The organism is Gluconobacter sp. GP1 (genome assembly GCF_032913585.1).
Lineage (GTDB): Bacteria > Pseudomonadota > Alphaproteobacteria > Acetobacterales > Acetobacteraceae > Gluconobacter > Gluconobacter cerinus.
On the sequence record NZ_JASGXC010000003.1, the window covers coordinates 460789 to 691474 of the forward strand.

Annotated in this window: 201 protein-coding genes, 5 tRNA genes, 2 pseudogenes and 2 riboswitches (1 of these 210 cut by a window edge); of the genes and pseudogenes, 107 read left to right on the top strand and 101 right to left on the bottom strand. The window is 55.0% G+C overall.

The window, feature by feature from the left end:
• The 4 genes from R5H23_RS10290 to R5H23_RS10305 form a co-directional block, all read left to right on the top strand.
• Positions 1 to 231, top strand: the final stretch of a protein-coding gene (locus R5H23_RS10290) for a VOC family protein (protein WP_408874346.1). 318 nt of this gene lie to the left of the window's left edge; the window shows 231 of its 549 coding nt (coding positions 319-549); its start codon lies off the left edge, out of view; the stop codon is at positions 229 to 231.
• A gap of 3 nt (positions 232 to 234) precedes the next feature.
• Complete coding sequence (locus tag R5H23_RS10295; RefSeq protein WP_317215346.1) at positions 235 to 753, top strand: cupin domain-containing protein; 519 nt, start codon at positions 235 to 237, stop codon at positions 751 to 753.
• 306 nt (positions 754 to 1059) lie between these two features.
• Positions 1060 to 4320: a TonB-dependent receptor gene (locus tag R5H23_RS10300; protein ID WP_317215347.1), complete on the top strand. Its 3261-nt coding sequence runs from the start codon at positions 1060 to 1062 to the stop codon at positions 4318 to 4320.
• Between the two features lie 147 nt (positions 4321 to 4467).
• A complete protein-coding gene (locus tag R5H23_RS10305) occupies positions 4468 to 5697 on the top strand; it encodes an ectonucleotide pyrophosphatase/phosphodiesterase (RefSeq protein ID WP_317215348.1) in 1230 nt (409 codons plus the stop codon).
• Positions 5698 to 6033: 336 nt separating this feature from the next.
• Here the strand turns inward: R5H23_RS10305 and R5H23_RS10310 are convergent, their stop codons facing one another.
• On the bottom strand, positions 6034 to 7503 hold the full coding sequence (locus R5H23_RS10310) for a phosphomannomutase (RefSeq protein ID WP_408874347.1): 1470 nt from the start codon (positions 7501 to 7503) through the stop codon (positions 6034 to 6036).
• Positions 7504 to 8796: 1293 nt separating this feature from the next.
• Between R5H23_RS10310 and R5H23_RS10315 the strand changes: the two genes are divergently transcribed.
• The 5 genes from R5H23_RS10315 (at position 8797) to R5H23_RS10335 (ending at position 22290) form a co-directional block, all read left to right on the top strand.
• Positions 8797 to 10857: a glycosyltransferase gene (locus R5H23_RS10315; protein ID WP_317215349.1), complete on the top strand. Its 2061-nt coding sequence runs from the start codon at positions 8797 to 8799 to the stop codon at positions 10855 to 10857.
• Between the two features lie 87 nt (positions 10858 to 10944).
• Positions 10945 to 11313: a tetratricopeptide repeat protein gene (locus R5H23_RS10320; protein ID WP_317215350.1), complete on the top strand. Its 369-nt coding sequence runs from the start codon at positions 10945 to 10947 to the stop codon at positions 11311 to 11313.
• Positions 11314 to 11378: 65 nt separating this feature from the next.
• Complete coding sequence (locus R5H23_RS10325) at positions 11379 to 17009, top strand: glycosyltransferase (protein WP_317215351.1); 5631 nt, start codon at positions 11379 to 11381, stop codon at positions 17007 to 17009.
• The gene (locus R5H23_RS10330; RefSeq protein ID WP_317215353.1) at positions 17006 to 20701 is read left to right on the top strand and encodes a glycosyltransferase; all 3696 of its coding nucleotides are present in this window, start codon (positions 17006 to 17008) and stop codon (positions 20699 to 20701) included. The genes R5H23_RS10325 and R5H23_RS10330 overlap by 4 nt, the downstream gene beginning before the upstream one ends.
• Before the next feature lie 2 nt (positions 20702 to 20703).
• Complete coding sequence (locus tag R5H23_RS10335) at positions 20704 to 22290, top strand: hypothetical protein (protein ID WP_317215354.1); 1587 nt, start codon at positions 20704 to 20706, stop codon at positions 22288 to 22290.
• 6 nt (positions 22291 to 22296) lie between these two features.
• On the opposite strand, the gene R5H23_RS10340 is transcribed toward R5H23_RS10335, so the two are convergent.
• Positions 22297 to 23091 (bottom strand): ABC transporter permease, encoded by a 795-nt coding sequence (locus R5H23_RS10340; RefSeq protein ID WP_317215356.1) that lies wholly within the window; start codon positions 23089 to 23091, stop codon positions 22297 to 22299.
• A gap of 208 nt (positions 23092 to 23299) precedes the next feature.
• Between R5H23_RS10340 and R5H23_RS10345 the strand changes: the two genes are divergently transcribed.
• The 3 genes from R5H23_RS10345 to R5H23_RS10355 all read left to right on the top strand — a co-directional run bounded on the left by R5H23_RS10345 (position 23300) and on the right by R5H23_RS10355 (position 26316).
• Positions 23300 to 24325 carry a glycosyltransferase 61 family protein gene (locus R5H23_RS10345; RefSeq protein ID WP_317215357.1) on the top strand — a complete coding sequence of 342 codons (1026 nt, stop codon included), beginning with the start codon at positions 23300 to 23302 and terminating at the stop codon, positions 24323 to 24325.
• 10 nt (positions 24326 to 24335) lie between these two features.
• Positions 24336 to 24968 (top strand): hypothetical protein, encoded by a 633-nt coding sequence (locus R5H23_RS10350; RefSeq protein ID WP_317215358.1) that lies wholly within the window; start codon positions 24336 to 24338, stop codon positions 24966 to 24968.
• A 217-nt stretch (positions 24969 to 25185) separates the two neighbouring features.
• Positions 25186 to 26316, top strand: coding sequence for a polysaccharide biosynthesis/export family protein (locus tag R5H23_RS10355; protein WP_317215359.1), 1131 nt, complete (start codon positions 25186 to 25188; stop codon positions 26314 to 26316).
• Positions 26317 to 26379: 63 nt separating this feature from the next.
• Here R5H23_RS10355 and R5H23_RS10360 read toward each other — a convergent pair whose 3' ends face one another.
• Together R5H23_RS10360 and R5H23_RS10365 are read right to left on the bottom strand one after the other, a co-directional pair.
• A complete protein-coding gene (locus R5H23_RS10360) occupies positions 26380 to 27027 on the bottom strand; it encodes an ATP-binding cassette domain-containing protein (RefSeq protein WP_317215360.1) in 648 nt (215 codons plus the stop codon).
• Between the two features lie 3 nt (positions 27028 to 27030).
• Positions 27031 to 28164 (bottom strand): capsule biosynthesis protein, encoded by a 1134-nt coding sequence (locus R5H23_RS10365; protein WP_317215361.1) that lies wholly within the window; start codon positions 28162 to 28164, stop codon positions 27031 to 27033.
• An 829-nt stretch (positions 28165 to 28993) separates the two neighbouring features.
• On the opposite strand from R5H23_RS10365, the gene R5H23_RS10370 reads away from it, so the two are divergent.
• Positions 28994 to 30127, top strand: a complete 1134-nt coding sequence (locus R5H23_RS10370; RefSeq protein WP_338085856.1) for a glycosyltransferase family 1 protein — start codon at positions 28994 to 28996, stop codon at positions 30125 to 30127.
• A 636-nt stretch (positions 30128 to 30763) separates the two neighbouring features.
• Here R5H23_RS10370 and R5H23_RS10375 read toward each other — a convergent pair.
• Genes R5H23_RS10375 through R5H23_RS10385 form a run of 3 tightly spaced genes read right to left on the bottom strand, consistent with a single transcriptional unit; the run spans position 30764 to position 33240 of the window.
• Complete coding sequence (locus R5H23_RS10375; RefSeq protein WP_317215363.1) at positions 30764 to 31999, bottom strand: FAD/NAD(P)-binding oxidoreductase; 1236 nt, start codon at positions 31997 to 31999, stop codon at positions 30764 to 30766.
• Between the two features lie 39 nt (positions 32000 to 32038).
• Positions 32039 to 32992, bottom strand: a complete 954-nt coding sequence (locus R5H23_RS10380; protein WP_211508103.1) for a nucleoside hydrolase — start codon at positions 32990 to 32992, stop codon at positions 32039 to 32041.
• Positions 32989 to 33240, bottom strand: a complete 252-nt coding sequence (locus tag R5H23_RS10385) for a DUF3297 family protein (protein WP_046900479.1) — start codon at positions 33238 to 33240, stop codon at positions 32989 to 32991. The genes R5H23_RS10380 and R5H23_RS10385 overlap by 4 nt, the downstream gene beginning before the upstream one ends.
• Before the next feature lie 132 nt (positions 33241 to 33372).
• On the opposite strand from R5H23_RS10385, the gene R5H23_RS10390 reads away from it, so the two are divergent.
• The 3 genes from R5H23_RS10390 to R5H23_RS10400 all read left to right on the top strand — a co-directional run bounded on the left by R5H23_RS10390 (position 33373) and on the right by R5H23_RS10400 (position 38746).
• Positions 33373 to 34560, top strand: a complete 1188-nt coding sequence (locus R5H23_RS10390; protein WP_317215365.1) for a lipase family protein — start codon at positions 33373 to 33375, stop codon at positions 34558 to 34560.
• Complete coding sequence (locus tag R5H23_RS10395) at positions 34557 to 35360, top strand: SDR family NAD(P)-dependent oxidoreductase (RefSeq protein WP_317215366.1); 804 nt, start codon at positions 34557 to 34559, stop codon at positions 35358 to 35360. The genes R5H23_RS10390 and R5H23_RS10395 overlap by 4 nt, the downstream gene beginning before the upstream one ends.
• An 80-nt stretch (positions 35361 to 35440) precedes the next feature.
• The gene (locus tag R5H23_RS10400; RefSeq protein WP_317215367.1) at positions 35441 to 38746 is read left to right on the top strand and encodes an efflux RND transporter permease subunit; all 3306 of its coding nucleotides are present in this window, start codon (positions 35441 to 35443) and stop codon (positions 38744 to 38746) included.
• Positions 38747 to 38807: 61 nt separating this feature from the next.
• Here R5H23_RS10400 and flgA read toward each other — a convergent pair whose 3' ends face one another.
• The 6 genes from flgA to R5H23_RS10430 all read right to left on the bottom strand — a co-directional run bounded on the left by flgA (position 38808) and on the right by R5H23_RS10430 (position 45064).
• A complete protein-coding gene (gene flgA, locus R5H23_RS10405) occupies positions 38808 to 39764 on the bottom strand; it encodes a flagellar basal body P-ring formation chaperone FlgA (RefSeq protein WP_317215368.1) in 957 nt (318 codons plus the stop codon).
• 35 nt (positions 39765 to 39799) lie between these two features.
• Positions 39800 to 40591: a flagellar basal-body rod protein FlgG gene (gene flgG, locus R5H23_RS10410; RefSeq protein ID WP_317215369.1), complete on the bottom strand. Its 792-nt coding sequence runs from the start codon at positions 40589 to 40591 to the stop codon at positions 39800 to 39802.
• A 33-nt stretch (positions 40592 to 40624) separates the two neighbouring features.
• Positions 40625 to 41365 carry a flagellar basal-body rod protein FlgF gene (gene flgF / locus R5H23_RS10415; RefSeq protein WP_317215370.1) on the bottom strand — a complete coding sequence of 247 codons (741 nt, stop codon included), beginning with the start codon at positions 41363 to 41365 and terminating at the stop codon, positions 40625 to 40627.
• Positions 41366 to 41441: 76 nt separating this feature from the next.
• Positions 41442 to 42629 (bottom strand): GNAT family N-acetyltransferase, encoded by a 1188-nt coding sequence (locus R5H23_RS10420; protein ID WP_317215371.1) that lies wholly within the window; start codon positions 42627 to 42629, stop codon positions 41442 to 41444.
• 126 nt (positions 42630 to 42755) lie between these two features.
• Positions 42756 to 43223, bottom strand: coding sequence for a RidA family protein (locus R5H23_RS10425; RefSeq protein ID WP_010503058.1), 468 nt, complete (start codon positions 43221 to 43223; stop codon positions 42756 to 42758).
• 65 nt (positions 43224 to 43288) lie between these two features.
• Positions 43289 to 45064 (bottom strand): chloride channel protein, encoded by a 1776-nt coding sequence (locus tag R5H23_RS10430; protein ID WP_317215485.1) that lies wholly within the window; start codon positions 45062 to 45064, stop codon positions 43289 to 43291.
• Positions 45065 to 45195: 131 nt separating this feature from the next.
• On the opposite strand from R5H23_RS10430, the gene R5H23_RS10435 reads away from it, so the two are divergent.
• Positions 45196 to 45975 carry an alpha/beta fold hydrolase gene (locus R5H23_RS10435; protein ID WP_317215372.1) on the top strand — a complete coding sequence of 260 codons (780 nt, stop codon included), beginning with the start codon at positions 45196 to 45198 and terminating at the stop codon, positions 45973 to 45975.
• On the opposite strand, the gene R5H23_RS10440 is transcribed toward R5H23_RS10435, so the two are convergent.
• The gene (locus R5H23_RS10440) at positions 45972 to 46622 is read right to left on the bottom strand and encodes a DNA-3-methyladenine glycosylase 2 family protein (protein ID WP_317215373.1); all 651 of its coding nucleotides are present in this window, start codon (positions 46620 to 46622) and stop codon (positions 45972 to 45974) included. The genes R5H23_RS10435 and R5H23_RS10440 overlap by 4 nt on opposite strands.
• A 197-nt stretch (positions 46623 to 46819) precedes the next feature.
• On the opposite strand from R5H23_RS10440, the gene R5H23_RS10445 reads away from it, so the two are divergent.
• From R5H23_RS10445 to R5H23_RS10455, 3 genes are all read left to right on the top strand, one after another.
• Positions 46820 to 47935 (top strand): energy transducer TonB, encoded by a 1116-nt coding sequence (locus tag R5H23_RS10445; RefSeq protein WP_064275226.1) that lies wholly within the window; start codon positions 46820 to 46822, stop codon positions 47933 to 47935.
• A gap of 72 nt (positions 47936 to 48007) precedes the next feature.
• Positions 48008 to 48940, top strand: a complete 933-nt coding sequence (locus R5H23_RS10450) for a hypothetical protein (protein WP_211500353.1) — start codon at positions 48008 to 48010, stop codon at positions 48938 to 48940.
• A 78-nt stretch (positions 48941 to 49018) separates the two neighbouring features.
• On the top strand, positions 49019 to 50470 hold the full coding sequence (locus R5H23_RS10455) for a deoxyribodipyrimidine photo-lyase (RefSeq protein WP_317215375.1): 1452 nt from the start codon (positions 49019 to 49021) through the stop codon (positions 50468 to 50470).
• Positions 50471 to 50514: 44 nt separating this feature from the next.
• On the opposite strand, the gene R5H23_RS10460 is transcribed toward R5H23_RS10455, so the two are convergent.
• Entirely contained in the window at positions 50515 to 50961 is a 447-nt protein-coding gene (locus R5H23_RS10460; protein ID WP_099211952.1) for a hypothetical protein, read from the bottom strand.
• A gap of 76 nt (positions 50962 to 51037) precedes the next feature.
• Positions 51038 to 51640 carry a Crp/Fnr family transcriptional regulator gene (locus R5H23_RS10465; protein WP_235271778.1) on the bottom strand — a complete coding sequence of 201 codons (603 nt, stop codon included), beginning with the start codon at positions 51638 to 51640 and terminating at the stop codon, positions 51038 to 51040.
• 270 nt (positions 51641 to 51910) lie between these two features.
• On the opposite strand from R5H23_RS10465, the gene R5H23_RS10470 reads away from it, so the two are divergent.
• The 6 genes from R5H23_RS10470 to R5H23_RS10495 all read left to right on the top strand — a co-directional run bounded on the left by R5H23_RS10470 (position 51911) and on the right by R5H23_RS10495 (position 62935).
• Complete coding sequence (locus R5H23_RS10470; protein ID WP_086633264.1) at positions 51911 to 52696, top strand: OmpW family protein; 786 nt, start codon at positions 51911 to 51913, stop codon at positions 52694 to 52696.
• Between the two features lie 277 nt (positions 52697 to 52973).
• Positions 52974 to 54110, top strand: a complete 1137-nt coding sequence (locus tag R5H23_RS10475) for an efflux RND transporter periplasmic adaptor subunit (protein ID WP_317215378.1) — start codon at positions 52974 to 52976, stop codon at positions 54108 to 54110.
• An 18-nt stretch (positions 54111 to 54128) separates the two neighbouring features.
• On the top strand, positions 54129 to 57239 hold the full coding sequence (locus R5H23_RS10480) for an efflux RND transporter permease subunit (protein WP_211495650.1): 3111 nt from the start codon (positions 54129 to 54131) through the stop codon (positions 57237 to 57239).
• On the top strand, positions 57236 to 58747 hold the full coding sequence (locus R5H23_RS10485; protein WP_317215379.1) for an efflux transporter outer membrane subunit: 1512 nt from the start codon (positions 57236 to 57238) through the stop codon (positions 58745 to 58747). Before R5H23_RS10480 ends, R5H23_RS10485 begins: the two co-directional genes overlap by 4 nt.
• A 429-nt stretch (positions 58748 to 59176) precedes the next feature.
• Positions 59177 to 61195 (top strand): hypothetical protein, encoded by a 2019-nt coding sequence (locus R5H23_RS10490; RefSeq protein ID WP_317215380.1) that lies wholly within the window; start codon positions 59177 to 59179, stop codon positions 61193 to 61195.
• A gap of 228 nt (positions 61196 to 61423) precedes the next feature.
• Positions 61424 to 62935: a glycosyltransferase family 2 protein gene (locus tag R5H23_RS10495; RefSeq protein WP_211508089.1), complete on the top strand. Its 1512-nt coding sequence runs from the start codon at positions 61424 to 61426 to the stop codon at positions 62933 to 62935.
• A 60-nt stretch (positions 62936 to 62995) separates the two neighbouring features.
• Here R5H23_RS10495 and ribH read toward each other — a convergent pair whose 3' ends face one another.
• The 6 genes from ribH to R5H23_RS10525 form a co-directional block, all read right to left on the bottom strand.
• Complete coding sequence (gene ribH / locus R5H23_RS10500; RefSeq protein WP_086633270.1) at positions 62996 to 63475, bottom strand: 6,7-dimethyl-8-ribityllumazine synthase; 480 nt, start codon at positions 63473 to 63475, stop codon at positions 62996 to 62998.
• Entirely contained in the window at positions 63472 to 64725 is a 1254-nt protein-coding gene (gene ribB, locus R5H23_RS10505; protein WP_317215382.1) for a 3,4-dihydroxy-2-butanone-4-phosphate synthase, read from the bottom strand. The genes ribH and ribB overlap by 4 nt, the downstream gene beginning before the upstream one ends.
• The gene (locus R5H23_RS10510; protein WP_064275216.1) at positions 64722 to 65360 is read right to left on the bottom strand and encodes a riboflavin synthase; all 639 of its coding nucleotides are present in this window, start codon (positions 65358 to 65360) and stop codon (positions 64722 to 64724) included. Before R5H23_RS10510 ends, ribB begins: the two co-directional genes overlap by 4 nt.
• Positions 65342 to 66376 (bottom strand): bifunctional diaminohydroxyphosphoribosylaminopyrimidine deaminase/5-amino-6-(5-phosphoribosylamino)uracil reductase RibD, encoded by a 1035-nt coding sequence (gene ribD, locus R5H23_RS10515; protein WP_408874350.1) that lies wholly within the window; start codon positions 66374 to 66376, stop codon positions 65342 to 65344. Before ribD ends, R5H23_RS10510 begins: the two co-directional genes overlap by 19 nt.
• 120 nt (positions 66377 to 66496) lie before the next feature.
• Positions 66497 to 66658, bottom strand: a riboswitch (FMN riboswitch).
• A gap of 184 nt (positions 66659 to 66842) precedes the next feature.
• Positions 66843 to 67034 carry an entericidin A/B family lipoprotein gene (locus tag R5H23_RS10520; protein ID WP_046900458.1) on the bottom strand — a complete coding sequence of 64 codons (192 nt, stop codon included), beginning with the start codon at positions 67032 to 67034 and terminating at the stop codon, positions 66843 to 66845.
• A gap of 141 nt (positions 67035 to 67175) precedes the next feature.
• Positions 67176 to 68192, bottom strand: coding sequence for a glycosyltransferase family 61 protein (locus R5H23_RS10525; RefSeq protein WP_317215384.1), 1017 nt, complete (start codon positions 68190 to 68192; stop codon positions 67176 to 67178).
• A gap of 197 nt (positions 68193 to 68389) precedes the next feature.
• Between R5H23_RS10525 and R5H23_RS10530 the strand changes: the two genes are divergently transcribed.
• From R5H23_RS10530 to R5H23_RS10540, 3 genes are all read left to right on the top strand, one after another.
• Positions 68390 to 69322 carry a ribose-phosphate pyrophosphokinase gene (locus tag R5H23_RS10530; protein ID WP_211500568.1) on the top strand — a complete coding sequence of 311 codons (933 nt, stop codon included), beginning with the start codon at positions 68390 to 68392 and terminating at the stop codon, positions 69320 to 69322.
• 27 nt (positions 69323 to 69349) lie between these two features.
• A complete protein-coding gene (locus R5H23_RS10535) occupies positions 69350 to 69955 on the top strand; it encodes a histidine phosphatase family protein (protein ID WP_317215385.1) in 606 nt (201 codons plus the stop codon).
• Positions 69956 to 70058: 103 nt separating this feature from the next.
• Positions 70059 to 71996 (top strand): peptidase M61, encoded by a 1938-nt coding sequence (locus R5H23_RS10540; RefSeq protein WP_317215386.1) that lies wholly within the window; start codon positions 70059 to 70061, stop codon positions 71994 to 71996.
• Positions 71997 to 72106: 110 nt separating this feature from the next.
• Here the strand turns inward: R5H23_RS10540 and R5H23_RS10545 are convergent, their stop codons facing one another.
• The 7 genes from R5H23_RS10545 to pqqA all read right to left on the bottom strand — a co-directional run bounded on the left by R5H23_RS10545 (position 72107) and on the right by pqqA (position 78105).
• The gene (locus R5H23_RS10545; protein WP_317215387.1) at positions 72107 to 73669 is read right to left on the bottom strand and encodes a glycosyltransferase family 92 protein; all 1563 of its coding nucleotides are present in this window, start codon (positions 73667 to 73669) and stop codon (positions 72107 to 72109) included.
• Between the two features lie 142 nt (positions 73670 to 73811).
• Positions 73812 to 74948: an aminotransferase class I/II-fold pyridoxal phosphate-dependent enzyme gene (locus tag R5H23_RS10550; RefSeq protein ID WP_317215388.1), complete on the bottom strand. Its 1137-nt coding sequence runs from the start codon at positions 74946 to 74948 to the stop codon at positions 73812 to 73814.
• Between the two features lie 20 nt (positions 74949 to 74968).
• Complete coding sequence (gene pqqE, locus R5H23_RS10555) at positions 74969 to 76036, bottom strand: pyrroloquinoline quinone biosynthesis protein PqqE (RefSeq protein ID WP_317215389.1); 1068 nt, start codon at positions 76034 to 76036, stop codon at positions 74969 to 74971.
• Positions 76033 to 76308 (bottom strand): pyrroloquinoline quinone biosynthesis peptide chaperone PqqD, encoded by a 276-nt coding sequence (gene pqqD, locus R5H23_RS10560; protein ID WP_099211350.1) that lies wholly within the window; start codon positions 76306 to 76308, stop codon positions 76033 to 76035. The genes pqqE and pqqD overlap by 4 nt, the downstream gene beginning before the upstream one ends.
• Complete coding sequence (gene pqqC / locus R5H23_RS10565; protein WP_211508081.1) at positions 76305 to 77024, bottom strand: pyrroloquinoline-quinone synthase PqqC; 720 nt, start codon at positions 77022 to 77024, stop codon at positions 76305 to 76307. The genes pqqD and pqqC overlap by 4 nt, the downstream gene beginning before the upstream one ends.
• Positions 77021 to 77935: a pyrroloquinoline quinone biosynthesis protein PqqB gene (pqqB, locus tag R5H23_RS10570; protein WP_317215391.1), complete on the bottom strand. Its 915-nt coding sequence runs from the start codon at positions 77933 to 77935 to the stop codon at positions 77021 to 77023. The genes pqqC and pqqB overlap by 4 nt, the downstream gene beginning before the upstream one ends.
• 89 nt (positions 77936 to 78024) lie before the next feature.
• The gene (gene pqqA / locus R5H23_RS10575) at positions 78025 to 78105 is read right to left on the bottom strand and encodes a pyrroloquinoline quinone precursor peptide PqqA (RefSeq protein ID WP_010502998.1); all 81 of its coding nucleotides are present in this window, start codon (positions 78103 to 78105) and stop codon (positions 78025 to 78027) included.
• A 174-nt stretch (positions 78106 to 78279) separates the two neighbouring features.
• On the opposite strand from pqqA, the gene R5H23_RS10580 reads away from it, so the two are divergent.
• From R5H23_RS10580 to R5H23_RS10590, 3 genes are all read left to right on the top strand, one after another.
• A complete protein-coding gene (locus R5H23_RS10580; protein WP_211495666.1) occupies positions 78280 to 79545 on the top strand; it encodes an AI-2E family transporter in 1266 nt (421 codons plus the stop codon).
• An 80-nt stretch (positions 79546 to 79625) separates the two neighbouring features.
• Positions 79626 to 80258 (top strand): guanylate kinase, encoded by a 633-nt coding sequence (gmk, locus tag R5H23_RS10585; RefSeq protein WP_099211344.1) that lies wholly within the window; start codon positions 79626 to 79628, stop codon positions 80256 to 80258.
• Positions 80259 to 80439: 181 nt separating this feature from the next.
• Positions 80440 to 83058, top strand: coding sequence for a TonB-dependent receptor (locus R5H23_RS10590; RefSeq protein ID WP_317215392.1), 2619 nt, complete (start codon positions 80440 to 80442; stop codon positions 83056 to 83058).
• A 46-nt stretch (positions 83059 to 83104) separates the two neighbouring features.
• Here R5H23_RS10590 and R5H23_RS10595 read toward each other — a convergent pair whose 3' ends face one another.
• Positions 83105 to 83878 (bottom strand): SDR family oxidoreductase, encoded by a 774-nt coding sequence (locus R5H23_RS10595; RefSeq protein WP_317215393.1) that lies wholly within the window; start codon positions 83876 to 83878, stop codon positions 83105 to 83107.
• 132 nt (positions 83879 to 84010) lie between these two features.
• Here R5H23_RS10595 and R5H23_RS10600 point away from each other — a divergent pair, with 132 nt between their 5' ends.
• The gene (locus tag R5H23_RS10600) at positions 84011 to 84913 is read left to right on the top strand and encodes a LysR family transcriptional regulator (protein ID WP_211508078.1); all 903 of its coding nucleotides are present in this window, start codon (positions 84011 to 84013) and stop codon (positions 84911 to 84913) included.
• Here R5H23_RS10600 and R5H23_RS10605 read toward each other — a convergent pair.
• Positions 84891 to 85838: a slipin family protein gene (locus R5H23_RS10605; RefSeq protein WP_317215394.1), complete on the bottom strand. Its 948-nt coding sequence runs from the start codon at positions 85836 to 85838 to the stop codon at positions 84891 to 84893. The two genes, R5H23_RS10600 and R5H23_RS10605, sit on opposite strands and share 23 nt — an antisense overlap.
• A gap of 2 nt (positions 85839 to 85840) precedes the next feature.
• Positions 85841 to 86281 carry a GntR family transcriptional regulator gene (locus tag R5H23_RS10610; protein ID WP_317215395.1) on the bottom strand — a complete coding sequence of 147 codons (441 nt, stop codon included), beginning with the start codon at positions 86279 to 86281 and terminating at the stop codon, positions 85841 to 85843.
• 118 nt (positions 86282 to 86399) lie between these two features.
• Between R5H23_RS10610 and hisG the strand changes: the two genes are divergently transcribed.
• Both hisG and hisD read left to right on the top strand, forming a co-directional pair.
• Positions 86400 to 87104 carry an ATP phosphoribosyltransferase gene (gene hisG, locus R5H23_RS10615; protein ID WP_235271746.1) on the top strand — a complete coding sequence of 235 codons (705 nt, stop codon included), beginning with the start codon at positions 86400 to 86402 and terminating at the stop codon, positions 87102 to 87104.
• On the top strand, positions 87101 to 88399 hold the full coding sequence (gene hisD, locus R5H23_RS10620) for a histidinol dehydrogenase (protein WP_317215397.1): 1299 nt from the start codon (positions 87101 to 87103) through the stop codon (positions 88397 to 88399). The genes hisG and hisD overlap by 4 nt, the downstream gene beginning before the upstream one ends.
• A gap of 14 nt (positions 88400 to 88413) precedes the next feature.
• Here hisD and R5H23_RS10625 read toward each other — a convergent pair whose 3' ends face one another.
• Positions 88414 to 90003: a DUF6311 domain-containing protein gene (locus R5H23_RS10625; protein WP_317215398.1), complete on the bottom strand. Its 1590-nt coding sequence runs from the start codon at positions 90001 to 90003 to the stop codon at positions 88414 to 88416.
• Positions 90004 to 90285: 282 nt separating this feature from the next.
• Here R5H23_RS10625 and infA point away from each other — a divergent pair, with 282 nt between their 5' ends.
• The 5 genes from infA (at position 90286) to R5H23_RS10650 (ending at position 92515) form a co-directional block, all read left to right on the top strand.
• A complete protein-coding gene (gene infA / locus R5H23_RS10630) occupies positions 90286 to 90504 on the top strand; it encodes a translation initiation factor IF-1 (protein ID WP_007282896.1) in 219 nt (72 codons plus the stop codon).
• A 13-nt stretch (positions 90505 to 90517) separates the two neighbouring features.
• On the top strand, positions 90518 to 91165 hold the full coding sequence (locus R5H23_RS10635; protein WP_317215403.1) for a Maf family protein: 648 nt from the start codon (positions 90518 to 90520) through the stop codon (positions 91163 to 91165).
• A complete protein-coding gene (locus tag R5H23_RS10640) occupies positions 91162 to 92205 on the top strand; it encodes a ribonuclease E/G (protein WP_317215404.1) in 1044 nt (347 codons plus the stop codon). The genes R5H23_RS10635 and R5H23_RS10640 overlap by 4 nt, the downstream gene beginning before the upstream one ends.
• On the top strand, positions 92202 to 92378 hold the full coding sequence (locus R5H23_RS10645; RefSeq protein ID WP_099211330.1) for a DNA gyrase inhibitor YacG: 177 nt from the start codon (positions 92202 to 92204) through the stop codon (positions 92376 to 92378). Before R5H23_RS10640 ends, R5H23_RS10645 begins: the two co-directional genes overlap by 4 nt.
• A gap of 61 nt (positions 92379 to 92439) precedes the next feature.
• Positions 92440 to 92515 (top strand) — tRNA-Phe (locus R5H23_RS10650).
• A gap of 137 nt (positions 92516 to 92652) precedes the next feature.
• Here the strand turns inward: R5H23_RS10650 and R5H23_RS10655 are convergent.
• Positions 92653 to 93084, bottom strand: a pseudogene (locus R5H23_RS10655) (MgtC/SapB family protein); the annotation flags it as partial.
• Between the two features lie 57 nt (positions 93085 to 93141).
• A complete protein-coding gene (locus tag R5H23_RS10660) occupies positions 93142 to 95076 on the bottom strand; it encodes a GH32 C-terminal domain-containing protein (protein WP_317215405.1) in 1935 nt (644 codons plus the stop codon).
• A gap of 111 nt (positions 95077 to 95187) precedes the next feature.
• On the opposite strand from R5H23_RS10660, the gene R5H23_RS10665 reads away from it, so the two are divergent.
• The 4 genes from R5H23_RS10665 (at position 95188) to R5H23_RS10680 (ending at position 100459) form a co-directional block, all read left to right on the top strand.
• Positions 95188 to 96183: a bile acid:sodium symporter family protein gene (locus R5H23_RS10665; protein ID WP_086633289.1), complete on the top strand. Its 996-nt coding sequence runs from the start codon at positions 95188 to 95190 to the stop codon at positions 96181 to 96183.
• A 110-nt stretch (positions 96184 to 96293) separates the two neighbouring features.
• On the top strand, positions 96294 to 97040 hold the full coding sequence (locus tag R5H23_RS10670) for a sulfotransferase family 2 domain-containing protein (protein ID WP_211500330.1): 747 nt from the start codon (positions 96294 to 96296) through the stop codon (positions 97038 to 97040).
• Positions 97041 to 97264: 224 nt separating this feature from the next.
• On the top strand, positions 97265 to 99793 hold the full coding sequence (locus tag R5H23_RS10675; protein WP_317215406.1) for a TonB-dependent receptor domain-containing protein: 2529 nt from the start codon (positions 97265 to 97267) through the stop codon (positions 99791 to 99793).
• A 159-nt stretch (positions 99794 to 99952) separates the two neighbouring features.
• Positions 99953 to 100459 (top strand): DUF892 family protein, encoded by a 507-nt coding sequence (locus tag R5H23_RS10680; RefSeq protein WP_317215407.1) that lies wholly within the window; start codon positions 99953 to 99955, stop codon positions 100457 to 100459.
• Positions 100460 to 100476: 17 nt separating this feature from the next.
• On the opposite strand, the gene R5H23_RS10685 is transcribed toward R5H23_RS10680, so the two are convergent.
• Complete coding sequence (locus R5H23_RS10685; RefSeq protein WP_317215408.1) at positions 100477 to 101922, bottom strand: glycosyltransferase family 2 protein; 1446 nt, start codon at positions 101920 to 101922, stop codon at positions 100477 to 100479.
• A 49-nt stretch (positions 101923 to 101971) separates the two neighbouring features.
• Here R5H23_RS10685 and R5H23_RS10690 point away from each other — a divergent pair, with 49 nt between their 5' ends.
• From R5H23_RS10690 to R5H23_RS10700, 3 genes are all read left to right on the top strand, one after another.
• The gene (locus tag R5H23_RS10690) at positions 101972 to 103204 is read left to right on the top strand and encodes a DNA repair exonuclease (protein ID WP_317215409.1); all 1233 of its coding nucleotides are present in this window, start codon (positions 101972 to 101974) and stop codon (positions 103202 to 103204) included.
• On the top strand, positions 103204 to 106617 hold the full coding sequence (locus R5H23_RS10695) for an AAA family ATPase (RefSeq protein ID WP_317215410.1): 3414 nt from the start codon (positions 103204 to 103206) through the stop codon (positions 106615 to 106617). The genes R5H23_RS10690 and R5H23_RS10695 overlap by 1 nt, the downstream gene beginning before the upstream one ends.
• A gap of 152 nt (positions 106618 to 106769) precedes the next feature.
• Positions 106770 to 107636, top strand: a complete 867-nt coding sequence (locus R5H23_RS10700) for a helix-turn-helix domain-containing protein (RefSeq protein WP_317215411.1) — start codon at positions 106770 to 106772, stop codon at positions 107634 to 107636.
• Between the two features lie 89 nt (positions 107637 to 107725).
• Here the strand turns inward: R5H23_RS10700 and htpG are convergent, their stop codons facing one another.
• The 4 genes from htpG to flgE form a co-directional block, all read right to left on the bottom strand.
• Positions 107726 to 109591: a molecular chaperone HtpG gene (htpG, locus tag R5H23_RS10705; protein ID WP_317215412.1), complete on the bottom strand. Its 1866-nt coding sequence runs from the start codon at positions 109589 to 109591 to the stop codon at positions 107726 to 107728.
• Between the two features lie 67 nt (positions 109592 to 109658).
• Positions 109659 to 110726, bottom strand: a complete 1068-nt coding sequence (locus R5H23_RS10710; protein ID WP_317215413.1) for a flagellin — start codon at positions 110724 to 110726, stop codon at positions 109659 to 109661.
• A 2-nt stretch (positions 110727 to 110728) separates the two neighbouring features.
• The gene (flgK, locus tag R5H23_RS10715) at positions 110729 to 112252 is read right to left on the bottom strand and encodes a flagellar hook-associated protein FlgK (protein WP_317215414.1); all 1524 of its coding nucleotides are present in this window, start codon (positions 112250 to 112252) and stop codon (positions 110729 to 110731) included.
• A gap of 25 nt (positions 112253 to 112277) precedes the next feature.
• Positions 112278 to 113537, bottom strand: coding sequence for a flagellar hook protein FlgE (flgE, locus tag R5H23_RS10720; RefSeq protein WP_202206888.1), 1260 nt, complete (start codon positions 113535 to 113537; stop codon positions 112278 to 112280).
• Positions 113538 to 113837: 300 nt separating this feature from the next.
• Between flgE and R5H23_RS10725 the strand changes: the two genes are divergently transcribed.
• Complete coding sequence (locus R5H23_RS10725) at positions 113838 to 115133, top strand: MATE family efflux transporter (protein WP_317215486.1); 1296 nt, start codon at positions 113838 to 113840, stop codon at positions 115131 to 115133.
• Positions 115134 to 115171: 38 nt separating this feature from the next.
• Here the strand turns inward: R5H23_RS10725 and R5H23_RS10730 are convergent, their stop codons facing one another.
• Both R5H23_RS10730 and R5H23_RS10735 read right to left on the bottom strand, forming a co-directional pair.
• Complete coding sequence (locus tag R5H23_RS10730) at positions 115172 to 116218, bottom strand: aldo/keto reductase (protein WP_317215415.1); 1047 nt, start codon at positions 116216 to 116218, stop codon at positions 115172 to 115174.
• A 245-nt stretch (positions 116219 to 116463) separates the two neighbouring features.
• Positions 116464 to 118380 (bottom strand): prolyl oligopeptidase family serine peptidase, encoded by a 1917-nt coding sequence (locus R5H23_RS10735; protein ID WP_317215416.1) that lies wholly within the window; start codon positions 118378 to 118380, stop codon positions 116464 to 116466.
• A 149-nt stretch (positions 118381 to 118529) separates the two neighbouring features.
• On the opposite strand from R5H23_RS10735, the gene R5H23_RS10740 reads away from it, so the two are divergent.
• A complete protein-coding gene (locus R5H23_RS10740; protein ID WP_198150526.1) occupies positions 118530 to 119132 on the top strand; it encodes a DedA family protein in 603 nt (200 codons plus the stop codon).
• Positions 119132 to 120103, top strand: coding sequence for an SDR family oxidoreductase (locus R5H23_RS10745; RefSeq protein ID WP_317215417.1), 972 nt, complete (start codon positions 119132 to 119134; stop codon positions 120101 to 120103). The genes R5H23_RS10740 and R5H23_RS10745 overlap by 1 nt, the downstream gene beginning before the upstream one ends.
• A 26-nt stretch (positions 120104 to 120129) precedes the next feature.
• On the opposite strand, the gene hemJ is transcribed toward R5H23_RS10745, so the two are convergent.
• Genes hemJ through hemE form a run of 3 tightly spaced genes read right to left on the bottom strand, consistent with a single transcriptional unit; the run spans position 120130 to position 122323 of the window.
• Positions 120130 to 120573, bottom strand: coding sequence for a protoporphyrinogen oxidase HemJ (gene hemJ, locus R5H23_RS10750; protein ID WP_369826506.1), 444 nt, complete (start codon positions 120571 to 120573; stop codon positions 120130 to 120132).
• Positions 120573 to 121277 (bottom strand): HAD family phosphatase, encoded by a 705-nt coding sequence (locus tag R5H23_RS10755; protein WP_317215418.1) that lies wholly within the window; start codon positions 121275 to 121277, stop codon positions 120573 to 120575. The genes hemJ and R5H23_RS10755 overlap by 1 nt, the downstream gene beginning before the upstream one ends.
• The gene (gene hemE, locus R5H23_RS10760) at positions 121274 to 122323 is read right to left on the bottom strand and encodes a uroporphyrinogen decarboxylase (protein WP_203548072.1); all 1050 of its coding nucleotides are present in this window, start codon (positions 122321 to 122323) and stop codon (positions 121274 to 121276) included. The genes R5H23_RS10755 and hemE overlap by 4 nt, the downstream gene beginning before the upstream one ends.
• A gap of 353 nt (positions 122324 to 122676) precedes the next feature.
• Here hemE and R5H23_RS10765 point away from each other — a divergent pair, with 353 nt between their 5' ends.
• Positions 122677 to 123288, top strand: a complete 612-nt coding sequence (locus R5H23_RS10765) for a Maf family protein (RefSeq protein WP_317215419.1) — start codon at positions 122677 to 122679, stop codon at positions 123286 to 123288.
• Between the two features lie 91 nt (positions 123289 to 123379).
• Positions 123380 to 123455 (top strand) — tRNA-Ala (locus R5H23_RS10770).
• 119 nt (positions 123456 to 123574) lie between these two features.
• On the opposite strand, the gene R5H23_RS10775 is transcribed toward R5H23_RS10770, so the two are convergent.
• Positions 123575 to 124060: an aminoacyl-tRNA deacylase gene (locus tag R5H23_RS10775; protein WP_211508055.1), complete on the bottom strand. Its 486-nt coding sequence runs from the start codon at positions 124058 to 124060 to the stop codon at positions 123575 to 123577.
• A gap of 99 nt (positions 124061 to 124159) precedes the next feature.
• On the opposite strand from R5H23_RS10775, the gene R5H23_RS10780 reads away from it, so the two are divergent.
• Genes R5H23_RS10780 through R5H23_RS10795 form a run of 4 tightly spaced genes read left to right on the top strand, consistent with a single transcriptional unit; the run spans position 124160 to position 126930 of the window.
• On the top strand, positions 124160 to 124576 hold the full coding sequence (locus R5H23_RS10780) for a lytic transglycosylase domain-containing protein (protein ID WP_086633305.1): 417 nt from the start codon (positions 124160 to 124162) through the stop codon (positions 124574 to 124576).
• Between the two features lie 57 nt (positions 124577 to 124633).
• Positions 124634 to 125488 carry a metal ABC transporter solute-binding protein, Zn/Mn family gene (locus R5H23_RS10785; protein WP_211515630.1) on the top strand — a complete coding sequence of 285 codons (855 nt, stop codon included), beginning with the start codon at positions 124634 to 124636 and terminating at the stop codon, positions 125486 to 125488.
• Positions 125472 to 126137 (top strand): ATP-binding cassette domain-containing protein, encoded by a 666-nt coding sequence (locus R5H23_RS10790; protein WP_317215420.1) that lies wholly within the window; start codon positions 125472 to 125474, stop codon positions 126135 to 126137. The genes R5H23_RS10785 and R5H23_RS10790 overlap by 17 nt, the downstream gene beginning before the upstream one ends.
• The gene (locus R5H23_RS10795) at positions 126124 to 126930 is read left to right on the top strand and encodes a metal ABC transporter permease (RefSeq protein ID WP_317215421.1); all 807 of its coding nucleotides are present in this window, start codon (positions 126124 to 126126) and stop codon (positions 126928 to 126930) included. Before R5H23_RS10790 ends, R5H23_RS10795 begins: the two co-directional genes overlap by 14 nt.
• Here the strand turns inward: R5H23_RS10795 and R5H23_RS10800 are convergent.
• Complete coding sequence (locus R5H23_RS10800; protein WP_276514055.1) at positions 126923 to 127051, bottom strand: hypothetical protein; 129 nt, start codon at positions 127049 to 127051, stop codon at positions 126923 to 126925. The genes R5H23_RS10795 and R5H23_RS10800 overlap by 8 nt on opposite strands.
• 137 nt (positions 127052 to 127188) lie before the next feature.
• Between R5H23_RS10800 and R5H23_RS10805 the strand changes: the two genes are divergently transcribed.
• The gene (locus tag R5H23_RS10805; protein ID WP_086633309.1) at positions 127189 to 128676 is read left to right on the top strand and encodes a sugar porter family MFS transporter; all 1488 of its coding nucleotides are present in this window, start codon (positions 127189 to 127191) and stop codon (positions 128674 to 128676) included.
• Between the two features lie 29 nt (positions 128677 to 128705).
• Positions 128706 to 129149 (top strand): hypothetical protein, encoded by a 444-nt coding sequence (locus R5H23_RS10810; RefSeq protein WP_317215422.1) that lies wholly within the window; start codon positions 128706 to 128708, stop codon positions 129147 to 129149.
• Here the strand turns inward: R5H23_RS10810 and R5H23_RS10815 are convergent.
• The 5 genes from R5H23_RS10815 to rfbB all read right to left on the bottom strand — a co-directional run bounded on the left by R5H23_RS10815 (position 129140) and on the right by rfbB (position 133743).
• A complete protein-coding gene (locus R5H23_RS10815; RefSeq protein WP_317215423.1) occupies positions 129140 to 130150 on the bottom strand; it encodes a glycosyltransferase family 2 protein in 1011 nt (336 codons plus the stop codon). The two genes, R5H23_RS10810 and R5H23_RS10815, sit on opposite strands and share 10 nt — an antisense overlap.
• Positions 130151 to 130226: 76 nt before the next feature.
• Complete coding sequence (rfbD, locus tag R5H23_RS10820) at positions 130227 to 131117, bottom strand: dTDP-4-dehydrorhamnose reductase (protein ID WP_232309224.1); 891 nt, start codon at positions 131115 to 131117, stop codon at positions 130227 to 130229.
• An 8-nt stretch (positions 131118 to 131125) separates the two neighbouring features.
• The gene (rfbC, locus tag R5H23_RS10825) at positions 131126 to 131689 is read right to left on the bottom strand and encodes a dTDP-4-dehydrorhamnose 3,5-epimerase (protein ID WP_046900410.1); all 564 of its coding nucleotides are present in this window, start codon (positions 131687 to 131689) and stop codon (positions 131126 to 131128) included.
• A gap of 105 nt (positions 131690 to 131794) precedes the next feature.
• Entirely contained in the window at positions 131795 to 132667 is an 873-nt protein-coding gene (rfbA, locus tag R5H23_RS10830) for a glucose-1-phosphate thymidylyltransferase RfbA (protein ID WP_174694806.1), read from the bottom strand.
• 20 nt (positions 132668 to 132687) lie between these two features.
• On the bottom strand, positions 132688 to 133743 hold the full coding sequence (gene rfbB, locus R5H23_RS10835; RefSeq protein WP_086634874.1) for a dTDP-glucose 4,6-dehydratase: 1056 nt from the start codon (positions 133741 to 133743) through the stop codon (positions 132688 to 132690).
• A 188-nt stretch (positions 133744 to 133931) separates the two neighbouring features.
• Between rfbB and R5H23_RS10840 the strand changes: the two genes are divergently transcribed.
• On the top strand, positions 133932 to 135980 hold the full coding sequence (locus tag R5H23_RS10840) for a hypothetical protein (protein WP_317215424.1): 2049 nt from the start codon (positions 133932 to 133934) through the stop codon (positions 135978 to 135980).
• Positions 135977 to 136666, top strand: a complete 690-nt coding sequence (locus R5H23_RS10845) for a histidine phosphatase family protein (protein WP_086634871.1) — start codon at positions 135977 to 135979, stop codon at positions 136664 to 136666. The genes R5H23_RS10840 and R5H23_RS10845 overlap by 4 nt, the downstream gene beginning before the upstream one ends.
• 28 nt (positions 136667 to 136694) lie before the next feature.
• Here R5H23_RS10845 and R5H23_RS10850 read toward each other — a convergent pair whose 3' ends face one another.
• The 9 genes from R5H23_RS10850 to R5H23_RS10890 all read right to left on the bottom strand — a co-directional run bounded on the left by R5H23_RS10850 (position 136695) and on the right by R5H23_RS10890 (position 146492).
• Positions 136695 to 136862: a hypothetical protein gene (locus R5H23_RS10850; protein WP_167386116.1), complete on the bottom strand. Its 168-nt coding sequence runs from the start codon at positions 136860 to 136862 to the stop codon at positions 136695 to 136697.
• 176 nt (positions 136863 to 137038) lie between these two features.
• Positions 137039 to 137114, bottom strand: a tRNA-Lys gene (locus R5H23_RS10855).
• A 120-nt stretch (positions 137115 to 137234) separates the two neighbouring features.
• Positions 137235 to 138113, bottom strand: coding sequence for a ParB/RepB/Spo0J family partition protein (locus tag R5H23_RS10860; protein ID WP_317215425.1), 879 nt, complete (start codon positions 138111 to 138113; stop codon positions 137235 to 137237).
• A gap of 6 nt (positions 138114 to 138119) precedes the next feature.
• The gene (locus R5H23_RS10865) at positions 138120 to 138920 is read right to left on the bottom strand and encodes a ParA family protein (RefSeq protein ID WP_317215426.1); all 801 of its coding nucleotides are present in this window, start codon (positions 138918 to 138920) and stop codon (positions 138120 to 138122) included.
• Positions 138910 to 139491 carry a 16S rRNA (guanine(527)-N(7))-methyltransferase RsmG gene (gene rsmG / locus R5H23_RS10870; protein WP_317215427.1) on the bottom strand — a complete coding sequence of 194 codons (582 nt, stop codon included), beginning with the start codon at positions 139489 to 139491 and terminating at the stop codon, positions 138910 to 138912. The genes R5H23_RS10865 and rsmG overlap by 11 nt, the downstream gene beginning before the upstream one ends.
• A complete protein-coding gene (gene mnmG, locus R5H23_RS10875; protein WP_317215428.1) occupies positions 139488 to 141344 on the bottom strand; it encodes a tRNA uridine-5-carboxymethylaminomethyl(34) synthesis enzyme MnmG in 1857 nt (618 codons plus the stop codon). The genes rsmG and mnmG overlap by 4 nt, the downstream gene beginning before the upstream one ends.
• A 3-nt stretch (positions 141345 to 141347) precedes the next feature.
• A complete protein-coding gene (mnmE, locus tag R5H23_RS10880) occupies positions 141348 to 142643 on the bottom strand; it encodes a tRNA uridine-5-carboxymethylaminomethyl(34) synthesis GTPase MnmE (protein WP_317215429.1) in 1296 nt (431 codons plus the stop codon).
• A gap of 113 nt (positions 142644 to 142756) precedes the next feature.
• Positions 142757 to 144193, bottom strand: coding sequence for a cytochrome c (locus tag R5H23_RS10885; RefSeq protein ID WP_046900400.1), 1437 nt, complete (start codon positions 144191 to 144193; stop codon positions 142757 to 142759).
• 34 nt (positions 144194 to 144227) lie between these two features.
• Positions 144228 to 146492, bottom strand: coding sequence for a PQQ-dependent dehydrogenase, methanol/ethanol family (locus R5H23_RS10890; protein ID WP_099211272.1), 2265 nt, complete (start codon positions 146490 to 146492; stop codon positions 144228 to 144230).
• 423 nt (positions 146493 to 146915) lie between these two features.
• On the opposite strand from R5H23_RS10890, the gene R5H23_RS10895 reads away from it, so the two are divergent.
• A complete protein-coding gene (locus R5H23_RS10895; protein ID WP_046900398.1) occupies positions 146916 to 147401 on the top strand; it encodes a methylated-DNA--[protein]-cysteine S-methyltransferase in 486 nt (161 codons plus the stop codon).
• A 59-nt stretch (positions 147402 to 147460) separates the two neighbouring features.
• Here the strand turns inward: R5H23_RS10895 and rho are convergent, their stop codons facing one another.
• The 3 genes from rho to R5H23_RS10910 form a co-directional block, all read right to left on the bottom strand.
• Positions 147461 to 148762 carry a transcription termination factor Rho gene (rho, locus tag R5H23_RS10900; RefSeq protein WP_046900397.1) on the bottom strand — a complete coding sequence of 434 codons (1302 nt, stop codon included), beginning with the start codon at positions 148760 to 148762 and terminating at the stop codon, positions 147461 to 147463.
• Between the two features lie 254 nt (positions 148763 to 149016).
• The gene (locus R5H23_RS10905) at positions 149017 to 150546 is read right to left on the bottom strand and encodes a GMC family oxidoreductase (RefSeq protein WP_317215430.1); all 1530 of its coding nucleotides are present in this window, start codon (positions 150544 to 150546) and stop codon (positions 149017 to 149019) included.
• A 14-nt stretch (positions 150547 to 150560) separates the two neighbouring features.
• Entirely contained in the window at positions 150561 to 151193 is a 633-nt protein-coding gene (locus tag R5H23_RS10910) for a gluconate 2-dehydrogenase subunit 3 family protein (protein WP_317215431.1), read from the bottom strand.
• A 174-nt stretch (positions 151194 to 151367) separates the two neighbouring features.
• Here R5H23_RS10910 and sucB point away from each other — a divergent pair, with 174 nt between their 5' ends.
• The 4 genes from sucB to R5H23_RS10930 all read left to right on the top strand — a co-directional run bounded on the left by sucB (position 151368) and on the right by R5H23_RS10930 (position 157136).
• On the top strand, positions 151368 to 152465 hold the full coding sequence (gene sucB / locus R5H23_RS10915) for a dihydrolipoyllysine-residue succinyltransferase (RefSeq protein WP_317215432.1): 1098 nt from the start codon (positions 151368 to 151370) through the stop codon (positions 152463 to 152465).
• Positions 152466 to 152575: 110 nt separating this feature from the next.
• Positions 152576 to 153556: a L,D-transpeptidase gene (locus R5H23_RS10920; protein ID WP_317215433.1), complete on the top strand. Its 981-nt coding sequence runs from the start codon at positions 152576 to 152578 to the stop codon at positions 153554 to 153556.
• 149 nt (positions 153557 to 153705) lie between these two features.
• On the top strand, positions 153706 to 155952 hold the full coding sequence (locus tag R5H23_RS10925; RefSeq protein WP_317215435.1) for a TonB-dependent receptor domain-containing protein: 2247 nt from the start codon (positions 153706 to 153708) through the stop codon (positions 155950 to 155952).
• Positions 155949 to 157136 (top strand): phosphoanhydride phosphohydrolase, encoded by a 1188-nt coding sequence (locus tag R5H23_RS10930; RefSeq protein ID WP_317215436.1) that lies wholly within the window; start codon positions 155949 to 155951, stop codon positions 157134 to 157136. Before R5H23_RS10925 ends, R5H23_RS10930 begins: the two co-directional genes overlap by 4 nt.
• Positions 157137 to 157197: 61 nt before the next feature.
• On the opposite strand, the gene R5H23_RS10935 is transcribed toward R5H23_RS10930, so the two are convergent.
• From R5H23_RS10935 to R5H23_RS10945, 3 genes are all read right to left on the bottom strand, one after another.
• Complete coding sequence (locus R5H23_RS10935; protein WP_086634721.1) at positions 157198 to 157599, bottom strand: DUF3597 domain-containing protein; 402 nt, start codon at positions 157597 to 157599, stop codon at positions 157198 to 157200.
• Positions 157600 to 157670: 71 nt separating this feature from the next.
• On the bottom strand, positions 157671 to 158966 hold the full coding sequence (gene ahcY, locus R5H23_RS10940) for an adenosylhomocysteinase (RefSeq protein WP_086634722.1): 1296 nt from the start codon (positions 158964 to 158966) through the stop codon (positions 157671 to 157673).
• A gap of 90 nt (positions 158967 to 159056) precedes the next feature.
• Entirely contained in the window at positions 159057 to 159410 is a 354-nt protein-coding gene (locus R5H23_RS10945) for a hypothetical protein (RefSeq protein ID WP_099211936.1), read from the bottom strand.
• 195 nt (positions 159411 to 159605) lie between these two features.
• Here R5H23_RS10945 and R5H23_RS10950 point away from each other — a divergent pair, with 195 nt between their 5' ends.
• Complete coding sequence (locus tag R5H23_RS10950; protein ID WP_086634723.1) at positions 159606 to 160670, top strand: transporter; 1065 nt, start codon at positions 159606 to 159608, stop codon at positions 160668 to 160670.
• A 132-nt stretch (positions 160671 to 160802) separates the two neighbouring features.
• Positions 160803 to 161243 (top strand): hypothetical protein, encoded by a 441-nt coding sequence (locus R5H23_RS10955; RefSeq protein ID WP_317215438.1) that lies wholly within the window; start codon positions 160803 to 160805, stop codon positions 161241 to 161243.
• 285 nt (positions 161244 to 161528) lie between these two features.
• Here the strand turns inward: R5H23_RS10955 and R5H23_RS10960 are convergent.
• The 5 genes and pseudogenes from R5H23_RS10960 to mutY all read right to left on the bottom strand — a co-directional run.
• Positions 161529 to 162065: pseudogene (locus tag R5H23_RS10960) on the bottom strand (thiamine pyrophosphate-binding protein); the annotation flags it as partial.
• Positions 162066 to 162093: 28 nt separating this feature from the next.
• Entirely contained in the window at positions 162094 to 162477 is a 384-nt protein-coding gene (locus R5H23_RS10965) for a hypothetical protein (RefSeq protein ID WP_233126259.1), read from the bottom strand.
• Between the two features lie 83 nt (positions 162478 to 162560).
• A complete protein-coding gene (locus tag R5H23_RS10970; protein ID WP_317215439.1) occupies positions 162561 to 163742 on the bottom strand; it encodes a Gfo/Idh/MocA family oxidoreductase in 1182 nt (393 codons plus the stop codon).
• 110 nt (positions 163743 to 163852) lie between these two features.
• Complete coding sequence (locus R5H23_RS10975; RefSeq protein WP_317215440.1) at positions 163853 to 164476, bottom strand: hypothetical protein; 624 nt, start codon at positions 164474 to 164476, stop codon at positions 163853 to 163855.
• A complete protein-coding gene (mutY, locus tag R5H23_RS10980; RefSeq protein WP_317215441.1) occupies positions 164473 to 165534 on the bottom strand; it encodes an A/G-specific adenine glycosylase in 1062 nt (353 codons plus the stop codon). Before mutY ends, R5H23_RS10975 begins: the two co-directional genes overlap by 4 nt.
• 10 nt (positions 165535 to 165544) lie before the next feature.
• Here mutY and R5H23_RS10985 point away from each other — a divergent pair, with 10 nt between their 5' ends.
• Both R5H23_RS10985 and R5H23_RS10990 read left to right on the top strand, forming a co-directional pair.
• Positions 165545 to 166063: a DciA family protein gene (locus R5H23_RS10985; RefSeq protein WP_064275159.1), complete on the top strand. Its 519-nt coding sequence runs from the start codon at positions 165545 to 165547 to the stop codon at positions 166061 to 166063.
• A gap of 114 nt (positions 166064 to 166177) precedes the next feature.
• Positions 166178 to 166807 carry a hypothetical protein gene (locus tag R5H23_RS10990; RefSeq protein ID WP_317215442.1) on the top strand — a complete coding sequence of 210 codons (630 nt, stop codon included), beginning with the start codon at positions 166178 to 166180 and terminating at the stop codon, positions 166805 to 166807.
• 29 nt (positions 166808 to 166836) lie between these two features.
• On the opposite strand, the gene serB is transcribed toward R5H23_RS10990, so the two are convergent.
• The gene (serB, locus tag R5H23_RS10995) at positions 166837 to 167730 is read right to left on the bottom strand and encodes a phosphoserine phosphatase SerB (RefSeq protein WP_211503610.1); all 894 of its coding nucleotides are present in this window, start codon (positions 167728 to 167730) and stop codon (positions 166837 to 166839) included.
• A gap of 42 nt (positions 167731 to 167772) precedes the next feature.
• Between serB and miaA the strand changes: the two genes are divergently transcribed.
• The 6 genes from miaA to speE all read left to right on the top strand — a co-directional run bounded on the left by miaA (position 167773) and on the right by speE (position 174031).
• Positions 167773 to 168780, top strand: coding sequence for a tRNA (adenosine(37)-N6)-dimethylallyltransferase MiaA (gene miaA, locus R5H23_RS11000; protein WP_317215443.1), 1008 nt, complete (start codon positions 167773 to 167775; stop codon positions 168778 to 168780).
• Positions 168781 to 168789: 9 nt separating this feature from the next.
• Positions 168790 to 170586 (top strand): biosynthetic-type acetolactate synthase large subunit, encoded by a 1797-nt coding sequence (ilvB, locus tag R5H23_RS11005; protein WP_317215444.1) that lies wholly within the window; start codon positions 168790 to 168792, stop codon positions 170584 to 170586.
• A complete protein-coding gene (gene ilvN / locus R5H23_RS11010; RefSeq protein WP_064275493.1) occupies positions 170586 to 171113 on the top strand; it encodes an acetolactate synthase small subunit in 528 nt (175 codons plus the stop codon). The genes ilvB and ilvN overlap by 1 nt, the downstream gene beginning before the upstream one ends.
• On the top strand, positions 171113 to 172132 hold the full coding sequence (ilvC, locus tag R5H23_RS11015; protein ID WP_046900379.1) for a ketol-acid reductoisomerase: 1020 nt from the start codon (positions 171113 to 171115) through the stop codon (positions 172130 to 172132). Before ilvN ends, ilvC begins: the two co-directional genes overlap by 1 nt.
• A 472-nt stretch (positions 172133 to 172604) precedes the next feature.
• Positions 172605 to 173084 carry an adenosylmethionine decarboxylase gene (speD, locus tag R5H23_RS11020; protein WP_046900378.1) on the top strand — a complete coding sequence of 160 codons (480 nt, stop codon included), beginning with the start codon at positions 172605 to 172607 and terminating at the stop codon, positions 173082 to 173084.
• Between the two features lie 74 nt (positions 173085 to 173158).
• Complete coding sequence (gene speE / locus R5H23_RS11025) at positions 173159 to 174031, top strand: polyamine aminopropyltransferase (protein ID WP_046900377.1); 873 nt, start codon at positions 173159 to 173161, stop codon at positions 174029 to 174031.
• A 35-nt stretch (positions 174032 to 174066) separates the two neighbouring features.
• Here the strand turns inward: speE and R5H23_RS11030 are convergent, their stop codons facing one another.
• From R5H23_RS11030 to R5H23_RS11040, 3 genes are all read right to left on the bottom strand, one after another.
• Positions 174067 to 174432, bottom strand: a complete 366-nt coding sequence (locus R5H23_RS11030) for a MarR family winged helix-turn-helix transcriptional regulator (protein ID WP_317215445.1) — start codon at positions 174430 to 174432, stop codon at positions 174067 to 174069.
• A 203-nt stretch (positions 174433 to 174635) separates the two neighbouring features.
• Positions 174636 to 174905, bottom strand: a complete 270-nt coding sequence (locus tag R5H23_RS11035) for a DUF333 domain-containing protein (protein ID WP_317215446.1) — start codon at positions 174903 to 174905, stop codon at positions 174636 to 174638.
• Position 174906: 1 nt separating this feature from the next.
• Positions 174907 to 175209, bottom strand: a complete 303-nt coding sequence (locus R5H23_RS11040; RefSeq protein ID WP_317215447.1) for a putative quinol monooxygenase — start codon at positions 175207 to 175209, stop codon at positions 174907 to 174909.
• 98 nt (positions 175210 to 175307) lie between these two features.
• Positions 175308 to 175398, top strand: a riboswitch (glycine riboswitch).
• Between the two features lie 139 nt (positions 175399 to 175537).
• Between R5H23_RS11040 and gcvT the strand changes: the two genes are divergently transcribed.
• From gcvT to gcvP, 3 genes are all read left to right on the top strand, one after another.
• A complete protein-coding gene (gene gcvT / locus R5H23_RS11045; RefSeq protein WP_317215448.1) occupies positions 175538 to 176671 on the top strand; it encodes a glycine cleavage system aminomethyltransferase GcvT in 1134 nt (377 codons plus the stop codon).
• A 17-nt stretch (positions 176672 to 176688) separates the two neighbouring features.
• Positions 176689 to 177048 (top strand): glycine cleavage system protein GcvH, encoded by a 360-nt coding sequence (gcvH, locus tag R5H23_RS11050; RefSeq protein WP_048842819.1) that lies wholly within the window; start codon positions 176689 to 176691, stop codon positions 177046 to 177048.
• A gap of 76 nt (positions 177049 to 177124) precedes the next feature.
• The gene (gene gcvP / locus R5H23_RS11055; protein WP_317215449.1) at positions 177125 to 179962 is read left to right on the top strand and encodes an aminomethyl-transferring glycine dehydrogenase; all 2838 of its coding nucleotides are present in this window, start codon (positions 177125 to 177127) and stop codon (positions 179960 to 179962) included.
• Positions 179963 to 180025: 63 nt separating this feature from the next.
• On the opposite strand, the gene R5H23_RS11060 is transcribed toward gcvP, so the two are convergent.
• A complete protein-coding gene (locus R5H23_RS11060) occupies positions 180026 to 180496 on the bottom strand; it encodes a YbaK/EbsC family protein (protein ID WP_211516709.1) in 471 nt (156 codons plus the stop codon).
• A gap of 158 nt (positions 180497 to 180654) precedes the next feature.
• On the opposite strand from R5H23_RS11060, the gene R5H23_RS11065 reads away from it, so the two are divergent.
• Together R5H23_RS11065 and R5H23_RS11070 are read left to right on the top strand one after the other, a co-directional pair.
• Positions 180655 to 180966 carry a putative quinol monooxygenase gene (locus R5H23_RS11065; RefSeq protein ID WP_235271740.1) on the top strand — a complete coding sequence of 104 codons (312 nt, stop codon included), beginning with the start codon at positions 180655 to 180657 and terminating at the stop codon, positions 180964 to 180966.
• A gap of 84 nt (positions 180967 to 181050) precedes the next feature.
• Positions 181051 to 181263: a heavy-metal-associated domain-containing protein gene (locus R5H23_RS11070; protein ID WP_211516708.1), complete on the top strand. Its 213-nt coding sequence runs from the start codon at positions 181051 to 181053 to the stop codon at positions 181261 to 181263.
• A gap of 21 nt (positions 181264 to 181284) precedes the next feature.
• On the opposite strand, the gene R5H23_RS11075 is transcribed toward R5H23_RS11070, so the two are convergent.
• The 3 genes from R5H23_RS11075 to glnA all read right to left on the bottom strand — a co-directional run bounded on the left by R5H23_RS11075 (position 181285) and on the right by glnA (position 184403).
• Positions 181285 to 182277, bottom strand: coding sequence for a 3',5'-cyclic-nucleotide phosphodiesterase (locus R5H23_RS11075; RefSeq protein ID WP_317215451.1), 993 nt, complete (start codon positions 182275 to 182277; stop codon positions 181285 to 181287).
• 29 nt (positions 182278 to 182306) lie between these two features.
• Positions 182307 to 182936 (bottom strand): trimeric intracellular cation channel family protein, encoded by a 630-nt coding sequence (locus R5H23_RS11080; RefSeq protein ID WP_064275503.1) that lies wholly within the window; start codon positions 182934 to 182936, stop codon positions 182307 to 182309.
• An 84-nt stretch (positions 182937 to 183020) separates the two neighbouring features.
• Positions 183021 to 184403: a type I glutamate--ammonia ligase gene (gene glnA, locus R5H23_RS11085; protein WP_046900948.1), complete on the bottom strand. Its 1383-nt coding sequence runs from the start codon at positions 184401 to 184403 to the stop codon at positions 183021 to 183023.
• 529 nt (positions 184404 to 184932) lie between these two features.
• On the opposite strand from glnA, the gene R5H23_RS11090 reads away from it, so the two are divergent.
• From R5H23_RS11090 to R5H23_RS11100, 3 genes are all read left to right on the top strand, one after another.
• On the top strand, positions 184933 to 186096 hold the full coding sequence (locus tag R5H23_RS11090; RefSeq protein WP_317215452.1) for an aminotransferase: 1164 nt from the start codon (positions 184933 to 184935) through the stop codon (positions 186094 to 186096).
• Positions 186097 to 186172: 76 nt separating this feature from the next.
• Positions 186173 to 187636, top strand: coding sequence for a metalloprotease TldD (tldD, locus tag R5H23_RS11095; RefSeq protein WP_211508024.1), 1464 nt, complete (start codon positions 186173 to 186175; stop codon positions 187634 to 187636).
• Positions 187637 to 187816: 180 nt separating this feature from the next.
• Entirely contained in the window at positions 187817 to 188029 is a 213-nt protein-coding gene (locus R5H23_RS11100; RefSeq protein WP_317215454.1) for a hypothetical protein, read from the top strand.
• A gap of 3 nt (positions 188030 to 188032) precedes the next feature.
• Here the strand turns inward: R5H23_RS11100 and R5H23_RS11105 are convergent, their stop codons facing one another.
• A complete protein-coding gene (locus tag R5H23_RS11105) occupies positions 188033 to 188338 on the bottom strand; it encodes a YggT family protein (protein ID WP_046900947.1) in 306 nt (101 codons plus the stop codon).
• A 143-nt stretch (positions 188339 to 188481) separates the two neighbouring features.
• Here R5H23_RS11105 and R5H23_RS11110 point away from each other — a divergent pair.
• A tRNA-Ala gene (locus tag R5H23_RS11110) sits at positions 188482 to 188557 on the top strand.
• Between the two features lie 17 nt (positions 188558 to 188574).
• Here R5H23_RS11110 and R5H23_RS11115 read toward each other — a convergent pair.
• The 8 genes from R5H23_RS11115 to R5H23_RS11150 all read right to left on the bottom strand — a co-directional run bounded on the left by R5H23_RS11115 (position 188575) and on the right by R5H23_RS11150 (position 195167).
• Positions 188575 to 190227, bottom strand: a complete 1653-nt coding sequence (locus tag R5H23_RS11115; RefSeq protein ID WP_317215455.1) for a glycosyltransferase family 39 protein — start codon at positions 190225 to 190227, stop codon at positions 188575 to 188577.
• 76 nt (positions 190228 to 190303) lie between these two features.
• On the bottom strand, positions 190304 to 191056 hold the full coding sequence (locus R5H23_RS11120) for a glycosyltransferase family 2 protein (protein ID WP_317215456.1): 753 nt from the start codon (positions 191054 to 191056) through the stop codon (positions 190304 to 190306).
• Positions 191057 to 191060: 4 nt separating this feature from the next.
• On the bottom strand, positions 191061 to 191561 hold the full coding sequence (locus R5H23_RS11125) for a F0F1 ATP synthase subunit B (protein WP_064275509.1): 501 nt from the start codon (positions 191559 to 191561) through the stop codon (positions 191061 to 191063).
• Positions 191562 to 191571: 10 nt separating this feature from the next.
• Positions 191572 to 192132, bottom strand: a complete 561-nt coding sequence (locus tag R5H23_RS11130; protein ID WP_046900359.1) for an ATP synthase F0 subunit B' — start codon at positions 192130 to 192132, stop codon at positions 191572 to 191574.
• Between the two features lie 8 nt (positions 192133 to 192140).
• Complete coding sequence (locus R5H23_RS11135) at positions 192141 to 192365, bottom strand: ATP synthase subunit C family protein (protein ID WP_007284348.1); 225 nt, start codon at positions 192363 to 192365, stop codon at positions 192141 to 192143.
• A gap of 46 nt (positions 192366 to 192411) precedes the next feature.
• Positions 192412 to 193161 carry a F0F1 ATP synthase subunit A gene (locus R5H23_RS11140; protein ID WP_046900946.1) on the bottom strand — a complete coding sequence of 250 codons (750 nt, stop codon included), beginning with the start codon at positions 193159 to 193161 and terminating at the stop codon, positions 192412 to 192414.
• Positions 193139 to 193507, bottom strand: a complete 369-nt coding sequence (locus R5H23_RS11145; protein WP_086634744.1) for an AtpZ/AtpI family protein — start codon at positions 193505 to 193507, stop codon at positions 193139 to 193141. Before R5H23_RS11145 ends, R5H23_RS11140 begins: the two co-directional genes overlap by 23 nt.
• A 145-nt stretch (positions 193508 to 193652) precedes the next feature.
• Complete coding sequence (locus tag R5H23_RS11150) at positions 193653 to 195167, bottom strand: vitamin B12-dependent ribonucleotide reductase (protein WP_264648847.1); 1515 nt, start codon at positions 195165 to 195167, stop codon at positions 193653 to 193655.
• Positions 195168 to 195361: 194 nt separating this feature from the next.
• Here R5H23_RS11150 and mlaD point away from each other — a divergent pair, with 194 nt between their 5' ends.
• From mlaD to R5H23_RS11180, 6 genes are read left to right on the top strand one after another with little or no spacing between them, the layout of a single operon-like run.
• A complete protein-coding gene (gene mlaD / locus R5H23_RS11155; RefSeq protein ID WP_207204216.1) occupies positions 195362 to 195895 on the top strand; it encodes an outer membrane lipid asymmetry maintenance protein MlaD in 534 nt (177 codons plus the stop codon).
• The gene (locus R5H23_RS11160) at positions 195892 to 196113 is read left to right on the top strand and encodes a hypothetical protein (protein WP_046900355.1); all 222 of its coding nucleotides are present in this window, start codon (positions 195892 to 195894) and stop codon (positions 196111 to 196113) included. Before mlaD ends, R5H23_RS11160 begins: the two co-directional genes overlap by 4 nt.
• A gap of 2 nt (positions 196114 to 196115) precedes the next feature.
• Complete coding sequence (locus R5H23_RS11165) at positions 196116 to 196790, top strand: DUF2155 domain-containing protein (RefSeq protein WP_099211203.1); 675 nt, start codon at positions 196116 to 196118, stop codon at positions 196788 to 196790.
• Positions 196791 to 196840: 50 nt separating this feature from the next.
• Positions 196841 to 197563 carry a trehalose-phosphatase gene (gene otsB / locus R5H23_RS11170; protein ID WP_215766800.1) on the top strand — a complete coding sequence of 241 codons (723 nt, stop codon included), beginning with the start codon at positions 196841 to 196843 and terminating at the stop codon, positions 197561 to 197563.
• A complete protein-coding gene (locus R5H23_RS11175) occupies positions 197551 to 198888 on the top strand; it encodes a trehalose-6-phosphate synthase (protein ID WP_064275514.1) in 1338 nt (445 codons plus the stop codon). The genes otsB and R5H23_RS11175 overlap by 13 nt, the downstream gene beginning before the upstream one ends.
• Positions 198885 to 199400, top strand: coding sequence for a disulfide bond formation protein B (locus tag R5H23_RS11180; RefSeq protein ID WP_317215459.1), 516 nt, complete (start codon positions 198885 to 198887; stop codon positions 199398 to 199400). Before R5H23_RS11175 ends, R5H23_RS11180 begins: the two co-directional genes overlap by 4 nt.
• 6 nt (positions 199401 to 199406) lie before the next feature.
• On the opposite strand, the gene R5H23_RS11185 is transcribed toward R5H23_RS11180, so the two are convergent.
• Positions 199407 to 199580 carry a DUF1328 domain-containing protein gene (locus R5H23_RS11185; RefSeq protein ID WP_046900350.1) on the bottom strand — a complete coding sequence of 58 codons (174 nt, stop codon included), beginning with the start codon at positions 199578 to 199580 and terminating at the stop codon, positions 199407 to 199409.
• A 162-nt stretch (positions 199581 to 199742) separates the two neighbouring features.
• On the opposite strand from R5H23_RS11185, the gene R5H23_RS11190 reads away from it, so the two are divergent.
• Positions 199743 to 201761: an NAD(+) synthase gene (locus R5H23_RS11190; protein WP_317215460.1), complete on the top strand. Its 2019-nt coding sequence runs from the start codon at positions 199743 to 199745 to the stop codon at positions 201759 to 201761.
• Between the two features lie 91 nt (positions 201762 to 201852).
• Positions 201853 to 203244, top strand: a complete 1392-nt coding sequence (locus R5H23_RS11195; RefSeq protein WP_046900348.1) for an NAD-dependent succinate-semialdehyde dehydrogenase — start codon at positions 201853 to 201855, stop codon at positions 203242 to 203244.
• A gap of 101 nt (positions 203245 to 203345) precedes the next feature.
• Here the strand turns inward: R5H23_RS11195 and R5H23_RS11200 are convergent, their stop codons facing one another.
• Positions 203346 to 205625 (bottom strand): glycosyltransferase, encoded by a 2280-nt coding sequence (locus tag R5H23_RS11200; protein ID WP_317215461.1) that lies wholly within the window; start codon positions 205623 to 205625, stop codon positions 203346 to 203348.
• Positions 205626 to 206745: 1120 nt separating this feature from the next.
• Here R5H23_RS11200 and R5H23_RS11205 point away from each other — a divergent pair.
• Both R5H23_RS11205 and R5H23_RS11210 read left to right on the top strand, forming a co-directional pair.
• Entirely contained in the window at positions 206746 to 208101 is a 1356-nt protein-coding gene (locus R5H23_RS11205) for a calcium-binding protein (RefSeq protein ID WP_211499300.1), read from the top strand.
• Positions 208102 to 208209: 108 nt separating this feature from the next.
• A complete protein-coding gene (locus R5H23_RS11210; RefSeq protein ID WP_317215462.1) occupies positions 208210 to 210975 on the top strand; it encodes a glycosyltransferase in 2766 nt (921 codons plus the stop codon).
• Here the strand turns inward: R5H23_RS11210 and R5H23_RS11215 are convergent.
• A complete protein-coding gene (locus R5H23_RS11215) occupies positions 210961 to 211860 on the bottom strand; it encodes a rhamnan synthesis F family protein (RefSeq protein WP_317215463.1) in 900 nt (299 codons plus the stop codon). The genes R5H23_RS11210 and R5H23_RS11215 overlap by 15 nt on opposite strands.
• A 162-nt stretch (positions 211861 to 212022) precedes the next feature.
• Here R5H23_RS11215 and R5H23_RS11220 point away from each other — a divergent pair, with 162 nt between their 5' ends.
• On the top strand, positions 212023 to 212292 hold the full coding sequence (locus R5H23_RS11220; protein WP_046900345.1) for an HU family DNA-binding protein: 270 nt from the start codon (positions 212023 to 212025) through the stop codon (positions 212290 to 212292).
• 5 nt (positions 212293 to 212297) lie between these two features.
• Here R5H23_RS11220 and R5H23_RS11225 read toward each other — a convergent pair.
• The 5 genes from R5H23_RS11225 to R5H23_RS11245 all read right to left on the bottom strand — a co-directional run bounded on the left by R5H23_RS11225 (position 212298) and on the right by R5H23_RS11245 (position 215034).
• Positions 212298 to 212372 (bottom strand) — tRNA-Gln (locus R5H23_RS11225).
• A 69-nt stretch (positions 212373 to 212441) separates the two neighbouring features.
• Positions 212442 to 213131 (bottom strand): hypothetical protein, encoded by a 690-nt coding sequence (locus tag R5H23_RS11230; protein WP_046900333.1) that lies wholly within the window; start codon positions 213129 to 213131, stop codon positions 212442 to 212444.
• Between the two features lie 80 nt (positions 213132 to 213211).
• Positions 213212 to 214039, bottom strand: coding sequence for a pyrroline-5-carboxylate reductase (proC, locus tag R5H23_RS11235; protein ID WP_167386114.1), 828 nt, complete (start codon positions 214037 to 214039; stop codon positions 213212 to 213214).
• The gene (locus R5H23_RS11240) at positions 214036 to 214542 is read right to left on the bottom strand and encodes a YbjN domain-containing protein (protein ID WP_086634776.1); all 507 of its coding nucleotides are present in this window, start codon (positions 214540 to 214542) and stop codon (positions 214036 to 214038) included. Before R5H23_RS11240 ends, proC begins: the two co-directional genes overlap by 4 nt.
• 201 nt (positions 214543 to 214743) lie before the next feature.
• On the bottom strand, positions 214744 to 215034 hold the full coding sequence (locus R5H23_RS11245; RefSeq protein WP_099211189.1) for an accessory factor UbiK family protein: 291 nt from the start codon (positions 215032 to 215034) through the stop codon (positions 214744 to 214746).
• Between the two features lie 82 nt (positions 215035 to 215116).
• Between R5H23_RS11245 and rfaD the strand changes: the two genes are divergently transcribed.
• From rfaD to R5H23_RS11265, 4 genes are read left to right on the top strand one after another with little or no spacing between them, the layout of a single operon-like run.
• Positions 215117 to 216097, top strand: a complete 981-nt coding sequence (gene rfaD / locus R5H23_RS11250; protein ID WP_317215464.1) for an ADP-glyceromanno-heptose 6-epimerase — start codon at positions 215117 to 215119, stop codon at positions 216095 to 216097.
• An 11-nt stretch (positions 216098 to 216108) separates the two neighbouring features.
• Positions 216109 to 216915: a prolipoprotein diacylglyceryl transferase gene (gene lgt, locus R5H23_RS11255; protein WP_046900329.1), complete on the top strand. Its 807-nt coding sequence runs from the start codon at positions 216109 to 216111 to the stop codon at positions 216913 to 216915.
• Positions 216908 to 217681: a peptidoglycan editing factor PgeF gene (gene pgeF / locus R5H23_RS11260; RefSeq protein WP_317215465.1), complete on the top strand. Its 774-nt coding sequence runs from the start codon at positions 216908 to 216910 to the stop codon at positions 217679 to 217681. The genes lgt and pgeF overlap by 8 nt, the downstream gene beginning before the upstream one ends.
• Before the next feature lie 55 nt (positions 217682 to 217736).
• Positions 217737 to 219137 (top strand): amidohydrolase family protein, encoded by a 1401-nt coding sequence (locus R5H23_RS11265; RefSeq protein WP_211504360.1) that lies wholly within the window; start codon positions 217737 to 217739, stop codon positions 219135 to 219137.
• Between the two features lie 35 nt (positions 219138 to 219172).
• Here the strand turns inward: R5H23_RS11265 and R5H23_RS11270 are convergent, their stop codons facing one another.
• On the bottom strand, positions 219173 to 221281 hold the full coding sequence (locus R5H23_RS11270) for a catalase (RefSeq protein ID WP_317215466.1): 2109 nt from the start codon (positions 221279 to 221281) through the stop codon (positions 219173 to 219175).
• A 227-nt stretch (positions 221282 to 221508) separates the two neighbouring features.
• Between R5H23_RS11270 and R5H23_RS11275 the strand changes: the two genes are divergently transcribed.
• Complete coding sequence (locus tag R5H23_RS11275; RefSeq protein ID WP_211516678.1) at positions 221509 to 222384, top strand: SDR family oxidoreductase; 876 nt, start codon at positions 221509 to 221511, stop codon at positions 222382 to 222384.
• Between the two features lie 21 nt (positions 222385 to 222405).
• Here R5H23_RS11275 and R5H23_RS11280 read toward each other — a convergent pair whose 3' ends face one another.
• Complete coding sequence (locus tag R5H23_RS11280) at positions 222406 to 223731, bottom strand: MFS transporter (protein ID WP_317215467.1); 1326 nt, start codon at positions 223729 to 223731, stop codon at positions 222406 to 222408.
• Positions 223732 to 223940: 209 nt separating this feature from the next.
• Here R5H23_RS11280 and R5H23_RS11285 point away from each other — a divergent pair, with 209 nt between their 5' ends.
• From R5H23_RS11285 to R5H23_RS11315, 7 genes are all read left to right on the top strand, one after another.
• Entirely contained in the window at positions 223941 to 224600 is a 660-nt protein-coding gene (locus R5H23_RS11285) for a 50S ribosomal protein L25/general stress protein Ctc (RefSeq protein WP_086634762.1), read from the top strand.
• A 3-nt stretch (positions 224601 to 224603) separates the two neighbouring features.
• Complete coding sequence (gene pth, locus R5H23_RS11290) at positions 224604 to 225173, top strand: aminoacyl-tRNA hydrolase (protein WP_064275525.1); 570 nt, start codon at positions 224604 to 224606, stop codon at positions 225171 to 225173.
• A 215-nt stretch (positions 225174 to 225388) separates the two neighbouring features.
• Positions 225389 to 226483 carry a redox-regulated ATPase YchF gene (gene ychF / locus R5H23_RS11295; RefSeq protein ID WP_099211167.1) on the top strand — a complete coding sequence of 365 codons (1095 nt, stop codon included), beginning with the start codon at positions 225389 to 225391 and terminating at the stop codon, positions 226481 to 226483.
• Positions 226476 to 227732, top strand: coding sequence for a glutamate-5-semialdehyde dehydrogenase (locus R5H23_RS11300; RefSeq protein WP_317215468.1), 1257 nt, complete (start codon positions 226476 to 226478; stop codon positions 227730 to 227732). The genes ychF and R5H23_RS11300 overlap by 8 nt, the downstream gene beginning before the upstream one ends.
• A 32-nt stretch (positions 227733 to 227764) precedes the next feature.
• A complete protein-coding gene (locus tag R5H23_RS11305; RefSeq protein WP_244591078.1) occupies positions 227765 to 228352 on the top strand; it encodes a nicotinate-nucleotide adenylyltransferase in 588 nt (195 codons plus the stop codon).
• Between the two features lie 95 nt (positions 228353 to 228447).
• Entirely contained in the window at positions 228448 to 228900 is a 453-nt protein-coding gene (rsfS, locus tag R5H23_RS11310; protein ID WP_211503646.1) for a ribosome silencing factor, read from the top strand.
• Complete coding sequence (locus tag R5H23_RS11315; RefSeq protein ID WP_211500249.1) at positions 228901 to 229359, top strand: 23S rRNA (pseudouridine(1915)-N(3))-methyltransferase RlmH; 459 nt, start codon at positions 228901 to 228903, stop codon at positions 229357 to 229359.
• Between the two features lie 69 nt (positions 229360 to 229428).
• Here R5H23_RS11315 and R5H23_RS11320 read toward each other — a convergent pair whose 3' ends face one another.
• Complete coding sequence (locus R5H23_RS11320; protein ID WP_046900318.1) at positions 229429 to 230154, bottom strand: CHAP domain-containing protein; 726 nt, start codon at positions 230152 to 230154, stop codon at positions 229429 to 229431.
• A gap of 171 nt (positions 230155 to 230325) precedes the next feature.
• Entirely contained in the window at positions 230326 to 230676 is a 351-nt protein-coding gene (locus tag R5H23_RS11325; RefSeq protein ID WP_046900317.1) for a RidA family protein, read from the bottom strand.
• Positions 230677 to 230686: the final 10 nt, after the last annotated feature.

Here is a 230686-nt window from a genome sequence, read left to right on the forward strand (position 1 = left end):
GTTGACGATATTCATGCGGCCTGCACCCGCTTCACCAAAGCGGGTGGCGTGCTTCTGACAGAGCCACAGGGGCAGCCTTCTCTCGAAGCTGGCCCTGGTAACATGTTCTGCTACGGCCGTGCGCCTTGGGGCATGATTATCGAGCTTCTGTCCACGCCCTCACGCAGCCGTTTTGACGATATCGCCCCACAGCCTCGCTATCAGCCCCCAGCACGACATGAGGAACAATAAGCCATGCGCCCTATCTCTCTGCTTTTTGCTTTCGCTCTTGGCGTTACCGCATTTTGTCACGCGGCTGAAGCTGCAGATCCTGCACCTCCCACAGCATATTATTGGCACAACTGGACGGATCATAATGGCGTCAGCCATATGACGCGCTGTCCGTTTCACAATTACATTCTGAAAACCATGTCCAGGCCGGCAGGCCCGCAATGGCAGGACCGCCTCAAGAGCGGACAGGCTCAGATCATCTCCACCGTGCAACCCCCACATTGGGATGGAAGCTGGCACCCTGATCCGAAAGTCCAGTGGATCATTCCCCTCAAAGGCACATGGTACGTTACCGCAATGGACGGAACACGTGTCGAGATGGGACCGGGGGATGTTTCCTTGGGTGAAGACCAAATGAGCCGTAAGGACTCACAAGGTCACATCGGGCATTTTGCAGGAAATGTCGGCGATGATGCTGTGACACTCATGGTCATTCAGACTAATGAACAGCCGACCACAGATCAGCCATGCCGGTTCAAATAAAACCTCCTGTCAACTGTACTGTCTTTTCCTATTCGCTCGGTATTGAATTTTTCTCAATCGTCACTTTTAAAAAATGAAAGGAAAATACCGTAGACAAAATCGTTTTTTTTAAAGTGTTCGGTATCCGATAACAGATAAGGCTAATTTTCGTTAAATACATAATTTGAAATAAATGTGTTGTAATGGACACACCAAGAAAATCTCACTCCAAAATCGCATTGTTACCATTGCGCACAGGAGACATTTCCTTTCAGTTTTGTAATCGAAGATACATTGAGACATGAAATGAAGGGATATCTGCCAGCAATGAACACCTCTTTTCCAACGTTGGCCCGTCCGGGCTTTTCACTGAAACCCTCCCGGACTTTTTTGAAAATTGCCTTGCTGGCTGGTATTTCCTACACAGCGCTTCCTGTTCCTGAAGCCTGTGCAGAGACGACGACGAAGCATCTTTCTGCCGCTCACAAGTCTGCTGCGAAAAAAGCGGCTGCACCCCGTGCAACAGTGCAGTCCGCACGTCCTCAGACATCGGTTCAAGCCAAGCCCGTTACAGTTGCGCCTGTGTCTGCGCCCGTTCAGACAATTACGAATGCCAACCTCCAGCCAGGCACATCACCTGCCGCTGAAGTCGTTACCGTTACAGGAACGCGTCTTTCCCAAACGCGCCTGACGAACGTTATGGCTGGCTCAACCGTCGATGCTGCGCAGCTTCGTGCCCGTGGCTATACGGACATGGGCATTGCCCTGATGCGTGAGAACACCGCCTTCACGGTGGGTGACAACTCCCCTATCGGTTCACAGGGCAGCTTTGGTGCTGGCCAGTCGTTCGTTTCTCTTCTGGGCCTTGGCTCACAGCGTACCCTCACCCTCGTTGACGGCATGCGCATGGTGGGTGGATCAACCGCTTCCAACTATGGTGCAGGCTCAGGCTCGCAGGTTGATGTCAGTGCCATTCCGACATCCCTGATCAAGAAGGTTGATACCCGTCTCGGTGGCGCAGGCGCGGCTTATGGTGCTGATGCTGTTGCGGGTGTCGTGAACTACCAGCTCGATGATCATTTCAAGGGTGTTGATTTCAACGCACAGGGTAACTGGACGCAGAAGCTGGATGCGCCGCAGGAAAAGATTACGTTCAAGGCTGGCACAGACTTTGACCACGGCAAGGGCGGCGTCGTTTTTGACGTGGAATATCGCAATGCTGGCGGCATGGTCGCGAATGACCGCCCCTATACAAGAGGCAGCCTGTCCACCACCTACGCTCGACCTGCTTATGGCTCGACCACGCCATATGCCCGCGTACTGACGCCAGGCGTTCGTTTCCTGCAGAACTCGGTCACTGGTCTGCCGACCACAAGCGCCGTTTACGGTCAGCTTCCAGTCAAGGCAGGTAAAGCCGGATACGCTATTCCTAACGCCGCCGGACAGGCGCTGATGTTCAGCCCTAACGGCCAGTCTCTCGTGCCTATTACGTATAACTCTGCTGTGCAGGACGGACTTCGCGCTTCAGGCGGGAACGGCATCGCGCTGCAGGATTACAACCAGCTTTATGCGCCATCTGACAAGCTGAACCTGACCACGCTCGGCCACTATGATTTCACCGATCACCTGCATGCAACATGGCAGGGATGGTATGCCCGCGGAACAGCGTCCAGCCTGGTTGGTCAGGGTACCTGGAACACGCCTCAGTTCGATGACCCACTGAGCCTGCAAAGCTATCAGACGAACACGGTCGTCAATGGTGCGTACAAACTTAGCACGAACAATCCCTACCTGACGCCAGCCGTACGCGCGCAGATCGTCAATGCTCTTCAGGCGGCAGGAAAGCCGACGGATACGTTCTATCTGTCACGCCTGAACCAGGATCTTGACGCAGGAATGTATCGTACCACCATGCAGATGTTCCGCTTCCAAGGCGGCCTGAACGGTGATTTCAACGCAGTTGGCCGTCATTTCGAGTGGTCTGTGAAGGGTGTGTACGGCAAGTACATGAACGACACCTGGGAACCGTCTATTGCTACCCAGAACCTGACCAATGCGCTGAACGCCACGACGGACGCCAGCGGCAATATCGTCTGCTCTCCAGGCTATACAAACTCTACGGCAGTCACACGGAGTTCCACCTGCTCGCCGTTGAACCCGTTTGGTTATAACCAGATGACGCCAGCCGCCCGCGACTACGTCATTTCGGATGCGCATAGCAAGAACACAAACGCGCAGCGCGATCTTCAGGCAGAAATTCACAGCACGGTTGCCCACCTGCCGGCTGGTGATATCCGCTGGGATCTTGGCTACGAGCATCGTCGTGAAGGCTACAACTTCAACCCAGGAAGCTTCTTCCAGGGTGAGCAGCAGGCAGACGGAACCTACAAGCAGTACGGCAACTCAACCGCCATCCCCATTACGTCGGGCGCCTATCACACGCATGAAGTTTTTGGTGAGCTGGATATTCCGCTCGTTTCCCCGAACATGCATGTCCCGGGCGTTTACAGCCTGTCCGCAACAGCAAACGGTCGCTTCATCAACAACAGCATGACCGGCAACTACTGGACATACATGTTTGGTGGTGCGTGGTGGCCAACGCAGGATTTCGGTCTGTCCGGGAACTATGCCCAGTCCGTTCGTAATCCGTCCGTGACTGAGCTTTTTGCCCCCCAGAGCACGACCTACAATACAGCAGAAGATCCCTGCTCCATCGAGTACATCACCTCTGGTCCTGCGCCTGCAACGAGAGCAGCGAACTGCGCAAAGGAAGGAATTCCCAAGGGCGGTTTCAGCTCGAACATCAATTATTACACAGCGCAGGGCAAATCAGGCGGCAACGCAAAGCTGCAGAACGAGACGTCTCACAGCTACACAGGCACGCTGGATTTCCATCCGCACTTCGTCCGTGGCCTCGACATGACGGCCTCTTTTGTTGATGTCAAAGTCAACAATGAGATCACATCCCTGAGTGTCGGCGATCTGATGAATGCCTGCTATGATTCAGGCTCTTACCCGAACAACGCATACTGCAACTCCTTCAAGCGTGATTCGGACCACCAGGTTGAGAGCTTCACGTCCGGCTATTTCAACATTGCCAACCAGCATATGCAGATCCTGCAAGCGAACATCGACTACTATGTTCCGCTTCAGCGCCTCGGCCTGCCGCAGTCTGCTGGCAACATTGAACTTCGTGGAAACTATTCTCACTACCTGCGCAATCAGCAGACATATCTTGGCAACACATATCTCCTGAATGGTGATACGCAGTCTCCGAACAATCTGTTCACGCTGGACTTTAACTATACCCGTGGCCCGATTTTCTTCCAGTGGCAGACTATTTACTATGGCAAGTCCAAGTATGCCCTGCAGGTTTCAGACTATACGTACGAGCATAACAACCGACCGGGCTTTGCGTATTTCAACACGACGTTTGGATATCAGATCACCAAGAACATTGATGCCAACTTCATGATCAACAACATTACCGGTGCACTCCCCAAGTACCCCGGTACAGTCGATATGACGCGCTATTACGATGCCATCATGGGACGGTCGTTCCAGCTAAACATCGGTGCTCATTTCTGATCTTTCGATTTAGATATGGCACGAGAAAGAGGGGCTTCTGGCCCCTCTTTTTTTTGTGCTCTCAGCCCCGGAGACGTCACGAAAACTTCGCACTTGCGTGGGAGAGATGCTCTGTTTTCGTTGGGAAAATTCCGCTTAACTGGAAGCATGAAAAAGCTTCTTGCCAAGGCCTTTAGCGCGACCGTTCTGACCCTTATCAGCGGTTGTGCTTCAACGCCGCTTCAGCCGACGCCATGGATCGGGAAGCCAACTGTCATTCTCATCTCTCTAGATGGTTTTCGAACAGAATATCTTTCCAGAGGGCTGACACCTCACCTATTAGAACTGGCTCGGAATGGCGTTTCTGCTGAGGGTATGCGGCCTTCTTTCCCATCCATTACATTCCCTAACCACTACACCTTGGTGACTGGCCTCAGACCTGACCACCATGGGATTGTCGGGAATACAATGTATGATGCAGATCATCCCGGAATAAAATTCACCATGCAGAGCAAGGACTCTTATTGGTGGAATGAAGCTGAGCCAATCTGGGTCACCGCGAAACAGCATGGACTGAATGTTGGCACACTGTTCTGGCCTGGATCAGAAGCTATTATTCATAATATGCGGCCAGACGAATGGCTGCCTTTCCGTTCGCAGATGTCTGACAGCGAACGCGTGCACACACTGCTATCCTGGTACGACGCGCAACCTGCGAAGCGCCCTGAATTCAGTACACTCTATTTCAATATCGTTGACACACAGGGCCACCATTTTGGCCCTGACTCAGTTGAAGTTGAAGCTGCCCTGGAAGATGTTGACGATGGCATCGGGCAACTGATCGAGGGGCTGAAAAAACGTCATATTCCCGCTGATATTATAGTCGTCGCAGATCATGGGATGGCGTCCGTTGGGGAAAATCATATCATTCCCATGGATCAGATCGCGCCAGCCTCCTCATATCATTGGATCACGGGAGGCGCTTACGCCGGGGTAAATGCTGTGCCGGGAAAAACGGCAGTTCTGGAGAAAGCGCTCCTTCAGCCGCACTCGCATATGACATGCTGGCGCAAAGCTGAAATTCCGGAACGATTTCACTATGGAAAGAATCCCCGTGTCCCTGCCTATATCTGTCTTGCTAATGTTGGCTGGATGATTCAGGCCACTACTCCCGATAAATCTCAGAACCCGTATAAGGGCGCTCACGGCTATGATCCCGCAGCACCGCAAATGAGCGCCGTTTTCGTTGCGAATGGCCCGGACTTCAAAGCCGGTAAGGTGCTACCGCCCTTTGACAATGTCGATGTCTACTCTTTGGTGACGCATTTGCTGGATATTCCAGCGCAACCCAATGACGGCACACTCAAGACATTTCTGCCAGTTCTGAACACACCCTGAAAAAGCACAAAAAAAGCCGGGGCTGACCCCGGCTTAGATTTTCAGTTAGAGACAGGCTTACGCTCGCAGATCAAATTCTGCCTTGCCACCGCAATATTACACAATGGGTATACTTTTCAGTGGTTATGAGATCATAAATATTTGACGTTTTCTATGTACTAGTCTCCTGGGTACGAACTGCTATCAACAGGGATTTATTTCTGAATGACTCAGTACCAAAAATCTCACACCTGAACTGACACCAAGAATCATCTATCATCTAAACTTTGATCATTCTGTCTTTTAATTATTAGAATTTGAACGAAAATTAAATAAATATCACATCTATAAAGTTATTTATTTTATCCACTTCTCAACGCTTTTTAAGCAGAAATCCAGAAGCTCTTCAGCACGACCTTGATTACCAGCTTCAACATATAAACGTAATTCCGGGGCGTTCCCGGACGGGCGAAGGTGAATGATCTCGCCATTCTGGAAGGTCAGACGTAGACCATCTATTTCATCCACAGTCACCACAGAGCCACAGCAACAAACGAAGCCGAGAGCATCAGCAACACCTGAAATATTCTCTCGAAATGATTGAATCCGCTGCATGCTGCGCTCAGTAGGAATGTTTTTTAAACGATTACTGACAGTAAAGCGTGGCGGAAGAATTGTTAAAAGTTCTTTAAGATTACTCTTGCGGTCTTTTGCTGCAATTAGAGCGCAAAGCATTGGCAAAACGGCATCTCGTGTCGGAAGAGATTGAAGAGTTTTTCCATCCTGCACAATGTCACTAGCCAACAGGAACCCTCCATTAGCTTCATAGCCCACAGACGGAAGAAAACCTTCGGCAGCAGCAGCAGTCATCGCAGAGACAACAAATGGCGAACCAATCTGCGTTCGTCGTACAGCGGGAAAATACCCTGAAGTTTCAAGTGCCGTATTGCTGCTGACCGGGGTCGTGACGACAGCGGCACCCAGCTTCTTTGCAGCCAAAATACCTAGTATGTCGCCCCGTATCCAATTCCCTTGCTGATCAGCTAACAGTGGACGATCTGAGTCACCATCTGTAGTTAGGATGGCGTCATACGATCCCGTCTTTGCCCATTCATGCGCTAAAACGATGTCTTCCTCGCGCACAGCTTCAGTATCAACCGAAACAAACACATCTGAACGAGCCAATGGGACAGCCTTTCCTCCCAGCGCCTCAATAATAGTGACCATAACGTCTCGGCCAACGGCGGAATGCTGATACACACCAAGTGTAAGGCCCGATAAAGCGTGTGCTCCAAAAAAATTACAGTACCTATCTATATAGACATTGAGTACATTTTTAATCGGAGGAAGTTTAAAATCTATTGATAGATTATTTTCAAAATTAAACCAGCCCTCCGGTATGACAACCTCTTGCATCCGCATGGCGGATTCATCGCATTTAAGGAATTCGCCATAGGCCCGGTTGAACTTAATTCCGTTGCGATCATCCGGAATGTGACTTCCCGTCACCATTAGGGAAGGAATACCGTTCGAAAAGGCATACAGACTTAAAGCGGGAGTTGGTACAAACCCACAAAAAACTGGCTTACCTTGCATCCAGGTGATAGCTGCAGCACAAGCCTGCAAGATACGCGGAGAACTCGGCCTAAGATCGCCAGCAATTGCCACGGAGGTACCGGCAGAAAACTCTCCTACCGTTTGAAGGTACTTTAAATAACCAACGGTATAGGCGAAGCAAACAGCGTCCGTCATAGACACTACAAGCCCTCGAGCGCCGCTGGTGCCGAAGGCAACCCCTGACTGCGACATCCATTCTGAAATCTTCATATCTTAAGCCTGCTTCGTCTCTGAAGGTAACGCATGTATGCAATTCCAAAAAATTTACATGCGAATTTATATTAAAAAACATATCTACTACATGATAAAATATGAGAAAAATCCGCAAGGTAACCATCGAAAAATGTAAGCCCTGTATCCCCCATTGAAATTTTACGTACACCTTAATTAAATTTGGCACAGAGCGAGGGGAGAACTTATTGGAACAATAAAATAAATAGCTAGTGGCGAAATTAAGCATCTTCTCTCCTCGACTTTCCTTTCATCAAGACATCAATGAATTACCTTCCTACGTCTCCATTTTTTTTAAAAACCAGGTCGCGTTCACACAAGACCTGATCCAGAGTCTTGCGGCGGCTGTCACTGTCATAGCCCGATCAGCCTGCAGGGCAGTGGGGTTTAGAACAGGCAGCTTCATCAGGGCGTTTGCGGCTTTGTAGTCCGAGACGGCCTCCGGTAAAGATAAAGCCCAGAAGGTGTCCCTGATTGTCGCGTCGAGCATGGATTTTGCTCGTAAAGTCGTCGCGTGACCGGCTAAGAGCCTTCGAACGAGTATCAACCACGGTACTACTGTCGACCATACGTTGCCAGTTATCGGTCAGCGCCAGCTCTACCAGGGTTTGCAGCAGGGCATCTCACACACCCTGTTCTGCCCGACGGCGCAACCTGACATATATGGAGTTCCACTTGCCGTAGCAGCCACTCATGCATGTCCCGCCACGGACAACGTCCACGCTCGGAACGCAGAAGCAAACCAATTATCGCCCATTCCTGATCCGTCAGATCGCCTGGGCCATGCCTAGTCTTTCTGTTCGTTATTCTACAGGCATGAAGTAAATTAGATCTCAGGCAGCCTGTGTAGATCTTTTGTCAACGTGGCCTAGGCGTCATCCAAAGTATTTATACGGTTCTTCAATCCATCAATCTTTCTAGATCAGGGGCGCAAGAACGCTTAACCAACAATCCAAGGTCCGAAATAAAACCGTGACAGGATTACCTTTTTTTTGTTTTCATGATTTTTTATCCTTCGTCAGGACACACCTTTTGACATCTTTTAGGCGCCTCTGGTCCCTCTTCACACCGCGGACAAATACAACTCAGCCCACTGCTGTATGTAGACAACCGCCACCCGTCTCAACGAAAGATTTGCTAGAGGCCTGCCGACAGAAAGACTGGTCCCGCCTTATCAAACAGGAGGAGATTATCGATGTTCAAGCTATATGGAATTTACATCCTGAGGCCTGCCAGCAGTGGTTGACAACCCTAATCCGCGAAGCGGATCAAATGAGAGATGGTCAAGCTCCTGCAGGCGCCGCGAGGCTTTACCAAGCCGCCTTTTCGCTCGCACCTTGGCGCCTCGATCTTGGCATGCAACTTGGAAACATGCTCAAGGATAGCGGACAACTAGAAACTGCTGAGCTCATTTATCGCAGCCTTATCACACAAGCCCCGGAAGAGGCCGAAACCTACCTTCAGATCGGCCATGTCTACAAGATTCAAGGCCGTCGTCTTCTAGCGCTGCACCACTACCGCGAGGCCCTCGAACGCGATCCCCGTTGCGAAGCTGCACATCAAGAGCTTTTTCTTGCCGGGGATACAGCAGCGCAGCACGCTACGGCCGCAAACAGGCACCTCGCTCACGGAACAGAACAAGGACTTCACATCGCAGCAGCACTCGCTGATATGCGGCGCAAACTTGACGACATGGTTTCTATGCTACCTGAAATTTCTGCATTTAACGCATTCCCGAGCGAAGATTATGCGACTTTTCGGAAACTATTTCGCATCCCCGCCCCTCCAACTACCGCCTCGCGTCCCCTCATAGTTATCATCGAGCAGAGAGAGGTCTCCGATGCAGTCGCTGCGGCTCAGATGGCTGCGCTAGGATGCATGCCGTCCATCACGAAGCTTTATACAATCGGCGCGTCACCTCTGCTTCGGGAGACGTGGATCACGAGAATGCCACAGGGTCTTTCTGTCATCCACTTACCTGATGACACCTCCCTCCCCGCAACCCTTGCTTCACCTTCTGTTGACGGCCAGGCGTCAAAAAACATCCTTCTGATTGGTGCCTATTGTATTCCTTTTTCTCTTCTCCCTGACTGGATCACCTACACCTTCGAGACCAGCAATTGCGATATTGTGTTCTTCGATGCCGAGAGCCTAACGCCATCGACCTCCAACAGCACTCTATTTGAAGCTACGGCGCTCCTGCCGCACCCCGGCGCAGATGCTATCTGGCTCGAGCAGGAAAATACGGTCGGACACGCCATTGCCTTCTCCGCAGATCTATGGCCGGATTATCGCGGAAAAAATCCTGCTGAGATCGTTCGCAATGGGCTAAAAACCGGGCGTCGTATCGCTCATGTTCCCTACCCTCTCGTCGCTAGCCCCCGACTTTCAGACATACCCGTTCGCAGTAGCCCCCACCCCTTGCCAGAACAATTCGTCATTCATGATCTACCGGAACCCTGTACGATCATCATCTGCACCCGTGACAATGCGGCAGATTGCTGCAGGATGGTGGACAGCCTGTTCGCAACAGCCAAGCATCCCGAACGCATCCACTGCCGGATCGTGGATAACGGCACAAAAATTCCGGAGGATCTGGTCCTTCTCCAACAACTTGTCTCGCGTCATCATGGCGTAACTCTTTTAAGCGACCCCTCTCCCTTTAATTGGTCTCGTTTGAATAATAACGCCGTCGCCGGGATCAGCACGCCCCACCTCCTGTTCTGCAACGACGATATGCAGATGCTATCGAAAAACTGGGACATGATACTCGCTGGTCTTCTTCGTGCTCCTGCGACGGGGGCAGTAGGTGCCCGACTAATCTATTCCGACGACACCATCCAGCATGCCGGCGTCCTTTTAGGATGGCAGGGCTCCGTGATTCATGACGGCCTCTATGAACCGCGAGACAACAACGCCCATTTCGGTCGATGGCAATGCACCCGACAGACTTCTGCCGTCACCGGAGCATTTTTAGGTGTGCGAACCGATATCTTTACTGCCTTCGGCGGCTTTGATGAGATGCGGCTCCCCATCAACTACAGCGATATCGACCTGTGCCTACGTCTCCAAAAAAATAACATGAAAATCCTCTGGACGCCCCTCATTGAGGCCCGTCACGATGAATCTGCCTCTCGGGGACTGGACCATCTGAATCCGCTTCGGCATTCTCTTGCAACAACAGAGCGCGTAGCGTTTGAAAACATCTGGGGAGCTAGGAAGCTGAGTATGGATCCTACCGTTAACCCTATCTGGGTCGATGCGACACTTCCATTACGTTTAATTCGACCCGTTTCTCAGGCCGTAGCTCTTTGCCATATTCGGAAAACATAAGTCTTTTTCCCACCTTAAAACAAAAATTCATCCCTGTTTTTCGTTCTTCCGGATGCTTTACAGAGTGGCCGTAGCAGGATCCTGATCATGATTTTTCCATTCAAAAGCTCCCCTCGCCTTCGCGAATTGGCTCAAAATGCAGACAGGGCCAGGGACGCGAAACAGTGGCCAGAAGCCGCTTTAGCCTACCGTAATGTTCTCACCCGATACCCTAATCGGGTGGACATGTGGATCCAGTATGGACATGCCTTAAAAGAGAGTGGCTACCTCGTGGATGCCGAACTGGCTTACCGACAAGCTATTCAGCGCGATGCGGCAAAGTCGGAAGGATATATTCAGCTTGGGCACGCTCTGAAACTTCAGAATAGAAGAGATGAGGCAGCAGATGCCTACCGTGAGGCACTGCGCCATGACCCTGACGGAGCAGTGGCCACTGCGGAACTCTCAGCACTTTAATCTCTGATTTTCCCATTTTCGTAAAAAAACCTGTCTTTATCTGAAAGCGGATCAGGCACTTTATAATGCAAAAAATTTTTTCCCTGTCTGAAATCGATGCCACCGACGTCAGCCACAGCCTCATTTCCTTCGATATTTTCGATACGCTCGTCTATCGGCGATATTTAGAGGTCAATGAGGTTCATGATCTTACGAGTGCCTATGCTCTCAGCCTTCTGGGACAATTCGGCAAGGAAAATCCGGGAGCTCTGACGCTCACGCGATACGACATCACAAATGCGATGAAAACCGCTGCACACGAACGTGTCGAAGAACCAACCCTTGAGACCGTTTGGAGCCGCCTTTTCACTGCCCGCATTGGCCATACGGAAAAAGCCCTAACGTTGGGCAGGAAAGTGGCTGCCTTCGAATACGAAATTGATCGCCAGAACCTCTATGCTGTGGACGGCGCCATCCAAATGCTCGCAGCGCTTAAGGCGCAGGGTAAGACAGTCATTGCCATTTCGGACATGTACTTCTCTCAGGCCGAGATCGAAGGCATTCTGCTACAAACAGGACTGGCGCAGCATATTGATCGCGTCTTCGTGTCCGCACACGAAAACCTTACAAAACATTCAGGCAATCTTTTCTCCCACGTCTGGAAACAGTTTGGCATTTCCCCAGCAGACACCCTGCACTTGGGCGACAATACACATTCTGACGTCGCCGTTCCCACCAGCCTTGGTGGCAGTGCTATCCATGTCGCTCATGCCCCCTTGCTCCGGATCCAACGTCCGGACTATGGTCGCCGTCCCGATATCCACATGGAAATCGGCGATCTTTCCAAACTCTTCCTTTCCCAGCTATTGCTTTCCGCTCAAAGTGACCGCAGCGACAGGCTTTTCTTTCTGAGCCGCGACGGCTGCTTGCTTCACAAGGTGCTGGAAAAGTGGAACTCGCCGCTGTTCCGCAACTTTTTCACCCCGATCCGCTCGGAAGACCTTTTCTTCAGCCGTGCCGTCACTTGTTGGCTAAACGTCAATTTTCAGGATAAATGGCTTCTACAATCGATCGGCCATGCGTTCTGGCTACATCAAGGCAAGGCAACAGCCCGACAGATTTCCGACATGCTCGGTGTGGACGCAACGCCCTCTACCTTAGACAAAAACAAGGTCTACGCCTCCTCGACCGACACATTCACGGTCCTAGACGCCTATGAAGCATCAGGTCTGGTCGAGGATATTCGTAAGTCCCTCCTTCAAAAGCGCGCCATGGCCGCATCCTATCTAAAAGATGCTGGCGTTCTAGATCATCGCAGCGTCCATGTCTGTGATGTTGGGTATTCCGGAACAGTAGTGCGGGACCTTAACACCTTCTTCCTTCAAGAAGGACCGCAGGGTTTAGGGGGATCAATTCCGCAACTGCATTTCCACTGTATCTCCAGTAATGCCAACTATTCAGGAAATGCCCGAACCGCACTTCCACACGTCGTTTTTCAGAAAGACGTAATCCTGCATGATGGTCTTCTCCCAAGCGAACTGAAGGACAGCTTTGCGTGGCTGGAGATGTTTTTCAAACATCCGCTGTACGGCCCCCTAATCGGCTATCGCAAGGACGGCGACCGGACCGTGCCGTCCTATGACGTCGCGGCGGAAGAGGATCCCCACCATCCCTGCCATCTGATCCTCAACACTATTACATCCGACCCTTCGGATATCGTGCTGCTCTGGATGAGCGCCGTCGGGTTCTGGTCCCAGTTCACATCTCCCCTGATCGAGCGCTTCCTGAACCCGGACGAGTCCACGATCGAGCAAATGCTGAGTGACGTGTACGAAGTGGATGCCGTGAGCGGGAAGACCCGCAGCGTCGTCCTCGTTGCGCCGGAGCTTTCAGACGAGGAAATCCGCCATCGCGCCGAGCAGGAGGATTACTGGATCCCCGGCTCCCTCGTCGCATCACGCATGGCACGGACAAAATCGGCATTCGAGGCAGACACCGAGCAAAAGTCTCTCGTCAACAAACTGCGCGCCCTTGCGCATAGTGGCGCCGAAAGAAAAGGCGGCAAACAGGCGGACAGGAATCAGGACGCTTTCGATCCGGTGTTCTACCGCCACTTCTATCGTGACCTGAGCGCCCTGCCCAACGACCGCGCCCTCGAAGATCACTACTTCACTCACGGTAAACTGGTCGGCCGGTACGGGTCGGAAGTCATGATGAAAAGGGAACAGGCTGCTCTTGAACAGAGTCTCCCGCGAGATTTCGACGCTGGCGCCTATTTCATGGCCAACCCCGATCTGCCGGTCACCCAGCCTGTTTCGTGGACAGCCACCCGGCATTACCTCAACATCGGAGCGGCCCAGAAGCGCCCGTACCATTATCATTTCCCCGGTCTGGACGAAGCCTTCGAGGCTCTCCTCGCCACGAATGAGATTTCCCTAAGTGACGCCGAGCGAAAGGATTATCTGAGTGGCGTTCCCGCCCGGATTCTGCTTCTGCGTCGTCTGGGTGCGATCAGCGCGCCGTGGTTCACCATGCTGGACCTACAGGAATTCAGCGCGCTCAACTTCGAATGGTGCGGCAAGCCCGCCTCGGCGGCGGAAGCGATTCTGACCTTCCTGAAAGGCGGCATCGAGCGTATCGCCCCGCTCTCGGTCTCCGTGGCATTCGACCCGGACTTTTATCGCCGCCAGTACTCGGATGCGGCCGATCTGTCCGACGTTGATGCCTACCGCCACTGGCTGGAGGCTGGCAGCCTCATGCACCGTGCCCCGTCTGAGGAATGGGCCCTGCAGCACATGATCGGCCAGCGGACCTACCCCACGGCCTTCCACTGGGATCTTTTTCAGGCCACCGACCGGGCGCGCTTCGCCCGATCCACGCGTCTCGACCTGCTGGATGCCTTCCTTTCCAGCGCCGCGCCCCCGCGCGATGATCTGGTGGGCGGCCCGGGCGCCGGAGACCTCTGGACCTGGCGCGCAGCACGGGCCCAAGGAGCAGGCGACCAGCATCTATCCACGGAATGTCTACGCGAAGCCGCCCGTGTCGAGCCGCATCGCGGCGTTTTCTGGCATACACTGGGTGACCGGCTTCAGTCACAGGGAGATCTGCACGGAGCTCTTGAAGCCTATACACGCTGCCTGAAGACAGACACACCGAACCGCTGGAGCCACATCAACTGCATCCGCCTGTCGGCAGATCTCGGCTTCTACGAAAAAGGCCTGGAGCATCTCCGCGCCGCCCAGGCAGCCTGGAAGGAGATGCAGCCCTGGCGCGAGGCCCGGACCCATCTTTTCATGCGCTGGTTCGATCACGCCGCACACCACAGCTACGACAGAATCACGCAGGACGACATCCGGGCCAGAACCCACCCTGACGCACGCTTCCTCGCGTTCATGAACGCCTTTGTTTCCACCGTGGCATCGATAGACATCCCGGCCCCACTGACCGTTGCCCGGACAGACGGGCCGATCCTCATCCTCTCGGGATCCGGACTGTCCGAAAGAACCCGCTGGGAAGCATCGCTGCGTGTCGCACCGGAGGACGCGAGACAGGTTATCGTCTTCTCTCGTGAGCAGGTCGCCCTGTTCGCTGAAAGCCTGCCCGGCGCCTCCGTCGCCCTGTACCACGAGGTTGAGACCGACGGCCTGATCGTCGATACCCTGCTGCGCGCCAAGGCCCTCGGCGTGCGCAACATCTACTGGGCAGGACCTCTGGGCCGGGACAACACGGGCGAAGGCCCGGACCTGTCCGATCTGGCATGGAGCGACTTCCTTTTATCCCGCGACAGCCGGGAAACCGGACGGACCCTGCGCTCGATCCATGCGGCCACGATGTGTGACGACGTGGTCCTCACCATGCCTTCCCTCATCACCCGCTTTCACGATCTCGGCCTGCGTCCCCGTCTTGGCGTGTCCACGCTGATGGACGCCCTCGCCGACATGCCGGCTGCCGCAGAAACAGCGCCGGGAAAAATCCGCATTTTCTGCTCTCTGGCGGGCCGACCGGTTCGTGTGTCTACGGCAGACGAGGATGCCTATGCGCCACGGATCGGACAGAAGGCTCTCCTGAAGGCACTCGACACCCTTCTCGAGACCCATCCGGATGTTTCGCTTCTTGTGGAAGGCGTCGACGCCGCCCTTCCGCTTCCCATCCGCAATTCCGCGCGTGTCGAGCGTCTTGGGAGTGAACTGACATCGGATCAGCGCCTTGCCGCCCTGAGCCGCTGTGCCATCGCCCTCGACCTGCGCCACATCCCCCGCGACCAGCGTTCGCTGGCGGATGAAGCAGCATGGTCCGGCATTCCGTGCCTCGTGCTCTCGGACAATCCCGCACTGGGCAGCGCATCAACACCGGGCTATGCCAAATGGGCCCAGATTTCCGAAGTCCTGAAAGCCTGGATCGGCCAGCCCCAGACGCTGGAAGATGCCACCCGCGCGGCCCGTACACACTTTGAGGAAGCTGTTTCCCCGGTGCCTGTCGCCTGGTCGCCCGTTCGGGCGATTCCGGCCGTCAAGGCCAGGCCACGTATCCTGTTCGCCAATCTTTTCGCTCCACCCCAGACCACCGGTGGCGCAACACGCGTCCTGTCGGACAATGCAGGCTACATGCTGGCTCACGCCGGTGACGATTATGATTTCGCGATCCTGGCATCTGATGACGGGAACAGTCATCGTGGCGTCACACGCGTTGACAGCTGGAAAGGCGCACCGGTCTTCCGGATCGCTACGCCCCAGGAAATCGACATGGACTGGCGGACCTACAATTCCGAAGTCGATGCCCAGACACGCCGCATCATCACCCTGTTCAAGCCGGATCTGGTTCACATCCACTGCCTGCCGCGCCTTTCCGTCGCGGTAGCCGAGGCATGCCGCAGACTAGGCATCCCGTACGTCATCACTTTGCATGATGCATGGTGGCTGTCGGACTTCCCTTTCCTAGTCCAAGAAGACGGGGAACCGGCCCGTCTCAGCGTCGATCCGGCAACACAGTCCTATTCACACCGGATAGGCTTACCCCGTAGCATCGAACGTGCGGCCCGGCTGCGCAGCGTCCTACGCCACGCGCAGGAACTACTGGCAGTTTCCGAGGAGTTTGCGCAGATTTATCGTCAGGCGGGATTCCGTGTTTCCACGATCGCCAATGGCGTATCGGCACTGGTTCCGCCCGTTCGTGCCACCCGCAAGGGTCGGGTCCGACTGGGCCATCTGGGTGGACTGGAGCACCACAAGGGTGCCTATCTCGTTGAAGCCGCGCTGCGCAGCCGGCCCTTCCAGAACCTCTCCCTGACCATTCTCGAACATGCGCGAGATCCCGGCTCTCCGCTCGAAACGCGTTGGGGTAGCACGCCTGTCACCATCCGGGGCAAAGTCCCAGCAGACAGGATCGCCACACTTTATGGAGACATGGACATCTTGCTTGCCCCGTCCACTTGGCCGGAAAGCTTCGGTCTGGTGACTCGCGAAGCCGCACAGTGCGGCGCATGGGTCATTGGGAGCAATCAGGGCGCCATGGGCACTGATATCGTCGATGGCGTAAATGGCTTCGTGGTCGATACGACCTCGCCCGCGGATCTCGTCCGGGTCCTGGAAATGATCGACGCCGACCCGGAACGTTACCTGACGTCTCCCCCACAGCCGGACACACCGCTCCGTCATGCCGATGATCAGGCGCGGGATATCCTGTCCCTTTATCGTACCCTTCTGGCTTCCCGCCCATGAAACCATGGCGGATCGACCGACTGTTCCGGACGTCTCTCCCTGCGGATCACCATATCCGTCAGGGAAACGCCCATAACGGCGACCGGAACTGGGCACAGGCCGCCCAAGCCTATCAAGCAGCGCTGACGGTCGATCCGGGGCTGGCGCATATCTGGATCCAGCTCGGCCACGCCTTCAAGGAGCAGGGAGATCTTTCACAGGCCGAACAGGCCTACCGTCAGGCAACTCTTCTCTCGCCGCACGATCCCGATGGCTGGCTTCAACTCGGTCATCTACTGTCCCTCGCAGGCAATTTCCGCGACAGCCTCACCGCACTGGAAGAAGGCCAGCGCATCTCCGGCGACCCCCTCTTCGCGGCGGAGGACATCGCTGCCCTGCGCGAGCGCCAGAAGCAGCCCAAGCGTTCATGGCGACAGCCGGAATGGGTGACACCCGATATTACCGCGCTCTGGACCAGCGAGGGCTTCTGCCACGCCGGGATGGAACTATTCGACCCTTGGGCCTACTGGCAGATCAATCCTGAAGTGCGCCAGATGTTCAGAACCCCTGTAGCTCTGGACCTCGTGCGGCATTTCTGCACGTCCGGTGTTTCAAAATGCCTCCCCTTCAGCCTCATCGAGAGTTTCGATCCCGATTTTTATCGCAGGTTCCGTCTGAACGGCATCGCCTTCACGGATGCCGGCGCTTACCGACACTGGCTCACCACCGGTATTGCACAACACGTCCCTGCGAACGAAAAACGCTGGATCCAGAGCCTTCTGGGCGACCGGATCACTACGCTCGAAGACGTGGATCCCCTCCTCTCGTCGGCCTTCCGGGACGAAAACGCCGCCACCCATACCCGTCGCACCCTGGTTGAGGGCTTCATCTCCGACCTCCTCACCGACCCCGAGCGCCCCGTCACGCCCACACCGCGCAACGCTCCCCTCCTGCACGCCATCGCATGCCGTGGTGAAAAGGGAAGCGCTCTTCATCAGAAGGGAGCCAGACGACTACGGGAAAAAATTTATCTCCATGTCCCAACCTGCCGTCAGAATACGCGCGCACTCGCCTTTATGCTGGCTTCACAGAACATGGAAGGATCGGCGCTTCCATTATTGAAGGATCTGGTTCGCCAGCCTCACGAAGCAGCCGTGACATATCTGGTTCTGGCACGTTGCGAAGACCATTTAGGCGAACGGAAAGCAGCTCGAACGACTCTGTACGCAGGTCGCGCGTCACATGCCGGCGAACCTGCTCTGCGCCATACGCTCAGAACCCAGGAAGAACAGGACCTCCAGCAAGCCTGGAGAGAGGCACTGGCGTTAGCTCGAATCGGACGCATAGCCGACGGGCAGAATATCATTCACGATTTCCTAAATGAGATCCCATTTCGGCTGCCTTTTCCAAAAGCACTCAGGCCACGTACCGGAAAGATTGCCATCGTTGCCGAGATGAGCCTTTCCCAGTGCCGTCTTTATCGTGTGGAGCAACGGCGGGATCACCTGCTGACTGCGGGGTACACTGTTGAAATTTTCAATGTAGATAGTGATCTCGATGCCTTCACCGCAGGAATTTCCGCTTTTGAAAGCGTAATCTTCTACCGGACGCCCGCATGGCCCGCAGTCATCCACGCCATCCATCTGGCCCGCTCCCTCGGCCTCACCACGTTCTACGACATCGATGATCCGATTTTCGATGCCGAACTCTACCCTGAACCCTTCGAGACCTATGGCGGCACCATCAGCCAGGAAACCTATTACGGCCTGGCACTGGGCGCTCCGCTGTTCGCAAAGGCCCTGAGCCTGTGCGAATACGCCATAGCCTCCACAGAACCTCTCGCTGAGCGGATGCGACGCCATCACAATGGCGAAGTCTTCGTCCAGCCGAACGGCCTTGGAGAGGCGCATGCAATCGCAATGCGGCGTCACGGCAGCAAATCTCCCTCTCCCGATCAGCCCGTGACGATCTTCTATGGCAGCAACACGAAAGCAAACCGTTCAGAAATCGTTTCCGTGCTCGAGCCGGCCCTGGCGCGGATCCTTAAAAAATATGGCCAGCGGGTCCGGCTCTGCATCGTCGGCGAGCTGCCCGAGGACAGCATTCTCACGGACCTGAGGGGAAACATCACGCTTCTTCCCCCTTTGCCGGATGTGCAGGCCTACTGGTCCCTTCTCTCCTCGGCCGACATCAATCTCGCCATCCTTGGCCAATCCCCCACGACCGACACAAAAAGCGGCATCAAATGGCTGGAAGCCGCAATGTTCGGCATCCCCTCTGTCCTTAGCGACACCGCCGGCTACAGGGATGTTGCCAAAGAGAACGAGACCGCTCTCTTCGCCACGGACACCAACAGCTGGGTACGGGCGCTGGACCAGCTCGTGGCAGATCAGGCACTGCGGACCCGGATCGGAAAAGCCGCCTATACCCATGCCCTCACCACCTACGGCGCCACCCCGCTCGCCAGCCGTGCCAAAACACTCATGGAACGAGCGGCACCGTCAGACACGACAGCACGGCACCGCATTCTCGGCGTCAATGTCTTCTATCCCCCCCAGGCCATCGGCGGAGCCACCCGGGTCTTCCACGACAACCTCAGCGACCTTTCCACTCCGGAAGACAAACGCTTTCTGTTCGAAGTCTTTACTTCCCAGGCCGAACCCGACAGCGAAAAACTTCGGGTTTACGCGCAGGATGGTATCCTCGTCACATCGGTCGCCCCTCTGGATGTAGACGACAAGGACCGTATCGCTGAAGACCCCAATATGGTCACGCAATTCCGCAAGGTGATCGAACGATTCCGTCCCCACCTCGTGCATTTCCACTGCATCCAGCGCCTGACCGCCGGCATCATTGATGTGCTCCTTGAACTGGGCATCCCCTACTGCATCACTCTTCACGATGCTTGGTGGATTTCGGACCGACAGTTTGTCATCGACGAACTCGGGCAGCCGCGACTTTATAATTACTCTTCGCCTCTTGAAACCCTCGAACGGTGCGGTGCAAAGGCCGTGGCACGCATGGAGAGTCTGCGCGACAGGCTCTTTGGCGCAAAAGCTGTTCTGGCCGTCTCGGAAGCGTTTGCAGAACTCTATCGTGCTGCCGGGGTCCATCACGTCCAGACCATTGAAAACGGTGTCAGCGCCCTTACGCCCCGTCCACGTCTCCGCGAAGAATCCGGGCGTATCCGTTTAGGCTTTATCGGAGGCCTGGCACGTCACAAGGGATGGGACCTGATCCAGATTGCCCTTCGGGAAGGAAGTTTCCACAATCTCGAACTTCTGGCCATCGATCATGCGATGTGTCCTGGCGACGAGCGGACAGATGTCTTTGGGCAGACGCCGGTCGTTTTCCGCGGCAAAATGTCCCAAAATGAAGTGGCCGATCTCTACGCGAGCATTGATGTCCTGCTGGCTCCCTCGATCTGGCCGGAAAGTTTCGGGCTCGTCACCCGCGAAGCCGCGCTTTGCGGGTGCTGGGTTATCGCATCGGACCGAGGCGCTATCGGTGACACCATCAACAACAATATCAATGGCTTTCGGATCGATGTGTCCACCACAGCAGATCTACGCCGTGTCCTGACGCTGATCGATGAGTCCTCCACCCGCTTCAGGCAGCCTGCTCCAGAACTGAAAATATCCCGGACTGCACGCGACCAGGCACAGGATCTGGGCGTTCTGTACGAAAAGCTTCTTCAACCCGGAGAGACCTAAACATGTCCCGTCGAGCCGACCGTATACATCCCGATGTCAACCGCCGCCGGGCACTGGTCGGCATGGGTCTTGCGGTGCCTTTCCTCGCCACGGCTTCGGCCTCCGCGGAGAAGAGAGTTTCGTCACTGCGAATTGATGAAGCCGAACTCCGGCGTCGTGGCGCGGCTCTTGATGGGAGAACAGACGACCTGCATGTCCTGCAGGGATGCATCGACGAAAGCAGCGTCATCACTCCGGACATGGCGTGCCCTTCCATCCTGTTTGATCTTCCAGCTGTGACGATCTGTCTTTCGGGGCCACTACAGACGAAAGGCCGCAATCTTACTATCCGGGGGGCAGGACAGGACCTGACGGTCCTGGTGATGGAAACGGGCGGTAAGGGAATCCTGACACACGGGACGTCCAGTGAGCCAGCAAGGGGTTATCTTCAGCTTCAGGACCTCGGTTTCGATGACGGTAACCCGAAAGGCAGTGGATGCACGGGCATTTCCGTCCATTTCGCTGCAGAAGCCCCACAGGCAAGCATGACGTGGCAAGGCGTCGCCCTGCGGAAATGGAGCCAGGGGGCCACGATCGTGAACTGCCCACGGAACTGGCATTGCGAAAACGTGACGGTATTCGGGCCCGACTTCGCAATGCAGGATGCGGCTGGTTTCAAGATTATCAGCGAACCCCATTTCACACAGGGATGCTTCACTTATATCTTCATCAATGTCCTGGTCGCCAATTACAGCTGGGGATGGGACTATGACATCCACTCTCCGCTAGAAGGACAGCGCTTCTATTCCTGCACCTGTTATAATGGTTGGGGGATGGTGCGGTCGCGGGTCCATGCTTCACCGGACCGTCGGAACAGCATTGATGAGACCTATCGCAGCGTCATATGGTACTTCATGGAATGCGACTGGCAGGGCTTCGGATATGCTTTGGATCTGGTCCACTGCAGAAACATCATCGTTCGCGGCGGCTTCTACATTGCCAACCGCAACGTGGATAACCTGCCCATTCCCGATAGGCAGCCAAGACGGCGTTATATGAGCTTTGTCGATTGCGGGGATATCCTACTGGACGGCGTGAAATTTGACGTCTTTGCGGGTAGCGAACCGGACCTATCCCTCGTTTATGTCGACGGACGCTCTGACAATTTCCGTGCCCGCGATACCAATGTCCTGTCCTATGCCCCGATCTATTGCGCTTTTGAATTCGCAGATCCGGCACATCCAAATCACAAACGTAACACGCTCTCCGAGGTAGATACCCTCTGGGCCGCCTGGTCCGGCGGAGAAAAGGTTCGCGACGCCGGGGGAAACCAGATCAGCCAGACATCCCTACGAGAGATCGGAGGCGAGATGACCTCAGGCGGCCTGATGAGCCTTCAAGGAAAAACAAAGGCAAAGCGGGGGCGCACGGACTTTTTTTTCCCCAAACGACCTTTGGGACAAAGTTGGTTTTCCGCCCCACCGGTCCTTCTCGCACAAGCTCAGGGAGAAAACGCTGCAGCTGTCGTAACGAGCGTTTCTACTGTCGGCTTTACCATCACAGCCAGCAAAGATGATTGTGAGATCGTTTGGACTGCGACGGGGCAGTAACAGAGTTCAGACGACTGATATAAATCGTCGCACCCGCAAGGTCAGAGAGAGACCGATAATCAGGAGAATGATGGTCGCGTAAGCATCATAAACCATGTCGTAATAAGGGTGGATCGTTTCTCCGAACTGTCCTCCCCGGATCATTTCGATATTATTAACGGAAGGCGACCACAGCAATACTTCGCGGGCTTTCTCTGGAAGCCAGCTACAAAACGCGAACGCCCCCGAAAACGGCAAAGAGAGATAGGAAAACACGCTTACAGATTTCTCCACCAGTTCAGAGCGCTGACTTAGAGCCGCCACAAGAAGGGCGGTGGCATACGAATAGGCGGCCTGATAGACGATTCCGACATAAAGCAGACCCACATCCTTGGGAGGAGACATGTAGCCCAGAAGGATGGCTCCAGTACAAACGATCAAACCGGCCATGATCGTTCCGCTGATTTCCAGAACGCTTCGCGCCGTAATGATATCCAGAGGTGTGACTTGCCGATGAAAAAGCAGGCTACCGTTCGCTTCGAACGCCCGAATAGACACCATGAGACAATGACGCCACATGGTTAGGGGCACATAGCCCGTGATAACAACAGCCGTTGTCTGCAGACCATGCTCATGGGCCGGACGGATAGCAGTCCACGCGATCGCGACACCTGCACAGAACAGAATGGGTTCGCCCACAATCCAGAGATATCCCAGATTCTCTCGCCCGAAACGCGTGTGAAGCTCACGCATCATCAGTGCAGCAATGACCTTGATCTGGAGTTTTATCAACGACGCAAGACTGTTCTGATAATGACGCATGTAAATGAAACATCTCCAATGTAGAGAAAAATATTTCCAGATCTGCATTCTAATGCACTGTTCCGGCACCTTGCCTTTCAAGAGGCGGTCTACCATAGTTGCTCCTCTTTACAAAAGCGGAGAGGGATTTCGCCCCCTCGAAGCACGGGAAAATCGACAGAGAATTGCAGACAGACATGAACCCTACGGACCCCTCAAGGATTTTCTCATGATCCTTCGTGATGTTACCACGATCTGGGGAAACGATCATCTGGTCCGTTCACGCCCGTCGATAGAAGAGCATTTTGATGTTCTCTTCGTGCCGTTTACTCTAGGAGTGCATCTCGACAACGATCGGCAGTGGGGAATTTTCTCCCGCGACGGACGTCTGATAGACAGTTCCGGGTACTTCCGTGGGCAGCACGCTCTCGTATGCGGAAACAGTACAACAGATATAAAATTTGACGAAGTTCCGTATGCGCCAGAAGATCATTATATCTATGGTGGCCCGATCATAAACCACTTCGGACATTTCCTGATCAGTTCTTTGTCACGACTCTGGTTTCTGGACTTCTACGAAAAAACCTCCCCAATTCTTTGCCATAGTCATGGGGCAATTCCAGACTGGTTTAATCCTTCTTACAGGCGCGAGCTCTGGAAAGGGGCAGCGCTTGAGGCTAAGGATTTCGCCACGTTCGAAACTCCGGTCCGGATTCGTCATCTCTCGATTCCCAGAGCCTCCCTTGAGGAGCAGAATTTCGTACACGAAGCTTATGGCAGAATGATGCGAAAGATTGGCGATCGCATTGTTGGACAGAGGCCCATTCGCTCTAACGCAACGCCAGCTTATCTTAGCAAACACCGGATGCAGAACGGCGTTACCAAGATCGGAAACGAAGAAGAAATCATCGATGTTCTTCAGCAGGCAGGTATAGAGATTTTCTGCCCGGAAAGCATGTCTCTATCTGACCAGATCTGTTTGTTCCGGGAACGCCAGACTATTATTGGGACGTCTTCTTCCGCATTTCACATGAGTATATTTTCCGATTTACCGAACAATATTTTCTGTATTCTTCCTACAAATCTTCTTAACAGTAATTTCAAACTTATAGATAAAGCTGCAAAAAATAGAAGTCGATATCTATTTCCAAAATCCGGAACGATACAACACGAAAATACTTCAGGATTTAATCTTTATAGTATCGTTGAAGACCCAAAAGGGATCGGGAACGAAATTTTGTCAATGATTGACTGAGGAATATACATTGTCTCTGTATGATGCATTCACCAGCGTCAAAAGCGGTGAAATCGAAAAAAACGTACACTTCTTCTCAATTTATGAGCGATATCTTGCATCCTATAGACACCGTCCCTGCATTCTCTTCCTGATTATTGATGAGCCGCATGCTCAGGCACAGGCGAAGATGTGGGCACGTTATTTAGGGGCTTTTTCCAAGATCATTTGCCTCACCGATGGGAATAGAGATGAGGGTCAGATCGCCTTTAGAAACGGAAATCTAGACGATTCCACGTTCAAAAAGCAGCTAATAATTGAATTTGGCGCCCCAGACATAGTAATAGATGATGGATCCCACCTCCCTGAGGAGACCATTTCAGGATTTGAGAATCTTAATTCTATAGTTAAAAATAACGGGTTATATTTTATTGAAGATACTTATACGTCATATTGGGATAATTATAAAGGATCCCTCGGAGAACCACGCACAATACTAGGATACACCAAGGATCTGATCGACGAAATTCATGCTCATCATACGGGACAAGAAATCCCTCCCAACGCCTTCAGCGAAAACGTGCAAAGCATTCATATATACGATGGTCTTTTGGTGTTTGAGTATGGCCAGTATCTTGATCGACGAAGCATAAAAAACTTTTGAGACGTCGTCTGTCGGTATGCTTTCAGTCACAAACGTTTCAAAGGCTGGACCTGCTGTCCACTCTATGTCTACACAACGCGCTGATAAGGATTTTCCCGAGGGTTCAATTTATATGACCGTACTGCGTATCAGCCTGTCGTGCCCACGCTGGTCGGCCCGTTTTGCCAAACGAAGCATAATATATGCATTTACCTTTGCTCTTGCGGGATGTAGTGCTATGCCGGACAGCGGACCGACTGAGAGTGGTGTTCTGGAGGCAGCACGGGATACAAAACATAATCCTCTGGATTTTGCCGTACTGCCCGTTACACCGACTGTGGCGGCAATTTTGGCGGCTGAAATTCCTCCGTTCGTTTCTTCGCTGGATACGGCTGACAATGCTCCGGCTCGGAATGACCAGGTGGGCGCGGGCGATGTCCTGACCATCACGGTCTTCGAACTAGGAAACGGTCTTTTCTCCTCAGGAAGCAGCCTGTCTGGGGTTACACAGGCCAACGGCATGGGGGCCGCTTCAGCAGGCGCCACGGGTGTAACCGCTGAAACGCTGCCCCCGACTGAGATCGAAACTGACGGGACGATCCTTGTTCCTTATGCAGGACGTCTGCATGTATCAGGCAAGACACCACAGGCTGTTGCAGCGATGATTAGTGCCGGACTTGCTGGCAAGTCCCAAAATCCTCAGGTCATGGTCCGAATCGCCAATGACATTTCCAATACGGTCATTGTTTCCGGAGAAGTCCATCATCCGGGTCGGGTCACGTTAAGTACTGCCCAGGAACGTCTGTCTGACCTGATCGCCATTGCGGGAGGGGCCATCTACCCGCCCGAGGATACGCATGTACAACTTGTCCGCCGGGAGCATACGGCAGCCACTGATCTAGGAACGTTGGAATCCTATCCCGCTCAGGATATCCGTGCCCGTCCCGGAGACAGATTGCACGTCATCTATCAGCCGCGCACCTATACGGTATTCGGAGCCGCAGGGCGGGAAGCAACAGAAACGCCGTTCAAATCTCCGCATGTCTCCCTCGCGGAGGCTCTGGCCCGGGTGGGTGGCCCGTCTGACAGTCGCGCGGACCCAAATGCGGCTTTCTTGTTTCGTTTCGAGACTTTAGAAACGGCTAAAGCACTGAAAGTCACAACGCCTGCCACGCCGCTTGGAGTACCAGTCGTCTATCAGTTGGATCTCATGAATCCAACGTCATATTTCGCAGCACAGCGCGTCCCCATGAAGAGTCATGACGTACTTGTCATCGCCAATGCAAAAACCAACCGTTTCTATAAATTTACGCAGCTTATCAGCACACTGATCAGCCCAGCGATTACAGCAGCTTGGCTTGCCCGCTGATGAAGACAAAATTTCCTCTCACCCTATTCCGACAGGATGAGAGGAATTATACACCCGCTCAGCTCACAGGTTTTCGTAAATGGCGATTGCCTCTTCGAGCGTCTCATAGGGCTTGAGATGACCCTGATCAAGAACACTCACTCTGTCGCAGGTGTCACGCATGAAGCCCATATCGTGCGAAACAACGATCATGGCTCGCTCGCTGCGCTTGTTGAACAGTTCATCCTGACATCGCTTGTGAAAACGAGCATCTCCCACCATGATAACTTCATCGATCAGATAACAGTCGAATTCAATTACGATGGACAGGGCGAAGGCAAGCCGTGCCCGCATGCCGGAAGAGTAGGTTTTGACCGGCTCAAGAAGCTGCTGCCCCAACTCTGCAAAGTCATCAACGAACGCCCGGGTGTAGGCATAGTCCAGATCGTAAATCCGTGAAACGAATTTTAGGTTATCCAGACCGGTCAGACTCCCCTGAAACGCACCTCCAAAAGCCAGTGGCCAAGATACAGTCATGGTGCGTTCGATACGCCCGGCAGTCATCGGCTCCACCCCGCCAATTAGACGAATCAGAGTAGATTTTCCTGCGCCGTTACGCCCTAGGATACCAAGCTTCTCACCTCTGTTAAGAGTAAAGTTCACCCTGTCCAGCACCCGGCGTTGACCGCCATGGGCAGGGTAATCCTTTATGACGTCGATACAACGCAGCATGTGTCAGACGCTCTTGTGTTCGCGGGCACCAGCCACAAGAAGAGCGCCCATCAGATATAATGCTAGCGTAGTAGCAAATACGATTGCCATATTGGCAAAGGTCCGAGGGTACGCAGCATAATCTGGGCGATTGGGTTTTGTGACCTCTTCAAGATAGAGCTGCTGTCTGTCCGCCTGGATCCTGGCGGCATCAAGGGCGGCATCAGCCGCACTCACTTCTCGCTCAAGTAATTGCCGATGGAAAAGAAGATCCTCATAACCACTGATCTTGGGAACGAAGGAATCCTTTCCCCCTGTCACACGGGAAGAAGAATGGACGATTTCCTGATCAAATGCTGTCATTCTGCGTTTGAGAACGGGAATGAGTGGACTGTCCGGTGTAGAACGCTGGAGCTGCTCAAGCTGCACACGCGTCGCCATTTTCATCGTTTCCAGCCCCGCAATATCTGTCAGGAGAGGTTGGGACTGACGTTGAGGATCGAGCATCGCAGTTTCGTTGCGGTAGATATCAATCTGACTACTTAGGGTGCGCAGTCTCTCAATCGCAAGGTCACGTTCTTTACGAGAAGCCGAGATGGTATTTTCCCGTTGGCGTGCATTCATTTCATTGACGAGTTGCTCGGCCGCAGCAATCAGCGCATTGGCAATCCTCTGTGAATCGTCAGCCCTGAATGTCCTTACCCGTAGGGTAGACAGGCCAGTTGTCGTATCCAACTCTGCCTTCACATGCCGCTGATAATAGGAATAGAAATGCTCAAAAGTAAGTCCCGAGTAGAAATTCGGATAGCGCGCCAAAGCATCCACACCAGGCCTGTCAAAAACACGCGCTAGATCCTGCGTGCGGAGCAGCAGTTGCGCCGCATCGCGAGAAGTTACGTATTCTTGTACAACATAGGTATCTTCTGTTCCTCCGGAGCTGCCCCCAGACAGCAATCCGGCCAAAGAACCAGGTGACTGGGACGGCTGTCCTCGCACTACGAACTCTGCTTCCGATTGGTATTGTGGCGATGCCACCAATCCATAATAACCACTCGCAAGCACGGTTGGGAGAATGACCCCCCCCAGAAAAGCAGGTCGACGCTTAATCCAGAATATGAGCTGCTTTACTCGGCCGGGAGATTTGTGTCCATTGGCCATAATATCACTCTCGAAACCTAAAGATACCCTATTCATATAGATCGGCTTACCTTACACTTCTGCTTTTTCCACTATATAGCACTGTTATGGTTTATGAAGACCTCCGGTATGAGACACTTCTAAAAAACCTCCTTTGATATCAGACTCTTTTTTTAAAACATTCAAATGACTCTAAAATTTACCATTATTAACAATGGTATGGTTGGATAACATGTCCAAAAAACTGTGTTTTTGAAGATAGAGTGAGGTCTGCGATTATAGTCTAGATTTTCAGGGTGCATCCGAGCCGGAGCTAGTTGTTTTGAAAAAAGACCAAAGTTGACAACGCTGCTCTTCTCTGCCGGTCAGACCATGGCTGTGATAGTTACTCGTCGCAATAAAGACAGTTTTTTATCATGGAATTCACAGCTCAGAGAATTTTATTTATCGCCTTTCGAAGGGCTTTCACGGAAGGCATAGTCCAGCTGAATAGAAACAGAACGATATGCTGAAACTTCATTATGCTCGACAACGAGCGTACGAGAAATTTCAATACCCCTGACTACAGCTCGCGCTTCGCACCTATAGTATCTTAATATACCGTTCACATGACAGTCATCGTCTCGCCACGATCCAACAATCTGGTAGTGTATTTTCCGTTGCCGTCAAAGGAACTCAAGTGCCCGTTCAATCTCGCCTTCATGTCACTCTCGACGGTTTTAACCTTGCTCTCCCCCGCGGTACGGGGGTAGCGACCTACGCGCGGACATTAAGCTATGCTCTTAAGGAAATGTCCTGTGAGGTCGACGTCCTATATGGTCTGAACATACCATTTAAGGCACAAAGTTTATTGCGTGAGATCTTGTTCTTTGATCAGGTTTGCTCAGAGGAACAAAGCCGCCGTGCACGTTTTATGGGTGCCCGATGGAAAGAACGGGTACGCGCAGAGTTGTTGGGACATCGTGCGGTCAGCATTCCGGTAGATAGGCATGTGGATACCCGCTCCTTTTCGGAGCGACTTCCGGCCTTTGACAGTCTTTTCAATGCACGTGACTTGTTCATCACGGCATGGACACATTACCGCCGGACGCGCCGCTTCCTAAACATAACACTACCAAACAAGCCAGACGTTATGCACTGGACTTACCCGCTGCCGATCCGGGTTCGGCATACGAAGAACGTCTATACCATTCACGATCTCGTGCCCCTACGACTGCCGCACACCACGCTGGACAACAAGACTAACCACCTTCGACTGATCACGGACATTGTACGTCATGCGGACGCGATCTGTACTGTCTCGGAAGCTTCCAAGCGAGATATAATCGATTTCGCACCTCAAGCCGCAGCAATTACCTACAACACCTATCAGTCGGTGCGAGAGCAATCGGCAGTCCTAAATCTTTCTGCTGACATTATCACGCAGACCCTCAATCGTCTCTATGATCTCAAGACTAACGGGTACTTTCTTTATTACGGTTCCATTGAACCCAAAAAGAATATTGCCCGTCTGATAGAAGCTTTCCTAGCGTCAGAAAGCCAGAGGCCGCTAGTTGTGGTAGGTGCCATGGCGTGGAAGTCTGAAAACGAACAGCAGCTCCTAGAACGCGGCAAGCGTTTGGGGCGTATCATTCAGATGGAATATCTCCCGGAAAACGACCTGATGATGCTGATCCGTGGGACGAGAGCGGTTCTATTTCCCTCCCTTACTGAAGGTTTTGGACTGCCAGTCGTAGAAGCGATGATGCTGGGGACACCTGTTCTGACCTCGCGAGAGGCATCACTTCCGGAAGTAGTAGGACAGGCTGGGCTGATGGTAGACGCCTATGACACAATCAGCATAATGGAAGGTATCCAGACACTGGATCGAGACGATGCCCTCTGTAGCCAAATGCATCAGGACGGCCCTATACAAGCCCGGAAATTCGATATGGCTAATTACCAGATTGCCCTAAAGAAATTCTATGATGGCGTTATCGGCTAAAGGTTAACCCTAAATTAGAACTATTATAACCACTGACGCGCACGAACGTATTGCAGTGCCTCTAAAAAATTATTTTTTGTGAGGTACTACTCTCGTAATGAGAACGGATTTTATTGTGAGAGGGTAAAATGAATTTTTGCTTAATTGTAGAAGCCATTATCGATGAAGTATGCAGTGACCTGCGCGGCATCGTCGTGTATCCTCTCTGTCTGCCGTAAGTTTCTTTTTCTACTCTTGGAAACTGTGTTCTCCGCGAAACCGCAATTAATCTCCCAAGCGAAACCGACTATACCAATGAGTACGTTTTCTATGGGGACGGGATGCCTGTGACAGGCGCGAAATCCACGGCCACTCACGAAAAAACCAGTCGATGATGCTAGGGAATAGCCAACAGAAATCCGCTGCGTCGAAGACCGAATTTTTACATTCTAGCACAGTACATTTACGCTAATATCACCGCACCTGAGAACCAAAGGCCCCGCCTCATGTATGAGCTCCGCGTCCTAGACATGTTAATCTAGCTCTTCTCTATGACCATATTCTGTCTTAACGGCCTGAAACAAAATCAAGATACACTAAATGAAATGACCTTCTGCGCTCTTTTGACTCTTCTGACGCAAACTTCAAACCTATAGATCAGGCGCTTTCTTTGACCTTGTGCTTGATCTTGACGTCATGTCCCTTGAGCATTCCATGCCAGTACAGGCGGGGGAAAACTTCGGTTTTCAAGAGCCAAGCGAAGCGGCTGGGTTTCCGCTGATCATACGGGAAACTCGGAGCAACCTTCCCGCCATACAGGAACTCTGCCAGCACGACTTTGCCGTAAGACACCGTCAGTGGGCAGGCACCATATCCATCATATGCCCCCGTTTGAGGGCGACCGTCGAGAGAGGCCAGCAGGTTCGAGACCACAACGGGAGCCTGCTCGCGCGCGGCAGCAGCTGTCTTGGCATTACTGGTGCCCAGAACATCTCCAGCGCCGAAAACGGTATCGTACTTCACATGACGCAGACTTGTAGGGTCCACATCCAGCCAGCCACCGGCATTGGCAAGGGGGCTTTTCTTGACGAAATCCGGGGCGGACTGTGGCGGAACAACGTGCAGCATGTCGAACGACCGAACAACAGTTTCGTCCGTGCCAACAATCTGGAAGGTCGCTTCACGTTTCTCCCCATCGACCTTGATAAGGTTCTCTTTCTTATGAAGATTGACCCCATAAAAATCGATCTGCTTCTGGAGGGAAGGCACGTAGTATGCCACACCAAACAGCGCGTCTCCCGCCATGCAGAAATCGACTTCCGTGCGATGAAGCGACCCTTCCTTGCGCCAGTGATCGCTCGCCAGATAGACAATCTTCTGCGGTGCCCCAGCACACTTGATGGGCATAGGAGGCTGTGTAAAGAGCGCCTTTCCACCATCAAGATGACGAATGCATTCCCACGTGTAGGCAGCCGTTTCCCGGGAATAGTTGGACGTCACGCCATTACGGCCCAGCGTCTCAGGCAGTCCCTCGATTTTATCCCAGTCCAACTGAAGCCCGGGGCATACAACCAGCCGACGATATTCCACCACACGGCCACTTTCGAGCGTCACCGTGTTCGCGTCAGGATCGAAAAACACCACACTGTCTCGCAGCCAGGTCACGTCTTTCGGAATCAGACCACCTTCCTGACGGAGCGTTTCCGCCAACGTCATCACGCCGGCTCCAACCAGCGTCCAGCCCGGCTGGTAGGCATGCGTCGTAGAGGGTTCGATGATGGCAATCGACAGGTTGGGTCGCTGATGTCGAAGCTGCGCTGCAATGGTGATGCCTGCAGCACCCCCACCAACGATGACGACGGAGAAGCGATCCTGCGGGTTGGAATCTGTCATGTTCGATGCTCCAGAGTCATGGGCTGACAAAAGAAGACCCTAAACCAGACGGGCCAGTCTTTCGGTAAGAAGAGTGTAGAACGCGTCGGAATCAATGTGATCAATCCATAACGCATTAGGGAGGCGATCGGTTACCTTCCAAAGATCGACAACGCTCTGTCCCAGACAAAGCGGTGCTTCAATCTCGATCTCGACGTTACAGTCCCGTCCGGAGAACAGGTCTGGCCGCAGCAGCCAGCCAATCGTCAGCGGGTCATGGAGTGCACCGCCTTCCCATCCATATTTCAGCTTCTCAAAGCGGTCTTCAGCACCCAGCATCCGGACAACCATATCGCCCACAGGTGTTCCGAGCGCAGCAATGGGTGCCAGCCGCGCAGGAGTCGCAATGGCGCGATGGGTCACATCGAGGGGGAGCAGCGTGACAGGAATACCTGCACCCATCACAATTTTCGCAGCGTGGGGATCAACGAAGAAGTTGAATTCCGCAGTTGGTGTGATGTTTCCACCTTCGCGCTGCGCGCCACCCATTGCGACAATCCGGGAAATTTTGGGCGCAATATCCGGGGCGTGCGTCAGGGCGTGTGCCAGATTGGTCAGAGGACCCAGGCAAACCAGCGTAATGGCGCCTTTCGGCTCCTTCCGCAGCACATCGATCAGATGGGTAGCCGCGTCCATCGGCTGCTCACGGAGACGAGGGTTTGGCAGGTTAGCGCCCCCCATTCCGGTTTCACCATGCACGTATTCCGCACTGATCGGCGCCTTATGAAGAGGCCGTGCGGCACCGGCAAAAACCGGTACATCCTCACGCCCTGCCAGTTCGAGCAGGGCGCAAGCGTTTTTCGTGGTCTGGGCGAGCGACACGTTGCCAGCAACGGTCATGATCGCTTCGACCTGCAGTTCTGGCGAGGCCAGCGCCAGCAGGATTGCCACGGCATCGTCCTGACCGGGATCCGTGTCGATAATAATCCGGCGGGGGCTGACCTGCGTCATCATGCGTCCTTTTCGTCGTCCTTGAACCAGGCCTCAACCGTCCCCGTGACCTTCAGAGTCATCGGACGGCCTTTGCGGTCCACGGCCTTACCAACAGACAGACGTGCCCAGCCCTCGCTGATGCAGTATTCCTCAACATTGGTCTTCTCTTCGCCCTTGAGGCGAACACCAACGCCGCGGTTCAGCACGTCTTCATTGTAGTATGGGCTGTCCGGGCTGGCGCACAGGCGGTCGGGAGGGGTATCGCTCATAATCGGTTCCTTTCTGTCTTCTGTGACATCTTCTGTAGCGCCGGATGGCCTCGCCTCCAAGTCAGGATGGCTCCCCGGAGACAACCGGCGCTGCTATGATGCGTTTTCCTCCTCAGGAGACCATGAGTTACCATGACATTCATTCGCTTCCGCCGAACGATGGGCGCTACACTTCTCAGCCTTACCTCTCTCGGTGCCGCCCTGTCCGGTTGTGCATCGCAGGATGACGGAGACTCCTATTCCGTCAGCGTGCCGGTGGCAGCGGGTCAGGCGATGCGTTTGGATCACATGATTTCCCATGTTCCGGGCCAGGCCTGGCGCCTCACTTATCGCAGCGCAGATGCCCGTAATCCAAAGCAGCTTGTTCGGGTGTCAGCGGAAGTTCTGGTTCCCGCAGGCAAGCCGCCCGCTGGTGGGTGGCCTGTCTTGGCCTGGGCTCATGGAGAAAGTGGCCTGCATCTGACATGCGCGCCTTCTGTCATGGGCCTCGGGACTGTTCAGGAACACTTTTATGGTCCCTGGCTGCGACAGGGCTTTGCGATTGTCGCCACAGACTATCCGGGTCTTGGGGAGCCCGGCGAGGCATTGCTTCTCAATGCCCGTTCAGAAGGGATGAGCGTCCTGGATTCCGTTCGAGCCGCTCACGAACGCCTTCCTTCGATCTCAACGACAGTACTTCTCAGTGGTCATTCGCAAGGCGCTCAGGCGGCTTTGGCAGCCTCTGCGATGGCGGCGTCCTACGCGCCTCAATTACATATTCTGGGAACGATCGCTGTTGCCCCGCCCTATCTGGATGCGCAGGGCGTTCAGGATCTTCTGCACCCTCGTAATCCGCACAGCTTCTCACCAGCTGTTCCGGAACTCCTGTCTCTTGGCGCGTCTCTGGCTCAGGCTGACCCCTCCTTTGACGCCAACGCTGTCTTTACAAACCGGGCTCTGGCTTTGATGCACGACGCCGGAAGCACATGCAGTTCGGATTTCTTTCCGATGGTCCACCGTTCAGGCCTGACACCCGCCACTACACTCAAGTCCGGCGCCGATGCTGTATTGGCGCCAGCACTGAAATGGGCTGAATATCCGTCCCTGTCGCTCTCAACGCCTGTCATGATTGCAACAGGGGCGCAGGATCTGCACTCCTCCCCAACCGAGCAGCATCGTTTGGTAAATGCACTGTGTGCTGCAGGGACTTCCGTCAGCCACACGACCTATGGCGGTGCCAGCCATAGTGGGACTCTTGCTGCGGTCACCACAGATGCTCATGGTTTCGCACGAACCCTCCTTGCTGGACAGAAGCCCGCGAATAACTGCCCTGTACAATGACGATCCTCATTACAGGGGCTGGTTCTGGAATTGGTCAGGGATTGGCACATCGCCTTTCCAGGCCACACCAGACCCTGTTTTTGGGAGATCTGCATTCAGACAGCCTGAACCTGACTCAAGCACAATGCTCGTCTTTGGGGGCAGTCGTTCATACCCGCTGCATAGACGTGCGCGACCGAACGGAAATGGCTGAGTGGATAAGCGAATCCGGTCGCTCAAGACTGGACATGGTATTTGCATGCGCGGGCCTGACTGGAGGCCTTCCACCCTCCCACGGATACCCTTCGGTCATGGAGCGGGAAGAACATGCGAGAGCCATTTTTGAGACCAATCTGACGGGTGCCCTCAACACCCTTTTCCCAGCTATCGAACAGATGCGTCAGCAAAAGCCGGACAGAAACGGTCACAGAGGCCGCATCTGCGTCATGTCTTCAGTCGCGAGCTTCGTCTCTTACCCGGGGACCCCATCTTATTCAGCCTCGAAAGCTGCAATTGATCGGTTTGTCGTTGCCTGCGCTCCAAGCCTGGAACGACGGGGAATTTCCCTCACAAGCGTTTGTTGCGGGTTTGTAAAAACTCCGATGGTGCGGGCCAATCGTTTTCCCATGCCAGGTCTGGTCTCCACAGAAGAGGCAGTACGCCGCATTCTGCGTGGAACGCTACAGGGACAGAGACGAATCATGTTTCCGTTCTGGCTTGGGTTGGGCGCACGTCTGACAGACCTTTTGCCGCCGCGTCTGGCTGAACGTTACTATTGCAGGCAGCCCTCTGCCCAACCGGGCGGAATGCCCGATTACTGACCAGTCTCACGGTACGAAAATGACTTTTCGTGTCCTAATAGTAATGACCAAAAGACCATAATCGGGGATAAGCTGTCGGCATGAATTTCTGCCGCTTTTTCATTGACCGCCCCGTCGCAACAATCCTGATGTCTCTTGCCATCTTCATGGCCGGCGTCATCTGCTATCCTCTTCTGCCTGTTGCGACGATGCCTGATGCCACCACAACCAACATCATGGTCGTGGCATCACAGCCGGGTGCGGACCCGCAGCAGATGGCAACCTCTGTCACGACCCCGCTGGAGCGGCGTCTTGGCTCCATTGCCGATGTGAAGAGCATTGAGTCTGACACGAGCCAAGGTCAGGCGCAGATTTTCATTGAGTTCTCGTCCTCCCGGAACATCGACGGTGCCCTGCGAGACGTACAGGCCGCTCTTCGGGCTGCCCGCAGCGATCTTCCCACCGGCACGCTCGACGATGATCCGCAGGCCTTCAAACTGGATGGCAGTGGTTTCCCGGTTTACCTGCTCAGTGTCACGACAGACCAGCTGACACAGGCCGAGCTCTATGATGTGGCCAATATTCAGGTCAAACCTTATCTGGCCAAGGTCAAAGGGGTAGGCCGCGTCGAGGTCGTTGGTTCATCGAACCCGGCCGTTCGCGTAGAGCTTAATCCGGGGCCTTTGTACAAGTGGGGCATCGGACTTGAGAATATCCGCTCGGCCCTCGCCTCTGCCAATGCCTTCACTCCAAAGGGTTTCATCGACAGTCATGGCACACGCATGCTGCTGTCGACCAATGATCAGGCCGTCAAAGCGAGCGAATACAGGGATCTGATTGTCGGCTACCGGAACGGACTGTATCCCGTCCGCCTCAAGGACGTCGCAAACGTCTATGATGGTGTGCAGGACGTTTATCAAACGAGCTACATCAATGGCCACCGGGCCATTACGCTCATCGTTTCCGGTCAGCCCCACGCCAACACCGTGGCGATCGTGGACGGGATCAATGCTAATCTGGACAAACTGCGAGAGGGTCTGCCGGGTAGCGTCAAACTGACTGTTGGCCTGGATACATCCCGCTCCGTTCGGGCTGCCCTTGATGATGCGAGAGACGCCCTTATCATTTCCGTCATTCTGGTGGTCTTGGTCATTCTGCTTTTCTTCCGCAGGGTCATGACCACTGTCATCCCGGCCGTCACTGTGCCGATTGCCCTGTCCGGCACGCTGGCTGCGATGGCCTACTTCAACTTCACTCTGGATGTTCTATCTCTGATGTCCCTGACGATCGCTGTCGGGTTCGTTGTCGATGATGCCATTGTCGTGCTCGAAAATATTGCGCGGCACATTGAAGACGGGATGGATCATTACGAAGCCAGCATTGTTGGCTCGTCGGAAATCGGCTTCACGGTCCTATCCATTAGCGCCTCGCTTGTAGCTGTGTTTATTCCTCTACTGTTTTTGCCGGGAACTGCGGGCTCGATCATGTTCGAGTTTTGCATGACGATGATTTCCGCCATCGTGATTTCAATGTGGTTGTCCCTCACCCTGACACCCATGATGTGCGCCCGCATGCTTGAGATTGATCATGGGACCGCCCCCCGTAAGGGTCTTACAGGCGCCATCGTGGGCTTTACTGAAGCGGGGCTGGATGGCCTCGTGCGTCTTTACGCCCGTTCCATGCACTGGTGCCTGCGGCACACGATCCTTATGGGTCTGACCCTTCCCCTGAGCTTTATCCTGCTCGTGGGTTCAGTCATCGTCATGCCCAAGGAATTTATCCCTGAGCAGGATATTTCCCTGATTGGCAGTCGCATCCAGGGCGATGCGACCATGTCCTTTGATGAAATTGACCGCAGACTGCGTGCTGTCGGTGCAATCGTGCAGCGGGACCCGGATGTAACATCCACGACCATTTTCAGTAACGATAAAAACTCCGGTCAGCTCTACCTGCATTTGAAAGAGAAAAGCGAGCGCGCTCCGGTAGCGACAGTGCTGGCCCGTATTCGCAAGGCTGTTCCCGTTGAACCGGGAGCAGACGTGATGTTCTGGAATGTTGGCGGCAATAGCCAAGGGGGAAGCAGCCAGAAAAATACGGGTGCTTATCGATATGTTCTCCGCAGCGAAGATATTGCCAGCCTGACAGGCTATCTCCCTAAAATGCTGGGAGCGCTGCGTGCATCCGGGCAGTTGGTCAACCTTTCTTCCGCAACGGAAAGCCAGTCCATCGCCGCTTACGTCACGGTCCATCGCGATACGGAAGCACGGTATGGCATCACACCGCAGCTAATCCAGAATGTTCTGTATGATTCCTACGGCCAGACCATCGTCTCCACGATCCACCTTCCTCTGACGACACACCGCGTCGTTATGGTTCTGGGTCCGCAGTATCGAACTGATCCCAACATGCTGCATCAGGTCTGGATTTCAACTTCTGCTGGCACAGCGGCGGGCGGTGTGGCGTCCAACCTGATTAGAGCCAAGGCCTCCACCAGCGGGACTGAAAGCACGTTTGCATCTCTTGCAACGGCGTCTATTCAGAACTCACTGGCCAACCAGATTTCCGGCAACAGTTCCAGCGGTGCCGCTGTATCGTCTTCGACAGAAAAGATGATCCCGCTTGAAAACGTGGCTTCCATTCTCTGGAAACAGCAGCCGCTCGATGTCACCCATCGTTCGGGGTACTATTCGACCGCTATTTCCTTCGATCTGGCGCCCGGCGTGACCTATGCTCAGGGCGTACAGCTCATTCAGGACACGCTGAAAAGCACCCATGCTCCAGAAGGTGTTCTAGGCGAGTTCACGGGGACAGCGGGCGACACAACCAAAGTCATGATCAATGCACTGCTGGCGTTCGCAGCAGCCATTGCCGTCATGTATATTGTGCTTGGCATTCTGTATGAGAGCCTGATTCATCCCATCACCATTCTCTCCACGCTGCCCTCTGCCGGCATTGGCGCCATCATAGGGCTATGGTGTTTTGGAATGCCCTTCAGCGTTGTTGCTGTTATCGGCATCATCCTGCTGACAGGCATTGTGAAAAAGAACGCCATTCTGGTGATCGACTTTGCCATTCACGCAGAGCGCCATGATGGATTGTCGCCCAAGGATGCCATTTTCAAAGCATCCATCACGCGTTTCCGCCCAATTCTCATGACCTCTCTCGCTGCGGCCCTCGGTGCCGTACCGCTTATCATCGGACATGGTTACGGGAGCGAGATGCGGGCCCCGCTGGGCGTCTCTGTGCTCGGAGGTATGATCGTAAGTCAGTTACTCACGCTTTATACTACCCCGATCGTCTATCTCTGGATGGATGCGATTGGAAAATGGGTCCGGCGAATGATGCTCCGCATTGGAAAGCTCTTCCAGCACCGCGCTATGCCCAATAGTGTGCAGAACCAGAGTTAAGCCAGACGAGCGGACTGCTTTTCATTTTGAAGCCTGAAATGCCCCTGCGTTTCAGGCTTTTTTATAACGTCGGCAAGTTGACTGCTGCAGGACGGTTTCGGCTGTCCGCTGAAAGGGGAGCAATGTCTGGGATGACCTCTACTTCGGTTCGTCCCATGACCCGCCCTGTCAGAACCATGTGACTGTTGGCATTATAAATATGAACAGTATCGCCTTTGCCACCTGCCTCCAGAACGTTTCCTGACACTGTCAGGCGAACTCCGGGCAAGGTGTAGGACAAAACCACGGGTGATCCCCGCCGCACTAATTGAGGGTGCACAAGTTGCGAGGACGCCAGAACCTGTCCCGCAGACAGACTGCCTCTTGCTTCCAGGCCTACTGCATCATCAATGATCTGCAACGCGTCTTCAGGCACATCGGATGATCGGACCAAAGTAACACTCACATCTTCAGGCAGCACAGGCTGCCCAGGATGAAGCCCATGACGAAGCGTCACGGCCCGGACCTCCATGGTCACGGAGCCATTCACCGAAAAGGATGTTGCTTTGCCACCCGATGCAGCTGGAACCTCCATCCGGGCATTGAAATGGCCACCCCCTCGTGGTGGGCGCTCCAGATGCAGAAGAACTGGAGCCGCCTGATCCTGCGCAGGAACTGGCACAGACCGAAAACCACTCAGGGTAATTTCAACATGAGCGTCCTGAGGCAAATCCAGCCCCTGGCGCAAAACCGGTAAAATATCATCTTCCCCGATTAAACGTGTGGCCCGCGTCACTGTCGTGGAAACCAAGGGGGATGCATCGGGCCAGTCCACACCAAACTGTGCAGCAATCGCTGTCAATTGCGGGCCACCTACAACATAGCTTGCGCCAAGTGCAGGAGCGTCTCCGATATCGGCGTCCTGCGCTGACGTCAGGCCTGAAAACAGATCGGAGAGATGAACACGGGCATGATCGATACTGATATTCGTGCGGAGCGTGGCCGCATGGACGGAACCCGTTGCTACGGCTGAAAACACCAGCAGTCCGACTTGCCACCACCTTCCCTTCACGCTCAGCGGCCGCCAAGGTTGTTGAGCGTCTGCATCATGTCGTCTGCTGACGTAATAACCTTGCTATTCATTTCGTATGCACGCTGCGCCGTAATGAGATCTGTAATTTCCGTCACAACATTGACGTTCGAGTTCTCAACATAGCCTTGCATGACACTGCCATAACCCGTTGTGTTCGGGGTTCCGAGCATTGCATCGCCAGAGGCCGTGGTGGTCGTGAACAGGTTCTGGCCCATCGCGTCCAGGCCATTTTCATTCGTGAAGGTTGCAAGCTGGAGCTGACCGACAACAGTTGAATTGTTCTGCCCGGCGACGGTTACGCTGACCTGCCCGGACTGATCAATGCTGACACTCTGGGCATTATTGGGGATCGTGATGGTCGGGCTTAGCTGGTAGCCATCTGCTGTGACAAGCGATCCCGTATTGTCCATCGAGAAGGTACCATCTCGCGTGTAAGCCAACTGTCCGGAGGGGAGCTGGATCTGAAAGTATCCCTTGCCCTGCACGGCTAGATCCAGGGAGTTACTGGTTTGTTCAAGACTACCCTGATCGTTGATGCGATAAATAGCGGCTGTTTTTACACCCAGACCAACCTGTGCACCAGCAGGCACAGTCGTACCTGTATCAGACGAACTCGTGCCGACCCGGCGAATATTCTGGTAGATGAGATCCTGGAACTCAGCACGAGACCGTTTGTATCCGGTCGTACTCATGTTCGCGATGTTGTTCGAAATGGTCTCAACGTTGGTCTGTTGGGCCTGCATGCCCGTTCCAGCAATATCGAGTGCGCGCATGTGGCTTTAATCCTTGTCCCGTCAGGACGTCTGTCAGGCGGAGACCTGAACGATTTTATCGATGGCGTTCTGCTGACGTGTCGCCTCGGCGTTGACGAACTGCGCCATGAAATCGAAATTGCGCTGGATATCCATCATCTTCGTGACCTCGGACATCATCTGCACATTACTGCCCTCGACCATGCCTTGCAGGATCGAAGGCCTGTCCACGGCATCAGTTGGCTGGTCTGATCGGAGAAGATGACTGCCCTCAGCCTGGAGAGTGTTATTGTCCCGTGCAGTCACGATACCGATCTGCCCGGCTTCACCGGTTTCAGTGGTTATGACACCATCGGAAGAAATGGTGAGTTGATGATCCGTTGCTGGCAGCACGATGGGCTGCCCCTCCCGGTCCAGAAGGGCGTTACCACTTTCGTCAACTACCGTTCCGTCCTGCTGCTTCTCAAAACGGCCAGCGCGTGTCAGTCGCACACCGTTAGCGGTCTGCACCTGGAAATACCCCTCTCCACCCAAGGCAAGATCGAGCGGATTTCCCGTCTGCTGCATGTCGCCCTGCTGAAAGTCACGATAGGTCGCGCGATCCTGAGTATAGGCTTGGGTCTCAGCGCCCGTGGGCTGGGTACTTCCGTGCTGGCGGGAGAGATAATCACTGAACAGAACGTTTTCGCGTTTGTAACCAACCGTGGAAGCATTGGACATGTTGTCTGCCACCACCGCCATGGCGCGTTGCTGGGCATCCATGCGCGAAAGGGCAATATAGGTGCTGTTCTCCACGGCTGAAGCTCCGGCATTCCACTGTCATGGAGGAAGCTTAACTGTCAGACCCTTTCCCAATCGTTAACTGCCCCCGTCAGGACGAGTCGTCCTGACGGTATGGAGAGCCTGCTGCCAGGGCTTCGGCGTCATCCAGAAGAGCGCTGCGCTCTTCTTCAAGAAAAGCCGCAACAGCTCTTCCCAGCCCCGGATCCAAAAAGGCGTGCGCCGAGCGCGTAAGAGCTGGCAGATAGCCGCGCTGGATCTTGTGTTCCCCCTGCGCGCCAGCTTCCACACGGGTCAACCCATGGGCAATGGCAAAATCGATGGCCTGATAGTAGCACAGCTCAAAATGGAGGAAGGGCCACTCACCGTCACATCCCCAGTTCCGCCCGAAGAGAGTATCTTTTCCCATCAGATTCAGGGCCCCCGCCACAGGGAGACCTTCATGCTCCGCAAGCATCAGAACGACGCTATTGCCCAAGCGCTCTGAAAGCATCGGGAAGAAGCTTTCAGACAGGTAAGCACTCCCCCATTTGCGATCGACCGTAGACTGATAGAATTGATAAAAGGCTTTCCAGTCCGCAGCGGTAATGTCCGCGCCTTGCCTTGTCACGAAGGTAAGGCCAGCGGTCTGGGCTGTTTTGCGTTCCTTGCGAATGGCCTTGCGCTTACGGGATGACAGGGCATTCAGGAAATCCTCGAAAGACGCGTATCCCTGATTTTGCCAGTGATACTGAATGCCTAGGCGCTTGAGGTATCCGGCGCTTTCAAATGCCTCCATCGAGGCATCATCACAAAATGTCGCATGTACGGAAGACAGACCTAGCTGCCCGGCTGCTTGCATTAAAGCCGATGCCAGCGCGCGTGCGACGGCATGTGGTTCCACCTGATCAGGCCGGACAAGAAGGCGCGGACCGGGGACTGGGGAAAACGGAACCGCGCACTGGAACTTGGGATAATAGTGCCCTCCAGCAGCCTCATAGGCCCGGGCCCAGGACTGATCGAAAACATATTCACCCATGGAATGGGCTTTTCCATAAAGAGGTGCGAGTGCTGCGATCGTTCCATTGGGAGCGCGTAGGGCAGCATGCCGGACAAGCCATCCGGTTCGATCCGCAACGGATCCACTGTCTTCCAGAGCCGAAAGAAACCCGAAGGACACAAACGGATTTTCGTCGCCGGCGCAGGCATTCCATTCAGCCGGGCCGATTTCATGGATGGACGCATGAAGCGTCAGCGTCCAGTCAGTCGCTTCTGATGACGGGGGGGTAGAGGCGCTCATGACGGCTGATCCTGCAAACGTACATAACCCATAGGGCAAACGTGTTGATCAGGCATGGAAAAGGCAACGTCTTGGTGTCTTTTCCATGAAGTTGGATGGGCAAGAAGCCCATCCAGTCCGGTGAAATCAGACGACTTCGAACAGGGCTTCCACTTCAACCGGTGCATTCACTGGCAGGCTTGGAACGCCAATTGTAGAGCGGGCGTGACGACCTGCATCTCCGAAGACTTCAACCGCGAGATCGGACGCACCGTTCATGACAACAGCATGTTCCGTGAATTCCGGTGTGCAGGCAATGAAACCGCCAAGACGCACAACCCGCTTGATGCGGGACAGATCACCGCCCAGAGCAGCCTTGGCCTGGGAAATGACGTTGATGAGGCATGCGCGTGCACAGGCTACACCTGCATGATTGGAGACTTCGTCGCCCAGCTTGCCGGTAATGAGCAGCTTGCCATCTACGAGAGGAAGCTGACCCGAAACGACCAGCAGATTGCCAGTCAGGACAGTCGTGACGTAATTGGCAACCGGTGCAGCAGCTTCCGGCAATGTGATTTCAAGGGCGGCGAGACGATCTTCAGGGGTGTTGGACATGAGTGTTCTCCTGTGAATGGACTGTCATGTTGAAGCGCATGGGCGTTGATGCCAAGGGTGAACCGTCACACGGCTGATCCCTCTTCGCCGGCCAGTGTTCGGCGACTGCGCTCAAGCTCTTCGGCATAGCGACGCAGAGCGTGCTGTTCCGTCAGGATACCAACCACCTGACGGGACTGAAGATCTTCCACGACAACGAGAGCATCGGCTTCTGCACGTTCGAACAGTTCCACGGCTTCCCGAACTGTCAGCAGAGGCGTCAACATGGCGTTTTCAAAATGGGCGAGGCTCTGCACGGGCGTTGAGGCCGCGGGAATGGCCTGGAGCTCTGCCACATTAACCATTCCCACGTAGCGGCTATCGCGATCCAGCAAAACAATTCTCTGCGCGGAGCCCAACGGAAAAAGAGCCTGTGCCCGGTTCAGGGGGGTGTCAGACGAGATGGTTCGCACCTGTCCGCGCATCATGCGCCGAACGTTCAAAGAGCGCATCCACCCGATATCCACGGCAGAGCGAATGGATTCACCGCGCAGATGAAAGCGCCATGTGGCGAAGCTGTAGCCGAACAGACGTCTCACAGTGAGGAGCGACAAAACAGCGGCCACGAATGTTGCACCACTCATGGAAATACTGCCGGTCAGTTCCAGAAGCAGGCACACCATGGTCATGGGACTACCGATGATGGCCACGGCCATGGCGCTCATGCCAATCAAAGCACAAGCCGTCAGGGACACTGGCGCCAAGCCGATCCATTCAAGCAGCGCGCCATACACTGTCCCGGCAAGGCTACCGAGGTACAGAGATGCAAAGAACAAGCCTCCGCGAAATCCGGAGCCGATGGAAATGCAGGAGGCCAGCGCTTTCAGTATCAGCAGGCCGAGAGCCAGACGGGGCGTAATCCATCCCGCAAAAACCACTCGCATGGCGTCATGTCCCGCCGACAGGACTGATGGGTGAATGACTGCTAATCCACCAACCATCATTCCGCCGACAGCAGGCTTCAGCCACACGGGGCCAGGGAGCTTGCGAAACAGAACCTCGGTCTGGGTCACACAATACATGACGCCGATGGCGGTTAGAGCAGACAGAATGCTGATGACAACAACACTGACACTCCCATCCCACGTCAAAGTCCCCGGGTCTGCAATCACAACCGCGGCAGGCATGTGACCGAACAGATGCGCCACACCCACACCAGCAAGAGCGGCAACAGCGACGGGTGACAAACTGACGAGAGAGTAAGAGCCAATCACGAGTTCAAAGGCGTAAAAAGCTCCCGCCACGGGCGCGTTGAATGCCGCACCGATCGCCGCACCAGCAGCCGCGCCCACCAGAACACGCAGATCTTCACGACGGACCCGGAAAGACTGGCCAATTCGGGACCCAAGAGCAGAGGCAATCTGTGTAAAGCCTGCTTCGAGGCCGATGGAGCCCCCTATGCCATTGGACAGGATCGTTTGAAGCGCAACGATCGTGCTGTCTCGCACAGACATGCGACCACCATGCAGAGCATTGGCTTCAATGGGATCGACCGGACGGCGTGGCATAACTTTTGCAACCACCGCACCGAATATTCCAAGGACAAGGCCGCCCAGTGTCAGGACGAGGAGGAGACGCCATGGAGGGAGCCATGTCAGGCCGGAAAGGTGACCGTCCACAGTGTTCCCGCGACCGAATAGTGCGCTGTGAAGAAACAGGGTGACGGTTGTAACAATCACAACACACAGCCCGGACAGTCCCCCGACCACAGCAGCCAGAACAGTCAGCCAGATCTCGTCAGCTCGCACCATCGCACGCAGCGTCACGGGAGCCTGAGTGGGGTGACGAAGGAGCTCGCGCAGATGGCGACTCACGCGAAAACGCAATTCGTTACGGGTGGGACTGGTGGACAAGAGGTCTCCCCGGCGGCAGGTGTAGTTCTGTTTGGCTGGAACGCTGCTTGCGATCAACCGCTGTCATGGAAGGATCATGCATGAAACTCAACGCCATCGAACGCGGGGACGGACAGGAAACGGTCGTTTTCCTGCATGGACTGTTTGGACGCGCCCGTAATCTTGGTTTTCTTCAGCGTGAGGCAGCCCAGACATTTCGCACGATCGCCCTGGACCTTCGCAATCACGGAGACAGTCCGCACGGCCCCGTTAGCTACGCTGCGATGGCGCAGGATGTGCTGGAAACCCTTGATGATCTCGGGGTCGATTCTTTTTCCGTCGTCGGACATTCCATGGGGGGAAAGGTTGCAATGATGCTCGCTCTGGCAGAGCCAGACCGTGTAGTCCGCCTGATGGTTGCTGATATGGCCCCCGCGCGGACCCAGCAGGGCCATGGCGACATGATTGCCCGGCTGGATGCTATCACGTTTCCGCCAGACCTGACCCGGAGTGGCGCGCTGGACTTGCTGGAACCCGTCACAGGCAGCAGAGCCGTCGCGGAGCTGATGGGTCAGAATGTTCGCCTCGACGGCACGCCGGGCTGGGCCATTGGGTTTGATGACATTACGCACGGGATACGTCTGATCGAAGATTGGCCTGAAATTCAGGCTATTCCTTATGAAAGGCCTGCTCTCTTCCTTCGTGGTGGCAATTCCGACTATGTCAGGCCGGAGCACCATCCCCTGATCATGGCACTGTTTCCCCATGCCCAGATACAAACTCTGGAGGGCGCAGGTCACTGGCTGCATGCGGAGCAGCCCCGCCCTTTCATTGCTGAAATGATGGCGTTCCTCAGCGAACCGGCCAACTCTCCAGACTAACCCGTCAACACGTTGGGAGCAGTTTTTCGCCCTTCTTCCGCCACGCGCCAGCAATACCAGGCCAGCGCGGAGCGATGTGGGGAAAAGGGAAGCGTTTCAATTTTCAGGGCTTTGGGCTTCGGAGCAATGTCCAGCCCTTTAATCCGGCGCCAGCCTTCCCGAACACCAAAGTCATCCACCGGCATCACATCGGGCCGGTTCAACGTCAGCATCAGCAACATCTCAACGGTCCATCGTCCGACACCACGAAGGGTAATGAGCCGCTGGATCAAGTCCTCGTCTTCCAGCGCCTCAGCGTCTTGTCGGCTGGGCACAAGCCCGTCCAACCGAGCCTGCGCAACGCCCCGCATGGCACTCTGCTTGCTGGCAGACAGGCCGCAGGCACGCAGAGCATCTTCGGACAAAGCAAGAAGGGCATCAGGTGCTGGAGGCGTGCCATCCTCGGACGCCTCAGGGCCAAGAAGGCATAGCCGCCCGAAGATACGGCGCGCAGCCACACCATGGAGCTGCTGTCCGGCGATGGCACGGAGGAGAGCGTCATATGGCTCCTGATCGCCTCTTCCCTGAAGGCGACATGGACCAATCCTGCGGACTGCGGCTGCCACATCCGGATCAACGGAAAGACACGATATGAGACTGTCTGTCATGAAGCTGTCTTTCCTGCCAGGAACATGGCGCTTTGTCTCTTTCGTGAACTGCCCATTACTGCCATGATAGTGACAGACGCAATGCCCACCCCCAGACCGGATACCAGCCTGCCGGATGACGAACCCGCCCGCCCTGGTGCATAAAGCCTGGCGATGACTTGCCGCCACCTTTCCTCTTTTGAGCAGGCCCGCAACGTATGAGCGGGAAAATGCCGTCTGCCAATGGCAAGGTGGAGCGTCGCGAGCCAAAGCTGTTCGCTGCGTCCTTACGCCCTGTGAATGCACATCTTCAGTCACCGAAGGGATTCCGGTCCCGACTGAAGGATTATGTCCCACCTGCGAAAAGCCCGGTTCGTCCCGTCCTGACGCCCATGATGCGTCCACAGACCATTGTGGAACCGGGGCCTATTGTTCCGTTCTGCATTTCTGCTGGCCTTCATGCGGCAGTCCTCGCCCTGCTGCTTACGCAGCATCAGGGCGTGCATGGTTCACCTGCAGGAAGTGAGCAGCCGCAGGTTGAGATGGTCTTTGATCAGCCTCCCTCAAAAAGCAGCATGCAGGGACCGCGCGCCAACGATCAGGGGGGCGCTCCGCCACCGCCACCTGCCCAGAGCCAGGAAGAAACCCAGCAGGAACAGCAGCAGCCAGAGCAACAGCAATCTGCGCCAACACCTGCCGTACCGACGCCTGAAACGCCGTCGGCCCCGCCGGTGCCCGAAGAGTCGTCGTCCGAGCTTCCCAAGACCACGCCATCTCAGCAGGTTACGCCGGGCGCCGCACCCAGCCAGAGAAGCACACAGACGACGTCGCACAGTCATCGTGCCCATCGCTCGAACCGGTCACAGAACAACAATCCGTTCGCCCATCCGATGGATCTGTCCTTCGGTGAACAGCCATCGCCCTATCGCCATCGCCGTGGACGCGCGGCGGGATCGGGCGGACCGATTGACATGTCGCTGGGGCCGCTCAGCATGAATGGCGCCATTAACGCGCCTTATCAGACACGCACCAGCGTGAAGGGCGTCAGTGAAGATTACGGCAGCGAGATTGATCGTTGGATCCGGTCTCACATGTATTATCCGGAAGATGCCGCCCGCGCCGGAGAGGATGGTCCGTCTTCTGTCCATGTTGTTCTGGACAGATTCGGGCACGTCAAAACAGTCCGGCTGACGGGCCAGTCCGGCTCCTACTCACTGGATGCTGCCACGACGGGCATGTTCCAAGGGGCCAAACTGCCGCCAGTGCCGCCGGACATGAAGGGCGACCACTTCGATATTGATGTGACGATCAATTACATTCTGATCCGCCGCTGATCCGCAGTTTCGACATCGGCGAAGTGATCCCTTACACTTCGCCGGTCTCTTTATCACTGTTCCGGAGCCCTGATGCGCCGTTTTCTGCCTGTTCTGCTGCCCCTCTGTCTGGCTGGCTGCTTCAGCATGCCCCGCCCTTTCTCGGACCCGGGACAACAGGCCCGACAGCTCGCAACGGCAAACCTGCCTCCTGCCCGACTGGCCGTTCCGACATCTTCTGAGTCCCTGTTGTCCGATGATGCTGCGAAACTTTGGGCTCATGACGTTGCGGAAGCCATGGTGGCACAATCGGTGCCGGCTATTGCCCAGCCGAAAAAGCCTGGGGACTGGTGGCTGAAACTGAGCGCAAGCACACGCAACGGGGCGGTGGTGCCGCACTACGTCATCATGACGCCTGAGGGGAAAGCCCGCGCTGAAGGCGATGGCGCACCGGTTGATATGGCAGGCTGGAGTGCGGGAGATCCGTTGGCCATTAAGGGCGCCGCAATGCAGGAGGCTCCGGAACTGGCCAATCTCCTGACAGGTATCCAGGCGGATATGATGCAGCAGGACCCTCACAGCCTCATGCGCCGTGCCGCTCATATCTATTTTGAAGGCGTTAAAGGAGCGCCCGGAGATGGAAATACCTCTCTAGCCCGGGCGTTCTATGCCTCGCTGCCTGACAAGACAAACTCTGTGCAGACCAACGCCAAGAACGCGGATTTTACGGTTCAGGGCGTCGTGAAGGTCACAACTGCGGGGACAGTCGATAAAACTTTGATGCAGCACATCGAGATCGTCTGGCATGTCATCACGCCAGACGGCAAGGAAGCCGGGGCAGCAACACAACTTCACGATGTTCCGGCTCATTCGCTGGATAATGCGTGGGGTGATACGGCTATCATGGCTGCTGAAGAAGCCGCAGGCGCTGTACGGACCATCATCACCAATTATTCCGGCCGGGAGCACAAGCCGCTGCCCGCGTCGACACAAACTGTGAAACCATCTGACGCAAAGCACGCTTAATTTCAGCTCACGCATTCTGTGAGCCCTGTTTTCGAGGTTTTCATCCTCTGCCCTTCATGCCCTCGGAAAGAGAGCCGAATGCTTGCCCGCGCGTCACAGACTAAAGAATCTCCTGTCATCGTCTGGTTCAGGGATGACCTTCGCCTAGCAGATCACCCCGCCCTACAGGCTGCTGTGGAAACCGGGCGACCGCTGATCTGCGTTTACGTTCTTGATGATGAGACACCTGCACTCCACCGTCTGGGAGCGGCATCCCGGTGGTGGCTTCATGGCGCACTGGCCGAGCTGAGGAAATCTTTGGCTCAACACCATGGTGCGCTCCTGACGCTTCATGGCTCCGCAGAGACGCTGATTCCTGCGCTTGCAAAAGAAACCGACGCTAACTGCGTTTTCTGGCATCACCGGTTCCATGCCAAAGAGCGGGAGCAGGACGACCGTATTGCTGATGCGCTCAGTCAAAACGGTGTCTCCGTCACGGCAGAATGGGGAACTGTCCTGCTGGATCCTGAGCGGGTTCGCACGAAAGAAGAAAAATTCTACCGTGTTTTCACAGCTTTCTGGAAAGCGTTTCAGCTTCAGGATGTTCCCGATCCTATAGATGCGCCGTCCCACCTGTCGTTCTACACTGTTGAGAGCGAATTGCTTTCCGATCATCGTCTTGATGAGCAGGCTCTCCTTCCTACCCAACCTGACTGGGCCGCCGGGTTGCGGTCTCACTGGGAGCCGGGAGAAACGGAGGGACAGGAGCACCTGGAGGACTTCCTGAAGCATGACTGTACCCGTTATGGAACCGGCCGGGACGAGCTAGGACGTGAAGGAACTTCGCGCCTGTCCCCTTATCTGGCGTCCGGAGCAGTCTCTCCGCGGCAGGTCTGGGCCGCGATTCAGCGTAAAGGGGCTTCCGAAGAAGGAGCGAGAATTTTTCTCTCCGAAATCGGGTGGCGTGAGTTCGCGAAATACACCCTTTTCCATCAGCCTCTTCTGCCTGAGACCAGCCTGAATCAGAAATTTTCATCCATGTCGTGGCGCTCGAGCCAGACAGATTTGGAAGCGTGGCAACAGGGACGAACCGGCATTCCTGTTGTGGACGCTGGCATGCGGCAGCTCTGGGTGACAGGATGGATGCATAATCGGGCGAGAATGATCGTCGGATCATTTTTGACGAAGCATCTGCTGATTGACTGGCGTGAGGGGGAAGCCTGGTTCCGTGACACTTTGGTGGACGCGGATTGGGCAAGCAATGCCATGAACTGGCAGTGGGTTGCGGGAACGGGCATTGATGCCGCGCCGTTCTTCCGGATTTTTAATCCGACCAGACAGGGTGTGAAATTTGATCCTGACGGCGATTATATCCGTCAATGGGTGCCGGAGCTGAAAAAGCTCTCAGGAAAGGCACTGCTCGAGCCCTGGAATGCGCGCGAAGATGAGCTGCGCCACGCCAGCGTCATTCTGGGAAAGACGTACCCACGTCCGATTGTCGAGCTTCAGGACGGTCGGGACCGCGCTATGAAAGCGTTTCGCTCTCTGTAACCTAACAAGATACCAGCCGGATTACTCCGGCTGGCAAGGCTGTCTCAGAGACCGCCATTCAGAAAGTTCGTCGCATCGCTACGGCTTTTCTTGCCAAGCGCATTCAGACGGTTCTTCTGCTCCTGCGGCGCATTGCGCAGCTTCTGAACCTTTTCCGTCTGGGCGGTGCGGGCCGTGTTGAGCTTGTCACGCTCGTTGTTGATCTTGTTCTGAATGTTGGCTTTTTCGTTAGCCGGAGCATTCGTATACTGGCTCTTGAGAGCCTGAATCTTCTGTGTGCGCTCAGCCTGGGAAGCAGCCGACTGCGTCTGGTAATTCTTTACGCGGTTGTTGAGATTGTCTTCTTTCTGGGAAAGGTTACCGAGAAAATCGTTCTGTGTGCTCTGCGTGGCAGCAGCCGGGTCAGCAGCGTAAGCGCTGGAAGCCACTGAAACAGAACCGGTCAGCAGGCTGACAGCAAGAAGCGAACGAAAGAAAATACGGTTTGTCATGAAATCTCCTGTAATCGTCTTGCGGGAAGACATCAGCATTTCATGGCGGGAATGTGGCTTCCCGACAAATCAGTCTTTATTCGAGACCTTCCGCAATTGCTGCAATGCGGTCAGGTTGCATGATTGTAATGTGAGTGATGCCACGAATGCTTATGAGACCTTCCCGTTTAAAGGCACTCAGAACACGGCTGACTGTTTCAATAGTCAATCCGAGATAATCGGCGATATCAGTCCGCGGCATGGGCAGATCGAGCTCAATCGGCGCATGAGGCTCCGGCACTGGCGCGGAGAGCAGGCGCGCGCGCTCCATCAGGAATGTGGCAAGACGCTCGCGTGCCGTCTTTCGGCCCAGCAACGTCATGCGTGCCTGCATTAGAGTCAGTTCACGCGACGCTTCCTGGCGCAGTCGATGCTCCAGATTGGGAAAGCGACTTGTGAGTCGCTGCATGGACGCATGGGGAAAACGACACAGAACCGCAGTGCCGAGCGCCTCTGCACCAAATGCATAGCTCGTGGACGCTGCAAGCCCCAGGAAATCTCCACCTTCAGCAAAACCGGTAATCTGACGGCGCCCGTCTGGAAGAAGCGTGAACAGTTTGACGCGGCCACCAGTCACAACAAAAAAATCGTGGGCTGGCTCGCCCTCCTCTATAAATGAGCGTCCATCCGGAACAGTCATTTTTGAAGACTCACTGGCAAGTATAGCAAGATCACAATCGTCAATCGCATTACAGATACTGTGTTCGCGACCAATGCAATGAGCGCAGCGATCGTGGATTTCGTCCGGGATACGCGTTGATGTCATGATGATTGGAACTCTCCCGGCCTGTAACATTTGCTGTGCCGCCACACCCATAGCACATAATTCCCCAGACTTGATCCAGGTCAAGGTGAGGCATGGGGAGGAGTGCTTTGTGAGGTCAACTATTGTTGATGGAAACCCTTTAATATGAAGACTTCAGCTCTTGCGCTGGTCGCTGCCCTAGGCTTGGTGGCATCTCCTGCCTTCGCTCAGACGACAGCTCCTGTCGTTGCTCCTCAGGCCACCGTTTCCGCTCCCATGACGGCAGCTCCTGTGCCACAGGTCAACATTGCACCGCCGTCATCCGGGCACTGCGGCCTGTTCGAGACCTGTGCGAACACGAAGATCGGCCTGGGCAAGGGCGACTTCCTGATCCGTCTGTCTGCTCTTGGTGTTCTTCCGCAGGATACATCGTCCCGCGTGAAGGTGATCGGTGGTCGCGTCAAGGCAACCAACCAGGTCGCTCCTGAATTCACGTTTGAGTATTTCTTTACGGATCATATCTCTCTGGATCTGATCGCAGCCAGCACACGTCATGAGCTTGCCGCTGAAGACACGGCTCTCGGCAAGGTTGATCTGGGTAGCACGTGGGTTCTGCCGCCGACACTGACGCTGGCCTGGCACTTCCGCCCGCACAAGCGCTTCAACCCTTATGCAGGTGTAGGTCTGACACTGGCATTCTTCCACAACATCAGCCCGGCAGGCGGAGCAGTTCAGAAGCTTGATCTGCGCACCACGGTTGGTCCGGCAGCCAACGTTGGTTTCGATTACCAGCTCGTAGGCAACTGGTTCTTCAACTTTGACGCCAAGCAGATGTGGCTGTCCGTTCCAGCATTCGTCAACGAACGTGGTGGCGCTTCTGGCCCATACATTCACGCGCGTGACAGCCTGAACCCGACCACGGTTGCCGCTGGTATCGAATACCGCTTCTGATCCGTTCCTGCGGTTCAAGATCTAAAAAGCAGTTCATCCTTCACAGGGTGAACTGCTTTTTTTATGTAATTTTTGGGTCAAAACGATAAAATTTTTGCAATATGTTGCGGGAAGCCTTTAGAAAATCCGAGTTTTCAGCTTCTAGTGATGCTGACCGATGATTATGTCACGTAGCGATTGCCATGAAATCGTCGGGGTTCAGGAATAGCAGGGCGGTTTATGCTTCTGCCGCATTTGCGGCATTGGTCGTCTGGCAGATACGGGGTTTTCAAAAAGTATGCGTGTTGCGCGCGCCAGCGCTCTGGCTCTCGGCCTGCTGGGTCTGGTTTTCCTTGTTCTTTTCTTGAGAACCTATTTCTTCGCTCCGCCTCACGCGGCTACCCCCGAGCAACCGATGTTTGCACGGCAGAATGGTAGTCTCGTCTTGCGGGATGGTAGCCCTTTGCAGAAACGCCTTGTGGTCGCTCCGGTTTCCCTGTCACATGATACAGCTGGAGTGGCCCTGCCGGCGCAGGTCGTTGCTCTGCCTGATCATCAGGTCAATGTGCTGGCGCCAGCAACTGGCCGGATCATGAGTGTCGCCGTTCAGCTCGGCCAGCATGTTTCACGTGGGCAGGTGCTGGCGACAATTGCAGCCAGCGATCTGGATCAGGCCTGGGCTGACGATCGTCGTGCGCGTGCTGCACTGGATTTCTCCAAGCGTGCCTATGACCGTGCACGCGGCGTTCTGGCTGCGGGCGGAAATGCCGTTAAAGATCTTGAATCTGCACGCAATGATCTGGCTCAGGCAGAAGCGGAAGCTCTGAGAACACATCAGCGCCTGCAGGTTCTGGGCGCACGCTCTGATTACGCTGCGCAGGGACAGGTGCCGCTGGTCTCGCCCGTAGATGGTGTCGTCTCAGCAACCAACATGGCTGTGGGACAGAACATCACGGACTCAACGGCCATTCAGATGACGCTGCTGGATCTCTCTTCTGTGTGGGTCGCTGCTGCCGTTCCGGAAAGCCGCATGTCTGACATCACGGGTGGCGCGACGCTGGATGTCACGTTCCCTGCCCTTCCCGGGCAGACATGTTCCGGTCCAGTTGCAACACGAGACCCTGCATTGAAGCCTGATACACGGCGCCTCAACGTTTATGTTGTCTGCCCGAATACGGAAGGCTTACTGCGTCCCGGCATGTTCGCTTCGGCCAATCTGGGTGTTTCGGAAAACGATGTTGTTCGGGTACCGAAATCCGCGCTGCTGATGAACAACGATCAGGTTTCAGTTTTCGTTGAGGTTGCTCCGGACACTTTTCGTAGGCGTGAAGTCACCATCAATTATGATGAAGGTGACGATGTGCTTGTTCTCTCCGGCTTGTCAGCGGGTGAGCGTGTTGTGACCAGCGGCGCCATCCTGCTGAACGACGACTGACCGGACGGGCCAGCCATCATGATCGAACGTTTTATCTCCTGGTGCTTCGTGCGCCGGAACATCGTCTTCTTTGCTGCCGTTCTGCTTGCCGTCATGGGAAGCATTGCGTGGCGTATCCTTCCTGTTGAAGCCTATCCGGACCTTGGGTCTGTCAGCGTTCTTGTGACGACCCAGCAGTCCGGTCTGGCTGCGGAGGAAATGGAGCAGCAGGTCACGATTCCTCTGGAGCGCATGCTTGCCAGCGTTCCTGGTGTTTCAGACAGCCGCTCCACCAGCACATTTGGGCTCTCCCTCATCACGCTGATTTTCCGCGATGGGACGGATGTGTTCTGGGCCCGGCAGCAGGTTGAAACCATTCTTGCCAGCAATCCACTGTCCAATGGTGCGCAGCCCTCCCTCGGGCCGATTTCCGGCCCGACAGGCGAGATCTATCGCTATACGCTGGAGTCAGACGACAAGAACCTGATGCAACTGTCGGACGTTCAGAAATGGACGGTTATTCCGGCAATTTTGCACGTCCCTGGTGTTGTAAGCGTCAATAATTTTGGCGGCTTCACGCGGGAATATCAGCTCGTTCTCAAGCCTTCCTCCCTGTTCCGCTATCACATCGGCCTGGAAGATATTCTGTCCGCGATCCGGAACAACAATATCAACGCAGGTGGTGGTCGGGTCACGCGCGGCGAGCAGTCCTATATCGTCCGCGGTGTAGGCATGATCCACTCCCTTGAGGACATGGGTAATATTGTCGTTGCCCAGCGCGATGGCGTGCCTGTTCTGGTGCGTGATCTGGGCACCATCCAGTTCGGCCATCAGGTGCGCGAGGGTATTCTGGGTAAGGACCATAACCCCGATACCATCGAGGGCGTGGTCACCATGCTGAGTGGTGAGAATCCGTCTGTAGTGCTGGAAAACCTGCACCAGACGGTTGCCAAGCTTCAGACACAGCTCGCCCCTCAGCACATCCGCGTCGTTCCCTATATTGATCGCGACAATCTGGTTCTCTCCACGACCCACAAGGTCACGGAGACCATGATTGAGGGTATTCTCCTCGTAGGCGTGATTCTGACGCTGTTTCTGGGAAGCCCCCGCAGTGCCATTGTCACGGCCATTACCATTCCACTGGCACTCTCAGTTGTCTTCACCCTGATGCATTTCCTCGGCATGTCGGCGAATTTGTTCTCGCTGGGTGCGGTCGATTTCGGTGTGATTGTCGATGGTGCTATCGTCATTACCGAGACGATTCTGCGTGTTAGAGAAGAACGGCCGACCGAAGCTCTGAATTCCCAGGAAGTACTGACCGTCGCGAAACGGGCAGGTCATGCCATCTTCTCCTCAACACTCGTCATTATCCTCGCTTACAGCCCGCTCTTTGCTTTTGAAGGAAGTGAAGGGAAGCTGTTCCGGCCAATGGCTTATACTGTCAGTTTCGCTCTGCTGGGCGCCCTGCTGTGTGCTCTGGCGCTGATTCCGTCTCTCAGCTTTCTGGCGCTGCGCAAGCCACGGCATATCTGGCATAATCGCCCGCTGGAGTGGCTGCATGGGCGCTATATCCACTGGCTTGGCCATTTCATCGATCGCCCGCTGATTGCTTATGGCGCTGGTCTTGGTGCCCTCGTGGCCGTCGTGTTTCTGGGAATCAGCATTGGCAGAGAGTTCCTTCCAGATCTCGATGAAGGCGCCCTGTGGTTGCAGGTGCAGATGCCGACCGGAATTTCGATGGAAAAAGGCGAGCAGATCGCCAACGAACTTCGAAGCGCCGTTCGGGAATTTCCGGAAACCTCCTACGCCATCACACAGCTTGGTCGCTCCGACGACGGTACTGATCCTTGGACACCATCCCATATCGAGATGCCGGTTGGCCTGAAATCCTATGATCAGTGGCCATCGGGTGAGACGAAAGCCCAGTTCGTTCAACGCCTGCATGCACGGTTGTTGAAAATTCCGGGCATCGAATTTGGCATCAGCCAGCCGATCGAAGACAACATGAGCGATCTGGTGGGTGGTGCACATAGCCCGCTCGTGCTTCGCGTTTATGGAAATGACTTCGAAGAGCTGCGCCGCGTTGGCCAGCAGATTGTCGATGTGCTGCATCAGGTTCCAGGAACGACGGAAGCTTCCATCTTCCAGGAACCACGCATTCCGCAGATTGATGTCACGGCTGACCGTCTGGCGGCAGCCCGCTATGGCATCAACATTTCTGACATTTCAGATGCTGTGTCCTATGCGATCGGTGATGCACCAATTTCCACGGTGTATGAGGATGACCGCTTCTACAATGCTACACTGCGTATCCCTCGCAAGGATGCACAGGACCTGCAAAGCCTGTCGCAGTTTCCTCTCCTGACGGCGCAGGGGGCCTACGTTCCCCTGTCTCAGGTGGCCCGCGTAAACCTGCGCATGGGTGAAAGCAATATTGCCCATGAGCTGAGCCATCGTCAGATCACTATCCGTGTCGATAATGGCGAACGCCCGCTGTCACAGTACCTTGCCGATGCGCAGGCCCGCATTGAACAGTCCGTGCATTACGACAAGCAGAAGTACACTTTGGAATGGGCAGGCACATTCCAGCAGCAGGAACGCGCACAGAAGCGTCTTGCCGTTGCTCTGGCCGTCATGTTTGCCATGATGCTGGTGCTGCTGTTCATCGAGTTCGGTAAAATTCGCCAGGCACTGCTTATTCTGAGCGTTGTTCCGCTCGCGACGCTGGGTGGCCTGATTGCGCTGCATGTGCGTGGAGAGACCCTGAATATCGCTACAGCTGTGGGCTTTATCGCCCTTTTCGGTGTGGCGGTGCAGAACGGCATCATCATGATTTCAAGCATCAACCGACATCGCTCCGAAGGCCGTTCTGTACGGGATGCCACGATCATTGGTGCAGGTGAGCGTTTCCGTCCGGTTCTGATGACGGCAACCGTTGCAAGCGCCGGCATGCTCCCGGCGGCACTGGCAACCGGCGTTGGCACGGACGTGCAGCGTGGGCTTGCAACAGTCGTCGTAGGCGGGCTTGGGATTGCCACACTGCTGACCCTCTTTGCATTACCCGTCTATTTCAGTGAGCTTGAAATGTGGGTGGAGCGTCGGGATGCCCGTCGTCCGCGCCCGTCTGAAGAGAATGGAGCCCCGACATGAAGCGGGTTCTTAAAAATACGACCGCCCTTCTGGGATCGGTTCTGATATCAGCCTGCGCAGTCGGTCCGGACTTTCACCGTCCGGGCCTTCCAAATGATGTGAACTATCAAGCTACGCCGCTCGCCGGGACGGCTGGCAATGCCCAAAGCGGGACAGGAGTGGCTCAACACTTCCAGAGTGGCGTGGACATTCCTGGAAAGTGGTGGGAAGTCTTCCGCAACCCGCAGCTCAATGCGCTTGTTGAGCAGGCTCTGGCCAACAACCAGTCCATGAAAGCCATGCAGACAGGGTTGAAGTCTGCATGGGAGCAACGGCGGATTGAAGGGGCGGGTCTGTATCCGACGATCTCGGCCTCTTTCAACCCAACACGCAATAAGACCTCACGCGTCTACTCTCCGGTGCCGAACAACAACAGCTGGCTGTATAATGTTCATACTGCTCAGCTGACGATCGGGTATGTTCCGGATCTTTGGGGCGGAACGCGGCGCGCAATTGAGGCGGCGGGCGCGCAGGCCGAAATTCAGAAATTTCAGCTTGAAGCTACCGCGCTCACTCTGATCTCCGATCTGGTGAGCGCTACAATTGACGAGGCCACGCTGCGTGCGCAGATCGAAGCGACACAGGATCTGATTGCCAGCCAGAAATCGGCTCTCAAGCTGATTACGGCCCGGCAAAAATTCGGAGACGCTTCTGAGCAGGACATGGTGGCGCAGCTTGCTTCGGTGGCGCAGCTTGAAGCTACCCTTCCCTCTCTAAATCTTCATTTGGCTCAAACCCGGGATCAGTTAGCTGTTCTGGTTGGGGTGGCACCCAATACTCCGCTGCCGACCTTCAGGCTGGAACAGTTTACGCTTCCGCAGACATTGCCGGTCTCCCTGCCCTCAGATCTTCTGAATCAACGCCCGGATATTCGGGCGGCACAGGCACAGATTCAGTCTGCAAGCGCGCAGATTGGTGTGGCGATCGCCAATCGCCTGCCCAACGTGCAGCTCAGTGCCCTCCCAGGGCAGGCCGTCGGGACCATGAGCGACTTCTTCAAGCCGGGATATGGAAACTGGACGATCGCTGCAACTGTCATGCAGCCAATCTTCCAGGGCGGCTCCCTGCTGCATGCCGAGCGGCAGGCACGCGACAACCTGCTACAGGCCAACGAGACCTATAAGGCCACAGTCCTGAGTGCCATTCAGGACGTCGCAGACAGCCTTCATGCACTGGACTTTGATGCTGATGCGCTGATGGCAAATGAGAGTGCCTATACTGCTACGGGGAAGAGTCTGAAGATTGCTCAGGCTCAGCTTCGCTTGGGAGATGTCAGTGAGCTGATGGTGCTCCAAGCCCAGCAGTCTCATGCTCAGGCGCGATTGGCCTATGTTCAGGCCCAAGGCGCAAGGTTCTCTGATAGTGTGGGTCTGTTCCAATCCCTCGGCGGCGGCTGGTGGAACCGTAATGACCTGGGGATGACTCCTGAAGCACAGAAAGCTCTCGGAAAGTCTCTGCTGCCCTGGTAATTTTTGCACCAAAATCATCTTTCACCATGACAGCGTCTTTGACCTTTAAGTCTGAGACGCTGTCATATTGACTTGACGAAACTCAGAGCCAGTACGGGATTGTTTTGCCAACATATTCCTCTTGTCCTCGCTCGTCCTGCCATCACAAATTTTAGAAGAGATGCCGTGTCACGCAGCATGACGTCTTACTGCATCTCCACCACTTTTTTTCAGACCCCCCTGTTTTCCGATCAGGAAAACGTTTGACGCGCGAGGGGCACAGGAACCTCTGAGGCGCTGACATCAGCTTCTAATTGACTTTTTGAATAAAAAATGCATTAATTAAGGCATTATAGGAATAGTGTATTCCTGTATAATATTTCCCTTAAAATAAATGGTTTCAATATGGATTTAAATTTTCCAAGGAAACCGGGTTTCCTTATTGCTGTTTTGTCACTTCTTTCTGGAGTGATCGGATATTCCCCTTCTTTTGCCGGGGATGTTCCACTTTATTACAAGACACCTACAGGCTCTATTGCCCCTGTTACCGTGGGGACAGGTATAAATTCGCAGGGCTATCCCGTTGTCCCCACGTATAAAGGCAAAGACGGGGCGTGGCATTCTACAACTGTTATTGCCCAAGTCTGCGGAACAAATGCTGATGGCACTCCTGTTGCATGCAATATAGCAGACCAACTTCCCTCCAGTGTCCTGACTACAGCAAAAATCAACGTACAGTCAGGCATTGCTGGCCTGAATGATCAGGCTCAGGTTACGGCTGGGGTCAACACAGCTTCACAAATTTTGACACAAACAGGTTTATCTGAAGGGAATCAGGGGAGTATTCCCCTAAATCTGACGAGTAATGGCTGGCAGGGCGATGCTCCATCCCATCTCGCAGGACCACGAATTACTGTTGGTGTTTCCATGAACAATATGGCCGATCAAATGGCCATGTTTGGTGGACATCGCCTGTACGATAGCGTTTTCAGCAAGTTCTATGCCCTTCCATATGGCGTTGGCGATAATGGAGGATGTGTCCATTCTTCAGTCATGACCTATGCCCCGGGAACGGGCGCTAACTGTGGTGCAGGGGGTTGGGACGCCGTCACGGAATATGAGCTCGCAACCAATAATCCACCTTGGTATATTGCTGGTGCAGATTTTCCCGATGAAAATGGAACGTCTCATAGTGTGACGTTTACAACGTCTGGGGCAATTATTCGACCGGCTCTGCCCGCAAGCTACACTGACTACATGCATTACCACATGAATGTCATGACCAATATTGTAGCCGGACCAACGCTTTATTCAGGTCTGTCGCTGGATGGTGTGCAGGGACATCGCAATCAGGACCAACAGTTCTACGGAGGCATGCTGGAATCATGGAAAAATGATTCTGATAGTACGGGAACATTCACGCAGTTTACGATGACTGGACAATGGCAGCCCATCAGTGGTTCTGCCGTTGATAGTGGACACGTGCCACAGGTTGGCACTCAAAACACAGCGTCAGCCGCAGATCGAGTAGATGCGCTGGATCAAACCCAGTATGCCGAATTCACGCATCCTTTCATTGAGTTTGGGACGTACATCAAACACTTCACACGTAACACCAGCTGTGAAGTCATCATCAAATCCGGAACAGATGGCGAAGCCATGAAACGGTTGGGTCTTTCTCGCAAATGCGATGAAGAACTCGACAACTGGTATCATGGCCCAGACTACGGCGCGACCATGCATGGTCTAACCATCGGGGCAGGCTTCGACAATAAGGTCAGCCAAGATAGCTATGGTCTTTCAGTCGCTGGTCTCTGGCCAGAAGGCATTCGGGCGTGGCTGGGCTCTGACGGAATAGATTTTGATGGAGACGCTTATAAAGTTGGCTCCCGGATCGGTTCAGCCGCTGTTGTTGGCACGAAAAAAATGATTGCTGAGTACTGGCAGGAGCCAACAGCAAACATTGGGTACCTGGAGAGCGTCAAACTTTGGTCTCAAACTGATACTCTCTCAGAGACCAATAATGCTAATACGGGGGGAGCAGCCGCGAATGGTATGGATGTTTCCTATTGGTTTGGTCCACGTCAGTCATCTTCATCATTTAACATAGACGGTACATTTGAAGCAGCGATTGCCTTCAATCCTGGCTGGGCCAAAAATGGTCTGGCTTTGTGCGGATCTAATGCTGCATCGTTTGATATGACGTCTTCAGGGGCGGCGTGCCTCACAGTCGATAGCTGGGGTAATACGTCGACGACGGGCTCCTTGGCAGCAGGGAATGGTTTGACTGTGAGCAGTGGCACGACAACACTCAAAGACGTAGTAGCTACGTCCTACAAGGAGGCGTTAAAAACACCTGCTTCCAGTTCTGCGCCCTGTCAGGCCGGAGAATTTACTGATGATGAAAACTACCATTATGTCTGTGTTGCAGACAATTCATGGAAACGAGTGGCTTTAAGTTCATTTTAATTTTTAAATATTTATGTTGTGCGCGGGTTTAATTTATTTTTTTACTCGCACACAGAAAATCTCTTAATTCTCTTGGGTCATGTGTCTTTATCCTCCTGTTTTCTACTGGATAAAGACATCCCAACAGGGCTTCCCCTACGAGGAGAGTCTCGGGTATGCAGGCAGACAGCATCTGGTTGCCTTGTTTTTGCAGCGCCGGGTCTCTCAAGCTGAGGAGTGCTTTTCCCCATGGTGCCGTCATCTGTAGCTATCGCCCTATTCGTCAAGAATGAATTTTCTGACATTGCAGGATGGATTGCCTGGCACCTCGGGCTGGGAGTGAAAACCCTTTTCATTTTTGATGATCACTCCACAGACGGAACATGGGAAATCATCCAGGCTGCGGCCAAGTCTTTTAATATTCGTGCTTTTCAAACCGACCCGGTAGCAGAACCCGATTTTTACTGGCGTCAGCGGAACTGCTTTATGCAGGCTGCTGAAATGGCCAAAGGTCATTATGCCTGGCTCGGATTTCTGGACGGCGATGAATATGTTTACTTTCGTCATGCAAACAGCCTTCCAGAATTCCTTGAACGCTTCCCCCATGCCGATGGGCTCGCGTTAAGCTGGCGTATTCAAGGGAGCTCCGGACGGGTCGTTCGCCCCCGTAAAATGACAGTCGAAGCCTTCACTCAGCATTCGACACCGGAATTGGGCGACAATGTTCTCGTCAAGAGCTTTGTCAGACCGGAATGCATGGGCGACACGTATCATAACCCACACTGGTTTGACGTCCCGGCAGAACGCTATGTCAGACCCAATGGGCAGTATGTTCCTTCAGCGAATGCCGTGCAGGAAATTGACTGGGAAGATGCTTTTGTCCTGCATTACATCTGCCGCAGCATGGAGCATTACATCCAGCGCATCAAACGCCGCCTGAATGCCGATCTCAGTGACAGTCTCGGCTATTGGGACCATTTTGATCGCAATGATGTCGAGGACTTTGAGCCTCTTCGGTTTATCCCGAAAATTCGCCCGATCCAGGTCAGTATTAATCGAAATATGGTCGCGCGGGCTATTGAGGATTTAAGAAAGCAATATCCTCCCACAGTAGCGATTTCAGATTACGAGGGTGAAATACTGGAATCCCGTGTCTTCAGCATTCACTCTGCATATTTTGAGACACAGCTCTGTGTTGATGCCAGTACGGGAGATGTCTGCCACGCTTCTCCTGCGGTGATGTCCGAACGTAGCTTGTTACCCGTGTATGGTGCCGTTTTCGCTGATACGCCCGATTTGATTACGTTCTTCGTGCGCGACGGTGTGCATGTCGAGCACAATCGTGCGCTAAAGGTTTTTGGAGACGACAGGGTTTTCAGTGAACTGACTTATCAGATTGCGAAAACCATACAGGACAAGCCTGAAGGGACAGCGCTGAGAACAACTCTTTCCGGCGAATACCTCTGCTTCATTCTTCCTCATGATGGTATCGGACAGGTAGAAGCTAATCGCAGACAGGCAAAGGACTGGGAAGAAGCGTCACTCAGGCCCGAGTTTAATGTCACTTATAGCTGGCAGAGAATGACGGCACCTTTACCAACATCTGAAAAGATGACGTTTGATTCTTTGATCACCTGGCTTCGGAATGAAAAAGATGCTCCAAGCATCTATCTTTTCCTGAAGATGATCGCTCTTCTATCACCCAGTGATCGCGAGAAACTTCATAGACATGTCCCCGGACTTCTCTGGGGATTTATTTGAAATCGAAAATACCGGGCCAAGGGATCACTCACCCAAGGCCCGGGATATAAAAAGCTGGTTTTAGGCTGAAACCGGCACGTTCCGAAGGAAAGCTACGCTTTCCACACAGGCCGCAGCAGCTTCACGGCCTTTGTTCTCAGCGTCTTCCCGTGAACGGGCAACAGCCTGTGCTTCGGTGTAAGTTGTCAGGATACCAAACGCGACCGGCACTTCCGTTGCGAGCTGAGCCTGCATGATACCGATGGTGGCACCCAGCGAGATAAACTCGAAGTGGGCAGTGTCTCCCTTGATGACGCAGCCGAGGCAGATCACGCCCTCATATTTGCCCGATTTGGCCAGTCGCTGGGCAAGAAGCGGCAGCTCAAACGCGCCAGGAGCATCATAGACGTCCACATCCGTAATGCCGCGCTCTTCCATCCATTCGAGCGCCCCGTTCTTCAGTCCACCTGTGATACCAGTGTTAAAACGGCTGACGATGATCGCCATTTTGGGGGCTGGAGAAAGGCGCAGGTCAGGGGCGACGGGAATATGCTTGCTCATGCGGGCTGTTCCTGGAGAAAATGGCCCATCCGCGTCCGCTTGGTGGCGAGATAGGCCCGGTTAAAAGGGTTGGCTTCAATTTCCAGTCGCTCGCGGGACTGCACATCAAAACCGAAGCGAACAAGATTGGATTCCTTGTCCGGATTGTTCGTCAGAAGGCGAAGGGACGTGACGCCCAGATGCCGGAGCAGGTCAGCGGCTGCATCCCATTCACGGGCATCCGCCGGCAGGCCCAGAGCCTCGTTTGCCTCTACGGTGTCCATGCCGCCATCCTGAAGCTCATAGGCCCGGATCTTGTTGGCAAGGCCAATGCCCCGGCCTTCATGACCGCGCATATAAACCAGCACGCCACATTCAGAGGCCGAGATCCGCTCAAGAGCTTCCCGAAGCTGAGCGCCGCAATCGCACCGCAAAGACCCCAATGCGTCACCCGTGACACATTCTGAGTGCAGTCGAACCAGCGGGGTTCCCTGAGACGGATCTCCCTTCACGAGAGCCACGTGCTCGACACCGTCTACGGCCCGGAAAGCATGGATCTTCAGATCATGGCCACCGAAAATGCTGGGAAGAGCAGATACAGCCACCATTTCACCGGCAGCAGGGACTGGTGTGCTGATCAGTTGAGCATCATCCACGGAGCCACGCCCGTGCTCGAGGCACCACTCCTGCAAGTCCGCAATACTGACGACTGGCATTCCATGTTTTGCAGCGAAGCGGCGTAATTCGGGCAGGCGCATCATGCTCCCGTCGTCCGCCATGATTTCGCAGATCACGCCCGCAGGCTCGAGGCCAGCGAGGCGCGCAATATCGATCGACCCTTCCGTGTGACCGTTACGAGCAATCACACCCTCTGGATGCGCGCGCAGGGGAAAGATATGGCCCGGCGAGATGACATCGGCTGCTGTTGCGTCAGGGCTGGCAGCAACAACGATTGTCCGGGCACGGTCTGCGGCCGAAATGCCAGTGGTTACGCCTGTTGCCGCTTCAATGGAGACCGTGAAGGCCGTGCCGCGCGGGTCACGGTTGCGGCTGACCATGGGGGGTAGACCAAGACGGTCCACCTGCTCAGCTTCCAAAGGAAGGCAGACCAGACCCCTCGCTTCACGCACCATGAAATTGATGGCTTCCGGTGTGGCGAACTGTGCCGCCATGACCAGATCGCCCTCATTTTCACGGTTCTCGTCATCAACCATGACGACCATGCCACCTGCGCGAATGGCTTCGATGGCAGCTTTCAGGGATGGCTTCATGACGCAACCTTTCCAAGTGTAGGCGAGAAGCGCAGCAGGTTTTCGACGTACTTGGAGAGTACATCGACCTCCACGTTCATGCGTGTTCCGACTGTAAGGGACGAGAGGTTCGTATGGTCCCAGGTATGAGGGATGATTGTCAGACCAACCTCAAATCCGGACTGGTTTCCCCGAACAACATCATCATGCAGTTCGTTAACCGTCAGGCTGATCCCATCGAACGTGATGGAGCCTTTTTCCACGACATACTGACGCAGGGCCTGTGGGACGAAAATGCGGAGGGCGTAAGAATCTCCAGATTTTTCGACACTGGCAAACGTCGCAACATTATCGACATGTCCCTGCACGATATGCCCGGACAATCGGGTATTGGCTGCGACCGCACGTTCCAGATTGACGCGAGACCCGGCTTTGAGCTGCTCCAGAGGTGTCCGGGAGAGAGTTTCGCCGCTCAGGTGGAATGTTGCCACGCCAGCCGCATCGAACGTCTCAACCGTCAGACAGACGCCATTCACTGCGACGCTTTCGCCTAGCTCAAGATCCGGAAAGCCCGTCTCGACGGTCAGGTCCATGGCCTTGTCACGGAGGGATACGGCTTTGACAGTACCCAGACGCTCTATGATTCCAGAGAACATGCGCTTTCCCTCAGCAGTCGTAGCGGGCTCTCGTCCCGCGATTGAAGTTCAATGTGATCAGTGTCGCCGTCTTTGCGGATGGTCAGCCAGTCGTCCCATAGACCAGCGTCGGACACTGTTTTCAGAAGGGATGGACCGGCTTCCACCATGGCCCAGTTCACGCCGCGCTCGGCCAGCATGGCGGGTACGGAGAGAAGGTCAGGACTGACCAGAACCGTGAACCCGGCCTGTTCCATCCCGTTTTTCCAGTCTGCGGGCAGACGCCCCTGCCGATCACACACCACAAGAAGGCGTGGGCTGCGATCCGCGTGATCCGCTACCCGACGCACTGTAAAGCGCGGCTTGTCAGCCAGAACTGTACCGATGCCCGTGATGATGGCATCGGTGGCGCGACGGAGACGATGAGCCAGCGTCAGCGAGGCTTCGGACGTGAACGTCGTCTGTCCCATCGGCGGAATCATCGTACCATATGAATCCAGAGCCTGCTTGACGCTGATCCACGGACGATGACGAACGACACGGCTCAGGAAAGGCGCCAGAAGGGCACGGCAATCGCGCTCAAGATCAGCCATTTCCGGGACATCCGAAAGGAATGTCACGCTGCGCCCGTTCGGCATCTCCCGCAGCCGCTCTGCGCCGCCTGCAGCCTGCGGATTAGGATCAGCAACGCCGATCCAGACATGCTCGACGGGACTATTGCGCAGCGCTTCGCTGCAGGGAGGTGTACGCCCCGTATGATTGCAGGGCTCAAGCGTCACAATGGCGGTGCGCACATCGCCCAGGACACCGGCATCGCGAGCCTGTGCAAGAGCCATTGCCTCCGCATGAGGCTGCCCGACCCTCGGATGAACGCCGATGGTAAGAACACGACCTTCTGCATCGAGCAGTGCGCATCCGACAGACGGATTGGGAGAGGTTGCTCCCAACGTGTCGGCCGCATGGTCAAGGGCCAAGCGAAATCCTGCTCGGATCTGGCTTGCGCTCGCTGCGCTGGAAAAGGTGGTTTGTTTCAACAAGGCTGCGGTCACGGTCCCATTATTCGGGACGTTCGCAGGGCGCACGCCGCCCTCAGCCGATGCTCACAGTAGGAAAGTGCGAAGATGCACGCTCCTCCCACCCGAGCAATCGGGCAAGTGCTGCGTTCTCTCTCATCCGGACTATGACCGTCGGCTCCGGAGTCTCACCGGATCTGCTTGACCCTTCCTATCCATGGATAAGAAGGCGCTCGCGGGCTTAGGAGGGATCAAAATCCCTTCAATACCGCCGGTGGGGAGTTTCACCCCGCCCCGAGAACGTCTGTTCAGGCAGGAATATGAGACCGGGAAATCACAGATTACAAGTGGAATCGAACACAAAGAGACGTGAAAACTGCTTATGTGTCATATTTCGTGATCTTGTAGGTTTTCTTAAGCCCCATAGAAAAAGCCGCCAGAGAGAACTCTGACGGCTTTTTTTACTGTTCTCTCTAAGGAGAGACAGCAATCAGTGCGTGGAAGCATCCGTGTGACGCTGAATGGCATCCTGCGTTGCGTTCGCACCGCGAGACACATTGTGGCCCACGGAGCTGACGTCCTGACCAGCACCCCGAACAGTGTTGCAGGCCGAGAGAGAAACGGCGGCACCAGACAGTAGCGTCAGGGAAAGTGCAACACGGGCGACGGACTTGATGGACATTGGGTATAACTCCTTGAAGAAGCGTTCGATATCGAAACGCTATTCGCGGAGGAAAGTTCATCCGCGAGAAGACGTTTGTATGGCCCGATTGTTTCAAAATGAAACAGCGCTCGACCGCATCTTTCCAGCGTCCCGTTCCGGTTAGCCCAAGGTGAAATCCGCCAGTTCATCTGCAAGTTTCTCCGGGTCAGGGATACGGTAGTTCATTTGGAAACCACTTCCAGCCCCGACAGGCTCCAGGCCAGAACTATCGTACAGATAGCGGGCATGATTGTTGTTCGCCTTATCGACCAGACACTGGTTCGCCCACATATCCGGGCTATGTGCCAGCGTCACAACCCTTCGCTGAGGGAAGAAGATGCTCGTATGAAGACAGGCATCATTATAACCAATCACCAAGGGATTTGAGGCCCAGAGCTTGAGCTGATCCCGGAAAGTCATTTGGCTGGGATAAACAGTCCCTATTCCCTTTGCTCTCAATGCCGCCGTCAAAACGGACTCATTTTCTACCCTCACGTTGCCCTGAGAGAGCTTCTCCTGTGAGAAAAAGAGAACGCGTCCCGGGTGATCCTGCGCGCCTTCGGGTAAAATCTTTCGCCCGATGCTGTGAGCCAGATCTGCGAAGACATCATGAACGAGTGACAGCTCTTCAAATACAGCCGCTGCAACGGTGATCCGTGGAAAGCGCGCAGGTGACAGAACCTGCATGAAGTGATCTTCAGTCAGATCAAGCGCCGTCACGATCGTCCGAAAATAGCTTTGTGCCATCAGTTGAGCGAGAGGCTGCGGGCTGCTGAAAACAAGCTTCAGCCGTGAGCGTGCGTAGGGAGGAAGACTCCACAGACGGGACAATACGTTGGCAAAAAAATAGAGGTAGGACGGATTAATGTTTCCAAGGAAAAAATAATCGAACTTGTCGCTCAGGACTGGGCAATCCGAGAGGTCAGGGTAGTCCCGGGAGCAGAGAGGTGTGTGGAGTGAGCCCGCGCCCGTATAGAGCATCGCCTCAGGAACGCTTCGGCCCGAAGGTTCGAAAAGTCCCCACTGCGGGGCCGTTCCAGGCGGGACAAAGACAGCATTCCTGACGTCCCGCTTGCTTGGGAGGTCCTGAATCAGAAGTCTCCGGCCAACAAAACCCGTACAGTCTTTCAGGGCCATATTCCGACCTTTCCTGAAGCTTGAAGCAGCCTCCAGCAGGCCGCGCAGACAGTTCTTGAATGTGTTTCGCTTGCATCGGTCAGCACATCAAGCCCAACTTCCGTGCAAAGAATGGCTCAGAACTGATGACAGCAGGGGGGTGCGCTGTTAGAAAGCGCGCAATTCTCCCCCTGACGGATACCAGACGAGGCCGTTTCATGAAGATCGTTGCCTGCAACAGTAATTTGCCGCTGGCTCGTGCGGTAGCGAATGAACTACGGCTGCCCGTGTGCAAAACCGTGGTCAAGCGCTTCGCGGATGGCGAAGTCTTTGTCGAAATTCAGGAGAACGTCCGCGGTGAGGACGTTTTCGTGGTGCAGAGCACCTGCATGCCGACAAACGATCACCTGATGGAACTGCTGGTGATGCTGGACGCGCTGCGTCGTGGATCTGCCCGCCGGGTAACGGCTGTCATGCCGTATTTCGGATATGCCCGTCAGGATCGTAAATCCGGCCCGCGTACACCGATCAGCGCGAAGCTGGTTGCCAACCTGCTGACGGAAGCCGGCGCCAACCGTATCCTGACGATGGATCTGCACGCCATGCAGATCCAGGGGTTCTTCGATATTCCGACGGACAACCTGTACGCGGCTCCGCTCTTCGTGCGGGACCTCAAAACGCGCCTTCCGGACCGGGAACTCATGATCGTGTCTCCTGATGTTGGCGGTGTTGTCCGCGCACGTCAGCTTGCACAGCGTCTGAACGTTGACCTGGCCATCATCGACAAGCGCCGTGAGCGCGCCGGCGTGTCAGAAGTCATGAACGTGATTGGCGATGTCTCGGGACGGTATTGTGTGCTGGTAGACGACATTGTGGACAGCGGTGGATCACTCTGTAACGCGGCCAATGCTCTCATGAGCCGCGGCGCGGAAGGCGTGGAGGCTTATGTCACTCACGGCGTTCTGACTGGTAATGCCTGCGAGCGCGTGAAAAACAGTCCCTTGAACATGCTGACCCTGACGGACAGCATCCCTGCTACCCAGGCGCTGCTCGATACGCCAAACATTCGCCAGATTACGACTGCTAATCTTCTGGCTCGCGCCATGAGCGCTGTTGCAGACGAAAGCTCGGTTTCCTCTCTCTTCGACTAAGCTTTCCCATCTCTGGAGGTTTCATCCATGCCGAAGATCCTGACCAAGCCTTACTGGTATCTCCGGCACGGTGAAACGGATTGGAACCTCAGAGGTCTCTCCCAAGGCCGAACAGACATCCCCCTGAATTCTAAGGGGCTCGCACAGGCCGTCCGAGCAGGCCAGATTTTCGCGGATCTGTTCCGGAAGGGAGAAAATCCCTTCGATCGGATTATCGCGTCTCCCTTATCTCGAGCTCTTGTCACGGCGGAACATACACGCAATGCCATTCGAGAGAGTGGCGGCCCTGACCTGCCTTTGATTATCGATCCGGAGCTCAAGGAAGTCTGCTTCGGAGTGCAGGAAGGGCAGCCCATGGGGGAATGGTACGATCCATGGATCGAAGACGGCTATACGCCCGAAGGTGCTGAAAGCTTCGTTACACTCCAGGCACGCGCTGTAGGGGCTGTTAACCGAGCGCTGCAAGCTGACGGAACCCCTCTCTTTGTCGCGCATGGTGCATTGTTCAGAAGCCTTCGCGCAGGAATGAGCCTGCCAGTCAATGTCCGTTTGCCAAATGCCGTTCCTCTGCATCTGACACCAGAGGTTACAGGATGGACAATCCGCGCATGTCTGCCGGAAATAGCTCAATAGTCTTTCTGCGGATCTGACGCGGGCAAGGTTATTGCCCCTTGTGCAGAGGCGCAGGGACAATTAGGGCAGGAAGGACTTTGATTTACAAATCGGAACCTTTCTTATGATGCGTATGCGCTTTCTGGTGGCATTGACTGCATTCAGCAGCCTGGTTGCCCCAGCCTTTGCCCAGCCTCAGCCAGAGCCGCTCCCTCTGCCTGCCGCCATCCCAGACCCGCAGGACAAGCCTTTTCCCGGCGCTCTGACGGTTGCTGTTGATGCGACAGACACGGCCCATCACGTCATGTCCATCCATGAAACGGTTCCCGTTCCGAAAGAGGCTGTAGAGAAGGGCGAACTGATCCTGCTGTATCCCATGTGGATTCCGGGCGATCATTCCCCGACAGGCGTCATTGAGCAGCTTGCCAGCCTGAAAATCCAATCAGGTGGCAAGACGATTCCCTGGAAGCGCGACACGGTCAATATCGCTGCGTTTCATATTCCCGTTTCAGCTACGACCCCCACGCTCGACGTCCATTTCCAGCTTCTGTCTCCGGTTACGCCGGGTCAGGGCCGTGTCGTCATGACGCCATCCATCGTCAATGTTCAGTGGGATCAGGTTTCTCTATATCCGGCTGGGTATTTCACGCGGGATATTACGGTCAAACCAAGCGTTCTGGTGCCGCATGGATGGCAGATTGGCTCCGCTCTGCGCGCCGCTGCTTATGGCGATGAAACCCACTTCAATGCAACGACCTATAATACGCTAGTCGACTCCCCGATTTATTCGGGCCGATATTTCCGTAAGTTTGATCTGACCGGGCCGGATCATGTCCCTGTCGCACTCAATGTTGTTGCAGACGATGCAGAGTCCCTGAATGCAACGCCGCAGCAGATTGAAGCCCATAAGAACCTCGTCAAACAGGCTACGGCTCTTTTCGGTTCCCATCATTATGACCATTACGACTTCCTGCTCGCTCTGACGGAAGAGTTGGGCATGATCGGGCTGGAGCATCATCAATCCAGCGAAAATGCTGCTGCTCCAGGATATTTCACGGAATGGGACAAAACGTTCCCTGAGCGTGATCTGCTCGCGCATGAGTATACGCATTCCTGGAACGGCAAGTATCGTCGCCCGGCTGATATGTGGGCTCCAAACTTCAATGTTCCACAACGCGGCTCCCTGCTCTGGGTGTATGAAGGCCAGACCCAGTATTGGGGGAATGTTCTTGCAGCCCGTTCAGGACTTGTGACGAAGGATCAGGGCTTCGAGGCGCTGGCCTATATGGCAGCAACCTACGAAAACCAGACAGGCCGCCTGTGGCGCCCGCTGGAAGACACCACCAATGACCCCGTTATTGCTCAGCGTGCCCCTCTGTCATGGCGCGACTGGCAGCGTTCGGAAGACTACTATGTGGAAGGTCAGCTTGTCTGGCTCGACGCAGATACGCTGATCCGCAAGCTTTCCAACGGGCAGAAATCTCTGAACGATTTCGCGAAGGCCTTTTTCGGCACGAATAATGGGAGCTTTATTGTCAGCCCCTATCAGTTCGATGAAGTGGCTTCGACCCTGAACAGTATCCAGCCATATGACTGGGCCAAATTCCTGCATGATCGTCTGGACACCATCCGGTTGCATGCTCCACTGGATGGCCTGACAAACGGTGGCTACAAGCTTGTCTACACAGACAAACCAACATCATTCATCAAAGCATCGGAGGCCGTTCGCCATAGTGTGGATCTGACGTTCTCGCTTGGAATGAGCGTCACGCGTGATGCCAAGACGGCGCGTGTTCACTGGATGAGCCCGGCATACAAGGCCGGCCTGGCGTCAGGAGAGACAATCCTGGCCGTCAATGACATGGCTTACACTGGGGACCGTTTGCGTCATGCCATCGCGGATGCGCAGAAAGACCCGAAGCAGCCGATCAGGCTTGTGGTAAAATCTGGCGAGCATATCAGCACGATTTCCATCCCATATCATGATGGCCTGCGTTACCCGCACCTAGACCGTGTGAGTGGCACACCTGACTATCTGGGCGCGATCTACGCTCCCCTTTAAGCTGCCCCGATTTACAGCATGAAAGACCTTTTCAGAGTTCCCAGCGAAGGGGGCTCTGGAAAGGTTGTCCCGTCCTCAGAAAGCTCTGAAGACGGGTGCTGTGAGGCAGGTCAGAGAATATGTTCGCCAAGGATGCCGCGGCTCAAGAAAGAAACTGCCGACTTGGAGACGTCATCAAGCGCTGTAAGAGCATTGATAACCAAGCCATCAACTTGCTCTGCGGTTTCGCAGGAACGCTTTAAGTCTTCAAGACTGGTGATACGTCCAAGGTAAACACCTGCATCACGCACAAACTGTGGGCACTCAGCGATGTCCACGAGCTTCAAATTGAAGCTTTCCCATGCAAGCGCACGGATTTTACGAATATTATATGTTCCGTCCGGAGCAAAACCTAAATATCTATGGGTTCTTGGATGGGAAATAGAAATGGACCCATCTTCGTTATTCCACACCTTATAAGTCAGTACTTTGGTAACGCGAGAGTCCCCATTGACCCTTAGCTCTTCTCCACTTGACGTGAATACGTGAACATATTCACTTCCTTCACAGTAGATTCCAATTAACGGAATTCCATTTTCAGAATCTGTAGACAGCTTACCGTCGACAGATGTCAGCCTGTGGCCAAAGTGATTTTCAATATGAAAGGCGACAAAAGAGCTTCGACCATCGAAATGTTCGCTCAGTATTTTTCCTGGAGTTGTATGAAATGAAATCCAGTTATGCGCGATTTCGTGAGCTTCTGCCTTATAGGCAGGCTGGAACACAGGAACATTGGGGGGTGCAAGGATGCTCTCAAGCTGAGTTATAAAACAGGATGAGGTAGAGCGTAAAACGCGTGCAATCGTATGTGTCTGCTGCGAGACAATATGATCCATCCACTTATAGAAATCACGAATGTAATCGGCAGATATAGTGCTCTCGATAGCATTATATTCTGGATTATTCACGACAGTATGAAGCGGGTCGTTCACATCTCTGCGGACGTCTTCCAGATGGCGATCCCGGTTAATATAATGTTCCAGAGACCTGGATTGGTAGTGAATAAGACGTGCGCCCTTCCATGTCGGAATATTCCGGGTGAAACCACCGCTCGGAGATTCCCACTCAACAGGCAGACCTTCACTGTCTACACTGGAGCCGTGAACATCGACATTATGGACCTGATAAACCGACCTCGACAACCGATCAGGACGGAATATAACTTTGGTATGCCGGTTCCAGAAAAGCTCATTACTGCCCGTTCGGGTGTAATTCATAAATGGAACGCCTTCTGGACGGCTAACATATCCGTTTGTTCCAACACAGCACCAATTAAACGCAACGAGCGATGCATCGCCTTGTTCTGACAGATAAGATTTTATATTTTTCCCATACAGATCGAGATATTCGTCTGCATCGAAAAGCGCAATCCAGTCAAACTCATGACCATATCGAATGACGGCATCATTATAAGCACGAACCTGACGCACATTATGAATGTCGCGGTTAACGGCGTTTCTCATATAACGAATATCAATTCCGCCCTGCATGGAAAGAATTACTTCTTCCGTTGCATCATCAGAGAAATCGTCATAAATAATTAGAGTATCGAAACCTAACGCCTTATACCACGCTGCCCAATAAATAATTTCTGTTTGTTCATTTTTTACAACCAGACATACTGCAACCTTCATGTCTCATACTCCCACTTAGACAGACGACAGCATGAAGGGTTTCTTACTGTCTCGCCAATTTTAACCCAGACTTAAGTATTTTCAAGACCTGCAAAATTAATTATTAATAAATGCTCAATTAGTACCAGATCGAGCACCTACCTTAAGCGTTCTGTACGTTAAACCAGGTTTTCAACCTGCGAATTGCCTCTTCAATCAAATCAGTTGAGAGCGCAAAACTGAAACGTATGAAACGGTTCCCATGAACAGGGTCGAAGTCTACACCGGGCGCCGTCGTGACCCCCGTTTCCAGAAGAAGCTTACGACAGAACGACAGGCTATCTTCTGTGAGATGCCCAATATCCGCATAAATATAAAATGCACCGTCCGGTGGTGCGATATGCGTCAGGCCGAGCGCGGGCAGAGCTTCAAGAAGCAGATCGCGGTTTCGCCGATAGGTCTCAATATGGCCATCGAGCTCCTGCCGACAGTCAAAAGCAACCAGTCCTGCATGCTGACTCAGCGCCGATGGTGTGAGGAAAAGATTTCCCATGCGCGCCCGGGCAGCATCTATCTTGTCGGATGGCACAATCAGCCACCCCAGCCGCCACGGAGCCATACTGAAGTATTTTGAAAAGCTGTTGACCACAAGCGCATGTGGGTCATGTTCCAGAACACTATGGGCGGGCTCCCCGTAGCTCAGACCATGATAAATCTCGTCTGATACAATCCGGATCCCACGGGCCTTGCAGACATCAATGATAGCCTGCAATTCACTGTCTGGCAGAATTGTTCCCGTTGGATTGGCTGGACTGGCGATAATAAGACCGTCTGGGGCAGGCTCCAGTTCGGCCACAGCTTTTGCCGTCAACTGGAAGCGTTCAGCTTCTCCGCAAGGCATTTCCACCGGCACCATATGTAGTGTGCGGAGCGTATTGCGGTAAGCAACATAACCCGGTCGCGCGAGCGCAATACGCTGCCCAGGCACAAAACAACTCGTCAAAGCCAGGACAAGCGCCGGGGAGGCGCCGCAGGTCAGGATTACCTGCTCTGGCTGAACGGCGACGCCGTAGGCCTCCTGGTAATGCCGGGCAATACGCTCCTTGAGCGGCTGGCTTTCCCAGTATCCCATGGGATCTGTCGCCAGAATATGCTGTGCCCGTTCAATGGCTTCCTTTGGCGCACCAGTGGAGGGCTGACCAAATTCCATATGAATGATGCTGCGCCCCTCCGCCGCAAGCTTGTGAGCAAGCGCACTAATGGAGATGGCGTGAAACTGGTCAATGTCCGGAACGGGCATGGGAAACTCGGTACAAAACTTCAGAAGCGGCGGTAAACCAGTTCAGGCGTTTCTGCCTGCTCCACCGCCTTCTCGACGATGTCATGAAATGGCGAGCGGCTGCAAACCGGGTCCATGTTGGCGGCATTCCCTGTCAGAGCCAGCGCCTGACAACGACAGCCTCCCCAATCGATCTCCTTGCGGTCACAGGCCCTGCAGGCTTCCGGCATCCACTCCGTCCCACGGAACATGTTGAACAGGTGGGAATTGTTCCAGATCTCGGCCAGTGATTCATCCCGGACGTTCGGGAAGGTTACATTCGGGATGATTTCCGCAGCATGGCAGGGAAGAACGCGACCAGACGGGGAGATGTTCACGAACCGCTGCCCCCAGCCGCCCATGCAGGGCTTGGGACGGTCTGCATGATAATCTGGCGTGACGTAATCAATGGCCAGACCTCCCTTCTCACGCTCGGCTTCTACAGCACGCGTGGACTCTTCGAGCTGTTCTCTGCTGGGAAGCAACGCATCGCGGTTTTTGAGGCCCCAGCCATAATACTGGGTATGAGCAATTTCGACGCGGCCAGCCCCAAGCTGACGTGCCAACTCAAACATTTGCGGAATCCGCGCGACATTTTCCCGGTGGACAACAAAGTTCAATGTCATGGGAATCCCGGACGTCTGAATCAGCTGGGCGGCTTTAAGCTTGCGAGGCTGCGCGCCTTTCAGGCCGCCAATGCGTTCGGCGCCCTCTTCCGTCACATCCTGGAAAGAAAGCTGGATATGATCCAGCCCGGCCTTATCCAGCGCATCAAGTTTGGCTTCATCCAGCAGGACGCCGGACGTAATGAGATTTGTATAAAGGTTCAGCTTTCGTGCCAGCGTCACCAGTTCCACCAGATCTGGCCGGGCCATTGGCTCACCGCCCGAGAAGTGAACCTGCAGGACGCCCATCTCTGCCGCCTGTTCAAGCACCCGTCTCCATCCAGCCGTATCCAGCTCTGCCGCCTTACGCTCCAGATCCAGCGGATTGGAGCAGTATGGGCAGGCAAGCGGACAACGATGGGTCAGTTCAGCCAGAAGGCTCATCGGTGGCTGGGGCAAGGTCATGCGCGCAGAACGCCCTTTTCCGTCAGATCAGAAAGAAGCGCGAGAACATCCGTGGAGATGACTTCGCGCGGGGCGGAGAACTGTTCCGTCAGCTTCTCTACAATAGAGCCAACAGGCAGCTCCCCGTCCACAAGACCCAGGATATGTGGGGCGGCGCCTTCGATAATGAAAGCCTTTTCGGGAGCCTGGACAAGCCAGACATCCCGAACACGGTCATGTTGCAACCGATGACCACGCGCGAAGGACAGGACGGTCTCTTCCGTCACACTCATGGGACGAAAGCGCCCGGCGGGATGTGCCCTTCCACATACGCGTAATCCAACGCATCCAGCATGGACCACAGTACGGAGCACTTGAACTCCAGAGCACCCAGAACTTCGCGCTGTTGTTCCGGTGTACGGGCATTTTCCCGGACATAGGCCAGCGCGAAATCGGAATCCCGAGGAGCCTGCGTCAGACGAGGTGTAAAATAGGCCAGCGTTTCTTCAGAAATGAAGTCGTAGTGCCGCAGCATCCCTGAGACACGTTCGCTGATGATCGTCGGGGAGAACAGCTCGGTCAGGGAGGATGCGATAGCTGCCAGAATGGACTGATCACGCACGAAATTCACATACGCATCCACGGCAAAGCGTGTAGCGGGAATCAGGCCGTCCGTGCTCTCCACATAGTCCCGATCTAGACCCAGGCCATCCGTGAGTACGAGCCACCGGGCGACACCGCCTGTTCCCGGCTCCGTACCATCATGATCCTCGATGCGGCGACGCCATTCGCGGCGCAGCTCGGCGGTCGGGAGGCGAGCGAGGAGCGTGGCGTCCTTGGCCGGGATCTTAGCCTGATAATAGTAGCGGTTCAGGGCCCAGGCCTGCACCTGCTGCTTCGTCAGCAGACCATCATGCAGCTTGCGGTGGAACGGGTGACGGTTGTGATAGCGCTCAGCACCAATCTGGCGGAGGCGAGCTTCGAGCTGGTCAGGGGTCAGGAGTGTCATGGTGTTTCCAGTCTGAAAGTCATGCCGTCTTCGGACACGGTCCACCCCGCGTTCTCGACGTCTTTGCGTTCCGGACTGTCTTCCATCAGAACCGGGTTCGAGTTGTTGATGTGAATCAAGACTTTACGCGGTTTTGAGCAGGACGCGAAGCACTCCACCGGGCCACCACTATCCCGGACAGAGACGTGCCCCATACGCTGACCTGTCTTGGGGCTCAGCCCCGCTCGGATCATTTCATCATCGCGCCACAAAGTACCGTCAAAAAACAGCATATCCGCTTGAGCGGCACGTTCGATGATTTCTGGTGTGATGTAGGCGCAGCCGGGGATGAACAGAACCGTCTGAGTCCCATCTGTGATCGAAACACCCAAAGTTTCATCAGGTCGGGAACCTTCGGCTTCTGCATAAAGCGGAGCCTTACCCGGCACGGCAAAGGCTGTGAGCGTTAGGCCTGACAGGCTGCCATCCTTCAGCTTCAAAGCTATAGGCACATCAAGCGTCAGAGGAACGCGCGGGACAATTGCAGGATCGAGCGCACCGAAGATCGGATTGGCCGCCAGTTGCTCCAGTGTGGAGTCACTCCCCATGAGCGTGAAAGGCTCACGTTCCCGCAGGGTCAGCAGACCCGTAATGGCGTCGATTTCACCACAGGTGAGAATGACGCTCTGGATCGGCGTCCCGCGCAGACTACCCTGATGGTGAAGGGCCGGAGTCTCGATAATCTGCTGCCGGAGATCAGGGGAAGCGTTGAGAACAAACCAGTGTTCTCCATCAGCACTCACAGCAATGGAGGCCTGAGTGCGAGGGCGTGCGCCCTGTCGCGTGCGGGCGGCTACACAACCCGGCGCTGCGGAGTTCCATTGGGGGAAACCACCGCCGGCCGCGGAGCCGAGCACGATGACATCAATCATTTTTCAGAAAACCGTTTGGGAAGCATGAACAGAAAACGGCCGCCCCTGTGGGAGGCGGCCGCCATTTTTCCCCGAAAGGGAAAAGATGATTACTTCTTCTCGCCGCAGACGTACGAGTTGATTTCTGCGCCTAGCGGAATTTCGGTAACTTTCGGCGTGTTCCAAGCCATGGCTGTTCTCCTAGCTCCAGGTTCGCCAGCAGGGCAGACCCCTACCAGCTCTGATCATTATTTAGTTACCTCTTCCCACTGGAGTTCAAGAGGGTTTTTGGGCAGAACACGCAACTGTGTCCTCTGTCAGGGCTTTTACCCTGATGTCACCCCTCCCCGCTTCAGGCGTCAAACATGTCCGGCTGTCCGACAGAGCCTTCCGCAGTTTCCAGCCAGAAAGGCTCTCTTCCGCCGGAAGAGGATGCATCCGGCCCAAGTCGACCCAGTCAGCGGGAAGGAGATGAGCTGCCAGATCCGACGCTCGACCGTAACATATTACGTCAGCACCTGAACGTCAGGGACATCTGCGTCCTGATCCTGACGATTCTGGCCGTGTTTTACTCGCTGTATTTCACCGCGCCCATCCTTTTGCCCTTTGTGTTCGCGCTGGTCGTCAACCTGATGATGATCTCGCCGATGCGTTTTCTTCGGCAAAAACTGCATCTGCCCAAACATCTGGCTGCGCTGTTGCTCATCGTTGCCATGTTCGGTGTGGTTGGTGGAATTGCGACAACAATTTCTGTCCCGGCGGCAGGATGGATTTCCCGTGCTCCGCAGACACTGCCTGCTCTCCAAAGCAAACTGGCCGTCATGCGCGGGCCGATTGAAGTCATGGAACGGGATTACATGCGGCTGTCCGGCATGTTCGGCGGCTACAAACCCTCTGGCTCGCACGCTGTAGCGGCGCCAATCGGCGGGGAGAATGCCCTGAGCCGCCTTGGGACGTCCGTTCTCGCAGGCACCAGAGAAATTGCAGGCGGCTTCTTCTCCATGCTGCTGATGCTCTTCTTCCTCATGACGGAAGGAGACACATTGCTGCGTCGGATTGTGGAAATCATGCCGACATTTCGAAAGAAGCGCCGACTGGTTCAGATCACGACCCAGATTGAACGGAATGTCTCGCTCTACCTCGCAACCATCACGATGATGAACCTGCTGGTGGGGCTTGCGAACATGATCCAGTGCTGGGCAACGGGCATGCCCAATCCCCTGCTCTGGGGGGTTCTGGCTTTTCTGCTCAACTACATCCCGATCATCGGCCCCCTGACCGGAATGGTAGTCTATTTCGTTGTAGGGCTCTTTACCTTCCCGTCCCTGCTTTATGCGCTGGTTCCACCTTCCATCTACCTGCTGATTCATGTGCTGGAAGGAGAAACCATCACCCCCATGCTTCTGGCCCGGCGCTTCACGCTGAACCCGGTTTTCGTCATGGGGTCTCTTCTGTTCTGGGACTGGATGTGGGGCATTTCCGGTGCTTTCCTGTCTGTCCCGATGCTCGCCGTTTTTAAGATCATCTGTGACCATATCGAGGTTCTGGCCCCCCTCGGCCACATCCTTGGCGGATCCCGCAGACGGTCTCTCAGCAGCGCAATAACAGCACAGCTTCAGTCGGAAACCTGAGGAACATCTGGTCAGGCAAGGGGTTTTCAGGCTAGAGGCAGCGACATTGTCCTGCCTCAGGAAACATCAAGGAGACCCTCATGATCCAACAGCCCCGACGCGGTGTCTGCCTGGTGATTTCAGCCCCCTCCGGTGCGGGCAAATCCACGATTGCAAACGCTCTGCGTGCGTCAGAGCCATCGTTGAAGCACTCTGTTTCCGTGACGACCCGTGGGCCACGCCCTGGTGAAGTTGAAGGTGTTCATTATCACTTCCGGGATATCGAAGCGTTTCGCACGATGGCAGAGGCCGGCGAACTTCTGGAGTGGGCAGAAGTTTTCGGCCGTGGCTATGGCACTCCGCGTGCGCCTGTTGAAGAAGCGCTGGAAGCCGGTCATGACATGGTCTTTGACATTGACTGGCAGGGCCATCGCCAACTGAGAGCCGCCCTCCCCGCAGACGTCGTGAGCCTGTTTGTTCTGCCACCATCACTCGAAGAGCTGGAACGCAGGCTTCACAAACGGGCCTCTGATGATCCCGCAGAGATTGCAAAGCGCATGAAAGCCGCGCTGGATGAAATCTCTCACTGGGCGGAATTCGATCATACGATCATTAATTCTGATCTGGACACAGCTATTTCTCAGGCCAGATCAGTCCTGACGGCCGCTCGGTTGGCAACCAGACGGCAGAGAAATCTCTCCAATATTGTAGCGGCTTTCAACAAGACCGCCTGACATCTTCAAAAACTGAGTTTCCGGAAGGCCGCGATTTCCTGATTGTGGTCTTCATTTCTTTTCCAGAATGACAAAACATTTCGGTATCAGAATTTGCGTAGCCAGACGTAACGAGTTCGTTATGAATAATGACAGCAGCATTGGTGCTGCAGAAGGCCGTAGCTTATTGGGAGTCGACGGTATGTCATCAAGGCGTCTTTTTTTCCTCGCAACCACGTCTCTCCTGGCGTCCTCTGTTGAAACCCATGCTTTGGCCACAACACCAACGGCAGCAACGGATACTCATCACAAGGTAGTACATCACCATACGCCTGCGCAGGCAGCGACCACACCCACGACCGTAAAGCGTCAGGCTGTACAGCATCGCGCTGCTGAAGGTGGCAATGAGAGCATGATTGTTACAGGCACACACGCCAGTAACAAAAGGGCTCGCGACAGCTCAAGCCCAGTAACAGTCGTGTCAGCCGCAACATTGCGACGGTCCGGCCAGATGAATCTGGCAGATGCCCTGACCCGCACCTATGCTTCGATCAACGTTTCTGCAAAGGGAAGTGATACCGCAGCTCTCACATCCTCAATCCGGATGCGTGGCCTGAACCCGAACCAGGTGCTGATCCTGATTGATGGCAAGCGCCGCCACGTCACAGCCAACATTGTTCAGAACGCCGGGCCGCAGTTCGGTTCAACGCCAGTCGATCTGAACATGATTCCGGCGAACATGATCGACCACATCGAAGTTCTGGAAGATGGCGCAGCAGCCATGTATGGCTCGGATGCGATTGCCGGTGTGGTGAACATCATCACCAAAAAGCAGAATCACGGCCTGAACATGTCAGCCCAGACCGGCGCGAACGCCTACAATGGCGACGGCTGGCAGTACCAGCTCAACGCTGATGGCGGCCTGAAACTTGGACATGATGGCTATATGCACATCAGCGGACAGGTTTATCATACGGATCACTTTGTCGCTGGCGCGAATGACCATCGCCTTCTTGGAAGCTGGCCCACTGGCGCGAACACCAATGGCTACTACACGGGTGTTGTTGCCAACGCTGTAAACGTGCCGAAAAACTCCAACAAAATCATGAGCACCCCTGAAGAAACCCGCGAAAATCTAGGGATTGATTTCGGGAAGCCGATTACTGAAAAAATCGATCTGTATGGGCAGGTGACCTACGCCCATCGTCATGCCGAAGCCATTCAGAATTACCGCGTTCCTAGCATTGCCCCAACGCTTTATCCCTCCGGTTTCTCCCCCCTCGAAGTCATTGATGAAGACGACTACGCCGGTGAACTCGGCCTCAAAGGGCATGATTTCTATGGCTTCGACTGGGATCTGAGCACGGTTTACGGTGCGGATCAGGACAAGATCAGCAACAAGAACACGGCCAACACCGGTATGCTGGGCTCTACCTGCAACAACGGCAACGTCGCCAATTATTCCTCCACCGGGTGTGGCTGGTCTCCCACGACTGTGCGTGCGCTGAACTACCGTAATGCCCAGTGGACCAACAATCTGGATTTCCGCCGGAAGATCAACATCTTCAACACCGTCCCGATGGTTCTTGCCTTTGGGGGTGAACATCGCCTCGAAATGTATGACATCGTCGCTGGTGAACCCGCTTCTTACGAGGTTGGCGGCACACAGGGTTATGCTGGCCTGCGACCACAGAATGCGGGCTCCTGGAGCCGAAACATCTGGGCCGCCTATATTGATGGCGATTTCCACCCTCTGAAGCACTGGGATCTGGATTTCGCAGGCCGCTTCGAGCATTACACAGATGTTGGCAATGCCCAGAACGGCAAGGTCTCCACACGCTACGACGCAACGCCATGGCTGGCGTTCCGCGGCACGATCAGCACAGGCTTCCGTGCCCCGACCCTCGCCGAGCAGCACTACAGCACGATGAGTGTGAGCCCGACCAGCGCCAGCGGTCTTCTGCCTGTCAGCTCCGCAGCAGCACAGATCCTGGGTGCCAGCCCGCTCAAGCCTGAATACTCCGTAAGCTCCAGTGGCGGTGTCGTCGTGGAACCGGTCAAGGGCTTCCACGTGGAGGCAGACGTCTATCAGATCAATCTGCGCAACCGCATTTCGCAAGGTGGAACCACGAAGGGTCAGGCGGCTGTCGACGCCATTCAGGCCATGGGTTACGCGCTGCCCGTCAACTCCTTCGATATCAGCAACGTCTCAGCCTATTACTTTGCCAACGTTGCCAGCACGCGGACACAGGGCCTGGACATCAAGGCGGACTACACGTTCCACCTGCATCGCTACGGTAATCTCGCTCTCAGCATGGCGCTGGATCTGAACCGTACCCGCATGCATCATGTTGCCAGCGATACAAATGGCAACCCGCTGCTCAACGCGCAGACAATTGGGTACCTCACGACGGGGTACCCGCGGAGCAAGATCATCCTCAACGCGTACTACACGGTTGGGAAATGGGACATCAACGTGCGGCAGACGCGTTACGGCGAAACCACCAGCATGATGACCTATCAGGACTGGACGCCAACCTCTGCTACCTGCGCTGCTGCCGGCGGGGCCGCCCTTCGTTACTCCAACACCTGCTTTGGCCAGTTCAAGAACACTCCGCGCTGGCTGACCGATCTTGAAGTCGGCTATCGCTTCAACGAGCACTGGCATGTGGCTGTTGGCGGTAACAACGTCTTCAACGTTCGTCCCCGCAAGCTTCCGGAAGAGCTGAGCTCCTACGGTGCTGCCGTCTATGACTCCAACTCGGCACAGGTGCCGATCAACGGCGGCTACTACTACGGCCGTATCAACGCGACATTCTGAGCCTGCAAAGGGCTGCCAGGGAGAAAACCCTGGCAGCCCTTTTTTCTTACTTCGTCGTGTATCCACCATTCACAAGAATGGTCTGACCCGTCATCCACCAGCCATCAGACACGAGCGTCCGGACAAAGGGGACAACATCTTCAATATCGGTCAGGCCGGTCTTGCTCAGAGCAGACAGGGCAGCCGCCGTCTTGTGATATGCGACGGCATCCGCACCTTCCTGCCCATAGAAGAAGGGCGTATCCATTGGCCCGGGACCAATCGCATTCACGGAAATGCCTCGTGCACCGTACTCTTTGGAAGCAGCCCGTGTGAAATGCTCGACGGCCGCCTTGCTTCCCGCATAGGTGGCGTAGAACGGCGTGTAAGCTCCCAGAAGGGACGTAACGAGCGTCAGAATCTTGCCGTTGTCGTTGAGATGTTCTCCGGCCTCTTTGATGAAGAAAAAAGCCGACTTCGTGTTCACGTCGAACATCTCGTCGAACTCCTGCTCAGACGTCTCTGCCATCGGCTTCTTGAGCACCTTGCCAACCGTATTGATCGCAATATCCGGCCGACCAACCGCAGCCACAGTGTCAGCAAACAGCTTGGTGTTCCCGTCAGCTGTTCTCAGGTCCTGCTGAAAGGCGACGGCCTCCACGCCCTGAGCTTTGAGACCCGCGACCGTTTCGTCCGCAGCGGGTTTTGTAGCTGCACTGTTGTAGTGAATGGCGATGGCACGAGCCCCATGAGCCGCCAGATCCCGAGCGATCAGGCCGCCAAGGTTCTTGGCGCCCCCAGCAACAAGAACCGTTTTTCCTTTGATACTGTGATCTGTCATGATCCGGTCTCCGCCTTTTTGAAATGGAACGCGCAGGCTACCGTCTGACGGAACACAACAAAGGCTGTATTCCTGACCACACCTGTCAGGAATCACGAACAAACTCAGGCCCCTGCTCTGCGGAGATTTTTTTTGGACCGGATCGACCTCTTCCGCATTTTCACCAGAGTCGTTGAAACCTCCAGTTTCACACGCACGGCTGACATGCTGAACATGCCACGTTCGACCATCTCCACAGCCATTCGTGATCTGGAAACGCGCGCAGGAACGCGTTTGCTCGCCAGAACCACGCGCGCAGTCTCTCCCACTCAGGACGGACTGGCTTTTTACAAGCGCTGCCTGCGCGTCATTGGAGAGGTGGAGGACATTGAAACGCTGTTCCGGAAAGACCGTGACGGCCTCAGCGGTGTCGTAAGGGTCAATATGCCGGGCAGGATCGGGCGTCTCATTGTTGCCCCGGCTTTACCCGATTTTTTATCCCGCCACCCTGGCTTGTCCGTCGATCTTGGCGTCACGGACCGAGCCATCAATCTGGTGGAAGACAGAGCGGATTGCGTTCTGCGTGTAGGGCCGTTGCAGGATTCCGGTCTCATCAGTCGCAGGATCGGAGAACTCAATCTGATCAACGTCGCGAGTGCGGCCTATCTTGACCAGTTTGGCTGCCCTGCCCACCCAGATGCCCTGAACGATCATTACGTAGTGCGTTATGCATCGCCCGTCACTGGCCGACCGGAAGACTGGGAATGGCAGGAGGGCGGAGAGACCAGAACCGCTTCGCCACCCAGTCGCGTGACGGTTGATAATGCTGAAGCCCTCATTGCCTGCTGCCTGGCCGGGCTGGGTCTGATCCAGATTCCGGCCTACGACGTGCAGCAGCACATCCAGGCTGGAGAGCTCGTCAGCGTGATGCCTGAATGGTGCGCAGAGGCTCTGCCCATGACCATTCTATATCCACACAGGCACTCCGCTGGTGATCGTGTGACAACATTCGTGGACTGGCTGGAGCCTCTCATCAAAAGCCACGTTCTGACGTGATTCCGGCGGATGGTGCTTCAGAATCCGTTTGCGTTGCGGCCTGTACGGCCGCAGCAAAGGCGGTCGCACTTCCCATCGCGTCTGCCATGGTGGTCGGCATCAGAATGGTCGTTCCACGGTTTTTGTTCATCTCAAAAACGCGGTTGATCTGAAGAATCTGCAGGGCAATCGGTGAGGCTTCATACGTTTTGGCTGCAGCCGCGAGTTCCACAGCAACAGCACGTTCGGCACTGGCGAGCGTAACACGCGCTGCACGTTCCCGCTCTGCCTGCGCCTGACGGCTCATCGCATCCTGTAAATTATCTGGCAGCTGAACATCACGGATTTCAACAGCCTGCACCGTAACACCCCATTCGCGTGTCTTGACCTCAATCAGGTCCCGAAGCTGGTCATCAATTCTGCGACGATCCTCCAGCAACACGGCAAGGTCGGAGCTGCTGACCACCTCACGCAGGGTCGTCAGGGCCACCATGGACACGGACCCCTCGTAGTCATCCAGCTCCGTGATGGCGCGGAGTGGATCATGAACCATCCAGAAAACAACAGCATCCACATCCACCGGCGTCGTATCACGCGTCAGGGTTTGCCGCGTATGCACCGGAACCGTCCTGATCCGCTGATCAACCACTTCGGTGACCTGATCTACAAAAGGGATGATGAGAAACAGCCCAGGTCCCCGCAAACCCTGAATTTTACCGGCTCGCAAGACCAGAGCACGCTGCCAGGAATTGCACATCTTCAGGGACAGAAGGACGAGAACGCCCAGCACCACGCCGATGATTGAGAAGGCGAGGTTAAAGGTCAGAGCCTGTAAGCCCCCGCCGGCCAGAATACACCCGAGAGCCAGTGCAATAGACACCGAATTGACAGGAAGGCCATTGCTGCGCCGCGACACGGACGACGGAAGTGTTGGATACGAAATCATGACTATGCCTTTCCGGCGCCGGTCTCTGGCGCGATTGTGGGCGAAGACGCTTCAAGAAGGTGCTGCATGGCCCGGAGGAGCGCGTCTGGATCGAGCCCCAAGGCATGGCTCCGGGCGATTGTTGCCGCCGCGAGATCCATGAGCTCTTCCCTCTTTCGATCAATATCGGCCGATGGAGGATGCTGGCTCACAAAACTGCCTCGCGCCCGATAAGTCTCGATGGCACCCAGCCGTTCCAGTTCCGCGTAAGCACGCTGCACAGTGTTGAGATCAACCCGAAGATGAACTGACAACGCCCGCATCGTGGGAAGCTGGTCTCCCGGAGAGAGCAGACCAGACCCTATCGCTGTCAGGATACGCTCCCGCATCTGTGCGCGCAGGGGCAGGCCACTCGCAGCAGAAAGGGGGGTCGGAAACAGCAATGTTTCTATGTTTGCAGACATGCATACAAGATGCATCGATATGCACCCTCCCTGTCAAGAAATTTTGGAAGACCGCCGCTTCGTGATATGCGCTGCTGTTCTCTTTTCATTGGCTGCGGACAGCAAGGACAGACGCCCCATGACAGCGCCTCAGACCGGAACGGACACTTCTGACCGAAGCGGTTCTCCGCTGATCCTTGCCCTTCCAAAAGGGCGGATTCTCAAGGCGTTAGCCCCCGTTCTAACACGAACAGGCATCGAACCCGATGCGGACTGCCTTCAGGAAAGCAGCCGTCGGCTGCGATTTGGCACCTCCTATCCAAATCTGGACGTTGTGCGCGTCCGTTCTTTCGACGTCGCAACTTTCGTAGCGTATGGTGGGGCGCATATCGGGGTCTGTGGCGCAGATGTCCTGATGGAATTCGACTATCCGGACATTTACGCACCGCTTGATCTCGGAATTGGTGGTTGCCGAATTTCCGTGGCGCGCCCTAAAACCGTCACCGAAGATCCGGCAGCCTCTCAGTCACGCCTGCGTGTCGCCACGAAGTATCCGACCATTGCACGCCGTCACTTTGCGTCCCGCGCCGTGAATGCAGAAATCGTGCACCTGAATGGTGCCATGGAGCTTGCGCCGACCCTGGATCTGGCGAGCGTAATCGTGGATCTGGTTGATACAGGCTCCACTCTCCGCGCCAACGGCCTCATGGAAACAGAAACCATTGCCCACGTCACAAGCCGCCTGATCGTCAATCGCGTCGCGCTCAAGACGCGCCCTGAAGAGATTGGCGCATTGATCGAGCGATTCCGGGCAGCCCTCAACACTGAGGGAGCGTCAAAATGAAACGTCTCGACACCCTGAGCGCCAGTTTTGAAAAGGATCTTGCGAACCTTCTGGCAGATCGCAGCAGTGACGAGCGCAGCGTCGCGGAGCCTGTCCGGGCCATCCTGGCTGATGTTCGTCAGCGCGGGGACGAAGCGCTCTGTGACTATACGGCCCGCTTTGACCGCCTGACTCTGCCTGCTGAAAGCCTACGCATCAGCGCGGAAGAAATTGCCACGCAGGCAGATCTTGTCCCGTCAGACCTGATGGATGCTCTCAAAACCGCTGCCCGGCGCATTGAAGCGTTCCATGCTGCACAGATGCCGAAGGATCTGGATTTCACGGACGACGAAGGAATCCGGCTTGGCATGCGCTGGACGGCTCTGGATGCCGTGGGTCTTTATGTGCCCGGCGGAAAAGCCGCTTATCCCTCCTCGGTTCTGATGAATGCCCTTCCCGCGCGCGTCGCCGGAGTGCAGCGCGTGGCCATGTGTGTTCCATCTCCTGACGGTGTGCTGAACCCACTTGTTCTGGCAGCGGCCCGTCTCTGCGGCGTAGAAGAAATTTATCGGATCGGCGGCGCACAGGCTGTGGGCGCCATGGCATATGGAACAGAACTGATTGCTCCGGTAGACCGGATCGTCGGCCCCGGCAATGCGTTCGTGGCGGAGGCCAAGCGACAGGTCTTTGGCCATGTTGGCATCGACAGCATCGCCGGGCCTTCGGAAGTTGTCGTTGTAGCAGATGGGAATAATGATCCCCGTCTGGCCGCAATCGATCTACTGGCGCAGGCTGAACATGATGAACAGGCACAGGCCATTCTCATCACTACGGATGCCGCGTTTGCAAAGGCAGTAACGGCGGCTGTCCAGACAGAACTGGAAACCCTTCCCCGTACCGCTATCGCGGCCAAAAGCTGGGAAGACCATGGTGCAGTCATTGTCGTTCGGGATCTGGATGAAGCCGCCCGGATTGTGAACCAGCTTGCTCCTGAACATCTTGAAGTGCTGCTCGACGAACCGCGTGCCTTCAGTGCAAAAATCCGCCATGCGGGGGCCATCTTTATGGGCCGCTACTGCCCGGAAGCTGTCGGCGATTACGTTGGTGGTCCCAACCACGTTCTACCCACAAGCCGCACGGCCCGTTTCGCATCAGGGCTTTCTGTGTTCGACTTCATCAAACGCACAACGACCATTGAGGCGGATGAAGCCGGACTTGAAAAGATCGGCCCCGCTGGTGTTGCTCTCGCACAGGCGGAAGGGCTGGATGCTCATGCTCTGAGTCTTTCGCTACGTCTGGGCCAGATCAAAAACTAAGTGTTCGCCCGCCCTTACGGGGGCGGGCAAATCTTAAGGCCGTCTAAATCCTGACAGTGCCGATTGGCAGCAGGCTGCAATCCGCCCACATAAATTTCGAGCGTTCCCTCCGCCTGGTCGGCTTGGGGCTTTTCTCTGCCACATGCAAAATCTTTGGGCGGGCGGGACAGGTAGAACGTATTGATCGGCCGGTTTTGTTCGGCAGAGAGTCGAAAAACTGTCATAATCCGATCGGCATCCGGGCCGTAGAGATCCAATCCACAGCCTGCAACGGGGTAGAGCGCTACCTGCTGCGCGTCCCCAATCAAACCTGTCAAAGACCTGGTAACGCCCGTAACAGGAAAATCGGCCTTCCACAGGTCATGTGCCTGCGCGCGTAACGAACGGGTGTCCAGGAATTGCAGCAAGGCACAGACAATCAGCAGGCTGCCTCCCACCCTTCTCGGTATAAAGCGGGATAAACGGATTGCCGCGATCAACAGACCATATCCTACAGGCCAGAAGCATCGCCCACTCGCCCGAAAAACGTCTGCCAAAGGGGGCGACAGGGCTATGTGCCAAAGCCGGTATGGGCCTGCATATCCCGTGTTGGAAACAGCGTAGAGCGCCATAATTCCAAGGAAAATCGACAGTCCGGCATGCCGCCGCATCGCGCTCAGAAGTTCGCGCCCGCAAAAGACCACATCACAGAGCAGAAGCAAAAGAAGCCCTGCACCGAGATAGGAATAGCCCTCAAAAGACTGGGTCTCCATGCCGTAATGCAGCGCAGGAATAAACGCCAGCAGATTAGAATGCATGGGCCAGATGGGCGACAGCAGGTTCATGGAGAACAGGCCATACCCGCCAGCACCTTGAGCATACCGGAAATATCCCAGCACCTCGCTGACAATCAGGACCAATGCAATTCCAGCCCCGCATGAACAGGCTACCTCACGCCACGCCTTAGCCCTCCGACACAGAAGCGTCAGAGCTGCTGCCGCAATGGTCCCTGAAGCCAACAGAAGAAGGATCGGATGAATGAGCAGGCAGATCACAAGAAAGATCGGCGTCAGCCCCAAAGCCCACTTTTTCCCCCGCACAAGGGAGAAATAAAACGCAAATGCCAACAGAAGAAGGAATTGCCCCATCAAACTGAGATGAATGATACGTCCCAGAAAAAATGGCATGCAGAGAGCCAGGATGGCTCCGGACATCAACGCCGTAAAACGCCGTTCACCCGCAGCGGATAGCGCCAGAACCATAGAGACCGGCTGCATAAGGAAACAGAACACCAGCCAGAGCCTGTAAGGTACAAATCCGGCGGGAAGCAGCGCCACGAACGGTTTGAACAGTAACAACAGTAACGGTGTACTGTCTGTCATTGCTACGCTGGCACCCCGAGGGGTCAGGAGCGAGCGTGTGTCCAGCAAAGGCCACTGCCACGCATCGCCCAGGAAATACCGCTGCCCAGCGACGGCCTGGATTCCGTCCTGGAAAACTGGAAAACGGCTTAGACTATCCAGCGGGACAAGATGCAGGCCCTCGCCCAGCCCCATGAGTACGGCAAGGACCAAAGCCCAGACAATCGAAGGCACCGCGCGCACCCACTCATACCTTTTCGCCACGCATGTCCTCGCCTGCGGGGCAGAGCTGTCAGAAGCCGTCCCGCTTTTGTTTCATATTACCAAGGCACCAGCCCATTTCTGCCATTTTCATACCCGGTGCCATGGACAATCGGTATGTCTTGTGAAAAGTCCACAATCATTTCGGCCAAAAACATCAGAAAAACCGCGTTAAGCTTGACCTTTTGCCGGACAGTCCGCACATAGCGGAACTGGATTTTCAGGCTCCGATCGGGGCCACTGCCATCCGCAGACCTTTACCCTGTCCCTGAAGCAAGGATTCCCATGTCCAAAGAAGACCTTATCGAGTTCACCGGCACCGTCATGGAACTGCTGCCCAACGCCATGTTCCGTGTCACGCTCGACAACGAGCACACCATTCTCGCCCATACGAGCGGCAAGATGCGCAAGAACCGTATCCGCGTTCTCGCTGGTGACCGCGTAAACGTTGAAATGACCCCATACGACCTGTCCAAGGGCCGGATCACGTTCCGCTTCAAGTAAGAGACTGCGGCGTATGCCCCTTTCCCAGTCTCCCGTGCCTGAAAACGGCATGACAGATCGCCCGGCGCTTGTTCTGGCGTCTGCCTCTCCCCGACGTCTGGCTCTTCTGAAGCAGATTGGAATTGTGCCTGATGACGTCATCGGCACAGATGTGGATGAGGAACCGCGCCCCGGTGAACTTCCCCGCGCGCTGGTCCAGCGTCTTGCCCGAGCGAAAGCTGACCATGCAGCAGCACAGCGTCAGGATGCAGCTCTGGTGATCGGTGCGGATACTGTCGTTGCCGTTGGACGACGCATTCTCCCCAAGGCGGAGGATGAACAGACTGCACGCGCGTGTTTGCGGCTGCTTTCAGGCCGAAACCACAAAGTGCTGACCGCAGTGGCTCTGCGTCCCACCTCTGCGTGGCCGGACGGTGTGGCCAATGAGCGCCTTGTGGAAACGTCCGTCACGTTCCACCGACTGACTGACAGCCAGATCGACGCACTGATCGCCAACGGAGACTGGCAGGGCAAGGCTGGCGGCTACGCCATTCAAGGGGCTGCCGCAGCTCATATCCGGCAGATTGGCGGCAGCTACTCTGCTGTCGTGGGTCTTCCGTTGTTCGAAACCGCACAGCTTCTGCGCGGGCAGCCCCGTCGTCAGGGTGGGTGGATCGCGTGATCGAGATCCGCGCCGCCTGCTCTCCGGGCGATGTGCGGATTGCGGTTGCGGACCATGAGACTCTTCTGGATGCTGCCATTTGGCGTCCCGGCCTTCCGGATGGGTTTGATGACTGGCATATTGCGCGCATCCAAACGGTCGCTCCTGCACTGGGCGGGGCCTTTGTCACACTCCACAACGGAGACGATGGCTTTCTGTCCTGCCGGGATGCGCTGGTTCAAGGAAAACTGATCTCCGTCCGCGTCAGCCGCTCCGCACAGAATGGCAAGGGCCTGCGCCTGCGTAAGGCAGAGCCTGTGCCGGATATGCCTGTTGCACCGACGCTTCTGGCATGCGGCCCTTCACCACTGGAAGAACTGGCAGACCGCTATCCCGACGCCCCCCTGTACGTTGATGCGCCAGGTATTGCCGCGCGCCTTCCGGCCCGACTGCGCCCCCGGTTTCAGCGATGCCAGCAGGCCTTTGACGACACGCTGGAAAGCGACTTTGACGAACTTGGCTCCGAATTTGCAGATCTTGGCCAACTTACAGCCAGTATCTTTCCCACCCCCGCCCTGATCGCCATAGACCTGGACAGCGCCAGCGCTCCTGACTTCAAGGGAAATGTCGCAAGTTTTCCGGCCCTGGCGCGACAGATCCGCCTCCGCAATCTGTCAGGCACGCTGCTGGTTGATCCCGCAGGCGTTAAAACCCGCAAGAGGCCTGCCCTCGTCAGCTTCCTGCGCGATGCCCTGTCGGATGATCCGTTAAAGTCGCAAGTGCTCGGAGCCACGCCTTCCGGCCTTCTGGAAATCACTCGCCCGCGGCGCAGACCTCCCTTGCACGAACTTTTGTCCTCCCCACATGGAAGGGCGCTGTCAGTGCTCCGCACTATTTTGCGAGAAGACCGCAAGGGTCGCACTCTGACAGCATCCATTTCTCTCGTCAGGGCTCTGGAGAACGATCCAGAAGCCATGAGTGACTTTACTTCCCGCCGGGCCGCTCCTCTGGAGCTGGTCATGGATCCAAACGCATCCCCTGCAAGCTGGAGCCTTTCATGAGTGCCACCTGCCCTATCTGCAACCGCCCAACGGAAACGGCTTTTCGGCCCTTCTGCTCACAGCACTGTGCAGACATTGATCTGGGGCGCTGGTTCAACGGTAACTACCGCGTTCCATCCTTCAGGCAGGATAATGAAGAAGACTCTGAAGAATATCCTCATACTGAGGGTTGATCCCGAGCGAATCATCAGCTAAACCCCGTTTCCGCAGCGGGTGTCTCACCTTAAGCCCGGTGCCCAAGTAGCTCAGTTGGTAGAGCATGCGACTGAAAATCGCAGTGTCACTGGTTCGATCCCGGTCTTGGGCACCATTTTTTCCAAAAAATAAAAAATAATCTCTTTGTGCTAAGCCTTAAGGCTTAATCGTTTTGGTGCGTCTGAGCTGCGCCGAGGCTCATGAACAGAGCCGTCATTCCTGATCCACCGCATCAATCTGGGGTGGCAGGCGCCGATCAATCCATTTCACCAGAACTCTCAACACCGTATTGGCACCGAGAATAAAGACGGTCAGCAGAGCTGCCTCTGCAATCATGTCACACCCTGTGCACGCACCGATGGCGGCTGAGCACCAGAGTGTTGCCGCAGTATTCAGGCCCCGCACATTGGGGCCATCTTTCATGATGACGCCGGCGCCAAGAAATCCGACGCCTGATACCACGTAGGCAATCACGCGAATGGCCGAGACATCGCCGCCAATACGCTCTGCGAGATCTACGAAAGCAGACGCACCAATCGCGACCAGCGCATTGGTGCGCAACCCGGCGGTCCGTTGGCGGAACTGACGTTCCGCCCCGATCAGCGTCCCAAATACAAAAGCAGCCAGATAGCTTCCGAACGTATCCAGAAAGGAGTGCGCATCAAAGGTCTGGGTAAAATGCATTGTTACTCTTTCGCTGCCTGCCGTGTATCGCGGTTCAGAAGCCTTGGCTGTTTGCAATCATACGGCGGTCGGACGATCCATGGTTTTCCGCAGAGGATACAGACTGAGATTTTCGATGGTTGCACCAGCATTTGTTGCCTGAAGACTGAGTGTATCCAAGGGACTTGCAGGAAACACCAGAGCTGTCCCGACCGACAAGCCATCATTGATGAAGATTTCGAGCGCACACGCATCCAGAACCAGTTTCAACGAGAAACGTCGGCTGTTTGCCGTTAGTGGCGTGGAGAACCTCTCCGTGAAAAATGGCTGCGAAAAGCCATGCAGATCTCCGCGATCCAGCCAGAGCTGAGCTGAAAATGCGTCAAACCCGATAGACAGAGACTCTCCCTGCCCGTTGGAGAAGACGATCAGGAAACGACCCGCTCGCCCCTTGTTGCCATCAGGTTGCGGGTTTCTGCGCTCATCCACAGTTACCGTCAGAGAGAGTTCAATAGCCTGTCCTGTGGGGATGGAGACCTGCACGCCGCTCTGGGCAGCAATACGTTCAACCCGAAAGGGAATCTGCTCGCCTCTCAGCATTTCCAGTCCTCGAGGACGCTGCACCAACCGTAGCCAGTTCATATCGTCCCGCCTGAGCGACAAGGTTCGCGGAAGGGTCATAAGGCCGCGCCAGCTTCTGTTCGGAACCTCTTCGCAATACTGCCAGTTCCCAAACCAAGCAAAATAGACAGCTTCATTGCGCGGCATGTTTTCATAAACCTGCATGGCGTAGCTGTCTTTGGCGAAGTCCGTCAGACCTATGACCGTATTTTCGGGGATAAAGCGCTCACCGTCGAAGTCCCCTACAAAATACTGCGTGACACTTCCGCCCTGAGGCCCACCGGGATTGACTGAAACGAACAGAACCCACCGAGACGCCTTCCCCTCATCCTCAACCTGCAATTCAATAAGATTGGGGCATTCATAATCCACGCCGAACAGACCTGCTGGCCCGAAATCACTGAGATGCATCCAGTGCTTCAAATCAATTGATCCGTAGAAGGCCACCCTGTGAGCCCGAGCCTTCACGACGACCATGACCCACTTTCCACTGGGTTGGTGCCAGAACACTTTCGGATCGCGGAAAGAGTTCAGCCCGATATCCAGAACGGGGTTGTGCTCGTAGTCGATAAAGCGCTTACCGCCATCTGGACTCCATGCCAGATACTGCGTCTGCTTCTGGGGTGTAGCGCGCGTGTAAAGAGCGACCAGACCACCCGGCATGGATGGTAACGGCGGAACCGAAGGAGCCGCTGGCGGAAGTTCAGCTGTTGTCGGTGGATCAAAGACATGTCCGAAGGGAGCATTCGTCCCCGGACCAAGAACATCCATGTTTTCCGGCGAAAATGGCACATCTGACGTGGCCTTGGTCAAGCCGGGAGCCAAGGCCTCAACTGCCGCCTGCGTTGCCGTCTTGGGAGCGGGTGGAGTGTCCCCTTGCGTAGGGGAGTTTTCCTTCGGCGGAAAAAGACCAGAATCATTATTCCGGTCCAGAACCACGCACCCTGAATACGCCTCGCCAGCGACTGTCTGATCAATCGCAATAGGTTGATCTTGCCACGTGTATAAGTCCGTACTGGTTGCATGCCCCCAGTGCACCTGACCCGCATAGGGTGCAAAAGGGTCGTACTGGTAATAGAGATGATACGTCTGCCCGTCGAAAATCAGACCATTGGGATCATTCATGAAGCCGGTCTGTGGCGAGAAATGAACCGTGGGGCGATAGAGATAGTCACTCTGCGTTCTGACAACGGGCTGGCTTGCTATCCCCGGATGATTGCCCGGCTCCTGATGGGAATTGCTGGGTTCATCGTGATGAGGAGTCATTGCAGACATCGGCGTTTCCTCGGCGGCTCTGGCAATCCGGCTACTGCCAACAGCAGCTCCTGCGGCTAGAATGCTGGCCAGAGCCGTGCGGCGCCCGAGTTCGGGCCTGTCGTTTCGATCTGTCATACCTCCACCATACAGGAGGATGCTTAACCCGGAAGCCTTTCAGGAAAACGTCCGTCTTCAAAAAGAGGAAGGACATTGCATGTCCGTTGCGAATACGCACATAAGGACGTCATGAAGCGCTTAGACCCTTTCCTGATGGCCCTGATCTGCGCGATCGTCCTGGCCTCCGTCCTGCCCTGCCGCGGGGAAATGCAACATATTCTGCAGCAGGTCGTCACAGTTCTCATCACCCTGATGTTCTTCTTCCAGGGGGCCAAACTTGAGCGCCATGCCATTATCGAAAGCGTGCGTGACTGGCGCCTTCAGGGAACGGTTCTGCTCTGCACATTTGCTCTCTTCCCGCTTCTGGGCATCGGGCTGCATCTGCTCTTCCGCAATTTGTTCCCGAATGCTCTGTTCGGGGAAGATTTGTGGGCTGGCATTCTTTTCCTGTGTTGCCTGCCTTCAACCGTTCAGTCCTCGATTGCCCTGACTTCGATTGCACGCGGCAATGTTCCTGCGGCCATCTGCGCAGCCACTGTATCGAATATTGCAGGCATTGCATTGACCCCGCTTCTGACAGGCATTGTCCTTGGTCACGTTGGTGCAGGTCATTCCCCCCTTGAGAGCGTTCTGGACGTTGCGAAGGAACTGCTTCTTCCGTTCATTCTCGGGCAGATCCTTCAGAAATGGATTGGCCCGATTGTCAAACGCCACAAATTCCTGATTTCGTTCACAGATCGTGGCTCTATCGTCGTGGTCGTCTACACCGCGTTCAGTTCAGCCGTTGTCGAAGGCATCTGGCACCGCGTTTCACCGCTTCATTTGCTTGAGGTGGCGCTGCTGGACAGCTTCATGCTTGCGCTGGTGCTGGTGGCCTCGCATTTCATGGGCAAGGGCATGAACCAGTCCACGGAAAACAGCATCGCGCTTCAGTTCTGTGGTTCAAAAAAATCGCTGGCCTCTGGTGTTCCGATGGCGAGCGTTATCTTTCCCTCTGCCTCGGTAGGCATCATTGTTCTGCCCCTTATGATCTATCACCAGATCCAGCTTTTCACCTGCACGCTTCTGGCCCGTCATTATGGAAAACGCATAGGCCTGGAAACGCATTCAAAGCCTCATTCCTGAGCTTCATGACAAAGCTGTTAAAGAGGTTTCTTTTTGTCACGAGGTGGTCTTTGACCCCCTTGGGTTCGTAGACCAGTGTGGCCCCAGTTTGAAAACCGGAGCTACAGAATATGCCGTCATACTCGACCCTGGTTCAGGAAAAAATTCCTGAATCGTCGGTACTCAGGCCTGTACCAGACGGCATTCCACAATCCCTTCTCTGCCGACTTTTCCGCGTTCAGCAATTCAATGACATTCACGAACGAGCTGCTGAACTGCATCTGCACCTGCCCTTGGGCAAAAAACGCTTGAAACGTCTGGAATGTATTCGAAGTGCTGGTGCACTGTTTATTCATGTTCCCAAAAATGGCGGAACATCCATCTGTAACCAGCTTTACGGCTGTTCCATGATGCATCAGACGTTTCGATACTATCGCCACGTCACACCAGAGCTGTCCAAGGAACTGCCGAGCTTTGCCATTTGGCGTGATCCGGTAGAGCGATTTGTTTCCGCCTGGGCGTTCGCAAGAAAAGGCGGCACTTCGACAGTCAAGATCCACCCTTCTGTAAATGCACTTTACCGCTCATTCCACACGCTGGACGATGCCATCACACACGTGGAAAGCCAGTCATCTCCATATGACGTAGACCACGTCTTCCGCCCGCAGGCCTGGTACATTTGCGGAAAGGACGGACAGCTTGAGGTGGATAACCTGTTTCCTATGGAACAAATTGCGCAACTCCCCGAACTCGTTCCAGCCATGCGGGGCCACGTCATCCCACACCTGAATCAGAACCCGCACGCAATCGAAGTTACGGCACTACAAGCTCGCAGAATCCGCAAGCTCTACCAGCAGGATGAAGCGCTGCGCCCGTAACGCCAAGAATAGACAAAGGGAAAAATAGGACCCTTTTCTCTAAACTGTCACAAAGCATACAGCTATCGCTCTATAAATAGCCCCGGAAAGACTGTGTTGTTGCGAAATTACCATACACCCTAAATGTCATAGTGTGACTTACATGATCTGATTGAAGATCACTGCAAACCATGGTCTTTCTCGGCCGAACCAAACCCACCTGGCCGAGAAAGACCCCACAGACGATGCGCCTTACACGCCTCCTCTCGACCTCAGCGCTGATCGCATTTGGCACACTGCCAGCATTTGCAGCGCCTGTTTCAGATACGAAACATCCAAATCAAAAGGCTCATCCGAAGACGGAAATAGCCGCCCCATCCATGATGGGTAATACGGCTCCGACAGATGTGCATGAAGAGCATGTCTCCGTCAGCGGTCGGCATTCTTTCGACGGCGTAACACGTCGTGCCGTCGGCGGCGGTCTGATGGAGAAGCAGGACAGCGCAAAGTCTGTGTCGGCCGTCTCGCGTGACTTCATCGAGAAGCAGGTTCCGGGCGCTGACCCGATGCAGTTGATTTCCCTGCTCCCGGGTGCAAACGTCTCTTCAACTGATCCCGCAGGCCTCTCTGGCAGCTCCATGAGCATGCGCGGCCTTGATTCCTCACAGATCGGCTTCACCCTCGAAGGTTTCCCGATCAACGATATCGGCAACTTCGCCGTGTATTCGCAGGAAATCGTTGATTCCGAAAACCTTCGCACCGTTCGCGTTGCCCAGGGTTCGGCAGATCTGGATAGCCCACACATCAGCGCCACAGGCGGTGTGGTCGACATGTATATGATCGACCCGAAGATGAAGGCTGGCGGCGCATTCGACGTTTCATACGGCTCATACGATTACACCCGCGGCTTCCTGCGGCTCGACACAGGCAAGATTGGTCACACCAATCTGCGTGCCTACTTCTCCGGGTCTTATGCAACCGAAGGTGTGAATAACAGCGATGCTACGCAGCGTAAGCTGCACGCGGAAACGAAAATCGTAAACGATTGGGGTGACGGGAACCGCGTCTCTCTCGCGATCGTGGGTAACCGTCTTTACAATTATCTGACACCAAGCGTGAACAAGGCATCCTGGAATGCCTATGGTCGCGGCGTTGGAAACCGTTACGTTGCACCATGCTCCAATAACGCAACGTGTACCCGTGCCGATGGCACGACGTATAAGAATACGACTGGCGCAACGATCTCCAACACGGTTTGGAACTCGTCTTACAACACGAGCGCGTCCGACAAGGGCGTTTCGTACTATCAGTTGCACCAGAATCCTTTCACCAACATCTATGTCAGTGGACCTTCCACCTTCAAGTTGGCTGATCACCTGGTTCTGACGGAAACACCGTATTTCTGGTATGGCGAAGGTAGTGGCGGCAGCGCATACAGCACCAACCTGAACAGCCTCAGCTACGGTACCACCAAGGTTACAGGTAGCATCAACGGGCAAAGCGGAACGCGCACCCTTTACAACCCGTCCATCACCAAAACCTATCGTCCGGGTGCAACCACGAAACTGACCCTCACAACAGGTGCAAACCGCCTGATGGTTGGTTACTGGTTCGAATATTCCAAGCAGTCACAGCAAGGCCCTTACACAGGCGTTGGTGAAGACGGTAATCCTTGGGACATCTGGGGCAGCGCGGAAAACGTTGTTCTTTCCAATGGACAGACATACCAATACCGCAACACATTAACGCAGACGCGCGTCCATACGATGTTCATTGGTGACACCTTGTCACTTCTGAATAACAAGCTGACAATCGACGCTGGTTTCAAATACGCGATTGTACTTCGTACTGGCACCAACATGCTGCCGGACACTTCTACCGGCCGCAATATCAGCCAGACGTACAAGGAACCTCTGCCAACCTTCGCAGCTCGTTACCAGATCAATCCGGAAAACCAGATCTTTGTGTCTGCTGCGACCAATTTCCGTATGCCAACCAACTATGCGCTGTATGACTCCGGCGCCTATTATGCTGGTTCCGGCTACTCAACGCACGCCAACACGAACCAGAAGCCAGAAATCTCGATTTCTGAAGAAGTGGGCTACCGTTACACTGGCCCAACCATTATGGGCTCTCTGACGTATTTCCATTACGACTTCACAAACCGTCTGATGTCCACCAGCCAGTGCATGGACTCTGCATGCACGAATTATTACTCCACCAATATCAACGCCGGTGGCCAGACCACAAACGGTGTGGATGCTGAAATCGGAACGCGTCCGATCTTCTATCACCTCCGTCCGTATGTTTCCTTCGAGTATGTTGATGCCCGTCTGGGCAGCAACCTGCAGGCAGGTAGCGGTACAGGCATCGACTATCTGCGTACCAAAGGTAAGTTCGCTCCGGAAACACCAAAGTTCCAGGCTGCCTTCAACCTTGACTACGATGACGGCCACCTCTTCGGTGCCTACAACCTGAAGTATGTTGCCAAGCAGTACTCCACCTTCATGAACGACCAGTCCATTCCAGGCTATGTCGTCATGAACGTGAATGTTGGCTACCGCTTCAAGACCATTGGCTTCCTGCAGAGCCCGAACATCAAGCTGAACTTCTCCAACATTACAGACAAGGCATACCTGGGCTTCGTGAAGGGCCTTCAGACCAATGCCAAGCCGACAGTTGGTATTTTTGGCAAGACTGTCAGTGCCTCTGTTCCAACCTACGCCATCGCAGCTCCGTTCTCTGCTATTGCGAGCGTCAGCGCCGGTTTCTGATCTTCCGACCAGATATCGCTTCGTACAGTCCTCATACCAGTCTCTGGTATGAGGACTTTTTTTGTACCCTACGCCGAATTTTCATCATGACGTTGACAGTTCACACGTCATGCACAGATATAAGCCAAGACCCCGTCGTCTTGACGCTAGAGGAAACCCATGGCTGGCAGAACAAAGTCCGCAGAAACAACAGCACTGGATATTTATCTGGAGCGGTTGCAGGACCATCTGGCAATCGAGACCAAAGCTATCGAGACCGTTCTTTCAGAGCTTCCATTCTGCGAGCGCTATGGAAGTGTGAGCGCCCAGATGGAACAGGATCTTATCCTGCGTCGAAAACATGTCAGCGACATCACGGCCCTTCTGAGCCGACATGGCCGGCAAACGCCCGCAGCGCATGAGACCGTTTCTTCCATTCTCAGCACTGTTTCCAGCTTGTTGAGCACTGGAGAGGAAAGTAATCTCCTCAAAAACGTGCTCACCGACTTCAGTTACCGCGCTCATCAGATCGCATCTTTGAATATGCTGGCGATCCTTGCAGACCGCTTGGGTTTCAGCAGCGACCTGTCTCTTCTGGAGCGGCTTCGCAATGAGGAAACAGCTTCGACTGACAAGCTACAACAGAATTTGCCAGTTATCGTGACGCAGTATCTCGCCAATCACTAAAAGCATAGTCGCCCTCTTCAGTCAGGCAGGCCGTAAACCTGAATCTGACTGAAATGCAGGTATGTTTTTTCACCGAGGATTGTAATCCTTACAAATCTCGCTCGGATACCTTCTGGGGTCAGCCAAATGTAGGGGCTCCCGTCGGCACCACCGAAAATCTGTCCGTCTTCCTTACGATGGACTTCGGCCCAAGCCTCTCCATCAACTGAAACAGAGATTGCCAGATTGTTTGCACGCTCTAATGCAGTATCAAGTCGATTAAACAACCGCACTTCATGAACGCTTACTTCTTCCTGAAGATCGACCTGCCACCACGGGTCTTTTTCTTCAGCAGTATGGTGCGCAGGGAAATTACCGATTTGTCCTGAGAGTGGGCCTTCTGCGTCATCTTCTGGAGAGATGTCCAAAAGTGCTGAAGACTGCGTAGCGGTGCATCCCTCTGACAAAAGCGGCCACATTGAAATCGGAAAAACGCAGGTTACACGCGCATCAGATAATTTTTTCCAGTAATCGGCCAGATAAGTGTCGTGAACAGCATTTGTCATCGAAAAAAAGCTTTCGCGCTCTGACTGCGTCATTAACTTCCAGGTGTTTTGACCACTAAAATTCCCGACAACGCTCCGCTTTGCACGGATTTCAAAGTCCTGCTCTGATTTTATATTATAATGAGCAATAAAAGCGATATCCATTATACTGTGATTTCGCTCGTTTTTTTTAAGATACGCCCACGCGTTTTCAGGAAAATTTTCATAGTAACCAAGCATCGTCTCTCCCAAAACATTCGTGGCCCTGAGATCCGGTGCTACCGTGAGAAGATTATGGTGAATTGCTTCATGCGGGTTTTCAAAGATAACCTGATAAGGAACAGCCGCTGACCTTACGAGGATTTTCGTAAATGGCGTCGCTCCGTTCTCGCGGCGCGTATAATTGGTCAGGACGGAACCTTTAGGTCGAATTTTATGCCCATTATTGCCAAAAAAAGACCAGTTGAAATAAAGAGCATCATTCTGCGGGAATTTTCCAAGAAATTTTTCGATGTTGTCGCAATCTCTCAGACACAAAAACTCATCGACATCTAGAAACATATGCCACTCTGTCTCAGTCGAGTAGTGGCGTAAATAATGAAAAAACATCTGAAACTGGGCACCGACAACCCCATAGTGAACAAATGTCACTTTAGGATTAGGGCCGACAGTTAAAGGAAGAACTTCATCATAAAGTTCGCTTGGGTCGTCATCATTGCAATATATGTAGACGTGCTCGAACCCTATCGAAAAATGATAGGTAAGCCACTCTAAAATATAGGGTGTTTCCCACCGTACCGTGGTCACAAGAGAAAACTGATGCTTGGGAGTGGGTCGTTGTCCTCCCCCAGCAATCACTTCACGAGGTGCAGTACCGTAGGCTGTCCAACTATCCATTGATCCGGCATAGGGTGGGTTGTCTTGCTTCGTCAAGGCCATCTTCCAAAACACTCTTCGCTCGTTTCTGCTCTCGCGTTAGAGTGTCGCTATGTCCAGCTTCCGCTTCCTTCACGCCGCCGACATTCATCTCGATAGCCCCCTCAAAGGACTAAGCCGTTATGAGGGTCTTCCACTGGAAGAAATCCGGAATGCAACCCGGCGAGCGCTGGAGAGTCTCATCGATATTGCCATCGAGGAAAAGGTCAGTTTTCTGATCCTCGCAGGCGATCTGTATGACGGAAGCTGGCAGGACGCCAGTACCGGCCTCTACATGATGAAATCTCTTAGTCGCCTCGTACATGCTGGAATTCGAGTCATTACTCTTTCGGGCAATCATGACGCTCAGTCCGTCATCGCACGTGAGCTTCCTCGACCGGCTGGCATTGATCACTTCAGTTACGATGCTCCTGAAACCATACGACTGAAAGACATCCAAGTCGCCCTGCATGGTCAGAGCTTTCGTGAAAGACATGTTCGAAAAGACATGACGCCTACATACCCTGAGCCTGTTTCCGGATGGTTCAATATTGGTGTTCTCCATACCTCTCTTTCAGGCTACGGCGAACATGAAACCTATGCGCCCTGCTCCGTCGAAACGCTTGCGTCAAAGCAGTATGACTATTGGGCTCTAGGGCATGTTCACGCCCAACAGATTGTTTGTCATCATCCATGGATTGTTTTTCCTGGAGTACTTCAAGGGCGACACATCCGGGAGACAGGCCCTTGTGGCGCAATGCTCGTCAGCGTCGAAAACAACATTGTCCAGTCTGTCACACCAGTTGCCTGTGACGTCATACGCTGGAGCCATATCGTCATAGATATAGCGGACCTGCATGGCCTGGATGACGTCATGCATGCCGCGAGGCTTCGTATGAAGGAAGCCCTGGCTCAGGCCGAGGGACGCACCGTTATCGCACGTGTGACGCTAACGGGAACAACCACTCTGCATGACAGCCTCTGTGCATCCACTTGCTGGCAAGACGATTTAAAGAGTGTTGCTGTATCCCTGGACACCGGTCAGAACCAAATCGCCTTGGAGAAGCTCCGGAACAAGACAAGCTCTCCGCCCACTACAAATACACTCCATGACCTGGATGCGGCTTTGTCGGAGCTCATGAGCGATCCCGAATTTATAGCAACGCTCTCTGATGACTTTGAGATGTTCTTCTCCGCGCTTCCTGGGTGTGTCGAGAGAAGTGCTTTGATGGCTGATGAAAATAGTTGGCCGCTGGAAGAAGCAAGTTCTGCCTTGCGCGCACGACTGAAGGGGAGCGCAAGCTAATGCGGTTTGATCGTCTTGACCTGTTCAGATATGGCGGCTTTCAAGACCGCACTATTACCTTCCCAAAATCGGAAGGGGATTTTCACGTCATTCATGGACACAATGAAGCCGGAAAATCCACGATGCTTGCAGCTATCAGGGATTTTCTCTTTCAGTTCCCTCATCACATCAGTGCAGACTGGATAAGTGCAGCATCCCTTCTGCGAGTTGGCGGGCAGGTAAGTCACAATGGAGCGGTACTGGAGGGCATACGACGTAGAGCCCGCACACAGACCTTCTACACCTCCGATGACGCCACCCCCAAAAGTGACGAGTTGCTGAGACAATGGATGGGAGACTTGGATGCTAAAAGCTTCGAGACCGGATGGGCTCTTGACCATCGTCGCCTTCGTGAAGGCGGTGAAGAAATGCGCCGCCTTAAGGACGATGCAGGCCTGCAAATTCTTTCCGCAGGTCTGGGCGTCGGCGGTTTGGGCGCCCTGATAACTTCTCTCGAAAAAGAAATGAACTCTCAATGGCGAAAGGGAAGCAGTACATCTGCCATTCTGAAAGCAAAGCGTGACCTTTCAGATCTGAATAAAACCCTTAGAAATACCGCAGTCCTCCCTCACGATTTAACTGTCGCCCGCGAAACGCAGGAAAAAGAAGAGAAAGCCCTTTCTGAATGTAATGCTGAACAACAACGCCTTGTCGTGCGGCAGAGAGAAAACTCTCGGGCCAGAAACATCAGCATTCCCTATCTTCAGCTTATGGATCTGCAATTACAACTTTCGCAATCAGGACTTCCGGAATTTTCTTTCTCTGAATGCGACAATTTTGAAGTTATTCTTTCAGAGATAAAAACAGAAACAACTATCGAATCTGCAACAAAATTAAAATTAGAGTCGATATCGGAACGTATAAATGAGTCCGCACCTAGAGGCAAAATTTTAGATGATGCAGACCAGATAATATCATTAACCAACAGGAATGATTTTATCAGTAAAATCGATATCGATACAAATTTAAGGTTAGACCGAATTCGCAATGACGAAATCTGGATGGAGCAATTTTGGTCACGACATCGCGCAACGCCCAATCGCCTTCCTGACGCAGGCGCGCTGGACGCCTTAAATAAAAAGCTTCAAGAGCGAGAAAATTATCTGACCCTTGAGCATGAAATAAAAGATCGCTTGGAAAAATTACGCCAAGAGTTTGATTTAATACGATCTTCTAATTTTTCTTCTGACAAGCAGAAAACCGTTTCTACAGCCGATTTCGAGCAATTAAAAACCAATTTGAACTATGCGAGAAGCCTAGGTGGAATTGATGATGAAATTGAAAAATTAAAGAAGGATCTGAAAACAGCCATTCACGACACTAATGCAGCATTTGATCGTCTGCTTCCTTGGTCAGCAAGTACTGAAAATCGTTGGGCGGCGCTGGATGGTCTTCCTGTTCTGGAAAAAGAGATCATTGACGAGGAGTATCTTAAATGGCGTGATCTTGAGGAAAAGTCTCTTCAGGAAAATAGCCTTCTCCTAAAACTCCAAGAAACGCTTTCGAAGAAAATCTTTGATCGTGATATCTTGGAAAAATCTGGAGATGCTGTTTCCATAGAAGCTCTTTCAAATGCACGAGATCTCCGCGATACGACCTGGTGCAACATTCAGGGTATTTTACAAACAGAGCAATATCCGGATCCATCTGTTTTAGATGCATTTTTCATTCTTCTGAAAAACACAGATATTCTTGCAGATCGGCGCCACACTCATGCTGAGCAATCGGCTCGACTGAACGATCTTAGCCATCATATTAGCAGCATTAAAATTGAAGCTGCTCAGGTTGAGAAACACATCCTCTTTATTAAATCACAACAAATTTCTCTTCAAAATACTTGGTTTGAAAAATTAAAATATCTTGGGCTGCCCGCACTTCCACCTAAAGAGTTTCTGAGCTGGTGTGACGCTAGACTTGATGCTCTTTCCAAATCAAAGCATCAGGAACAAATTGCAGAATCCTTTCAGAAAAAACAGCAGCAAAAACGTTCTGCACTAGAACAGTTATCACCCTATCTAAATGAGGCTCAGACTGATAATTTTGTTCTCTGCCTCCAGCATGCTCAAAATATTCAGGATGAATATGAGGCTCATTTAAGGAGTGCACTGGATAAAAAACAGGCCCAAGAAAGACTGCAAACTGCTATCGCAGCTGAAGAGCGTCAACTTGAGACGCTCAAGCATAATTTGGCCGCATGGCAGGTTTCATGGGAAACAGCTTGTGCCTCTTCCCATTATCCTGCTGGGGGCCGGCATGTTGATCTTGTTGATGTGCAAGAGGCGCGATCAATCCAAATCCGTTTGGAAATCGAAAAGAAAGAGCACCATAAAAATTACGCGGATATTCTGGAATTTAAAAATTCTCTCAATTTCATGCTTGAAAAGCATAACAAGAAATCGTTGGAAAATTTATGCACCTCACTTCGGCAGTCCGAAGAGGCTGAACACAAACGTCAAGAATTCATAACCCAAAGAGCAACACTCCAGGAAACTCTCGAAGCCACAACTATAAGGCTCACCTCATTGCGGCAAAGCCTAGCTCCCATATTAATTAAGCTTGGCATTCCATACAGTGACGATCTCCATAATATCGCTGCGGAACTTAGGCATCGCGCCACTCTGCTTCAACGCCGTGATGAGCTGAACACCATTATTCTCTCCGCGGGTAACGGCCGGGGTCTTGAGGCCCTTTTGTTAGAAGCAAAGAAGTCTGACCCTGAAACACTTGAAAGGGAATCTGACGAACTTGAGCAGCAGAGTCTTATGCTAAAGCAAAAACACTCGGAAATTGAAAAGCGATTGTGGGATGCTCGGCAAATTTTGACATCTCTGGAAAATAAAGGCGGCGCGCACGAAACTGCCGAGCGGATACAGGAAGTAGAGGCAGAGCTGAATGATCGTGCAGCGCGATATGTTTCGCTTCGCCTTCAAAGCCTGATGTTACGTCGTCTCGTTGAAAAACAGCGCCAGGAAACTCATGGTCCTTTGCTGGAGAAAGCAGGGAGCATGTTTTCGCACCTCACACGACATCGATATGCAGGAATTGCTTTGGAGGACACAGGAACGGACAATCTGACTTTGTCCGGCCTTCTTCCAGATAAGTCCTCTCTTGTTCCCGTACACTCCATGAGTGAAGGGACTAGAGATCAACTTTATCTGGCATTACGACTTGCCTCGGTAGAACAATCTCTCGACCGTGGAATCCAACTTCCCTTTATCGCAGATGATCTTTTTATAACATTCGATGAAGAAAGATCTCTTTCCGGACTTGAACTTCTTTCTTCAATATCAAAACGAACTCAGATATTATTTTTCACACACCATGCACATATTGCGGATATTGCAAAGAATTTTGGTCATATTACCCGTCTTTGAAATATAAAATTTAAAGGATATTTTAATTTTTATGTTTTAGAGACATTCCTCAGACACATAACGAAATTCTATATTTTCATTCCTATGACTGAGTAATTTCGTTATAGCAGACCATTCCTGTTTTCTTCTGGAGGCTCCATAGAGTTTCTGCCATGACCCAAAAAGGGCCTTCGCCAGAGCTGCCCGCTCGCATTATTCCGCTTGCGACGCTTGCTACTCCGTCCCAAGGGCTGCAGCCCGTCGTTCAAAGACGACAAGGCGCCTCTCATGAAACGATTGAGAGCCTTCTCCCCTATTTCAATGAAGACAGAGCTCTCTTCACAATCTCACGTCATACTGGTGGAAACCTGTATATTGACCGTGAACAGCTCATCAGAACCCATCAATCTGAAAAACCTGCTTTAGGTCACGAAATTCTTCTGACTAATGACAGCATTCTTATATCTGTGACACGGAGCGGTCTGCTCAATCACCTTCCTGTCCTATCCGGCCTTCCTGTGGTCCATTTTGAAACCCAGTCAGGCCCAGGTCGCTTTCTTCTCACCTGCTGTGAATTAATTCTCGATGGTGCCTTGGAGGCCAGCCCCTCCCAAACGCAAACGCGTTTGTTCAAACACCTGACAGACCTTCTGATCACAACACTTCTGGACTCTCTCGATCTGGAGCTAAGCGTTGCAGGTCGACGCAAACATCGTCAAAAACATATTCGATCTTATATTGAAAGCCGATTACAAGAGCCTGATTTAACGCCAAAAAGCATTGCCAATGCCTACGGCATTTCATCCAGAGCGCTTTATTTGCTTTTTGATGGAGAACCAGGTGCTGTCTCAGGCTGGATTTTAAGCAAAAGGCTGGAGAGAATTTATAAGGACCTGCAATCGGCTGAATACACATCTATGGCCATTGCCGAAATCGCTGCAAAACATGGCTTTAGAAACGCGGCTCATTTTTCAAGGCGCTTCCGTCAAAAATTCGGTCTTTCGCCTAGAGAGCTTCGTCAGCAAAAATTGACTGGCTAGAGTTTCGTTCGTTACCTCAAGATCCAAAAAAGCGGAAGATTACTCTTCCGCTTTTTCCTATTCTTCCTAAATCGCCGGAAAGAAATTTATTAGGCAGTTGCAGCCCCGGCAAGCAAACCTGCAAGCAACCGAGCAAACCCAGTCGGATCTGGTAGGGGCTCGCCCTCCTGAACACGCGCGAGATCCAACAGCACGCGTGCAAGATTTTGAATGCTTTCCTTCTTTTCAACGCGCTGAGCCAAGGCTTTAATTAACGGGTGACGAGGGTTAATTTCCAGAATTGGGAGCGTTTCCGGAAGAGCCTGTCCTGATCGGCGCATCAGCCGCTGCATGGCCAAGTCCGGGCCTCCCTCAGACGTAATCACGACCGCACTATTTGTCAGGCGAACGGTACTCCGGACATCTTTCACTGCATCGCCCAAAGCCTCTTTCAACGCAGGAACCAAAGTGTCTACGTTAGCTGCCTCGACTGTTTCCTCATTATCTGTCGAGAACTTCTCAAGATCTCCATGAGAATAGACGACTGACCGCAAAGTTTTGTCGTTGTATGAATGAAGCCGCTCTGGCCAAAAAGCATCTACTGGATCAGAGAGAAGAAGAACCTCCAAGCCCCGGGCATGGAAGCCTTCCAGCTGTGCAGATGCCTTCAGAGCCTCAAGGTTGTCACCTGTGAGGAAGTAGATAACGTCCTGTCCGTCCTTCATACGCGAGATATAGTCATCAAGCGTCGTTAGATCGTCACCATGGGTTGTATGGAACCGTGCAAAACCGGCAATTTCCTGACGGTGCTCGCTATCTTCCCACAATCCCTCCTTGAGAACCGCCCCAAAGTTTTCCCAGAATGCATTAAATCCAGCATCTGCGTCCTTGGCTCGTGTTTTAATCTCCGTCAGAACGCGTTTCGTGACCGCCTTGCGGATACGAGCAAGAACTGGTGTCGCCTGTAGCATCTCACGAGACACATTAAGCGGCAGATCTTCTGTATCCACTACACCCTGAACAAAGCGCATCCAGTTGGGAAGCAAATCTGCCTCATCTGTGATGAACATGCGGCGAACATGGAGGTGGATCTTGCTCTCCCGAGACTGCTCCATGAAATCAAATGGTCGAGCGCTGGGAAGAAACAGAAGGGCTGTGAATTCTGTCGTACCTTCTGCATGCCAATGCATTGTTGCATAAGGTTCATCAAAAGCACGCGCAATGTGCCTGTAGAATTCCGTGTACTGTTCAGGGGTAATTTCGGCCTTAGGCTTGCGCCACAAAGCTGTTCCTTCGTTGGCAGCTTTCTCTTCGACTGTTCCATCCTCATTGACCTCACGCAGAGTGATTGGCCAGGAAATATGGTCAGCCCATTTGCGAATAATTGATCGAAGACGCCAGCTGTCCAGGAAGTCTTCCGCATCACTTTTCATATGCAAAACAATGTCTGTGCCAGGCGTAGAGCGAGTGGAAGGCGCGAGGGTAAAAGCACCCTTCCCGTCTGAAGACCAAGTCCAGGCCTCGTCTGCCCCAGCCTTGCGGGACGTCACATCCACCCTGTCGGCAACCATGAACGCCGCGTAGAACCCAACACCAAACTGACCAATCAGACTTGGGCGATCTTCAGCTTTGGCAGCATTCAGTTTTTCACCAAAAGCGCGTGTGCCTGAACGGGCAATTGTACCTAAATTTTGAGCCAGTTCATCATGCGTCATTCCCACGCCATCGTCAGAAATGACCAACTCTTTCTTGTCTTTTTCCGGGGCAATACGAATTGACGCATTTTCGGGAAGAGCAAGAGCAGAGTTCGTCAGCCCTTCAAAGCGGCGCTTGTCTGTTGCGTCGGCTGCGTTCGCAACAAGTTCACGCAGAAAAATCTCTCGATCCGAATAAAGCGCATGCACGACAAGATCGAGCAGACGCCCCACCTCTGCACTGAATTCATGCTGTTCCGGCTGGCCTTGCGTTGCACTCATCGTCATCAATCTCCTCTTAGGAAAGTAACGAAGATATGCGACGTCAGGGTCAATTTTTCAACAGACGTCAGAGATAACTTGCAAGCGTCATACCCTTCATATTTGCGATAATGGAATATGATGCCTGGAGTTGATTGCTGGTATCATTCAATTGGACGGAAACCTGTGCCAGATCTGCATCCTTTGCCGTTCCAAGCTGAGTCGTAAGAGCGGTTTTCATCTGTGCCAGCATCGTACTCTGACTGGTCAAGCTGTTCTGCTGTATTCCAAGTGAAGCACTGATATCGGATAGCCCTTCTGTGACACCGGTATTCGTCGTCCGTAATCCTTGAATCAGCTGTGTGTAATCTGTGTTCCCTGCGTCATCAAAACTTAAAGAGGCAACAACCATCAGGTTTCGCATGAGATCTCGGATCGGAGAACCCGTTGACGTTTCTGACGATGTACTCCCCTCTGTCGCCACGATGCCTGCAGAAACTGTTTGATTAGTCCCAACGGTGATTTTTAATTTCTGCTGTGCAGCAGTAACCGGATCAGTCGAAAGTGCAGCGGAAAATGGCTGATTCTGGCTGGTGTCTTTTGCAAGAGAAAGCGTCTCTGACAGAACATCTGACGCACTACCATTGCCCATGCTTTTCACAGTCTCCTGTATAGAAGATGCGAGGCTGGAACTGCCTAAGCTGGTGCTTACGGGAGCAGTGGAAGACTGCAACCCTGAAAAAATATAGCTCCCGCCCTCCTGCGTATTCAACAAATTACCCAAAGACGATAAATATGATTTAGCCTGTTCGGAGGCAGAACTTATAGCCGTTGGGGAAACATTCCCGACAAGAGTTGAAAGAGTGTCATTCAGATTATCTGCGATTGTCGCAATTTGGCTGACTGTACTCTGCGTGACCGTTAATCTGTTTTGTGCCATGGTTACGTTGGAGTTCCAGGACGAAACCTGAGTGATTGCAGGCTGGAGCGCTAGCGCCTGAGCGCGTGTTTCTCCAAGCTGGGCGTAGTTGCTGGATTTCACGCCCGTAGAAGCTTGTTCCTGAAGATTATCTTTTATCTGGGATAACGAAGCCAAGTTTAGCGTCTGTTGATTCGATAATCCGCCATAACCAAACGATGCCGTAATTCCAGTCATAATCAGCTTCCAACAGCATTTAAAAGAGCGGTGAACATGGACTGTACGGACGAAATAACTTTTGCATTGGCTGAATAGGCGTTCTGTAATGTAACGATATTTGCCATTTCGGTATCGACAGAGACAGTTGATGTTCCTGCCAAGCTTGAAGAGAGATTGGTCTGCGTTGTTTGTGCAAGAGACAGACTGCTACTTGCATTATTAGCTGTCGCAGCCTGGTTGGCTGTCAAAGACGTCGCAAGAGCCACAAGATTTTGACTTCCACTATATCCGGTAGACAATTTCCCCGTCACACCTAAATTATTGGTAGGGGCGGCTACCTGTCCTGTGCCATCTGATTGAGTGGTTCCAAACGCATAAGACAGAATGTTCTGGACAACACTACTACTTGCGGTCTCACCAGATACAAGAAGCGATGGATCGTCCTGATAGGACTGGGAAACCTGAATATTCTGGGCAAAACCAGCGCTTCCCTGAGGCACAATGGACGTCTGGGACGCATCGGGAATATTGCCACTGGATGTTGTAAATAAAGACATGCCCTGCGCATCGAAGCGGCTGGCTACAGTATAGGCTAGAGAGTCAAATTGGGCCTGCATCGTTGGGAGCGTGGTATCTCGCAGCGTTATATAGGCTCCGAGGCTTCCACCGGTCAGATGACCAGTAATATCTTTTCCGTTCAGCGTAATTGCCGGAATCGCATTAGCGTCTGAGTTACCCGGATAGCTCATACTGGTTGAAATTTGCGCTGAGGCTGTCGTCAAAGGCCAGGTGCTGGAAATGGTATCTGCTGAACCCGAAGACGTATTGTGTGTAGGGAGCGTGACACCGTCTTGCGTGGTAATGGACATGTCTCCATTGGAGGAAACCTTCCAACTCACACCCAATTCACTGGAGAGCGATGACAAGGCCGTAAAGCGCTGATTTTCAATGTCCGCAGTATCGAGCCCTTGCCCTTTAAGAGCCATGATCTTGGTAGACAAAGAGCCAATAGTCGTCAGGTTGGTATTGATATCCGAAACTGACGAGACAACACCATCCTGTGCGTTCTGACGTTGCTCCTGCACAGTGTCTGCAAGAGTGTTCAACGACTGGGTAAAGCTATTGGCCGCCGAAAGAACTGTGCTTTGGGTGGTCGAACTCGACGCGGAGCTGGTCAAAGAAATAAGGGCTGACTGAAGATTTCCCAACTGGTCAGAAAGTGTCCCGCTGCTACCAGAATCTGCAGAGGTTGAACCTTGTAGAGCCGTGACGACAGAGAGCGCGTTGCTTGTTGTCGTATATTGGGAAACATCTGAATTCTGGGAATATAAAGCAGTCTGGATATGTGCGTTTGTAGCCAGACTGGTCGTTGCGCGTCTTACGCCGCCACCCGTCCCGTCATTTACGACAGACTGAACGTTTGCGACTTCTTTGATGTAACCTGCAGTAGACGCATTGGCGACGTTCTGGGAAGCCGTAGACATTCCATACTGGACGGCCTGCAAGCCAGAGACGGCGATCGAAAGTGAATCAGTCAGCCCCATGATATAGAGTTCCCCTCACCCGGCCTTACTGAATCATCGCCAAAGTGGTCTGCAAAAGCTGATTTGCAGTGGTCACGATTTTTGTATTCGCTCCATAAGCCTGCTGCGCGACAATAAGTTTGGTAAGATCGCTGGTCAGATCCGTCGTTGAGCTTTCAGTGGAACTGGTGCTGAGCGTCCCTGCCCCATTCGTGTTCACTGCATTGACTGTCGGTGCACCAGATGATGCCGTTGCCGTATATGCCTGTCCGTTTTGGGCAGAGAGCCCATTAGGGTCTGCGAACGTCGAGAGTGGTATTTTTGCAAGAAGCTGAGAAAGCCCATTATCAAATGTCGCCATCACAGACCCGTCGCTTTGCATAGACAGACCCGTGAAGGTACCGCTTGTGACGCTGTCCGTCGTCATTGTGGGATTGGTGCTATAATTACTGCTGTCTGTTGCCAGGCTCACACCGGACGTGCTCCCGATGGTTCCCAGATTGACGGTCATATCCTGCGGCAGCCCCGTATATGAAAAGGTTGCCGCTGAACCCGTAGACTGGGACGCTCCATTTACAGACGCCAGAGAACCATCACTGTTAAACTTCACTGTGGCTGAATTGCTCGAATCTGCTGAATTACTGACAGTCCAAACCAAGGGATCCGTGGAGGATTGGTTCCAGTTCAGGCTCACCTCCTGAGCATTTCCCTTACTGTCATAGGCTGTTGCCGTAGATGTATTGGTACCTTCTGCCCCAGAGGTGCTGCCGATTGCAGCAGACAGAGAAACGGTTGTGCTCTTGGTTGGCTGAAATGCGACGGAATCAGAGATTTTTATAGGTGACAGAGTGCTACTCAAAGCACCCTCTGAACCCACCTGATACCCTTCCAGATAATAACCCGAAGTGTTGACCAGATATCCCTGGTTATTTTGTGAGAAGTCACCATTTCGCGTATAAAACTGCTGGCTGCTGAACGTCGGCGCTGTGCTGGACGTCGTGCTTCCCGTGGGTTGGACAACGTTGAAGAATCCGTTGCCTGAAATTGCGAGCGCCAGCGTATTTGTGGAGGAAACAACCATACCCTGATTGTCAGTATGCTGCCTGGTTGTCGCAGCCACACTGTCGCTCAGTGACTCCCCGTCGCTTGCCAGATCATTGCTCGTCACATAATCGGCAAAGCTTGTTGTTGCAGCTTTATATCCTGTCGTCTGACTATTCGCGATGTTGTTGGAGAGATCGCTGAAAGCATGTGACTGGGAATTGAGGCCACTGACAGCCGTGTTGAGAGAATTGATGATCGACATGGCGGACTCCGGCAGAAACTAGGCTTCGGGCCTCACGCCCGGGTGTTATCTGACCTGACAGTTCCACATCATGCGTTAACGAAACCCTTACACTCTCGGAAAACCTCCTTCTTCCTCCCACGCTCCCTTTCCTTTCTGGCAGACAGAAAACCTTGCCAACAAAGCACTTCAGGCACTGGTTCTTTGTCACGGGACGAGGCAGTATATGCCGACATGCCAGTACCATCAGATGACCCATCCAAGCCCAGAATTCCTGACGATTCTCCCATAAAGCCGGCGAGATTCGTGCATGGCAGCATCATGCGTCATGTCATCACCATGGCGGGAACTGGGGCCATTGGCCTCATGGCAGTTTTTGCTGTCGATCTTCTGAACTACTTCTACATCTCCCACCTGCATGATTCTGCCCTGACGGCCGCTATCGCTTTTGCGACGTCTCTAAGCTTTCTGCAGATTTCAGTCTCCATTGGCATGACCATTGGACTTGGCGCCTGCATTGGTCGTCTGATCGGTGCGCGCCAGCATGCGGAGGCCCGAAGTCTCGCATCTGCTTTCATTGCTGTCATGGTTGGCATCGCGGCTGTTCTCGGAATGCTCACGGCAGTATTTGCCACGCCACTTCTCAGGCTGCTTGGCGCTCAGGGAGCAGCTTTGGAAAACGCGGCGACCTTCCTGCACATAGTATCGCCAGCTCTTCCATTAGTGTGCCTGGGAATGGCTCTGTCAGCTCTGTTGCGCGCAGTTGGTGATGCCAAACGGTCCATGCGCATTACCCTGACAGGTGCGCTTGTTTCAGCTCTGCTGGATCCCTTAATGATCTTTGTGCTGCATCTAGGTTTGGAAGGTGCAGCCATCAGCACCATTCTGGCGCGATGTGCCATTACAGCGAGCGGCTTCCTGAACCTTCGGGGGCACGCCATGCTGGAATGGCCAAAGAAAGAAGCCTTTGAGCCTGCGATGCGAAAAATTGGCGGCATTGCGGTCCCGGCGATTGCAACCAATCTCGCCACACCAACAGGCGCACTGTTCGTAACTCATGCCATGGCACAGTTTGGACTGGATGCTGTTTCAGGACAGGCAACTATCGACCGCATTGTGCCTGTTGCGTTTTCATTGGTTTTTGCTTTGACAGGTTCTGTCGGACCCATCATGGCGCAGAACCTTGGTGCCCAACAATTTGATCGGGTGCGTGAAGCCCTGATGGCCGCACTGAAGCTGACTGCGCTCTGTGTTGGAACCACCTGGTTTGTTCTTGCTGCCGGGCACAATGTCATTCTCCAGCTTTTCAACGTTCAGGGTATTGGGGCGGAAATCGTACGCCTGTTCTGTTGCTGGCTGGTCCTGAGTTATATGTTCGTCGGGCTGCTATTTGTCGCCAATACGGCGTTCAACAACCTTGGGCACCCTTTCTACTCAACCGGCTTCAACTGGGGACGCGCCACACTGGGAACCATCCCGTTTGTGTGGTTTGGCTCAGCTTATGGCCCTATTGGTATTCTCGTTGGGCAGTCTCTGGGTGTCGTTATTTTTGGCACGTTTGCAGTTTTGACAGCTTTCCGCGTCATTGGACGGCTCGGGCCGCACCCCGCTCCCTGACAGACGCAGGCATGAGATCATGCCTGCATCGTTAAAACTCAGGGAGCGGGGTTCGAATGCACCTGGTGAATGGCGTTGATCTTGGCTTCCAGTTCAGGCGTGATGTGTAGACGGGTTGAATCCAGAATTGTCTGAAGCTGATCCGTGCTGGTGGCCCCAATGATATTGGATGTCACGAACGGACGCGACGTTACAAAAGCCACAGCCAACTGAACCGGATCCAGTCCTTCCTCACGGGCCAATGCATGATAGGCCTCAATAGCAACATCCACACCGGGCTTCTCATAACGCTGACCACGATTAAAGAGCGTAGTGCGTGCGCCAGCAGGGCGTGCCCCGTTCAGGTATTTCCCCGTAAGATATCCCTGAGCCAGCGGGGAGTAGGCCAGAAGCCCGACATCTTCCCGCAGGCACATCTCTGCCAGACCGATTTCGAACGTCCGGTTAATGAGATTGTAGGCGTTCTGAATGGATGCCAGCCGCGGAAGACCATTCTGCGAAGCCGCAAGGAATTGTGAGACTCCCCAAGCTGTTTCGTTTGAAACACCGACATGACGGATTTTACCTTGTGCGACCAGATCACCTAATGCGCCAAGAGTTTCAGCAATCGGAACTTCATTGGCTGCCGGCACGTCCCGAAACGTCGTGCCGCCTTCACCAAACAACCCGATTTTACGGTCGGGCCAGTGGAGCTGATAAATATCAAGATAGTCCGTCTGCAGACGTCGCAAAGAGCCTTCAACTGCATAATGAATCTGCTTTGGCGTCAAACGGGCTTCCTCACCGCCGGGCCGAAACCACGGTGAAGAACTGCGTCCAACAACTTTGCTCGCAATAACAAGTTTGTCACGGCCGCCGCGAGCTTTTAGCCAACTTCCAACAATGGTCTCAGTCGCGCCATAGGTCTCAGCACGCGGGGGAATGGAATAAAGTTCAGCAGTATCAATAAAGTTGATCCCCTGATCGAGCGCCATATCGAGCTGTGCATGCCCTTCGGCTTCCGTATTCTGCTGACCGAAAGTCATTGTGCCCAGGCAGATTTCACTGACCTGAAGACCGGTGCGTCCAAGTTTGCGATGTTTCATAGAAGGTCCGATGAGATGATTTTTTGGATGTCAGGTTGCGCATCCAACAGTTAAATGCGCAACCGGTTAAGCTGAGTCTCTCCTGTGCCGGGATCAAACGCAAGGGCAGGGCATGCATGTTTGCGCTGCCCGCGACAAAGCAATTTCATTCTGTCCAATTGAATGTTTCTTATTCAGAACATTCAAACATACCATTCCGGAATAAAATCGAATTTTTATAAAGTCTTCTATTTTGATTTCTTTATTCATAAGGCCGGATCAGCGGATGTGGCAAAAACAGTTCGGTAAAATCTCAGCTCTCTCTCAAGAGCATCTTCGACAACTTCGCGGGCTCTAAAACCGTGACCTTCGTCCGGGTAAACATGGAGATCAGACTGTGCCAGTTTTGTTCTCATGGCTTCAGCCTGTGCGAGAGGCACCACCTTGTCAGCACCGCCATGCAGGAACAGGACAGGAACGGAAATTTTCTCCGCATGTGTAAGAGGAGAACGTTCCAGATACACAGCTTCCTTTTCGGGATAAGGCCCAATCAGACCATCCAGATAGCGTGCTTCGAATTTATGCGTTTCTGCTGCCAAGGCCCTTAGATCGGTAACGCCATAAAGAGAGGCGCCTGCCGCAAAGAGATCAGACTGTGCAAGCGCAGACAGAACCGTCAGGCCTCCTGCACTGCTTCCGCGAATAACGCAGCGTGCTGGATCAACCAGTCCTTGTTCAATCAGGGACTGAACACCAGTAAGGCAATCCTCAACATCTGCAACACCCCATTGTTCGTTTAGGGCCTCCCGATATTTGCGACCAAACCCTGTTGAACCGCGGTAATTGACATCAAGAACAGCGAAACCGCGGGAAGTCCACCATTGCACTTTGAAAGCAAAGCCTGAATCGGCACGCCCTGTTGGACCGCCATGAGCCATAACAACCAAAGGCGGTTTTTCTCCTTCTTTTAGATGCGACGTGCTGCTCGCAGGTTCATAGAAGAGCGCATATGCCTTCGATCCATCCGCGGTTGGAAAGGAAAACAAAGAAGGCTTGGCGATGTCGTCAGACGTAATCGTATCAGGCAGCACAACACTTGGGCGAAAACGCTCGAAATTCCCATCCATGTCACCAATAGCCAAAGCAGGTGGAGCGTTTTCGGGGGCATCAATCCAGACAAACTGTCCGTTCGACAGACGCTCTGGAACGTTGACGGGCGCTCCCATCTGAACAGTTTTCCAATGTCCATCTGCAAAGAGCAGAACGCCAGTGAGGCCTTCCCGAATTCCTAATGCGAGAAGCTGACCGTCAGGCAGTGGCGTGAGTGTTCTTTGTCCGAAGACCCAATGCGGCAGACCAATCTCAGCTCCAGCCTCTGGGAAAAACTGCTTTTTCCATTCCGTTTGATCATGCACGAATTTAACAGGCGTCCAGCAGCCCTGAGCATCTGATGTCGCATAGAGGCTACCATCTGCCCCCCAACGCGGTTCAATAATGCTGCAGGGTGTCTGACCACTCAGATCTGTGGCTCGTCCAAGCTTGAGGCCGGTTCGGTCAATAGGTGCCACATACAGTCGGGTGACTGTCCACGGCATCTCTGGATTCTGCCAGGAGAACCAAGCCAGAGAGGCACCATCCAACGAGGGGCGAGGGGCTGCATAGAAATCAGCCCCGTCTACCAGAACCGTTTCCTGGCCCGAGTGTGATACATGAACAAGCGCCGCTGTTGGCAGACCTTCGTCATGCGTTTCACGAACGCAGAAAACACCGTCTCCGGCTGTATCCCATGTCAGATCAGCATAACGCATTTCCGGTGCACGATCGTCAGATAACGCCTGAAACGTGCCTTCTCTGTTGCTGAACCACAGGCCGCCGACCTTTCGGTCACTGAAAACGACTTCCGGATATCCGTTTTTCAGGCGGACATCCCACGCTCCTCCACCATATTCGTGAACACGGGTTCCGACGGTTCTCTCTGGCGGTATCAGGTCTACGAGTGTTCCATCGTGACGTCGTCCGACGATCACAGTGCGGCCTTGCTCTTCTGGTCGGGTCTCCTGCCAGAATACCCAGTCTTCGATCGTTCTGAGTTCAGAGAAAGAAAGAGTGCGGCCAGCCACGAGTTCAGGGCCAACCCAGGAGGGCCAGTTTCCGGCTACGTGAGGAGGGCAAAGCTCAGTCATTTTTCATCCCGTGTCTGATGTCCTAATATCGTAGCTGGCGGTTTTGCCTTCCGCCATATTCGCACAGGATCACGACACTGTTTCATCTCACGCAATTTCTCGATCACCTGCTCCAGGAATATGGCTACGGCGTTATCGGCGTGACAGTCATGCTGGAAAGCATGGGCCTGCCACTGCCAGCGGAAAGCATCATCATTGCTGCGTCCCTCTATGCAGGAAGTACGCATCATCTCGAGATTCGATGGATTGCCCTTGCCGCTGTGACAGGCGCCATCATGGGCGATAATTTCGGGTATCTGCTCGGCCACCATTTTGGCTACAGCATCCTGAAGAAACACGGCAAGAAAGTCGGATTGACTGATGAGCGCCTGATGCTCGGTCGCTATCTTTTTCGCAAACACGGCGGGATTGTTGTCTTCCTTGGACGCTTCGTCGCTGTTCTGCGCGTGTTCGTGGCCCTTCTGGCTGGAGCAAACCGAATGCCCTGGCATTCGTTTCTTTTTTTCAACGCGCTGGGCGGTCTCTTCTGGGCTGGAGGCTATGCCTTCATCACTTATGAACTCGGTAAGCAGATTGAAAAGATCACTGGGCCGGTTGGAATTGCTCTGGCCGTCGTAGGAGCCTGTTGTCTGGGAGGAGCGTTTCTCTTTCTCAAAAAAAACGAGAAGCGATTGACCGAAGAAGCCATGAAACAGGCTGAAGAAGATGAAAAGCGCTCAGCCGCCGGAGCCCACGAAAAAGGACAACACTGATGACCCGTCTTTCCCAGATCAGCTGGTCTCTTGATAATCTGAATCGTCTGGATGGTCAGACTGCGCTCATTACGGGCTCCACAGGCGGTCTGGGTTTCGAAATTGCCTGTGGACTGGCTGAACGTGGCGCTTCCATCATTTTGAGTGGGCGTAACCTGGAAAAGGGCAGGGCGGCTCTTAATCGCCTGTATGAACGTGTTCCAAGTGTGCAGGGCCGCTTTGAAGTGCTGGATCTTGCCTCACTGGCATCTATTGCAGCTTTCGCCACCGCTTTGCGCGAGCAGGGACGCCCCATTCAGCTTCTTGCCAATAATGCTGGCATCATGGGCCCTGCATCCCGGCTCACCACAAAAGACGGGTTTGAACTTCAGTTTGGTACCAACCACCTTGGTCACTTTGCTCTGACCGGACGGCTGCTCCCTCTGTTAGCCGCGGGCAATGCGACGATCATGACTGTCGCGTCTCTTGCTGCCCTGAAGGGTGAAATTCCGTTTGGTGATCTGAATGCCCGGCACCGCTACAATCCGATGGCACGTTACCGGCAGAGTAAACTTTCAAATCTGCTCTTTGCTCTGGAACTAGACCGCCGGGCCAAGAAAGCTCCCTGGCCCATTCATTCACGGGCTGCTCATCCCGGCTGGGCGGCAAGCGATATTGTCTCCAATAACGGCTCGCTTGATCGGAATGGTACCCCCGTTGGCCGCTGGGGTCGTAAAATTGCCCGAAGCTTTGCCGGCCCCGTGTTTCATATGATGGGGCAGACAGTGGAGGAGGGGGCTTGGCCCCTTCTCTATGCTCTGGCGTCTCCTGAAGCGCAGGACGGGGGTTATTACGGGCCTCAGGGCAAGGGAGAAAGAACCGGTCTCCCGGGTGACGCCGGGCTGCCAGAGGCTGCGTCAGATCATACGCTTGCAAAACGCCTCTGGGCAATTTCTGAAGAAATGACTGGCGTCAAATACGGCCTTCTCTAAGGCCGTCTCTTTACAGGCTACGTGTCTCAGGGCCGAACCATGATCATGATGACAATGATCACCATGAGAATGGTCGGTACCTCATTTGCGATCCGGTAATATTTCTCGGAATGCGGATTACGGTCTTCTGCGAACAGACGACGCCATTTGCTGCATGCCCCATGAAACCCCATGAGGCCGAGAACACAAATCACTTTTGTCCACCACCAGCCGCTGTTCCAGTCCACCAGACCCGGCACAGACGACATCATCCCTCCCACAAGCACGGTAACAATCATCGCAGGCGTCATGATCTGACGGAGAAGCTTGCGTTCCATGATTTTGAAACGTTCGCTCTCCGCAGTACCAGGCGTTGTCTGGGTATGGTACACGTAGAGGCGTGGCAGATAGAATGTCCCCGCCATCCAGGCCGTGAAGGCCATGATATGGAGGGACAGGAACCAACTCAGGTGATCAACAACAAAGTCCATCAGTTGTCTTTCTGGCTTTGAAGTGTCTTGCGAAGCAGCGGTACCAGTTCGGAAAGATGACCGATTCTGACAAAGCCTGGCGTTGGCCAAAATGTCGGCAGAGGGAGGCCTTCTGAACGAAGAAGCACACAACTCATACCAGCACGCCGGGCGGCTTCAGCACCCGTGTCACTATCCTCAATCACAACACAGTTTTCTGGCAGAACACCTTCTGCTTTTGCAGCGTACAGATAAACCTCAGGAGAGGGCTTCGGTTCATCCATGTCATTTGCTGAATGGACCCGGTTTTCCGGGAAAAACATGGTCATCTGTGTCCGTTCAAACTTGGCATCCATCTCAACGACAGACGAGTTCGAACCAACACGAAACGGCAGTTGCAAACCACGTATTCCATGCAGCATTTCTGGCGCACCCTCTACAGGTTCTGCCATTTTCTGCATCAGACGTACAAGATTTTCCCTCATTTTGAGTGCCGTATTTTCAGGCAGAACACGTCCTGTTTCGTGCTCCAGCTCCTTCACGACCTGAGAGAGTGCCTTACCTGAAAACCGGTCATGAGCCTCATCGTCTGAAATCTTAAGACCCAGGGACCGAGCAAACTCTGCTGTGGCCCGGCAGGACGCACGCTCACTGTCCACGAGTACACCGTCACAGTCGAAGATGACCAGTTTCAGCTGGCCTGCTGCATCCAGAGCCGTGGTCATATCGCGCGCACCGCCTCAACGAGGGCACCGACGTTTTCAGGCGGCGTGTGCTGCATAACGCCGTGTCCCAGGTTGAAAACATGCGAACGCCCACGAAGCGCGTCCCGGATCCCCTGAGCTTCACGCACCATGGCCTCACCGCCAGAAAACAGGACCATCGGGTCCATATTCCCTTGTAGCGTCACGTTTGGTACCAGCTCCGCAATCTGTGCCGGATCAGCCACTGTATCGAGCGCCAGCGTATTGATCCCGGTCTTTTCTGCGTATTCGCGTATCATGATCCCTCCGAGGCGCGGGAAACCGATAATCGGCGTATTCGGATGCTTCTCCCGGATATGACGCACGATCTGCCGGGTAGGTTCAATCACATAGCGACGAAACGCGTTGGGAGGGAGAATTCCAGCCCAGGAATCAAAGAGCATGACAGCTTCAGCGCCTGCTTCAATCTGACCGCAAAGCATCTCTGCCGTGCTGATCGTCAGGGTTTCAATCAGACGATCAAACAGCGCTGGATCAGTTTGCATCATTTTGCGGGTATTGGCGAAATCCCGCGATCCGCCGCCCTCAACCATGTAACAGGCGACCGTAAATGGGCTACCAGCAAAGCCGAGCAATGTCGTGACATCTGGGAGTGATTTACTCAGTCGCGAGAGTGTTTCCCGAACAGGTGCCGTGGCGTCCTGTACACGCTTGGGATCAAGTTTTTCCAGATCTGCCTGAGAACGAATGGCGCCAAGAACCGGGCCCCGACCATCAATGAATTCAAGGGACTGACCCATTGCCCAGGGCAGGATGAGAATGTCCGAGAACAGGATTGCTCCGTCCATTCCATACCTGCGGATCGGCTGAAGGGTGAGTTCTTCAGCCATGTCCGGAGTCATGCAGCGTGTCAGGAAGTCAGCCTTGTCACGCATGGCACGAAATTCGGGAAGGTAACGCCCTGCCTGCCGCATGAGCCAGACCGGCGGGGGCCAGACAGCTTCACCCTTGAGAGCTCTCAGGAGCGGTTTCGAGGATGGGGAGAGGGGTGCGTTTTCCGAATTCATGCCGCTCACTAACCATGAAAGAAATAAGAAAGAAATCCTGGAGGATAGGATGATCCCTGTGGATACCGGGGTACCCGGCTCTCTAAAAATGTACCCCGTCTTACTCACACTGTGTACAACTGCAAAACCCGCAGTGGACAAGGGGGTGCAGGATTCTATCCCGATTTGCTCACAGACCCCCTGTGTACAACCCCCAAAATTTGGGGGCGTACCCAACAATCCACGGTACTCGGTACCTTCCCGCAAACTTCAAGTACTGTCCCCATGTACCCCAGTACTGACACAATCTTTTCACCGGGTCATACGCAGTACTGGTACTCGTGCTCGCCGTCGATAGTTTGGAGTCGCATCTTATGACCTTGCTCAATAATTCCATAATCCTCGCAAGTGGCTCGAGTGCCCGGCGAGTACTTCTGGAAGAGAGTGGTCTGATCATTCAGGTTCGACCGGTAGATCTGGATGAAGAGGCTTTGCGCCAGCAGTGTGAAAGTGAAAGAAAATCTCTGGGAGACACGGCTTTGGCTCTTGCGGATGCCAAAGCGAGGCTTGCGGCCGACGTATCGCCGGACACCAGTCTGATTATCGCGGCTGACCAGATCCTCGATCTGGACGGAACAGCCTTTGCGAAGCCGCAGGATCTCAGTGAGGCGAAGACGCATCTTAAATACCTTCGAAACCGCACGCATATCCTTCAGACGGCTGTCGTTTTGTATCGGGGCACACAGAAAATCTGGGAGACACTCGCTACTCCTCAAATGACGATGCGCCCCTTTTCCGATGAATTTCTGGAGTTCTATCTAGAGGAAGAGGGAGACAGGATACTGTCCTGCGTAGGAGCTTATCGGCTGGAAGGCTTGGGTATTCAGCTCTTTTCCAAAATTTTAGGCGATCAGGATGCTATCCTTGGACTTCCACGGCTTTCGCTTCTTGAGAAGCTGCGTCAGGAGAACGTGATTCTAGCCTGAAAAAGTGTTTTTATGGCTTGTCACGATGAAAACATCCTTATATACCGCGCTCATCCGGCTCCACCCCAAAGGGGCTGTAGATGAAACACGTGGGGCCATAGCTCAGTTGGGAGAGCGCCTGAATGGCATTCAGGAGGTCGTCGGTTCGATCCCGATTGGCTCCACCAGTTTCTCCCAAAAAATCTGAAATTTCTGCTCCACGATTTTTGTGTTTTTACACACGAAGCGCGTATCGCCGGATCAGACCTTGCCCTTTCAATATGAAGGATCAGGTCTGTGTCCAAATTCAGGGCAGGGGGCGAACGAGGTCTGCGACCAGACCGTTCGTCGCTATGAGAGCATCTTCCGGTCCAAGTTCCAGAAGAAGGCCTCGGTCTCCACCATTGATGACGACAGGAGGGCCATCCATTGCACTCTGATCAAACGCTGTTGGTACAATACTGCGCTGGCCGAATGGGCTTACACCGCCAATCTTGTACCCTGTCCGCTGTTCTGCCTCCGGGCGAGAGAGCATTTTGGCTTTTCTTCCCCCAAATGCTGCTGCGACCCGTGTGAAATCCAACTCGCGATCAGCAGGCAGGACAACACAGGCAGGGCGCCCGTCAATCTGCACCATCAGGGTCTTGAGAACATGATCCGGGGAAAGACCCAGAGCTTTGGCGGCGGCGATACCTAGTTTCCCGGCGGATGGATCATAGTCATAAATGCGACGCTGATAGGGTATGGACAGAGCATCCAAGGTCAGGGTTGCGGAAGTATCCTGTGTGTTCATTCCTGTTGCTCTTATTCTTTCGGCTTGTTGTGCCAGGATGGCAGGTAGGGTCAGGGGATGCTAGACTATGAGCTTCTTTAATAAAGATGACAGGGTTTCATGGCCGCTGGTTTCCTAGCCTGTATGCTTGCTTCGGCTTTGCATTATCGCATTCCTCCCCGTGTTCTTCCGGCAATTCAGCGGGTTGAGGGGGGAGTGATGGGCAAGGTTAGCCAGAATAAGGATGGATCAGTGGATATTGGTCTCATGCAGATCAATTCGCGTTGGATCCTTCCTATTTCATCCATGCTGCACCAGAGCCCTGCCCAGATTGCAACGCGACTGGCCCTTGAGCCTTGTTTTAATGTTGCTGCCGCTGCGATGATCCTGCGCACCGCTCTGGATAATGAACACGGGAATCTCATGCGTGCCATTGGAGATTACCATTCGCGGACCGTGCCATTGAATATGGCGTATCAGCGTAAGGTTCTTGCCGCAGCAACCGAACTTTACGTAAGGCCGCCGTCCCGAGGATAGCCAAAGGAAGAATGTTATCTTATAACGTTTTTCCTTTCCATCCGTCCGGGGAAACTCATGCGCTGTGTCCGAACCCTGTTTCTGGCTGGTTCGCTTCTGACTGCGCCTTTTGCGTATGCTGCTCCGTTGCCTGTGGTCTGCGTTGAGGCAGCCTGGTGTAATATTGCAGCGCAGATTGGTGGACCGGCCGTCCAGACACAGTCTTTAATTTCAACTCCGGGCATCGATCCCCATGAATTGACGCCAACGCCATCCATGGCGCGGAACATGGCTCATGCCAGCGTCATCGTTCTGAATGGCGCGACCTACGATGACTGGGCAGTTCATTTTTCTCCTTCATCAGCAACACGGATTATTGCAGCAGAAGAAGCTGGATGGCGCGCAGGGGATAATCCGCATCTGTTCCTCGATCTGAACGCCGTGCGTAAAGTGGCCTCAGCCGTGGCGGACGCGTTTATAGCGCGGGGCCTGGATCAGACGGATATTCGTAGCCGCCTAACGAGCTTTCTGACTCAGGTTGATGCTCTGTCTGGCCAGACAGCAGTCATCAGGCAGAAATACGACGGGACTATCATCGGTGTCATGGAACCGGTGGGAGCTGATCTGATCCAGACGATGGGACTCAGGATCATTGACCCCGGGTTTGCCCTGTCAGTCATGCATCATAGCGAACCGTCGCCGCGTGATGTGGCCCAACTGGAAACCGCAATAGACAGCAGACAGATCAGATTTCTAATCGTCAATCCTGCCGTCAGGTCTCCACAGATTGACCGTATGGTAGAGCGGGCCAGGGGCAGCGGTCTGCCGCTGGTTATGATAGGAGAGACGCTCCCTGTCAGCCAGCAATGGCAAGACTGGGTCTCGTCGATCCTTCAGTCCGTTCAGCAGGCACTTGATGGCCAGTCCCGATAACCTTGTTCTTGAGAATGTTACCCTCTGTGCAGGCCAGACACGTGTTTTAAATCAGGTTTCCCTGACCGTCCCTCTTGAAGGCATTACGCTTTTGTCAGGACGAAATGGTGCAGGAAAATCGACTGTTCTGCGGGCCTGTCTGGATCTTGTAAGGCCTGAGAAAGGACAGATCCTGATTGATGGCCTCTCCCCCGGAATGGCCTGTGAACGCATTGGATATATGCCGCAGGGCTTGAGCGATGCGGCTCTCATGATCCCGGCGATCAGTCATGTGATGGCTGCCATGGATGGTGCGCGCTGGGGCGTGCCTGTTCATTTTGGTCAAAGAAAAAGGGAGGCCGAGAGGCTTCTTGCCCTGACTGGAGCGCTGTCTTTTTCAAAACGACCTCTGGGACATCTGTCAGGGGGAGAGCGACAGCGTGTCTGTCTGGCACAGGCACTTGCCGGTCAACCGGGTCTGCTCCTTCTGGACGAACCCCTTGCCGCTCTGGATCATGACGCACAGCAGCAGATTGTTGCCCTGCTGGTATCACTCACCCAGACCCTTGGCGTTTCAATTCTTATGACATCTCATGAAACTGCCGCGCTGGAAGGAAAAGTAACGCGCGTTCTGGCTCTGGAAAATGGCGAGTTGCATGTTCGAATTTGAATTCATGCGGCATGCATTTCTGGGATGCACGCTCGTCTCTGTTCTCGCAGGAACTGTGGGATGGTTTCTGAGCCTGCGGCGACAGGCTTTTGCAGCCCATGCACTGTCCCACATTGGCTTCAGTGGAGCCGCAGGGGCAGTCTGGCTTGGCGTTTCGCCTCTCTTTGGAATGATTGCTTTCAGCCTTCTGGCAGGCCTTGCCATAGGAAGCGAAGGTGAGGGACGCGGTAAAATTCCCCCTCAGAGAGACAGCACGATTGGCCTTGTGCTTGCTGCCAGCCTTGGCTTGGGCACCTGGTTCCTGCATGAGGCCAACGGAGCCTCCAGCATGGCGACGACACTGCTATTTGGGGATGTGCTCGGAATTGACACTCCGACGCTGTTCATTCTGGCTGGAGTGACGGTCCTCTGTCTGTTGGGGCTGGTTTTTCTTGGGCGGCCGCTTCTGTTTTCGAGCCTGACGCCAGAAGTGGCGCGTGCACGTGGTGTTCCTGTGCGCCTGACGTCCCTTGGATTTATGGCTGTAGCAGCTTTGGCCTGTTCAGCATGTGCTGAAGTCTCCGGAGCATTGCTGGCCTTCAGTCTCATGATTGGTCCGGCGGCTACGGCATTGAGGCTAGGGCTATGCCCGGCGATAGGACTACTGGTTTCCGTATTGCTCGCTCTTGTCCTGTCCTGGGGTGGTCTGATGCTGTCCTGGATAACGGATATCCCCATTCCATTCTGGATTGGGTTGGGAGCAGGGATTTTTTATGGATTGGCGAACCTCTGGACGAGGCTGAGGACTAATTAAGAGATCCGGCAAACCAGTGCACGAACACGATGAAAGCAACGATACAGATGTGCATGATGATCAGGATTCTACCAGAAATATAGGGCACATCACGGGTGGTATCGGGTGTGGGCGTCAGCATAGAAGGTCTCCGGAGCAGTCCTGATATTCATATAGAATTCTGGTTTTCGTGGCCACAATAAGTGGAAGCTCACTTAATTTTCAAAAAAATAGAAAAATGCGGAAAAACTGAATAGATTGCGATATGTTAATGTCATTATGCCAAATGATACAAAAACATCTCGACCTGCTCGTGAAAAGATAGACCTCTCACAGGTTGAGGTCTCACCGAACGCGAAATTGATCCTGATGCTTGCAGCCATGGTTGCTGCAATCTGCGGTGGCCTCTACGGCTACGACACAGGCATCATCTCCGGCACATTGCCTTTGATTGGCGATGATTTTCATCTGAACTCTACAATGAAAGAAAGCGTCGCTTCGGCTATTCTTCTTGGAGCAGTATTCGGCGCCTTTGTGGCCGGGTCTCTCTCAGAGAAATTCGGACGGCGCACCACAACGTGTCTCGTGAGTGGTGTCTTTGTCCTTGGCGCGACAGCGTGCGCTTTCTCGCCGGATGTATGGAGCCTCATTGCTGCACGATTTGTGCTTGGACTTGCCGTCGGCGGTTCCACACAGGTTGTGCCGATGTATATTTCGGAGCTGGCCCCCCAAGAACGGCGGGGAAGCCTTGTGACGATGTTTAACGTGGCGATCGGCCTCGGTATTCTGATTGCCAATATCATCGGTCTTACACAGCGCACGAACTGGGGCTGGCGCCCCATGGTGGGGATTGCCGCCATACCGGCTTTCCTTGTCTTTGTATCCATGTTCTTCATGCCAAAGAGCCCGCGCTGGTCTGCTGAGAATGAAGGCATGAAGAATGCCATTCTTCACCTTAGCCGTATCCGCACCACAAAAAGGGCAGTTCGCAAAGAAGTTGAGGCCATTCGTGAAAATGCAGAGGGCATCAAGCAGGAGAACCGGGGATGGCACGGTCTTTTCCAGCCCTGGGTTCGACCAGCCCTCGTCGCAGCACTGGGTGTAGCATTCTTTACCCAGTGTGGTGGCCTGGAGATGATGATCTACTACGCCCCGACATTTCTGAATGATGCTGGTTTCGGAGCTTCTTCAGCGCTCTGGGCATCGCTGGGTGTTGCGATCGTTTATTGCATCATGACCATTCTCGGCTGTCTCTTTGTGGACAGGATTGGTCGTCGTCGTCTGATGTTGATCATGGGGCCAGGGGCAGCACTCTCGCTGGTTGGCCTAGGTATCATGTTCATGCTGCACCCTGCCGCAGGTAGTGCAGGGTCATATCTGATCGTAGCGTTCCTGCTGCTGTTTATGATGTTCAACTCGGGTGGCATTCAGGTCTGTGGCTGGTTGCTGGGTGCTGAGATGTTCCCGCTGTCCATGCGTGGACAGGCGACCTCCCTGCATGCCGCTACCCTGTGGGGGGCTGACCTGCTCGTCACCAGCACGGCTCTTACGATGGCAGAGGGCATTGGTCTGACATGGACGATGTGGTTCTATGCCCTCGTCAATCTGGCTTCAGTTATCTTTGTCTTTTTCTTCGTCCCAGAAACATCCGGTGCTTCTCTCGAAGATATTGAAGACGCCTTGGTGGAAAACCGTTTCCGGCCCACTCGCGACAACAAGCGTATTGTGCCGGAAGAGGATGAAGAGGACGCACGTTCCGCTGCATGATAGCTTTCCCTTTTTGAAGGGAAACATGCATGTTGGATGTTATTGCAAAACGGGTTGTTGCCGCGCGAAGTGGCAGCAACCCGTTTGTCATTGGGCGTATGAAATCAGGCTGGCTTGTTATTGGTGAGACGCAGCCTCTTGCAGGATATTGCCAACTCCTCGCCGATCCTGTTGTGCCGTCCCTGAATGACCTGAAAGGTGAGGAGCGGATTCAATATCTTCTGGATGTTGCCGCTATTGGGGATGCTCTTTTGGCTCTTACCGCCTCAAATCGCATCAATTACGAAACATGGTGCAATCTGGCACCGTCTCTTCATACGCATATTGTTCCGCGGTATGCTTCAGAACCTGAAGACCTGCGCATCAAGGCAGCCAGTATTGCTTATGATTACGCGTCTGCACGCCCATTCAGTCTTGAGCATGACGGGGCTTTCATGGACGCCATGCGGCGCGAGCTACATATTCAGCCTTGAGAAGGCTGTCGGACCGCGAGAAGAAACCAGAGACGGAAAATAGCGGTCTCACAACGTGTCTGGCGTTGAAGCTCTCTTCGCCTCCAGAGGATTTTGATTCTGGCTCTTAACGTCCGGGCTCCCGCCAGTTCTGACAGAAGGGTCTGTGCGTCTTCTGTCAGGATATCTGGCTCATGGAGCAGATGCTGAACATTGGACTCAAAGATCGTCATGAAGACGCCGGGTCCACGTCTGAGAGCACTTAAGCCGCGGCTGAGAAGCGAGCGTTTTGCCCCGACGGTATTGCGCGCGTGCTGGCGATAATAGCTGGCACATCGCTCATCAAAAAAAACTTTGCCGCCAGAGGCCATCGTAACGAGATAAGCCCACCAGTCATGCAGGATGAAGGGTGGAGGCAGTCGCTCATATAAAAGCTCATATGTCGCAGCGTTGATAACAACCGTGTGCCCGGTTGCGATGTTTTGCGTCAGAGCGGATGCAAAGTCAGGGGTTCGGCTGAGGGACGCCGACTTACTGAACACGTTGAGCGAAGAATCTGTCAGATACTGACGGGCACAATATAAAGCGGGCACATCGAGCGGCTGTTTCTGGAGCCATTCCAGCGCCCATTCCAGCTTTTGAGGCTGCCAGACATCATCCTGGTCCGCGAACGCTACGAATGGCGTTGGAGGAATGGAATCCAGAAGATGCAGATAAGACCCCGTCACGCCCATATTGCCCATGACGGATGTAATTTCGATGCAACGCCCATGTCCGCGATGCTCTTCGAATGAGAGCATGATCACACGGGAGGCATCAGTTGATCCGTCATCACGCCAGTAAAGGACCCAGTCCGTGTGGGTCTGCGCGAGAATGCTGTCGAGCTGTGCGTTGAGATAGGTCTCGCCGTTATGCAAGGACAGTAGAATGGCGACACGGTCTGTCCTGTCGGCGGTCTGGCTTGCTCCTCCCCGTATCATCTGTGGGTTCCAGCGGCGAATGCCGGAGTGGGGAGAAGACATAATATCCTTGGTTAAGACGGGTCAGGGAAGCTGGGCAGGAGGGTCATCCTGCGTAATTGCTGGATGACCCATTTTTTCAGATCGCAGCGAAAAGCCGGTGGACTGTCCGTGCGACGCTTTCACGCCATTCAGGCAACCGAACGCCAAACACACGATGAAGTTTTGAACAATCCAGTCTTGAATCCTGCGGACGCTTGGCCGGGGTCGGCCAGTCTTCAGTCCGGATTGCACTGACTGTTGGCATGGATTGACCATGCTTTTCTGCTTCTTCCAGGGCAGCGACAGCCAGACCGTGCCATGTCGTCTCGCCTGTACCGCTGGCATGATAAATGCCAGCAAATTCCGGCTTCCAGCCATCTTTCTCGATGAGGGCCAGGATAGCGAGAATAGCGTCAGCCAGATCGTCAGAACTGGTGGGGTTGCCGCTTTGGTCGCCAACAACCTTGAGCGCTGGATTTTTGGCGCCAGCATTGATCATGGTCTTGACGAAATTTTTGCCGTGCGCGGAGTAAACCCAAGAGGTCCGAAGGATGATGCTCTTTGGGTTTGCCGCCAGAACAGCCTGTTCGCCGTCAGCTTTTGTGCTGCCATAGACTGTTTCAGGGCTGGTAGGATCCTCTTCCGTGTAAGGAGATCCCTTGTCACCGGAGAAAACATAGTCCGTTGAAACGTGGATGAACGGAATGCCAGCCTTTGCGCAGGCTTCCGCGAGCGCCTTTGGCCCTGAGCAGTTGGCGCGCTCCGCTCCAGCTGTTTCCGTTTCTGCCAGATCAACGGCCGTCCAGGCAGCTGCATTCACGACAGCTTCAGGGCGGTATTTTTCGATAGCTGCGGAAATGGTTTCCGGCTTGTCGAAGTCGAATTCAGGGCGCCCAACACGGATGATCTGATCACCCCCGATGTTCGCAAGAGACGTCGCGAGCTGGCCATTGCCGCCCGTGACAAGGATAGGACCTGTGCTGGACATAATGCGACTCACTTTTCGTAAGAGAACCAGCCCTTGGCTGCGGAGAAGTGCGGAGCGACCTTATCCTTGTCAGAAAGGATAGCCTCTTCTTCGGCGATGGGCCAATCGATGTTCAGGTCCGGGCAGTTCCAGATGACGGCGCGCTCGGAAACCTTGCTGTAAAGCGATGTGCATTTGTACTGAACTTCCGTGTTCTCTTCGAGAGTCACGAAACCATGCAGAAAGCCCGGCGGAACCCAGAGCTGAGACCAGTTTTCAGCAGACAGCTCTGCAGCTACCCACTGACCGTAGGTCGGGGAGCCTGTGCGGGCATCTACAGCAACATCCCAGATTGCACCGCGCGTTACACGAACCAGCTTTCCCTGCTCATAGGGGGCAAGCTGGCAGTGAAGCCCGCGCACAACGCCTTTCTCGCAGGACAGGCTCTGATTGTCCTGAACAAAAGGAAGGTTGATGCCCGCTTCCGTCATACGATCGAAATTGTAAGTTTCTGAAAAGAAACCCCGGTTGTCACTAAAACGCGGCGGCGTGACAAGAATGACGTCGGGAATGGCGAGACGTTCAACCTTCATAACAAATTCCTTTTTATAAATGACGTTTGAGAACTGGAGGCCAAATAGAGATTGCCTCCGAAAAAACGCTGTCTGAAAAATCAGACAGCGTTTGGGGTTTTTATTTCAGGAAGCGTGGTCCGCGAGTTCAAGCAGAAGACGCCCGAGCTCTGTCTTGCCCATTTTCTTCGCATGGGCACGAAGCTGATCAGCGTTGATGAACTTGTTGCGGAATGCGACTTCAGCAGGTGAGCCAACCAGCATACCCTGACGGGACTGAATGGTCTGAACGAAGGTTCCAGCCTGCATCAGGCTGTCCGGCATGCCGGCGTCAAGCCAGGCACAGCCGCGCCCAAGGCGATCGACCTGCAACGTTCCCTCTTCAAGATACATCCGGTTAAGGTCAGTGATTTCCAGTTCCCCACGAGGGCTAGGCTTTACCTTTTTGGCAAAATCCACAACGCGGTGATCATAGAAATACAGACCTGTGATGGCCCAATGAGACTCTGGCTCGGACGGCTTTTCCTCAACCTTCAGGGCCCGACCGCTTTCATCAAACGACACCACACCATAACGCTCTGGATCGCGGACCTGATAGGCGAAGACGGTTGCCCCTTCCGGACGGTTCGATGCCGCACGGAGCAGAACGCCGAGATGTTCGGAGAAGATCAGGTTGTCGCCAAGAGCGAGTGCGCAAGGCGCCCCCTGGATCCAGTCTTCCGCGATCAGAAATGCCTGGGCCAGACCGTCCGGGGAAGGTTGGATGCGGTATTCAAAGTTGACGCCGAACTGTGAACCATCGCCCAGAAGGCGCTGAAACTGTGGCATGTCATGCGGGGTCGTGATGATCATGATATCCCGGATTCCCGCCAGCATCAGCGTGGAAAGAGGATAATAGATCATCGGCTTGTCATAGACCGGCAGGAGCTGCTTTGAGGAAGCAAGCGTCATGGGATACAGGCGTGTGCCTGAACCACCAGCCAGAATGATACCCTTCATGGGCTTCGTCTCGATCGTGCTCATGAGCGTGTTCCCAGTCGCTGTCCCGTGTAACGCTTGGAGCGGATTCCTTCCCACCAGTCACGGTTGTCGAGATACCACTGAACCGTTTTGCGGATGCCGGTTTCGAAGTCGTTCTTGGCTTTCCAGTCCAGCTCTTTCTCGGCGTGGGACGGATCAATTTCATAACGGAAGTCATGGCCGGGGCGATCTGTCACATAGCGGATCAGACGTTCACGCGGGCCTTCCGGGTCAGGAAGAAGTTCGTCCAGAACCGCGCAGATTTTCTTGACGACTTCCAGGTTCGTCCGGGGCTGACGTGCACCAATGGCGTAAGTCTCTCCCGGCTCGCCGATTTCGACAGCGCGGACAAGGGCTTCAGCGTGGTCTTCAACAAACAGCCAGTCACGGATGTTTTCACCTTTGCCGTAAACCGGCAATTCGCGACCTTCAATGGCGTTGATGGTCACGAGCGGAATGAGCTTTTCCGGGAAGTGCCAGATGCCATAGTTGTTGGTTGTGTTGGTGACGAAAGTTGGCAGGCCATAGGTGTGATACCAGGCACGAACCAAATGATCGGAAGAGGCTTTTGAAGCGGAGTAAGGGCTGCGAGGGTCGTAAGGGGTTGTTTCAGTAAATGGCGGATCGTTTGGCTCAAGGTGGCCAAACACTTCATCCGTTGAAATATGGTGGAAACGGAAAGCCGCTTTCTCATCATTCTCAAGGCTGCTCCAGTATTTCCGGGCAGCTTCAAGAAGAGAATAAGTGCCAACAATATTTGTCTGGATGAAAACGCCAGGACCATCAATCGAACGGTCTACATGGCTTTCAGCCGCCAGATGCATGACGGCATCCGGACGATATTCCTCAAAGAGGCGCTGCATTTCAACGCCGTTTACGATGTTCGCCCGTGCGTGGGAATAACGCGGATCAGAAGCGACTTCGGCTACGGTATCTTCAGAAGCTGCATACGTCATGCAGTCTACATTCAGCACGCTGTGTTCGGTATTTCTGATAATATGACGCACCACGGCTGAACCTATGAAGCCGCAACCGCCTGTCAACAATATCCGCATTTCAACCTCTTAACATCACGGTAGGAGCTCCTGCCCCGTCACGAGAAAGTATCTTACAGTGTTGTACAAGAGGCGCAAACTTTGATCATGGTAATATTAATGAAACCAATTCCCGTAACCATTAAGGCCTCGCCCCGAGTTCCTTAATGAGCTACCCAGACATTCCTGTTAGGCAGGAGATTAGAGGCATGCTGGCTGATATACTGACCCGATCGCTTGTAGACGTTTTGGAGCGTCCGGATCTGAGGGTCGTTGCTGCAGGGCTGATGCCCGAGCTTGATATTTCGCTGGAGCAGTCTTTTCAACTCGGTGAGAATCTTCTGTCTGAACCGCATTCGGTTACAGGCCGCGCATGTTTGAAGCTGGGTGAACCCTGTTTGCGAATGCCGGGTCTGGCTCCGACATTCCTTCGGCAGGCTGTTGAGCTTTTCAGGCTTCTTCACAATGGAGCAGACGCCCGGCTTGCGAGTTTTGCGGCTGCTCGTGTTGCCGCTCTCTTTCATGCGCTTGATACGAACGCGGTCAATCCCCTTCCGCAGGAACTGGCTCTCTGTGCGGGAGACGTTCCGGACAGCACAACGCTTCTGTCCCTTTGGGGAACTCTGAAGAAACACCTGTCGAATACGCCTGAGTTCATCGAAGATGACGCAAAGCGCCTCAGACCCGTTCTGGTGCGTCTGTGGCACGTTATGGCGCCGGCAGAGACATTGATGAGTAGTGGCGGGGATTCCCGTCTGGCCGTTGATCCCGAAACTGGCCTGAACAAGTATTCCTGCTCTCATCGTCCACGCCCCTGGGCGGTGACGTTCGGTTCTTCCACAGCCTCCTCTTTGTCAGAGCGGGGGTTCGGGGGAGCAGAATTCGCGCGTTGCATGATGATGAATGCGCTTCTGTCCAAGCAGGACCCGGATCTTGTGCAGGAAGGCATCGTCAGAAGCGCGCGCGCAGGTATTGGGCGCCACTACGGATTGCCTGAAGATGCTGTTCTGCTGTCGGCGTCTGGCACGGATTGCGAACTTGCTGTTCTTGCTCTTGTCGCTGCTGGAACAGATCGACCCGTCAGTTCCATTCTTCTGGCGCCCGACGAGACAGGAAGCGGCGTGCCCCTTGCTGCGCGTGGCCGTCATTTCGCGGGTGACAGCGCATGCTCCACGACAGTCGGGAAGGGAGAGCTGATTGAGGGCTTCCCTGAAGACACACAACTGTTCGGGGTTACCATCCGGAATGAGGATGGAACTTCGCGTCCGCTTGAAGACATCAATGCCGAATGTAGGGAACTGGCCAGACGAGAAGTGAAAGCTGGCCGACATGTCCTGCTGCATCGTCTGGATCAGTCAAAAACGGGTCTTGCTGCACCTGATATGGAAACGGTTGCAGAGTTGCAGGCTGAGTTGGGAGAGCATCTGAGTGTAGTGGTAGATGCCTGTCAGGCTCGCCTCAGCCCGTCGCGTGTTTCCGAATGGGTCAGGAATGGTCTGCTAGTTATGATCACGGGGTCAAAATTCTTTACCGGACCGCCGTTCTGTGGGGCCCTTCTGCTGCCAGATGTGATCCTGGAAAAGATGCCAGCGTTTTCGCTTCCAAAAGGCCTAAAGTCTTATGGAAATCGGGACGAGTGGCCTGAGCAGGCTGACGGGCACGCGTTGAATAATGGTCACAATATCGGTCTGGCCCTACGCTGGCATGCCGCTCTCGCTGAAATGGATGCGCTCTTTTCGCTTCCTGATTCCCTGATCCGTCAGAGACTCAATGATTTCATGACCGAGGCTGTTAAGCTGGTAGAGGCCAGTCCTACGTGTACGTTACTGCCCGTCGGGAAACCTACTGATGATGGTCGGTGGGACGCTGTGCCGACCATTCTGTCATTTCTGGTGGAAGATCCCAAAAATCCGGATGCGCCTCTCGGACTGGAAGATGCGCGTAAGTTGCATCGGTGGCTCAATGCAGATCTTTCACCATGGGTAGGGGAGGGCGAGGCAGCACTTCTCTGTGTTCTTGGCCAGCCTGTTCCGGTTCCACACCCCTTGGTGACTGGCCATGCTGGGGCTTTAAGACTGTGTGGCGGCGCGCGTCTGGTCTCAGGAGAGCCATCGCACGAGGGCCTGGACGAAAAGCAGCGCTTGCAGCGGGAGTGCGCAGACGCGAAGCGGGTGCTTGCCAAACTTGAGCTCATTTTGGAAAACTGGGACGTTCTTCTGGACGCCAACCCTGTTCCCCGTTACGCGCCTCTCTCATGACACAGACAGACCAAGCCGTCCCTCATGGGCACTTTCTTGATACGCCTGAACTGCCACGCGGTATTACCCGCTTCTGGCTGATCAGACATGCCGTTGTAGAGGCGAGCGCGCGTAAGACCATGTATGGCGCGATGGACGTTCCGCTTTGCAGGGATGCGATGGCGAGCCAGCAGGGTGGATACGCTGCTTTGGCTCGACGTCTGCCGTCCGATGCTGTCTGGTATACCTCACCGCTGCAAAGAGCACGTGACACTGCTGCACAGATACGCTGCGCAGGAGCGTTTACACATGCTGACGTCACGGTTGATCCAAGATTTATTGAGCAATCTATCGGAGAGTGGCACGGAACGCCGCACGATCAGTTTCTCTCTCTGCTGAGGCTGCCGCCCAATCCATTCTGGTCTTTGTCAGCCAGTGAGCTTCCGCCGGGCGGAGAAAGCATGCTGGATGTTTGTGCGCGCGTCTCCCATGGGCTGGAAGATCTTGCGAACGCAAATGCTGGTCAGGATATGGTTGTTGTGAGCCACGGTGGCGCGATCCGGGCGGCACTTTCACATGCTCTGGCCATTCACCCTGATATTGCTCTGCGCTTCACTATTCAAAATCTATCGATTTCGATTATCGAGCGTATCAATGGGCTGTGGCGTGTTGTGGCTGTTAATGAACTGCCAGATTTTCGGGGATAAACCGGGGATGCCTCTGAAGAGGTCTTGGTTAGGTATTCTTTTTCTTTAAGCGAGCACTTGTCACATCAACAATCCATTGCATCAGGCAACCGCCGAGTGCAGCCAGAATATAGGATGCGTGATGGTACTCTTGCAGAAGCTTGTACAACAAAACTGCAAACAGCGCCGAGCAAAAATTCTTTAAAGCTTTTTCCATGAGATCTTCTTGTCGTCAAAAATGGCGATAGGAAGATTTCATTAGCACCAAAGAATGCTCTTTTAGGGGCTATTGTTTTTAATTTTTGTGAAAATATTCGAGCAAATGCTTTTTAGAAGTAAAAGCAACCGAATTTAGAAAATTATATTTTCAAGGGTAAGACCGGAAACGGAGCTTGGTGGGCACACAAGGGCTCGAACCTTGGACCCGCTGATTAAGAGTCAGCTGCTCTACCAACTGAGCTATGTGCCCGTCGCTCCGTTTCCGGTGAGGCGCCTTATAAAGGGGAAGCGGGAATGCTTGCAAGGGGTTTTTTCAGATTATAATGAATAAAATCCAAAAAAAATGATGGTTCCCTTTGATAACCGCCTCTTATTCCCGGTTGAGAAGGCGCATGAGGCTCTCAAACTGTTCAAGAGATCGGTAATCGATCTTTAGCGAGCCGCCCTTTTTTCCATCGTAAGCGATGTGGACTTTAAGTCCCAGCCGAAGAGCCAGATCTTCTTCAATCTGGACAATTTCTGCGTCCCGGCGCTTTTTCTGAACGGCTTTCTTCTCTGATTTTTCAGCAACAAGAGCTTCTGTCTGGCGGACATTCAGCCCTTTTTCCAAAACAGTTTTGGCCGCAGCTAGCGGGTCCGGATGGCTCAGAAGGGCACGGGCATGTCCGGCGGAGAGTTCACCGCGGCGAACATGGGCCCGGATCTCTGGCGGCAGGTTCAGCAAGCGCATGGTATTGGTGATATGAGGTCGGGATTTTCCGACAGCGCCGGCCAGTTCTTCCTGCGTCAGGGTATAATCTGTGATGAGCCGCTGAAGGCCTTCAGCTTCTTCGATCGGGTTCAGGTCGGCGCGCTGAAGGTTTTCCACAAGCGCGGCTGCCATGGCATCCGTGTCATCCAGTTGGCGTACATGCACTGGGACACTATGCAGCCCGGCTAGCTGAGAGGCGCGCCACCGCCGCTCGCCAGCGATGATCTGGTATCGCTCAGGGTTGGACGGGTCTGGTCGGACGAGGAGGGGCTGCAGAACGCCGCGGGACCGAATGGAATTGGCCAGTTCTTCCAGGCGCTCAGGGTTCATGTCCTGACGGGGCTGAAAGGGGCTGGGCTCCAGCACGTCAACGGGCAGGGACGTATGCTGCTGAACAGGCGCATTGGCGCGCGTAGCACGGGCCAGTTGGGGAGCCTGATCGCCCAGAAGGGCGGCAAGACCACGACCGAGGCGCGGAGAAGTGTCCTTTTTGGCCATCGCAGCTTACGCCTTTGTCCTGTTCTCGGTTCGCTTCAGAAGTTCGTCCGCCAGTGCCACATAGGCGACTGCGCCTGTGGAGCGTGCATCATAGTTCAGCACCGGGCTGCCATGACTCTGGGCTTCGGAAATACGAATATTTCTCGGGATTAGCGTTTCGAGAACCTGCTCACCAAAGAAACCTCGTGCATCCTGTGCCACGAGTTCTGAAAGGTTGTTCCGCCGATCGTACATGGTCAGCACAATGCCTTCGAGATGCAGATCTGCATTGAAAGCGCGCCGCACACGGTCAATGGTGCGCACAAGCTGACTGATCCCTTCCAGCGCAAAGAACTCACACTGTAGCGGCACGAGAACGCTGTCTGCAGCGACGAGGGCATTGAGCGTGAGAAGGCCAAGGCTGGGCGGGCAATCGATCAGGATGGTATTGTAGTCGCCTTCAAGGGAGCGCAGAGCATCCCTTAGACGATATTCACGACGCTCATCTGCGATCATCTCAAGTTCAGCACCAGCCAGCTCATTATTGGCGGTGATAATCGAAAGATTTTCGAACTCTGTCGGCTGTGCGAGAGCCTGAGGCTCCGCTTCCTGCATTAGGGCGGCATATGTGCCAATATTCCGCTGATCATACTCAATGCCCAACCCGGTCGAGGCATTGCCTTGAGGGTCCAGATCAACGAGCAGGACGCGCTGTTTCCGTGCCAGCGCAGCAGCTAGGTTGATTGTGGTCGTGGTTTTGCCGACACCGCCCTTCTGGTTGGTGACGGCAATGATGCGGGTGGTGGGGGATACGGAATTAGACGACACGCTTGAAATCACTGACCTTGATAATGGCTCCGCCGGGGTCGGTGCGGCTGGGAAGAATGGTAGATGTCATGTGCCAGTCACGGCTTGCCTCGGTCAACTCATCCTGCGCCTTTATGCCTTTGAGAAACAGACAAAATCCGTTTTCTTTCAGCAAAGGACGCGCCCATCCGAGCAGTTTGACCAGCGGGGCCAGCGCGCGGGCTGTAATGATGTGGGCTTCTGGCGGGGTTGCGGCTTCAATGCGCTTTGGAATGACCGTGACTTTGGCTCCGCAGATGCGTCCAGCTTCTCGGAGGAAGGCACATTTCCGCTGATCGGACTCAATCAACGTCACAGGATTATCTGTTGCGATTGCCAGAATAAGGCCAGGAAAGCCTCCGCCTGAGCCCAGATCAGTAATGGTTGCACCGGCAGGAATCATGTCTGCGAGTTGCAGGCTGTCCTGAATATGGCGTGGCCACAATTGGCCCAGATCTTTTGGGCTGACCAGATTGATCTTCGCATTCCATTGCACGAGCAGGTCTGCGAAGCGTTCCAGTCTCTCCTGCGTTTCACGTGAAACGGTGGTCATGACAGGGTCCTTACATGGGCCAGCAGGGCAACCAGCGCAGCGGGGGTTACACCTCGCACACGTTGCGCAGCTGCAAAGCTGGTTGGTCGTGCCTGAGTAAAACGCTCACGCATTTCACTGCTCAGGCCGCCGATAGCGTTGTAATCCAGATTGTCCGGAAGAGCGATGGCGCTTTCGGATGCAAGCTGCTTGATCTCGCGATCCTGCCGCTGGAGATAGCCGCCGTAGCGGGCTTCCGTTTCCACATGACGGCGGATACGGAGAGGCAGAGCGCCAAACCATGGCGCCAGATCCAACACCTTCGAATGGTCGCCGTTGCTGGCAAGAACATCCAGAACGCTCCGACGTCGTCCATCTAGAGAGACCTCAAACCCGACGTCTTTGAGGGCTTGGGGCAGGAAGGTCGTCGATGCTGCCAGTGCCATGGCTGCGTCAATCTGGGTTTTCATGTCGGTAAAGGCTTCAGCGCGTTCAGAGAGAATGCAGCCGGCTTCCATGCCTTTTGGCGTAAGTCGTAGGTCTGCATTGTCAGCCCGAAGGCTCAGGCGATACTCGGCCCGTGACGTGAACATGCGGTAGGGCTCGCTGATGCCATGCAATGTCAGGTCGTCGATCATGACACCCAGATAAGCATCGCTCCGATCCAGAATGAGCGGATCGTTTCCGGCGGTCGCGCGGGCGGCATTCAGGCCAGCAAGAAGGCCCTGAGCGCCAGCTTCTTCATAGCCTGTCGTGCCGTTGATCTGCCCCGCAAGGTAAAGGCCAGGCAGGCTGCGCAACTGAAGTGAGGGCATCAGTTCTCGCGGATCGACGTAATCATACTCCACAGCGTATCCGGCTGTGACGATCCGCGCTTTTTCCAGCCCCGGCATCGATGCGATCATGAGGGCCTGAACATCAGCGGGAAGGCTGGTGCTGATCCCGTTCGGGTAAACAAGGTCACCCCCGGGATTTCCAGGGAGCGCTTCGGGCTCAAGAAAAACCTGATGGGAAGACCGCTCTGCGAAACGGACAACCTTGTCCTCAATCGATGGGCAATATCGTGGGCCACGGCCTGCAATCGCGCCACCATACATGGCTGAACGGTGCAGGTTTTCGTTGATGATCCGGTGCGTTTCCGGTGTGGTCTGGCTGATCCGGCATGAGACCTGGGCGTTGGTGATGCTGCTCGTCAGAGGGCTGAACGGCTCTGGAATTTCATCACCCCGATCTTCAGGCAGGCTTTCCCAGTCAATGCTGTCTCGGGCAATGCGTGGAGGTGTGCCAGTCTTGAGGCGGCCCATACGAAGCTTCAGAGCTTCCAGTCGTTCTCCCAGCTTGGTAGCTGGCGCTTCACCGATGCGCCCCGCAAGCTGTTGTTCGTGGCCGACATGGATGACACCGCGCAGAAACGTGCCTGTCGTGAGCACCACGGCGCCACAGCGGAAGGACCGACCATTTTCGCAGATCACACCACGAATATGTCCGTTCTCTTCAATCAGATCTCCAACAGCTCCAGCCATGATCGTCAGATTAGGTGTTTCTGCCAGCAGGGTTTGAATAGCCGTTCTGTAAAGGGAGCGATCGGCCTGCGCGCGCGGGCCATGGACAGCCGGTCCCTTGGAGCGATTGAGCAGCTTGAAATGGATGCCAGCGCGATCAGCGGCTTTGCCCATCAGACCATCCAGCGCGTCAATCTCACGCACGAGATGTCCTTTACCGATGCCGCCGATGGCAGGATTGCAGGACATAGCCCCGATGGTTTCGAGCTTGTGCGTCAGCAGGAGCGTCTTGGCCCCAAAGCGTGCTGACGCTGCGGCTGCTTCACAACCAGCATGGCCGCCGCCGATCACGATGATATCGAAATCGCTCAAAACTTACTTCCCGATACAGAACTGCCCGAAAATTGCATCGAGCAGGGATTCAACATCAACACGTCCGGTCAGACGTCCCAGAGCCTGCATGGACAGGCGTAACTCTTCTCCGCGCAACTCGGGCCACGTGGCACCTCGGGCGAGATCCAAGTGCGTAACAGCTTCCTGAATGCCTGCACGGTGGCGAGCACGGGTCAAAGGCGGCGCTCCGGCATTGGCCGTCATCGCAGAGACCCGTTGGGTCAGGAAGGCTCGCAGTTCTGACAGACCTTCACCCGTCTGGGTGCTGATGCCTAGCATGTTCGGGGGCGCTGGCGCGATGTCGATTTTTGTTCGGACTGCAATTTCATCGGAAGACAAAGCATCGACTGCTTCATCCGGCCCAATGAGGTGCAGAATAACGTCTGCCTGTTTCACGTGAAACAGTGCCCGGCGAATGCCTTCAGCCTCAATCTCATCTTCAGTTTCCCGCAGCCCGGCGGTGTCGATCAGACGAAGACGAACACCATCCAGAACCCAGTCTACTGCAATGGCATCCCGTGTTGTTCCTGCGCGGTGAGTGACAATAGCTGCATCATATCCGGATAACGCATTGAGAAGGCTTGATTTTCCAACATTTGGCGAGCCTGCGATCACGACCGTCAGACCCTGACGCATCAGTTCTCCACGGTTGTCCTGAAGATGAGCGGACATCTCGTTATGTAGAGCTGACATCTCGGCCAGAAGAGTGTGTTCCACCTCAGGGGGAAGGTCTTCATCAGGAAAGTCGATCAGAGCTTCCTGATGGGCCAGAACCAGCCTTAATCGTTGAGCCCATCCGTCATAAAGGCGGCTTAGCGCTCCATCGGCCTGTTGTAGGGCCTGTTTGCGCTGGCTTTCAGTCTCGGAATCGACGAGGTCTGCGATGGCTTCTGCTTGCAGGAGATCCAGTCGGCCCCTCTGCACGGCGCGCTTTGTGAATTCTCCCGGCTCTGCAGGGCGGGCGTCTAGATCCGTCAAGGCGTCAGCGACACGTGCAATAACTGCCGGACCTGCATGCAGGTGTAGCTCGAACCCATCTTCTCCGGTGTACGATTTTGGCCCTGGCAGCCAGAGCACCACAGCATGATCCATCACCTCGCCCTGATGGCGAATGCTCCGGAGGCTGGCACGCCGAGGTTCGGGCAAGGACCCGCACAGGCTTTGGAGAATAGAGGCGCTTCCCGGTCCGCTGGCGCGCATGATGGCGATCGCTGCGCGGCCTGCGCCTGTGGCCAGAGCAAAAATGACCTGAGGGTCCGAGGAAGAAAAGGGGTTCATGCCCCTTTATGTAATGCAGGACGTCGTCATGTGAAATCGGCCTGTACAAAAGAATACGGGCGGCCCGTTTCCGGACCGCCCGTTTCTGTCAGACCGATAGGGTCAGAAGAGGCTTATTGAGCCTCGTCCACACCCGTATGCGTCTGCGGGGAGAAGGTCCAGCCTTCGCCGTAAGGCTGTGGCATGTAAGCCATCCAGCCTCTGGACGACACGTTCCAGCCTGCTGTGGAAACCGGAGCACCTGTTGTACGGAGCTTGCGGATATCTGCGGCAGACAGTGTGCCTGGAGCCTGGTTGCCCCAGCTCTTGCGCATGAAGTTAACGGCATCAGCGATCTGCTGGTCAGACAGATGATCGCGGAAGCCCGGCATGGCAACAGCAGATGGTGCTGTGTTCGTCGGAGGCAGAATGCCGCCGAAGGTCACGATGTTGGCCATCGACGTTGCATTGTCGGTGATGACAACCGGATTGCCAGCCAGAGGCGGGAACATACGGTTGACGCCTGTACCGTCATTCATATGGCAGATGGCGCAGTTATGCAGGTAAACCTCTGCCCCCGCATCACCCTTGCCGCCAGCTTCCAGCAGGGCTGTTGCCTTGCCATCGTCCTGACCAAGGTTCTTACCTTCAGGCACGGCAGGCATGCTCTTCAGGTACTTGGCTGTGGCGTGCAGATCGTCATCAGTCCAATGCTGCGTGCTGTAGGCCACCACGTCAGCCATGCCACCGAAGACGGCGGAATGGTCGATACGGCCGCTCTTCAGGAATTCAGCAATATCGTCTTCAGACCAGCGGCCCAGACCCGTGTCGCTGTTGCTGCGCAGGCTTGGAGCAATCCAGTTGTCGATGGGGGCACCACCGGACAGGTAAGCATTGCCGTCCTTGGCTGTGTAACCCTTGACCTGCATGGCCATGCCACGAGGTGTATGACACTCGCCGCAATGGCCCGGGCCGTTCACCAGATATTCGCCGCGAGCCACTTCCGGATCGGAAATGCTCTTGTCCAGACCCGGTGTAACGGTTGGCACGAACATGGCGCGCCAGATGGCCAGCGGCCAGCGCATGTTCATCGGCCAGGAGATGTCCGGCTGCTTGTTCTGAAGGGCGACCGGCTTCACGCCATGCATGAAGAAGGCATACATGGCCTTGATGTCGTCGTCAGACAGGCGGGCAAACTCAGGATACGGCATGGCCGGATAAACCGTCGCGCCGTCCTTGCGGATACCCTTGCGGATCGCCTTGGTGAAGTCTTCCAGTGTGTAGCTGCCAATACCGTATGTCGGGTCAGGCGTGATGTTGGTGGAGTAGATCGTGCCGATCGGGCTCTTGATCTCCAGACCACCAGCAAAAGGCTGACCGTGCAGGCTTGTATGACAGGCAACGCAGTCAGACAGGCGGGCCACGTAGGCACCGCGCTGAATCAGGGCGTCATCAGCGTCCTGGGCTTGGGCAGCGCCAAAAGACACTGCCATAAGGCCGACTGCGGCCGCGAATTTCCATCCCTGTTTCATCTCAGATACCAGTCTGTCCCGAGTTAATGCCTTGAGCATGTCACGTCATTCCTTTCAGCGTGACGGTTTCCCGTCACGGATGGTCCGGCGTTGCAGGCGCAACCGGACCCTGAGGGACGTTGAGGAATTCGCCGTTCGGGACGCCTGCCTCATTCTCTCGGGCCTTGACTTCGTCTGCGTAGGACTCGTTGGCGCGCTTTACGATGAAGTTGCGGATGTCTTCGATTTCAGCCGGAGACATGGACGTGTCGAAACGATCCATACCGTAGGCCGTCAGAGCACCCTTGCCGACGAGCTTGTAGAACTTCTCAGGCCCGCGGATCGCACCGGACCAACGCAGGTCAGGCAGAACGCCGCCAGAGATGCTGTTGTCGCCGTGGCAGGCTGCGCAATAGGTCTGGAACTGGAAGTAGCCGTCCTTGGTCTTGGCTTCGTCCCACTTCTCAGGCGGCTTCACCGGAACAAATCCGAGCTCGTTCTTGGCTGGCAGCTTGTCGTTGCCATCAAGAGCGAAGGCGATGATCCGTGAGTGGTTGACGGTCCAGCCGGAGGTGCGAGCTACGCCGCCGAGGAAGAACGGATAGATGCCGCCCCAACCCACTTCAACCGCAACATACTGCTTGCCGTGAGCTGTATAGGTCACCGGAGGAGCAATGATGGCGCTCTGGGCTGGGAACTTGAACAGATCCTTGCCTGTCGTAGCGTCGTAAGCATGGAATTCACCGGTCGCGAGACCCTGGAACAGAACGCCGCCAGCCGTGGCGAGAAGGCCACCATTCCACGGACCCTTGTGGTCAACCGTGAACGCTGCCTGCTGCTTCTGCGGATCCCAGGCCACGATCCAGCCCTTCAGATCTTTCAGGAACTGGGCTTTGTCAGCCTTGTGCTGCGGATCGTTGTCATCCAGCAGGCCGATCTTGTTCATGTCCAGACCAAGGTTCCAGCTATCGTGGTGAGCCTTGAAGCCACCCTTCTGCGGGTCATAGACGAACGGAACCTGCTGAGCCGGGATGTAAACCAGCTTCGTCTGCGGGCTGTAAGCCATGGCAGCAAAGTTATGGCCACCCAGATCGCCCGGAATGCCGTACCAGGGCTTGCCGTTCAGCGTCCACAGAGCGTCGGGGTTATAGTTCGGACGGCCCGTCACAGGGTCCAGACCATTGGCCCAGTTCTCGTAGGTGTAAGGCTTGCCGGAAATGAACTTACCGGTCTTGGCATCGAGGATATAGAAAAAGCCGTTCTTTGGCGCATGAACGAGCACATGGCGCATTTCGCCATTGATCGGCATGTCGAGCGCCATGATCTGCTGAACCGAGGTGTAATCCCACTGGTCCATCGGCGTTTCCTGGAAATGCCAGACGTATTTGCCGGTATCAGGATTGATGGCCACGATGCTGCCGAGGAAGAGGTTGTTCCCTTTTCCTTCAGACCGGAACTTGTAGTTCCATGGTGAGCCGTTACCGACGCCCAGGTAGACGAGATCTGTGACCGGATCATAGATCAGCGAATCCCAGACGGTACCGCCGCCGCCCTGCTGCTTCCATGCGCCGCCCTTGCCCCATGTCGGGTAAGCCTTGGACATCAGCACATCGTCAGAAGCTGCGCCGTCCGGCTTATTGTCGGGGTTTGGAACAGTGAAGAAGCGCCAGTCCACTTTGCCCGTTTCAGCGTCATACGCCGTCACGAAGCCACGGGCGCCAAATTCTGCACCACCGTTACCGACGATGACTTTACCCTTGGCAATACGCGGAGCGCCATCAAGCGTGTAAGAGCGCTGATGACCGAGCTGTGCTTCCTTGGGAACGGTATAAACGCTCCAGACCAGCTTGCCGGTCTTGGCGTCCAAAGCGATCAGACGACCGTCGAACGTGCCGAAATAGACCTTGCCGTTCCAGTAAGCCGCGCCACGGTTGACCGTATCGCAGCAGCCACGGTCAGCAATGTTACCGGGAACTTTTGGATCATAGGACCAGAGCAGCTTGCCTGTTGCTGCATCCAGAGCTTTCATCTTGCTCCAGTTGGTCGTGGCATACATGACGCCATCGATGATCAGCGGCGTACCTTCCTGCCCACGGTTGGTATCCAGGTCATAGTGCCATGCCAGCTTCAGATTGCCGGCATTGTCCTTGGTGATCTGGTCCAGGGGGCTATAGCGCTGCTCGGAGTAGGTCCGACCATAGCTCATCCAGTCTCCTGGATGCTGGTCGGCGTTGGTGATGGCGGTACCGGTGTCCTCAGCGAGGGCAAGAGGGGAAGCTGCGCAGAATGCCAGTGCGGCCGCGCAGCCCAGAAGGCGCTTCTTCGTAACGTTGATCGGCGTCAGTAGACCAGAAACCATGATCCGACTGTCCTTTTTGCAAAGACTGTTCTTACTGCTGATATTCCGGACCGCTCAAGTCCTGATGGATGCCTTACAGGTAAGGAATCATCAGTTTTTGAAGTTGCCTGGAAAACCAGCATCACGAGAACTTACTACTCCTTATCTTATTGTTTATAGAAAACTGAGCTTCTGACGTTTCCGTGAGCGTTATGCTGACAAAAATCGAAAAACAACTAGATGAGAATTGTTCTCAAAAACTAATGACCTGTATCTGAGCGATCCTGTCGCAGTTTTGACACACGAATGGCTATTTCCCAACAGATTGCAGAGTATTTCAGGAAAGAATACGAAAATAGTTCCATATGTTATTTGAGAATATCGGCTTCCCGGAATATGCAGAGCATGCATACGTTTTTTTGATCGGGACTCTTTTAGGGAAGCATGATTGACGCTTTCCAAGGCATCAGGCAGCCTAGCTGTATGCCACAGCTATCCTGTTATTCTCCTCTTGGAGCCCTCACCATCAGTGAAGACGAAGGGCGTATTGTCGCTCTCGACTGGGGATGGGGACGCGATCAGGAGGAAACTCCACTCCTCGTAAAAGTTCGGGATCTGCTCGAACAGTATTTCGATGGCGAAAAGGTAGATTTTTCCAGTCTGCCATTTTCTCCATATGGCACGCCGTATCGTCAGAAGGTCTGGCAGGCAATCCTTGAAATTCCCTACGGAGAGACCCGGACATACGCCCAGATTGCGGCACAGGCTGGTGGATCAGCCCGGTCCATAGGCGGAGCAATGGGCGCGAATCCGATCCCTGTTCTGATCCCGTGTCATCGGGTTGTGGGAACAAACGGGCTTGGAGGCTATTCGGGCCTGAATGGTGTTGTAGACAAGAGAATTCTCCTCAATCTCGAAAAGGGTGAGTGAGAAAGCCCAATAAAAAAGGGGAGCCATGGCTCCCCTTTTTTGTGATGCAAACAACAGGATCAGTTGTTCATCGCGTCGAAGAAGTCCTGATTGGACTTGCTGTACTTGAGCTTGTCCAGCAGGAAGTCCATGGCATCCATCGTGCCCATCGGGGCAAGGATGCGACGCAGGACCCACATCTTGGAAAGCTCACCGCGCTCAACAAGAAGCTCTTCCTTACGTGTGCCAGACTTGGTGATGTCGATGGCCGGGAAGGTACGCTTGTCTGCAAGCTTGCGATCCAGGATGAGTTCGGCGTTACCGGTGCCCTTGAACTCTTCGAAGATCACTTCGTCCATGCGCGAGCCCGTATCGATCAGGGCCGTTGCGATGATGGTGAGTGAGCCACCTTCTTCAATGTTACGGGCCGCACCGAAGAAGCGCTTGGGGCGCTGCAGGGCGTTTGCATCCACACCACCTGTCAGAACCTTGCCCGATGAAGGAACGACGGTGTTGTAGGCGCGGGCAAGACGCGTAATGGAATCCAGCAGGATGACCACGTCGCGCTTGTGCTCGACAAGGCGCTTGGCCTTTTCGAGAACCATTTCCGTCACCTGAACGTGGCGTGTTGCCGGTTCGTCGAAGGTGGAGGACACGACTTCACCACGCACCGAGCGCGCCATGTCCGTCACTTCTTCCGGACGCTCATCAATCAGAAGAACGATCAGGAAGACTTCAGGATGGTTGGCCGAAATGGACGCAGCGATGCTCTGGAGCATCACGGTCTTACCCGTACGGGGCGGAGCAACGATCAGGGCGCGCTGGCCCATGCCGATTGGCGTCACCAGATCGATTACACGCGGGGTGTAGTCGCGCTGGTCCTTTTTGCCTTTGCTGCGTGGAGAAGACTCGCTTGCGGCTGGCTCGGACTGCTCAACTTCCATCTTCAGGCGGCGCTCAGGGTAGAGCGGCGTCAGATTGTCAAAGTTGATACGAGTCCGGACAACGTCCGGGTCCTCGAAGTTGATGGTGTTGACCTTCAGCAGAGCGAAGTAACGCTCTCCGTCGCGCGGCGCACGGATCTGGCCTTCGACGGTATCGCCAGGGCGGAGACCGAAGCGACGAACCTGAGTTGGGGAAATATAGATATCGTCAGGGCCAGGAAGGTAATTTGCTTCCGGGCTGCGCAGGAATCCAAAACCGTCTGGCAGGATTTCCAGCGTCCCTTCGCCGTAGATCGCCTGATCGCGCTCGGCAAGGGTCTTGAGGATGGCAAACATGATGTCCTGCTTGCGCATGGACGAGACGTTCTCGATCTCCAGTTCCTCTGCATAAGCCAGCAGATCGGCCGGAGATTTTTTCTTGAGTTCGGCGAGATGCATGAAAGACGCGCCTTATGTGCCCTTTGGGCAGACCTTAATGGGGGAGGATGTGCCTGCCTGATGCAAGAACTGGATCGGAAGCAGTGGTTCGGGATGTCTGGAACCCATGAAGGGCCGGGCATCGCAAACGGGCATCATCCGGTTAGGAAAGGAGACCGGGCAGCTGATAGCCACCAAGAAGTCACGCTTGGATTACCGGAGCGCACAAAGGGGTGTCAAGCCTCGTGCGCTCCGGGGTGGCACTTTGATATAAATCAGTTTTTCAACATGGCATCTGCAGTGCGCAAGGACAGGGCCATAATGGTCAGGGCCGGATTGGCTGCCGTTGCACTGGGAAAGGTTGAATGATCGCTGATCCAGAGGTTGTCGATATCAAAACTCTGGCCGGATGGGGTGACGACAGCAGAGCCGGACTCCGTCCCCATCCGTGCCGTTCCCATCATATGGGCTGCCCGATCAAGAAGACGTAGATCCTTGGCTCCGATGGCTTGCCACATGCGCGTTAACAGACGCGATGCATGAGCGTGCATTGCCAGTTCGTTCGGGCCGTAGCTGTGGGTAATGAGTGGCTTTGGCAGACCCAGAGCATCCTTTTCATCTGACAGAACAACCCGGTTTTCAGGGCTGGGCATGCAGTCGCCGTGAATCCCCATGCCGATACTGCGGTTGTACCCGGCCAATGTTCTTACGAGATCTGCTCCACGACGCTTTGACCCACGTGCGATGTTGGAGGCCCAGGTGATCGGCATCATTCCGAGAGACTGAATCAGATAGCCCCCCGCAAAATCGGCATCTTTGGGGCGCATCATGTCTTCTGTGATTGTGAGGGACGGATAACCCCGGTTCGGGCGTACCTCCTCATCAATTTCTCCCCAGATCTGCGTCGAGATATGGGTCATGTAGTTTTCACCGACCTGTCCGGAGCTGTTTGCCAGTTCGTTGTGAAGCAGTAGTCTTGCCGTTTCGACAGCACCAGCAGACAGAACAAGGCGCTCACAGCGTTGACGGACGTTTTCACCGTTTCGAGTGTAGACGACACCGGTGACGCGCCCAGCCTGGTTCGTCTCGATTGTATGGACGTGGCATCCAGAGCGAATTTCAGCACCACGCGCGACAGCAAGTGGAAGCCACGTATTGTCTGCGCCTGACTTGGCCCCGTTGCGGCAGCCCTGATGACATGCGCCGCAATTTGCACACGCTTTACGAGTTCCAAAATGAGGCTGATTGAAATCGCGCGTAATGAGAGCCGTTGGCCCATCAGCATGACGAATGCCAACGGCATCGCAGGCGTCCCGCATCTTCATCGCAGCCGGATTGGCTGGTGGGGGGGCATAAGCATAACGCCGGGCAGGATCCCACGGATAGTTGGATGGCCCCGAGACACCAATGAAAGCTTCAACCTCTTCGATGTAAGGGAGGAGCTCTTCATAAGAAAAGGGCCAATCCACACTGCGGCCGGTTTCAGTATGAAGCCGAAAATCGCCAGCATGAGGGCGGGGTAGAAAAGCGCCGTAATGTAGCAGGGAGCCGCCCACGCCAGTGCCACTGTTATTTCCACCGAAAGGTTGAGGATTGCGGCCACCAGACAGACGTTCATGCAGCCAGTAGATTTCGCGCGCCTCGATCTCGTCTGATGTATAACGGGAGGGTGAAAAGCTCGGGCCAGCTTCAAGGACCAGGACACTCTTTCCGGCCTGGGCCAGACGAGCGGCAAGAGGAGCGCCACCTGCGCCACTCCCAATGACAATGACGTCCAGAATCTCTGTTTCGGCATAGGTCTTCATGGAAGGGTCTTGTCTCACGGTTTGGCTGAAGGAATTTTGGGTGAGGGTTCAAAGGATTCCCGCTCATTGGCCTCAACAGTCTGGAACCCTTGGAACACATTATCCCCACCGTTGAGGTTGGCGGAAATTCCCAGTGCATCCTGAACGCGAGCATCGGCAAGGAAGCATTCAATCGCGTCTGCCCGGAGATCGAATGACCACTTTTGCATCTGCTCAGCCGTCAGGCGGTTCGCCGCGTTTATGCCGTGGCGTCCTTCCGCGAGTTCATCGAGCGTCTCACCAATCGCTGAAGCATTAAGCGCCGGGAACGGCATGCTGTGCTGAGCTTTGGCGAGATCATCCAGAGTTAGTAATGCCTGCTCCCACGCCGTGACGTCGGGAGGAAGTTCTGCAAACCGCCATCCGTCGCGTGGTCCGGCAAGGGCGGTATCTATGCGGACGGCCAGATTAAGGGGACTGTTTCCTAGAATATCTTCCTGAGGAATCAGAACCGGGAGGATGGCCTCAAGAACCGCAAAGGCTTTTGGGGAAAGGACGCGTGGCGCCTGTAACAGGTCGTCCTCAAGGCGCGTGACGAGAATGTCGCGCGTTCTTCCAGAAAGATGATCGGATGCAAGAAATTCGGGATAATCCGAGGGAAGGGGCATGACGGTGTCCTTTGCTCTTCTTTTCAAAGTCCCGGCATAGGGATAGTTCCTGGCTCCCGTTTGACCGCAAGATGCACTATCCTGTTTTTGTGATCCTGTCGTATGTCCGACGGAACGGGAATTTTATAGAGATCCATCCCTTGATCGGGATGTTTGTGCAAGTAAGGAGTGACGATGGCGGTCAAAATCCGGGTACCGGCGCTAGGGGAAAGCCTGACGACCGCAATCGTCGCGCGGTGGCTGAAGCAGTCTGGCGACTATGTTCAGCACGATGAAACAATTCTCGAACTTGAGACAGACAAGGTCAGCGTTGAGGTGACGGCCCCGTCTGCCGGGCGTCTGGAGAATTGCATCGCGGTTGGCACAGAGGTGGAAATAGGGGGTCTTCTGGGAGAAGTGGACGAAACGGCTGAAGCGCCGACTGTCGCTCCCGTTGCTCCTGTCGAAGCAGTAAAGCCTGAGCCTGTTTCCACGCCTGCCCCCGAACCTTTGCCTGCTGCTGCTCCGAAGCCGGAACCCGTTGCTGCACCGGCCAAAGCACCAATTCCCTCAGCGCCAAGGGCAGATGATGGTCGCGAGCGTCGTGTTCCCATGTCACGCCTTCGTCAGACTATCGCACGGAATCTAAAAGCGGCTCAGAATACGGCTGCCATTCTCACGACGTTCAATGAAATCGATATGTCAGCGGCAAAAGCTTTGCGGGCAGAATATCGTGATGAGTTTGAAAAAAAGCATGACGGTGCCCGGTTGGGCTTCATGTCATTTTTCGCCCGGGCTGTTGTTGGAGCGCTGAAGGATTACCCGGCACTTAATGCCCAGATCGAAGGCGATGAGATTGTCTATCGCGATTTCGTCAATCTGGGCATTGCCGTTGGTACAGAACGGGGGCTTGTTGTCCCGGTTCTGCATGAAGCCGATCAGATGAGCTTCGCTGAATTAGAGCGTCGGATCGCCGACTATGGAAGGCGTGCGAGAGTTGGGTCTCTCAAGCTTGATGAGCTTTCTTCTGGAACGTTTTCCATAACGAACGGAGGCATTTTCGGCTCACTTCTGTCCACGCCGATTCTGAATACTCCGCAATCGGGTATTCTGGGGATGCATGCCATTCAGGATCGACCCGTTGTGCGGGATGGTCAGATTGTTGTCAGACCGATGATGTATGTCGCACTTTCCTACGATCATCGAATTGTCGATGGTCGGGAAGCGGTCAGTTTTCTTGTTAGAGTGAAGCAGCTTGTTGAAGATCCAAGACGCCTCTTGCTCGACCTGTGACTTTTTGGGGAGATGGCGCGTTAAGGCGTGGCGTCTCCCGCTGAACGCTGGACGGTTCTGCCGATCCCCCGCGTTCATTGAACCATTATGAACCGAGGGTAATCCTGTCCATGCGGCCTGTTTCCACATTGTATCGCTCTGCCAGACTTCTTGTCGTGACAACCGCATTATGTGGTGGCGGTCCTTTGTTGTCAGCGTGTGCGCATGCGGATCCAACTCCTCCTGCATCGAGCGCACCAGGTGGAGACGTTTCTGTTCCTGCGCCTGCCAGTAATCCCGTGACAGATGCTACGCCGGTAGTCCCTGCGGTTCAGATTCCGCCTCTTCCTGTCGTCAGCAATGCAGAGGCCCACAAGGAAGCAGCGCGCCTCGTGAAAATGATGGCAAAGACCGTGAAGGGTTTTACGACCTATAAGCAGGACCGTCGGGACGCTTTTGTTTCTCTTGCTCAGGCTGAAGTTGCAAAGGCCAATCAGCCTGTATCACGTCCTCAACTGATTATGGTTGTGGATCGTAATGAGCGTATTCAGCATCTTGATTTTGTTCTGGCATTACCAGACGAGCCTTGGGTATCGCTGGGGGGCACTCCTGTTTCAACAGGAACAACAGGCCGGAAATACTATTACATTACTCCGACAGGTGTGTTCCAAAATTCAGCCGACCGCTTGGGCTATCGCGCTGAAGGCACAAAAAACAAATATGGTATCCGCGGAATTGGTGCCAAAGGATCTCGTGTTTGGGATATGGGATGGCAGACGGCAATGAAGGGCTGGCTCCCAAAACATGAAACTGGGCAGATCCGGCTGGAAATTCACGCTACGGACCCACAGTTTCTTGAGTGGAGACTTGGTCACTCTGCGTCTGAAGGGTGTATCCGAATTCCAGCGACGATGAACCGCTTCATGGATCATTATGGTCTGATAGATGCGCTTTACGAACAGGCGGCCAGCTATGATCCACGCTTTGCGGCACTCCTGCCAAAGGACCGGGAGGCGACCCCGATCGCAGGAGATCTGGTTGTTGTAGTGGATTCCGGCCCATTGACGGAACCGAAGATTGACCCCATCGCGGACAAGCGACCGCTACCCTGATACATTCCAACACCAAAATGTTTCATAATATTTATGACAGATTTTGGTATTCCGTATGAAGTTTATATTACAGAATGGTAATTCCTGTTCTCAGCGCTGGGCAGTAACAGTAATGAGCGTTCTCTATTCCACGGGAGCGCGCAATTCCAATGATCAGTACCAGAAAAAAAATCGTCCTGCAGACAGGCGTTATGGCTGCGGCGATATTTTTTGGTTCAACGACCAACGCGGCAGAGCTCAAGCAGGCTGACACCGAAAAGGATGCATCCAAAGAAAAGCCGAAGGTCGAAAAGCTCACAGTTCTTGGGCATGCTGCACGTATCGCTCCCGCAACGGTTCCGCTAGACATTACGCAACCGACATCAAAAATTCAGTCGGGGTTTTTGGCAAATAATATTATTCCGCTCGCCAGCGTTGATGACATTATTCAATTCCAGCCAAGCGTATTTTCTCAGAACCCGAATGGGCCGGGAATGGGAAAAGCTGAAACCATGAGTCTGCGTGGTTTTCAGGACGGCCAATATAATATGACATTCGACGGCATTCCTTTCGGAAATGCTTCCGATATGGGCCATACGACGTCCTCACTGTTTATCTCTCACTTTCTGGGGGAGGCGCAGATTGATCGTGGGCCTGGCACAGCGTCAACGATAGGAAATGCGACGTTCGGCGGAACCATGGGATTTATGTCTAAAAACCCAGCGGCGCGGATGGGGACAACGCTTTACGGGACGTACGGTAGTTTCAATACTCGCGCAGGTGGTATTGAATTCGATACAGGCAAAACCAGAATGGGCCGTGCTTTTATCGATATGCAGCACGAAGAAACCAATGGTTATCTGACCAATTCTTCTGAGCGTCGCAGCAACCTGATGTTCAAGGATGTTATCGATCTGGCGCCAGAAACAACGCTGACGATTGAAACGACGTATAACAAGGAATGGCAGTACACGACCCAGGGCGCTACCTTGGACGATTATAAAAAATATGGAAAGAACTACGGGTTATGCAATGATCCGTCGAAGCAGTGTTATTACGGGTATCAGCCAAGCGTTTATACATCTGATTTTGATTATATCTCTCTTAAGACAAAGCTTCTGTCTTGGCTCACATTGGAAAATCAGATTTACACCAGTGGCTTTGAGCATGATTATTCTGAAAGCACAGACGCAAGTCAGGGTGATGCCGCAGCAAACGGTGTGACATTTTATAGTGCTGCTGGGAAAAAGGTGGCGACTTATAAAAACGATATTCCTGGAAAATATGCAGATGCAGCTTACCGGACATATGGCGATACCCTTCGTCTGAAAGGGCATACGTCTTACGGTGATATTCTTCTGGGGGTTTGGGCTGATGTTCAGAAAGATCGTCGCTACACGTATGCCATTGATCTGAGCCAGAACTCCGTTCCGGTTCTTGGTAAAAATGGTTCAGCATATAGCTATGATATTTCAGACCTGAACACGACAATTCAACCTTATCTGGAACTGAATTTTCATCCGTGGGCAGGAGCAACAATTAAGCCGGGTGTAAAATATTCCATTTTCAAACGAGATTATGATGCGGGCATTAATAAGGGGACAAAGCTCCCACTGAAAGACACACAAAGCTATGGATCATGGCAGCCATCCATTGCGATTAATCAACGTATTATGAAAAACTGGAGTGCTTATGCTCAGGTCGCGCGCGGCTTTCTCGCGCCACCACTGTCTGTTTTTCAGGTTAGTTCCGTTGGAAATGTAAAGCCTGAAACCACCATGAATTATCAGGTGGGATCGGTATATCATGGCCGCAACTGGATGCTTTCTCTGGATGGATATTACATCAATTTCTCGAATTATATTGCCTCTGCGCAGATTCAGGTTCCCAATATCGGTACGACATCGACATATGTGAATAGCGGTGGTGCAGTTTACCGAGGAATTGAACTCGAAGGGCAATATGTCATTGGTTACGGTTTTTCCCTTTATGGGAATTACAGCGTCAATGACGCAAAATATAAGCACAGCAATGTTCGCGTTGCTAAAAGTCCAAACGCTTTGGCGTCTTTCGGGCTGCTCTATGAGAGTGAGCACGGGCCCTATTTCTCAATCATGGGGAAATATGCCGGAACGCATTGGGGCTTGGACAGCACGACTGATGATGCAGACAATACGGTCTTCAAAAATCAGTACAAAATTGGAAGCACTGTGACGGCGGATCTCGCCATGGGCTGGCGCATTCATCATATTGGCTCGTTTTTCAGTAACGTGACCCCAAGCATCAAGATTGCCAACCTGTTCAACAACCGCGCCATCAGCGACTTTGCGGGTAATCAGTCTTATGGCGATGCCCCACTGTTCTGGCGTATTGCTGGCCGGAGCGTGTTCTTCAACATGACGGCAACGATGCCATGATACGGCAACTGTCTTCGCTTGCTCTTCTGTTTGCCTTAGGGGGCTGTGCCTCTCAGGCGCAGCCAGATGTTCTCGAAAAAGTTGTTTTTCTCGGTCGACACGGGATCCGCAGTCCGACGCTTTCGCCTCAGGACATGCAGCACCGGACGGGTCATACCTGGCAGACATGGTCTGTAGCGCCTGGAGAAATGACACAGCACGGTGCCGTAGCGTTGGCAGCGATGGTGCAGGCTGTTCAGAGAAACTATAGCGCAAGCGCTCTGTTTCAGGGCTCCAAGACGTGTCAGATCCTGGAGCAGGAGACTGTTGTCTGGGCTGATACGGCTGATCATCGGACGCGACAGACGGGGGACGTCTGGGCTAAAGAAATAGCCCCAGGATGCGCCATAAAGGCCCATTGGGCGACGACAGGTGTCGATCCGGTTTTTAATGGGCTTGGCACTCAGGCAGGCCAGATTGATCGTGGAGTTTTGGAGCAAGAATTTGCAGCCGCCACGAAGATATTGCCCGAACCGGCCTCTCATAACGCTTTGAAAGCCGTTCAGTCGCTCATGGCGCCGGATGCATGCTCGGAGAGTAATTCGCCGCCTCAATGCTTTTTAGGTGCGACGAAGATTGAGTGGAAAAAAGGAGCACCACATCTTCAGGGCGGCTTCGTAACGGGAGGCATGGCTGCAGAAAGTCTGTTGCTGACTTATGCAGAAGGTTTGTCTCTGGCTGACTTCGAGGTGGCTGACAAAGATGCGCCGCACGTTCTGGACGCTGTTATGTCCGCGCATGAGGCAGAAAATCATCTTCTGAGGCGTCTGCCCGAATATGCCCGCGCCAGAAACGGGGTGATGGCGGAAAGTATTCGTGCGTTTTTGTCTGATCGCCCGGTTCTGTCTATCCCCGGGATATCGTCTTCCACAAAGGTCCTTGTTCTGGCCGGTCACGATACCAATCTGGCCGCCATGATGGCCCTGTTCGGGCTCGACTGGTCTTTCCCCGATCAACCGGATTCTACGGCCCCGAATACCGTTCTGGCGTTCGAACGCTGGCGTCACGCAGATGGCTCACGGGATGTCAGGATCAGGGTTTTCCACCAGTCTCTGGCAGAGCTGCGTCAGGGGAGGGCGCCTGATATTGAGACGTCTGCCTTAACACTGTCCCCTTCGCGGCCCATTCTTTTTTCTACGCAGTGAAAAATAAAAAAGCCCGGATGAGAACATCCGGGCTTTTTCGTAACAAATCCTTTGGAAAGGCTTAGTGAGCCCAGCCTTCAGGAACCTTACCACCGTTCTTGGCCAGCTCGGCATAGACCTGCTTGATGAGCCAGACGTTCATCGTTGCTGAGTCATCCGTGCTGCCCGTGTAGTGCAGTTCGCCTGCCAGCTGCTTGCGTGATTCCAGGGAACTGTCGAGGCCGAGCAGCTTCAGAAGATCCACAATCGAGGTCTTGTAGTTCAGCGGCTGGCCAGCCTTGGATGCCAGATCCGAAAGAACGGCATCCACATCTACTGGTGCGGCTGGAGTTGCAGGCGTCGCTGGGGCTGCGGCAGCCGGAGCGCCAGCGGAAGCCTGTGCATCAGCCGTGCCGGAGGTTGTCGGCGTGGCTGCTTCTGCATGTCCGAAAATCTTGGACATGATCGAGCTGAAAAGACCCATAGGAAATTCTCCTGACGGTTTGAAAAACAGTGTCGGGGTAGACAACGCCTACCCCGTGTCACCTGTTCCGCTCAGTAACGATATTCTTCGTGCTTGAACGGACCGGCAACCGGAACGCCAATGTAGTCAGCCTGCTTCGTGGACATCTTGGAGAGTTCAGCGCCGACCTTTGCGAGGTGCAGGGCAGCGACCTTTTCGTCCAGAGCCTTTGGCAGGGTGTAAACCTTCACCTCGTACTGGCCCGGCTTGGCGGTCCAGAGTTCGATCTGGGCCAGCGTCTGGTTGGTGAAGGAAGCGGACATCACGAAGGACGGGTGACCCGTGGCGTTGCCAAGGTTCACGAGACGGCCTTCGGAGAGCAGGATGATGCGGCGGCCTTCGGCCAGCTCGACTTCGTCAACCTGCGGCTTGATGTTGTTCCAGCGATAGTTGCGCAGGGCTTCGACCTGGATTTCGCTATCGAAGTGACCGATGTTGCAGACGATCGCACGGTCCTTCATTTCACGCATGTGGTCGATCGTGATGATGTCCACATTGCCCGTGCAGGTGACGAAAATGTCGCCGCGCGGAGCTGCGTTTTCCATGGTGACGACTTCATAGCCTTCCATGGCGGCCTGAAGGGCGCAGATCGGGTCGACTTCGGTCACGAGAACGCGGCAGCCTGCGTTGCGCAGAGAAGCAGCGGAACCCTTGCCCACGTCGCCGTAACCGGCAACCACGGCAACCTTGCCGGCCATCATGACGTCTGTGCCACGGCGAATAGCGTCCACCAGGCTCTCGCGGCAGCCGTACAGGTTGTCGAACTTGGACTTCGTGACGCTGTCATTCACGTTGATGGCCGGAACCTTCAGCGTGCCAGCCTTTGCCATCTGCCAGAGGCGATGCACACCTGTCGTCGTTTCTTCAGACAGGCCGCGGACGTCTTTCAGGAGTTCCGGGAACTGGTCGTGCATCATGACCGTGAGGTCGCCGCCGTCATCAAGGATCATGTTCGGCGTCCAGCCGTCCGGCCCCGTGATGGTCTGCTCAATGCACCAGTTGAATTCTTCTTCCGTCAGGCCCTTCCAGGCAAAAACCGGAATGCCAGCGGCGGCGATGGCTGCTGCGGCGTGATCCTGCGTGGAGAAGATGTTGCAGGACGACCAGCGGACCGTTGCGCCGAGAGCTGTCAGTGTCTCGATCAGCACGGCGGTCTGGATGGTCATGTGGAGGCAGCCAGCGATACGGGCGCCCTTAAGCGGCTGGGAGTCCTTGTACTCTTCGCGGAGAGCCATCAGGCCGGGCATTTCGCCTTCAGCGATGGAAATTTCCTTGCGGCCCCAGTCTGCCAGGGAGATGTCGTGTACCTTGTAGTCCTGCGTGGTCATGATTGGCCCTTACTGCCCGTCTTGGATGGCAGCAGGTATAGAGATTTGGCGGAGCCACGCAAAGTGTGGCTCCGTCGCATCTGGTCTGTGTCAGTTCGGCTGTGCGGTGTCAGGCTTCGTCTTGACCGTCAGGTGAGACTGCTTTGTCCGCTTCAGATGGCTTTTGTATTCTGTCTTGCCCTGCTTGGACGTGTTGGACATGGCGTGTGGGGCCGCAGGAGCTGGCTGGTCCGGCTGTTCCGTAATGGTCCGGGGATTGGTCGGAAGATGGTTCGCCGGCTGATCAATGGTGGAGTTCTGGGCCTTCTGCGCGGCGGTGTTGGCCGTCTGCGTCTGGTCGTTACTGGGGCTGCTGATGGCCTGCGCGAATGCTGTTGAAGAGACCGCCGGGGCAGCCATCAGAACAGCGGTGGCAAGCAGGGAAGCTTTGAGGCGAATGGACATGATTATATTTCCTTTGATGGTGAAGAGCTGGCTCTTCCAGGAATAATCTGTTAACTCCCGGCCAGCGTAACAGTTGCCATAAAGAGCATATTGCGTCTGCTGTGCGGCCATGTCAGAGAACGGCAGATTACCCTCTGTCGTGCTGTTGAGTGCCGACAAAGGTCCAGAATACCCCCTGAAGAACAGGAGGATGCCGTGTCAGAGAACTCCACCTACAACTTTCCTTTCACGGTGATTGATCCTGCGTATCAGGAGACGGGGAAGCCTGCGTTCGCGAACGGGCTGGTCTGGGCTGTTCATGCTGTACCCGGACAAGACCTGCGACCTTTGGGTCAGGAAGAGGTTGAAGACCTTCTGACACCGGGCCATGAACTGACGTCCCAGGGCTGGTTCTGGCTTCATTTTGACACGGTCCACAGCTCCGCACGGTCTTTCGTCGCGCATTTACCCGACCTGCCTGAAGATGTGTGCGGGATGCTGGCAGAAACGGAATACGGGATCGCACTTGAAGCGGCCGATGATCTGATCTGGGGGGCGCTACCTGCTTTTGATGATGCCTTGTCTGAAGATGACCGGGAGATCTGTGCATGGCGCTTTGCAATGCGACCCGATCTTCTGATTACGACACGGCGCAATCCGATCCCGGTTCTTGGTGCCGCTTACCGGTCTTTGAAAGCCGACCATATTCCTCCGACGCCGGCAGGAATTATTGATCGTGCCCTTCGGGAGTTCACAGGGACAGTGCGGCGTCAGCTTGGCCAGCTTGATGACGACCTGGATCGCGCAGAAGATGCTCTTTTACTGATCGAGCATCGTTCTGATCTGGGTCATCTGGGTGGTATTGTTGGTAAGGTGCGGCGTCGGGCGACGGAGCTGCGTCGTGTTGTGACGCCAATTGATCGCGTTCTGAAAGACGAAGATCTGGATCTTCCGGATTGGGCAGAGGACGAACTGCGGGATCGGGCTGAGCGCCAGGTGCATGCAGCCTTGGACGATCTTATCGCGCTTCAGGACCGTGCCCGGTCTTTGCAGGATGAACTGGGGTCCAATCAGGCGGAAGAAACCAACCGGCGGCTCTATATCGTATCGGTCGGCACAACCTTGATGCTTCCTGCCACGTTCGTAACGGGATTCTTCGGAATGAATACGGGCGGAATGTTTCTGGCTCAGGGAGCCTGGGGGACCATTGAAGCTGGTTTTGTCTGCTTCGTTTTCATGAGTGTGACGTTTCTGTTCATGAAATTCGCACGTCTTCTCTAAAAGCTTGGCAGGTTAGAAGCCGTAGAAATTTCGTTGGATAAGGCCTTGGCCTAATCGCCGGAGCGGTTAGTCTACGTTCTGTTACGAAAAGATACGGTTATTTTGACTGTGCCTGATGATGGAGAGTGGACAGTGATAGCGCTTTTTCAAAAGAGCATTGCTCTTGGTGTCGTGGGTATCAGTCTGGCTGCATGTTCACCTGAAGCGTATACGCCCGAAAAAGCGATCGCAGCGGCAGCGGCAGACCCGACGGGCGTTGTTGGAAAATTCGAGATGACTGTCCAGCGCGTCGGGCGGCAGAATAATATGGTCTATCTGGATTCCGCTGATAACTATCGGGATCCGAAGACGCTTATCATCGCCATTCACGAAAGCACGGTAAACGACCTGCTACAGGGAACATCCCAGACCGCAGAGCAATATTTCATGCATCGTCATGTTCAGGCTTCAGGTCTGGCCAAAAGGGTTTTAATCGGCCGGCTCAAGGCAGATGGCACGATTGGCAGCACTTACTACCAGACACAGGTGTTTATTGGTGGCGTTGAAGACATAAAGATCCTGCCTTCAGATTAAATGCCGAATGCCCGGACGCTCTGAAAACAGCTCTATCGGGTGTCGTTTTGAAAGAGGAAGCAGATTAGCTCTTCCCAATGGGCTCAAGGGTTACTCACGCGCTGAGACCCGGTTTGGTGCGATGCTCGGCCCAGAAGCAACATGTCTTTGGTCGCGCTGTCGACTGTTTCTTGGATCGCTTCGCTTGCTTGAAGCTTGCTGCCAACAGGAATGATAATTTTCAGGGGCGCTCTAAGACGTCAGAGACGTTCCTCTGTTGCCGCATTCAGGTATTTCAGATTGATAACTATCTAATGTCACGGCGGAAACCGGACTGGGTCTCACGCAGGGTTGGCCTGCGATATGGCATGGAATTTCCAGATAGGCTGGTTTTTTCTCGCGTAGAGCTGCTCGGAGAACGTGATCTATTTGCCCCGGGGCTGTTTCAGCAGAGATAATTTTCTCTGCGGCTACCGTGATGCGGCCGATTATGGCGATCTGACTGGGTAAAGCGCGATCTGCCCCTTCGTCATTTGTGTTTGATATTCCTGAAATCAGGATGACAGGCAGACTTTCAGCGTAGGCTTCGCCTATGACGTTCAGGGCCGAGGTGGCTCCAACCCCGACCGTCATGATCGCTGCAGCTGCACCATTAACACGGGCATAGCCTTCTGCGGACAAGCTGCAATTCAGCTCATTGCAGCTGTAAATCTGCTTCATGCCGCCATGAGCCAGCATTTGATCCAGCAGGACGAGACTCTCGTCGCCCGTCACTGCAAAATGGTGCTTCAGCCCAATCTGGGTAAGGCGTTCAGCAAGATAGTGCCCGACGGTGAAGGTCATGGTGCACGCGCCTCGGGGGCGAGGTCAGTTATTTGCCTGTTGCGGGCAGGTTTGGTGCCGGTGGGTTTGCCGTCGGCGGGGTAGCGTTACCGAGGGTTGGTACGCCATGGGGTTGCTGTGCCGCATATTTTTCGAAGGCTTCCTGCGTGCCGATATAGGCGCAGTCGCAGATGTCACGGTCTGCGTAGATATAGCGCAGGCCTTCAGGTGTGGTGCGGGTCAGGAAGACATGCTGGGGCATGAGTTGAAGTTCGGCCCGGCGGGACGGGGAATTGGCCGGATGCCTGACAAACCCTGCTGAAGCGAGTTGCTGCTCCTGCGGGCTGAGAGGTTCGGACACGCAGCCTGCAAGGCTGAACGCTGCGAGGAAAAGGGCGGCCGGTACGGAGAGGGGAGAAGAGAGTTTAAGCATAGCAAAGATCCTAACTGTCTGGGCGGTGTGGGGTTCCATTGCATGCGAAGTGTGGCTTGCACGAGATAGGTTGAGGAGGGCGTTTACAACGCGTCTTTAGGCAGGTGGATCATCTGACCTGTTCTGGCGGACTGATAGAGCGCTTCCATCAGTTTCTGATCTCTCAGCCCCTCTTCGCCAGACGTTCGGGGAGGCTGGTTCTGGAGAATGCATTCAGCAAAATGGTCGATTTCCAGAGTAAACTGGTTCTCGGCCGGGATGTGCCATTCGCTGACTATTTTATGGTCACCCTGACGTCGTCCAATGCGCAGACGATGCCCTGTATAGGCAAATGCGTTTTCCAAAGAGATCCATCCTTTTTCCAGGTGGATGCGCAAGTCTTTGCTTTCATGTGCGCCGTAGCTGGTGGCGCAGTTGGCAATTACACCTGACGGGAAGCGGAGCATGAATGAAAATGTTTCGTCCAGATTTTTGTAGCGTGGATCATCAGGAGGGCTGACCATCTGTGCGAACAGGCTTTCAGGTTCTTCTCCAAGCACAGAGCGTGTTCCGTTGAGACAATAAAGACCGATATCCGGAAGGGCTCCTCCGCCAGCCAGTTCGGGTTTGAGGCGCCATTGATCCGCGTTTCCCTGCATCTGGGTATTGATGGCTTCTACAAGTTTGGGTCGTCCCAGTTCGCCGCTTTGAACCAGGTTTCTGACAAGCTGATTGAAAGGTTCATAATGGCAGCGATAGGCAACCATGAGCTTAACACCTGCAGCATGGCAGGCTTCAATCATGCGTTTGGCGTCTGCGCTTGAGTTGGCCATGGGCTTCTCGCACAGGACGTGTTTGCCCGTGACGGCAAGTGCTTCCACTTGACTGGCATGCAATGCGTTGGGGGTTACGACATACACGGCCTGAATGTCGGGCCTGTCTGCCAGTTTGTGAATTTCATCATAGGTGAAAAGCGAATCTTCCCCGATCCCATAAGCATGCCCTGCGGATCTGGCTTTTTCCCTGCGACCGGAAATGAGCGCTACGGGTTTGGCGAGCCGACATTGAAGGAAGGCAGGAAGAATTTCTCCGAGGGTCAGCCGTCCCAGTCCCATGACCGCAAACCCGATACGTTCGGATGGTGGAAGTGCGTGTGGAGGCTGTGCTTCAGGAACGTCAGCATCTCCGCGCCAGTTTCCAAAAGTAATCTGACCCTGTTTGACTGTTCCCGTATCCAATTCGGACGGGAGAAGATGTTTGAGGTCAGAGGACGGTGTTTGAGGCATTGTCGCAGCTTTCCCTAAGAGGTTTTCAGGAAAAGCAACGCAGGTTCAACCATGAAAGGTCTGGAAATCACCTGCCCTCACGACAATCGTGAATTCCGTGTCCTGATGTGTCAGCTGGGTCGTCTGACATGAACTCGGAAGGGAGGCTGATCATCGTTTCGAATAAACGAAATTTCGGCTTCGTGCCGTGCGGGGAGCCGTCCGATCTGTTCAATATTCTGGATGTTGGCAGCGAGGGGAAGAGGCGTTTCTCCCAAGGACCACAGAAACCCTACGCCGGGTTTGATGGGCGGAAGTACTTTCCCGGTGGCTACATCAATCAGGCTGGCGGATTGAGGGGTTAGAAGAGTGGACAGGCCACGCATGACGTCTTCCGTCATGGGGAGAAAGCGCTCCCAGTTTTTTGGAATAGAGGCGTCGGTGGTGATCTCGCCCTTTCCTGGTACGGGGGCGCTTTTCAGAAATTTGTCGTGCCCTTTTAACTGAAAAAATAGCAGCCCGTTTTCAGCATCATGGGCTTCAAATACGGGCAGCGGGCGGGGCATTGAAACGCGCTTGGTAAACGTAATGTCGCAAGGAAGGTTGAGGGGAAGCGCAATCAGGGCCGACATGCCGGGATAGACGCCAGGCTGGAAGGGCGTCGGAGAAAAATAGTCGCTGATCGGGTCATGATCCAGAACGCGGCTGTGCCAGTCCATGAACCACAACTGGGTTTTGGGAAAAGTCTGGCTCATTTTTTCTCCATATCAGTAACTGCAAGGGCAAGGCATTTCTTCATAACGCCCGGCAATGCTGCGCGTGTCGTTGACCGAAACGCGCCAAAGGATGGGTCGATCTCTGCATTATGTCCCGCAGGGAGGGTCTTTGCGTAAACCATGAGCTTAAGTGTGAAATGGGTAAAGACATGAGTGACCTCTCCCCGTAGAGCCCACGGCCCAAGTGTTGGGGCATGGTTCATGGCATCAGCTTCAGTCCAAGGGGCCTCGCGCCACTCCGTTCCCGGAAATTCGTCCATGCCGCCGAGAAGACCTTTTTCAGGCCGGGCTCTCATCAAAACCTGCCCACTTGTATCCAAAAGGATAAAGTGCACGCCATAACGCGTGGGACGTGCCTGTTTAGGCGCTTTGCGGGGAAGTGTGGACGCTATTCCTTTAGCATGACCAAGGCAGGATGGACGCCAGGGGCATGTCAGACAAAATGGGTTGCGGGGTGTGCAGATTGTGGCCCCAAGATCGAACAGGGCTTGGGCAAAGTCTGATGGACGATCCTGTGCTTCTGCGGACTGGTTGAGGAGCGCTGCCTCTTTGGCCAGAAGCGGGCGCGAGGCGGGGAGAGGGTTTTCTATGGCAAAAAGGCGTGATGTCACGCGCTCGACATTTCCATCGACCGGTACGACGGGGCGGCCGAAGGCAATCGCGGCGATGGCGCGTGCGGTATAAGCGCCCACGCCCGGAAGCTTCAGAAGGTCTTCGACTGTGTCCGGGAATTGCCCGAGTTCTGCAACGCGTTTGGCGCACGCATGGAGATTACGGGCACGGGCATAGTAGCCGAGCCCGGCCCAAAGATAGAGAACGTCTTCCTGTGGGGCTGCGGCCAGATCCTGCACGGTCGGGTAATGCGTGAGAAAGCGTTCGTAATAGGCTATGACAGCCTTTACGGTCGTCTGCTGAAGCATGATTTCGCTCAGCCAGACGGCATAGGGGTTAGGCCGCTGCCCCGGGAGGCTGCGCCAGGGAAGGGTGCGGCGGTGAGTGTCGTACCAGCGGAGCAGGTCGGAAGCATCAGGTGTCACGGAGAGGGATATGACGAAGGATCACGGTCCGGACAAGAACCTTCGTGGTCGGGCAGCGGGAATGGACCAAAAGCCTGCGTGGATTCCCAAGCGGGGAGGAGCCCGGCAGATCGGTGCTCTGGTGCCAGGAATTACCAAGCCGGCGTTCAAGAAGAAGTCTCCGCTTCTGGTTCGGCTTTCCATGGACTGGGAAGATTTTATCGGTCCACGTCTGTCTCGTGTGACCGAGCCGCGTCGGCTGTCGGCAGGGTCTCTGACGCTGGCGTGTTCGGGGCCGATTGCCATGGAATTGCAGCATCTCGCACCTCAGATCATTGAACGGATCAATACAGCCTGTGGTCTGCGGGGAGAGCATCTCATTCTTCGGTTGAAGATTGTTCAGGACATGACAGCATTTGAGAGGCCCAAGCCGCCAAGGCCCAAGCCCGTTCAGGTTGATGTTCCTGAGATTGAAGATGACGAGTTGCGGGATGCCCTGCAACGCCTTGGTGGCCATATCGGAGCGCGGGGTGGCCGCAGGCGTCGGTGACAGAAGTGTTTCACGTGAAACGACTTGTTTCATGCCCTGAAAGAGCCCTTTTCAGGGACCAGAGTTCTGACGATATGGAAAGTTGAAAAGCGGCTATTTCCAAGGAGACAAGCCATGAACATCACGAAAAAATCTGCTGGAGCCTTGGTGCTGGCCGCATTGATTGGTGCTGCACCGTTTTCGGCCATGGCGCAGCGTGGCGGCGGTGGTGGCTTCCATGGTGGAGGTGGAGGCCGCGGTGGTCCCGGAGGTGGCGGGATGGGCGGATTTCGTGGTGGTGGCGGTTACGGTGGAGGCCCGGGAGGTGGATTCCGTGGCGGCCCTGGCATGGGTGGCTTCCGGGGTGGTCCAGGCGGTGGTTACGGCTATCGTGGAGGCCCCGGTTGGGGCTTCCGTCCCGGCTATGGTGGCTGGGGCGGTGGATGGGGTGGCCCGCGCTTCGTCGGTTGGGGTACGCCCGGTTGGGGTGGATGGAATGGCTGGGGCGGCCCGGGCTGGTTCGGTTACGGCTGGGGTACGCCGGGCTGGGGCGGCGGCTGGGGCTGGGGCGGCTGGGGCGTTGGTGCTGCCCTTGGTGTCGCAGCCGGCATGGCGATCGAAGGTGCTGCCAATTCCTATCCCGGCGGATACTACCCTGGCGGATATCAGGGGGGCGTTCCTGCTGGCGGGTATGCCGTTCCGCAGGGATATTATGGAGCGCCAACCTATTATGGTGGTGTCCCGCCTTATACCTGGGGGTATTGAGGCGGGAGTATAAAGGCGCGGCCTTTTCGTCAGTCAGTGACGAAATCGGCGGCGCGGTATCCCTGAGCGAACAGATGTGCACGCAGACCTGAAAAATTGATCTGCGTGCCAATCACCTTCTTCACATTCGGTTTTGCGTGGAAGGCCAGACCCAGCCCGGCGCTGGCCAGCATTGGAATATCGTTCGCACCGTCACCAGTTGTGAGCGCAGCACGAAGTTGAACACCCCGCTCAGTTGTCAGGGCTTCCAAATGAGTCAGCTTTGCATCTGGCCCCAGAACCGGGCCGCCTAGCTTTCCAGTCATCTTGCCATCGGTGATTTCAAGAATGTTTCCGTGATTTTCATCGAAGCCACATAGCTCTGCCACACGTTGTGTGAACCATGTGAAGCCACCTGACACCAGAGCCGTGCGTGCGTTGTGCTTGCGCATGGTCTGCACGAGCTCTTTCGCGCCGTCCGTCAGGGTTACATTCTTCCAGACGTCTTCCAGAACAGATGCTGATTTTCCTGCGAGCAGAGCAACGCGTTGTTCAATGGACGTTTCAAAGTCGATCTCTCCATTCATGGAGGCTCGGGTGATGGCCGCAACCTGCTCGCCTACACCAAGAGCCGCCGCCATTTCATCCAGCGTTTCTCCCGTCACGACAGTGCTGTCCATGTCTGCGACGAGAACAGCTTTGCGACGGCCACGGGTTTTCAGCAGCAGTGTGTCGACCTGATAGGGGGCCAGCGTTGCGCGGATTGTTGCGGCGCTTGCGGCGCCGGGCCCAGGTGTAGGGCATGGAATATCGACGGCTTCCCCTTCAGACAGAACGATAGGGGCTTTGCCTTTCACCAGAGAGCGGGCGACGTCGATGGCTTCTGGTTTGAGGGGGCCAGCCTTGCGGTCGGCAATGAGTGTCAGAACGGAAGGAAGGGACATAAGCTCTCGTAACGATCCAGCGCGTGTGGCAGGAACAGGGGAATGAACGCCCCAAAGACAGCAATCATTGTGGCTGGCCCGACGTGCTCCGGCAAGTCTGCTCTGGCTCTTGATCTTGCGCGGACCTTCAATGGAACAGTGATCAATGCTGATTCCATGCAGGTTTACCGCGATCTTCATATTCTCACAGCCCGCCCCGATGCAGCGGATGAGGCGGTTGTTCCTCACCGACTGTACGGTGTTTTGGATGCGGCAACGCCGGGAAGTGTGGCCTGGTGGCGCGAACAGGCTCTGACCGAAATGGACGCGGCCTGGAGGGCTGGGCGTCTGCCAATTCTGTGCGGCGGTACGGGCATGTATCTCCGCGCTCTTACAGATGGTCTGGTGGAAGTGCCTGACCCGGGGGATAGCGCGCGACAGGAAGCCCGAACGCTGGCGCAGGACATTGGCCCGGCAGCTCTGCATGAGAAGCTGTTGGAGGTAGACCCGGAAACTGCCTCCATGCTGCGCCCGAATGATACGCAGCGTATTTCCAGAGCATGGGAAGTCTGGCGTGGGACGGGGCATGGTCTTGTCTGGTGGCGGGCTCAACCCGGTCTGCCAGCGGCTCCCTGCCGATTTGTTTCCGTTCTTCTTGATCCACCTCGGGAGGAATTGCGGGCGTCTCTTGATGCCCGCTTTAGCCAGATGTTGGAGGCTGGGGCGCTGGATGAAGTGCGTCAACTTGTTGCACGGGGTCTGGATTCTGTATTGCCAGCCATGCGCGCGCATGGGGTTCCTGAGCTTGCTGCAGTGTTGCAGGGTGACGTGACGATCGAGGCTGCGCGACAGGCTGCTGTTCTGGCGACAGGCCGATATACGCGCCGACAGGCGACGTGGTTTCGGCATCATGCCTTGGGATCAAATGGTAATTCGATGGTTTCGTTTCGTAGATACACCCCATTTGCGCAAGAATCGAAAACAGAACACGAAAAAATTGAGAATTTTATATCTGAGCGAGTTGACGAATCCTACAGAACTGTCCTAAATCCCGCGCCTCATACCCCTTAGGAGGATACGGTGACGGCTTCTGCTGAAAGAGACGCAACAACAGGCAACGAGGCGCTGAATGGCGCGGAGGTGCTTCTGCGCGTTCTCGATGAACAGGGCGTAGAGGTAGTCTTTGGCTATCCGGGGGGCGCTGTCCTTCCAATCTACGATGCGCTCTTCAAGCAGGACCGTATCCGCCATATTCTTGTCCGTCATGAGCAGGCTGCCGTTCATGCAGCTGAGGCTTATGCGCGTTCGACCGGCAAGGTTGGCGTTGTTCTGGTGACGTCCGGTCCGGGTGCGACCAATGCCGTGACCGGCCTTGTCGATGCGTTGATGGATTCGATTCCGCTGGTCTGTCTGACCGGTCAGGTGCCGACGAAGCTGATCGGCAATGATGCGTTCCAGGAAGCGGACACGACGGGCATTACCCGCCCGGCCACGAAGCACAACTATCTGGTGCGGACGCCGGGTGCTCTGGCGCAAACGGTGCGTGAAGCTTTCGAGGTGGCGCGTTCCGGTCGTCCGGGGCCTGTGCTGGTTGATCTGCCCAAGGACATCACGGTTGGTCAGGCTCCGCTAACGGCGCCGGCGCTGTCACGGCTGAAGCGTTTCCGCCGTCAGGGTGGACCGGATGCCGAGGCGATTGTCCGCACGGTCCAGGCCATGAAGACGGCCAAGCGTCCGCTGTTCTACACGGGCGGTGGTATCATCAACTCCGGTCCGGAAGCGTCTGAGCTGCTGCGTCGTCTGGCGCGCAAGACGGGTTTCCCGGTCACGTCCACGCTGATGGGGCTGGGAGCGTTTCCGTCTCCTGATCCGCAGTTCCTTGGTATGCTTGGCATGCACGGGTCTGTTGAGGCGAACATGGCCACGCATGGCTGTGATCTGCTGATCGCTCTGGGTGCGCGTTTTGATGATCGCGTGACGGGCCGTGTAGACGCGTTTTCGCCGAATTCGTTCAAGGTTCATGCGGATATTGATCCGAGCCAGATCAACAAGATCATCCGCGTGGATGTGCGTCTGGAAGGTGATGTTCGCGATACGCTTCAGGCGCTGCTGGACGCATGGGACGATACGCCAACACCTGATCTGAGCACATGGTGGAACCAGATTGCGTCCTGGCGCAGCGTGGATGGCTTCGGCTTCACGCAGGACATGACGCCGTCTGCGGTGATCCGTCCGCAGCATGCCGTTCGTCGCCTGTACGAAATGGCGATGGAAACGGGGCGTGACACGTTTGTGTCCACCGAAGTCGGCCAGCATCAGATGTGGGCGGCCCAGCACTTCCAGTTCGCCAAGCCGAACCGCTGGCTGACGTCGGGTGGTCTGGGTACGATGGGTTATGGTTTGCCAGCGGCTGTGGGCGCGCAGGTTGCGCATCCAGATGCTCTGGTGATTGATATTGCGGGTGAAGCCTCGACCCTGATGAATATTCAGGAACTGGGAACGATCGCGCAGTATCGTCTGCCGGTGAAGATCTTCATCCTGAACAACCAGTATATGGGCATGGTGCGTCAGTGGCAGGAGCTGCTGCATGGGTCACGCTATTCCCAGTCTTACAGTGAGGCGCTGCCAGACTTCGTAAAGTTGGCGGAAGCGTTCCAAGCAACCGGGATGCGTGCGACCTGCGTGGGTGAGCTGGATGATGTCATCCGCCGGATGCTGGAGCATGACGGCCCTGTCATCGCGGATATCTGCGTGGCGGAAAATGAAAACTGCTATCCGATGATTCCATCGGGTGCGGCTCACAACCAGATGCTGCTTGGCCCGGATCAGGATTCCGCAGCCGCAGGTCTGACCGAAGAAGGGATGATGCTGGTCTGATGACGGAGACAATCCAACATTCGGTCATCTCGGTTCTTATTGAAGACGAGAGTGGCGCACTGGCCCGCGTGGTGGGTCTGTTTTCAGGCCGGGGCTACAACATTGAGAGCCTGACTGTGGCGCTGGTGGATGCCGAGCGCAGCCTGTCACGCATTACGGTTCTGACGTCGGGGACGCCGCAGGTTATTGAGCAGATCAAGGCGCAGCTGAAGCGTTTGATTCCGGTTCATGCGGTTTGTGATCTGACGGAAGAAGGCCCGTATGTGGGCCGTGAGCTTGCTTTGGTAAAAGTCGTTTCCCGTGGCGAGAACCGCACGGAAGGTTTGCGGATTGCAGATTCTTTCCGAGCCCGCCCGGTTGATACGACGGCCACCAGTTTTGTGTTCGAACTGACGGGGTCTCCCTCCAAGATCGACGCTTTTATCGAGTTGATGCGCCCCCTTGGCCTGGCTGAGGTTTCGCGCACGGGGATTGCGGCCATTGGTCGTGGCCCTTCTGTCTTTCACGTTAACGAGGAACATGTCTGATGCGGGTGTATTACGATCGCGATGCCGATCTGAATCTGATCAAGAGCAAGAAAGTCGCGATCATTGGCTACGGCAGCCAGGGTCACGCTCATGCCAACAACCTGCGTGACAGCGGCCTGACCGACATCGTCATTGGCCTGCGTCCGACGTCCTCTGCCGTCAAAAAGGCAGAAGAGGCTGGCTTCAAGGTCATGTCCCCGGACGAGGCTGCTGCCTGGGCCGATGTGGTCATGGTTCTGACGCCGGATGAAGGCCAGGGCGCCCTGTACAAGGACAGCCTTGAGAAGAACCTGAAGCAGGGTGCAGCTCTTGCATTCGCACATGGTCTTTCCATCCACTTCCGCATCATTGAAGCCCGTCCGGATCTGGACGTGTTCCTGATCGCCCCGAAGGGCCCGGGTCACACGGTGCGTTCTGAATACCAGCGTGGCGGTGGCGTTCCGTCCCTCGTTGCTGTGGCCCAGAATGCTTCTGGCAAGGCTCTGGACATCGCTCTGTCCTACGCTTCCGCAAATGGCGGCGGCCGTGCAGGCATCATCGAGACGAGCTTCAAGGAAGAAGTCGAAACCGATCTGTTCGGTGAGCAGGCTGTTCTGTGTGGCGGTGTCGTTGACCTGATCCGCGCTGGTTTTGAGACGCTGGTTGAAGGTGGCTATGCCCCGGAAATGGCTTACTTCGAGTGTCTGCACGAAATGAAGCTGATCGTGGATCTGATCTACGAAGGCGGCATTTCCAACATGAACTACTCCATCTCCAACACTGCGGAGTATGGTGAGTACGTGACGGGTCCGCGCATCATCACGCCGGAAACGAAGGCTGAGATGAAGCGCGTTCTGACGGACATTCAGGATGGGACGTTCGTTCGTAACTTCATCCTTGAGAACCAGTCTGGTGGCGTTGGCTTCAAGGCTATCCGCGCTCGCAATGACGCTCACCAGATCGAGAAGACCGGTGAGAAGCTGCGTGCGATGATGCCGTGGATTGCCAAGGGCAAGCTGGTCGACAAGGCCAAGAACTGATCTTTACGGATTAGGTCCCCTTAGTCGCTATCGGCTAGGGGGTATGAAAAACACGCATTGCGAGGCTGAGATATTTCAGCCTTGGAGTGCGTGTTTTTTTATGCGCTGTGCAGGGCCCCGCCTGCCTACGCTGCAGATGACGCATAGGACGAATCGTTGGCTATGACGGAGCGTATCTGTTGCTGAGTCAGAAAGACCCTGAAGTGAAGGGTAATCCCAAAAAATCGACGGATTCTCGAGCTTTTGGAGGGTGTTTTTACTCTGAATTCCCAAACGGTGGTTCTTCTTGGGAGCGTCTAGCGGCAGTGGGACGATCTGTGATGTCGGCCCGGCTTCTTCCGGGAATGTGACATATTAGCGAATCAGGCCAGAAAACCCTTGCATCCGCAGGAAGGGGGCTCTAACTACCGCGCTTCTTGGCCCAAGGGGGCGATTTCGCCCAACAGGCTGTCTACTGGTTTGGGGGTACGTGATGAACGCACTTGCTCAACTGGGGATGGTATCGGAACTCCCGAGAGATATCCAGAACAGCGCTGCTCACTCTGTTGAAGAGGAGCGCAAAGACTATTTTATTGAACGGGATGGCGAACGCTATGCCGGTAATCATTTGCTGATCGATTTCTGGGATGCCCGGAATCTAGATGATCCAGCACGGATTGATGAGACGCTGCGCGAGGGTGCTATTGCAGCCGGTGCAACGATTCTGCACAGCCATTTCCACCACTTCACGCCGAATGGTGGTGTGTCTGGTGTTCTGGTGCTGGCAGAAAGTCACATCTCGATCCACACATGGCCAGAGCGTAATTACGCCGCGGTAGATGTGTTCATGTGCGGCGCCTGTGATCCGAATCTTTCGATTCCGGTCATGCAGCGCTTGTTCCAGGCTGGCCGCATCGAAGTTGATGCCGTACGCCGTGGACGCGTGCAGGACAGGAACGCTAGCGCGGCCTGATTCTCGGATAGGGGCCAGCCGAACCGGCTGGTCTTTACTCTGCTATTAAATCCCGACAAGGAACCCCGATGACCATGGCTGAAACATGGATCAACGAGACCCTGTACCCGGACTGGGGACAGCGTTTTCTCGTAACGCGTGAGCTCGCGCGCGTAAAATCTGATTTCCAGGACATTGTTGTCTTTGAAAGCTCCAGCCATGGCCGTGTGCTGGTTCTGGATGGCGTCATTCAGATCACGGAACGCGATGAGTTCGTTTATCAGGAAATGCTGACGCATGTTCCGATGCTGGCGCATCCGTGTGCGAAGCGCGTTCTGATCATTGGTGCGGGTGACGGTGGCGTTCTGCGTCGCGTTCTTGAGCACAAGACCGTTGAAAAAGCCGTCATGGTGGAAATCGATGGTGCGGTAATTGAACTCTCCAAGCAGCATCTGCCGAACATTGCGGGCGATGCCTGGAATGACCCGCGCGCTGAAGTGATTGTCGGTGATGGTATCGACTATGTTGCCAAGGCTGCTGACGGTTCTTTTGACGTGATCATCGTGGACAGCACGGACCCGATCGGCGTTGGTGAAGTTCTGTTTACGGACGAATTTTACAGCAACTGCGCACGTATCCTGTCGGATGAAGGTCTGATCGTGAACCAGTGCGGTGTTCCGTTCATGCAGTCTGATGAACTGTATGAGACGAGCCTGCGTCGTGCGAAATTCTTCCCGCATGTTTCAGCTTATGTTGCCGCTGTCCCGACTTATGTCGGCGGTTTCATGACGTTGGGTATGGCTTCCAAAGGCCAGGCTCCGAACACGCAGACGCTGGAGCAGATTCGCGGACGTGCAGACGCTGCCAAGATTCTCGGCACGACACGCTATTGGACGCCTGAAATTCACGTCGGCTCTTTCAATCTGCCGCCATATATTGCCGAGCATCTTCCTAAGACGGAGAAGTAAGGCCTGATCCTTCGCTCTTTTAGGAGTGAAGGATTTTAAAGGCAGCTTTCGAGGCTGCTGCTCATGCGTTCCAGAAGCGTAATGAGAATGTCTCTTTCCAGCGGGGTGAAGCCTTTGAAGGCTTCCTCGCTGGCACCTTCCATAATTGGAATAACCTGCTGGCTTTTAGTGAGGCCAACTGGCGAAAGCCGGATCTGACTGACGCGTTTGTCGTCCGGGTCGGGTTCGCGTTCGATCAGGCCGTCCCGCTCCATGCGTGCCAGCAGTGTTGCCATGCCTGGTTGCTCAATCCCTGCGAGTTCAGCAAGCACCTTTTGAGTGCGGACTTCGCCTTTTCCGAGGGCAAGGAAAACCGGAATCTGTCCTGCGCGCATTCCGGCGGGTTTCAGTTTCTGTTCCATCAGGCGCGTGAAAAGGCGCCCGGTCTTACTTGTTAATGAGCCTATGGAGAGGCAAGGGGCCTGATTCTGCATGGGGAACTGCCTTCAGGTGGATAGTGTGGATAACATACATAACATGTTATGTATTTATTTTAAGAAGACTGCTCACATCGTAAAGCGGTTTTCCTGATCTCTTTGGAAATCAGGAAAACGAGAGGAAGCACTTACGGTTTGGAGGTGGGTGGCAACGATTTGCACTGATGGTCGCGGTACAGGCTCCATTCTTCACAGGTCTGGCCGGAGGGCAGGTGGCACATACCAACCTGTCCAGACGGCTGACTAACAATTTCCAGAGTTCCTCCCTGCTTTGTGCAGGAGACGCTGGCGGGGTTTGCCAGACCTATGAGATGCGGCTTCTGCGGTTGTTCCGCGTTGCATGCAGCCAGTAGGAGAAGAGTGGCGCCACAGAGGCTGTTTTTGAGCGAGAAGCGCATATCAGGGTGCCGTCCTTGTAAAGAAGCGGACGTTGTTTTCCTTGGCGCCAAGGGTTTTTACAGCCTCTGCGAATTTCTGGAAGTGCGGCGTTTTGAGGTGCACATCAAAGGCGGCCTGATCGCTATAGGTTTCGACAAGCACAATGAGATTCGGATCTTCATTGGATGTCATCACGTCAAAGCTATGGCAGTCGGGCTCGTCCGCGTTGGAATGCTTGCTGTCATAAGCACACATTTCAAGGAATTTTTCCCGATTTTCTGGGGGAATGGACAATTCTGCAATGACAGTCAGTTCGCCAGCCATGAAAGTTCTCCCGTTCTGGTTACAAAGGTATGCGGCAATCGTAACGCAGAACTAACCGTAACGATTGCGAAGAGATCAGGAAACTGGCAGGATCGAGTCCGACCAATACGGGAGAGACTGGCCTTGAAGGCTGGCGCCGAAGGAGCAACCGCCCCGGAAACTCTCAGGCCAAAGGACCGAGTTGGTCGGTAAATTCTGGAGAGAGGTGCGCCTGACGTACCCGCCGACGGGATAGCGATCTCAGGCAAAAGGACAGAAGGGGCGGCGTTTTCCGGAAGATTCCGGGTGCGTCTGCACCTTCATGTTCTGACCGGGCCGGACCTACCTCATGACCGACTCTCTCCAGCGTACCCCTCTTCATGCACTCAATCTGGAACTTGGCGCCAAAATGGTGCCGTTTGCGGGTTATGAGATGCCGCTTCAGTATCCCGCAGGGCTGATGGCCGAGCATTTGCACACGCGCAGCAAGGCTGGGCTTTTTGACGTCTCCCATATGGGGCAGATCCGGATTGCTGCTCGCAGTGGCGATGTGCGTGATGCCGCTCTGGCGCTCGAAAGCCTGATCCCGGCCGATTATGCGGGGCTTGCGAAGGGACGGCAGCGCTACGGATTTCTGACCAATGATACCGCAGGCATTCTTGATGATCTGATGGTCGCCAATATGGGCGATGATCTGTTCGTTGTGGTGAATGCGTCTTGCAAGGAGCAGGATGCGGCGCTGATTGAGGCGGCTCTTTCTGACCGTTGTGTTGTGGCGCGGCAGTTCGATCGTGCGCTGATGGCGTTGCAGGGGCCGCAGGCTCAGGAGGCTATCGCACCTCTTTGTCCGGCAGCGGTCGATATGCGTTTTATGGATGTGATCGAGACGGAGCTTGCTGGTGTTCCGGTGACGCTGTCGCGTTCGGGTTACACCGGGGAAGATGGTTACGAAATTGGCTGTGCAGCCGCGGATGCGGAGACTGTTGCGCGGGCGTTGCTGGCTCAGCCACAGGTTCTTCCCATCGGGCTTGGAGCCCGGGATTCGCTTCGTCTGGAAGCGGGGCTTTGCCTGTACGGCAATGACATCGACACGACGACCACGCCAATTGAAGCCTCTTTGGCCTGGGCCATTCAGAAGGCCCGGCGAGAGGGTGGTTCCCGGGAAGGCGGGTATCCGGGTGCAGAGATCGTTCTGCGTCAGGCCCGTGAGGGTGTCAGCCGCAAGCGTGTTGGCCTGATGGCGGAGGGGCGTGCGCCTGTTCGTGCGGGGGCGAAGCTTTTTGCAGATGCGGAAGGCCAGAAAGAGATCGGTCTGGTGACGTCAGGGGCGTTTGGCCCGACGGTTCAGGCGCCGGTGGCGATGGGATATGTCGCAACAGACTACGCGGGGAATGACACGGCACTGTTTGCCGAACTGCGTGGAAAATTCGTTCCGGTTCATGTTCGGGCGATGCCGTTCGTGGCGCCCGGTTTCAAGCGTTAAGCCAAGGAAAAGCAGCGATGACGACTTATTATACCAAATCGCATGAATGGATCCGTCTGGACGGGGAAGAAGCGACCGTGGGCATCACGGCTCATGCTTCTGAAGAGCTGGGCGAACTGGTGTTCGTGGAAGCCAAGGATGAAGGCACGGACGTGGCGGCGGGCGATGCTGCTGCGGTTGTGGAATCCGTCAAGGCGGCGTCTGACATCTATGCTCCGGTCGCGGGCGTGCTGTCTGGCTTCAACACGAAGCTTTCCGATGAGCCGACGCTGGTTGGTAATGACCCGGAAGGTGAGGGCTGGATCTTCAAGATGAAGGTTTCCAACCCGGACGACGTGACGTCCCTTCTGACGGCAGAGCAGTACAAGAGCCTCTGACGTTCTGTGATGGGTCTGGCTTTTGCCGGGCCCATTTTTCTTTCCCTGCCCATCAAGACTTCCAGAGAACGATACCGTGACGATCCTGTGGCCTGAACAGACCGAAGACTTCAGCTCCCGCCATATTGGCCCACGCTCCTCTGAAATTACGGAGATGTTGCAGACGATCGGGGCGTCCAGCCTTGAGGATCTGATTGACCGGACGGTTCCGAAAGCCATTCTTGATCGTGGCGATCACGGGATTGGCGCGGCGCTGACGGAACAGCAGGCTCTGGCGCGTTTGCGGGAGATTGCGTCCCGGAACCGCGTTCTGACGTCCATGGTCGGGCAGGGATATTACGACACGGTTCTTCCGCCGGTCATTCAGCGCAATATTCTGGAAAATCCGGCCTGGTACACGGCTTACACGCCGTATCAGCCGGAAATCAGTCAGGGGCGCCTTGAGGCGCTTCTGAACTTTCAGACGCTTGTGGCCGATTTGACAGGGCTCGATATCGCCAATGCGTCTCTGCTGGATGAGGGCACGGCCTGTGCGGAGGCGATGGCGCTGGCCAAGCGTGTCTGCAAGTCCAAGTCCGACCGGTTCTTCGTAGATGCTGATACGCACCCGCAGACGCTGGCTGTTCTGAAGACGCGGGCCGAGCCGCTGGGCTGGGAGATTGTGGTGGGTGATCCGACGACGGATCTGGATGCGGCGTCCGTGTTTGGTGCGCTGTTGTCCTATCCGGGGTCGTCCGGGGCTGTGCGTGACCCGCGCGGTGTGATTGAGGCGGTTCATGCGCAGGGCGGTATTGTTGCCGTGACCTGTGATCCGCTGGCTCTTGTGATGCTGGAAAGCCCGGGGGCTCTGGGCGCGGACATAGCCATCGGGTCCATGCAGCGTTATGGCGTGCCGATGGGCGGTGGTGGCCCGCACGCCGGGTTCATGGCGACGAAGGATGCTTACAAGCGGCACATGCCGGGTCGTCTGGTGGGCGTGTCCCGTGATAGTGCCGGGCGTCCGGCGTATCGACTGGCGTTGCAGACCCGTGAGCAGCATATCCGCCGCGAGAAGGCGACGTCCAACATCTGTACGGCGCAGGTTCTGCTGGCCGTCATTGCGTCCATGTATGCGGTGTATCATGGACCGGAAGGGCTAAAGGCGATTGCGGGTCGCACGCATCGTCTGGCGGCTATTCTGGCTGCGGGCCTGAAGGCCTTGGGTGTGACGGTTGAGACGGAAACGTTTTTCGACACGCTGACAGTACAGGCTGGTTCCGATGCACAGGGCATTCTTGCTAAGGCTCTGGACGCCGGAATCAATCTGCGGGATGCTGGCGAAGGACGGATTGGTCTGTCCTGTGATGAGACGACCACGTCTGAGACCATCCGGGCGCTGTGGCAGTGTTTCGGGGCGGATGAGGCGCGTGTTGCGGTTCTGGAGCGGGAGCTTTCCGTGGAGGAAGCTCTACCGCAGGCGCTGTCCCGTCAGGCAGCTTTGCTGACGCATCCGGTGTTCCATGTTCATCGGTCAGAGACGGATCTGCTGCGGTATATGCGGTCTCTGTCTGACAAGGATCTGGCGCTGGACCGGACGATGATTCCGCTGGGCTCCTGCACGATGAAGCTCAATGCGACGGCGGAAATGATTCCCATCACCTGGCCGGAGTTCGGGCGGATTCATCCGTTTGCGCCGAAGGATCAGCAGGCTGGGTATGCGGAACTGTTCGCATATCTGGAGCGGACGCTGTGTGCGATTTCTGGCTACGATGCTGTGTCGCTTCAGCCGAATTCTGGTGCACAGGGTGAGTTTGCGGGCCTTCTGGCGATCCGTGGGTATCATCAGGCGCGTGGGGATATGGATCGGGATGTGTGCCTGATTCCGGCGTCCGCGCATGGGACAAACCCGGCGTCTGCCCACATGGTGGGGATGCGTGTTGTTGTGGTGGCCTGTGACAGCAATGGCAACGTTGATGTTGAGGATCTGAAGGCGAAGATCGCGCAGCATGACGGACGTGTGGCGGCCATTATGATTACCTATCCGTCCACACATGGTGTGTTTGAGGAACGGATTGTCGAGATCTGTGACCTTGTTCATGCGGCTGGTGGGCAGGTTTATCTGGATGGTGCGAACCTGAATGCGCAGGTTGGTCTGGCACGACCGGGTCTGTACGGGGCCGATGTTTCGCATTTCAATCTGCATAAGACGTTCTGCATTCCGCATGGCGGTGGTGGACCGGGTATGGGGCCGATTGGTGTGGGCAGCCATCTGGCGCCGTATCTGCCAGGCCAGAACGGGATCGCCGTTTCTGCCGCGCCGTATGGTTCAGCGTCCATTCTGCCGATCTCTGCGGCGTACATCATGATGATGGGGGATGAGGGGCTGCGCCGGGCGACGGAGGTGGCCATTCTGAATGCGAACTACATCGCGGCGCGTCTGGAAGCGCATTACCCGGTGCTATATCGGGGTAGCAACGGCTTTACGGCGCATGAGTGCATTGTTGACCTGCGGCCGATCAAGGATGCGGTTGGTGTAACGGTGGACGATATTGCCAAGCGTTTGATTGATCACGGGTTCCATGCGCCGACGGTCAGTTTCCCCGTAGCGGGGACGTTCATGATCGAGCCGACAGAGTCCGAGGGGAAGGTCGAGCTGGATCGGTTCTGCGATGCGATGATTGCCATTCGGGCAGAAATTGCGGACGTGGAAGCGGGGACAGTTGCCGTAGAGGATAGCCCGCTACGGTTTGCGCCTCATACGACGGCTGACTTGGCCGGTGAGTGGGGTCGCCCCTATGCGCGGGAGAAGGGCTGTTTCCCGGGTGGGGTTAACACGTCCAAGTACTGGTCGCCTGTCGGACGGTTGGATAACGCATGGGGCGACCGGAATCTGGTGTGTTCGTGCCCGGATATTTCGACTTACGCAGACGCATAATATTAATCTGTTTTCTGAGTAGAAAAGGGCGCCCTCAAAAAGGGGCGCCTTTTTTATGGTCTATCAGGATGTGACGGTGACCCACTGTGCAGACGTCAGTTCTGCCAGACGAGCCGGGGTGAGCATGACAGAGGCATTGGTGGCACCTGCAGCAGGGATCACGATGTTAAATGCGCGAAGAGACTCATCGCAATAAACGGGAAGTGGTTCTGATAGTCCAAAGGGGCAAACGCCGCCGGGCGGATGGCTTGTAAGTGCCAGCACTTCTTCTCCGTTAAGGAAGCGGGGACGCCCTCCCAGGGCGTCTTTTGTCAGACGATTATCCAGACGTTTTGTTCCTGCCATAACGATCAGAACATTTTTAGCCTGTGGCCCTGACCCAACCTTCACACCGAGTGTTTTGGCAATCTGATCGGGCTCGACATTGTGTGTGGCAGCAGCTTCTTCAACGGTAGCCGTGGAACGCTCCGTCACGATGATGGAGAGATCAGGCGCGCGCTGGGCGAGATCAGTCCTTACGCTTTCAAGACTCATGAATAGGTGCCTCCGGAAATTTCAGGAAGATGTTTCATGTGAAACATGGGGGAGATTTCAGAAAACGTATCTTGTAGAAATGGCAGCGCACAGGGGCGAGGGCCATCAGTTTACCGATGGGAACCAGATCCTGTATCTTTTTTTGTGAGGAAAACATCGTGAGTCATGCTGCCTGTGTTGTCGCCATTCTGACTGTATCGTCTGACCAGGCACGAGAACTGGAGCTGGAACTGGTACGCTGCATTGTTGCATCACGTGCGGAAGAAGGCTGCCAGCGGTACGTAATCAGCCGCGATCAGGATCATGCAGGACGCTTCACGGCCGAGGAGCGCTGGGCTTCGACTGAGGCTTTCGAGCAGCATCTGGAGACGCCACATTTTAGGTCTCTTGCCGCGTTGCTGGATCGTCTGGATGCTTCGGTGCAGTTGATGAAGGTGACGCCGCTTGATGAAATCAGTGACGCGATCTGAAAGCTGTTTCAATTCCAGCGGGAATATGTCTCTTCTGATGTGTCGCTGTTGGGGCGGCAAACCATGCACGAAGGAGAGACACCCATGACAGCAACCGTAACATTTCAGGTCGAAGGCATGTCCTGCACAGGGTGTTCAGGCAAGCTCCAGAAAGCCCTTGAAGCTGTTCCTGGCGTTTCTGCTGCGGATGTGACCCTGGAGCCAGCACAGGCTGTCATTCAGTATGATGACTCCAAGGTTTCTACGGCAGCGCTGAAAGAGACAGTGGAAGACGTTGGCTTTGATGTTGTTGGCTGACTGAGAGATTGCCTTTGGCGGTCAGAGCCTGAGGTGCAGGCTCTGAGCTGCCATAATGAAGTGGACGCCTGTTGTATTGCCCGCTTCCAGTTCTTCATGAATGCGCAGAACGGGATCTTGCTGGCGTTTGAGTGTCGGTTTGACGTGCGTGATTACGACGGGCAGATTTTTGAGCGAAACGCCTGTGATCTGCTGAAGATCTTCCAGTTCTGCCTCTACCCAGTGCGGCGTCAGATGCCCGTACAGGTGGCTATCGGAAATGGAGTTGTCATAAGAGCACTCTATCATGATGGCATGGAGATGTTTCTGACGCACAAGGGGCGCGACAGCCTGCCAGAGACGATGCAGGTGATCTGAGTGCTGTGGGGCGTCTGGCCCGGTATCTCCGAGATAGAGCAGGGCGTCTTGGCCGTTTGTGAACAGAAATGCTGTTGATTCCACACCGCCGTGGTTCAATGAATAGGCCTGAACCTGCAAAAATGTCCCGCTAATGGGTGTTGGCTTCTCGGGTGTTAGGTCGTCATAGCGGTATGTGCCGAGCCGGGGTTTGACGCCTTGGTCGCCCATGTTGGGCCAAATCTGCCAGTTGAAGATATGTTTGGCGAGAATGGCGTTGACGGATGCGAGAGCCATGATCGGTTTGGGTGTGTCATCCGGGGAGATGGCGACCAGACCGGCAATATGATCCAGGTGAGCATGGCTGATCAGATAGGCCGCAATGGTCGTGTGAAGAATTTCCCCTTCCGGCGTCAGTGTTGCGGACTTGAGAGAAAGGGTTTTGAACGCACCCGCTTTTACGGCGTCTTTCAAGCCATGCAGAACGGTTCCCGCATCGCAGAGAACGCCTTTGTCAGAACCTTCAGGCCGGATCAGGTAAGCGCTTAACGTTCCGTCATCCAGGCCTCCGGCGGCTCCCAGTACGACGATATCAAAGTCTGAGGCGTACGCTATGGGGGCACAAAGAAGCAGAGGGAGAGCGGCTAGAAGTCCCTTCAGGACGGGGGCGATGCGCATGAGCGGGCGTTCTTTTCCGTGAGGAGGGGCTATTTTCGATAATGCGGCAGCGACAGTCCCTTGAGAAGAGCAAGTGCGCGAAGGGCAAACCCTGCGAAAATGGCGATGGCAGCCGCCAGTGTGGTGTCACACCCTGCTTTTGTCAGGAGCACATAGCTGCACGATGAGAGGGCAACAGCAGTAACATACAGCTCTGGACGAATGATGATGGATGGGACGCCAGCCAGCACATCGCGAAAAATGCCTCCCATGCAGGCACTGACAATTCCCATTAGAGCGGCTGGAACCGGTGGAATGCCATAAGCAATGGCTTTGGCTGCGCCATACACACCATAAGCTGCAATCCCCATCCCGTCGAACCAGTCTACGGCGCGCTCGGACCAGAGGCGACCTGGCGTGAACCAGACGAGCAAAGCGCAGACCATGCAGACTGTGATGCCAGTGGAGTTGTGCATCCATGAGACAGGTGCACCGATCAACAGATCGCGCACGGTTCCACCACCAACACCTGTAATGGCGGCGAAGAACATGAAGGTCAGGATTGTCAGGCGTTCCCGTGCGGCGGCGAGGGCTCCTGAAACGGCAAAGACGGCCGTTCCGGCAATATCCAGAATGGGCAGGACAGAAGTTGAGAAAGCCTCGAAAGCGGGATGCATCATGACGGGTGCCGTAACAGGGAAAGCGGGTACGAAAAAGCCCGGCGCAAAGGCCGGGCTTCTCCGTTTTGCAGAAGTCTGCTCGGATTAGACCGAGTAGTACATCTCGAACTCGACCGGGTGGGGTGTGTGTTCGAATTTGTAGACTTCAGGCCACTTGATGTCGATGTAGCTCTCGATCTGGTCCTTGGTGAAAACGCCGCCTTCGAGAAGGAATGCGTGATCTTCCTGGAGGGCTTCGAGGGCTTCACGGAGCGAACCGCAGACCGTCGGGATCTGAGCCAGTTCTTCCTTCGGCAGTTCGTACAGATCCTTGTCCATGGCGTCGCCAGGGTGGATCTTGTTGCGGATGCCATCAAGGCCGGCCATCAGCATGGCTGCGAATGCGAGATATGGGTTTGCCATCGGGTCCGGGAAGCGGACTTCAACGCGCTTTGCCTTCGGGTTCGTGGCGTGCGGGATACGACACGAAGCTGAACGGTTGGCAGCGGAGTAGGCCAGCAGCACGGGCGCTTCAAAGCCCGGGATCAGGCGCTTGTAGGAGTTGGTGGACGGGTTCGTGAACGCGTTCAGAGCCTTGGCGTGCTTGATGATGCCGCCAATGTAGAACAGTGCGTCTTCGGACAGGTCCGCATACTTGTCGCCAGCGAAGGTTGGCTTGCCGTCTTTCCAGATGGACTGGTGAACGTGCATGCCGGAACCGTTGTCGCCCGAGATCGGCTTCGGCATGAACGTGGCCGTTTTGCCGTAGGAGTGGGCGACGTTGTGCACGCAGTACTTGTAGATCTGCATGAAGTCAGCAGACTTCACGAGCGTGTCGAACTTCGTGCCAAGCTCGTGCTGGGACTGTGCAACTTCGTGATGGTGCTTCTCGATCGGAAGACCCATTTCGCCCATCGTGGAAAGCATTTCGGCGCGGAGGTCATGCTCGCTGTCCACTGGCGGGACCGGGAAGTAACCACCCTTGACGACAGGGCGATGGCCCATGTTGCCTTCCGGGTAGGCTTTCAGAGATGCGCCTGGGCCTTCGATGCTGTCGAGCTGGTACGTGCCGAAGTTCGGGCCGGTGCCGAACTGGACGTTGTCGAAGATGAAGAATTCAGCTTCCGGACCGAAGAAAGCGGTATCCCCGAAGCCGGCTTCCTTCAGATAGGCTTCTGCAAGCTTGGCCGTGGAGCGGGGATCACGATTGTAGAAGTTGCCTGTCTTGGGATCAATAATGTCACAGAACAGGATCAGCTGCGGCTTTGCGGAGAACGGGTCCATGACGGCCGTTTCCGGATCTGGCAGCAGAACCATGTCGGACTCGTTGATCGCTTTCCAGCCCTGGATGGACGAGCCATCGAACATGAAGCCTTCAACGAACGTGTCGTCTTCAATGGTGGAGACCGTCTGGGTCGTGTGGTGCCACTTGCCCTTGGGATCGGTGAAACGCAGATCGACGAACTCAGCCGCATGTTCCTGGATCATCTCGAAAACGCGGGCAACGGCCTCGGGCTTCGGTGCTGGTGGCTTGCCAGCTGCGGCGGTTGTCTTGGGGGAGGCAGCCTTGGCGGAAGCGCGGCGTGGAGCTGCAGCTTTCGGTTTGGCGGTGGAGGAAGTAGGGGCTTTTCTGGCCATCGATCTGTCGCCTTGCATCGTGTGAACGGCTTCAAAACGATTACGGGACAATTTCCCATCTGTCGAGTACGACATACACCTTCATTTCATCATCAATTGAAGAAAGAAAGTGTCTCAAAATGGCACTTGGCCTGATTGGACGCGTTTTTCTGGCCGATCAGGGATGGGGAAGCTCTGACTTGTCGGGGTGTTGTCCGATCGGGAAAATTTTATTGATCGGGAATTCCATAGTTACTGTGCGGGTACTGATTCCAAAAAGACGTTTGTTCAACTGAGATCGTGAGGTGAGGACCAAAGCGCAGGGAATGGCTTTTCAGGACGAGCGGGTCCTGCAATGGTGAGGTCTCTCTTCCGTTCCATGTCTTAAAAGCGCTGGTCCATGAAAACGCCCAATACTTATCTGTCTTCGCTGCCCACGACCGTTTTCACGATTATGTCTCAGCTTGCTGCCAGGTATGATGCAATCAATCTGGGGCAGGGCTTTCCGGACACTGAAGGCCCGGCGGATATTATCAACGTCGCGGCCGAGGCGCTGAAGGATAATAGAAACCAGTACGCGCCGCTAACGGGGTTGCCGGAGTTGCGGCAGGCTGTCGCTGAATCAAACCGGCGTTTTTATGGGCTTGAGATTGATCCGGCGACAGAAGTTGTTGTGACGTCTGGAGCAACGGAGGCTCTGGCAGCCTGCCTGATGGCTGTTGTGGAAGCTGGTGATGAAGTGGTTCTGATCGAACCTCTCTATGATACCTATCTTCCAATGCTCAAGATGATAGGCGCAGTTCCCAAGTGCGTCCGTCTTCAGCCGCCACACTGGAAGCTTCCTGAAGAAGAGCTTCGTGCAGCCTTTGGCCCCAAAACAAAGGCCATGATCCTGAACTCTCCGATGAACCCTGCAGGCAAGGTCTTTTCACAGACTGAACTTGAACTGATTGCAGGATTGGTGAAGGAACATGATGCCTATGTGATCTGTGACGAAGTTTACGAACACCTGACGTTTCACGTGAAACACATTCCCCTCATGACGCTTCCTGATATGCGGGAGCGCTGCATGCGCATTGGGAGCGCAGGCAAGAGCTTCTCTCTGACGGGCTGGAAAGTCGGGTATGTCACGGCTCCTTCGGCTCTGGCGTCTGTGGTTGCCAAGGCTCATCAGGTGCTGGTGTTTGCCACGGCTCCTAATCTTCAGCGCGCCGTGGCGCATGGTCTCAATAAAGACGACAGCTACTACAAAAGTTTGTCCGCTGACCTAGAATTGCGCAGAGACATTCTTGTGGAAGGATTGCATCGCCTCGGTTTTGAGACACTTCCCGCAGATGGAAGCTATTTTGTCGTGGCGGATACGTCACGCCATGCTCAGGGACGAACGGATGTGGAGTTTGCCGAATGGCTGGTTGAGCATGGAGGCGTGGCAACAATCCCGGTCTCTGCCTTTTATGACCCGGAGGGCGCTGAACCGCCACGCAACATGATCCGCTTTGCATTCTGCAAGAAGCCGGAAATTCTTCAGGAAGCCCTGCGTCGCCTCGAAAAAGCACTCACCTGAAGGCGGCCTCTTTCAATTCGCGTGCTATGACCCATTTCTAGTTCTTCACCATCCTCTCAGCCAGGAGATTACCCCGATGTCCATTGCCGCAGATGCGCTGGGAGCCCTTGCCACAACTGATGCCCTGTTTTTTGACCGCCCCGGTTCCCGATTGACGCGGGAGGGTGCCGAGGCACTGGTTGCACAGGGATTGGCAGGGGTAGATGATGGAGAGCTGTTTCTCGAATACCGCGAAAATGAGGGGATCTCACTGGATGACGGGACAATCCGATCAGCGAGTTTCACAACCTCTTCCGGCTTCGGTCTGCGCGCAGTCTTGGGAACAGAAACGGCTTTCGCCCATTCTGATGAAATGAGTGAAGACGCCCTGGCACGTGCGGTTAGCACAGTCGGTGCCGTGCGACAGGGACGAAGTGGCGTGATGGCGCCGGGCCCGCGATCAACCAATCAGCGTCTTTATTCTGACTCCCGACCGCTGGAGGGAACGGACTTTGCAGCGCGTGCGGCAGTTCTGGGCGAAATTGACGCCTATGCCCGTGGTGTAGATGCCCGCGTTGTTCAGGTCAGTGCCAGTCTGAGTTCCGAATGGCAGGCCGTGCAGATCATGCGTCGTGCAGATGCTGGAGATCGCGTTGCGGATCTTCGTCCGCTGGTCCGTCTGAATGTATCGGTCGTGGTTGAAAAGGACGGTCGTCGCGAGAGTGGCAGTCATGGACAGGGAGGACGGTATGAACTGGATCGTCTTCTGGATGGCGCAACATGGAAAGCAGCAGTTGATGAAGCTCTGAGGCAGGCTCTGCTGAACCTCGATGCAGCGCCGGCACCTGCAGGAGAAATGGATGTGGTGCTTGGACCAGGATGGCCAGGTATTCTGCTCCATGAAGCTGTTGGCCATGGGCTGGAAGGGGACTTCAACCGCAAGGGAACATCCTCCTTCACTGGCATGGTCGGGAAGCGGGTGGCTGCTCCTGGGGTGACGGTTATTGATGATGGCACACTACCTGAGCGTCGGGGCTCTTTGAGCATCGACGATGAAGGGACGCCAACGGGACGGACTGTTCTGATCGAAGACGGTATTCTGACGGGCTATTTGCAGGATCGCCTGAATGCCCGTCTGATGGGTGTGTCTTCCACGGGAAATGGGCGTCGGGAATCTTACGCTCATGCCCCTATGCCACGTATGACAAATACGGTGATGCTTGAAGGAACAGCAACGACCGACGAGATGATCCGCTCTACAAAGCGTGGACTGTATGCCGTCAATTTTGGCGGTGGTCAGGTTGATATTACGTCCGGGAAGTTCGTTTTCGCGGCGTCTGAAGCTTATCTGATTGAAGATGGAAAAGTGACGCGCCCGGTGAAGGGGGCGACGCTCATTGGAAACGGTGCAGATGCCATGAACCAGATTTCGATGATCGGGTCAGATGTGGCGCTTGATCCGGGAATTGGGACATGCGGCAAAGCTGGTCAGGGCGTTCCTGTCGGAGTGGGGCAACCAACGTTGAAGTTGTCTGGCCTGACGGTAGGTGGCACAGCCTGACAGGGTAAAACTCTCCGGCTTTCCGGCTCTTAAAGTAGCCGTAACTCATTCCGGATATTGCAGCTGGCAGCATCGTGCCTATTTAAAAGGCATAAGATGTTTTGAACTGTAATGTCCGGTTTTTTATTTTTGCCATGGTCATTGCAGCTCAGGAGTTCACGTTGTGAAAGGAGCTCCACCATGGGGCATAATTACGCCAAGCCACTGACCAGTCAGGTCCGGATGGAGCGTGTGCTAAGCCGCTTGCCTGAAGACTGGTCTGTTCGCATTGAACGTGAGCCGGGAAAAGGGTGGCGCGCCTGGATGCAACCGCCGACGCACTCAGCTCAGTGGAGTGAGCCGCACAATGATCTGGCTGATGCGCTGGAGGAAGTGTGGCGCGCAGTCCGGTAAGTCTTAGAAAGCAGGGTGGTAAATCAGCATGGCGAATACACGGTTGACCAAGGGATAGACCAGAAACTGGATTGCCAGCAGCAGGACCATCGGCGCGAAGTCCATGCCGCCTGTGCTGGGAAGAATATTCCGAATAGGGGCCAGAATCGGTTCGACGACGCGTGCAAGGGTGTTGAAGAGCGAATAGAAAAACCGGTTACGAATATCCAGCACGCCAAAGCCCAGCAGCATGGACAGGATACAGTAAGCCAGAAGAGCCCATACGAATGCCTGAATGATCATCAGGATAATGGCGTGCAGGGCAAGCATGCTGAAAACCTCGTCGGAAAACGCGGAAGACCGGGTAAGCGGCCAGCCAGGAACAGGTTTTGTATCTGCCTCGGCGAGACAGGACAACCTCATCCGGATTGCTTGACAGAAACCGGGCTGATGGGAACTATCAAAAGTGCCATGGGGCTGTAGCTCAGTTGGGAGAGCGCCTCGTTCGCAATGAGGAGGTCAGGGGTTCGATTCCCCTCAGCTCCACCATGGAAATTTCCAGGAATTTAGTCCGGGGCGAACATGCCTAGGTCAAGACGATGACCGTTTGAGTAGTTCAGGCCTTGAATACGGCCATATTCTACGATGCTGAGGTTGGTTCGGTTCAATGCATCCCGAAAGATCTTTTCATCCTTTCGGTCTACCAGAGCGAGGGTGCAGCGAGGATGCTGCTGGAGATAAGCTGCTGCGGCTTCTGGGCCAATCAACTGCGTGTGTTCGCCCACCAGGAAGACCAGGCTTGGCTCGGAATAAGATGTCGAGACAAGCACAGTTTGAGCGCATGGCTTCACGTCTTCAAAAAGTGCAGCCACTCGGGGAGCCAGGCGAATGGTTTGCAGGTTGGGGATTACGGCCAGGAAGAGGCCGGCCTGTGCAATGACAGCGGCACCCATCGCGCAAAACGCTGCCTGCTGACGATGATTGCGGATTAAAAGAAGAATTGCTCCTCCCATGAGAGGGAGTGCTCCGCAGAGCGCCAGGCATTCGCGGATCGAAAGCATGTGCTGCATTTTATACAGAACGACCGTGCCAGCGAAACAGAAGGCCAAGCCAACTGCGGCCCATATTACGCCGTAGAATCCGAGAGCGATTTTGCTCCATTTGGAAAGAGCTGGACGACCCCAAATCGTTAGAGCCGCGGCAGTTAGGATTGCAATGGCCGGATATGTGGGGAGCACGTAATGCGGAAGCTTCGTGGCGATCAATTCAAAGACCAGCCAGTGCGGGATAATCCAGCTCAGCAAAAACCGGACTTGAGGCAGTTTGCGATTTTTCCAGACTGAGGGAATTGCCAAAGCAGCAAAAAAAGATCCAGGCCAGAATGCTAGCGCAAAAACAATAAGATGGAATCCTGGTGGTAGGCCGTGAGCTTCCTGGCCATGTGCTACTTTCCCCAGAAAGTTACGGCCAATGGCGCGTGAAAAGAAGTCCCCGTGACTGACAACGTCAATCGCGACACACCAGGGAACGACTACGGCAAGCATGAGCAGCCAACCCCAGCGTGGACGCAGTCTGGACCACCACTCTCGATCACGTTCGACAGCCCATAAGGCCAGTGGGGTACAAAAGCCTGGAATGAGAACAACAGGGCCCTTGAGCATTAGGCCGACGCCCAATGCCAGCCAGTAACCGCAGGCAACCCAAACAGATGTCGGACTATTCTTCTGACGATCGAGAAATGCCCTCAGAAGCATTGCTTCAAAGCACAGGATATCTAGGAGTAGGACTGTATCGATTGTCGCCATATGGCTTTCGGCAACAAAGAGCGTCGAAACCATCAGGAGGCCCGCAGCCATCAGACCGGTGACGGCTCCGAAGAGTGCGCTTCCCATCCAGGCTGTCAGGGGGATGATAAGGGCGGCGGCTATGAGGCTTGGAATGCGATAGGGCCAGGTTTTGCGAAGGACGTCTGAGCCAAAGAGTTCTTCCGCAATTTTTGCTGAAGAGGCTTCAAGCCAGTAGATGCCAGCCGGCTGCAAATAGCGTGGTTTGTCCTGAAAGCGGACGTCTACGAAATTTCCGGACGTGAGCATCTGCTCTGACGCTTCCATATAACGTGGTTCGTCACGATCCAGCGGGGGCAATGTCATGCGTCCCGGCAAGGCAAGCAGAAAGGTCACTAGCCCGAGGAGGGCATAATGCCGGAATGTCAGTTTCATGCAGAGGCTCCGTTCCGGTCCATCCGAGAATGGTGGCCGGAAAGTGTCTGAAAGGCCATCCTCGTTAAAGGATGGATCAGTGTTCGGTCAGACGATCGGGTAGGTGGGTTCGGTTTTGCAGCCACATGACACCCAGAAGATCACGGATGCCGACAAGAGCCCGATTGAAATTGGTGTATTTTGATGAGCCGTGCAGACGAGCACGGTGCTGAACTTCATGGCAGATCAGCAGGGCGCCATAGTGTCCAAGGAGGGCCGGTAGAAAGCGGTGTACACCCTCAAACTGCGGAATACGCAGGAACATCTCACGAGAGAAAAGTTTAAGAGGCGCTCCGGTGTCCGGGCAACCATCATTCAGGAGGCGACGGCGCAAACCGTTGGCCAGCTTCGTCGCAATGCGCCGGGAGAGACGGTCATTCCTTTTTCGACGGACACCAACCACCAGCGGCGGCTTGGAATTGGCTGAACGCGCCAGTTCAAGCATCCGGATGATGGAAGAAGGATCGTCTTGACCATCGCCATCAATGGTCGCCATCCATTCGCCATGAGCGGCTGTTGCTCCGGTTCTCAGAGCAGCAGATTTGCCAAGGCGCCGTGGGTGGCTAAGAATTCTAAGATTTGGAAGATACTGACGTCGTGCTTCAAGAAGCTTTTCGACAGTGGTATCTGTACTGCCATCGTCGATGGCGAGAATTTCAGTATTTTCCGGGAAGCCATCAAGAACTCCGGCGAGTTCCTGACAGACAGGTAGAATATTGTCCGCCTCATTCAGGACTGCCATGACAATGGAAAGCGTCACAGGAGTCTGGGATGGGCGGACGGATGTCATAAACTCAGGCCGCAGAACGGCGCAGCGCTTCAGGAAGGTTCTGAATGCTCTGTTCAATCAGCTGAGCAGCAACGTCCGGGCTTTCGGAAAGACGGGAGGCCACAACATCGCGAGCTGCCGAGATGGCAATGGCTGTTGCGCGCTCTTGAACTTCACGGATTGCAGCGCGCTCTGCGGCTTCAATCCGGTCGTGCGCCATCTTCTCGTAACGGCCGGCTGCTGCTTCTGCTTCGTGACGGGCGCGTTCTGCCAGAGCAGCAGCTTCCGTCTCTGAGCGGGCAATCATGGCCTGCGTTTCTGCCAGCGTCTTCTCACGCTCGCGGGTCGCATCTTCGAGCATCTGCTCTGCCTCACGGCGGAGACGGGCTGCCTCGTCCAGATCGCGTCGAACGCCTTCTGCACGGGCATCAAGATGGCTCGTGATGACGGCCCAGAGCTTGCGACCAAAGATCACGAAGAAGAGGACAAATGCCAGGGCAGTCCAGAAACGGGGTTCTTGGAACATCGTCGTCTCCTTAGGCGCTGACGCGTTTCACGGCGCTGGCGACAGTCTGTTCATCCTGTTCCCCGATCAGACGGGAGACCAGGTTCTGAGCGGTACCAGTTGCAATCGCGGGGAGGCTGGAAAGAGCCTGCTCGCGGGACTGGGCAATCCGGGCTTCGGCGTTTGCGACTTCAGCTTCGAGACGCTTTGCGGTTTCCCGTGCATGCGTTTCAGCGCTGAGGCGAGCCTCATTCTGGATGCGCTCTACATTGGCCCGGGCCTGTGCGGCCGCTTCATGGCGGGTGCTCAGGAGTTCGGCGCTTGCGCGGTCGGACTCGGCTTTCGCACGGCGGGCAATATCGAGGTCGTTCTGGATGCGGGTGCGTCGGTTCGACAGCACGCGCTCGATCCGCGGCAGAGCGGAACGGCTAAGGACGACATAGAAGCCGGCAAAAATGACGGCTCCCCAGGCGACCTGTCCGATCAGCAGCGGATCATGGACGTTCAGCTGCGGCATGCCCGCAGCCACAGCTCGGCCCGGCACAGCCGCCAGCGGAGCGGCGAACAGGAAAAGACGTGGCGTGCGGTGCATGTTCGACCTCAGGCGAACAGGATCAGGAAGGCGATCAGCAGCGCGAACAGAGCAACGGCTTCCGTCAGCGCGAAGCCGAGCATGCCGAGGCCGAAAACGTGCGGGCGGGAAGCCGGGTTGCGAGCGATGGAGCTCACGAGCGTCGAGAAGATGTTGCCGAGGCCAATGCCGACGCCTGCGAGGGCGATTACTGCAATACCGGCGCCGATGTCACGAGCGGCTTGAACGTCCATGGTCAGGTTCCTTTAGGGTCGATACAGGGGTTGTGCAAAACCGCGCTCAGTGAGCGACGGCCTCGCGCAGATAGATGCAGGTGAGAATGGCGAAAACGTATGCCTGAAGCACACCCACCAGCAATTCCAGAGCCGTCAGCGCAATGTTGATCGCGATCGGGGCAACGGCCAGGATATGGCCGAAGAAGCCCAGACCGGCGAGCATGATTGTGAAGCCGGCAAACACCTCGAGCAGAACGTGACCGGCCACCATATTGGCGAACAGACGGATCGACAGGCTGACGGGGCGAGAAAGAAAAGAAAGGATCTCGATCGGCACGAGCAGCGGCGACAGCCACACAGGGGCGCCAGCTGGCATGAAGTGCTTGAAGAAACCTAGGCCCTGAAAGCGCAGGGAAGCCAGGATCGAGATCACGAACACCGTTACGGCCAGCGCAAGTGTTACTGCGATATGGCTTGTATAGGTGAAGGAGAAGGGAAGCAGGCCGAGGTAGTTGCCAGCGAGAATGAAGAAGAACAGAGCGAACACGAACGGGAAGAAAGCAGCGCCTTCTTCCCCCATCGTGCCGATGGCAAGGTCATGAATGAAGTCGTAACCAATTTCGGCTGCGGCCTGAAGACGGCCAGGAACGACGGAGGCTGGGCGCATTCCGATAAAGAGGAATGCGAGCACCAGCACAACGGCGATCAGCATGAACAGTGGAGACTGTGAGAACCGCAGAGCTTCGCCCAGAGATCCGAGAACCGGATGGAGCTCGAACTGTCCGAGCGCGTCAATCGTCGATCCGGCTGCCACGCTGGCTTCTCCCGTCATCTTTCAGCTCGGGCACCATGCCCGGCCCATTCAAAACCCGCCAGACATTCATCATGCCGGCACCAAAACCTAGCAGGGCAAAAATCAGAAGGAAAAGAACCCTGTAACCCAGCCAGCGGTCAAGAGCGTAGCCTAATGCCACACCAACCGCCAGACCGGCTACCAGCTCCGTTCCGACCCGGATCGCAACACCGAAAGATGCGATAGAACCCGCATCTCCATCGGAGGACTTCGTGGAAAACTCTTCCGCGTGGGGATCAAGCTTTTTGCTTGCGCGCTTCAGGCGCACATCAAAGCTGTCATCCTCGTCGGAAGGGGCGTGTCCCACGCTGTCTGATCCCTTACCCTGTGCGCATCCTGTCCACCGGGCACAATGACCGGATTCCTTCTCAGCGCAGGCGCTAGCTACCGACGTGTCCGCAGGCTGTCAATGTATTCCAGCAGCGCAGACGTCGGAAGACGCCATATTTTCATCAACTCACCAGTCTGAGGCGTCGACCGCGGGGTGTATCACCCGACGAATGATCGAACGGCAACATAGGAGATGTATCTTCCGCGTTGGGTTCGATCTGTGGTGCGTCTGGCATGTGCTGACCGAGATAAGCCTCCGAAAGTGTTCGGAAGGCGTAATCGAGCATCGACGATGCGTAGGCAGCGCCCGGATCACCTTCGACCGTACCCGCAGGCCCGAAGCGGGTATAAGCGAATCGTTCGACAAAAGCGTCCAGCGGCGCGCCAAACTGAAGACCAATGCTGACAGCCTGCCCGAGACAATCCATTAAACCCCGGGCCATTGGTGTTTCTCGGGTCGGGATGATGCTGACTTCACCCAGGGTGCCGTCTTCAAACTCGCTCGTGCGCATGAAGAGGCTGTGGCCGCCGACAGCAGTGCGCTGAGTAAAGCCGGTTTGACGCATTGGAAGCTGACGCCGAGCGCCCCGTTCCAGTTTGGCACGCAGATTCGCCAGTTCGGGTTCTGGCAACTCCGGAAGAAAATCGACGGAGCGTTCCATGGCCTTATGCATGGCGGCATGGGCTTCCGGCCTTGTCGGAGGAAGGGGAGCTTCACCAGCAAGCGCCATCGCAAGGGCGGATTCGGGCGTCAGGCCTCTGTAAGCCAGCCTGGCAAGGGTCGAGGCGCGGAGGTGTCCGTCGCTTCGCAAGGGCGAAAAGACCGGCGCCAACCCACAGGATTCAACTCCTAGAAGTGCATCGACAGGCCCGGGTCCGGAAAATCCCGTTTCCACAGGGGAAAGATGCTGGCCTTCCATGGCCGCGCAGGCCTCTGCCGCGAGGGCGCGCAGCCCCGGTAGGGATGCGCAGGCTGGAATGGTCGGGAGCGAGAGATTTGTGCCTGCATGCGCGATGCTTGTGGCCAGTGCGGCAATGGCTCTGGCGGCCTCTCGTCCTGCATCACTGTCGTAGTCGAGCCCCATGGATGCGAGGCAAGCGTCCAGGTCCGTTAGCAGGATAATGCCTGCGGGTTCTTCTGACGGATCAGCGGGCAGATCAAAGAGCGGCAGTTCGCCTGTTCGCTCCACGCGTGTTGCTGCGTGAAGTCGACGCAGGGAATCGCAGGCCAGCTTCAGGCAGGCTACGAAATGCTCTGGTGCGAAACCGTCCTCCTGAACAAAGCCAGACAGTCGCACAACAAAACCTGGAATTTCGTCAGGGTGACGTTCCCACAGGGCAATGTTGGGGGCGAGCTGACGCATCAGCAGAAGATAAGACAGGCTCCGGGCGGGAGAGGGTGCATTGGCTGGCGTTCCGGGGAGAGGCGGACACGCATCAATTGTGTCAACCCAACGTGCCGCTTCCGTCGAAAGGCGGATGGGGCCACCATTTTGCGTGATCTGGGCCAGCGCCTGCGCGGCATCATCCTCCCAGGCGGCCGGAAGGGTGACGGAGCGCGTGGCGCTGTCGTCCGGATCGGTGGTGACCCGAAGCGTTCTCATGCGAACGCCGGTCCAATGAAGACGGGCTGTCATGCTGCGAATCTACGCTGCGTTCCGGTGCCCCGGAAGCGGGAAAACGTGCCTTTTGGCCGGGTTAATGGGTGGGAACATGGGGATATGGGGGATAACATTTTCCCAGGCTGATAATCTCTGTTTCCAAAGGGAGGGTTGGACTGCGGCGATGGAGTCCGCTAGTGCAGGAAAATGATTTTTTCGAAGGTGATGTCATGAGCGCAGCCACGGGAACAGCGCCTGCCGCAGCTCGCCACGATCGGCTTGAGCTTCTGGCTGGGTTTCTGGTGCTGGTCTTTCTGGTCGGGATGCTGGTTCTGGCGATGCTGGGTCATCATCGTCACGATGATGGTGGCTACCAGGTTCATGCGTCTTTCAGCCAGATTGATGGTCTGAATGTCGGATCAGATGTGCGTCTGGCTGGAATTACCGTCGGCCATGTGATGTCTGAGGTGGTGGATCCGAAGACTTTTCAGGCGCAGGTGACGTTCACACTGTCGCCGGATGTGAAGCTGCCAACGGATTCTGCCGCGATTGTGACGTCTGACAGTCTGTTGGGCGGAAAGTACATTGCGCTGTCACCGGGTGGCGCTGACGCTCTTATCAAGGCTGGCGGAGCGCTGACGGAGACGCAGGGGTCTATCAGTCTTGAGCAGCTTCTGAGTAAATTCATCTTTTCGGTCACGGATACGCTTCAGAAGGCTCAAAAGCCCCAGAAGCCTGCTGGTGGCCTGTCAGACGAGCCGTGAGTTCCGAGGATTTTCCCTGGCTGGATCGTGATGGGCAGCCAGTGGCCTGCGTCGAGAAAGTGCGCGTGCTGAGAGAAAATGATGCCGAATTGCGTCAGACCCTGCAGGATGCGTTTGAGGACGGTATTCTGATGGGTGTTTCCCCAGATGCCATGCGCCAGTCCTTCATTGCCATGCTTGCCGATCTCGTGGACCCGAAATCCCAAGGAAACGCCTGATCATGACCAATCGGTTCCTGTTTGCCGGTGCGGCGCTTCTGGCTCTGTCTGTAACGTCATCGGCGTCTGCCGCTGTAGGGGTTGCCCCCCCGGCGATGTACCCGGCTAATACCTGGCAGGGACGGACACAGGCTGTCATTCGTGTTCTGGATCGGCTGGATGCCCATATTGAAACGCTAACGATTCCGGTGGGTGCAAATGCTTCCTACCGAACGCTTTCGGTCGCTGTTGAGGCGTGTGTCAGTCGTCCGGAAACATTGCCGGCTGATTCCGGTGCATTGCTGCACCTGCGTGATTCGGGAGATTCGGCTCGACCACCCTTCGACGGATGGATGTTGCAGAATGAGCCATCTCTCGGGACTTATGGCAGTTCGCTTTATGATGTGCGTGTTGTGGCGTGCACGGGAGATCGTGTTGCGCCGGACGCTGGACCGCTGCCCGTCATAAAAGCGCCTCAACTGGCCGGTACGACAGCAACGGAAGATGAAGGGGGGACCGATCAGTCCGGTTCTTCATCATCATCTGAAGGAGGAGCGGTTCCGCTGGCGCCAGACAGCCACGCACCGATTCCTCTCGCGCCACCCTCTGGTGGTGCGCAGTCTCTTGTGCCTCCCGCACCACCGGCATCAGCCGGACCGTCCTTGCCTCCTCCCGCAGCCGACCCCGGCCTGGAATAAGGAGTGGGCGGAGCGGGGGTACCCCTGAAACTGGAAAGAGAAGCCTACTCATGATCCAGATTCCTTTTCCGCCTTCCAAAGCTGCAATCCTGCTGGATTTCGACGGAACACTGGTCGATATCGCTCCTACTCCTGAAAGTGTGGTTGTCCCCCCGGGACTGGCAGACGATCTCCTCCGCCTGAAAGAGATGCTCGGCGGAGCGCTGGCTATTGTGACTGGCCGACCGATCGCCCAGATCGACCATTTTTTGCCCGGCATTCCTCATGCCGTAGCGGGGGAGCATGGAGTGGCCGTGCGGACCTCACCTGAAAAAGACATCACCCATCCTGCTCTCCCCTCTGTGCCAGCTGACTGGCTGCAGAAGGCGGAAGATATCGTCTCTTTGCATCCCGGTGCGAGCGTGGAACGCAAGAAGGCTGGAATGGTCCTGCACTATCGTCAGGCGCCGAAGGCGGAAACGGCATTTCGGGCGTTGACGGAGCAATGGTCACCGGAAGCTGGCGGTTTCCGTTTGCAGGACGCTCACATGGCTATCGAGCTTCGTCCGTTGGGCGTGGACAAGGGGGGAGCTGTGCGGGAGTTGATGTCTGAAAATCCTTTTCGCGGTCGCTTGCCACTCTTTGTCGGGGATGACGTTACAGACATGGACGGAGTGAGGGCTGCGCGCCAGATGGGCGGTGCTGGCTGGCTCATTCCGGATGATTTTCCTGATGCAGTCACGTTCCGCCGGTGGCTGCACGATTTATCGGAGGGGCATGGATGGGGCGCCTGATAGTTGTTTCCAATCGTACACCAGCGCCCGGAGAACGGACGCAGCCTGCGGGTGGTCTGACTGTTGGGTTGTATGATGCTGTTCAGACACGGGACAGCCTCTGGTTCGGCTGGTCCGGGGAACAGTGCGAAGATGCACTGGACCGGCCTGTCATGGAGGACCGTGCTGGGAATGTGACTTATGCCACATTTGATATGACGCCCCGGCAATATGACAGGTTCTATCTGAACTTTTCCAATGGCGTTCTCTGGCCGTTATGCCACTACAGAACGCAGCTGATTCGCTACACGCGTGAAGATTGTGAGGCTTACTACGAAGCCAATGCCGTCTTTGCCGATCGTCTGGTTCCTCTTCTGAAAGAGGACGATACGATCTGGATTCATGATTATCATCTGTTCCCGCTGGCTGAGATGCTGCGGGACAGAGGGGTCAAGGGCCGGATTGGCTTTTTCCTGCATATTCCTTTTCCACCCTGGAGTGTGGCGCGTCTCCTGCCGCAATTGCAGCGCCTTCTGAAAGGGCTTGCAGGTTGTGACCGAATTGGCGTGCAGACACCCGAGGATGCCCAGAATCTCAGAGGATGTTTCGCGGAGTATGGCCTCAAGGCAGAAGTAGAGGCAGTTCCGATCGGGATTGACCCGATCCGTTTCAGGCAGCAGGCCATTGAAAGTGCATCCACGGAAGACGTGGAGCAGATTGTGGACAGTCTGGTTGGAAAGCGCCTGATTATTGGTGTGGATCGGCTGGATTATTCCAAGGGTCTGCCTGAGCGGATGCGGGGGTATGAAATGCTCCTGAAAAACTATCCGGAATATCGCGGCAAGGTGACGTTCTTACAGATCACGCCTGTCTCCCGGACGGGTGTGGAAAGCTATCGTCTTCTGAAGGAAGAGCTTGATGGCCTGGTGGGAACGATCAACGGGGCATATGGCACGCCGGACTGGGTGCCGATCCGTTATACGACCTGGCCAATTTCCCGGAATGTTCTGGCGGGGCTCTATCGGGTATCCGATGTCGGCTACATCACACCGTTGCGCGATGGCATGAATCTTGTCGCCAAAGAGTTCATCGCGGCTCAGGATTCCAAGGATCCGGGCGTGTTGGTTCTGTCACGGTTCGCTGGTGCGGCACCTGAGATGCCAGAAGCGCTTCAGGTCAATCCGCTGGATGCTGAAGGGATGGCCGATGCACTTCATGCGGCACTCACCATGGACGTGCAGACCCGTCATGAGGCATGGTCCGCACTTTACGGCGAAGTCTCTCGCAACACAGCGGGAAGCTGGGCCAAGCAGTTTCTAGATAGCCTGGAGGCCTCTCGCACATGACACTGACCGGAACGAAGCAGCCCGATATGACCAGGGTACTGGGAGGGCTGTTCGTTCTGGCCGGGGTTTTGGCGCTCGGGACGGCATGGTTTGCGGAGCATCGGCTTCTGCTGGCGCCGTGTGAACTGTGTCTGTGGGAGCGGAGGCCCTGGCGGGTTCTGATCGGGATTGGCGCTTTGACGTTGCTTTTGCCGCGACGTTACGCACGATATCCCGTCTTTGCGGGTCTGCTGTGCCTGGCGGTCAGTATCGGGTTGGCAGTTTTGCACGCTGGCGTTGAACACAAGTTCTGGCCAAGCCCTGCTCCCGAGTGCCGTGCGCCGGTTTTTCATGGCGGTAGCTTCAAGGACTGGATGGCAGCGATGCCGACCCGGCCGAACAAGCCCTGTGATTCGCCCGATTATCTATTCGGCCTTCCGATTTCCATGACGGAAACGGGCGGTTTGTATGCTGTAGTCGTTTTTGTGGTGGCCAGCCTCGGAAGCGTGCGCATGCTGCGCTCCCGAGGCTGAGACCTGTCAGAGTCTCGGGCGACCGCGACCGAAGATCAGGCTGATGATCAGCAGTACGAGGAAGATGAAGAACAGGATCTTGCCGATATAGGCGAAATCTGCCGAAATCCCACCGAACCCAAGCACGGCGGCGCACAGGGCAAGGATGAGGAAGACAACCGTCCAGCGAAGCAGATCCATTGGTAAGTCTCCTGGGTCATAATGTTCCTCCGGTTGGAGAAACGGGGTGAGCAAGCCAGAACGGCACAGAGCCTCTCCGGTTCAATTTCGTAATGGCTGTATCGCTGAACATATTGAAACGTGGCGCCCGCTTCTGCGTCGCCTGGGTCTGAGAGAGGCACCATGACCAGATTCCGCTCACTTTATCATCAGGGTTTTGCCCGGATTGCAGCCTGTACGCTTCCCGTTTCGCTGGCTGAACCGCACGCCAATGCGGAAAGGGTTCTTGAGGTCCTGAAGGAATGCGACCGCCAGCGTGTTGCTACGGTTGTTTTTCCGGAACTGGGACTGACTGGCTACACGCTTGATGATCTGCGGTTCCAGGATGTGATGCTGGATGGTGCCCGAACTGCCCTGGAATGGCTCGCCAGGCAGACGGCTGACCTGATGAGTGTTGCTGTGGTCGGGCTGCCGCTTTGTCGGGGGGAACTGCTCTATAATTGTGCAGCAGTCATTCATCGCGGGCGTATTCTGGGTGTCGTTCCCAAATCCTATCTTCCACGATACCGGGAGTTTTATGAGCCCAGACAGTTTACGTCTGGCTTGGGAACGTCCGGACTGGTGCGGATTGGTAGCGCTGAGGTTCCGTTTGGCGCGGACCTTCTGTTTGAAGCGCATGATCTGCCGGGTCTGACGCTGGGCGTCGAGATTTGTGAGGATTTGTGGGTGGCCAACCCTCCGAGCGGAATGCTGGCTCAGGCGGGGGCGAGTGTTGTTCTCAACCCTTCTGCGTCGCCAGTCACAATTGGCCGTACAGATGACCGTTCTCTGCTGTGCCAGGCTCAATCCATGCGGACTTTGACCGCGTATGCTTATGCCGCAGCTGGGGAAGGGGAATCCACCACTGATCTGGCATGGGATGGTCAGGTTTCCATTCATGAGAATGGCCGTCTTCTCGCGCAGTCAGATCGTTTTCCTCAGGGAGAGCGGCTGGTGGTGGCGGATGTGGATCTTGATCTTCTCCGGCAGGAGCGCTTGCGGACGGGTCAGTTTGGTGTCGGGCGTGACCGTTTCAGAACCATTGGGTTCGCGTTGTCTGCCCCACTGGAAGACTTGGGGTTAAAGCGCGACGTTGCAAGATTCCCGTTTGTTCCTTCTGATCCGAAAACACTGGCCCGGGATTGCTACGAAGCCTGGACCATTCAAGTGAGCGCGCTGCGTCAGCGGTTGCAGGCGAGTGGTGCGCAGCGTGCTGTCATTGGGGTTTCCGGCGGCCTTGATAGTACGCTGGCGTTACTGGTCGCTGTCAGAGCTGCTGATGAGCTTGGCTGGCCCCGGACGCATGTCCTTGCCTACACGATGCCCGGATTTGCCACTGGTAGTGAAAGTCGTGGGTTTGCGCATGCGCTCATGTCAGCGCTGGGCGTAGAAACCAATGAGCTCGATATTCGGCCTGCGGCCGAGACGATGCTGGCGGGCATTGGGCATCCTTATGCAGAGGGCAAACCGGTTCATGACATTACCTTCGAGAATGTGCAGGCAGGGCTGAGAACGGACTTTCTCTTCCGTCTGGCCAATCATCGAAACGGCATTGTCATCGGGACAGGTGACCTTTCCGAGTTGGCGCTGGGGTGGTGCACCTATGGCGTCGGGGATCAGATGTCTCACTACAATGTGAACGCTGGAATGCCGAAGACGCTGATCCAGCATGTCATTCGCTGGTTGGTCCGGGAAGGGGGGCTGGAAGGTGATGCACCAGACGTTCTGGAGAAGATCGTCAATGCTGAAATCTCCCCTGAGCTCGTTCCGGATGTAGGGCAGGGAATTCAGAGTACGGAGCAGATGATTGGCCCGTATGCCTTGCAGGATTTCACGCTTTTCTATGTGCTCAGGTATGGATTTCGCCCGTCACGTATCGCCTTTTTGGCTGAAAAGGCATGGGGACCTGTTACAACCGGTTCGTGGCCGATGCATTTCCCTGAAGACCGGCGAAAATCCTATGATCTGGAAGAAATCTGTCACTGGTTAAGGATTTTTATCCACAGGTTTTTTGCTACCAGTCAGTTCAAGCGCTCTGCCATGCCAAATGGGCCAAAAATCGTTGCTGGCGGCTCTCTTTCTCCGCGCGGAGACTGGAGGGCACCGTCCGATGGTAACGCACGAGCATGGCTGGAAGAGCTTAAACAGAACACGGCTATGTGAACTTTCAAACTTTTGAGGGGTTGGGGGTTCCGTACCATGGCTTTCATGCCAATATGCAGGGTACCATTTTATTCAACGGAGATTTTCCGTCATGGCTTACGCTACGACCAATCCATATACGGGTGAAACGCTTAAAACCTTCCCGGAAGCAACTGACCAGGAAGTTCAGCAGGCGATCACCGACGCGTATGAGGCATTTAAGAGCTGGCGCGACGTTTCCTTTGCAGACCGCGCCAAGGTTATGGCTGCTGCAGGCGCAATCCTTCGCCGTGATATCGATAAATATGCGAAGCTTCTCACCCTTGAGATGGGCAAGCTTTATGAAGAAGCAAAGCTGGAGACCATTCTCTCCGCTGAGATCTTTGAATATTACGCCAAGAACGCAGAAGAGCTTCTGAAGCCGGAAAAGCTTCCGGTTGCTGATCCGAAGGAAGGCGAAGCCATCCTGATCCATCAGCCGCAAGGTATTGTCTTTGCGATTGAGCCTTGGAATTTCCCGTACTACCAGATCGCTCGTATCATCGCACCGCAGCTCTCTGCCGGTAATACGGTTCTGCTGAAGCATGCATCCAATGTGCCGCAGTGTGCTGCTATCTTCGATGATCTGATGATCGAGGCTGGCCTGCCAAAGGGCGCATTCCACAACCTTTATGCTGCCCGTCATCATACGGCCGTGATCCTGAATGATCCGCGCGTGTGTGGTGTGGCGCTGACCGGCTCTGAAGGTGCGGGCGCCATTGTTGCCAGCACGGCTGGTCAGGCGCTCAAGAAGGCAACGATGGAACTCGGCGGTGCCGATGCATTCGTCGTGCTTGAAGATGCCGATGTTGAAAAGGCCGCCAAGTGGGCTGCTTTCGGGCGTCATTGGAACGCCGGCCAGGTCTGCGTGTCTTCCAAGCGCCTGATCGTTGTAGACGCCATCTACGACAAGTTCCTTGAGATCTATAAGGCTGAGGTTCTCAAGTTCAAGGCTGGTGATCCGATGGATCCGGCTACGACGCTTGCGCCGCTGTCTTCACAGAAGGCTGCCGATGATCTGAAGGCTCAGGTTGAAGAAGCCAAGAAGCATGGCGCTGTTGTTGAAGTGATCGGTGCACCGGTTCCGGAGAAGGGTGCGTTCTTTCAGCCGCTTCTGATGACGAACCTGCATGGCGACAACGAAGCCCGTCACTGGGAGTTCTTTGGCCCGGTCACGCAGCTTTATCGTGTGAAGGACGAGGCTGAGGCAATTCGTGTTGCCAATGACTCGCCGTTTGGTCTGGGCGGTTCCGTCTTTACCAAGGATACGGCGCGTGGCGTGAAGGTTGCCGAGAAGATCCACACGGGCATGGTCTATGTGAACCATCCGACGATGGTGAAGGCTGATCTGCCGTTCGGTGGTGTGGCTCGTTCCGGTTATGGCCGTGAGCTGATTGGTCTGGGTATCAAGGAGTTTGTGAATCACAAGCTGATTGATGTCGTGGATATCGACGCACCGTTCTGATTATGAGTTGGCTGGATCTTGCGATCCGGCCTTTTCATGAAAAACCCCGGACAGGAAACTGTCCGGGGTTTTTTTCGTCTGAGAGATGTATCTCGGAGAGGTTAGACTCTCTGATGGGCCTTCTCTGCTGTCAGATTAATCCAGGGGTGTCTGTCCTGCACATATGCGACGACACGCGCTTTGTGGGCAGCACGCTCTGTCGATGCGTTGGTCATGGAACTGCTGTGCTGCCTGTAATCTGCCAGAATGGCTGGAACCTGCCGTCCTGGTAGTCCGAGTTCAGCAAAAGTGCACCAGAGATCATAGTCTTCCCAGCCCATTGCTTCACGTGAAACATAGTAGCCGCCGGCTGCTGCCCACGCCCATTTGGCGACCATGGCCATGGCATCAATGCGATTGCCTGAAACCAGTGTCAGGGGATTGGAGGGCAGATCCCCCAGCAGAACGGGTGCGCCGGGCGGTGTCGTCAGATTAGGGGTCTTCTTCGTGACGAGTGGCCCGTTTTCGTCGAAGCACTGGATCAGCGGGTAGGCGTAGGCGATGCCAAATGTCATGGCAGCCAGCAGGGTTTCACAAGCATCCCGGCGCAGGATGTTGTCGGCGTCCAGTTGCAGGGTGTGGGGGGTTTCTGCTGCGTCCATGCCGATGTTTCGTGCGCCACCCAGCCCCGCATTGCGAATGGACCGCCTGAAGATCAGGCGGTTGAAGCGACTGGTGTGTCGTTCCATCCAGATCCTGATGAGGTCAAGAGATTCATCCGTTGACCCATCGTCCACCACGATAAGGTCCAGAATGGGAAGTGTCTGCGCTGCAACGGAGTCCAGAGCATCCAGAACGTGATTGGCGTAATTGTAGGATGTCACAATGACGGTGACCTCCGCTTCCCCCAGAATATCATGGTGGAAGAGGGTCTCACTTCCCGGAATGACCGGGAGCGCCGGGGACTTCAGACGGCTCCGGGCGAGAAGGGTCTCTGCGGCTTGAGCTGCTTCCACATCACCATTGAGAGAAGAGAGTGCGAGTGACATGCGCCGGGCCTGCGCTTCCGGGCTGAAGGGCCAGAGAACGTCATGGTAGGCATTGCGCGCCAGGGTGCGGCGTAGATCGGGGTTGTCGACCAGTTTTAAAAGGGCGCGGGTCCAGTCTTCGGGCGTTTCAGCGAGCAGGCCGGTTTCGTTATCTCTTACAATGCGCCGGAAGGGGCCTGTTGGGGAAACAATCGAGGCATTCCCGGCCAGGGAAGCTTCAAGGAATTTGATTTCGCTTTTGGCTTCGCAGAAGACGTTTCCAACTTCCAGCGGAGCAATGGAAATATCGAATCTGGCGAACTCTTCTCCAAGTTCGGACAGCGGGACCATGTCTCGCCATTCGATCTGGTTTTCTACGGCTTTAAGTGCTGGAAACTCTTCCATCAGGAGAACGGGTCGATGATTGTCCTTCTCTCTGAATAGAACCAGCCGTGCATTGGGGTGGGTCTTCAGCACATGTGTCAAAGCGGGATAGGCAATTGCGAAGTCACGTTGGTGCGTCCGCGAGCCTGTGGCGTATCCAATGCGGATCAGTGCGTCTTCAGACGTTGCACGACCAGGCTCTCCGCGAAGGCGGCAGCCGAGACGCGATCGACGCAGTGTTTCATGATTATAGACATTCGGAAGAAGGTGAACGACGGGTCGTAGCTCATGCATCGCAAGAGCCAGTTCGCGTGTCGTCGTCGATCCCTGATCACAGCGGACAAGAGTTCGGCGCATGTCTGCAAAGCAACGCTCGATACGCTCTTCTGTCGCCCCGACAGAGCGAATGCCGTCGATGAAGTCGACGCGGGCGTAATGTGGAACGAAGACAATATCATCAGCGTCAAAAATGGTTTTGACGCCCTCTTGCTGGGCGAGATCAAGGATGGTGCTGACATGCCCGCTGTATTCTACGCGCCAGAAGATCAAGACGTCGGCCCAGCGGATATCCTCATAGCCTACTGCGGCGCACGGCTGGATGCGCGCTTCATATCCGGCATTTTGGGCAGCTTCAGCGTTCCGGGTGCATCGATAAGCCACACCCGGAGTGTTGGGTTCTCCGGCGATGAAAAGAACGCGCTGTATGCCATCGGGTGAAGACCCGTGAGTGTCGGGGCTGTCTGTGGTCTCGCTCTGGACAGAAGCGGCACTGGACGAAAGATCTTCCTTGTTCGACTGAGGCTGCAGTTCTGGAAGCGTTGGAATATAGGGAATGAATGGCTTTCGAAATGACCGGAGAACCCGGCGCCACAGAGGGGCAGGTTGCGAGAGGAAAGCTTCCAGAGACTCCAGACCAGCACGATTTTCCGTGTAGTGATGTTCAAGCTCTGCCCGCTTCTGGCTCTCTTCCATCATTTTTGTGCGGAACACGTCACGTTCCTGACGGATGGGGTCAAGAATGTGCGTTAGGGATGTTATCTTCTCGTTCCGACTGCGAAGATCTCTCGAAAGGGATCGGCTTTCAATCCGAAGAGTATGGACTGCGCGCTCGGCTTGCTCGGCGGCTTTTCTATATCGCTGAAGCTCTGTGTTAGCCCGACGCATGGTCAGGTCATGGGCTAGGAGTTGACGAACCCTGTGACGGAAGTTGCGAGAAGTGTCTGACTGACCCTTAAGGAGTTCTATAAGGGGGTGATTACCTGCTGGGTAGAGCGAAATATAATCCGAAAGGCGTATTTCTTCTGAATGCGGCCGAGAATTCCTTCCGACTACAATAACTGGAATGCTGGAGACTGTATTCTGTTTTTCATGTGCCTGCCGACAGAGGATTAGCCCTGCGTCAGTGTTCTGGAAGACGCTAGTGAATCTTGTTTCCGGAAGATTGCTTGCAAGCTCCAGATGGGTCCTGAGCTGGGAGCCAAGCTCATCGTCAAGAGTTGGGGAAAGCAGGATAGGGGCTGCTTGCTGAGATTTATCCTGCAAGCCTGTCACCAGCCACGTAATTGTTCTGACGGCGTGGTCATCCCAATCTTCCTGCTGGCAGGAGGTTGCCTCGGTTGTTGGCCTCTGGGTAAGCAAAATGGCTAAGTCAGCCAGATACTGGTCCTGCAGAGCGGGGGAGAGGGAGGTTGGGAATATGTTTGTCACAGGTGCAATTTACAGATTCGTATAGGATTATGGTGTGAAAAGCATCTTAAGGCATTGTAGAGACACAATCCCTCCTTCTGTTTGTTTTTTGTGAAGTATTTTAATTTTTTATTGATTGCCTGCTGTAAAGTTTAACCTGTCATTGCAACTCTTCGTAAAATGCTCCCTTCTGTGATGGGGCATTCCTGCCCCTGCCTGTCTGTGTCTTTTTAAGCACAGTTGGGTATTGCACTGTGAGTGGACCTTTATATTGCTCCGATGTTGGGGTGGTTCTTGTGTAGGTGCGTCAGATCCTTATTGCTTTTGGTGATGGGGCTTTGATATATGCAAGACTCGTCACTCGATCATTTGGGTGGTCTGAGGGCCGCCAGTGCGAGGCAACCTTTTTTAGGAGTGCATGGTAATGGCAATCACTACCGTGGTTGGCGCCTCCGGCCAGATCCTTGCGGTCACGGTCGACGGTGCGCAGGCCCACGCTCTGGCCAGTCAATATTCGTCTGCTATCGCTGGTGTCAGCGGTCTGACGAGCTATGATCTGGTACCAGGCGGAAACAGCAGCCCAAGTAACGCAAGCGTTTCCCAGGGCGTTATCACCCAAGGCGGCAGCTACAGCATCACTGGTGATGTAGCTTATGTTGCTGCGGGCTCATACGCACCGACCGATACGCTTAATGGCGCTGTTTCAATTGACCTTTCAAATGATACCGCTTCCAACATCAAGCTGCTGACAGGCAGCTGGGTCGGCGTTTCGGTTCAGGCTGGCAACCAGAACGGCGTGTTCATCGGTGGCGTTGGCAACAACACCTTCGCGGGCACGAGCAAGACTGGTAACTGGAACATCGCTACCGGTTCCGGTAACGACACGATTTCTGGCACCGATGGCAACAACACCATCGATGGCGGAACAGGCAACAACCTGATCACCCTGGGTTCAGGTACGAACGTTGTTCGTTCCGAGGGCCAGGACACGATCGATGGTTCCGCTGGCACCGACACTGTTACCCTGCTGGGTGGCAGCTCGGTCGTAACTCTTGGCGCCAACGCCACGGTTTATGACACGACGTACGCAAACACCGTATCGGTTGGTAGCAACGGCTTCATCACGGGTGGTAGCTCCAGCACGTACTTCGCGACTGGAACGACTGCTACGGTCGCTGGTGGTCTGAACGATACCATTTCTGCTGCAGGTGACTTCCAGCAGATCCGTGGTACGGGCAACAGCATCAGTGTCGATGGTTCCCTGTCCTTCCTGAACGGTACGGGCAACACCACCATCACGGCTGGCAATGCTACCATGTTTGGTGCATCCGGCCTGAACGCTCAGTTCGATGGTGTGTCCGGTTACAGCCTGTTCGTAGGTAACGATGGTGACGAAGCAATTTCTGCTGCGTCTTCCCATGGTGTCCTGCAGGCTTTCGCAGGTACCGGCAACACGACCGTCATTGGCGGAACCGGTGCCGATACGCTGGTTGGTGGAACGGGCAATGCTACCCTTGAGGGTGGTTCCGGCTCTGCTAACCTGTTTGCTCTGAACAAGGGTGCTGCTGGTGGCAACTACACCATCAGTGACTTTGGCAGCGCAGCTGGTAACCTGATGGCTCTGTACCAGTACGGCCTTCAGAACAACGGTGGGCTTGAGAACGTTCTGTCCAATGCAACTGTTGCCGGTGGCAACACGACCATTGCACTGTCCGACGGTTCCAAGATCACGTTCCTCGGCGTTACAGATCTGAAGGCTTCCAGCTTCAATCTGAGCTAATCTATCCTGTTTGCTGGCTTGCCAGCATTCATGAAGAAAGCTGGGTTCGAAAGAACCCAGCTTTTTTTGTTTGTGCCCACCCCTTCACAGACTTTGGCCTTTTCTCTGATGACAGTGCAGCCCGGCTTTAACGTGACCCTCCTTCCAGGTACAGCTGAAGAAGATTCGCAGAAGGTTTTGCTTGAGAGTTACCGCAGCTCAGCACGTCTGAACGGAATGAGAGCCGATGGACTACAAATTGAAAACACGCATCTGCGGGATCAGATGGCTCTTGTTCAGAGTTCTCTGTCGTGGCGGGTCACCGCTCCACTGCGGCTGGTAAGAGGCTTGTCTCTTGGGCGGCTTCCCTCGGGCAGGCCCCTTAGAGAACTTCCTGATCGCGTTACCGAGCTTTGGAGCAAAGGCGGTCTTCGGGCAGTAGGGGGTGCACTGGCACGCCAAGCTCTTCCTCGCTCTGGCAAGAAGAGAAACTCCGTTCTTTCAAAGGCTACCCAGCAAGGTACGTCTGAAGAAGCTGTGGCTGGCCACTCCGTTTACAGTGATGTGCTTGATGAGGCCGCAGCATCCCTTGCACCAAAAATTCTGATTATCGCAGAAGTCTCCTTGCGGCAGTGCGCGAAGTATCGTGTGTGGCAAAAGCGGGATCTGCTGGAACGCCTTGGATGGTCTGTTCAGGTTGTGGACTGGCGGGACATTGGTGTTGCCATGTCCGGGTTGCAGCTTTGTACGCGGGTGATTTTCTACAGGGTTCCTGGCTTCGAGACTGTCATGAAGCTGGTCGCCGAGGCCCACCGCCTGCGTCTTGAGCCGTGGTGGGAAGTGGATGATCTTATTTTCGATGCTGAAGAGTATCTTCAGAATGGGAACATCAGCAGTTTGCCGCAGGCAGAGCAGGATCTGCTCATGTCAGGTGTTACCTTGTTCCGGCGCTGTATGCTGGCTTGTGGCCGAGGTATCGCTTCGACCCAGGCATTGGCGCAGGCCATGTTGGATGCAGGACTGCCTGACGTCTCAGTGCTGGAAAATGCTCTTGATCATGAGACGCTTGAGATCGCGGCGTCGCTTCCGACCCATGAAGGTACGGACGTGGAGCGTGTGTGGGTTTCTTATGGATCAGGAACCAATACGCATGATGAAGATTTTCGGCAGGCTCAGGTCGGGCTGATTGCTGCGATGGAAGATGAGCCGCGGTTGTGTCTGCGGGTTATTGGTCAGCTTAAACTTTCGGATGACTTTCACAGGTTCGGAGACCGTGTGGAGCGCCTGACAGAACTCTCTTATCGTGACTATCTGGCGGCACTCTCCCGAACGGATATTGCGATTGCGCCTCTTGAGCCCACGCTTTTCAATGACTGTAAGAGCAATATCAAATTTCTGGAGGCGGCAGTCGTCCGGGTTGCGGCCATCTGTTCCCCTCGGAATGCTTTTCTTTCAGTCATGCGGCATGGCGAAAATGGCCTGTTGGCCGTTACCGACGACGACTGGAAGCAGAGTTTTCTGACCTTGGCACGAGATGTGCCATTGCGTCAGCGTTTAGCGATTCAGGCCCGTCAGGATGTGATGGAGCGATACGCGCCTGAAGCAATGGCTGTCACGCAGGGGCAGGCTGTTTTTGGTACACCCGTGATACCGGAGCGGAAAGCTCTGCGAGTGCTGATGGCAAATGTCTATTACGCTCCCCGCTCATTCGGGGGTGCGACGATCGTCGCGGAGGAACTGGCAACCCGGCTCACGCAGCGCGGTGTTGAAGTGGGAATCATGACATCCCGCCCACGCCTGGATGAGAATTTGTCAGGAAGTATTCGCTACGTCATCAACGGCACGGATGTGTTGTCTGCGGTTATCCCGGAGGGGACGGACCTTATTGGTGCTCTGGACAACCCGCAGATGGCTGAGGTGTTTGCCGGCTGGCTCGATGCTTACCAGCCTGATGTGGTGCATGTGCACGCCGCTCAGGGGCTTGGTACTGCCATGCTGCGGGTTTGTCAGGAACGGGGGGTTCCTTATGTCCTGACACTGCATGATGCGTGGTGGCTATGCGACAGGCAGTTCATGGTTCGGGAGGATGGGCGTTACTGCTTCCAGACCCGTATTGACCAGCAGGTTTGCCAGATGTGCCAACCTCATGCCCGACACTTGCGAGATCGTGTGACGATCATGCATCAGGCTCTGGCTGAAGCGGCTTTGTTGATCAGCCCGTCAGAGGCACATCGTCAGCTTTATCTTGCCAATGGTGTTGAGCCTGAGCGGATTGTTGTGAACCGGAATGGCTTTCGGTGGCCTGAACGATCTCGTCGTCAGCGAACGCCTGGTTCTCGCATCCGTTTTGGATTTGTCGGTGGGACAGAGGCCGTAAAGGGATATCCACAACTCAAAAAATGTATGGAGTCTCTGGAGCGATCTGACTGGGAACTGGTTCTGGTCGATAACAAGATTAATCTTGGTTTCAGGTCCATTCATGCTGAAGACTGGTCAGTGAAAGGGGAGCTGAAAATTGTTCCTGCCTTCACACAGGCTGGACTCGATGATTTCTATGACCGGATTGATGTCTTGCTGTTTCCGTCCCAGTGGAAAGAGAGTTACGGCCTGACGGTTCGTGAAGCTTTGGCGCGTGACGTCTGGGTTGTGACGACTGCTCCCGGCGGACAATCAGAGGACGTTGTGGACGGGGTGAATGGAACGCATCTCCCTCTTGATGGACGTCCTGAGACACTGGCTGCGGCCGTCAAATCTTTGCTTGGTCAGGCTGAAAAATTTGATGGATACGTCAATCCATTCAAGAGCAATCTGGCAACGTACGAGGCGCAAACAGAAGAGCTTCTTGGCTTTCTGGAGCGCGTGGCGAAGCGTAAAGTCAATTTAGTGACCCATTAAAAGCGCTGGTAAAGCACGTAGTCTGTCTTCACTGGCCAAGGCCTGAACCAGTCGCGCTCGGAAACCGGCCTTTTTGTGCTGAACGCGCGGCGGGTTGTTGGCCAGGTAGAGTGCGATCCAGTCGGGGTCGAAAAAGGTTTTGTCAGGAATTTCGCTTCGCCAGAGATGAACTGACGCTACTCCACTTGGGTTGTCGCGGAGAAGCTCTGTCTTGATGAAAGGTGCTTGCCCTGAGTGAAGCACGGTGCGCCAGTCTGTATGCATTGGGTTCAACGAAAGAAGGCGTGCCAGCCCCCGTTTACTGCTCCAGGAGGCTGTCATCTCCAGTTTGGCCGCCTGTATCGCCAAGCCGAGGCCTAACTCACCATGCAAGACAATTTCCGGCTTGCTCATGCTGTTGAATGGCTGCTGAAACACGCGCCTTATGGCGGGATGATCGAGGGTTTCCCGTGTCATGACGAGAAACCATGACTGAAGATGGGCTGTAATAGCCTCTGACCGCACCATGCCCCAGACAGGGGAATGATGGGCTCGCATGTTGTCCACAATGGGCTGCAAGGGTGCCATAGGCCCAAAAATGCTGTCATTCGCAAAGAGAATTTCAGTCGCTCCCGCATCGCAGTTCCTATTGAGCAGGTCCTGCCAGGCACCAAAATCAAGACCGGAGTTTTCTCTGGGATAAAGGGTCGCTGCGATTGGTATAGGGCCAGAAGTAAAACTGTTCTGAAGGACTGTTAATCCTTCCGTATCGTTTGGGTCTAGGCCGGAGACGGCGACATGCAGTTCAAACCCACATCCCGAAATCTGATCGAGGAGATGGCGGGTGTGTGGGGCCAGTGTTGGTGCAGGCGCGTGGTAGGCGAAAAGGCAGATGGAACGCGACATGAAATTCCTGACGATGGAACGCTTGGGCTGCTGAAGCGATTATATCATCGTTGCCTAATGGTATTGTAAGAAATACTTAGGAATGCTGTAAAAGATGGTGAATGTTCAGGTGTTGGAGCTGCATCCTGAGACAGGGACGCACAAGAGGAGAAAAATGCATCTATGAGTAAGGCATTTCTCGCAGCTGTTCTTCAGGACTCCATAGACTGTACAGGCGTGGCTGCACAGCGAGCAGCTAACGATCTTGTAGATGCTATTATTGATGAACTGAGACGTGAGGGAGGGTTTACTATCTCCTCCTTTGGTACGTTTACCGTGTGCGAAACAAAAGCGCGCCAAGCGATAAACCCGCGGACAGGAGAACCGGTGGAAGTTCCCCCGGGACGGACAGTCCGGTTCAAGGCAAGCCCTGGACTGAAGCAGAATTTATAAAGATTTGGCTGGGGCGGGAGGATTCGAACCTCCGCATGGCGGAATCAAAATCCGCTGCCTTACCGCTTGGCTACGCCCCAGTAGATCGTGTTTACGAACGCGATGGATCGGCTTTTAATCCGAACCAATGCGTCTCGTAAAGCCCAATATCAGAATTCAAGTTCCAGTTCGTGATCTGGCAGCCCGGTAGTGCGCATGGCTTCGTCCATTTTGCGGCGGGCTGAGGCCTTCAGGATACCGAGGCGCTCGGCTTTGTTGAGTGCTTGGTCCAAGGCTGCCATGGTGCTTCCAAGGTCTTGGCTTTCGTCTTTTTCCCAAGCCCGGAGCGCGTGTCCCCAGACGGCGGTCAGGGCATTAATACGCCAGAGGCCGCCGAGACCGGAACAGTCCATGCCTGCTGCGTCAGCGAGCCAGCGCATGGAGTCCACAGTTGCTCCGGCTAAAAGTGCTGCCAGGGCGGGGTCATAGGGAACGGCGTGAAGGACAGCTCTGACGCCTGTGCGATATTCTTCGAAAATATCGAATCGGCGCATCATCAGGTCAAAAAGATATTCGCGAAGTGTCCCGCCATTTCCTTCGTCACGGAGCGCGCTTTCATCGGCGAGCCGTCCCAGACGCAGCAGCAGGAGTGCTTTGACCGGATAACGGGAACGCACCGCATCGACAGGCAGGCCTGCCTCGCGCGCTGCATCGACTAGAGAAAACCGGTGCCAGCCGTCTGAACCGGCGAGGCTCAGGGCAGACTGGAGGAGAGCAATATCGAAGGCTTCCCTGTCCAGTTCCGGTGTGCTGTCTGATGCCAGCTCATCGGTATCAAATGGGTCCTGCCGCTCTTCCATGCCGGTCTCCTGTAGAAAACTTGTTTCTTAATGGTGGGAGCGTTTGCCAGTGTCAGCAAGTTCCCACCAGAGAGAAACGATCAACCGGCGAGTTCGTCGGCCCGTTTTGTGGCCGCGTCAATGGCTTTTGAAATATTTGACGGCCATGCGTCTGGTGCCATGAGAACATTCAGGGCGGCAGCAGTTGTTCCGTTTGGGCTGGTGACAGCTTTGCGCAGGTCGGCAGCATCGTCGGGCATGTCATCCAACATGCGCCCGGCGCCGTAAATTGTTCCCCGTGCCAGACGGCGTGCTGTTGTTTGGGACAGGCCGTGTGCCTCTCCAGCTTTTTCGAGCAGTTCAGCAAGAAGAAACACATAAGCAGGACCCGAGCCGGAGACGGCTGTTACTGCCAAAAGGTCTTCCTCACTATCGACGCGGACAACATCGCCAACGGCGAATAGCAGTTCGTGGCAGAGGCTTGTCTGCTCTTCTGTCGCTTGAGGAGATGCATAAAAGCCGCTGATGCCTGCGCCGATTGCTGAAGGGGTGTTCGGCATGGCGCGAAGAATGGGGAGAGTGGCGCCGCTTTTAGATGTCGCATCTGACAGGGCGGCACAGGTTCGGCCGGCCATGACAGAAAGCAGTGCAGCCTTCTTCATGCGAGAGCCCAAGGATTCCCCTAGGGCGCTGATCGCGTCTTCCGCTGTCGCAGGTTTTACGGCCAGAACGATAATATCCGGCGTAAAGGTCGATGGAATGTCAGACGCGGCCCGAACGACTGAAAAGGTATCGTCCGAACTGGATCTGTGTCGATCAACGACAATGATATGGGGAGGTGTGGGAGAGGCGAGCCACCCATCGAGAAGCGCGCCTCCCAGTTTTCCACAACCAACTAGCAGAATTGAAGGTGTTGATGGCAAGGTCATGCGTCTCCGACACAATCAAGCATGGCAGCGTCCAGTGCATCCTGAGGAGATTTTCCGCCCCAGAGAGTGAACTGGAAGGCGGGGTAAAAGCGCTCACATTCTGACATTGCGATATCGATCAGGTCTTCCATGCTTTCACCTGGAGGGGTTGAGACACCACGCATCAGGAGCGTATGGCGAAAGGAGGGAACACCGGTTTCCGGATCAATAATGAAATGACCAACCCACAGCTTGTTGTTGGCGAGGGAGACCAGTTCATGCACGTCCGATCGACGTGCTGTGGGGGACCGTAGATCCAGCGTGCAGTTCAGATGCAGGGCTGAAAGCTCGTCTGACCAAGTGAAATAGAGAGAGTAGTCACACCATTGACCTGGGGCCTGAGCCGCCATTTCGGACTGGCCAAGGCGCTCGAATTCCCATTCGTAGAGGCCCATGACCTGTTCCATGAGGTCAAGCGGATGGGATTCTGTTTCTGTGGTGAGTGAGGTGCTCAGGGCAGGCATGTCGGATCTCCCAAGGCCGTGGAGGCCGGAACCGGTCATGCACCGGTACGGCGCTCCAGATGTCTGCGGCCAGGAGGGGAATGACCTCTCCTGACGTTGATCACGTTATGTGGCCTTGGTGAAGTGTGCAAGTATCACGCACAGCTTCAATCAGTTCGTACGAAGATGTGTTGCATCCGGATCGCAACGAAAGCGACCGTTTCAGCCCTGAGGGCCACCCTTTTCTTCAGTTGCGAGGTCTTCGAGTGCTGTCAGGCGCGATTCGATGGCAGCAAGGCGTGCTTCTGCCTCGTCCTGTGCCATGCGCGCGCGTGTCGCCATTTCCTGAACGGCATCGAACTCATCACGACGAACCAGTTCCAGCGAATTCAGGACTTCGTCAACGCGGGTGCGGATGATGGAGTGAAGTTCTTCGCGTGCGCCGGTAACAGCCGAAAAAGCATTGCCGGCAAGACCTGCGAGGTCATCAAAGAAGCGGGGTCTGTCAGACATGGGAGAAACTCCTGCAGAGAGGCGGCGTGTCGTGTGTGGCGCGTCGCTTGGATCGTTTTCGGGGGCAGACTATACAGGAAGGATGATTATCGTCACCGGCGGAGCCGGATTCATTGGATCGTGCCTTCATGCCGCCCTGCGTCAGCGCGGGCTGCGGACGGTTGTTGTGGACCGGCTTCGTGAGGGCGTAAAATGGCGCAACCTCGCGTCTCATGCGCCGGATCAGATCATCACGCCTGAGGCGCTCCCGAGTTTCCTCGAGACAGCGCCAAAGATCGAAGCGATCTTTCATATGGGCGCGATCAGCGCAACGACTGCACGAGACGGAGACCTTGTCTGGTCGACTAACGTGGCGTTGTCGCAGTTTCTCTGGCGCTGGTGCGCGAAGAACGATGTCCGGATGATTTACGCTTCATCTGCGGCGACATATGGCGCTGCGGACCAGCCTGAGATGTTCCGTGACGGGCTGGACGCGATTGATCATCTCAAGCCGCTGAACCTTTACGGATGGTCAAAGCAGGTTTTTGATCTGTGGGTAAGGCGTGAGCTGGAAGCTGGGCATTCGGCCCCACCGCAGTGGGCTGGACTGAAATTTTTCAATGTTTATGGCCCGAATGAGTATCACAAAGGGTCCATGATCTCCGTCGTGAAGGTCAAGTATGATGATCTTCAGCGTGGGGCTGCGGCACGACTGTTCAAATCTGACGTTCCAGGAATGGCCGATGGCCAGCAGAAGCGTGATTTCATCTGGGTCGGGGATGTTGTGAACGTCATGCTATGGCTTTTCGACCATCCGGATGTCAGTGGTCTTTTCAACTGCGGAACCGGTGTGGCGCGGAGCTATCTGGATCTGGCGCATGCAGTTTGTGACGCTGCGCATCGGGCTCGGGATGTAGAATTCGTCGAGATGCCTGAGAAGCTTCGTGGGCAGTATCAGTCCTTCACCTGTGCGGATATGAGCCGTTTGCGTCAGGCAGGATATGATGCGCCGTTTACGTCTCTTGAAGACGGAATACGGCAGTATGTGCGTGATTATCTTTCCCGAGCGGAGTCAAACCTTTGAGCCAGCCCTTGATGTTCCCTGGGTTTGACCCCGTTGCGTTTCATGTCGGCCCGCTGCCGGTGCGCTGGTATGCCTTGGCATATATGGTCTCGTTCATCATCGCGCTGCCAATTGCGAGACGATTGAACAGGCTGGCACCGGAAGTAGCGACCAGTGAACAAGTCGATGACTTCCTGTTTTACGCTATTTTGGGTGTTCTTTTGGGTGGTCGCCTTGGGTACGTGTTGTTCTACCGACCTCTGGATTATCTCGCGCACCCAGTGGACATCATCAAGACATGGGACGGCGGAATGTCGTTTCATGGTGGGGCTTTGGGCGTCATTCTGGCTCTGGCGTTCTTCTCTTGGAAGAACCGTCTGAGCTTTCTGGCTTTTGCGGACCGGATCGTGCCGGTGGTTCCGATTGGGCTGGCGTTAGGTCGTTGCGCCAACTTTGTGAACGGGGAACTGTGGGGGCGTCCAGCATCGCCTGATCTGCCGTGGGCCATGGTATTTCCCACAGGTGGGCCCGTGGCGCGGCATCCTTCCGAGCTTTATGAAGCGTTGACGGAAGGCGTTCTTTTGTTGTGCGTCATGCTGTTTGCTGCAACCCGCCCTAAGTTGCGGGCACATTTCGGATTTCTGTCAGGGTTGTTCCTCTTTGGATATGCCTGCGCGCGGAGCTTCTGTGAGTTTTTTCGGGAGCCGGATGCGAATATTGGCTTTCTGGCCGGTGGGGTCACGATGGGGCAGATCCTTTGTATTCCGATGGCGCTCGCCGGGTTAGGTCTGATGACGTATGCCCTTCGTCGTCCGGCGCAGGAGAGCGCACATGTCTGAGGCTATTCTCAGAAGTGATGGTCTTGGCGTGCCACATGGCTTTTTTACGCGCCTCGGCGGCGTGTCCCCGAAACCTTATGACAGCCTGAACTGCTCCCTGTCGTCTCCTGATGATCTGGCGAACGTGAGCGAGAACCGTGCGCGTGTTGCGCGGCAGATCGGGGTTGAGCCAGAAAAGCTTCTGGGTCTGAAGCAAACGCATAGTGACATTACGGTTCCAGTGACTAGGGAGACGGTTCTCTGGGCTATGGGGCGTGGCCAGGATGGCGATGCGCTGGTGACGGATCGCCCTGACGTCGGTGTTGGGGTCATTACGGCAGACTGCGGGCCTGTTCTTCTGGCTTCCGAGGATGGACGGATTGTGGGAGCCGCGCATGCGGGATGGCGTGGAGCGGTAGGCGGCGTTCTCGAATCTGCTGTGACGCAAATGAAAGCTCTGGGTGCCACGAATATCCGGGCAGTAGTCGGCCCCTGCATTGGACCTGAGAGTTATGAGGTTGGCCCGGATATGCGGGATGCCGTTCTGGCTCAGGACGGGAACGCAGGCCTATTTTTCCGCGTGGCGGAACGGGCAGGGCATTTCATGTTCGATTTGCCAGAATACTGCTCGGCGCGGCTGAAAGCTGCTGGTGTTCAGCAGGTTGAAGTACTGGGTGTGGATACATTGACGGACCAGAGGTTCTTCAGCCATCGCCGACGGACGCTCGCAGGCGGTGGCCATATTGGTCATCAGATCTCAGCAATCCGGCCTCGCGTTTCATCATAGTATTGCAGAGTGCCGCAGCGCTTGTGCGGATCGCTGGGACTGTTATCGTTCCGGTATGAAAATGCTTCGTCCTGCTCAGATTCTCTGTTCCATGCTGGTGGCCGCCTGTGCCGGGGGCGTAGCCTACGCCGAACCGTCTCATCTTCTCGTTCGTAACGCCCTGATCTTTTCAATGGCCGATGGGCAGAAAGCGCCTTTTAAAGGGTATTTTTCTGTCCGTTCAGATGGCGTGATCGATCATATTGGCCCCGGTGCTCCCCCCAAGGATCTTCAAGCGGATCAGGACATGGATCTGCACGGGCATTGGGTCATGCCAGGGTTCATTTCCGCTCATAGTCATCTCTGGCAGGCTGCCTATCGTGGCCTTGCGGCGGATCAGACTTTGATGGGATGGATTACGGCTTTGTATTCCGGGAAGGCGAGTGTGGCGCGACCTGAGGATATTTATTGGTTCACTCTCGATGGCGCGCTGGATCATCTCGCTCATGGCGTCACGGCTGCCTATAATTTCAATTATGGCGGGGCGAGCCCGAAGATGGTCGTGCAAACGGATCGTTTGCAGTTTCAGGCTGAAACTGCTTCCGGCATTCGATTTGTACATGGTCTTGAGCCATTGCCGGGTAAAGCCGATGTGTCACTGGCAAAGGCTCGCCAGCATGTTGGGGATTTTCTGGCGTGGTCTGCCGGGCAGCATGTGGGGTCTACGTTCCTGTCCGTGATGATCAATGGTGGGACGGGATTTCACGACACCGGAGACGTTGCGAAGATCGAAGGGGCGTTGATGCGGGAGTATCATCTGTCCAACCAGAGTCATTATCTGGAGCCACCTGAGAACGTTTCAGCTCAGCAGGCCCGGTTCCACTGGTTTGAGGATGAAGGCATTCTCGGGCCGCATCTGATTTTCGGTCATTTCATTCATACGACGCCTGAGATTATTGCCCGATCCGTAAAGGCTGGGGCGTCCATGGTCTGGAATCCGCTTTCAAACGGTCGTCTGGCGTCAGGGACGGCGGATATTCCGGCCTATCTGAAAGCTGGTTTGCGGGTTGGTATGGGAGAGGATGGGGAAGCCAGTGCGGATCTGGCAGACCCGTTTGAGAACATGCGGACCGGGCTTTATGCCATCCGGGACAAGTATCAGAGTGCCGCGATCATGAGCCCGTATGATGTGGTGCGCCTGCACACGCGAGGGAGTGCGGATGTTCTGGAAGTCGGGGATCGGCTTGGAAGCCTGGAAGCTGGGAAATTTGCGGATTTTCTTGTGATTGATCCGACTAATCTTGGGTATGTGTTTGACCCGTATGCCACGCTGGTTTTTGCGGCGGCTCAGGAAAATCTGGAGCAGGTCTATGTGGGGGGCGTGCTGATGGTTGAGCATGGAAAGCCGTTGAAGCAGGATTTTGCGCATGTTCGGCAGGAAGCTGATCGGCGGGTTGCGGCTTCTGTTCAGCATTAAAAAAAGCCGGGGTATGATCCCCGGCTTTTTTTGTGTCAGACGCTGTGGGTTTTGGCTTCACGATCCCAGAAGCGGAGCTTTCGGCAGGTTGTGATGAAGGACTTGAAGTCTCCATCGTTTTTGATGGGGATTACACCATCGTCCATGTCGTCAGGCGTGATGCCGCCTTTTGCCAGAAGGGGGGCAGCGTCCGGGCCGTAGGCGATGAATTTGGCGTGGGCGAAGGCATCTGCCACGAAGTCACGGGCTGTTGCTTCCCTGCTCAGAAGCTTTGTCCCTTCCGCAGAAGAGAGCAGCACGACGGCGTCGTAGAGTACGGATGGCGCACCAACGATTTTCTGGCCTGCCGGGACGGTTTTGCCGTCTGTCAGTGTTACGCCGCCGACAACGGGTGCGACCAGCTCAATCAGTGTGCCTTCCGCCTTTGCGGCTTTCTGGAGAGCGTCCAGCAGGGCTGCATCCGTACCCTCTGTAATCACGACACCCAGTTTGCGGCCTGCGAAGGAGTCGGGGCCATTCTTGAGGATGCTGAGTGCTGTTGAGGCGGCCAGATCCGTGATGGGTGTACGGGCGGCCGGAGCTGGGGCGGGGAGCTCTTTCAGGCCCAGACCTTCGGCCACGCCCTTGGCCAGCGCTTCATCCACATTCAGAAGATGGGCGATGACGCGGGAACGAATGTTTGGTGTTTCAACCTTGCTGAGTTCGAACACGAACGCATTCTTGATGTGCGTTTGTTCGGGCTTTGTCTGGCTGATATAGAACTGGCGTGCCTGACTGTAGTGATCGGCGAAGAGTTCACCGCGTTCGCGGGTCGTGCGACCGTTGTCATCGGGGAAGTGCCTGTAGCCGGTCTTGGGGTTTTCACGCGGACCTGCACCCCAGGAGTTGGGCTCGTAGTTTACGCGACCCTTCGGGTTGTGCATGGCGGCGTGGCCGTCCTGCTGGAAGTTGTGGAACGGGCATTTGGGCGCGTTAATGGGGATATGCGTGAAGTTCGGGCCACCGAGACGCTTTGTCTGTGTGTCCAGATATGAGAAGTTCCGGCCTTGCAGGAGCGGATCGTTGGTGAAGCCAATACCGGGGACGACATTCTGGGTGCAGAAGGCGACCTGTTCAGTTTCGGCGAAGAAGTTGTCCACCATGCGGTCCAGAACGAGGCGACCGATCCGTCGAACGGGGATGAGTTCTTCCGGGATGAGTTTGGTTGCATCCAGAATGTCGAAGTCGAATTTGTCGGCGAAGGCGTCATCAAAGAGCTGTACGCCCAGTTCCCATTCCGGATAGTCCCCTGATTCGATGGCCTGCCAGAGGTCACGGCGGTGGAAGTCAGGGTCGGCGCCATTGATCTTGACGGCCTCGTTCCAGACAACTGACTGAAGGCCCTGCTTCGGCTTCCAGTGGAACTTCACGTATGTGGATTTTCCTTCGGCGTTGATGAGCCGGAAGGTATGGACGCCGAAGCCTTCCATGAAACGGAAAGAGCGGGGGATGGCACGGTCTGACATGATCCACAGGAGCATGTGGACGGTTTCGGGCGAGAGGGATGCGAAGTCCCAGAAGTTGTCATGGGCGGACTGCGCCTGCGGAAAGCCGCGATCGGGCTCTTCCTTTACGGCGTGGACCATGTCCGGGAACTTGATGGCGTCCTGGATAAAGAACACGGGCATGTTGTTGCCCACGAGATCCCAGTTGCCTTCCTCGGTGTAGAGCTTCACGGCGAAACCGCGGACGTCGCGCGCGAGATCGAATGATCCCTTGCCACCTGCGACGGTTGAGAAGCGGACAAACGCCGGGACGTGGGTGCCGGTTTTTCCGAGGACGCTTGCGGTTGTGTAGTCGGACAGTGAATCTGTGAGTTCGAAGAAGCCATGCGCGCCGTAGCCCCGGGCATGAACAACGCGTTCGGGGATGCGCTCGTGATCGAAGTGGAAGATCTTTTCCCGGAAATGGAAGTCTTCCAGAAGCGTTCCGCCGCGCGGTCCAGCTTTCAGGGAGTTCTGGTCATCGGCGACGGGCACGCCCTGCTGGGTTGTCAGGGTCGGTGTGTCGCCATCTGCGGTCTGATGGGTTGCGCCTTGCGGGCCGCGCTCGAAGGTCTGGTCACCGATGGTCACGGTGGTGCGTTTGTCTGCCGTGTCGCTCATGGTCCGGTCCGATCTGCTGTCGTCGCGACTGTCCGGATTGAATAATGCCGGGCACGTCGTTTCAAATTCGGTAAGTCGATTTCCGGTTTGGGAAATCCTTCACTTTAGAAGTCTGAGTCCCGGGTAAATGTTCCGGAAAATAATTTGGTGAAATGTTCTGAACTGAAGGAAAGAGTGAGCCGTTACGGCTCCTTACTTGCATCTTTCATGCAGTTTAGGAGGCTTGAATGCCTGTCGATCCTCGCAATCGTTATCCTCAGCCTCCTTTTGAAGGGCAAAGTCAGCCTTTTCCGGGGCTATCATCAAAAATGACGCCGCAGCCTGATTATGGAGAAAAGACCTATCAGGGCTCTGGAAAACTCAAGGGGCAGGTGGCTCTGATTACCGGTGGTGATTCCGGGATCGGGCGCGCTGTGGCGCTGGCTTTTGCCCGGGAGGGGGCGGAGGTTGCGATCTCCTATCTCGAAACCGAAAGTCAGGATGCAAAGGATATTGCCGGGCAAATCGAGTCAGAGGGGCGTCGTTGCCTTCTGCTGCCAGGGGATATTCGTGAGGCGACGCATTGCAAGTTGCTGGTTGGGCGCGTTCTGGAAGAATTCGGTCGTCTCGATATTCTTGTGAACAATGCTGCGTTTCAGAACTGGGCGGAGCATCTGGAGGATATCGGTGACGACGAGTGGCGGCGTCATTTTGATACGAACACGCATGCGCTTTTCTATCTCACGAAGGCAGCTTTGCCCCATCTGAAGCCGGGAGCGTCCATCATTAATACATCTTCAGTCAATCTGAAGACGCCACCTCAGATTCTCGTACCGTATTCCATGACGAAAGCAGCCATTGCGAACTTTACGGTGAGTATGGCGCAGCAGCTTGCGTCACGAGGTATTCGGGTGAACGGAGTTATGCCGGGCCCGATCTGGACGCCGTTTATTGCGACGGGAATGCCGGAAGAAGCGCAGAAGAGTATTGGGTCTGATGTTCCGCTGGGCCGCCCAGGTCAGCCAGCGGAACTGGCTGGGGCTTATGTGTATTTTGCGGACCCGCTGAACAGTTACACGACGGGTGCTCTGTTGCCTGTTAATGGTGGCATGCCGATGCTCTGATCGGGCCGGATATTCTGGATCTCAGTGGAACGCCTGCTCCTGATCGAGCGGGCGTTTTTCTGTTTTGGGGCCGAAGAGAAGGGTGATGCTAGCCCCTATGAGGAGGACGCAGGTTGTGAGGCCGAAGACGCCGGGGAAACCGGCTTTCGGGTAGATCCAGCCAATCAGGACGGGCGACGAGATGGCGCCCAGACGAGCGATTGCGGAGGCCAGTCCCATGCCTCTTCCGCGCAGGGACGTCGGGAAGAGTTCGGGGGTGTAGGCGTAGATGCCGCCGTAGGTTCCGTTCATGAACATGGACAGCAGGATTCCGAAAAGCAGGACCTGTGTGGGTGTCTGGCTTGCGGCCATGCCGATGGCACTGATCCCGCCGCCGATCATGAAGGTGGCGACTGTGGCGCGTCGGCCAAGACGTTCCGTGCAGAAGGCTGAGGCCAGGTATCCGGGGAGCTGTGCGGCGTAAATCGAGATGGCGTAGGCGAAGCTGCGGGTCACGGTCATGCCGCGCTCGATCATGAGGGTCGGGATCCATGTGAAGAACGCGTAGAAGCAGAAGGTGATGCTCAGCCACAAGGCCCAGCTCATGAAAGTGGAACGTCTGAGGCTGGGGGCGAAAAGGTCGCTCAGGGGGCGGTTTGTTCGTCCGGCTGTATCGGGGGTTGTCGAAAGACCGGCGGCCAGTCCGGCGCTTTGTTCGATGGCTCCGACAATTCGACAGGCTTCGTGCGTTCGCCCCTGCTGATCGAGCCATCTGGGGGACTCGGGAAGGGTACGCCGCCACCAGAGGAGCATCAGGACGGGTAGGGCTGTGGCAACCAATGCCCATCGCCAGCCATCCGGTGATGAGGGGACAATCATGAATCCGAGGATGGCTGCGGCGACGTAACCGAAAGAATAGAAGCCCGTGAGGCTGGCCGTGAACGCGCCGCGATAACGGGATGAGACGAACTCGCTCAGATAGGGGGCGATGATCGTGGCTTCTGCGCCGGCGCCCACTCCTGCGAGAAGACGGGCGCTGAAGAAACTGCCGAATGTGTGGGAGACTGCCGAGAGAAGAGAGCCGATCGCGTAGAGCGCGAGGGCGCTCATCATGACGGAACGGCGGCCAGACCTGTCGGCCCACCAGCCTGCCAGCAGAGAGCCGAGACCGTATCCCAGATAAGTGGCGCTTCCCAAAATACCGAGAGACGGGCCGGACAGGTGCCATTCCGTTTTCAGAACCGGAAGTGTGAAGGCAACGATGGCGGAGTCCAAGCCGTCGAACATGTATCCACAGCCGCCAAGGATCAGGAGCCGACGGTGGAAGGGGGTGAAGGGCAGGTGTTCGAGGCGCTGGGCGATGCTCATGGATTCTCTGTAGACGCAGGCGACTATGGGGCTGTGATAGACTATCTGGCGGTTTGGGCGTGGGTCCAGCCATGGTTGGGGTAGGGCATCAGGAAGGTAGAATCTGGGAAAAAGGTTGTGTGTGGCGCAGTTTTCCGCTATTTCGCCGCTCGCACAGGCACCCCTGGAGGTCTGTGTGATGACAAAATTCAATACGCAGGAGCGTAACAGTGGCTAATTTGACGACACTTGCTGTCTCGACGCGCGCGAAGGCTGGTAAGGGGGCAGCGCGCGCAACGAGACGTGCCGGGCTGGTTCCGGCAGTAATCTATGGTGGCAAGCAGGAGCCTTCCATCATTGCTCTTGATCCGCGCGTGATCATGAAGGAACTGCACCGTGGTGGCTGGTCCTCCCGCGTGTACAACCTGGCAGCAGAAGGCGCAGAGCCGGTTGCAGCCCTGATCCGTGACGTGCAGCTGCACCCGGTGACGGATGCTCCGATTCACATCGACTTCCAGCGCGTTGCAGCTGGCACGAAGGTGCACGTTCAGGTTTCCATCATCTTCGTTGGCGAAGAGAAGGCTCCTGGCATCAAGCGCGGTGGCGTTCTGAACGTTGTCCGTCATTCCGTAGACGTTGCTGCTGATGCAGCCAGCATTCCGGAAAGCTTCACTGTTGATCTGAGTGTCCTCGACATTCATGACAGCGTTCGCTGGTCCGACCTGAAGGGCACGGAAGGCGTAAAGCTGACGGGTCATCAGGCTGCTGATCTCGTGATCGCTTCCATCGCTCCGCCGACCATCGATGCGGAAATGGAAGCTGAAGCTGCTGCCAAGGCTGCTGCCGCTGCTGCAGCTGCTACCGCAAAGCCGGGCGCAAAGAAGAAGTAAGTCATGAGGCTCTGGACCGGTCTCGGCAATCCCGAGCCGGGGATGAGCCGTCATCGACATAACATCGGCTTCATGGCGGTTGATGAAATCGCCAGGCGTCACGGGTTTTCCCCGTGGCGCAAGCGCTTTCGGGGGGAGACTTCCGAGGGCGTTCTTGGGGGGCAGAAAATTCTGCTCCTCAAGCCGATGACTTACATGAACCTGTCGGGTGACAGCGTTCAGCAGGCCGCGCAGTTCTTCAAGATCGCGCAGGCCGACATCACCGTTTTCCATGACGAACTCGACCTTGCTTTCGGCAAGCTGCGTATCAAGCGTGGCGGCGGAGCGGCTGGGCATAATGGCCTTCGCTCAATGGATCGCTGTCTTCCCGGACCGGATTACTGGCGTGTGCGGATGGGCATTGGCCATCCGGGGCATAAGGACCGGGTGCACGGGCATGTTCTGGGGAATTTCGCCAAGGCGGAAGAGCCGGAGCTTGAGCGGTGGCTTGAGGCGGTTGCGGATGCTGCGCCTATTCTGGCCAAGGGCGAGAATGAAGCGTTCATGACGAAAGTGGCGCTGCTTACGGCCTGAGTGCCGCGAGACTTCAGGTCTCTTATGGTCAGCTTTTTTCACTGTTATAACGTGCGGGTAGCGTTGCCGGAGAGAGATCTCGGGCGGGAATCGTACTCTGCTGCCTGTTTTGCGGGGTGCAGGTGTTGTCCGTGGGCGTGGATTCTGCGAACACAGGGCAACTGAATTTTGAGACTGGGCTGACCGATGTGGCGGCCTGAAAGATGGAGAGCACAATGGGTTTCAATTGCGGCATCGTTGGTCTGCCCAATGTTGGCAAGTCCACGTTGTTCAATGCTCTGACGGAAACAGCCGCAGCGCAGGCAGCGAACTACCCATTCTGCACCATTGAACCGAATACGGGCCGTGTTGCCGTGCCGGACCCTCGGCTGGATATCCTGGTGAAGATTGGTAAGTCCCAGAAAGAGATTCCGACCAGCCTTGAGTTTGTAGATATTGCAGGTCTGGTCCGTGGCGCGTCCAAGGGTGAGGGGCTGGGAAACCAGTTTCTGGCGAATATCCGCGAGACGGATGCGATCATTCATGTTCTGCGCTGCTTTGAAGACGATGACATCACCCACGTTGAAGGTGGGGTCGATCCGGTTCGGGATGCGGACATCATTGAGACCGAGCTGATGCTTTCGGATCTGGAAAGCCTTGAGAAGCGCCAGATCAATCTTCAGAAGCGTGCGCGTGGGAATGATCGCGAAGCACAGGCGCAACTCGAACTCATGGAGCCGCTGATTGTGGCTCTCCGTGATGGCAAGCCTGCCCGCACCGCCGTGCCGAAGGGCCAGGAAGGTGAGGCTGCGCGTCTTCAGCTTCTGACAACGAAGCCGGTTCTGTATGTGTGTAACGTCGAGGAAGCTGCTGCGGCGACCGGCAATGCTCACTCTGAGGCAGTTCGGAAGCGGGCTGAGGAAGAGGGCGCTGGCGTTGTGATCGTGTCTGCTGCGATTGAGGCTGAGGTTAGCCAGTTGCCGCAGGAAGATCGCACGGAGTTCCTTGAGGGGCTTGGTCTGAGCGACAGTGGTCTGGATCGCGTGATTGCAGCGGGCTATCGCCTGCTGGGTCTGCGGACATACTTCACGGTCGGCCCGAAGGAAGCGCGTGCCTGGACCATTACGGCAGGTGTGAAGGCGCCTCAGGCTGCGGCTGTCATTCACAATGATTTCGAACGTGGCTTCATTGCCTGCGAAACAGTTGCTTTTGACGACTATGTGGCCTGCAATGGTGAAGCAGGTGCTAAGGAGGCCGGGAAGTTGCGGATTGAAGGCAAGGAATATGTTGTGCAGGACGGAGATATTCTCCTGTTCCGATTCAATGTCTGACGCTGCGGCTATTCTGAAAGGGCTGACGGATAAGGCCCGTCAGGCTGCTCGTGGATTGGCGCGAGCGGATGAGGCGACGCGTAATCTGGCACTGAATGCTGCGGCTCAGGCACTTCGTGCCAACAGCGCAGCAATCGTTGCGGCAAACGAGCAGGATCTGGCTGGACTTTCTAATGATCGGACTGCTGCATTCCGGGACCGTCTGACTTTAACGCCTGGGCGCGTTGAGGCCATGGCAAAGGGTCTGGAAGACGTCGCAAAGCTCCCTGATCCGCTTGGACGCATTCTCGCAGAATGGGAGCGCCCTAACGGGTTGCTGTTCCGTCGTGTTGCTGTGCCGCTCGGTGTCATCGGCATGATTTACGAAAGCCGGCCAAATGTTGGGGCTGATGCTGCTGCTCTTTGCATCAAGTCTGGCAATGCTGTCATTTTACGTGGTGGAGGCGAAAGCCTGAATTCGGCGCGCGCAATTCATGCGGCAATGGTTGACGGGCTGACGGCTGCGGGTCTTGATCCGGCTTGTGTGCAGATTTTGCCGTCTGCCGACCGTGCTCTGGTGGGGGCGCTCCTTCAGGCTGCTGAGGGCGTGGACCTCATCATTCCACGTGGTGGAAAATCTTTGGTGGAACGCGTCCAGCGTGAGGCGCGGGTGCCTGTTCTGGCCCATGCCGATGGACTAAATCACACCTATGTTCATGCCAGTGCTGATCCTGAGATGGCGCGTCGGGTTCTTCTGGATGCCAAGATGCGTCGTACGGGAATCTGTGGGGCGACAGAAACGCTTCTGATTGATCGGGCGATTGCTCCGTCACTCCTGCCGAGCATTGTGGGTGATCTGGCCAGAAAGGGCTGCACATTCCGGGCGGATGAAACTGCCAGATCTATCGTTTCGACCTTGCCGCCTGCCAGTGCCGCCGATTTCGATACGGAGTGGCTGGATTCGATTCTCTCCATCGCTGTTGTTGATGGCGTTGAGGAGGCTCTCGACCATATCGCGCGTCATGGCAGTGCTCATACGGAAGCGATTATCGCTGAAGATCCTGAGATTGCTGCTGTGTTCATGAATGGGACTGATAGTGCGGTTGTGCTGTGGAATGCATCCACTCAGTTCTGTGATGGTGGTGAATTTGGCTTTGGGGCTGAAATCGGCATTGCCACGGGACGGATGCATGCGCGAGGCCCGGTGGGGCTCGAACAGTTGACGTGTTATCGCTACGAAGTGCTTGGCAACGGACAGGTGCGGGGCTGAATACGATCCCGACGTTTGGCGATGGCCGACGTATGCGGATTGGGCTGCTGGGTGGCTCTTTCAATCCGGCGCATTATGGTCATCTGAAGGTGGCTCAGCAGGCGTTGCGCTCTCTGCGATTGGATCAGGTGTGGCTGATGGTCTCACCTGGGAATCCTCTCAAGCCTCGAAAGGGCATGGGATCGTTCAGAGCGCGCCTTGCATCAGCCCGGAAGATCGCTGATGGCCGTCGAATCTGTGCTACGGATATAGAAGCAAGGCTGAAACAGCGTTTTACAGTGAAGACTGTGGCATTGCTTCAGAAGCGCTTTCCTCATGTTCAGTTTGTCTGGTTGATGGGAGCAGATGGGCTGGCGCAATTCTCTCGCTGGAAAAACTGGAGGATGCTGGCCCGTATGGTGCCTATAGCGATTCTGCCGCGGCCAGGGAGTGTAACGCCTGCTTTGCACGGCGCTGCGGCGTCTGCTTTACGTCGAAATCGACGGCCTTCGAGGGAGGCTGCTATACTGGCACAAAGAAAAGGATGCGCATGGACGTTCCTTTCTGCGCCGCAGAACGATATATCGGCTACAGCGTTGCGAGAGTCCGGGCAAATCTGTCTGGAACCGGATCAGGAGTAAAAGCCATCACCAAGACGACCTCAACCGACCCGAAGGCCAAGACCACGCGTCGGAAAACCAGCACCCCTGATGCGGCACTGGCCGAGGCTGCCAAGGTGCCTGGAACGCCTCGCAAGAAGGCTGCTGCTGCTGGCCCCAAGAAGACTGCCGTCAAGCGCGAGCCTGTGAAGCCTGATGTTCTGACAAAAATGCTGTCCATCATCACGGCCAGCCTTGAGGAAGACAAGGCAGAGGACATCGTGGTTCTGGATCTGGTTGGCCGCGCCAACTTTGCAGACCGTATGGTTGTGGCAACGGGTCTGGCAGATCGTCAGATCGCAGCCATGGCGCATCATATTGAGAAAAAGCTGGGCGAAGATGGCTTCAACCGGGTTCTGGTTGAAGGCGCGAATGGCAGCGACTGGGTCCTTCTGGATGCAGGGGATGTTGTTGTTCATCTCTTCAAGCCAGAGAGCCGTGAGCTCTATGCTCTTGAGAAAATGTGGGGCTCTGATCTGGATTCTAGCGAATCCGAAGTGACTGTCGGTAAGGACGAAGAGCAGGGCTGAATGAAGCTCGTTGCTATTGGGCGATTGAAGTCCGGGCCTGAACGGGAACTGTTTGACCGTTACGCTGCCCGGATTCGTCCTGTGCTGACGGTGACAGAGATTGCGCCGTCTAAAGGCTCCATTATGGAGCAGAAGCGCAAGGATGCTGTGGGGCTTTTGGGAGCCTGTCCTGAGAATGCTTTTGTCATTGCCCTTGATGAGGGGGGAAAGACGTTTAGCAGCCTGCAGTTTGCAGCCACGTTTGCTCGTTGGCAGGAAACTGGCCGTCCGTTACATTTTTTGATTGGTGGAGCAGAAGGGCTGGATGGATCGGTGATCCAGAGAGCTGATGCCGTTATTGCTCTGGGGGCGATGACCTGGCCCCATATGCTTGTGCGTGTGATGATTGCCGAGCAGGTTTTTCGGGCTCAGGCTATCAATTCGAACCATCCTTATCATAAAGACAGTCGGCCGGATTAAGCCGTTCCTGAGCGATTGGGCATAAAAAAAGCGGGGCTTTAAGCCCCGCTTTTTGCACCTGAAGTCTTCTTATCGGATAGACCGGTTCGGAGCATCAGATGTGAATGCATCGTCTGGGGCTTCTGCAACTTCCGTGTTGCTCATCGGATGGCTCAGAGCATTCGATCCTCTGAAGATTGCACGATGACGGAAGGTGGTTGCATGGCTTTCGCGAGCGACCATGACCTGCGGAGCTTGGCGACCATCGTCTGCGCGCCCATAGATGAAGCCGTATGTCGGATAGATGCTACCAAGACGGCCGCTACGGTCGTTAAGGGCAACGCGAACGGCGCTCCAGTCATTGTTGGGTGATACGTCAACGACGCGCACGTTGTGCGCAATGCCATTGGATGCCCAGTGAGACTGGTCAATGTAGATCGTACGGTTGTTCTCGACAGCCCGTACCACAGCGACGTGACCCAGAGGCATACGACGGATGCCACGGAAATTTAGAACCGATCCCGCTTCCGGAGCGTTACCACGGGCGTAACGGCCTGCAGCGTTGTACCACCAATCCCGTGCATTGCCGTGCAACACGACGGCAGATGCTTCTTTTGCATAAGCTACGCACTGAATGACGTGCGCAGTTGAAAAGGTGTGATGATGGTACGCATGAGATGCGCGATGGGAGCGGAAGACACCATGACCACCGTGTGAACTACGGAGGTGTTTGGCCTGTGCATGACTCGCAAAGAACATGACAGCGGAGAGCGCCAGGGCAGAGAAAAATGTTTTCCGGCAACTTTTATGCGTCACGATCTTTTTGATCCTGAATAGGCTTGTGTCGTTCGGGTTACAGGGAGCTAACAATCTTCATGCAACCCTGACAAGGGCAGAATGCATCACTGAGGGTTAAATTTTCATTTCTAATGAAAATCTTTCTCGTGTCGCATTCTGCCTTAATTGTGCCGTATTTGGTCGAGTGGCTTATTTCGTGGTTGTCAGCATGATTTCCACGAGGATGCGTGGGTCAGCCATGACAGCCTGAACGCAGGCGCGTGCAGGAGCTAGTCCTTCCGGGAGCCATGCGGACCAGTGCGTGTTGAGAGCATTGCGGTCTGCGATGTCCTTAAGCCAGATCTGTGCCTGAAGAATGCGGGTATTGTCTGTGCCGTGTTCTTCAAGAATGGCATCCAGCTGAGCCAGGACGTCTTTGGTCTGGCCATCGATATCTTGTGACAGGTCTGAGGCGACAACGCCTTGGGTGAAAACAAAGCCATGATATTCCACAGCCTTGGAAAGAATGGCGTTGGGTTCTGTGCGAATGATGCGGCTCATGGGGGTATCC

Coding starts and splice junctions, on each gene's coding strand:
- rfbC (WP_046900410.1), bottom strand. CDS start 131,689: ATGAAGGTTGAACGTCTCGCCATTCCCGACGTCATTCTTGTCACGCCG.
- R5H23_RS10670 (WP_211500330.1), top strand. CDS start 96,294: ATGCCGTCATACTCGACCCTGGTTCAGGAAAAAATTCCTGAATCGTCG.
- R5H23_RS10305 (WP_317215348.1), top strand. CDS start 4,468: ATGAAAAAGCTTCTTGCCAAGGCCTTTAGCGCGACCGTTCTGACCCTT.
- R5H23_RS10470 (WP_086633264.1), top strand. CDS start 51,911: ATGAAGACTTCAGCTCTTGCGCTGGTCGCTGCCCTAGGCTTGGTGGCA.
- sucB (WP_317215432.1), top strand. CDS start 151,368: ATGGCGGTCAAAATCCGGGTACCGGCGCTAGGGGAAAGCCTGACGACC.
- R5H23_RS10315 (WP_317215349.1), top strand. CDS start 8,797: ATGAGAGATGGTCAAGCTCCTGCAGGCGCCGCGAGGCTTTACCAAGCC.
- R5H23_RS10325 (WP_317215351.1), top strand. CDS start 11,379: ATGCAAAAAATTTTTTCCCTGTCTGAAATCGATGCCACCGACGTCAGC.
- R5H23_RS10520 (WP_046900458.1), bottom strand. CDS start 67,034: ATGTCCATCAAGTCCGTCGCCCGTGTTGCACTTTCCCTGACGCTACTG.
- R5H23_RS10730 (WP_317215415.1), bottom strand. CDS start 116,218: ATGAAACATCGCAAACTTGGACGCACCGGTCTTCAGGTCAGTGAAATC.
- R5H23_RS10375 (WP_317215363.1), bottom strand. CDS start 31,999: ATGACAGATTCCAACCCGCAGGATCGCTTCTCCGTCGTCATCGTTGGT.
- R5H23_RS11280 (WP_317215467.1), bottom strand. CDS start 223,731: ATGAGCATCGCCCAGCGCCTCGAACACCTGCCCTTCACCCCCTTCCAC.
- R5H23_RS10680 (WP_317215407.1), top strand. CDS start 99,953: ATGGCTGGCAGAACAAAGTCCGCAGAAACAACAGCACTGGATATTTAT.
- R5H23_RS10990 (WP_317215442.1), top strand. CDS start 166,178: ATGAACATCACGAAAAAATCTGCTGGAGCCTTGGTGCTGGCCGCATTG.
- pqqE (WP_317215389.1), bottom strand. CDS start 76,036: ATGACCTTGCCCCAGCCACCGATGAGCCTTCTGGCTGAACTGACCCAT.
- R5H23_RS10475 (WP_317215378.1), top strand. CDS start 52,974: ATGCGTGTTGCGCGCGCCAGCGCTCTGGCTCTCGGCCTGCTGGGTCTG.
- R5H23_RS10710 (WP_317215413.1), bottom strand. CDS start 110,726: ATGACTGGAATTACGGCATCGTTTGGTTATGGCGGATTATCGAATCAA.
- R5H23_RS10890 (WP_099211272.1), bottom strand. CDS start 146,492: ATGGTTTCTGGTCTACTGACGCCGATCAACGTTACGAAGAAGCGCCTT.
- R5H23_RS11190 (WP_317215460.1), top strand. CDS start 199,743: ATGACCAGATTCCGCTCACTTTATCATCAGGGTTTTGCCCGGATTGCA.
- R5H23_RS10815 (WP_317215423.1), bottom strand. CDS start 130,150: ATGTCTTCTCCCCACTCCGGCATTCGCCGCTGGAACCCACAGATGATA.
- gcvT (WP_317215448.1), top strand. CDS start 175,538: ATGACCGACTCTCTCCAGCGTACCCCTCTTCATGCACTCAATCTGGAA.
- R5H23_RS10460 (WP_099211952.1), bottom strand. CDS start 50,961: ATGACAAACCGTATTTTCTTTCGTTCGCTTCTTGCTGTCAGCCTGCTG.
- R5H23_RS11105 (WP_046900947.1), bottom strand. CDS start 188,338: ATGCTTGCCCTGCACGCCATTATCCTGATGATCATTCAGGCATTCGTA.
- R5H23_RS10695 (WP_317215410.1), top strand. CDS start 103,204: ATGCGGTTTGATCGTCTTGACCTGTTCAGATATGGCGGCTTTCAAGAC.
- R5H23_RS10810 (WP_317215422.1), top strand. CDS start 128,706: ATGTTGGATGTTATTGCAAAACGGGTTGTTGCCGCGCGAAGTGGCAGC.
- R5H23_RS11035 (WP_317215446.1), bottom strand. CDS start 174,905: ATGCGCTTCTCGCTCAAAAACAGCCTCTGTGGCGCCACTCTTCTCCTA.
- otsB (WP_215766800.1), top strand. CDS start 196,841: ATGATCCAGATTCCTTTTCCGCCTTCCAAAGCTGCAATCCTGCTGGAT.
- R5H23_RS11275 (WP_211516678.1), top strand. CDS start 221,509: ATGCCTGTCGATCCTCGCAATCGTTATCCTCAGCCTCCTTTTGAAGGG.
- R5H23_RS10380 (WP_211508103.1), bottom strand. CDS start 32,992: ATGATGACGCAGGTCAGCCCCCGCCGGATTATTATCGACACGGATCCC.
- R5H23_RS10735 (WP_317215416.1), bottom strand. CDS start 118,380: ATGACTGAGCTTTGCCCTCCTCACGTAGCCGGAAACTGGCCCTCCTGG.
- rfbB (WP_086634874.1), bottom strand. CDS start 133,743: ATGCGGATATTGTTGACAGGCGGTTGCGGCTTCATAGGTTCAGCCGTG.
- flgE (WP_202206888.1), bottom strand. CDS start 113,537: ATGTCGATCATCAATTCTCTCAACACGGCTGTCAGTGGCCTCAATTCC.
- R5H23_RS10905 (WP_317215430.1), bottom strand. CDS start 150,546: ATGAAGACCTATGCCGAAACAGAGATTCTGGACGTCATTGTCATTGGG.
- ilvN (WP_064275493.1), top strand. CDS start 170,586: ATGACGGAGACAATCCAACATTCGGTCATCTCGGTTCTTATTGAAGAC.
- pth (WP_064275525.1), top strand. CDS start 224,604: ATGAGGCTCTGGACCGGTCTCGGCAATCCCGAGCCGGGGATGAGCCGT.
- pqqB (WP_317215391.1), bottom strand. CDS start 77,935: ATGATTGATGTCATCGTGCTCGGCTCCGCGGCCGGCGGTGGTTTCCCC.
- R5H23_RS11130 (WP_046900359.1), bottom strand. CDS start 192,132: ATGCACCGCACGCCACGTCTTTTCCTGTTCGCCGCTCCGCTGGCGGCT.
- R5H23_RS11315 (WP_211500249.1), top strand. CDS start 228,901: ATGAAGCTCGTTGCTATTGGGCGATTGAAGTCCGGGCCTGAACGGGAA.
- R5H23_RS11195 (WP_046900348.1), top strand. CDS start 201,853: ATGGCTTACGCTACGACCAATCCATATACGGGTGAAACGCTTAAAACC.
- R5H23_RS10530 (WP_211500568.1), top strand. CDS start 68,390: ATGAAGATCGTTGCCTGCAACAGTAATTTGCCGCTGGCTCGTGCGGTA.
- R5H23_RS11265 (WP_211504360.1), top strand. CDS start 217,737: ATGAAAATGCTTCGTCCTGCTCAGATTCTCTGTTCCATGCTGGTGGCC.
- R5H23_RS11305 (WP_244591078.1), top strand. CDS start 227,765: ATGCGGATTGGGCTGCTGGGTGGCTCTTTCAATCCGGCGCATTATGGT.
- R5H23_RS10580 (WP_211495666.1), top strand. CDS start 78,280: ATGTCCGGCTGTCCGACAGAGCCTTCCGCAGTTTCCAGCCAGAAAGGC.
- R5H23_RS10340 (WP_317215356.1), bottom strand. CDS start 23,091: ATGCGTCATTATCAGAACAGTCTTGCGTCGTTGATAAAACTCCAGATC.
- R5H23_RS10335 (WP_317215354.1), top strand. CDS start 20,704: ATGTCCCGTCGAGCCGACCGTATACATCCCGATGTCAACCGCCGCCGG.
- R5H23_RS11060 (WP_211516709.1), bottom strand. CDS start 180,496: ATGAGTCTTGAAAGCGTAAGGACTGATCTCGCCCAGCGCGCGCCTGAT.
- R5H23_RS10970 (WP_317215439.1), bottom strand. CDS start 163,742: ATGCCTCAAACACCGTCCTCTGACCTCAAACATCTTCTCCCGTCCGAA.
- R5H23_RS11115 (WP_317215455.1), bottom strand. CDS start 190,227: ATGAAACTGACATTCCGGCATTATGCCCTCCTCGGGCTAGTGACCTTT.
- R5H23_RS10840 (WP_317215424.1), top strand. CDS start 133,932: ATGCTGGCTGATATACTGACCCGATCGCTTGTAGACGTTTTGGAGCGT.
- pgeF (WP_317215465.1), top strand. CDS start 216,908: ATGTCTGAGGCTATTCTCAGAAGTGATGGTCTTGGCGTGCCACATGGC.
- R5H23_RS10850 (WP_167386116.1), bottom strand. CDS start 136,862: ATGGAAAAAGCTTTAAAGAATTTTTGCTCGGCGCTGTTTGCAGTTTTG.
- R5H23_RS10700 (WP_317215411.1), top strand. CDS start 106,770: ATGACCCAAAAAGGGCCTTCGCCAGAGCTGCCCGCTCGCATTATTCCG.
- R5H23_RS10780 (WP_086633305.1), top strand. CDS start 124,160: ATGGCCGCTGGTTTCCTAGCCTGTATGCTTGCTTCGGCTTTGCATTAT.
- R5H23_RS10965 (WP_233126259.1), bottom strand. CDS start 162,477: ATGCTTAAACTCTCTTCTCCCCTCTCCGTACCGGCCGCCCTTTTCCTC.
- R5H23_RS10400 (WP_317215367.1), top strand. CDS start 35,441: ATGAATTTCTGCCGCTTTTTCATTGACCGCCCCGTCGCAACAATCCTG.
- R5H23_RS10345 (WP_317215357.1), top strand. CDS start 23,300: ATGATCCTTCGTGATGTTACCACGATCTGGGGAAACGATCATCTGGTC.
- R5H23_RS10525 (WP_317215384.1), bottom strand. CDS start 68,192: ATGGCCCTGAAAGACTGTACGGGTTTTGTTGGCCGGAGACTTCTGATT.
- ychF (WP_099211167.1), top strand. CDS start 225,389: ATGGGTTTCAATTGCGGCATCGTTGGTCTGCCCAATGTTGGCAAGTCC.
- serB (WP_211503610.1), bottom strand. CDS start 167,730: ATGTCCCTTCCTTCCGTTCTGACACTCATTGCCGACCGCAAGGCTGGC.
- lgt (WP_046900329.1), top strand. CDS start 216,109: ATGTTCCCTGGGTTTGACCCCGTTGCGTTTCATGTCGGCCCGCTGCCG.
- hisG (WP_235271746.1), top strand. CDS start 86,400: ATGACAGCGCCTCAGACCGGAACGGACACTTCTGACCGAAGCGGTTCT.
- R5H23_RS11100 (WP_317215454.1), top strand. CDS start 187,817: ATGGGGCATAATTACGCCAAGCCACTGACCAGTCAGGTCCGGATGGAG.
- R5H23_RS11135 (WP_007284348.1), bottom strand. CDS start 192,365: ATGGACGTTCAAGCCGCTCGTGACATCGGCGCCGGTATTGCAGTAATC.
- R5H23_RS10595 (WP_317215393.1), bottom strand. CDS start 83,878: ATGACAGATCACAGTATCAAAGGAAAAACGGTTCTTGTTGCTGGGGGC.
- R5H23_RS11125 (WP_064275509.1), bottom strand. CDS start 191,561: ATGTTCCAAGAACCCCGTTTCTGGACTGCCCTGGCATTTGTCCTCTTC.
- pqqD (WP_099211350.1), bottom strand. CDS start 76,308: ATGAGTGTGACGGAAGAGACCGTCCTGTCCTTCGCGCGTGGTCATCGG.
- R5H23_RS10790 (WP_317215420.1), top strand. CDS start 125,472: ATGGCCAGTCCCGATAACCTTGTTCTTGAGAATGTTACCCTCTGTGCA.
- R5H23_RS11080 (WP_064275503.1), bottom strand. CDS start 182,936: ATGATGCATCCCGCTTTCGAGGCTTTCTCAACTTCTGTCCTGCCCATT.
- R5H23_RS10465 (WP_235271778.1), bottom strand. CDS start 51,640: ATGACTGTTCCGGATGGACGCTCATTTATAGAGGAGGGCGAGCCAGCC.
- proC (WP_167386114.1), bottom strand. CDS start 214,039: ATGACCTTGCCATCAACACCTTCAATTCTGCTAGTTGGTTGTGGAAAA.
- R5H23_RS11090 (WP_317215452.1), top strand. CDS start 184,933: ATGAAAACGCCCAATACTTATCTGTCTTCGCTGCCCACGACCGTTTTC.
- R5H23_RS10420 (WP_317215371.1), bottom strand. CDS start 42,629: ATGAGCGCCTCTACCCCCCCGTCATCAGAAGCGACTGACTGGACGCTG.
- R5H23_RS10645 (WP_099211330.1), top strand. CDS start 92,202: ATGAGTGCCACCTGCCCTATCTGCAACCGCCCAACGGAAACGGCTTTT.
- R5H23_RS11240 (WP_086634776.1), bottom strand. CDS start 214,542: ATGCCTGCCCTGAGCACCTCACTCACCACAGAAACAGAATCCCATCCG.
- gmk (WP_099211344.1), top strand. CDS start 79,626: ATGATCCAACAGCCCCGACGCGGTGTCTGCCTGGTGATTTCAGCCCCC.
- rfbD (WP_232309224.1), bottom strand. CDS start 131,117: ATGTCCAGCACAGGTCCTATCCTTGTCACGGGCGGCAATGGCCAGCTC.
- R5H23_RS11325 (WP_046900317.1), bottom strand. CDS start 230,676: ATGAGCCGCATCATTCGCACAGAACCCAACGCCATTCTTTCCAAGGCT.
- R5H23_RS10660 (WP_317215405.1), bottom strand. CDS start 95,076: ATGACAGATCGAAACGACAGGCCCGAACTCGGGCGCCGCACGGCTCTG.
- R5H23_RS11165 (WP_099211203.1), top strand. CDS start 196,116: ATGACCAATCGGTTCCTGTTTGCCGGTGCGGCGCTTCTGGCTCTGTCT.
- R5H23_RS11150 (WP_264648847.1), bottom strand. CDS start 195,167: ATGACAGCCCGTCTTCATTGGACCGGCGTTCGCATGAGAACGCTTCGG.
- R5H23_RS11215 (WP_317215463.1), bottom strand. CDS start 211,860: ATGTCGCGTTCCATCTGCCTTTTCGCCTACCACGCGCCTGCACCAACA.
- pqqC (WP_211508081.1), bottom strand. CDS start 77,024: ATGACACTCCTGACCCCTGACCAGCTCGAAGCTCGCCTCCGCCAGATT.
- speE (WP_046900377.1), top strand. CDS start 173,159: ATGGCTGAAACATGGATCAACGAGACCCTGTACCCGGACTGGGGACAG.
- hemJ (WP_369826506.1), bottom strand. CDS start 120,573: ATGGACTTTGTTGTTGATCACCTGAGTTGGTTCCTGTCCCTCCATATC.
- htpG (WP_317215412.1), bottom strand. CDS start 109,591: ATGAGTGCAACGCAAGGCCAGCCGGAACAGCATGAATTCAGTGCAGAG.
- ahcY (WP_086634722.1), bottom strand. CDS start 158,966: ATGACCACGCAGGACTACAAGGTACACGACATCTCCCTGGCAGACTGG.
- R5H23_RS10320 (WP_317215350.1), top strand. CDS start 10,945: ATGATTTTTCCATTCAAAAGCTCCCCTCGCCTTCGCGAATTGGCTCAA.
- R5H23_RS10395 (WP_317215366.1), top strand. CDS start 34,557: ATGACGATCCTCATTACAGGGGCTGGTTCTGGAATTGGTCAGGGATTG.
- R5H23_RS10740 (WP_198150526.1), top strand. CDS start 118,530: ATGCTGGAAAGCATGGGCCTGCCACTGCCAGCGGAAAGCATCATCATT.
- R5H23_RS10590 (WP_317215392.1), top strand. CDS start 80,440: ATGTCATCAAGGCGTCTTTTTTTCCTCGCAACCACGTCTCTCCTGGCG.
- R5H23_RS10310 (WP_408874347.1), bottom strand. CDS start 7,503: ATGAAGATTTCAGAATGGATGTCGCAGTCAGGGGTTGCCTTCGGCACC.
- R5H23_RS10675 (WP_317215406.1), top strand. CDS start 97,265: ATGCGCCTTACACGCCTCCTCTCGACCTCAGCGCTGATCGCATTTGGC.
- R5H23_RS11120 (WP_317215456.1), bottom strand. CDS start 191,056: ATGACATCCGTCCGCCCATCCCAGACTCCTGTGACGCTTTCCATTGTC.
- flgK (WP_317215414.1), bottom strand. CDS start 112,252: ATGGGGCTGACTGATTCACTTTCGATCGCCGTCTCTGGCTTGCAGGCC.
- R5H23_RS10690 (WP_317215409.1), top strand. CDS start 101,972: ATGTCCAGCTTCCGCTTCCTTCACGCCGCCGACATTCATCTCGATAGC.
- R5H23_RS10845 (WP_086634871.1), top strand. CDS start 135,977: ATGACACAGACAGACCAAGCCGTCCCTCATGGGCACTTTCTTGATACG.
- tldD (WP_211508024.1), top strand. CDS start 186,173: ATGTCCATTGCCGCAGATGCGCTGGGAGCCCTTGCCACAACTGATGCC.
- R5H23_RS11180 (WP_317215459.1), top strand. CDS start 198,885: ATGACACTGACCGGAACGAAGCAGCCCGATATGACCAGGGTACTGGGA.
- ribB (WP_317215382.1), bottom strand. CDS start 64,725: ATGAAGCCATCCCTGAAAGCTGCCATCGAAGCCATTCGCGCAGGTGGC.
- R5H23_RS10390 (WP_317215365.1), top strand. CDS start 33,373: ATGACATTCATTCGCTTCCGCCGAACGATGGGCGCTACACTTCTCAGC.
- R5H23_RS10800 (WP_276514055.1), bottom strand. CDS start 127,051: ATGCTGACGCCCACACCCGATACCACCCGTGATGTGCCCTATATTTCT.
- R5H23_RS10755 (WP_317215418.1), bottom strand. CDS start 121,277: ATGACCACGGCTCTGGATGCAGCAGGCCAGCTGAAACTGGTCATCTTC.
- R5H23_RS11300 (WP_317215468.1), top strand. CDS start 226,476: ATGTCTGACGCTGCGGCTATTCTGAAAGGGCTGACGGATAAGGCCCGT.
- R5H23_RS10935 (WP_086634721.1), bottom strand. CDS start 157,599: ATGGGTCTTTTCAGCTCGATCATGTCCAAGATTTTCGGACATGCAGAA.
- rfaD (WP_317215464.1), top strand. CDS start 215,117: ATGATTATCGTCACCGGCGGAGCCGGATTCATTGGATCGTGCCTTCAT.
- infA (WP_007282896.1), top strand. CDS start 90,286: ATGTCCAAAGAAGACCTTATCGAGTTCACCGGCACCGTCATGGAACTG.
- R5H23_RS10365 (WP_317215361.1), bottom strand. CDS start 28,164: ATGGCCAATGGACACAAATCTCCCGGCCGAGTAAAGCAGCTCATATTC.
- R5H23_RS10480 (WP_211495650.1), top strand. CDS start 54,129: ATGATCGAACGTTTTATCTCCTGGTGCTTCGTGCGCCGGAACATCGTC.
- R5H23_RS10635 (WP_317215403.1), top strand. CDS start 90,518: ATGCCCCTTTCCCAGTCTCCCGTGCCTGAAAACGGCATGACAGATCGC.
- R5H23_RS10455 (WP_317215375.1), top strand. CDS start 49,019: ATGCTTGCCCGCGCGTCACAGACTAAAGAATCTCCTGTCATCGTCTGG.
- R5H23_RS11185 (WP_046900350.1), bottom strand. CDS start 199,580: ATGGATCTGCTTCGCTGGACGGTTGTCTTCCTCATCCTTGCCCTGTGC.
- R5H23_RS10895 (WP_046900398.1), top strand. CDS start 146,916: ATGATTGACGCTTTCCAAGGCATCAGGCAGCCTAGCTGTATGCCACAG.
- R5H23_RS10975 (WP_317215440.1), bottom strand. CDS start 164,476: ATGAGCCAGACTTTTCCCAAAACCCAGTTGTGGTTCATGGACTGGCAC.
- mnmE (WP_317215429.1), bottom strand. CDS start 142,643: ATGAACCCCTTTTCTTCCTCGGACCCTCAGGTCATTTTTGCTCTGGCC.
- R5H23_RS11175 (WP_064275514.1), top strand. CDS start 197,551: ATGGGGCGCCTGATAGTTGTTTCCAATCGTACACCAGCGCCCGGAGAA.
- R5H23_RS10785 (WP_211515630.1), top strand. CDS start 124,634: ATGCGCTGTGTCCGAACCCTGTTTCTGGCTGGTTCGCTTCTGACTGCG.
- R5H23_RS10355 (WP_317215359.1), top strand. CDS start 25,186: ATGCCGGACAGCGGACCGACTGAGAGTGGTGTTCTGGAGGCAGCACGG.
- R5H23_RS10385 (WP_046900479.1), bottom strand. CDS start 33,240: ATGAGCGATACCCCTCCCGACCGCCTGTGCGCCAGCCCGGACAGCCCA.
- R5H23_RS11030 (WP_317215445.1), bottom strand. CDS start 174,432: ATGGAACAGAAACTGAAACCCGCCGGAATGCGCGCAGGACAGATTCCG.
- R5H23_RS10450 (WP_211500353.1), top strand. CDS start 48,008: ATGCGCCGTTTTCTGCCTGTTCTGCTGCCCCTCTGTCTGGCTGGCTGC.
- miaA (WP_317215443.1), top strand. CDS start 167,773: ATGAACGCCCCAAAGACAGCAATCATTGTGGCTGGCCCGACGTGCTCC.
- R5H23_RS10510 (WP_064275216.1), bottom strand. CDS start 65,360: ATGTTCTCTGGAATCATAGAGCGTCTGGGTACTGTCAAAGCCGTATCC.
- ribH (WP_086633270.1), bottom strand. CDS start 63,475: ATGAGCAAGCATATTCCCGTCGCCCCTGACCTGCGCCTTTCTCCAGCC.
- R5H23_RS10540 (WP_317215386.1), top strand. CDS start 70,059: ATGATGCGTATGCGCTTTCTGGTGGCATTGACTGCATTCAGCAGCCTG.
- R5H23_RS10610 (WP_317215395.1), bottom strand. CDS start 86,281: ATGTCTGCAAACATAGAAACATTGCTGTTTCCGACCCCCCTTTCTGCT.
- R5H23_RS10985 (WP_064275159.1), top strand. CDS start 165,545: ATGACGAAGGATCACGGTCCGGACAAGAACCTTCGTGGTCGGGCAGCG.
- R5H23_RS11070 (WP_211516708.1), top strand. CDS start 181,051: ATGACAGCAACCGTAACATTTCAGGTCGAAGGCATGTCCTGCACAGGG.
- R5H23_RS11220 (WP_046900345.1), top strand. CDS start 212,023: ATGAGTAAGGCATTTCTCGCAGCTGTTCTTCAGGACTCCATAGACTGT.
- R5H23_RS11205 (WP_211499300.1), top strand. CDS start 206,746: ATGGCAATCACTACCGTGGTTGGCGCCTCCGGCCAGATCCTTGCGGTC.
- R5H23_RS10440 (WP_317215373.1), bottom strand. CDS start 46,622: ATGACAGACAGTCTCATATCGTGTCTTTCCGTTGATCCGGATGTGGCA.
- R5H23_RS10295 (WP_317215346.1), top strand. CDS start 235: ATGCGCCCTATCTCTCTGCTTTTTGCTTTCGCTCTTGGCGTTACCGCA.
- R5H23_RS10725 (WP_317215486.1), top strand. CDS start 113,838: ATGCGTCATGTCATCACCATGGCGGGAACTGGGGCCATTGGCCTCATG.
- gcvH (WP_048842819.1), top strand. CDS start 176,689: ATGACGACTTATTATACCAAATCGCATGAATGGATCCGTCTGGACGGG.
- R5H23_RS10775 (WP_211508055.1), bottom strand. CDS start 124,060: ATGAACACACAGGATACTTCCGCAACCCTGACCTTGGATGCTCTGTCC.
- R5H23_RS11270 (WP_317215466.1), bottom strand. CDS start 221,281: ATGAGCGACACGGCAGACAAACGCACCACCGTGACCATCGGTGACCAG.
- R5H23_RS10545 (WP_317215387.1), bottom strand. CDS start 73,669: ATGAAGGTTGCAGTATGTCTGGTTGTAAAAAATGAACAAACAGAAATT.
- R5H23_RS10535 (WP_317215385.1), top strand. CDS start 69,350: ATGCCGAAGATCCTGACCAAGCCTTACTGGTATCTCCGGCACGGTGAA.
- R5H23_RS10445 (WP_064275226.1), top strand. CDS start 46,820: ATGAGCGGGAAAATGCCGTCTGCCAATGGCAAGGTGGAGCGTCGCGAG.
- R5H23_RS10485 (WP_317215379.1), top strand. CDS start 57,236: ATGAAGCGGGTTCTTAAAAATACGACCGCCCTTCTGGGATCGGTTCTG.
- R5H23_RS10805 (WP_086633309.1), top strand. CDS start 127,189: ATGCCAAATGATACAAAAACATCTCGACCTGCTCGTGAAAAGATAGAC.
- R5H23_RS11075 (WP_317215451.1), bottom strand. CDS start 182,277: ATGCGCATCGCCCCCGTCCTGAAGGGACTTCTAGCCGCTCTCCCTCTG.
- R5H23_RS10885 (WP_046900400.1), bottom strand. CDS start 144,193: ATGCTCAAGGCATTAACTCGGGACAGACTGGTATCTGAGATGAAACAG.
- R5H23_RS11210 (WP_317215462.1), top strand. CDS start 208,210: ATGACAGTGCAGCCCGGCTTTAACGTGACCCTCCTTCCAGGTACAGCT.
- speD (WP_046900378.1), top strand. CDS start 172,605: ATGAACGCACTTGCTCAACTGGGGATGGTATCGGAACTCCCGAGAGAT.
- glnA (WP_046900948.1), bottom strand. CDS start 184,403: ATGATCCAGGAACATGCGGCTGAGTTCGTCGATCTGCGTTTCACCGAT.
- R5H23_RS11230 (WP_046900333.1), bottom strand. CDS start 213,131: ATGGAAGAGCGGCAGGACCCATTTGATACCGATGAGCTGGCATCAGAC.
- R5H23_RS10930 (WP_317215436.1), top strand. CDS start 155,949: ATGATACGGCAACTGTCTTCGCTTGCTCTTCTGTTTGCCTTAGGGGGC.
- rfbA (WP_174694806.1), bottom strand. CDS start 132,667: ATGAAGGGTATCATTCTGGCTGGTGGTTCAGGCACACGCCTGTATCCC.
- ilvC (WP_046900379.1), top strand. CDS start 171,113: ATGCGGGTGTATTACGATCGCGATGCCGATCTGAATCTGATCAAGAGC.
- R5H23_RS10665 (WP_086633289.1), top strand. CDS start 95,188: ATGAAGCGCTTAGACCCTTTCCTGATGGCCCTGATCTGCGCGATCGTC.
- R5H23_RS10945 (WP_099211936.1), bottom strand. CDS start 159,410: ATGTCCATTCGCCTCAAAGCTTCCCTGCTTGCCACCGCTGTTCTGATG.
- R5H23_RS11245 (WP_099211189.1), bottom strand. CDS start 215,034: ATGTCTGACAGACCCCGCTTCTTTGATGACCTCGCAGGTCTTGCCGGC.
- R5H23_RS10685 (WP_317215408.1), bottom strand. CDS start 101,922: ATGGCCTTGACGAAGCAAGACAACCCACCCTATGCCGGATCAATGGAT.
- R5H23_RS10795 (WP_317215421.1), top strand. CDS start 126,124: ATGTTCGAATTTGAATTCATGCGGCATGCATTTCTGGGATGCACGCTC.
- mlaD (WP_207204216.1), top strand. CDS start 195,362: ATGAGCGCAGCCACGGGAACAGCGCCTGCCGCAGCTCGCCACGATCGG.
- rho (WP_046900397.1), bottom strand. CDS start 148,762: ATGCATCTCGCCGAACTCAAGAAAAAATCTCCGGCCGATCTGCTGGCT.
- hemE (WP_203548072.1), bottom strand. CDS start 122,323: ATGAATTCGGAAAACGCACCCCTCTCCCCATCCTCGAAACCGCTCCTG.
- rsmG (WP_317215427.1), bottom strand. CDS start 139,491: ATGACCACCGTTTCACGTGAAACGCAGGAGAGACTGGAACGCTTCGCA.
- R5H23_RS11040 (WP_317215447.1), bottom strand. CDS start 175,209: ATGGCTGGCGAACTGACTGTCATTGCAGAATTGTCCATTCCCCCAGAA.
- R5H23_RS10745 (WP_317215417.1), top strand. CDS start 119,132: ATGACCCGTCTTTCCCAGATCAGCTGGTCTCTTGATAATCTGAATCGT.
- R5H23_RS10765 (WP_317215419.1), top strand. CDS start 122,677: ATGACCTTGCTCAATAATTCCATAATCCTCGCAAGTGGCTCGAGTGCC.
- pqqA (WP_010502998.1), bottom strand. CDS start 78,105: ATGGCTTGGAACACGCCGAAAGTTACCGAAATTCCGCTAGGCGCAGAA.
- flgG (WP_317215369.1), bottom strand. CDS start 40,591: ATGCGCGCACTCGATATTGCTGGAACGGGCATGCAGGCCCAACAGACC.
- R5H23_RS10300 (WP_317215347.1), top strand. CDS start 1,060: ATGAACACCTCTTTTCCAACGTTGGCCCGTCCGGGCTTTTCACTGAAA.
- R5H23_RS10920 (WP_317215433.1), top strand. CDS start 152,576: ATGCGGCCTGTTTCCACATTGTATCGCTCTGCCAGACTTCTTGTCGTG.
- R5H23_RS10910 (WP_317215431.1), bottom strand. CDS start 151,193: ATGCCCCTTCCCTCGGATTATCCCGAATTTCTTGCATCCGATCATCTT.
- R5H23_RS10925 (WP_317215435.1), top strand. CDS start 153,706: ATGATCAGTACCAGAAAAAAAATCGTCCTGCAGACAGGCGTTATGGCT.
- hisD (WP_317215397.1), top strand. CDS start 87,101: ATGAAACGTCTCGACACCCTGAGCGCCAGTTTTGAAAAGGATCTTGCG.
- R5H23_RS10330 (WP_317215353.1), top strand. CDS start 17,006: ATGAAACCATGGCGGATCGACCGACTGTTCCGGACGTCTCTCCCTGCG.
- R5H23_RS10495 (WP_211508089.1), top strand. CDS start 61,424: ATGGTGCCGTCATCTGTAGCTATCGCCCTATTCGTCAAGAATGAATTT.
- R5H23_RS10860 (WP_317215425.1), bottom strand. CDS start 138,113: ATGGCCAAAAAGGACACTTCTCCGCGCCTCGGTCGTGGTCTTGCCGCC.
- R5H23_RS10605 (WP_317215394.1), bottom strand. CDS start 85,838: ATGATTTCGTATCCAACACTTCCGTCGTCCGTGTCGCGGCGCAGCAAT.
- R5H23_RS10425 (WP_010503058.1), bottom strand. CDS start 43,223: ATGTCCAACACCCCTGAAGATCGTCTCGCCGCCCTTGAAATCACATTG.
- R5H23_RS10550 (WP_317215388.1), bottom strand. CDS start 74,948: ATGCCCGTTCCGGACATTGACCAGTTTCACGCCATCTCCATTAGTGCG.
- R5H23_RS10360 (WP_317215360.1), bottom strand. CDS start 27,027: ATGCTGCGTTGTATCGACGTCATAAAGGATTACCCTGCCCATGGCGGT.
- R5H23_RS10435 (WP_317215372.1), top strand. CDS start 45,196: ATGAAACTCAACGCCATCGAACGCGGGGACGGACAGGAAACGGTCGTT.